This is a genomic window from Microbacterium nanhaiense (genome assembly GCF_014646015.1).
In the GTDB taxonomy this organism is placed as follows: Bacteria; Actinomycetota; Actinomycetes; order Actinomycetales; family Microbacteriaceae; genus Microbacterium; species Microbacterium nanhaiense.
In genome coordinates this window covers 1-230,686 of record NZ_BMMQ01000006.1, presented here as the reverse complement: position 1 = coordinate 230,686, position 230,686 = coordinate 1, and the positions used below count along the sequence as shown (strand labels likewise).

Below are 230,686 nucleotides of genomic sequence, written 5' to 3'. Positions count from 1 at the left end.
AGACGCCACGGGGCACGCGATCATCGAGCTCTTCGACGAGCGCGACCGGCAAGAGGTCGACGCCCCCGCGGGGATGACGGTGCACTGGCTGACGCGCGATGGCGACCCCGGAGCGGCCGCCCTGCCGGCTCTCCGTGAACTCGCGTTCACGGGCGTGCCCTACGCCTTCGCGGTGGGGGAACAGGCGCTCGCCGCGGGCGCGCGGCGGCACCTCGTGAAGGAACGCGGCGTGCCGAAGGAGCTCGTGACGTTCTCGGGGTACTGGGGCAAGGGGCGCGCCGCGGCGTGAGGGGACCCCGCCGCGTCGCAGCGGAGACTTGCTAGCGTCGAGCTATGACGCTCCCCTTCCGCCAGGTCGATGTGTTCAGCTCCGAGCCGCTGCTCGGCAACCCCGTCGCCGTCGTGCACGACGCCGACGGCCTGACAGACGACCAGATGGCCGCCTTCGCCCGCTGGACCAATCTCTCCGAGACGACCTTCCTGCTCTCGCCGACGGATCCCGCGGCCGATTACCGCCTGCGCATCTTCACGCCCGGCGGCGAGTTGCCCTTCGCGGGGCACCCAACGCTCGGATCCGCGCACGCGTGGCTCGAGGCGGGCGGATCGGCCGACGAGACCCTCGTGCAGGAGTGCGGCGTCGGGCTCGTCACGGTCCGGCGCGGCACGGACGGGCTCGCGTTCTGCGCGCCGCCGCGGATCCGGCAGGGTGCCGTCGACGAGGCGCTCATCGCGGAGACCGCCGCGGCTCTCGGGGTCGCGCGCGCCGACATCGTCGATGCGGAATGGTGCGACAACGGGCCGGGCTGGCTCGGGATCCAGCTCGCCGACGCCGGGGCCGTGCTCGCGCTGCGGCCCGATCAGGCGGCGTTGCCGGCTAATGTAGGCGCCGTCGGCACGTACTCGGACGGCGAGTGCGCGATCGAGGTTCGGGTGTTCTGCCGCCCGGAGCAGGGGATCCTCGAAGATCCCGTCACCGGATCCCTCAACGCCGCCCTCGGGCAGTGGCTTGCCGGCACAAAGCTGCCGAACGACTATGTCGCGAGCCAGGGCACGGCTCTCGGCCGTCGCGGCCGAGTTCGCGTCAGCCGCGTCGGCGACGAGGTGTGGGTCGGCGGCGCGACGAACACCACGATCGCGGGCGAGGTGGGTCTCTAGGCCCGGTTACGCCCCGTACTTGTACCGCGCCGCGCGGTGCGTCGGCTTCACGCGGTCGCCCGCACCCGACAGCTTGTTGCGCAGCGTGCCGGGGGCATACTCCGTGGGGTACGCGCCCCGTTCGCGCAGCACCGGGATGACGTGCTCGATGACGTCCTCCCACGTCTCGTGCGCGACGGCGTAGGCGAGGTTGAAGCCGTCGATGTCGGTCTCCCGCTGCCAGCGCTGCAGCTCGTCGGCGATCTGCTCGCCGGATCCGACGATCGTGGGGCCGAGGCCACCGATCGCGTTCTTGCGGGCGAGGTCGCCGACGGTCCACTCGCGCCCCAGGTCGGCCTCCTCCTGCAGGTGCTGCAGCGTCGACTGGATCGCGTTCGACTTGACGTTGCCGAGCGGCTCGTTCCAGTCGTACTGCGAGAGGTCGACGCCCATCCAGCCGGAGGTGAACACGAGCGCGCCCTCGGTCGAGGCGTACTGGTCGTACTCGGCCTTCTTCGCGAGCGCCTCCTCCTCCGTCGCACCGGTGACGATCGTGATAAGCGTGTAGATCTTCGCGTCGTAGCGATCGCGCCCGGCGCTCTCGAGGCCGTCGCGGATCCGCTTCACGGTGTTCGCCAACACCTCCGTCGACGGCGCCGCGACGAAGATCGCCTCGGCGTTGCCTGCGGCGAAGGCGACCCCGCGCGGCGACGCGCCCGCCTGGTAGATCACGGGGGTGCGCTGGGGTGACGGCTCGGAGATGTGGATCCCCGGCACGTCGAACCACTTGCCGTGGTGGCCGATCTCGTGCACCTTCGACGGATCCGTGAAGACGCCCGACTCGCGGTCCTCGATGACCGCGTCGTCCTCCCACGATCCCTCCCACAGCTTGTAGAGCACCTCGAGGTACTCGTCGGCGTGGTCGTAGCGCTCGTCGTGCTCCATCTGATCCTCGGCGCCCATGTTCCGGGCCGCGCTCGGCAGGTATCCCGTCACCACGTTCCACCCGATGCGGCCGTTCGTGAGGTGGTCGAGGGTGGTCAGGCGCCGGGCGAAGGGGTACGGGTGCTCGAAGGCGGTGCCCGCCGTGATGCCGAAGCCGAGGTTTTCCGTGACGGCGGCCATGGCGCTCGTGAGCAGAATGGGGTCGTTCACCGGAACCTGGGCGCCGTTGCGCAGGGCGGCCTCGTTCGTGCCGCCGTACACGTCGTAGGTGCCCAGCACATCGGCGATGAACAGGCCGTCGAAGATGCCCGACTCGAGCAGCTTCGCGAGGTCGGTCCAGTAGCTGATCGTGTTGTACTCGCGCGAGCGGTCGCGCGGGTGACGCCACATGCCCGAGGACTGGTGGGCGACGCAGTTCATGTCGAAGGCGTTGAAGCGGATCTGACGTGTCATGCACTGAGGAAACCGCACCCCGCGCGCGTGCGCAAGATGGTGCGACACGAACAGTCATCCGGGGATATCAGCGGGTAGCGTGAAGAAATGGCGAAGGAGGGAAAGCCCGCGCTCGGGCAGGTGCCGCGGTGGCTGTTCGGGCTCGGCGTGATCGTCGCCTTCGCCGCGCTCGGCACGCTCGTACAGGCGCTCACGGCGCTGCCCATTCCCGGGTCGACGCTCGGAATGATCGCGCTGCTGGTGCTGCTGGCGACGCCGCTGCGCGGCTGGCTCACTCGCGTCGTGGCGCCCGCCGCCGACTCGCTCATCGCCGTCCTCCCGCTCCTGCTCGTGCCACTGTCGGTCGGGGTGATCGGATCCTTCGGCGAACTCGCCGAGCAGGCCCGCGCGATCGTCGCGGCCCTCGTGGCCGGCTGGCTCGCCACCTTTCTCACGGCGGCCCTCGTCGCCGATCGGCTGATGCGGCGTCGGTCGTGATCTGGGCGCTCGCTCTCACCCTGCTCGTCTGGGGAGGCGCCTCGTGGCTCGCTCGCTTCGGCCGCGGCACGCTCAACCCCGTGCTGGTGAGCACCATCGTCATCGGGGCCGTGCTCGTGATCGGGCGGATCCCGCTGGCGAGCTACGAGGAGGGGGCGGCGCCCCTGACGGCGCTCCTCGGCCCGGCCGTCGTCGCGCTCGCCTTCGCGATCGACCGGGGAGCCCGCCGCCTGGGACGACGCCTAATGGCCGTCGCCATCGCCGGGACGATCGCGACGATCGTCGGCGCGGCGGTGACCGTCGTCGTCGCCTGGGCGCTGGGCGCATCGGGCGAGCTCCTGCGGATCCTCGCCCCGAAACACGCGACGAGCGCCGTCTCGGCGGCGGTCGCCGAGGTGCTCGGCGTCGACGCCTCGCTCGCCGCCGTGTTCTCGATCCTCACCGGGATCCTCGGCGCCGTCGCGGGGCCGCCGCTGCTGCGGCTTATGCGGCTGCGGGATCCGGTCGCGGGCGGCTTCGCGATCGGGCTGTCCGCGCACGCGATCGGGACGGCGCGGGCGATGGAGGAGGGGCCGGCGCTCGGAGGATCCTCGGCACTCGGGCTCGCGCTCGCCTCCCTGCTCGTGCCGCTGGCGATCCTCGGCGCCTCGCTCCTCGGGTGGCTCTGAGGCCCGTTCTGCGCCATAATGAGACAGCATTCGTCCATGTATGAATATGCACACGGGATCGATTCGACGGAGAACTCTCATGACCAGCGCACACATCCCGGGCCTCACCGCCCTCACGCTCGGAACCTCGCCCCTCGGCCGCGACACCGTCCCCGGATCCGCCGCGGAGGATGAGGCGGTCGCCACCGCCATTGCCCTGCTCCGCTCCGGCGACTTCGTCGACACGGCCAACATGTACGCGGGGGGCCGCTCCGAAGAGGTCCTCGGCATCGCGCTGGGCGAGCTGGGCGCCGAGGAGCGCGAGGAGGCGGCGAACCGGATCATCACGAAGGTCGACCGCGACCTCGAGACGGGCGTGCTCGACGGCGATCGGGTGCGCCGCTCGTACGAGGAGAGCCTCACGCGCCTCGGCCTCGACCGCGTGCGCTACCTGCACCTGCACGACCCCTACCTCACGCCGTTCGCCGAGGCGAGCGGGGCCGGCGGATCCATCGAGGCGATGGTCTCGCTGCGCGAGGAGGGCCTGACCGACGTCATCGGCATCGCGGCCGGCCGTGTGCCCGTCGTCGCCCAGTACGTCGCGACCGGCGCCTTCGACCTGCTCCTCCTGCACAACCGCCTCACGCTCGTCGACCAGAGCGCGACCGGGCTCATGACCGAGGCGAAGGACCGCGGGATGACGGTGTTCAACGCCGCGCCCTTCGGCGGCGACCTGCTCGCGAAGGGCTCCGTCGCCGGCACGTCCTACGCGTACCGGCCCGTCAGCGACGAGCTGCGCGCATGGACCGCGCGCGCCGAAGAGGTCGTCGCCCGCCACGGCGTGCCCCTGGCCGCCGTCGCGCTGCAGTTCTCGCTGCGTTCCGAGCTCGTCGACTCGACCGTCGTCGGCATCAGTTCGCCCGCCCGCCTGGACGAGGCGCGCGCGCTCGCCGCGTGGGCGATTCCGGACGCCGTCTGGGGCGAGATCGAGGAACTCGGCGCCGCGCCGACCCCGGTGCACGACGAGCGGGAACCCGTGCTGTGACGAACTATTGGGAATCCTTCGCCCCCGGCGAGGGCAGGCGCCCGCCGCGCGCGGACGCCGTGACCGATGCCCGCACCATCAGCCTGAACGGCGTGTGGGCGTTCCGGCTCTCGCCGACCGCGCACGGCACGGGAGACGCGTTCATCGCCGACGACTTCGATCCGGCGGGCTGGGACGCGATGCCCGTGCCGAGCCACTGGGTCCTCGAGGAGTTCACGCCGCTCGCGGGCGGCGAGGCCCGGTCGATGCGAGGCACCGGCGAGGGGCCGCTGTACACGAACACCGCGTACCCGATTCCGATCGACCCGCCCTTCGTTCCCCACGAGAACCCGACGGGCGACTACCGGCTCGAGTTCGACGTTCCCGCCGACTTCGGCGATGCCGTGCTGCGCTTCCAGGGCGTCGACTCATGCGCGAAGGTGTGGCTGAACGGGACGGAGCTCGGGTGGTCCATGGGATCCCGCCTGCCCTTCGAGTTCGATGCGCCCGTGCGGCCCGGCCGCAACGTGCTCGCCGTGCGCGTGCACCGATTCTCCTCGGGCACCTACCTCGAAGACCAGGACATGTGGTGGCTGCCCGGCATCTTCCGCGACGTCGAGCTGATCGAGCGCCCGCGGGTCGCCATTGACGACCACTTCGTGCACGCCGACTATGACCATGTGACCGGCACCGGCACGCTGCGGGTCGACGCCTCGACGCCGTCCGAGGTCTCGATCCCCGAGCTCGGGATCCGGATCGCCGCCGGCGAGAGCTGGTCGGGATCCGTGGATCCGTGGAGCGCGGAGAGCCCCCGGCTCTACCGCGGAACGCTCGCCTCGGAGGGCGAGACGATCTCGCTCGCCGTCGGTTTCCGCCGCGTGTCCATCGACGACGGCGTCTTCCGCGTCAACGGCCGCCCCGTGAAGCTGCGCGGCGTGAACCGCCACGAGCATCACTCCGACCACGGCCGCACCCTCTCGCTCGACGACATGCGCCGCGACATCGAACTGATGAAGCGCGCGAACGTCGACGCCGTGCGCACGGCCCACTACCCTCCGCACCCGGACTTCCTGCGGCTCTGCGACGAGTACGGATTGTGGGTGCTGCTCGAGAACGACCTCGAGACCCACGGCTTCATCTACGAGGGGTGGGAGAACAATCCTCCCGCGCTACCCGAGTGGCGCGAGGCGATCATGGATCGGATGCGTCGCACGCTCGAGCGCGACAAGAACCACCCGAGCATCGTGATCTGGTCGATGGCGAACGAGTCGATGACGGGCGACGGGTTCGCGGAGATGCGCGCGTGGATCGACGAGCGCGACGGATCCCGGCCCGTCATCTACGAGCGCGACCCCTCCTACCGCGACAGCGACTTCTACTCGGTCATGTACCCCTCCCTCGAGGTGCTCGAACAGATCGGGCGCCGGGAGGAACCCGGCTCGCGCAAGGTCGGCATGCACGGCATGGAGTTCGATTCGTCGTCCTCGGAGCCGGATCCCTTCGACGAGCGCCGCCGCGGCCTGCCGTTCCTGCTGATCGAGTACGCGCACGCGATGGGCAACGGGCCGGGCTCGCTCAGCGACTATTGGGAGATCATGGCGAAGCACGACCGCATCTGCGGCGGATTCGTGTGGGAGTGGATCGATCACGGCTTCCGCGGCCCCGAGGGCGGTTACCTGCACGGCGCCGACATCGACTACGAACCCAACGGCGGCCGGTTCAACCTCGACGGCCTCGTGTTCTCCGACCGCACCCCGTCGCCCGCGATCCACGAACTCGCGAAGGCATATGCCCCGATCGGAATTCGGGTCACCCCGGAGGAGATCGAGGTCTCGAACACCCGCCACTCGCGAGGCACCGATGACCTATCGTTCCGCTGGTCGTGGACGAGCGGGGCGCGCGTCGTCGCCTCCGGGTCCTTCGAGCTCGCGGTTGACGCGGGATCCTCGGCGGCCCTTCCGGCCCCCGCACACCCGGAGGGCGAGGACCTCGTGCTCACGGTCGAGGCGGTGCTTGCCTCGGACGAGCTGTGGGCGCGGGCGGGTCACGAGGTGGCGTGGGGACAGTACGTGGCGCCGCCCGCCGCGCCGGAGCCGCTCGGGACGACCCCGCCCGCCCGGGAGGCGGCGGATCCGGGCGCCTCCCGCGGGTCCCGGATCCGCCTCGGCGACGCCGTCTTCGAGGACGGGCGGCTCGTGAGGCTCGGTGGCATCGACATCACGGGGCCCGTGCTCGACCTGCACCGTGCACCCACCGAGAACGACCACGGCCAGGGCGGCAACAACAACCTCGCCAGGATGTGGGAGCAGGTGGGCCAGAACCGGCTCATCGACCGCATCTCGTCCGTCGACATCGACGGCGACGCGCTCGTCGTGCGCGGACGCGCGGGGGCCGCGACCCGCAACCACGCGGCCGAGTGGGAGATGCGCTGGCGCGGCACTGGCGGATCCTTGGAACTCACCACGACGGTCGACTTCGTCGGCCCTTGGGGAGACACCCCCTACCAGCACCACGACGTGTGGATCCCGCGGATCGGGCTCCTGTTCTCCCTGGGATCCGCCGACTCCGCGACGTGGTTCGGTCGGGGGCCCGAGGAGACATATGCCGATTCACGTATGGGCTCGAGGGTGGGCGTGTGGACGCGATCCGTCGACGACATGCAGACGCCGTACGAGGTGCCGCAGGAGAACGGCAATCACGTCGACACACGGTGGCTGGAGATCGGCGGGCTGCGCGTGAGCGGTGACTTCGACTTCACCGCGCGCCGCTGGACCTCCCACGACCTCGAACGGGCCGCGCACCGCCGCGAGCTCACCGACTCGGGCCGCGTCTGGCTGAACATCGACTACGCGCAGATGGGCATCGGATCCGCCTCCGTCGGCCCCGCGCTGCCGGAAAAGTACCGCGTCCCCCGCGAGCACACGAGCTGGACGGTGCGCCTCAGCGCGCCCTGACCACGCACGAGACTCGGAAAAATCACGAAACTCGGAGGATCTGCGCGGATCCCTCCGATTCTCGTGATTTGTCCGACTTTCGTGGCGGGGCCGCGCGCGCCGCGCACGAGGCTCGGAGAAATCACGAAACTCGGATCCCTGGGCTGTGAGGATCCGATTCTCGTGATTATTCCGAGTCTGGTGACCCCGGGGGTGGCGTTGTGCGAGGCGCGGACTCGGCGGGTGTTGTCGGGTGTTGCGCACGAGGCTCGGAGAAATCACGGAACTCGGATCCCTGGGGCGTGAGGATCCGATTCTCGTGATTATTCCGACACTCGGGCACTGGCGGAGTCGGCGGCGGTGCGGGTGATGATCTCGCGGGAGGTTCGGGCGGCGGCGTCGGGGGCTCCGGCGAGGATCCGCTCGGCGAGCTCGGCGTGGAGGGAGACGTCGTGCGGATCCGCGTGGGCGACGGAGGCGGCGCGTTCGCGCAGCGCCTCCGTGATGACGTCGGCGAGGCGGACGAACATGTCATTGCCCGAGGCGACGAGCACCGCACGGTGGAACTGCGCGTCGCGCTCGCCGAAGCTCTCGGGGTTGGCGGAGGACAGGAGCTCGGCGGCGGACGCGAGCTCGGCGAAGGGATCCGCGTCCCCCGCTGGGCCCCGCCGCGCAGCGAGGCGCGCGGCCTCCGGTTCGATCGCGATGCGCAGCTCGAGCAGCTGGCGCACCTGTTCCTCTCGTCGCGGCGAGGCGAGGTTCCAGCGGATGACGCGCGGATCGAGGGTGTTCCAGGCGGGCGCTGCCTGCACCACGAGGCCGACCCTCTTCACGGGGCGCACCATCCCGAGCGTCTCGAGAACGCGCGCGGCCTCGCGCACGACGCTGCGGGACGCGCCCGTGGATTCCTCGATCTCCTGCGCCGTGAACACGGGAGGGGCGGTGCCGGCGCAGATTGCGAGCCCGACGCTGTCGAGCACCCGTTCGAAGAGACCGGTCACGCCCGCGACACGCCCCTCTTCACGGGCGTCACCACGAGCTCGTTGATGCACACCTCGGGCGGCGACATGACGACGAACTCGACGGCGTCGGCGACGTTGTCGGCCGTCATCATGTGGCTGCGCGCCTCGGCGTCGGGCACGTGCGGACGCATCGCGAGGAATTCGCTGTCGACATCCCCGGGGCAGAGGTGGCAGGCGCGGATGCCGTTGACGTTCTCCTCGTCGTTGAGCGATTCGGCGAGGTTCCCCACCGCGGTCTTCGACGCCCCGTACGCGACGCCCGACATCGCGCCGAATCGCCAGCCGGCGAACGACGACACGAACACGACGGTTCCTCCGCCGCGCTCGCGCATGCCGGGCAGCACCGCGTGGGCGATGTTGAGGCAGCCCGTGAGGTTCGTGCCGACGATCGCCTCGAAGCTCTCGGGCGTGAGATCCGCCCAGCCGCGGTTCGGGGCGTTGAGGCCGGCGGAGGCGACGACATCCGTGACGGCGCCGAGCTCCGCGCGGATCCGCTCGTGCGCCTCGCGCACGGCGGCGGAGTCCGTGACGTCGAGCGGCACGGCGATGGCGGATCCGCCCGCGGCAGCGATCTCGTCGCGCACGGTCTCGAGCGCCTCAGCGCGGCGGCCGGAGAGCGCGACGGCGAAGCCGCGACGCGCGAGCCGCAGGGCGCTCGCGCGTCCCATGCCGCTGCCGGATCCGGTCACCCACACCACGCGCTGAGTCATGTATAAAGTATGCATTAATCGGTCGCGCACGGCGACCGCTCCCGCGATCGAAGGAGAACGCACATGAACATCGACCTCGCCGGACGCGTCGTCGTCGTCACGGGGGCCGCCCGCGGCATCGGCCGCGAGATCGCCGAGACCTTCGCGCGCGAGGGCGCGATCACGGTGGGGCTCGACCTGCGGATCCCGAACGACGCCCCCGACGGAATCGACTGGCGCGTCGCCGATATCACCGATCTCGAGGCCGTCACGCGCGTCATCGACGGGGTCGTCGCCGATCATGGCTCGCTCGACGTCGTCGTCAACAACGCGGGCGTCAACGCCCCGGGGACCGTCGAGGCGATCGACCCGGCGCTGTGGGATCTGGCGTTCGACGTCAACGTGCGCGGCACCTTCAACGTCTGCCGCGCCGCGATCCCGCACATGAAAGCCCGGCGCGCGGGGCGGATCCTCAACGCCGCGAGCTTCGCGGCGATCGTGCCGAGCATCGCGTCGGCCGCCTACTCCGCCTCGAAGGCGGCCGTCGTGTCGTTCACCCGCGTGCTCGCCGGCGAGCTCGGCCCGTGGAACATCACCGTCAACGCCTACGCGCCGGGGATGGTGCCGACCGCGATGAACGGCTTCGCCGAGATGAGCCCGGAGGATCAGGCGGAGCGCCTCGGCACGCTCTCGCTGCGGCGCTGGGAGGAGCCGGCGGACGTGGCAAACCTCATTCTCTTCCTCGCGAGCGACCTCGCCGGATACATCACGGGAACCCTGCACGACGTGTCGGGCGGGAAGCTCGCCACCCAGGCGCCGTGGCAGGCGTACGAGCTGCCGGATGCGCCGCGATAGGGTGTCGCTGAAACGATTCGAAGCGAGGATCCCGTGACGACGACGTCCGACCTGTCCGCCCTGTTCCGCACCCCGCCGCGCGAGGCGGCGCCGATGATGCGCTGGTGGTGGTTCGGACCCGCGCAGACCCCGGAACGGATCCGCCGCGAGCTCACCGCGATGCGCGACGCCGGGCTCCGTGGCGCCGAGGTCTCCTTCGTCTACCCGATGGCGGAGGAGGGGGATCCCTTCCTCAGCGAGCCGTTCCTGGCGAATCTCCGCCACGCCGGCGAGGTGGCGGACGAGCTCGGCCTGCGCCTCGACGTGACCCTCGGTAGCGGTTGGTCCTACGGCGGGCCCCACATCGGTCCCGAGCACGCGGCGCGCACCCTGCACTGGGAACGCTTCGAGATCGCGCCGGGCGCGCGGACGATCCCGCTCCCCGCGGCCGTGCCCGGCGACGAGCTCGTGGCGGCCTACCTCGGCGACGGATCCATCCAGGAGATCCCCGACGACGTGCGGCTCCTCGAGTGGGACGGGCGCGGCGTGCGGATCCCCGACGGGACCGGGCCGCGCGTGGTGCTGCTCGCGGTCTCCCGGCTGACGGGTCAGAACGTCAAGCGGGCCGCGCGCGGAAGCGAGGGTCCCGTGCTCGACCACTACTCGGCGGCGGCGATCCGACACCACATCGAGGTGGTCGCTGAGCCGCTGGTCGAAGCGGTCGCGAACATCGGCTCGGTGTTCTGCGACAGCCTCGAGGTGTATCACGGCGACTGGACGCCCCGCTTTCCCGAGGAGTTCGAGGCGCGCCGCGGCTACCCGCTGCTGCTCGAGCTGTGGCGGCTTGTTGTCGAGGGACCGGGGAGCGCCCGCCTCCGCGCCGACCTGGGGCAGACCCGCACGGAGCTCTACGAGGACGGCTTCCTGAAGCCGCTTCGCGCGTGGGCCGCCTCGAAGAGCGTTCCGCTGCGCGTGCAGGGCTACGGAGAGCCGCCCGCGGCCGTCAGCAGCTACCGCTTCGTCGACCAGATCGAGGGCGAGGGCTGGGGCTGGCGCGACGTCACCCAGAGCCGGTGGGCGTCGTCGGGTGCGCGCATCTGCGGTGCCGCGGTGGTCTCGTCCGAGACGTGGACGTGGAATCACTCGCCGTCGTTCCGCTCGACGCCGCTCGATCTCGCGGGCGAGATGCACGAGCACATCCTGTGCGGCATCAACCAGTTCTTCGGGCACGGCTGGCCGTCGACGCCCGTCGCCGGGCCGGGCCTCGGCAACGTCTTCTACGCGGCGGCGGCGCTCGACGAGCGAAACGCGTGGTGGCCGATCGCGCCGGAGCTGTGGCGCTACGCCGCCCGCCTGTCGTGGATCATGCGTCAGGGGCACCGCGTCGCCCGGGTCGGGCTCTACGCCCCGACCCGCGACATCGACGCCGCCCGCGACGGCCTCGACCTGTCCCGCCGCACCCGCGACTGGATCGGCCCCGTCATCCCCGGCGCGATCCGCGACGCGGGGCACGACTACGACCTCTTCGACGACGCGTCGACCGCGCTCCTCGATCCCGGCGCCTTCGACGCGATCGTGCTCCCCCGCGCGAGCGACGTGCCCGCGGCGGCGTGGATCCGTCGCGCCCGCGAGTCGGGCGCGATCGTGATCGCGATCGACCACGCGCCAGGAGGCGACGGCGAACGCTCCTCGGGGCTCGTCGACGTCGTGATCGGGGAGGACGCGCTGCGGGGCGTGCTCGAGCAGCGCCTGGCGTCCGAGCACCCCTTCGCGGTGCCGGAGGAGCACCGCGCCGCCGTCGGCGTGACCCACCGCCGCCTCGACGGCGCCGACGCGTTCTTCGTCGCGAACACGGCGGCGACGCCGGCGACGATCGCGTTCGCGCCGAGCACGACGCACGCGGCGTGGTCGCTCGCGGATCCGCGGACGGGCGAGATCCGCGCGATCGACGCGGGGCCGCTCGACCTTGCGCCCTATCAGGCGGTCGTGATCCTCGGCGGGGTGCCGGCGGAGGAGCGTCGCGAACCGGCCGGCACGCGCGAGGTGCGCCCGCGGGGATGGACGGTGACGTTCCCCGACGCCGAGCCGGCCGCCGTGGACATCCCGCACCGCTGGGAGGACTCCCGCGCGGGCTACTCGGGCTCGGCGACGTATCGCTCGGGCTTCACCCTCGATCGCGCCTCCGCCGCCGTGCTCGACCTCGGCGAATCCGCGCCGATCCCGAGCGAGATCGCCGACCGCGGGATCCGCGGACCGTCGTTCCGGGCGAAGATCACCTCCCCGATCGGCGTCGCCGCGGAGGTCTTCGTCAACGGGCGGCGGGCCGGATCCGTGTGGTCGGCGCCCTACCGGGTCGAGCTCGGCGCGCTCGCCGCGGGCGAGCACGAGCTCGAGATCGTCGTGCACAACACGACGGCGAACCGCCTCGCCGCGGACGAGCACCTCCCGGCCGTCGCCGCCGCGGCGGAGCGGGCCCACGGTCGCCGCTTCCGGATCCAGGATCTCGACCTTGCGCTCGAGGGCGTCGAGTCGGGCCTCCTGCGGGAACCGGTGGTGCTGGTCGAGGCCTGACTCTTCCCCTCCTCGAGGGAACGCGATGAATCAGAGGGCCCGGATGGCCTCGAAGAGGTCGTCGTCGCCGACCTGACCTCCCTTGAGCAGCAGCTCGATGCCGTCGACCTCGGGGGAATCCGCGTGCGCCCTCAGGAGCACGACGTTGGCCCACGGGTTCGCGGCGATCGAGAGCGAGGTCACGCCCAGCAGGCCGGTGACCCGGCTCGACGTATCACCGCCTGCGATGATGACGCGCCGCGTGTGCGGCAGCGCGGCACGGACCGCCTCGGCGCTCGCCTCCGCGACCGCCGCGAGCACGTTGTCCATGCCGTGGGCATCCGCATCGTCCGAAGTGAGCACCACGCTGCGCCCGGCCGCGAGTGCCGCGACGACGTCATCGAGCGGCCCCCGGGCGAGTGAGAGGGGGCGCACGAGCCAACCGGACGCCGCGGCGTGATCGGCCTGCCGGCGGGTCGCCGCCGATCGGCTACCCGAGACGACGAGCACGGGCCCCGTCTCGGATCCGCGGGCGGGGATCGGATCCACCTCCCGCGGATCCGAGATCGCCACCGCATGGCTGAGGCCGCCGGATCCGATCGCGAAGACCGGGCGCGGGAGGCTCTGGAGTGCCTCGCCCACAACGCGCAGGTGGCCCTCGTCGAGCGCGTCGAGCACGAGCCCCGCGGCGCCGGACTCGCGGATCCGCGCGGCGAGCGGGTGATCTTCATCTTCGGAAGTGGCCCCATTCTGCGGAGCGGTACCGGGGGTGGGATCCGAAGTTCGGGCCCGAACCCGCAGTTCGGGTTCGCCGGGGAGGGGGTACTGAGTGAACGGCAGGCCCGCGAGGGGCAGGGAGGTCTGCCGGCGCAGGTGCTCCACGAGGTCGGACTCGTGCATGGGCGTCGAGGGGTGCCGCGACATCGTCGGCTGCCGGTCGAGCCGGTACACCGTGCCGCGTTCGGCGGCGAAATGATTGCCGAACGCGGTGTAGCGGCCGAAGTCGGGCTGCGCGAAGAGGATCGGCGCGACCCCGGCGAAGCGCTCCCGCGCCACCTCGAGCACCCGGCCGAGGCTCCCCACGGTGGGCGAGGAATCGGCGGTCGAGCACGCCTTGTACTGCACGATGTCGGGATCCACCGACAGCAGCAGGTCGAGCGCGGGGCCGACCTCGGCCTCGATCGCGTCGGTCGGGAGCGAGCGTGCGACGCCCGCGATGCCGACGACGTCGTTCGTCGCGGCGGCGGCCGCAAGCTCCGCCTCGGACGGCCGGCCCACGAAGAGCCGGGCCGTCCACCCGCGCCTCGCGAACTGCAGCAGCACGTCGACGCTTCCGGTGAAGTCGTCGCCGTAGAAGGCGACGCGGGGGCGCGCGGAATCCTCGGGCATACCGTTCACGATAGGGCTCCTACGCCCGCACCTTCCCGAAGCGTTCGGCCGCGCGGCGCAACGCCGCCGACGATGCATAGGCCTCGTCGATGCTCTCGCCGCATTCGGCCGAGGCCCACGCCTCGCGCATGCTTGCGACGCCGCCGGCGGGGCCGTCGGGGTGGCCGTGGATGCCGCCGCCGGAGAGCACGAGCAGGTCAGAGGTGCCCGTGGCGGCGTAGGTGTCGTGCGCGAGGCCCGCCCACTGCCCGCTCGAGAGCACGGGGATCGTCTGCGTCGTGCCGAGCAGCGGCGTGCGCACGTCGGAGATCGCCGTGAGCACCTGCTCGTCCGACTCGTAGAACTTGTTGCTGATGCCGTTCGTGTGCAGGTGGTCGGCGCCGGACAGCCGCGCGAGCTTCTGCCAGGCGCGGAACGCGATGCCGACCTGGTTGCTGCGGCCGATGGATCCGAACATCGCCCGGTGGCCGTGGATCGGCACCTGGGAGCGGCGGGAGATGTACTCGAGCCCCGAGAGCCCGATCATGTTGATGCACGTCATGATGCAGGTGCCGCCGGCGGCGACGACGAGGTCGTGGTTCGCTTCGAGGCGGTCGATGTCGTCGGTGATGTTGAACGCGTACATCGGCATCTTGCCCGTGCGGTCGGCGTGCTTCTTCAGTACGGGCATGACGGCGTTCACGCGCGCCTCGAGCGGCGAATGGGGGCCATTGCCCTGCAGCTCGTCGTCCTTGATGAAGTCGATGCCCGCCGTCGCGAGCTCGTCGACGACCTCGGCGAGCTCGTGCGGCGCGAGCCCGATGCTCGGCTTGATGATCGTGCCGAGGAGCACCCCCGTGGGCGCGTTCATCAGATCGCGGGTTCCGGCGAGCCCGAACTTCGGGCCGGGATAGCGCACGGCGAACTCGGCGGGCAGGTCGAGGTCGACGAGGCGGATCGCCGCGAGCTCCTTGATCTCGAAGAGGTTGCCCGCGACGGCGGCCAGCAGGTTGGGGATCGACGGGCCGAAGTTATCGAGCGGGAAGCGGATCACGAGCCGCGCGCGGCGGCGCTGGGCGGGATCCCCGACGGAGCCGGGCAGGGGGGAAGAGCCCGTGAGCGGCAGCTCCTCGAGGCTCGCGACCTGCGCCGCGAAGCGGGCGCGGAGGTCATCGGTCTCGCGCTCGACGCGCACGAAGGTGCCCGTCGACTGCTCGCCCGCGAGGATCTCGGCGGCCTGCTGCAGCGGCAGCGAGGTCTCGATCTCGTATGTGGCGTGGACGTAAGAACTCATCACCACACCACCGGAAGCCAGACCGACATCTCGCCGGCGCCGCGGTTCGCCCACGCGTAATACGGGATCAGCCGCACGGGCGCGGATCCGAGCTCGTCCTGCTCGACGGTCTCGTAGAGCCCGTCGGATCCGGACAGCGGCAACACGGCGGCCTCGGTGTCGAGGGCGAGCAGGCGCGTGTTCTGGATCTCGGTCCACGCGGGCGCGAAGCTCGCGCCGCGGCGGAGCGCGACCTGCTCCAGGCGCACCCCGTCCGGGATGTCCATGCTCTCGATCGCGTAGACGACGGGGCCGCGCTGCACGGCGACCTGACCCGTGAGCTCCTCGGCGAGGCGGTGGCCGCGGATCATGCGCGTCGGCATCGGCAGATCGAGAACGATCACGTCGCCCTCGGCCCACTCGCGCTCGAGGCGCGTGTAGCTCGACGGATCCGAGACGGCGACGGCCTCGCCGTTGACCGTCAGCGTCGCGCCCTCGGACCAGCCGGGGATGCGCAGGTGCAGGGGGAGGGATCCGCTCGCGGCCGTCACCGTGAAGGCGATGCGACTGTCCCACGGGTAGTCGCTGTCCTCGCGCAGCGCGAGGCGCGCATCACCCGCGGCGACGTCGATCTCGCTGCCGCCGTACTGGTGCACGAACAGGCCCTCGGCGGAGGTGGAGGCGATGCGGGTGTGGAAGCTCGCGAGCGTGCGCGCGATGTTAGGCGGGCAGCAGTAGCAGGACATGAACTCCTCGCGCAGCCGCTCGTCGGACGGCGGCGGGGCGGGGACGTTCAGCTGTCCGGTGTCGCCGGGGCGGCGCAGCGCGAAGGGGAGATCGCGCACCTGGCGCAGGGCGTTCGTGTAGAAGTACGTGCCGCCGTCGAGGCCGATGCTGGCGAGCAGCACGTTGTAGGCGATCCGCTCGATGACGTCGGCGTACTTCGCCTCGCCCGTCAGGGCCAGCATGCGCTCGCTCCAGAAGATCATGCCGATGTTGGCGCACGACTCGGCGTGCGCGGTCGTGTTGGGCAGCTGGTACGCGTAGCCGTATGCCTGGTGGATGCGGCTGATCTCGCCCTGCCACTGGTGGCCGTAGGGCGAGGCGCCGTCGTAGAGCGCACCGCAGCCGCCCGTGAGGTACAGCTTCGTGTCGACGACGTCGTGCCACAGGCGCTCGAGGACGGCGTGCAGCTGCGCGTCGCCGGTTTCGAGGACGAGGTCGGCGAGGCCGGCGTAGAGGTAGTTGGCGCGCACGGCGTGGCCGGCGACGACGAGCTGGTCGCGCACGGCGAGGCGATCCTGGTTGTCGTCGCCGCCCTCGTCGAACTCGTCGCGCACGCGGACGAAGGCCTCCGCGAGCTCCAGGTATTGGCGGTCGCGTGTGACGCGGTACAGGTCGAGAACGGCCATGTAGTGCGAGGGGCAGATGGCGCTCCGCGCGAGTTCGAGCGGCTTGTCGTTCGCGAGGTGGGAGAGGAATCGCGCGGCGCCCTTGGCGCTGTCGAGGAGCGACTCGCTGCCCGTGACCTCGTAGTGGCGCACGCCCGCCGTGATGAGGTGGCCGAGGTTGTAGGTCTCGAAGTTGAAGCGGTCCGCGAGCGCGGTGACCTCTTCGCCATTGATCTGCGAGATCGCGGTGGGGGTGTGCACGTAGCCGTCTTCGCGCTGCACCTTCGCGATCAGGCCCGCGAGGTACTCGATGCGTTCCGCCAGCTCGGGATCGGGCGTCGTCTCGAGCGAGTCGATCGCCGCCTCCATCCACTTGTACAGGTCGCCGTCCATGAAGGGAGGGCCGAGGTGCACGCCCTCCTTCTCGCCCGTCGCGATGAGGAAGTTCAGCAGGCCCTGGCTGACCTCGGGGTCGGCAAGGGATCCCCACTGCTGCGGGATGGTGGTCTCGAGCGTGCGAGCGTGGATGCCGCCCCAGAAGCCGCCGGCCCAGCGGGCGCTGGCGGCGGAAACGGGAGCGAGGTGCGCGGAAGGCATGGCGTGCGGATCCTTTCGGGATTCGAACCCCGAGACGGCTGTGTGACGGGGGTGCATATCTCGATTCAGTCACAAGATGCATAAAATTTCAACCCCGTGTGTTGACACAGCGCGCAATTTTTCCTACTGTTCTGGCGTACCCCCCCACCTCGTCAAGGAGGACGACATGATCATTCACAGCACCTCGCGCCGCTGGGCCCTCGCGGGCTTCGCCGCGCTGACCGTCACCGCCCTCGCCGGATGCGCGGGCGGCGACGGTGGCTCGACCGGCGGATCCGCCAGCGGAGCCGGTGGCGGAGATGAGCCGGAGAAGTTCACCGTCCTCACCGCCAACGAGAACCAGGCGCTCGAGGACCAGCTGCAGATGCTTGCCGATGGGCCCTGCGCCGAGGAGAACGCGGCGATGCCGATCGAGCACCAGAAGACGGCCCAGGCCGACACGACCCAGAAGGTCACGCTGCTCGCCAGCCAGAACGCGCTGCCGCAGCACTTCATCGCCGGAACCGACATGGTGCGCCCCACGGGTGACCTCGGCGCGGGCGGCCTGGTCGCCGACTACAAGGAGGTGCTGGGCGACGGGTTCAGCAACATCCTCCCCGCCGCGGCGTCGACCGTCGAGAACGTCTACGGCCAGATGGTTTCGCTGCCGTACCAGTACAACCTCGAGGGCATCTGGTACAACAAGGCGATCTTCGAGGAGGTCGGCATCGAAGAGCCCCAGACCTATGACGAGCTCCTCGCCGCGGCCGACGCGCTCGAGGCCGCCGGCTACCAGCCCCTCACGACGGCGGGCGCGGACGGCTGGCCGATGACGCGCCTGATGGGCATGTACATCTTCCGCAACGTCGGCCCCGACGCCATGGCCAAGGTCAAGGACGGCTCGGCCAAGCTCACGGATCCCGAGTACGTCGAGGGCGCCGCCGCGCTGCAGGACCTCGCAACCTCGGGCTACTTTGGCACCGGCTTCCAGACGATGGACGGCGGCACGTCGACGGCCCAGTTCCTCACGGGCAAGGCCGCGATGAAGTACGACGGCTCGTGGCTGCTGAGCAACATCAACGACCCCTCGCAGAACGAGATCGGCGAAGAGAACATCGGCTTCATGCCGTTCCCCGCCGTCGACGGCGGCGCGGGCAGCATCGACCAGTGGGCCGCGAACGCCGGCGCCGCGATGGCCGCGAACGCGAAGACGATGGGCCCGAAGACCGAGGCCTGGTTCGGCTGCATCGCCGAGAACTACGGCAAGCAGGCGCTCGAGACCTCCGGCATCGTCTCCGGCTTCCAGGTCAACGGCGAGGTCGCCGACGTCGCCCCCGTGACCAAGATGGTCCAGGAGAAGGTCGCCGACATCGATGAGACCGTGCTGTGGTTCGAGGCCCTGTTCGACGCGAAGACTGGCTCGCTCGCCTCGACGAACGGCAGCCTCCTCGTCTCGGGCGACATGAGCCCCGAGGACTACATGGCGGCGCTCCAGGCCAGCGTCGAAGCCGCACAGTAATCCGTATGGGGCGCCGGCCCTCCGCAGGGAGGGCCGGCGCCCCACGTATCCGAAAAGGGGTCGCGATGTCACGCGTCTTCGGGGACCGCAAGACCGTCCTCATCCTGCTCGTGCCCGTGCTGGCGGTGTACGTCCTGCTGAAGGTCGTACCGGTGCTCTGGTCGCTCGGGCTGTCGTTGTTCCAGGGAAATCTGCTTCGCGGCTTCACGTTCGTCGGTTTCGAGAACTTCGCGACCTTCTTCACCGACAAGGCGGCGCTCCACGCGCTGTGGGTGACGATCATGTTCGCCGTCATCATGACGGCCGCACAGGTCACCGTCGGATACCTCCTCGCGCTGCTGTACGTCTTCGTGCTGCGCAAGGGGAGCGCGTTCATCCGCACCGTCGTGTTCTTCCCGATGGTGCTCCCGACCGTCGCGGTGTCGATGCTCTTCAAGAGCCTCGTTGCCGTCGGCGACAACCAGGGCCCCGTCAACGACATCATCAACCTCTTCGGCGGCGAGAGCGTCGAGTTCCTCGCCACCACGTGGGGCACCATGCTCATCGCGATTCTCATGACACTGTGGACGTCGATGGGCTTCTACGCCGTGCTGCTGTTCACGGGTCTCATCGACATTCCCGACGAAGTCATCGAATCGGCGCGCATCGACGGAGCGAGTGGCCTGCGCCTCGTCCGGCACATCATCCTGCCGCTCTCGGCACCGATCCTGCTGTCGTCCGTGATCTTCAGCTTCAACGCGACGCTCAAGGTGTTCGACAGCCTGCTCGCCCTCAACAACGGCGGCCCGGGAACCTCGACGTCGCCGCTGACCCTGTACATGTACCGCACCGCGTTCGAATACGCCGAGTACGGGTACGGATCCACGATCGCGGTCATTCTCACCCTGCTCTGCATGGTGTTCACGCTCGCGGTGTTCCGTTCCTCGTCGAAGCGCACGGAGGACTGACATGAGCGCCACACAGACCCTCATCCAGGCCAAGGCACCGTCTCGCAAGGTGCCCTCGAAGCGCGGCCGCGCCGTCAAGCGCGCGCTCAGGCGGATCCCCGTGTGGATCGCCGTCGCGCTCCTGCTCATCGTGGTGATGTACCCGATGCTCTGGATGGTCCTCGGATCGTTCAAGACCCAGGGCGAATTCTTCGCGAACCCGACGTGGGCCCTTCCCGAGAGCTTCAACCTCGCCAACTACATCGAGGCGTTCACGCGCGGCAACATCCTCGTGAACTACCGCAACAGCCTCATCGTGACGATCCCGTCCGTGGTGCTGATCGTCTTCCTCGGTGTCGCGGCCGGATACGCGCTCGAGGTGATGATCTGGAAGGGGCGGCGCCAGACGCTGCTGCTCATCATGGCGGGCATCATGGTCCCCGGCCAGATGATCCTCGTGCCGCTGTTCACGACCTACTTCAAGCTCGGCATCACCGACAGCCTGTGGCCGCTGATCCTCACCTACACGGCGATGGGCATCCCGCTGACCACCTTCCTCATGGCGGCCTACTTCCGCGCCGTGCCGCGCGAGATGTTCGAGGCGGCGACGATGGACGGCTCGAGCCCGCTGCGCTCGTTCTTTATCATCGGTCTCCCCATGATGAAGAACGCCATGCTCACGATCGGGCTCGTCCAGTTCTTCAGCGTGTTCAACGACCTGCTGATCGCGCTGACGTTCACCACCCGTCCCGAGCTCGCGACGATCCAGGTCGGCCTGCTGAGCCTGTCCGACCAGTACGGTGGAACGAACTACGGCGCGCTGTTCGCGTCGGTCAGCATCAACATCATCGCGCTGCTGATCGTGTTCATCTTCCTCAACAAGAAGATCATGGCGGGCATGGCCGCCGGATCCGTGAAGGGCTAAACATGACTCGAATCGCATTCCTGCACACCGGTGCGGTCGTGATCCCCCCGGTCATGGCGCTCGCGGGCGAGCTGCTGCCGGACGCGACGCCCGTCAACTATCTGGACGACAAGATCGTCGCGGACCTCCGCGACCCGGAGCTGTCCGGATCCGTCGAGGGGCGGCTCGAGAACCTCGTTCGGGCCGCGAAGGACGGCGGGGCCGAGCTCGTCATGCTCACCTGCTCGTCGATCTCGCAGCTCGCAGGGCCCCTCTCGGAGCGGGTCGGGATTTCGGTGCTGCGCATCGACGAGGCGATGGCGGACATCGCCGTCGCGACCGGGCCCCGCATCGCCGTGATCGCCACGCTGCCGACGACCTCCGAGCCGACGACGGCGCTGATTCGCGAGCGAGCGGAGCTCGCCGGCAGGGATCCGCAGATCTCGAGCGAGGTGGTCGACGGCGCCTTCGCGGCGGTCGCGAGCGGCGACCGCGACACCCACGACCGCCTCGTCGTCGCGGCGATCGAGCGGTGGGCCGGCGAGGTCGACGTGATCGTCCTCGCCCAGGCCTCCATGGCCTCGGCCGCCGAGGCCGCGTCGGTCGACGTGCCGGTGCTCACGAGCCTCCGCCCGGGCATCGAGCGGCTGGGGCAGACGCTCGCCGCATAAGCTCCGCTCGGGCGCGCCCGTGGTCCTCCCCTGACCGCGCGGCGCGCCCGAGCGGTTTCCGCGCCTCGCGCGGCACCGCTCGCGGGTCGCCCGCGCGCCCCTCAGGAAGCGATCAGCGCCTCAGCGGTGTGCACGTCGGTGATGAGGGTAGTGATCCACTTGCCCTCGAGCGCACCGCGGATCGCGTCGCGTTTGCGCGGGCCGCCCGCGAGACCGACCCGGCGGGGGATCCGCAGGAGGTCGTCGGTCTGGATCGCGATGATGCGATCGTCGTGGTCGCCGTGCACGAGCTCGCCGTCTGTGCGGAAGATGCGGTGGCAGATGTCGCCGGCGGCGCCCGCCTCGGCGAGCTTCTGGATCTCCTCCGCCGAGAAGGCATTGCCGCTGGTCGCGAGCACGGCCGACGGCTCGATGCTGCCGATGCCCATGATCGCGACCGTGAGATCCTGCCAGTGCCGCGTGATCTCCTGCATGGGTGCCTCCTGCATGAGGCTTTCGTAGATCTCTCGCGTCGCGACGATCCCGGGCGCCGGCACGTACACCGCCTCCGCCCCGATCATGCGGGCGAACTCGCCGAGGATCCGGTTCGAGTGGCTCTGCGCCTCGGGTGCGCCCATGCCGCCCAGCAGCTGCACGACCTCCTCGGCGCCGCGCGGGTTGAGCGGCCGCATGCGGTCGACCATCGCGAGCACGGTCTGGCTCCACGATGAGACGCCGATGCGGTCGCGGCCCGAGAACGACGCCTCGAGGTAGCCCGCGGCCCCGGCCCCGATCGACGCCAGGATGTCCTGCTCGCTCGCGTCGGGGTCGACGTCGACGACGACCGCCTCGTTGAGGCCGTATCGCTTCTCGATCTCCTCCTCGAGCTCGGCGTAGACGCCGGGCACCGCGGTGACGATCGTGCGGATGATCCCCGCCTGTTCGGCGCGCTTCAGGAGGCGCGAGACCTTCGCCTGTGAGATGCTCAATTGGCGCGCGATCTCGGCCTGACGCAGACCGTGTTCGTGGTACATGCGGGCGATCTTGGTCATCAGTCGCGTCTGGCCGTCGGCTTGGCGGATCGAGCTCTGGGGCACGGTGGTCTCCGTTTCTCCTTCTCGGGCACCATCGGCGGCGCGCGGGTCGGGAGTGAATCTTTATTCAGAGCCTATCGCGGACGGTCGATGTTCGAATGCGATCGGTTCAATTGTTCGGCATGTGGGTCGCCGATACGGTCGGCTGGGCGCGGTCTCGCGAGCGAGGCCGCACTCTATACGCTGACTATCACGGGAGCGGCGATCTCGGTGATCCCGCTCCTCGCGCTCGTACTGTGGCTGCAGCGCTTCTGGCGACTCGACCTCCTCAGCGGAGGCCTGAAGGGATGACGATGACGACTTCTCCGTTCGACAAGAACCACTTCGACTACTCGCCGTGGTTCTTCTGGAGCGACGCCGACGACGAGGCGAAGGCCCGTCAGGTCGAGCTGCAGGCCGAGGCGATGCGCCAGAACCCGGAGGTACGCATCGGGGAGCGTTGCTTCGTCTCCGAGATCGCCGCCGTGCAGATGGATCGCATGGAGCTCGGCGACAGCTCGTACATCGCCGGCCACGCCTACGTGACGGGCACGCTCCTGACGGGCACGAACTGCACCATCAACCCGTTCACCGTGGTGCGCGGCGAAGTCCGGCTCGGCAACGCCGTGCGGATCGGGGCGCACACGTCGATCCTCGCCTTCAATCACACGATGGAGGACGCGGACACCTGGGTGTTCAAGCAGCCGCTCACCGCGAAGGGCATCACGATCGGCGACGACGTGTGGGTCGGATCCCACGTCATGATCGTCGACGGCGTCACGGTCGGGGACCGCGCGATGATCGCGGCGGGATCCATCGTCACGAAGGACGTGCCCGCGGGCGCGGTCGTCGCGGGCAATCCGGCACGCGTGCGCAAGTGGCGCGTGAAGCCCGACGCCCCGCAGGGCGATCTCGCGACCCGTGTCGCGGCCTTCGCCGAGACCGCGCGGGCCGAGGTGCCCGCGATCCTCGCGCGCTCGTGGGACGGCGAGCGCTATCTCGACAAGCCGGGCGCGGATCCGACGGTGCGCGCGCACTGCGACGCCGTCGAGATCGCCGCCTACCTGCTGGGCGGCGTGCCGCCGCAGCTCGAGGCGGATGAGCACGTCGCGCGCCTGCGCGGGCTGCAGGATCCGGAGACGGGTCTCGTGCCGCCGCTCGACGCGGCGGGGCGCCCGGATCCGAGCGGGATGGCGCTCGTCGACAGCGAGTCGCCGTACTCGATCCTCAGCGTCGGCTACGCCCTCGACGTGCTGGGCTCGTCGTTCGCGCACCCGATCGCCGCCTTCGACGAGCTGGGCGCGGACGGCACGCTCGCGTATCTCGAGGCGCTGCCGTGGGAGGGGCGGCCCTGGACGGCGGGCAACTACGCCGACGCGCTCGGCACGGCGCTGCTCTGGAACCGCAGGAAGAACACCCCGGGGAGCGAGGCGACCGCCGTGGCGCTGTTCGGGTGGCTGACCGCGCACACGGATCCGCGCACGGGAATGTGGGGCACGCCCGGCACGGGCGACGGTGACCTGCAGCTCGTGAACGGCTTCTACCGCGCCTCGCGCGGCAGCTACGCCCAGTTCGGCGTGCCGCTTGCTCGGCCGCAGCGCGTGATCGACACGGTCCTCGCCCACGCCCGCGAGGGGCGGTTCTTCGACCGGCAGAATCAGAACGCCTGCAACGTGCTCGATGTCGCGCACCCGCTGTGGCTCGCCCGGAAGGACGCCCCCGACTATCGGGCGGACGAGATCCGCCGCGTCGCGAATCTCCTGCTCGAGGATGCGCTGACGCACTGGGTCCCGGGTGAGGGCTTCCCCTTCGCGGCGGCTACGAGCGGGCCGCAGCGCGAGACGCAGAGGCCGGGCCTGCAGGGCACGGAGATGTGGCTCGCGATCATCTGGCTGCTCGCGGATCTGCTTGGCATCTCGAGTGTTCTCGGCTACCGGCCGGGCGGCGTGCACCGCCCCGAGCCCGCCGAGATCCTCGGGGCCTGAGGCGGAGATCCGGCAGCGGCGGGTGCGCCGAGCCGAGATTCTGACGATCGCCTGAGATCCGGCGGAATCGCCGAAATCGTCAGAATCTCGCGTCATTGTCAGAATCTCGCGACAGGGGACACCCGCCCGGCGGACCCGCCACTGTTAGGATAATCACCAGAGAATTTTCATTCACCCACAAAGGGGCGGGACATGATCATCGGCGTCACCGGAAGCAGCGGCAAGCTCGGCCGCGCGACAGTCGACCGCCTGCGCGGCGAGGGGCACGAGGTGATCGGCTTCGACCTCGTGGGGCCGCCCGGCGCCGGCTTCACGAGGGTCGACCTCGGCGACTACGGCCAGACGCTCGACGCCCTCCTCGGCGTCACGGCCCGGCACGACGGTCTCGACGCGCTCGTGCACCTCGCCGCGATCCCCGTCAACGGGCTCGTGCCCGACGCCGCGACCTTCCACACCAATGTCACGGCGACCTTCAACGTGCTGCACGCGGCGCATCGCGTCGGCATCGACAACGTCGTGTTCGCGTCGAGCATCACCGCCATGGGGTTCCCCTTCGACGAGGCGCCGCCCGCGCTCCCGGTCGACGAGAGCTATACCAGCGCCAACAACACCTATGGGCTGGGCAAGGTCGCCGAGGAGGCGATCGTGGGGCAGCTCGCGCGCTGGGGTCGGACCTCGTACACGGCGCTGCGCTTCACGAACGTCGTCGCCGAGAACGAATACGACACCTTCGCCCGCGCCGCCGAGCCGGGCTACCGCCGCGACCTCATCGGGAGCTGGGTCGACGCCCGCGACGGCGCCCTCGCCGTGTCGCTCGCTCTCGCGAAGCCCCGCCCGGGCTTCCGCGTCTACAACGTCGCCGCGCCCACGTCCGGCACCGCGGATCCCTCGCGCATCGTTGCCGAGCGATGGTTCCCCGGCACCCCCATCGCCGACGATCTCGGCGAGTACGAATCCCTGATGTCCACCCGCAAGATCCAGGCCGAGCTCGGCTTCGCCGCCGAGCACGACTGGCGCTGAACCCCGTCCCCGATCGAAGAGGATCCATGTCTTACGCCCTGTACCAGCCCATCGAGCTCTCCTTCCGTGGCGAGAACGCGCTGCCGGTCATCGCGACGGCCCCGTTCACGGTGCGCCTGCGCCACTCCGACGGCGACGAGGTCACGATCGCCGGATTCTGGGACGGCGACCGCGACTACCGCGCCCGCTTCCTGCCGGAGAAGAGCGGATCCTGGTCCTGGGCGGTCGAGGACGCGCGCACGGCGCTGGACCGGGTCGAGGGATCCGTCGAGGTCGGCGCGGCCGAGGGGCACGGTCCGGTGCGCGTGGCGCATACCTTCCACTTCGCGCACGCCGACGGCACGCCCTTCCGCCCCGTCGGCGGCACCGCGTACAACTGGCTCCACCAGGAGGAGCCGCTCTACTCCGACACGATCGCGTCCTTCGTCGAGGCGCGGTTCAACAAGCTGCGCTTCATGGTCTTCCCGCAGGCGGGTGGATCCGTTGAGCACAGCCCCGAGCTCATGCCGTTCGAGAAGACCGATAGCCGGTGGGACGTGACGCGACCCGTGCCCGAGTTCTTCCAGAGGCTCGACGGCGCCGTCCGCGCCCTCGGCGAGGCGGGCATCGAGGCCGATGTCCTGATCCTCAACGCCTACGACCGGGGCGTGTTCGGCCTCAACGAGCTGAGCGAGGAGGAGGACGCGATCTACGCGCGCTACCTCGTCGCGCGGCTCGCGGCCTTCCCGAACGTGTGGTGGTCGCTGTGTAACGAGTACGACCAGCTCCTCCGCCCGGAGGAGCGCTGGGACCGCCTCGGCCAGCTCATCGCCGACATCGACCCCTCGCAGCACCCGCGGTCCATCCACAACTGGGTGCACATCTTCGACAACAACCGCCCGTGGGTCACACACGCGTCGATCCAGAACGGCTTCGCCACGGAGCAGCCGGGCCGTGCGCGCATCTACCGCGACGCGTACTACAAGCCCATCGTGCTCGACGAGATCAAGTACGAGGGCAACGCCGAGGCCCGCTGGGGCCAGCTCTCCGGCGAGGAACTCGTCGACCGCTTCTGGAACGTCACGATCGAGGGCTGCTACGCCTCGCACGGCGAGAGCTTTGAGACCGAGAGCGGCAGCCTGCAGATCGTCGAGGGCGGCAAGCTCCGCGGATCCTCGCCCGCCCGCATCGGCTTCCTGCGCGGGATCCTCGACGACCTCGTCGTGCCGGGTCTCGATCCGATCGACAAGTGGGACGACCCGGAGCTCGGCGTCGGCTGGGGCCGCAAGCAGTACCTCATCTACTTCGGGCGCACGGCGCCGGCGTCGTGGCGCGTGCGGATCCCCATCTCGCACTACATGAGCGAGGCGCCGGAGGAGGGCGACCGCTTCGTGATCGACATCATCGACACCTGGAACATGACGATCACCCGCGCCGGCGAGGTCGAGATCGACGAGGTGCACCGCGACTACGCCTTCGCGGGCACCGAGCCGATCGCCCTCCCGGAGGGCGAAGCGATCGCCGTCCGAATCACCCGCACGGACCTCATCTAGCCGCCCCGGGCGCCCCCACTCGCGCCCACCACCGTTGAAATGACACTTTTGAGGGGTCNGACACTTTTGAGGGGTCGCGATGCGTCGCGACCCCTCAAAAGTGTCATTTCAACGGCTCGGCTGGGCTCGGGTGGCTCGGCTCGGGTCTGGTCGGCACGTATCGGGGAAACATCACACCTTCGGTTTCGAGTGTGATCGGTTCGGTTGTTCGGTTTCAGTCATCGTATGAATCTTGGGGTGCGCGACCCCACGCGCCACAACCAAGGAGTCAACGATGACTTTTACGTTCACGCGAACGATGACGACCGGCCTCGCGCTCACGACCGGGGCGCTGCTGCTTGCCGGATGCGGCATCGGCGACACCCCCGCGGACGCGACGAAGCCCGCCGAGAGCACGGGCGAGGTCGAGGTCGTCTGGAAGGGCGACGCCGATCGCGCCGCCAGCATCCAGGAGGCGCTCGACCTCTTCAATGAGGCGAACCCCGACGTCAAGATCACGACCGACTACCAGTCGGGCGGCGAGTACATGCAGAAGATGACGATCCGCTTCGCCTCGGGCGACGCCCCGGATCTCATGCGCCAGGAGCGCGAGACGCTCCGCGATTACGCCGATCGCGGCGTGCTGCTCGACCTGAGCGACATCGACGCGATCGACACCAGCGCGATCCCCGAGTCGGTGCTCGAATCGGGCAAGGTCGGCGACAAGCTCTACGGCATCCCCGGCGGCATCACCTCGTTCAGCTACGCGATCCGGGCCGACATCCTCGAGGAGTACGGCATCGAGGTCCCCGACATGGACACGTGGACCTGGGACGAGATGATCGACACGGCCGCGAAGGTCACCGAGGCGAGCGGTGGCGAGGTGTACGGCGTCGACATCCCGATGGGGGAGATCTCGAACCTCGGCATCTGGCTGCGCCAGCACGGCGAAGACCTGTGGGACGCCGACGGCAAGCCCGCCTTCACGGCCGCGACGGTGCAGGAATGGTTCGAGATGTACCTGCACGCCGTCGAGGTCGGCGCCCAGCCCGAGCCCGACGCCCTCGACGCCATTGGCGCCGCGGCCGACCAGTCGTCGCTCGGCCAGGGCTTCATCGCCATCGGGTCGATCCCCACGAACTCCTACGCTGTCTTCAACGAGGTCGCCGGCGGCGGGCTCGAGCTCGGACACTACCCGGGCGAGTCGGAGGCGACCCAGCGCGGCCAGCAGGTCATCCCGGCCCTGTACTGGTCGATCGCGGCATCGTCCGGCGACGCGGAGGACGCCGCGAAGGTGCTGAACTTCATCGTGAACGACCCGGAGGGCGCGGCCCTGCTCGGCAGCACGCACGGGCAACCCGCGAACGCCGACGTCTCCGCCGCGATGGCGGACACGCAGAGCGAGGACGACAAGATCGCCTTCGACGAGATCATCGAGCTCTCGGAGCTCGACCTGAAGGCGCCCGTGCCGGACCCGGCCGGATCCGCCGAGCTGCGCGAGGAGCTCTCGAGCATCGGCGACCAGGTGAAGTTCGGACAGGTCACCCCCGAGGAAGGCGCCCAGGCCTTCGTCGACGCCGCCGCCAGCATCCTGGGCGAGTGATGACCACCGCGCTCGACGCGCACCCGCAGGCCGCGGAGCAGACCCCGTCTGTCTCCGCGGCCTCGCGGCCTCGGCGCAAGAGGAAGTCCGACAAGGCCGGATACGTCTTCCTGCTGCCGTGGTTCGGCGGCGTGCTGCTGACGTTTGTTCCGTTCTTCATCTCGCTCTATCTGGCGTTCACCGACTACGACCTGCTGACGTCGCCGACCTTCACGGGCCTCGACAACATCAAGACGGTGCTCGCCGACCAGAAGCTGCACCAGGCTCTCGGCGTGACGTTCACCTACACCTTCATCTCGGTGCCGATCTCGCTCGCCGCCGCGCTGCTGGTCGCGGTCGTTCTGAACAAGGGCATGCGAGGGCTGCCGATCTACCGCTCGATCTACTACCTGCCGTCGCTGCTCGGTGGATCCGTCGCGATCGTGATGCTGTGGCGCGCCATCTTCGGCGCCGACGGCATCGTCAACCACCTCCTCGGCCTCTTCGGCATCGAGCACGGGTCGTGGATCCAGAACCCCGACACCGCGCTCGGCGTGCTCGTCAGCCTCGAGGTGTGGTCGTTCGGATCGCCCATGGTGATCTTCCTCGCGGCCCTCCGCCAGGTGCCGCAGGAGCTCTACGAGGCGGCGGCCGTCGACGGCGCGCGCCGCGGTCGCCAGTTCTGGTCGATCACCCTCCCGATGATCAGCCCCGTCATCTTCTTCAACCTCGTGCTCGCCCTCATCGGCGCCCTGCAGACCTTCACGCAGGCGTTCGTCGTCTCGGGCGGCACGGGCGGACCCGCGGGGTCGACGATGTTCTACAACCTGTACCTGTACCAGCAGGGCTTCCAGAATTTCAACATGGGCTACGCCTCGGCGATGGCCTGGCTGCTGCTGCTGATCATCGCGGCCTTCACGGGAATCAACTTCTACGCCCAGCGGTACTGGGTGCACTACGAGAACTGAGCGGACATGGCAACCATCACAGAACTCGTCACGGTGCGCAGGCCGCGCCGTCGCGGCGGATCCTTCTACCGCCGCACCTCGCAGCCCTGGTCGAGGTTCCTCCGGCACCTCTTCGTGATCGCCGTCGGCGCGATCATGCTCTACCCGTTGCTCTGGCTGCTCGGTTCATCCTTCAAACCCGACGGCGAGATCTTCTCGAGCCTTTCGATCTGGCCCGAGCACTGGGATTTCACCCACTACGTCGAGGGCTGGAACGCGCTCGAGCGCCCGTTCCAGGTGTACATGCTCAACTCGCTGCTGCTGTGCGTGCTGACGATCACGGGCAACCTGATCTCGTGCAGCATGGCCGCCTACGCCTTCTCGCGCCTCGACTTCCGCGGCCGGAAGGGCATGTTCGCCCTCATGCTCGGCACGATGATGCTGCCCTCGCAGGTGCTGCTGGTGCCCCAGTACGTCATCTTCGCGAAGATGGGGTGGCTGAACACCTACCTCCCGCTCATCGTGCCGACCTTCCTCGCGACGAACGCGTTCCTCATCTTCCTCATGGTGCAGTTCATGCGGGCCCTCCCGCGCGAGCTCGACGACGCCGCGCGCATCGACGGCTGCGGATCCTTCTCGATCTACTTCCGCATCGTCCTGCCGCTGTGCGTTCCCGCCCTCGCGACGAGCGCGATCTTCACCTTCATCGGCTCGTGGAACGAGTTCTTCGGTCCGCTGCTGTACCTCACGAACCAGGACCTCTACACGGTGCCGCTCGCGCTGAAGCAGTTCATGAACACCGAGGGCCAGAGCTCGTGGGGGCAGATCTTCGCGATGAGCGTCATCTCGCTCGCGCCGGTGATCGGGTTCTTCATCGCGGGGCAGAAGTACCTCATCAACGGCATCGCGACCACGGGCCTCAAGTAAGCGTCGACGCCCGCACCACCAGCTGCGCCCCGACGTGCACGCGGTGGGGCGGGCGCCGGGCCCCCTCGGCGAGCTGAGCGACGGCGAGCTCGACGACCAGGCGCCCCACGTGCCGCTTCGGCGGCCGGATGGCCGTCAGCGGCGGATCCGCCGTGTGGGCGACCTCGTCGTCGTAGGCGACGATCGCGAGGTCCTCGGGGATCCGCACGCCGCGTTCGACGGCGCGCTGCGCGAAGAACACGGCGTACGGATCCGGCAGGATCACGAGCGCCGTGGTCTGCGTTTCGGCGCACCGATCGAGCGCCTCGTCGATGGCGGCGTCGCGAGCCTCGGTCGCGAACGCGCGCGAATCGCCCTGGAGCTGCACCCGCGGGTTGATGCCGTGCCGGGCGAGCTCGTCGCTCCACCCGCGCCGCAGCTGCGGGACGGTGGGGTTCGAGGCACCGAGGTCGAAGAGGCCGATGCGCTCGTGGCCCAGTTCGACCAGGTGGGAGACCGCGAGCCGCGCGCCCGCGGCGTGGTCTGACGCGGCCCATTCGAGCGTGCCGAACTCGCGCGGATCGACGGGCACGCGCTCGGCGAGCACGACGGGGATCTCGAGGCGGTCCAGCCAGTGCAGCAGGCGGTCGGCCTCGGGGGCGTCGGTCGCGGGCGCCACGATGAGCGCCTGCACCCCCTGCGCCATCAGCAGGGCGATCTGCTTCTGGTGGTCGGCGATGTCGTAGGTCGAGGCGCGCACGACGAGTCGCACGCCCATCTCCTCGGCCATCGTCCTGGCGTCGGCGAACACGGTCGGCCAGTAGTAGTTCGTGCTCGGAACGACCATCCCGATCGTGAAGCGCGGCGCGTTCGCGCGCGGGGAGGCCGCGCGGCCGGGCACGTCGCGGAGGATCGCCCCGCCGTGCACGCGGTCGGCGATGCCGAGATCGACGAGGGCGTTCACGTCGCGGCGCAGCGTGACCTCCGAGACGCCGAGTCGCTTCGACATCTCGGTCACCTGGATCGCGCCGTGCGCCCGCAGCTCGCGCAGCAGCTCGTCGCGCCGTTGCTCGGCGAAGCCGGCGCGTGGGGCAAGTGTCATCGAGGCCGCCTGTGGTTTCGATCGTGACCGAATCTGTTCGACCGGCCTCAAACATCGTATGAAATGTCGGTAGACCCGGCAATCGAGGAAGTGGAATCCATGACTGACGCCACCGGCGCGCACGACGACGTCGCGCCCCTGTACCCCGTGACCGCCCGAGCCTTCGGCGGCGAGGCCCGGCGCTTCGCCGTCGCCACGGTCGCGGATCCCTCGCCGCGACTCGCATACGGGCTCGAGCTGCTGCGCTCGGCGCTCCGCGGCGCGGGTCTCGCCGAGCTCGACGAGCCGGGGCCCGGCGAGACGGGCGTCTGGCGGATCCTCGTCGCCCCGCGCGCCGACGCGCGGATCCGTCGGCTCGAAGAGCAGGACGTGCTGCTGTACAACACCGAGCCGCCCGCCGAGCAGGGCTACTACCTCTCGCGCCTCCCCGGCGACGTCGTCGTCGTGACGGCGATCGACGACTCCGGCCTGCTCTACGGTGCCCAGGAGCTCGCCCGCGAGGTGGCGCGCGAGGGGCGGATCCCGCTCGAACTCGATCGCGGCGAGAGCCCCGACCTCGTCGTGCGCGGCCCCGCCATCGGCTTGCAGAAGACGACCGTCGAACCGGAGCGCCAGGTGTACGAATACCCCGTGACGCCCGACCGTTTCGCGTGGTTCTACGACCGGGAGCACTGGACCCGGGTGCTCGACGAGCTCTTCGACCAGCGCTCCAACATCGTCTACCTCTGGAGCGGGCACCCGTTCTCGTCCTTCGTCGAGCTGCCCGACTACCCCGAGGCGCTCGAGGTGACGCGGGAGGAGCTCGCCCTCAACCGCGCAACCCTGAACTGGCTGCTCGGCGAGGCCGATCGCCGCGGCATCCAGCTGATGTTGCACTTCTACAACATCCACGTCCCGCTGAGCTTCTCGCGGCACCACGGCATCCCGCACCGCCAGCCCCAGCCCACCGAGCTCGTCTCCGCGTACACCCGCGCCGCGATCTCCGCCTTCGTGCGCGAGTACCCCCGGATGGGCCTCTACGTGTGCCTGGGCGAGGTGCTCAACGGCGTGCTGCACGGCGAGGAGTGGCTCTTCGAGACCATCATCCCCGCCGTCGAGGAGGGCTCGGCGAACATCGCCCCCGAGGACCGCCCGCCGCTCATGCTGCGCAGCCACGGTCTGGATCCGGAGCGGATCGTCGAGGCGGCCCGCCACCGCGTGCCGACGCTCTACACGGAGGCGAAGTACAACGGCGAGTCGCTGACGACCTGGAACCCCCGCGGGAAATGGCAGGAGCAGCACCGCATGCTCGCGACGAAGGCGACGGTGCACATCGCGAACGTGCACATCCTCGCCGACCTCGAACCGTTCCGGTACGCGGCCTTCTCGTTCATCCAGCGGAGCGTGCAGGCGATGGTGCACCGCCTGCACGTGCGCGGCCTTCACCTGTACCCCCTGTTCTACTGGGACTGGCCGTATTCGCCCGACGCGGCCGAGCCGCGCCTGCTGCAGATCGAGCGCGACCGCTTCTGGTTCGCCGCCTGGCATCGCTACGCATGGAAGGCCGACCGGGATCCCGCCGCCGAGCGCGCCTACTGGACGGCGATCCTCGCCGAGAAGTACGGATCCCCGGAGGCCGGGGCGGCCGTGTTCGAGCTCTATGAGCAGTCGGGCCAGATCGCGCCGCGGCTGCTGCGCCGCGTCGGCATCACCGAGGGCAACCGCCAGACCTTCAGCCTCGGCATGACGATGAGCCAGCTCACCAACTCGGCCGCGCACCGCACCTGGGACGACCTGTGGGAGTCGCACGCCCCGGGCGGCGAACGCCTCGAACCCTACGCGATCCGCGAGGCCCGCGGATCCGGTCACGTGGGCGAGACCCCCGTGGACGTCGCCCGAGAAGCGGTGATCTTCGCCGAGCGCGCGCTCGCCGCCGTCGAACGCGCCCGCGCCGCCGCGGCACGCGACCTCGACGAGCTCTCCCGCCTCACGACCGACGCGGAGGCACTCGCGGCGATCGCGCACTTCTACGCGCTGCGCATCGAGGCGGCCGTCCAGATCGGCGTGTTCCGCGAGAGGCAGTCCGAGACGGAGCGGCTCGTGCGCGCGAGCGAGCTCGTCGCGGAGAGCGTCGAGGTCTACCGGCGGCTGACCGACATCGCGGGCCCCGCCTACCTCTACGCGAACAGCATGCGCACCCCGCAGCGGCAGGTGCCCTTCCGCAACGGTTTCGACTTCGGCCACTGGTCCGCGTGCCTGCCCGAGTTCGAGCGGGAGGCGCGGGACCTCGCGGCGAACGTGCGCGGCATCGTCGCGAACGGCATGCCCGACATCACCCCGATCCCGCCGCAGCCGCGCTTCACCGAGATCGACGCGCGGATCGACGGGCCGGACCTCGAGCCCGTCGTGATCGAGCGCGGCGCGCGGCTGTTCACCGGATCCGACGACGCGATCGTCGATCTCGCCCCCGAGCTCGACGGCCTCCGCGGGGCGCGGATCCCGCGCGTCATCGGAGGCGACGGGCAGCTGCCGCTGCGCCTCACGATGCCGGAGGACGGTCACCTGCTGATCGGATACCTCAAGGGCGAGAGCGACAACTGGCTGCGCGTTCCCTCGCTCGAAACCGACACGCACGCCGACGAGCGCGGCGGTCTCGACCCCGTGCTCGTCGGGGCGATCGCCGGATCCGGCATCGCCGCCGTCGACGTGCACGCCTTCCGCTACGAGAAGGGCGAGCACACCGTCGCGCTCGGCAAGGGATCCTTCCTGATCCTCGGAGCGACGGTCGCCGATCAGCGCTTCACGGGCCGCGTCGTGCGAGACGAGAAGAACTCGCAGGGCATGCTCGACTGGCTCTACACCACACCCACGAATGGATCCCACTGATGGCCGGACCCGCCGTCGTCGCGCTCATGTCGCGCGACACCTGGAACGAGCAGTTCGACGCCCGGCGCCGCGAGCGGCTCGGCCGCGTCGCGGCGCCGACGGCGCCCGAATGGATCCCCCGATTCGAGGATCCGGCGGGGCGGGACGCGCTCGCCGAGGCCGAGGTGCTGATCACGAGCTGGGGCGCCTCGCGCCTCACCGACGAGCGCCTCGCGCTCATGCCGAGGCTGCGCGCCGTGCTGCACTGCGCGGGCAGCGTGCGGCCGCTCGTGACCGACGAGTTCTGGGCGCGCGGCATCGTGCTCTCAAGCGCGGCCGACGCGAACGCGGATCCCGTGGCGGAGTACACCTACGCCGCCGTCGTGATGGCGGGGAAGAAGGCACCGTTCCTCGCCGGCGAGGGGCGGGTGCGCCGCTCCGATTGGAACGAGACCCTGCGCTGGGGCCCGCTCAGCACCGTCGGGCTCACGGTCGGCATCGTCGGCTTCTCGCGCATCGGTCGCCGCGTCGTGAACCGTCTCGTCGACCGGCTCGAGGGGGTGCGCTGCCTCGTCACCGACCCGTATGCGGATCCGGCCGCCGTCGCCACCGCGGGGGCCGAGCTCGTCGGGCTCGACGAGATGCTGGGCGCCGTCGACATCCTCAGCATTCACGCGCCCGAACTGCCGGAGACGCGGCATATGATCGGCGCGGCGCAGCTCGCGGCGCTCGGCGACCACACGACGGTCATCAACACGGCGCGCGGTTCGCTGATCGACACCGCCGCGCTCGAGGCCGAGTGCCGCTCGGGACGCCTCAACGCGATCCTCGACGTGACGGATCCGGAGCCGCTGCACTCCGACTCGGTGATGTACGACCTGCCGAACGTCATGATCACCCCGCACGTCGCGGGATCCCTCGGCACCGAACGGTTGCGGATGAGCGACCTCGCGCTCGACGAGCTCGACCGCTTCATCGCGGGCGAGGCGCTCGAGCACCAGATCCGCGAGGAGGACATGGCCCATGTCGCGTGAGGCAGCGTCCGCGGTCGGCGCCCCGCCGCGGCCGGGCGCGGCTCACCCCGTCGTCCTCGTCACGGGCGGCAGCCGGCACCTCGGGGCGGCGATGTGCCGCCGGTTCGCGGCGGACGGTGCGGCGGTCGTCGTCAACGGGATCGTGCCGGGCGAGGCCGCGGCGCTCGCCGAAACCCTGCCCGAGGCGATCGGCATCGACGCCGACATCTCGGATCCGGATCAGGTCGACGCGATGTTCTCGCGCGTCGAGCGGGAGTATGGCCGGCTCGACGTTCTCGTGAACAATGCGGCGCTCTCGCTCGCGGGGCGCGTGCCGATCGAGCGCGTGACGCTGTCCGATTGGGACCGGATCTTCGCGGTGAACGCGCGCGGCACCTTCCTGTGCACGATGGGCGCGGTGCCGCTCATGAGATCTTCGGAGGCTCCCGCCGTCGTCAACGTCTCCTCGATCGGGGCGAGCAGGGCCCATCGCTCGGCCGTGGCCTATGACGCGACGAAGGGCGCGATCGAATCGTTCACGCGCGTCGCGGCCCTGGAGCTCGCGCACCTCGGGATCCGCGTGAACGCCGTCGCCCCGGGCGCGATCGCACACGAGAGCTACGACGGCGGCGACGCCTCGCTGATCCCGCTCGGCCGCCCCGGCCGCCCCGAGGAGATCGCGGCGGTCGTAGCGTTCCTCGCCTCGCCCGAGGCGTCCTACCTCACGGGATCCGTGCTCACGGCCGACGGCGGCTTGACGGCCCAGGCCCGCCCACCCGCGGCCGAGCCCCGCCTCATCCCCTCCACCCCGTGAACGAGTAACCCCGAGCCCACGCCCGGGACGAGCCCGCGCCCCGCGCCCATGCCCGGGTCGAGCCACGCCCGGCCGAGCCCACGCCCGGGCCGGGCCCCACGCCGCGCCGGGCCCGCGCCCGCCCCGAGCCACGCCGTTGAAATGACACTTATTGGGGGTCCTGGCGGGCATTTACCCCTCATAAGTGTCATTTCAACGGCGTGGGACGAGCCAGGGTGGCGGTCAGCTCGAGAAGTGGTGGGTGCCGGGGCCGACCTCGTGGCTTCCGGAGGGGAGCTCCACCACCCCGGTGGAGCCCGTCGGCACGGTGACCTCGACCGAAAGCGCGCCCTGGGCGTGCGTCCACGCGATCGAGGCCTCCCCGTACGGGGTGAGGTGCACGGCCCTCGCCGAGGCGAGCGGGCCGGGCGTGGGCGCGAAGCGGATCCGCCGGTAGCCGGGATCGGCGGGGGAGAGCCCCGCGACCTCCCGGTGCAGCCAATCGGCGATGGATCCGAGCGCGTAGTGGTTGAAGCTCGTCATGCGCCCGGGGTTGACGGTGCCGTCGGGCATCTGGCTGTCCCAGCGCTCCCAGATCGTCGTCGCTCCCTGATCCACCATGTACATCCACGACGGGCACTCGCGCTCGAAGAGGAGGTCGAAGGCGGCGCCCGCGTGCCCCGTCGCGCTGAGGGCGTCGGCGACGACGTTGACGCCCGCGAAGCCGACGGCGATGCGGTTGCCTCCCTCGGCGACGAGCTCGGCGAGGCGCCGGCCCGCGGCCGCTCGCCGCTCGCCCTCCAGCAGATCGAAGCGGATCGCGAGCGCGTACGCGGTCTGCGCGTCGCTCGTGAGGCGGCCGGACGACTCGTCCCAGTACTCGCCGACGAACGCGTCGCGCACCTCGTCGGCGAGCGACCCGTAGCGCGCCGCGTCGTCCGCGCGCCCCAGCACGGCGGCGGTGTCGGCGAGGCGCCGCGCCGACCAGGCGAAGTAGGCGGTGGCGACGAGGTACTTGTCGGTCTTGGCGTCCGCGGGGTCGTGCGGCGGCGCGGCCGGATCCAGCCAGTCGCCGAGCTGGAAGCCGGTGTTCCACAGGCGCGACGGACCCGCGAGGGCCTCGACCTGGTCGACCCAGCCGCGGGCGCTGTCGTACTGCTCCCGCAGCACCCCGTCGTCCGCGAAGCGCTCGTACAGCGTCCACGGCGTCAGCACCGCGGCGTCACCCCACACCGCGCCGGGGCGCGTGGGGGTCCACATCGGACCTCCCGGGATGACCGGCACGTACCAGGGCACCGTGCCCTCGCGTCGCTGCTCGACGGCGAGGTCCTTCAGCCAGCTCGAGAGGAAGCCCGACACGTCGAAGAGGAAAGCCGCGGTCGGGGCGAACACCTGGATGTCGCCCGTCCAGCCCAGGCGCTCGTCGCGCTGCGGACAGTCGGTCGGGATGTCGACGAAGTTCGAGCGCGTGCCCCACACGACGTTCTCGTGCAATCGGTTCAGCGACTCGTCGGAGGACTCGAACCAGCCCGTGCGGGTCATGTCCGAGTGGTAGACGCGCCCCTCGAACGCGCCCTCCGCGACGGCGTCCTCCACGGATCCGGGCCAGCCGGTCACCTCGACGAAGCGGAAGCCGTGCGTCGTGAAGCGCGGCTCCCACGTCTCGGCGCCGCCGCCCTTCAGGGTGTACACGTCGGTCGACTTCGCGGCGCGCAGCGGCCGGGTGTAGATCTCGCCCTCCTGCATCACCTCCGCCGTGCGCAACGTCACGGTGTCGCCCGCCTCGCCGCGCACCGTGATCCGCACGCGGCCCGTGAAATTCTGGCCGAAGTCGAGGATCCTGTGACCGGCGGGCGAGGTGAGGACCTCGACGGGGTGCAGGGTCTGCGTGCAGCGCACCGCCGGCCCCTCGGGTGCGACGAAGCGCTCCGGGTGCGCGGGTCGCGTGGCGACGGCCGACCATCCCTCGCGCGAGGATCCCGGTGCCGACCACCCCTCGACCTCCTGCCGGGCGTCGTACGCCTCGCCGTCGTAGAGCCCCGAGCGCAGGATCGGAGACGGGTGCGCCTCCCACGATGCGTCGGTCGCGATCGTGGTGACGGATCCATTGGCGTGCGTGACCTCGAGCTGCGCGATGAGCGAGAGGTCGTCGCCGTACATGTCGAAGGTGTGGCCGTGGTGCGTGAATCCGAGGCGTCCGCGGTACCAGCCGTCGCCGAGCCACGCGCCGATGACGTTCTCGCCGTCGGAGAGCAGGTCCGTGACGTCATAGGTGTGCACGCGCAGGCGTTCGGAGTACACCGTCCAGCCCGGATTGAGCGTGTCGTTGCCGACGCGCCGGCCGTTGATCTCCGCCTCGTAGACACCGTGGGCGGTGATGTAGAGGCGCGCGCTCGCCACCCCGGACACCGCGAAGGCCCGGCGCACCAGCGGCGGTCGGCGCAGATCCTTGTCCTCGTTCTCCTCCCACGCCGCGCCGACGGCGACCGCCGCCCAGTCCGCGGCGTCGAGCAGGCCCGCCTCGACGGCGGCCCACGCGCCGAAGTCGGAGGCGGATCCGTCGGATCCCCACAGCCGCACGCGCGCCTCCGCGCGCTCGCGGCTCGCCAGCGGATCCGCCGGCCACGGTACGAGGATCTGTTCGGCCGACTCAACGCGGCCGCTCGTCGCGGTCGCGGATCCGCGGCGGATCTCGATCTCGTAGGCGGCCTGCGTCCACCCGGCGGGCGCGTCGGTCGTCCAGCTGATGCGGGGCGCGGCCACGCCGATGCCGAGGGGCTCGGCGAGGTGCTCGAAACGGGGTGCGGAGGGAACGATGGTCATAGTCCTTAGCCCTTCACCGCGCCAGAGGTCATGCCCTCGACGATCTGGCGGTTGAAGAAGATGTACATGATGAGCGGGGGGATCGTGATGAGCAGGATGTTCATGAACAGCAGGTTCCACTGGTTCAGCGTCTGATCCTGGAAGTTGTACAGCGTCAGCTGCAGGGTGACGTTCTCGTCGCCCGGGAAGAAGTACAGAGGGTTCGTGAAGTCGTTGAACACGCTCACGGCCTGCACCACGATCACCGTGATCGCGATCGGCTTCAGCAACGGCAGGATGATCGTGAAGAACAGGCGCATGGGGCCCGCGCCGTCGATCACGGCGGCTTCGTCGAGTTCGCGCGGGATCGTGCCGATGAACGAGCGGAACAGCAGGATGCAGAAGGACAGGCCGAAGGTGACCTCGATGAGGATCATGCCCGGCATGGTCTTGAACAGCCCGATGCCCTGCAGGACCCAGATGGTCGGCACGATGGCGGGCGGCACGATGAGGCCCGCGAGGACGAAGAGGTTGATGACCGCGTTCCACTTCGACTGGCGGCGCTGCATGATGTAGCCGACCATGGCCGCGAAGACGACCATGATGGTGACGGATCCGACCGTCAGGGTCGTCGAGTTGATGAAGGCCCGCAGAACCATGAAGTTGCGGGTCTGCAGCACCTCGACCATGTTCTCCCACGCGTGCCAGCCCTGCTGCGGCAGCGAGAACTCGAGCAGCGAGGCCTCCTGCGGGTTCTTGACCGCGGTGAGGATGATGAACAGGAACGGCACGATGAAGACGACGATCGAGACGAGGATCGCAATGATGCCGACGAGATAGCGGGTCGTGAATCGGCGCAGCGTGAGCGGCCGGCGGTTCGTGTGGCGCGCGGACGCGCCCTTCGTGGTGATGACCTGGGTGGCGCTCATGCCTCGACCTGCCTCTTGTTCAGCACGTACTGCACGGGGATGACGATGGCGGTGACGACGAGGAAGAGCACGACGTTGCCGGCGGTGGAGAGGCCGAAGAAGCCCGACTGGTACTGCTTGTAGATGACGGAGGCGATGACGTCGGTCGTGAAGCCCGGGCCGCCCTTGGTCATGGCCCAGATCAGCTCGAAGGAGCGGAGGCCGCCGATGAGGGACAGCAGGACGACGGTCGCGGTCGCCGGCTGCACGAGCGGCAGCGTGATGGTGCGGAACCGCTGCCAGGCGTTCGCACCGTCGACGCGGGCCGCCTCGTAGTAGTCGCGGGGGATCGCGACGAGGCCCGAGATGTAGATGAGCGTCGCGATGCCGACGCCCTTCCAGACGTCGACGAGCGCGACCGAGAAGAGCGCCCAGGAGGTGTCGGTCAGCCACGCGGGGCCGTTGATGCCGATCGTCGCGAGGGCCTGGTTGATGAGGCCGTCGAAGGGATCCATCAGCACCTTGAAGGTGATGCCAATGCCGATCGTCGAGACGAGCACGGGGAAGAAGACCGTGGAGCGCAGGTAGCCGCGCCCGAGGATCGAGCTGGTCAGCAGCAGGCCGAGCGCCAGCCCGAGAACGACCTTGAGCCCGGACGTGACGAAGCCGTAGATGAAGGTGTTGATGAAGCCCTTGAGCAGGCGGGACTCGGTGAAGAACTGCACGTAGTTCTCCAGGCCGATGAACTCGGCGTTCGTCAGGTCCCAGCGCGTGAGGCTGAAGTAGAAGCCCGCGAGGGTCGGTACGCCGAACAGCACGACGTAGAGCACAGCGGACGGGATATAGAACCAGGTGGGGTAGGAACTCGCCATTCCCTTCCGGGAGCGGCGGCGCGGGGGCGCAGCGGCCGTGGTTGTCATCTCGGAATTCCTCGTGTCGAAAAAATGGTGAGCGCGGGCCCGCGACGCGGGCCCGCGCACAGTGGTCGGCTTACCAGCCGTCGATGCCGAGCTGCTTGGCCTGCTTGACGACGTCGGCGTCGTACTCCGCGGCGGCCTTCTCGGCGGTGGTGATGCCGGATCCGACCTCGACCGTCAGCTGCTCGAGCGCCGGGCCCTTGATGGGCGAGAGGAACTCGAGAGCCGGGGCCGAGAGCCCGCCGTCGACGTACGCCTGCATGTCGGCGATCATCGGGGGAGCGTCGTCGGGCAGCGTGCACGCGCTCGTGGCGTAGGGGCCACCGGGGGTGAGGTATTCGTTCTGGATCTCGCAGCCCTCGGGCGAGTTCACGAACTCGAGGAACTTCTTCGCCGCCTCGAGCTCTTCGCCCTCGGTCGAGGTCGGGATGTAGAGCGCGTTGGGCAGCCAGATCGACAGGCGGGTGTCCTCGGCGTTCTGGGCCGGGAGCGCGAACACGCCGATGTCCTCGACCTTGTCGGGGGTGTTCTGCGCGATGGCCGAGATCGCGTTGGTGAGGATCGGGTAGTGCGCGCCCTCGCCGTTCGCGAGCTTGGCGAGCGCGTCGTCGTAGAGGACCGAGGCGTAGTCCTCGTTGAACCACTCGGACTCGGCGGCCTCCTGCTGGTTGAGCAGGCCCTGGAGGGCGGGCTGCTCGGTGTAGGACCGGTTGTTGGCGGTGTACTCGGTGGCCCACTCCGGATCCTGAGCGGCGACGTTCGCGAAGTCCCCGAGCACCCAGAGCTGGCTCGTCCACGGGTCGCCGTAGGACTGGATCACCGCGTCGTAACCGGCCTCCTTGATCGCCTCGTTGTTCGCCGCGAAGCTCGCCCAGTCCTGCGGGACCTCGAGGCCCAGCTCTTCGTAGATCGCCTTGTTGTAGAGCACCGCGCCGCCGAAGGACGCGCCGAGCGGCGTGCCGTAGAGGCCGTTCTCGCCCGAGACGACGGTCTTCATGTCCTCGGTCAGATCGGCGACCCAGGGCTGGTCGCTCAGGTCGACGAGGTTCTCGTCGGGCTTCAGGCCCTGCAGCTGCGAGCCCGAGTTGTACCCGAAGATCGTGTTCATCTCGCCGGTCGACAGCTTGGTCTTCATCAGGTTGTCGCCCTCGCCGCCGCCGGGCTGGGTCTCGACCGTGACGGTGATGTCGGGGTTCGCGGCCGTGAAGGCCTCGCCCATGGCCTGAATCGTCTCGGCACCCTCGCCGGACGATGCGATGAGCACGCTGATCTCGAGGCCGTCGGCGTTGCCGCCGTCGCCGCCGCCGATGCTGCCCACGCTGCACGAGGCAAGCGGAAGGGCGAGCGCCGCGACACCGACGGTGCCGAGCAGGAGCCTCCTGGTGGGGGAGTTCTTCATCTCTTACCTCCATGTAAAAGCTGATCCACATCGGCCTCTCCTGTGAGGCCGACGTGGTTGAATGTATCGCAAGTTGAAACCATTCAACGCACGCAACTTTTGCAGAGACGTCGACGAGAGTCAACGACAGTTACCAAATCGATTCCTGCGCGACGCCGCGCGGACGAAAGGACATGAGCCATGGCGGCCATCCCCGATTTCTCGAGTTCCGACCCCACCACGCGCGTCGTCGCGCTGCGCTCGCAGCACGGCGCGGGCCTCATCGGCGTGCCGGGCGAGGGCGTGCGTCTCACCTGGCGCGTCACCGCGCGGCCGGGCGTGTCGCAGCTCGCCTACCAGCTCGCCGCCGGATCCGAGGGCGGCGAGCTGCGGCCCGGATCCGTGACGCCCGGGGCCGCGCAGGTCGCCGTCCCCGCGGGAGACATTCCCGCGGGCGAGCGGCGCCGATTCGCGGTGCGCATCGCCACCGAGAACGGGTGGACGGCGTGGAGCGACGAGCTCATCGTCGAGGCCGGTCTCGACGCCTACGAGGCCGAGGTCATCGGCATCCCCAGCGAGGTTGAGGGCCCCGCCGCGATCCTGCGCCGCGAGTTCACGGTGCGGGCGCTGCCCGAGCGCGCTCGGCTGCGCCTGTCGGCGCTCGGCCTCGTCGACGCGTGGATCAACGGCGTGCGGGCGAGCGACGCCCACCTCACGCCGGGGTGGACCTCCTACGGCAAGCGCGTGCTCGTCGACACGCTCGACGTGACGGCGCTCCTCCGCGAGGGCGGCAACACGATCGTGCTCGAGGTCGGCGACGGCTGGTACCGGGGGCGCATGGGCTTCGCCGATCGCACCCGGATCTACGGCGATCGCTCGGGCGCGCTCGCGCAGATCGACACGGAGGACGGCGTGCTCGTGGCCACCGACGCCTCCTGGCGCGGCGGTTTCGGCGCGACCCGCGCCGCCAGCATCTACGACGGATCCGACATCGACCTGCGCCTCGCCCCCGACGGCGTGCACGAGACCGGCTTCGACGACGGCGCGTGGACGGCCGCCGAGGTGATCGAGGCGGATCTGTCGCGCTTCGAGCCGCGCTCCGCGCCGCCCGTCCGCACCGTCGCGGAGCTGCCGATGCGCCGCACCGAGCGCGATGGATCCGTGCAGTTCGATGCGGGCCAGAACGTGAGCGGCTGGGTCCGGCTCGTGGTCCGCGGCCGCGAGGGGGATGTCGTCACGATCCGGCACGCCGAGATCCTCGAACCCTCCGGAGACCTGCACACCGCGGCGCTGCGCAGTGCGAAGGCGACGGACAGCTACGTTCTCGCCTCGGACGGCGAGACGACGCTCGAGCCGCGCTTCACCTTCCACGGCTTCCAGCACGCGGAGGTCACGGGTGCCGAGGTCGTCTCGGCCACGGCGATCGCGATCTCCTCCGACCTGCCGGTCCGTTCGACGTTCCGCTCCTCGTCCGGTGCCCTCGACCAGTTCCACTCGAACGTGCTCTGGTCGCAGCGCGACAACTTCGTCTCCGTGCCCACCGACTGCCCGCAGCGCGACGAGCGCCTCGGCTGGACGGGTGACGCCCTCGCCTTCGCCCCGACGGCATCGACGCTGATGGACGCCGAGTCGTTCTGGCGCGGCTGGTTGCTCGACCTCGAGGCCGACCAGACCGACGAGGGCGGCGTGGCGAGCGTGGTGCCCGACATCATCCGCCGCAGTGACATGCTCATGGGCGGCGTCACCGTCGACAACATGGGGCGCGCGGCCTGGGCCGATGCCGCGACCTTCGTGCCGTGGGCCGTTTACACGGCCGGCGGAAGCGACGAGGTGCTGCGCCAGCAGCTGCGTTCGATGCGCCGCTGGGTCGAGCACCTGCGGCGCCGCGCGGGCGACGAGGTGCTCCTGCCCACGGAGCCCTTCCAGTACGGCGACTGGCTCGACCCCGACGCCCCGGGCGAGCGCCCGTGGGAGGCGAAGGTGTCGAGCGACTACGTCGCGAACGCGTTCTACGTGAAGTCCGCCCGGATCCTCGCCCGCGCGGAGGAGCTCGTCGGATCCGCCGAGTCCGCCGCGTCGTACGACGAGCTGGCCGACCGGGTCGCCGCCGCCACCTGGGAGAAGTGGGGCGAGGAGGCCATCACGACGCAGACGGGCGCGGCGCTCGCGCTCGAATTCGCTCTCGCTCCCGAGGCGGAGCGGGCGCGCGTGGCGGATCTGCTCGCGGCGAGCGTGCGGGCGGAGAACGGTCGCATCGCGACCGGCTTCGTCGGCACGGCGATCGTGCTCGACGCGCTGTCGAACAACGGTCACCTCGCCGAGGCGTATCTGATGCTGCTGCGCCGTGAGGCGCCGAGCTGGCTCTACCAGGTCGACCGCGGCGCGACGACCGTCTGGGAGCGCTGGGATGCGATCAAGCCCGATGGCTCGATCCACTCGGGCGATATGGCGGCAGGGTCGACCGAGGAGGGCGGCAGCATGCTGTCGTTCAACCACTACGCGTACGGCGCGATGATCGACTGGGTCTACCGGAACGTCGCGGGACTCGTGCCCGCCGAGCCCGGCTACCGCGTCGTCCGGCTCGCCCCGCGACCGGCGAAGGGCCTCACCAGCGCGACCGCCACGATCGACACGGCCTACGGCACCCTCGGCATCGATTGGAGCCTGACGGGAGACACCCTCGAGGCCAGCCTGCAGGTGCCCTTCGGCGTCACGGTCGAGCTCGACCTGCCCACGACCGCGGACTCCGTCGTGAACGCGTCGGGCCCGCTCGGCCACGGCACGCACCGCCTCACGGTCACGCACGCCGCCGTGGTGTGACCCCGCGCCGGCGCACGCCGGCGTCACCGATCTCGGAGAAATCACGAAACTCGGGGCCCCTCGCGAGAAGGGTCCGAGTTTCGTGATTTCTCCGATACTCATACCCCCCGTCTCAAAGGAGAGATCGATATGACCGCACCGGTCGTGACGCGCGTCGCCGTCGACGCGCCGTATGGAAGCGAGCACACCCCCGATGCCGAGCCGGCGATCGGCTGGATCACCGAGAGCGCGACGCCGGGATGGGTCCAGGCGCGCGCCGAGCTCGAGCTTCGCCGCACGGACGGCGTGCACGCCCTCGAGTTCGCGGGGCGCGACTCGGCCCGCATCGCCTGGCCGTTCGCCCCGCTCTCCCCGCGCGAGGAGGTCGAGCTCCGCGTCCGCGTGACGGGATCCGATGGCGCGGCATCCGAGTGGAGCGCGCCGCGCCGCATCGTCGCGGGCTTCCTCGCCGAGGGGGAGTGGACCGCCGCGACCATCGGGCTCGCGGATCCCGGCGCGCCCGCGCGCCCGTTCACCGCCCGCCGCGAGTTCGACCTCGACGGCGAGGTGCGCCGGGCGACCCTCTACGCCAGCGCCGTCGGCGTCTATCAGGCCGCGATCAACGGCCGCGACGTCGACGACCAGGTCATGAAGCCGGGATGGACGCCCTATCAGCTCCGTACCGTGCACGAGACAACCGACGTCACCGCCCTGCTCCGCTCGGGGGCGAACGCCATCGCGATCCGGGCGGCGGGAGCTTGGGCGACAGAGAACTACGGCTTCCGCGGCAACACGCACGTCGAATACACCGAGCAGCCGCACATCGCCGCCCTCCTCGTGATCGATTACGCCGACGGCCGCGAGGAGCGGATCGCCACGGGGCCCGAGTGGACCGCCGCCCCGGGGCCGCTCACTGAGAGCGGACTGTACGCGGGCGAGAGCTACGACGCGCGCCTCGAGCCGGCCGAGTCGCCCTCCGTCGCCGGCTTCGACGGATCCTGGGCCGCGGTGCAGGTCGTCGACGCGATGCCCGTCCCCGGCGCGCGCGTTTCGCCCGTCGTCCGGCGCACCCAGGAGCTCCCCGTCGCCGAGGTCATCACGACGCCCGCCGGGCGCACCGTTCTCGATTTCGCTCAGAACCTCGTGGGGCGCCTGCGGATCCGCGTGTCCGGGCCCGCCGGAACCGTCGTCACCCTGCGGCACGCCGAGGTGCTCGAATACGGCGAGCTGGGGACCCGGCCGCTGCGGGCCGCCGCGGCCACCGATCGCTACACGCTCGCGGGATCCGGGATCGAGGAGTGGGAGCCGGAGTTCACCTTCCACGGCTTCCGCTACGCGGAGATCGACGGCTGGCCCGGGGAACTCGACCCGGCAGACATCACCGCCGTCGTCGTGCACAGCGACATGGAGCGCACCGGCTGGTTCGACACCTCGCACGAGCTCGTCAACAGGCTGCACGAGAACGTGGTGTGGGGCCTGCGCGGCAACTTCCTCTCGGTGCCGACCGACTGCCCGCAGCGCGACGAGCGACTCGGCTGGACGGGCGACATCCAGGTGTTCGCGCCGACGGCGGCGTTCCTCTTCGACGTGCGCGGCTTCCTCGACTCCTGGTCGCGCGATCTCGCGCTCGAACAGGAGCCCGACGGCATGGTGCCCTGGGTCATCCCGAGCGTCCTCGTGAGCAAGCCCGCCGCGGCGTGGGGCGACGCGGCGACTGTGGTGCCCGATGTGATCTACGAGCGATATGGCGACGCCGACACCCTCGCGCGCCAGTACGGCAGCGCCAAGGCGTGGGCCGACAAACTCATCTCGCTCGCGGGGGAGCGCCGGCTCTGGGAGGGCGGTTCCCAGTTCGGCGACTGGCTGGATCCGGATGCCCCGCCCGCCGAGCCGGCGAAGGCGAAGACGCATCCCGACATCGTCGCGTCGGCGTACCTGTTCCGCTCGACGTTCCTCGTCGCGAAGGCCGCCCGGATCCTCGGTCGCTCGGAGGACCACGCCCGGTACGCGCAGATCGCGGAGGAGGTGCGCCGCGCCTTCCTCGCCGAGTACGTCACACCCGCCGGGCGCATGATGAGCGACGCACAAACCGCCTACGCGCTCGCGATCGTGTTCGAGATCGCGGATCCGGATCAGCGGCAGGCGCTCGGCGACCGGCTCGCGGCCCTCACCCGCGAGGGCGGGCATCGCATCGGGACCGGCTTCGTCGGAACCCCGATCATCCAGGACGCGCTGACGGTCACGGGGCACCTGGAGACGGCGACCGCACTGCTGACGCAGACGGAGAACCCCTCCTGGCTGTACCCGGTGACGATGCGCGCGACGACGATCTGGGAGCGCTGGGACTCGATGCTGCCCGACGGCACGATCAACCCCGGGCAGATGACGAGCTTCAACCACTACGCGCTCGGCGCGATCGCCGACTGGCTGCACCGCACCGTCGCGGGCCTCGCGCCCGCGGCGCCCGGCTACCGGAGGATCCTCGTCCAGCCGCACCCGCTCGACGGTTTCGACCACGCCGCCGCCGAGCACATCACCCCCTACGGCCGCGCTGCCGCCGGCTGGGAGCGCACGGCGGACGGGATCGAGGTGCGCGCGACGATTCCGGCGAACACCGACGCCGAGGTGGTGCTGCCGGACGGGTCCCGGCACGAGGTGGGATCCGGCGCGCACCGCTGGCTCGTGCCGACCGCGGGGGCGTAGGCGCGTCACCGATCTCGGAGAAATCACGGATCTCGGACCTCCTCGCGGGAGGGATCCGAGATTCGTGATTTCTCCGATTCTCGTGCGGGGTCCGCTGCTCAGACCGCGACGAGGAGCAGGCCCTGCTTCGGCAGTTCCGCGTCGCTCATCGCGCCCGGCGCGACCGGCTCGCCCGTGATGAGGCGATAGCCCTCGGGGATCGCCGCGGGCCGATCGGGCGCGACCGTGAGGATCCGCAGCTCGTCGGTCGACGCGGCGAACTGGCCGTCGAGCGCCGCGAGGGCGTGCGAGAGGTGCCCGCGGGTCGAGTCCTCGCGGGTGATCCAGAGAAAGCGCTTCGGGTGAGACATCGTGTCTCCTTCCTGGGATGATCATTAGCTTTGCTAAAAAGATATACTCGCTCCATGTCACGTTCCCTCCCCGAGCAGAGCACGGATCTGCGCCTCGCGACCTTCCGCCTGGCCCGGCGCCTGCGCAACGAGCTGACGCAGGATGCCGCGACGCGGCTCACGGACGCACAGTTCGGAGCCCTCGCGGTCGTGAACCGCTTCGGTCCGCTGACGCTCTCGGAGCTGGCGCAACGGGAGCGCGTGTCGGCGCCGTCGATGAACCGCACCGTGAACGCGCTCGAGGAGGCCGGGCTCGTCGTCCGCGCGCACGACGGGGGCGACCGCCGCAAGCGGCTGCTCGCCGTGACGCCCGCGGGCGCCGAGGAGGTGGGCGAGACGATGGCGCGGCGCGATGCGTGGCTCACCGACCGCTTGCGGGAGCTGGGCGACGACGAGCGCGAGGTGCTCGCCCGTGCCGCGCAACTCATGGAGCGCTTCGCTACCGAGTGAGGTCGCCGGCGGCCCTGAGGCGCAGCACCCAGTCGTCGTCGTCCGGCGCCGCGAAACGCCGGCGCCCGGCCTCGATCTCGACGGCGCCCGTGGTCTCGCCGGTGCGGGGGTTGAACCACTCGGCGGTGCCGGCGGGCGCATCGAGGGAGGCGACGCCGCCCTCCGCGAAGTAGAGCACGTATTCCTCCTCCTCAGCGGCGAGGCAGAAGACGAGATCGTCGGGAGTCTCGAGGAGGCGGTCGCTCGGGCGCATGCGCCAGAATCGGATCCCGCGATCCTCGACGAACTCGACGAGGCGCCGGATGTCGGCGTAGATCGGCGGGACGCCGTCGATGCCGAACTTCACCGACTCCGCGAGCCTGCCGTCGATGATCGTCGGGAAGTGTCGGTCCGCGCGACCCATCGAGTAGCCGCCCGTGAAGGCGATCCAGTACAGGCGCCGCTCCGCGTCGTACTGGCCGTTGTTCCCCGCCGTCATCTCCCCGACGATCACGGGGCGGCCGAACTTCCACATCATCTCGCCGAAGGCGTTCATCGCCCGCCAGCCGTGCCGGACATCGTCCTTCGGGTAGTTGCGCGGATCCTGCGTGATGATGAAGTTGTTGCCGGCGTTCGCGATCATCAGCTCCTGTCGGCCCGCGTCGCCGTAGGACTTCATGCGACCGTAGGGATCCCTGCGGTTGAGGAAGTCAGTCCAGTACTGGAACCACGCCGCGGGGATCTCCGGCGCGATGAACGCCTGCGGCAGGCGCTCGTCGTTGATGCGCGCGAGGTTCCCGTTCTCGGATCCGACCGACCAGGCGACGTTCCAGAACGCACCGTAGCGGGCCCAGGTGTAGCGCACGTATCGCCGCACGTACTCCATGTGCACGGGGTTGTCGAGGTCGAACCACGAGCGCCACCCGACGCCGTTGCCGTCGCCCTCGAGCCAGCCGCCGTTGCGGACGTTCGAGGGGTGGTTGTCCCACTCGCGCGGCCGCACGACGGAGTTGTCGTACAGCAGCTCCATCGCGAAGAAGATGCCCTTGTTCTTCGCGTAGGCGATTTGCCGGTCCATGCGCTGGTAGTAGTCGAGGTTGAACCGGTCGCGATCGATCCTGTTCCGCTGGGCGTCGACGACCTTCCACGGCCAGCGGAAGGATGTGTCCGTGATCGTCGATTGGCGGGCGTACAGCTGGCCGATGTCGACGACGAAGTTGATGCGGTGTTCGGCGATGAGGTCGAGGTAGCGGTACCAGTCGGCCTCGCTGGGCTGGGGGAAGTCGACGTCTTCGAAGTCGAAGTCGTTCTTCGCGCCGACGCGGTTGGCGACGTGTGGGAACCAACCGTCGTTCGCGATGAGGGTGTGTGATCCGTCCTCCCGCTCGAAGTAGTTGCCGAAGCGCGAGCTGAGGCACAGGCCGCCGGACGAGATCGGCGCGCCCACCGTGAAGGATCCCTCGGAGACGAGCGCCGGATCCGAGGAGCTCGTCGTGTAGCGCCACTCGCCCCTGGTCATCGGCGCGAATCGCGCCCGCCAGGTGCCGTCGCCGTCGTAGAAGCCGTCGACGCTCTCGCGCACCTCTCCCTGGGTGAACGTCGCCCGGAGCTCGGCGTCCAGGAACGGGTTGTCGTACTGCCGATCGGATGTCAGCGAGACCTCGAAGACCTCCCATTGGGGAACGTCAGCCACCGCGATACCTCCCTGTATCGATGAACTTAGCTTATCTAATAAGCATAGCTAAGCATATCGGGCAGCTCAATCGTGATGGAAGATCTCCGGGATCGTCAGCCACTGATCGCCGTCGGGCGTGCCGGGCAGGCGGGTCTGCAGCGGATCCTGCACCGACCACCACCTCTGCGTGGCAGGGTCGGCGGCCATTCGCGCCATATCGGCCGCGTAGTCGTCGCCGACGTACTCGAAGTAGGAGAACAACAGCTCGCCGTGACGGAAGATCGAGTAGTTTCGAATATTGCACTCGGTGATCGTGGCGAGCACCTCGGGCCACACAGCGGCGTGATAGGCCTCGTACTCCTCGCGCTTGTCGGCTGCAAGACCAATGACAGATGCGATGCGCTGCATGCCTCTACTGTGCCAGTACCATGGCGCGTATGCGTGCCGAAGGAGACACGATGCGACGGGGGACCCCCAACATCGGCGCCGTGGCGCGTGCGGCAGGGGTGTCGGTCGGAACCGTCTCGAACGCGCTCAACAATCCCGAGCGGCTCGCGCCCGAGACCCTCGAGCGGGTGCACAGCGCCATCGCCGAGCTGGGATACATTCGCAGCTCCGCAGGTCGCACGCTGATCCAGAACGCCTCGGAGGACCTGGGGCTGATCGTTCCCGATCTCATAAACCGGCTCTTCGTCGAGGTCGCCCGCGGCGCCCAGCTCACCGCGGGGGTCACGGGCAAGCGGGTCGTCATGGCCAACAGCGGGTACAACGCCCACGATCTCGCCAACGGCATCGAACAGCACGACGCCCAGGACGACCTGCTCGGATACTTCGCCGAGGCGCGCGCCGGCGGCGTGATCGTCTGTTCGATGCGCGAGCCGAGCGCGGGCATCGACCGGATCCGCAACCACGTCCGGCCGATCGTGCTCGTCAACTACGACGTGCCGGGTGCCGATTGGTGCACCGTGCTCATGGACAACGAGCAGGTCGGTCGCGCCGCCGTCGACCACATCGCGGACCTCGGGATCCGCCACGCCTACTTCCTCTCGATCGACGACATCGTGCAGCCCGTGGGTGAGCGGCGCCGCGGGGCCCGCGAGGCGGCCGCCCGCCGCGGCGTGCGCCTCACCGAGGTCCTCACGCCGGGTCTCATGCAGAACGCGGGCGCGGCGATCATCGGCGAGCTCATCGACGCCCTCCGGGCGGCGAAGGCCCGCGGCGAGCGCGTCGCGCTGCTGTTCCTCTCCGACGAGCTCGCGATCGGCGCGATGCCGACGCTGCGCGCGGCGAGCGATCTGAGGATCCCGGACGACGTCGCGATCGTCGGCATGGACGGCGACCATCGTCCGAGCGGCAACGACTGGATGTCGATGACCTCGATCACGCTGCCCGGCTATGCGATGGGCGCCGAGGCGGTGCGCCTGCTCGAAGCGGAGGCGCAGCCGGACCACGCGCACGAGCGCGTCGTCGTGCCGGTCGAGATCAGCCCCGGCGCCACGACGATCGGCTAGACGTTCACGCGCACGGCGTACAGGCTGGTGGTCGCGGTGATGAAGAGGTCGCGGCCGTCGTCGCCGCCGAAACAGAGGTTTGAGACGCGTTCGGGCAGCGGCAGCTTCTCGACGAGCGCGCCGTCGGGGGAGAAGACGTACACGCCGTCGCCGGCCGAACTCCAGAGGCGACCGGATCCGTCGACCTTGATGCCGTCGGAGGCGCCCACGTCGACGCAGGCGAAGCGCGTGCCGCCGATCGGCTCGCCGTCGTCGATGTCGAACACGAGGATCTCGCCGCGCGCGTCGGTGTCCCACGCGTGACCCGTGTCGGAGACGTAGAGGCGCGACTCATCGGGGGAGAAGGCGAGGCCGTTGGGGTGCCGCATCGTCGTGATCGCGGCGGCCAGCTCGCCGGTGGCGGGCGTATATCGGAAGACGAAGCACCCGCCGTACTCCTGCTCGCCCGGGTGGCCCTCGCGGCCCTCGGGGGCGATGCCGTAGGGCGGATCCGTGAACCAGATCGCACCGGAGGAATCGACGACGACATCGTTGGGCGAGTTCAGGCGGCGCCCGTTCCACGAGTCGACGACCGACTCGGAGGCGTACGTCGCCTCGTTGACGATCCGTTCGACGCGCCGCCGCCCGTGCGAGCACTCGATGAGTCGGCCGCGGGCGTCGAAGGCGCGGGCGTTGGTGTACTCGGAGTCGGACGTCACGATCACGGCCTCGCGGGAGGCGGGATCCACGTCGATGATCCGATGATTCGGGATGTCGCTGAAGCGCACCCGGCCGGTCGAGGGGATCCAGAGCGGCCCCTCGGTCCACTCGGCACCGGTCCAGAGCCGGCGCAGGGACTCGGGCTGGAACAACGTCATCGTCACCCTGTCAGTGTAGGGGGGGGGGGCGCCACCCCGCGGAGATGAGCCGCGCCTGCGGAAGGATCGCGCGATCGGATCCGCAGTCCGGGCTCATCTCCGCGGTTTCGGCTCGGCGGGTGCGCGTCGGCTATCCTCATCGAGTCGCGTGATATCAGAAGGGGTTATACGAATGACTACATCGGGACCGGTGCTCGTGATCGGTGAGGCACTCATCGACATCGTCGAGAAGGAGGGCGGCTCGGTCGAGCACGTGGGCGGGAGCCCCGCGAACGTCGCGCTGGGCCTCGGGAGGCTCGGCGTCGAGGTGTCACTGCTCACTCAGTTCGGCGCGGATCTGCGCGGCGAGGCGATCGAAGCGCACCTGAGGGACTCGGCCGTGCGCGTTCTCGTCGAGCGCGCGGCCGCGACCTCGACGGCGCGGGCGAGGATCCGGAGGGACGGGTCCGCCGAGTACGACTTCGATATCGCGTGGGGCGGGTTCGGTGACGTGGCGCTGCCTCCCGCGTCCGTCGTGCATACGGGATCCATTGCGGCGTTCCTCGAACCCGGCGCGTCGGATGTGGTGCGGCTGATTCGGGCGGCCGGGGCCGCGGAGGTGACCTTCGACCCCAATATCCGTCCGGATCTCGTCGGGGCGAGGGGCGAGGTTGAGGCGCGGTTTCATGAGATCGCGCAGCTCAGTACCGTGGTGAAGCTGAGTGATGAGGACGCGGAATGGCTCTTCCCGGGCAAGGCGATCGGCGATGTCCTCGACGCCGTGCTCGCGGACGGTGCACGACTCGCGGCCGTGACGATGGGCGCGGAGGGCGCCGTCCTTGCGACGCCGAGCGGGCGCGTGCGCGTGGATCCGGTTCGCGTGGAGGCCGTCGACACGATCGGGGCCGGCGACACCTTCATGGCCTCGCTCATCGCGTCGGTGTGCGAGTCGGGGTCCGCGGATCTCGGTCGCGATCGCGTCGCTCAGATCGGCCGCGACGCGGTGCGCGCGGCCGCCGTCACGGTGTCGCGGGCGGGGGCGAACCTGCCGTGGGCGCGCGAGCTCGCCGCGTGAGCGCATTCCGGCTTGACGTCGCGGCGAAGCGCTCGTAAAGTAGCTCCAGTTATACGAATAACTTCCGAAGGGGTGAGGGTGTGGCCAAGCGCAGAGCTGTCACGATGACGCAGGTGGCCACGCAGGCCGGCGTCTCGCAGGCGACCGTCTCGCTCGTGCTCAACGGTGCGGATGGCGGGCGCGTGTCCGAGGACACGCGCAAGCGCGTCAAGGATGCCGTCGAGCAGCTCGGCTATCGCACGAACGCCTTCGCGAAGTCGTTGCGCAGCGGCCATTCCGGGATGATCGGCTTCATCTCGGACGAGGTGGCGAGCGCCCCCTTCGCGGGCGAACTCCTTAAGGGCGCGCAGCAGTTCGCGTGGGAGACCGGAAACGTTCTGCTGTCCGTCGATGCCTATGACGATGCCGAGCTCGAGGCCGCGGCGGTCGACATGATGCTCTCGTATCGCGTCTCGGGGGTGATCTACGCGTCCATGTACCACCGTCACGTCGACGTGCCGAAGAGCCTCGAGGCGCTTCCCTCGGTCGTGGTGAACGCGCAGGATCCCACGGGTCGCTTCTCGAGCGTCTTCCCCGATGAGGTGGGCGGGGGCTACGCCGCGACCAGGCACCTGCTGGATGCGGGCCACCACCGCATCGCGATGATCAACATCCAGCCGGAAGACAGTGATCTTCCCGCGGGCGTCGGGCGCCTCGAAGGGTACCGGCGTGCCCTCGAGGAGAAGGGGCTGGTACTCGACCCCGCCCTCGTCGCCTACGGATCCGGCATCGTCGCCGACGGCTTCGAGCTGACGAGTCGGCTGATGGCGGCGGCGGAGCCGCCCACGGCCATCTTCTGCGGGAACGACCGCACGGCGTGGGGTGCGTATCGAGCGCTTGAGGCGCTGGGCAAGCGCCCCGGGCGCGATATCGCGATCGTCGGTTTCGACAACCACGACATGCTCGCGCCGAACCTTGACCCCGCGCTGACAACGGTCGCCCTGCCGTATGAACAGATGGCGCGTCAGGCGCTCCAGATTCTTCTCGATGGACCCGGCTCAGAGGTGCGCCGGGTGGCCGTCGAATGCACGCTCGTCGAGCGTGAGTCCGTGATGAATGCGAAGGTGCAGCGATGACAACAGCAGTTCGGCAGCGTCGGCGGTCGGCCGCCACGCGAGGCAGGCCACGGGCGAAGGACGCGGCGATACGCGCGTTCAGATCGTGGCAGTTATACGTATTACTTGCGCCGGCCGTCGTCTTCATCCTGGTCTTCAAGTACTGGCCGATGTACGGCGCCCAGATCGCGTTCCGCAACTACAACCCGGCGCTGGGCTTCACGGGGAGCCCGTGGGTGGGGCTCGATCACTTCGTGCGCTTCGTCCAGTCGTTCCAGTTCGGGCGTCTTCTCGAGAACACGCTCACGATCAACGCTCTGGGCCTCCTGATCGCGTTCCCGATCCCGATCGTGCTCGCCCTGATCGTCAACCAGCTCTCGAGCCCGCGATTCAAGAAGTTCACGCAAACGGTGCTCTACGCACCGAACTTCATCTCGGTCGTGGTCGTCGTCGGCATGATCTTCCTGCTGTTCTCGCCCCGCGCCGGCGTCGTGAACAACGTCATCGCCCTCTTCGGGGGCGAGCCGGTGTTCTTCATGGGGGATCCGGACTGGTTCCGCCCGCTCTACATCGGGTCGGACATCTGGCAGAACGCCGGATTCTCAATGATCGTCTACCTCGCGGCGCTCACCGCGATCGACCCCTCGCTGCACGAAGCGGCGCGCGTGGACGGGGCGAACAAGTGGCAGCGCATCTGGCACATCGACATCCCCGGGATCATGCCCGTCATCACGATCCTGTTCATTCTCGCGATCGGAAACCTCTTCAACCTGGGGTTCGAGAAGGTGCTACTGATGCAGACCGACCTGAACCTGCCGACCTCCGAGGTCATCCAGACCTACGTCTACAAGGCGGGCCTCCAGCAGGCGCAGTTCAGCTACTCCGCCGCCATCGGCCTGTTCAACTCCGCCATCAATCTCGTGCTGCTCACGACCTTCAACTGGGTCGCAAAGCGCGCCGGCCAATCGACCCTGTGGTGAAAACGACATGACTCAGGCACTCTTCCAGCCCGGCGCGAGGCTCTCCACGAAGAAGCCGCCGCGCACTCCCGGCACGTGGCGCGAACGCGCCGCGGATCCGATGTTCAACGTCATCGCGGTCGGCATTCTGCTCGTCGGCATCATCGCGATCATCTACCCGCTCTACTTCATCGTGATCGCATCGGTGAGCGAACCGAACGAGATTCTCAACGGAAATGTGTGGCTCTGGCCGCGCGGCTTCACGCTCGAGGGCTATCAGCGCATCTTCTCCGAGGCGAGCATCATGCGCGGCTTCGCGAACTCGGTGCTCTATACCGTCGTCGGCACGGCGATCTCGGTCGCGACGATTCTCGGCGCGGGCTATGCCCTGTCCCGAAAGGACCTCTTCGGGCGCACCTTCTTCACCTTCCTGTTCATCCTCACGATGTTCATCGATGGCGGCCTGATCGCGCGCTACCTCGTGGTTCGCGAGCTGGGCATGCTCGACACCATCTGGGCCGTCGTGCTGCCGGGCGCCGTGGGCGTGTGGAACCTGATCATCGCTCGATCCTTCTTCGAGGGGAACATCCCCGACGAGCTCCGCGAAGCAGCCCAGCTCGACGGTGCGAACGACTTCCGCTTCTTCTTCCGGATCGCGCTTCCCCTGTCGAAACCGCTGATCTTCCTCATGATCATGATCCACCTCGTCGCCAACTGGAACGCGTTCTTCGACGCGCTCATCTTCCTGAACGACGAGAACAAGTACCCGCTGCAGCTCGTGCTGCGCAACGTGCTGATCCAATCGACCGTCACCGACGCCGGTGGCGCCGGTGCGCTCGACTCCTACGCCGCCGCACAGCGCCTCGGCGAACTCATCAAGTACGGAATGATCGTCATCTCGACGATCCCGCTCCTCATCGTTTTGCCGTTCATGCAGAAGCACTTCACGCAGGGCGCCCTCCTGGGCGCCGTGAAGAGCTGATCCGTCCCCTCACACCCACCCCAGAAAAGGAATGACCATGAAACATCGCCGTTTCGTCTCATCGATCGGCCTGCTGAGCGCGGGCGTCGTCGCCCTCGCGGGCTGCTCCGGATCCGATACCGCCGCGAGCATCGCCGACAAGTCTGCCGACTTCGGCTTTCAAGAGGAGGGCCTGCCCATCGTCGACGAGACGCTGACGCTCTCGTTCGGAGGCTCGAAGAGCGCCCTCGCACCGGACTACGCCGACATGGAGCTCGTGAAGCAGTGGGAGGCGGACACGAACATCAAGATCGACTGGGTCAACCAGGTGGATCAGGTGTACGCCGAGAAGAAGAACCTCATGCTCGCCAGCGACGAGCTGCCCGATGTTCTCTACAACACCGGTCTGAGCGACGCCGAGATCGTGCAGAACGGCGCGAACGGCACGCTCGTGCCGCTCGAGGATCTCATCGAAGAGCACGCGCCCAATCTGTCGGCCATCCTCGACGAGCGCCCCGACATCCGCGCCGCACTGACGGCGTCGGACGGACACATCTACACGCTGCCCTCCGTCGAGGAACTCGGGATCCTCGCTTACCCCAACTTCCTCTTCATCAACAAGACCTGGCTCGATGAGCTCGGCCTCGACATGCCGACCACGATCGGCGAGTACCACGACGCGCTCGTCGCGTTCGCGACCGAGGATCCCAACGGCAACGGCAAGAAGGACGAGATCCCGCTGTCGTTCCGCACCGACTCGTTCGCCGCGAATCCGCACGACCTGATCGCCGCGCTCGGCGGCCAGCCCGAGAACAACGACCACCGCATCGTCCGCGAGGGGAAGGTCGAATTCACCGCGAACACCGACGAGTACCGCGCCGGAGTCGAAGCGCTCGCGGCGTGGTACGCCGAGGGGCTCATCGACCCCGAGTCGTTCTCGCAGGACGACGTCGCCTATCTCGCAAAGGGCAAGTCCGATACGCCGATTCTCGGATCCTTCTTCTGGTGGGAAGCACCCGAGATGGTCGGGCAGGAGCATGTCGACGATTACGCCCTCGTCGGGATCCTCGACGGCGTGAACGGCAAGCTCGCGTCGCACTCGAACAATCAGGAGATCAGCCGGGGCGCCATGGCGATTACCCGGTCGAACGAGTACCCGGCGGCGACGATGCGTTGGGCCGATCGGCTCTTCGACCCGGTGATGTCGGCGCAGGTCGCGTGGGGTCCGATTGGCGTCACCCTCGAGGAGAACGCCGACGGCCTCCTGGTGCAGATCCCCGTGGCGGACGGAGAGTCCGAGGGCGAGCGCCGTCAGCGAGTGGCGCCGCAGGGGCCGCGCATCACGACGCGCGATGATTTCGAGAACGTCGTCGCACCGGAACCGCGCGCCGAGGAACGGCAGAAGCTCGTCGATGAGTACTACGCGCCCTATAAGGCGAACGACGGCTACCCGCCCGTCATGCTCTCCAACGAGGAGCTCGACCGGATCTCGCTCGCCGTTCCCGACATCAACTCCCTTGTGCTCGAGAAGTTCGCATCCTGGATCGTCAACGACAACGTCGCCGACGAGTGGGACGCATACGTCGCTCAGCTCGACCAGCTCGGCGTCTCCGACGTGACCGCGGTCTACCAGCAGGCCTACGACCGCTTCACCTCCGGCGGCTAGCCCCCGTGGTGGGTCGCGTGAGACGCGGCCCACCACCACCGGATACTCCACGAAAGACGACACATTGACTGACATGGCGCTTGGCGCAGACACCCTCCGCCCGACGGCCCACTACACGGCCGAGAAGACCTGGCTGAACGACCCGAACGGCCTGCTCCACTACCGGGGCGTCTATCACCTGTTCTTCCAGAACAACCCGAACGGTCGCACCTGGGGCGACATGTCCTGGGGACACGCGACCTCGACCGACCTCGTGACCTGGGAGCACCAGCCGACCGCCATCAGCTACACGGACGACGAGTTCGTCTTCTCCGGCAGCGCCGTCGTCGATGTGCGGAACACGGCCGGCTTCGCGCAGCCCGGCGAGACCGCGCTGGTCGCCATCTACACCTCGGCCGCGACCCCCGACAGCGGAGCGCAGACGCAGTCACAGGCGCTCGCCTACAGTGTCGACGAGGGCAACACCTGGGTGCGGTACGAGGGCAACCCCGTCCTCGATATCGGATCCACGGAGTTCCGCGACCCGAAGGTTTTCTGGTACGGCGGAGAGGACGACGGCCACTGGGTGATGGTCATCGTCGAGGCGACGAATCACCGGGTGATCGTGTACACCTCGAATGACCTGCGCGCGTGGACCCGCGCCTCGCACTTCGGCCCGGCCCATGCGGTCGGCGGCGTCTGGGAGTGCCCCGATCTCTTCCCCCTGCGCGTCGAAGGCACGGACGAGACGAAGTGGGTGCTCATCGTCAGCCTGAATCCCGGCGGCATCGCGGGCGGATCCGGGACGCAGTTCTTCATCGGTGACTTCGACGGCGAGACGTTCACGGCGGAGAACCTCACCGATTCGGCGGAGCTCGAAGACTACGACTGGCTCGACTACGGGCACGACTACTACGCGGCCGTTTCCTTCAACAACGCGCCGGACGGTCGCCGCCTCATGATCGGCTGGGCGAGCAACTGGCTCTACGCGAGGGACACCCCCGTGTACCCGTGGCGTTCGGCGATGTCGCTCGTGCGCGAGGTGACGCTCGAGCGCCGCCCCGACGGCGCCTACGCCATCGCGCAGCGACCGATCCTGCCGGAGAGCGGAATCGAGGTGCACCGCTTTACGGCACCCAAGGGGGAGCGCGCCGTCGCCACGGTGTCCAACAGCGACGGCGAGCGCGTGACGATCACCGCAGGAGACGGCGCGCTCGTCGTCGACCGCTCGCAGGCGGGCGAGAATGACTTCCACCCCGACTACCGCCCGGCCGCGGCAGCACCGCTTCCGGAGGGCGATGTGGACGTCACGATCGTCGTCGACGGCCCCATCATCGAGGTGTTCGCCGATGGTGGCCGCGTGGTGATGACGGAGCAGGTCTTCCCGGCGCGAGCTCTCGACCGTTTCGAGGTGTCGTAACCCGACCCGCACCCGCGGAGATGAGCCGCACCCGCGGAAGGATCGCGCGACCGGATCCGCGGGTCCGGGCTCATCTCCGCGGCTGCGGCTCACCGGGCGATGGCCCAGCCGGGGCGATTCTCACTGAACCCTCATAGCATCGATCAACGTGGATAGTCCCTTCGGAAGACTTCCGGAACTGCCTTTCGTGATTCCGTTCGGCGTCCTGATCCTGGCCCTGCTGCTCTGGCGGCTGAGGGCGCGCGGACGTTTTTCTGTCGCCCGCGCGGCGGTCGCCCTGGCATTGGCCGTGTACGCGGCCGGAATCGCGGCGAACACGGTGTTTCCGATATACCTTCGGCTGCCCGAGACCGACGAGCCCTGGACGCCGGGCCTCGCGCTCCAGCCCTTTCACGATTACGAGGTCGTCGACGCCGTGACCAACGTGATCGTGTTCCTCCCGGCCGGGATCCTTCTCGCGCTCGTGCTCGCGCGACCGGTCTGGTGGAATGTCGCCATCGCCATCGTGGCTGCGAGCCTCTCCATCGAGCTCATTCAACTGGCGATGCAGGCGCTTTTCCATGCCGGGCACATCGCCGATGTGAACGACGTCATCTTCAACGTGGTCGGCGGGCTCGCCGGCTACGGCATCCTGCGGCTGCTGATGCTCTCGCGCTGGTGCGCGCGGATCATCGACCTGTTCCACTGGAGCGACCCGGTAACGGTGGCCGGCACGCCCTAGCGTTCCGTCGCGACCCAGCCTCGTGGCGGAACCGTGATGACCGCCTCGTCGAGACGGACGTCCTGTTCCCGCTCGCCGAGGTTCGCCACGAGCAGACTCGTCGCGTCGGCGATGGCCCATACCGGCCCGGAGTGCGCTACCGCCAGAGGGCCGTTCAGCGAAGCGAGCGCACGCAGGGCATCCGCCACGGGATAGTCCGCGCCGTCGGCGTCGCGCACGCCGCGCGGGCCCCACTCCTCGAAGAACGACACGGTTGCCACGCCGGGCACGGCGAGCGCCGCGGCGCTCGCGATCGTCCAGGCGGCGAGCTCCGGATCCCGCTGACGCTCGTCGTCGGCGTTGAGGAACTGGGGCCCGTAGCCCTCCGAGAGGTCGTCGCCTTCGGGGCGCCGCGGCGAGGTCGTCGCGACGTTGTTGAGGTGCGCACGCAGGGTCACGGGGCCGACATGCACGGGCACGCCCGCGGCGATGCGCACGGCCTGCTCCGCGACGAGGCGTTGCATGTCGATCGCCTGCTCCAGCTGCAGGGTTTCGAGCGCGTGGAACATCGGCGTCGTGCTGAAAGCGACGCCGTCGAGCCCCTGCGGCGCGAGGTGCTGGCCTCGGTTCAGCTCGGTGAAGTGCGATCGCGTGCCGCCGATGACGGGCACGTCGCGGTCGCCGAGCGCATCCCGCAGGATCCGCACGGCCTCGTCGTCCGACATGTGCTCCGCCGGATGCGTCGGCGGCTGGATCGCCGCGATGCGCGCGAGCGGCAGCTCCGCGAGGCTGTCCACGGCCTCGCGGACGCGCGCCTGCGGATCCTCGATCGGAAGCACCAATCGAACATCGAGGGGTAGGCCGCTGGCGGCCGCGCGCTCGATCGCCGACGGCCACCCGGCCCAGTCGAGATCGACCTCCACGAGGGTGTCGTGGCCGATCGGATCCGTTGGGCCGGTTCCCGGCGCCGTGGACGCGCCCACCGAGAAGCGCACCTCGCCGGCCTTGGCGAGCGCAAGGGCGAGCCCTCGTTCCCGGGGCGAGGAGGAGCCGGCCGTCCCCGCCGCGAGCGCCTCGGCGAGCTCGTCGCCGACGGCGATCGTGACCGATTGCGCCACGGGCCCGTCGAAGAGATAGGGGAACGGATCCGCGAGCGGGCGGCTGTAGGTCTTGAAGGACGCATCGGTCCAGTTGCGCTGATCCTCCATCTCGAACGCGTCGCCCTCGAACGTCACCGTGACGTCCTCGGCCTCCAGCGCGCGGATGTCGAAGGCCGGCTGGTGCGGCGAGATGTCGACGGGGAAGTGGGTGCGCGAGCTCAGGCCGGAGGTGTGCGTGATCCTCAGCGGTGCGCCCGAGAGGGCGGCCGGATGCAGCACGACCAAGCCGGTGCGGTTCGTCCAGAACTCCCGATCGGCGTCGACCTCGAAGTCGACGCGCAGGGCGGGGCCGTCGGCCGCGATCGCGAGGAACCCGTCGAACCTCGTGCCGAAGGAGTCCGAGCCGAGCGCGATCCGGGCCCCGGAGTCGGACACCGACACCTCGCCGACCGTCCAGGCGGCCGTGTTCCAGTCGCGGTCGCGCACGGCGGCGCGCACGGAGCGCAGCACCTCGTGCCCGCGGAAGCGGATCTGCGCAAGGTCGTCGTCGCGGAGCTCGAGGCTCCACTCGCCGAGCGTGATTTCGCGCACCTGCTCACGAATCCAGGTCATTCTTCCCCCTCAGGAAACTCGCGCCCCATCGCGCGATATGGCTCTATCTTGCCCACCCCGCGTACACAACGACGCAGATTTTGTCCGAACACGTGCGACACGCCGAGGTTTCGGCGCCCGGATCGGAAAATCTGCGTCGTTGTGTACGCGGACGAGGAGGGCTAGAGGTTCGTCATCCCACCATCGACGGTGAACATGGCGCCCGTCGCGAACGCCGAGTCGTCGCTCGCGAGGAACGTCATGACGCCCGTCAGGTCGTCCGGCGTCGCCGGGCGGCCCATCGGGATCCGGCTGGTGATCGCCGCGCGCTCGACCGGGTTGTTCTTGATGGCCTCGACGAGCGGCGTCTCGACATACGACGGCACGACCGTGTTCACGCGGATGCCCTGCGTGGCGTACGCCGCGGCGACCGTGCGTCCCATGCCGTGGATGCCGGCCTTCGTCGTGCTGTAGGCGGTGAAGTCGTTGCCCTCGCCCGTGACGCCCGTGGGGCTGCCGGTGAGGATGATCGACCCGCCGCCCGACGCCAGCATCGAACGCACGGCGTGCTTGACCGTCAGGAAGGTGCCCGTGAGGTTGATGTCGACGGTGCGGCGCCAGACGTCGAGGTCGAGGTCGGCGACCTTGGCATCGTGACCGAACAGCTGCACGCCGGCGTTCGCGACGACGACGTTCGGGGCCCAGCCATCGGCCTCGAGCGAGGCGAAGGCCTGCGACACCTGGGTCTCGTCCGAGATGTCCATCGTGACGGCGCGGGCGGCGGATCCGAGCTCGCCGGCGACGCGCTCGGCGGCCGCCGCGTCGCGGTCGGCGATCACGACGCGCGCGCCCTCGGCGGCGAAGCGCCTCGCGACGGCCTCGCCGATTCCGGATCCGGATCCCGTGACGAGCGCGGTCTTTCCTTCGAGGCGCGACATCAGCGCTCGATCTTGTCGAGGTGGAGCATGGCGGCGAGGTTCTTGTCGAGCTCGTCGTCCTGGAAGATCTTCTTCCAGTCTTCCTTGATGATCGTTTCGCGGCCGTACTTCATGGCGATGAGGCACGCGTCCGAGAAGGGGTTGTCGCCGCGGAGACCGTTGGCGAGGGCGACCTGCGTGTGGCCGTACATGATGCTGCGCGCGGCGGCCTCGGGCACACCCATCGTGTGGATCGCCTCCTGCAGGGCCTCGTTGAGCAGCTCGCCGATCATGCAGGCGACGGTCTCGACGAGGGTCGGCTCGAGCTGCGCGAGCTGCTTGATCGTCACGAAGTGCACGTCGATGACGGGCGCGTAGATCGAGCGCACGGTCTCTTCGACGAGGGTCTTCATGGCGGGGTCGTCGCTCTCGACGGCGGCGATCGCGTCCTGGGGAGCCGCGATGCCGCCGAAGGTGTCGGCCCACTGCTCGGGGGTCTCGCGCTGGAGGAAGATCGACGGATGGCAGGGGTGCGCCACCGCCTGGATGACGTCGTCGCGCGTCGTCAGCAGGCCCGCGTAGGCGGCGGCCGGATCGAGGGTCAGGCACACCGCGCCGGCCTTCATCTGCGGCACGAGCTCGGCGGTGACGGCGGCGAGCGCCAGGTCCGGCACGGCGAGGACGACGATGTCGGCGTCGGCGACGGCGACCGACGCATCGGTCAGCTCACGACCGGCCTCGATCGTGCGCTGCTGGCCCGCGGGCGAGTTCTCGACGTAGGCGACCTGGTGCGCGGTCTTCACGAGGTTGTTCGACACGCGCATGCCCATCTTGCCGCCCGCGCCGATGACGGCAATCTTGTACTGCTCGCTCATAGTGTGCTCCTGAGGATCTCGAGGGTCGTGCGGGTCCACGCCCGCTCGGTGGTGATGGTCGTGTCGGCGTCGGTCTGCCACGGCAGCCAGTGCTCGACGATTTCGTTGATGCCGCGCTCTCGCGGCGTCACGGTGCGGAGGAGATGGTCGTAATCGTGCAGGCCCTCGCCCATGGGCGCGCCGCTGTAGGTGAAGCCCACCCAGCCGGCCTGGCGCGCGAACGCGAAGTCCTTCACGTGCACGTTCTTGACGTACGGCGAGGTTGCCTCGACGCACTCGCGGGGGCTCTCGAGCTGCGCGACGACGTTCGCCGGATCCAGGCAGATCCCGATCGCGCGGCTGCCCACCTCGTCGATGATGCCCGTCAGCGCGCGCGTGGGTACCTGCTCGTAGGTCTCGAGCGCCAGCTCGACGCCGGCGGCCTCGAAGGACCCGGAGACGCGGCGGAGCAGCCCGGCGGCGTCCTCGGTCTGATCGCGCAGCACCATTCCGCGGATCAGCCGGGCGTCGAAGATCTCGGCCAAGTCGAGGAACCGGAGGAGGTGTTCGGGCTCGATGCCCTTCGTGCCGAGCTCGATCGCGAGCCCGAGCCCGCGCGCGGCGGCGGCGGCCTCCCGGAGCTGGGCATCCGTCATCTCGAGCAGCGGTGCGTAGTCGCAGATCTGGAACAGCTCGACGCCCTGGGCCCTCGTGTCCTCGAAGGCACCCGTCAGCGAGAGCCCCTCGGCGTGTTGCCAGAAGTAGGCGTAGGTGCCGAGACCGATCATGCGCTCGCCCCCGCCTCGTCGATGACGGTCATGAGCGCGTCCGGGTCGTGCGCGAAGCGCCCGAGGAACACGCCGTCGACGGCACCGCCGAGGCGCGTGAGCAGGCCGGGGCCGGCGGCGCCGCCATAGATCACGGCGGAACCGGGCCGCCCCGCGAGCGCCTCACGCAGCGCGCCGGCGACGATGCGCACGTGCTCCTCGCCCGCGGGCTCGGGCGCCCCGATCGCCCAGACGGGCTCGTAGGCGACGATGACGGATCCCTCGGGCGCGCCCGCGAGCGCGGCGCGCAGCTGCGCGACCGACGCCCGGGCGGCGTCCTCGGGATCCTGCCGCTCGGTCTCGCCGATGCACAGCAGGGGCTCAAGGCCCGCGCCGAGGCTGACGGCGGTCTTCCGCGCGACGACCTCGTCGGTCTCGGCGAAGAGGCGGCGGCGCTCGGCGTGGCCGATCTCGGCAAGGCGGGCGCCCACCTCGGCGAGCTCGTAGGCCGACACCTCGCCCGTGAACGCGCCCTCGGCCTCGGCGGCGACGTCCTGCCCGCCGACGCGCACGGGGGTGTCGCGGAACGCCGCGACCGCCGCGGGGACCTGCAGGAACGTCGGCGTGACGAAGACCTCGACGGATCCGCTCGCCACGGCATCGTGCGCGGCCACCCGGGAGGCGACCTGCGCGAACCACTCGGTCGCCCGCGCATGCCCGAAGTACATCTTCAGGCTGATGCCGACGATGCGTCGCGTCATCAGCAGCTGCCGGTGGTCTCGTACTCGGTGAGCACGGCGACCTTGTCGGCGCTCGCCGAGGTCTCGTCGAAACGGTACGTGAGCCACTCGCGCACGAGGCGGCGGGCGAGCTCGATGCCGATGACGCGCTGACCCATGCACAGCACCTGGGCGTTGTTGGAGAGGACAGCGCGCTCGACCGAGAAGCTGTCGTGCGCCGTGACGGCGCGGATCCCGGCGACCTTGTTCGCGGAGATCGCGACGCCGAGGCCCGTGCCGCAGAAGATCAAGGCGCGGTCGGCCTCGCCGCGCGCGACGCGCTCGGCGGCCTCGATCGCGACCTTCGGGTAGGGCGTGTGGCCGTCGGCGCTCACGCCCACGTCGACGACGCTCGCGACGCCGTCGTTGGCCTCGAGATCCTTCTTCAGGATCTCCTTGTAGTCGAATCCGGCGTCGTCCGAGCCGATGACGATGCGAAGCTGGTCGGTCATGATCGTGCCTTTCACTGGGTGAGCTGGAGGAGAGCCTGCGCGAGCAGGGCGAGCGAGTGGGCCCCGGGATCCGGGATGCCGAGCGCCTTCTCGTGGTGCGCGCGGGCCCGGCCCATCTGGGGGAGGAGGTCGGCGGTCGCGGCCGCGGCCGCGGTGGCGGCGTCGGCGGCCTCGCGCCACGCGTCGGCGATTCCCGCGCCGTCCGCGGCCCGGGCCGCGAAGGTCTCGGCGAGCGGGTTCAGCGCGTCGACGAGGGTCTTGTCGCCGACGACGGCACCGAAACCGGCGACGCGGGTCTTCGCGGCCTCGAGGCCCGCCGCGATGGCGTCGGGAGAGGGCACGCCCTCATCGCCGAGGTGCCCCGCGATCGTGTCGAGGATCGCTCCCCAGATCGCGCCGGAGGTGCCACCGGCGCGGTCGGACCAGGCGTCCGCGGCCCGTGCGAGCGTCGTCGCGGCTCCCGCGCCGCGCTCCGCCGCATCGCGCGCCGCCGCCTGGGCGGCGTGGATCCCGCGCTGCATGCCGATGCCGTGGTCGCCGTCGCCCGCGATCGCGTCGAGGCGGCCCAGCTCGTCGACGTTCTCGTCGATCGTGGCGCGCCAGAGGTCGAAGGCCGCCGCGATCGTGCGGGCGACCTCGCGCGAGGAGTCGTCGGCGTCGCCGATCGCGTCCTCGCTCTCCTCGTCGCTCGTCTCGACGCGGACGAGGTGTGAGGTGTCGACGGACCCCCGGCGGTAGGCGGGCGTGTCGACGCCGGTCTCCCACAGCTCTTCGAGCTCGTCGTCGAGCCACAGCAGCGTCAGCGAGGTGCCGGCCATGTCGAAGCTCGTGCAGTACTCGCCGACGTGCGGGTCGACCGCGACGATGCCCGCCTCGTCGAGCAGGCGCGCGATGCGCCGGTAGACGACGAACATCTCCTCGTATTTGAGGGATCCGAGGCCGTTGAGCACCGGCACGACGCGCGCGCCGCGCACCTCCGCGACGTCGCCGGGCACCTCCTCGAGGAGGCGCGTCACGAGCAGCTCGGCGAGGCCGTCGGCGGTGGGGATCTCGGTGTCGCCGAGGCCGGGCTCACCGTGGATCCCCAGGCCGAGCGCCATGTGGCCGGGCGCGACCTCGAAGAGGGGCTCCTCGGCGCCGGGCAGCGAGCAGCCCGAGAACGCGACGCCGAAGGAGCGCGTGCGGTCGTTGGCGCGGCGCGCGAGCCGGGTGACCTCCTCGAGGTCCGCCCCGCGTTCGGCGGCCGCTCCCGCGGTGCGGAACACCGTGAGGTCGCCCGCGATGCCGCGCCGCTTGTGGATCTCGCTCTTGTCGGCGGAGGCGACGTCGTCGGTGACCGTCACGGTCTCGCAGGGGATGCCCGCGGCGCGGAGCTGCTCCTGCGCCGCGTCGAAGTTCAGCACGTCGCCGGCATAGTTGCCGTAGCTGAGCAGGACTCCGCCGCCGTTCTCGGCGGCCCTGGCCACCGAGAGGACCTGCTGCGTCGAGGGCGAGGCGAAGAGGTTGCCCATCGCCGCGCCGTGGGCGAGCCCCGGCCCCACGAGCCCGCCGAACGCGGGGTAGTGGCCGGATCCGCCGCCGATGACGAACGCGACCTGGCCTTCGGGCGTCGCGGTCGCGCGGGCCACGCCGCCGGACACGCGGCGCACGTAGCGTCCGTTGGCCGCGACGAAGCCGTCGATCATCTCGTCGGCGAAATCGGCGGGGTCATTCCACAGGCGGGTCATCGTCGAACCTTTCGTGAGTACGGACGTACGCCTAGTTTGGCAAACCGGTTGACCAATTGCAAATGGCGCACAGTATGATCGACATCATGCCAGCAGACGCCACCGGAGGATCCGACGCCATCGCCGAGGCGCTCGGCTCTCTGCCCTCGGGAACGCCCGTCAGCGAGGTCGCCCGTCGGCTCCTCGACCTGTTCACGAGCGGCGATATCGCGCCGGGCACGCGGCTGCCCGCGGAGCGCCAACTGGCCGCGTCCCTCAGCGTCGGCCGCTCGGCCGTGCGCGAGGCGCTCGCCGCGCTCGAGATGCTCGGCATCGTCGACGTGCGCCCCGGATCCGGAACCTATCTGCGCGGCGAGGCCAGCGCGCTGCTGCCGCAGACCCTGCGCTGGGGGCTGCTGATCGGCGAGCGCAACACTGCGGAGCTCATCGAGCTGCGCTCGGGGCTGGAGATCTACGTCGCGCGCATCGCGGCGACGCACGCCTCGGCCGAGGCCCGCGAGACGATCGCGCGGCACCTCGATGAGATGCGCGCGGCGGGCGACGACCTGCAGGCGTTCGCGAAGGCGGATTTCGCGTTCCACCTCGCGCTCGCCGACGCCGCCGGCAACGGCACCCTGCGCGACCTGCTGCACGTGGTGCGCTCGCTCCTGCAGGTGTACTCCGACCGCGCCGTGCACACCCGCGAGCAGGCCGAGCTGGCGCTCGCCGAGCACGAGGCCGTCGCCCGCGCCCTCGATGCCAACGACGCCGATGCCGCGGCGTCCGCGATGGCCGTGCACATGGTCACGGCGGGCGAGCGCCTCGCGGAATCGGCGCGCTGAGGTCCGCCGTCGGCCCGTCCCGCGGAGCCGAGCCGCAACTGCGGATGATGCCGGCGATCGGATCCGCAGATCCGGCTCAGCCCCGCAGCTGCGGCCCGCGCCTCACGCGTCGATTGTGATGTACTGCTCCTCGAGGAACTCGAGGATGCCCTCCGCCGATCCCTCGCGGCCGAGGCCCGACTGCTTCATGCCGCCGAACGGGGCGGCCGGGTCGCTCGCGACGCCGCGGTTGACCGCGACCATGCCCGCCTCGATGCGCTGGGCGACGGCGATGGCCTCGCGCTCCTCGCCGAAGACGTACGCCATGAGGCCGAACTCGGTGTCGTTGGCCATCCGCACGGCCTCGTCGGCCGAATCGACGCGCACGATCGTCGTCACGGGCCCGAAAATCTCGGTCTCGGTGATCTCGGATCCGTGGGTGACCCCGGTGAGCAGCGTCGCGGGATAGAAGGCGCCGTTGGTCGCCAGGGTGGCGCCGCCGAGCTGCGCCGATGCGCCGCCGTCGAGCGCGCGCTCGACGAGCCCGGCGACCTTGTCGCGCTCCTTGAGCGAGACGAGGGCGCCGAGGTCGTTGGCGCGGTCGGTGCCCGGGCCGATCTTGACGCCCGCGAGGCGCTGCCGGTACGCGGCGACGAACTCGTCGTGGATGTCGGTGTGCACGTAGAAGCGGTTCGCGGCGGTGCACGCGGATCCGCCGTTGCGCATCTTCGCGGCGAAGGATCCCTCGACCGCCTGCGCGAGGTCGGCGCCCGGGAGGACGATCAGCGGGGCGTTGCCGCCGAGCTCCATCGAGCAGCTGATGACGCGGTCCGCGGCGGTGCGCAGTAGCTCGCGCCCGACGGGCGTGGATCCCGTGAACGAGAGTTTACGGACGGCGGGCTGGGCGAGCATCGCCCGCGTCGCGGATCCTGCGTCGAGCGGCGTGACGAGGTTCACGACGCCCGCGGGAAGGCCCGCCCGCTCGAGCGCATCGACGATATAGGCCGCCGTGAGCGGCGTCTCGAGCGCTGGCTTCAGTACGGTCGTGCACCCGGCCGCGAGCGCGGGCGCCAGCTTGCGCGTGGCCATGGCGGCGGGGAAGTTCCACGGCGTGATGAGCACCGAGACCCCGATGGGCTGGTGGGTGACGATGATGCGCTTGTCGCCGGCGGGCGAGAGGCGGTAGTCGCCCGGGATGCGCACGGCCTCCTCGGAGAACCAGCGGAAGAACTCGGTGGCGTAGCGCGCCTCGCCGATGGCATCGGCCCACGACTTGCCGTTCTCCCGCACGATCGTCTCGGCGAGCGCCTCGACCTCGTCGGTGAGGATCTCGAAGGCGCGCCGCAGGATCTCGGCGCGCTCGCGCGGGGCGGTCGCGCGCCACTCGGGGAGCGCGCGCTCGGCCGCCGCGACGGCCGCGACGCAGTCGTCCTCGCTCGCGGCGGCGAAGCGCGCGATCTCCTGGCCTGTGGCGGGATCCGCGACCGCGAAGTCGCCGTCGCCGTCTCGCCAGGCCCCGTCGATGTACAGCTGAGTGCGAAAGTCCATGCCTCCAGCCTGGCACGCCCGGGGCGCACGGGCGCGGGTTCCGCGCACTCGAATGCGCGCTATTCCACGAGCCCGACGCGCCGGGCGGTGGCCACCGCGTCGGCCCAGCTCGAGACGCCGAGCTTGCGGTAGATCGAGCGCAGTTGCGTCTTGATCGTGTTGGGCGAGACGTGCAGCCGCGCGGCGACGTCGCGGGTCGAGTCCGCGACGACGAGCGCCCGGAGCACGGTGCGTTCCCGGTCGCTGAGCGCGAGCGTCGAGCTCGTGGCGCGCTGCAGCTCGTCGCGCATGTGCGCCAGCTCCCGCACGAAGCGGGATCCGGCGGGGTCGAGCGCGAGACCGCCCGCCTCCGCGATCGTGGTGTTGAGCGCGCCCATGCCCTGCGCGGCGAACGGGAGGAGCGGGCGCGATCGGGCCGCCGCGACGATCGCGACCTGCAGGTGCTGGCGGCCGACGTCCAGCGAGGACTCGGATCCGATCGCGTGATAGGCGAGGAAGAGCACGATGTGCGACCACACCGCGAGCACGCCGGATCCGTGCGGCTCGGCGGCGGAGGCGAGCGATGCGATCGCGCGCTCCGGCTCCCCGCCGCGCAGGTGCGTGCGCGCGCGGAGCAGATCGACGGGCACGAGACGGGCCGCCGCCTCGGGGATCCGCGAGATCGCCTCGAAGGCGGCCTCATAGCGCCCGTCGCCCGCGAGGGCCTCCGCGCGTGCCCACGCGAGGATCACGCGCTGGTTGAGGGCGGGTGCCGCCGCGCCGTTCTCCTGTTCGAACAGATCGATGCTCCGCAGCGCGAGCTCGGACGTGCCGAGGAGGCCGTGCGCGATGGTGCGGAGCGCGAGGGAGACGTGCGCCATCACCCGGGGGTCGTCGATCGAATCGGGACCGGCGAGCGCGTCCCGCATGGCGGTCGGGTCGACGGCGTACAGCGCGTTGGCGAGGGCGACGACGTCGCGCATGGGACGCGACAGCGCCTGTGCGCCGACGAGGTTGTCGAGCCGGGCCTGGAAACCCGACGTCATCGGCACGCCCTCGGGCGCGGTGAAGAGCATCAGCTCGTGCGCGAAACGGGCGAATCGCTCGTGGCCGGCGGCGTGAGCGAGGGACGCCGCCGCGGACAGGCGCGCGGCCGACACGTCGCTGCGCGAGGCATCGAGCGCGCTGAGGCCGGCCTGTAAGAGCATGTTCGCGCGGATGATGCTCGCGGCGGGCCCGTCGGCGATGTCGGAGGTATTCGCGAGTTCCTCGTGCAGCTCGAGGGCCTCGCGCGCGCGACCCTCGAGCCGGAGCAGCACCCCGCGCAGCAGGGCGGCGACGATGCCGACCCCGCCGGGCTGCTCGCCGACCTCGTCGAGCAGCTCGCGGGCGGCGTGCCGGTCGGCCGTGGGCACGCATCCGCTGTGGCCCGCGCTCGTGACCGACACCAGGGCGCGCGCGAGCGCGACGCGGAGGGCGGGAGCGGGGTCGCGCTGCACGGCCTGCTCGAGCCACGGGCGCGCGAGGGAGACGTCGACCTCGCCGAGCTGCCACCAGTAGCGGGTGAGCATGCGGTCGCGCGGGCCCGGCAGCTCGGCGACGACGGCCCAGCCGTCGCCGGCATGGCCCGCGTCGAGCAGCTTCGCGGCGAGATCGGCGATCGCCTCGTCGACGTCGTCGAGCCGGGCTTCGCGCGTGATGCGCTCGACGACGGCGGCGCGGATCGCGGGGCGCAGCTCGATGCGGTCGCGCTCGACGTCCTCGATGAAGAAGCCCGATTGCATGATGTTGTCGAGCGCGGCGCGCACGACCTCGTCGCGGCCCCACACCGCGAGCAGCGTGCGTCGCGGCATCGGGCCGATCCGCGCCGTGACGAGCACGGCGTGCCAGCCGTTGGGGCGGAAGACCCCGGCGGCGGCGGATCCGGCGAAGTGGGCGGCCTGTTCGTGACAGCCGGCGCGCACGGCCTCGTCGTCGAGGGATCCGCGGGCCGCCGCCGCGCGCAGCACGGCGTCGACGAAGCCCGCGTGGGTGCCCACGCGGTCGAGGAGGGCGGTCGCCTCGTCCCAGCTGAGGCTGAGGCCGAGCTGGTCGGCGCGGTCGAGCACCTCGTCCGCGGTGAAGCCGAACATTGCGCCGGAGAAGACGCGTTCGGGGCGGAGCCCGGCGTCGAGGAGCTCCGGCGGCCACTGCGTGCTCGACACGGCGATGAGCGTGGCGTTCGGCCAGCGTCGCCGCACGGCGAGGGTCGCCGTGGCGTGGTCGGTGCGCATACCCTCGATCTCGAGCAGGACGACGTCGGCCTCGGGCGCGTTCTCGGGCACCTCGAGGCGGTTGGACGACCACACTACGAGGCGCTGCTCGGTGTCGGCCAGCCATTCGCGCACGCTCGAGGCCACGCCGCTCTTGTGCTGTGCGGTGACGAGCACGGTCGCGCCCGGCATCACCCGTCGCCACAGCGCGACGAGACGAGGCCGAGACAGTCGGTCTGCGGAGCTCATGCGTCCATCGTCTCACGCGGGGTGATGCTGTGTGATTCGAGGGTGAGCGAGGGGTGAAAGGGGGGAGAAGGTGCGGAAACGCGACAATCTTCGACGTAGTCTCGAAATGTCGGTGATCGCGGGTGACGCGACACCGGTAGCCGAAAGGTTCGGGGCCCGGGAAGCGGTCGGGGGAGCGCTGCCCGGGCTTTCCCATGCCCGCGGGGTGCGTCGCCCGCGCCGCGGGTCCTGGCTAGACCAGCCCGTGCCTCGCGAAGGCGGTCCAGATCCCGTCCGCATCGACCGAGCTCGTTTCCTCGTCGGCGGCCGCGAGGGCGTCCGGCGTCGCATTGCCCATCGCGATGCCGGTTCCCGCGGCCCTCAGCATCTCGAGGTCGTTGTTGTTGTCGCCGATCGCGATCGCGTCGGCGACCGCGATTCCGAGCCGGTCGAGGAGCAGCAGGAGGGTGGATCCCTTCGTCACGCCGGAGGGCGAGACCTCGCCGCCGGCCGTGCCGAGCCCGGGCATCGTGCCCGTGATGACGTGGAAGCGCTCGCCGAGGCGCGCCCTGACCGCCGCATAGGCGCCGGCGTCGTCGCTCGAGAAGACCGACTTCGCGATCCCCGTCACGGGCGGATCCTCCGTCACCGTGATGTGGTCGAGGAGGGCCGTGCGCGTGGCATCCGACAGGCGTCCCTCCGCCTCGAGCGAGGACGCGAGCCGGTCGAAGCCCGCCCGCGTCGCCCACACGTCCTCCCGGCCCTGCAGGATGAAGTCGGCGCCGACGTCGCGATAGCCGGCGATCATCTCGGCCGCATCCTCCGGCGACATGAGGCGTTCGATCGCCCAGCCGCCCTCGCCCCACAGCTCGCCCGTCCACGCGTAGGCGCCGGCGCCCAGGATCGCGCCGTCGAAGCCGATCTCGACGAGGCGCCGCTCGACCTCGGTCGGCGTGCGGCCGGAGGCGAGGAAGACGAGGTGCCCGTTCGCCCGTGCCCCGCGGATCGCCCGCACCGTCGAGTCCGGGATCTCGCCGTCGTGATCGATGATGGTGCCGTCGATATCGAGGAATACGATGCGCCGCGTCATGTTCCCCAGTCTGTCAGGCCCGCGCGCTCGGGGCGCCCTACCGCGCGGCCTTGACGGGCAGCACGAGCGCGAGCCCCACGAGCAGCACGATCATGATCCCGAGCACGCCGAACACCGTGGATCCGGCGATCGCGATGAACGAGGCCCAGAGCGCCGAGGACATCCAACTCGCGGCGCGCCCCGTGGTGGCGTAGAGGCCGAAGATCTCGCCCTCGCGGCCCGCGGGGGTGACGCGGGCGAGGAACGAACGGCCGGCGGACTGCGCGGGGCCGACGAACGCGCACAGGATCAGGCCGAAGATCCAGAACACCGGCTTCCCGACGGAGGCGAAGGCGAACACGACCAGGCCCGCGACGATCATGCCGGAGAGGGCGAAGACGATGATCGCCTTCGGGCCGAAGGTGTCGTCCCAGCGGCCGGCGATGATCGTGGACAGGCCCGCGATGAGATTGGCGGCGATGCCGAAGATCACGATGTCGATGAAACCGAAGTCGAAGACCTGGCTGGCGATGACCGCGCCAAAGGCGAAGACGCCGGCGAGACCATCGCGGAACACGGCGCTCGAGAGCAGGAACCAGAAGGTGTTGCGGGTGGCGGGGTTGCGATACAGGCCCACGACGTCGCGGGCGAGCTGCGCGTAGCTCTGGAAGAAGCCGACCCGGCGCTCAGGCTTGCCGAGCGGGGCGGGCTCCGGCACGGCGAAGAACACCGGCAGGCAGAACCCGATCGCCCACACGGCGCAGCCCACGGCGATGAGGCGGAAGGGCAGGCCGTTCTCCTCCGGCAGCCCGAACCAGTCGCCCATGTAGAACACGACGACCAGGATCAGCGCGACGACGCCGCCGACGTAGCCGAAGCCCCAGCCGAGGCCCGAGACGCGGCCGATGTTCGCGGGCGTCGCGATGCTCACGAGGAGGGCGTTGTAGTTGACCGACGCGATCTCGCCGAGAACGATGCCGAGCGAGATCATCGCGACGGCGAACCAGAAGTATCGTGGTCCCGGCTCCGCAAACCACAGCGCGAGCATGGCGAGCACCGTGCCGGCCGTGCCGATGCCGAGCCACAGCTTCTGCCGGCCGTGCGCGTCGGCCTGCTGGCCGAGCACCGGCGCAAGTCCGAGGATCAGGAGCCCCGCGACGGTGGATCCCCAGCCCAGCCCGCTCGCCAGCTCCGCGAGGGTGGCGACCTTCGCGGGGTGGTCGTCGTCGAGCGCCGCGACTCCCGGCGGCAGGAAGGCCTCGGTGGTGAGGTAGAGCGCCGTGAAGATGAAGGTGACGATGATCGTGTTGAACGGCTGCAGGCCCCAGTCCCACAGCGCCCACGACAGGATCGTCGACTTCTTCGTCGGCGTCGTGCCCAGCGCGCGCTGCAGTCCGAGCACGGGAACGGCCTCGCTGTCGGCCGCCGCGGGCGGCCGGGGAATCTCGCTCATGGCCGCACCCTACCGCGCGCATGTGACTTGTCGTGGTCGATCGGGCAGGATCGTGGGGTGACGATCTACTCCGAACGCGCGCTGAGGCGCGGGCACATCGCCGCGGCGACCTTCTTCTTCACCAACGGTGCCGTCTTCGCCAATCTGGTGCCCCGCTACCCCGAGCTCAAGGAGGCGCTGGGGCTGAGCGCGACCGTGTACGGCGTCGTGCTCGCGATGAACCCCATCGGAGCGATCCTCGCGGGCGTCGCCGCGGGCGCGCTGATCCGCCGCTTCGGCTCGGCCGCCGTCGCCGTCTTCGGCACGCTCGGACTCGGCGTGGGCGTCACGGCCGCCGCCTGGGCCCCGAATGTGTGGATCCTCGCCTGCGGATTCCTGATCGGCGGATCGCTCGACGCGATCACCGACGTCGCGCAGAACGCGAACGCGCTGCGCGTACAGGCGGCGCGGGGACGATCGATCATCAACTCGATGCACGCCCTCTGGTCGCTCGGGGCCGTGACGGGCGGGGCCATCGCGGCGGGGGCGATCGCGCTCGACATCCCCGTGCGCTGGCACATCCTCGTCTCCTCCCTCGTGCTCGTCGGCGTCGCGTTCTGGGCGCGAACGCAATCGCTGCCCGGATCCGAGAACGAGTCGGGCGAGGGCGAGCAGGGCGCGGCGAACGCGCGCCCCGCCGGCCGAGTGTCGACGGCGATCGTGCTGACCTTGACGGCGCTCGTGCTCATCGCGATCGGCGGCGGCCTGACCGAGGAGGTCGCCTTCTCGTGGGCGGCGCTCTACCTCGGCGACGAGGTCGGCGCGCCCGCGGCGCTCGCCGCGGCCGGCTTCATCGGGCTCGTCGGGGCGCAGTTCATCGGGCGGATCGTGAGCGACAGGCTCGTCGACCGCTACGGCGAGCGTGCCGTGATCATCTGCTCGGGCCTGTTCATCGCGGGCGGGATCGGCCTCGCGATCGGCGTGCCAACGGTGTGGGGCGCGTGCCTGGGCTTCGCGCTGGCGGGCTTCGGCTGCGCCCCCGCGATTCCCCTCGCGATGCAGCAGGCCGACCGGATCCCGGGGCTGCGCCCCGGCACGGGCCTCACGATCGTGACGTGGCTGATGCGGCTCGCCTTCCTCGTCGCGCCGCCGCTCGTCGGATCCATCGCCGACGCGACGAGCATCCGGGTGGGGCTCGCGGTGTCGCTCACGGGTGGCCTGCTCGTCCTGGCCCTCGCGTTCGTGATGCCGCGTAGGGTGGCCGCATGAAGATTCTGGTGCCCGAGACCATCGACGTGCCCGGTGAGCTCCACCCCCTCGTGCACGTCGAACGCTACGACCCGCGCGCCCCGATCCCGGTCGAGCACCGCGACGCCGAAGCGATCGTGACCTGGGGCAACGGGCCCGCGAACCTCGCGACGATCCCGGAGCTGTCGAAGCTCCGGTGGCTGCAGGCGCTCAGCGCGGGCGTCGATCACGTGCTGAACCTCGACGTGCCGGACGGCGTGATCGTGACCAGCGGATCCGGGCTGCACGACCGCACGGTCGCGGAGCACGCGACGGCGCTCGCGCTCACGCTGCTGCGCCGCATGCCGGAGGCCGCCGCGGCGCAGCGGCGCCACGAATGGTCGAGCGCGCTCGGCGGGGTGCAGCCGCTGCGGCCCGAGGACCGCGTCACGAGCTTCATCGGGTCGGAGGTGCTGATCTGGGGATTCGGCAACATCGGGCAGCACCTCGCGGGAGTGCTGAGCCTGCTCGGCGCCCGCGTCACGGGCGTCGCCCGCAGCGCGGGCGAGCGCTCCGGCTTCCCCGTGATCGCCGAGCACGACGTCGACGAGGCGCTCGCACGCACCGACGTGCTCATCATGGTCCTGCCGTCGACCGACGAGACCCGCCACGCGCTCGACGCCGCGCGGATCGCGCGGCTGCCCCGGCACGCCTACGTGATCAACGTCGGCCGCGGATCCACGATCGACGAGGCGGCGCTCGCCGCGGCGCTGCGCTCCGGATCCCTCGCGGGCGCGGCCCTCGACGTGACCGAGATCGAGCCGCTGCCGGCCGAGTCGGAACTCTGGGACACCCCGAACCTCATCCTCACCCCGCACGCCGCGGGCGGCCGCCCGGATGGCGCCGCGGCGCTAATCCGCGAGAACCTGCGCGCGTTCCTCGCGGGCGAGGAGATGCGCAACGTCGTCGACCGCTAATCCCCCCCCGACCGTGTCCCACTTTCGGCGGGATTGGCGGGTGCATTACCGCGTCAACTGGGACATGGGTTGGGGCGTGTCCCACTTTCGGCGGGAATCGCGGGCGTATAGCAGCACTAAGTGGGACACGGTGTGGGGCATGTCCCACTTGTGGCGGGAATAGCGGGCGTATTACCGCACCAACTGGGACACGGCGCGGGGCGTGTCCCACTTGTGGTGGGAATAGCCGCCGTATTACCGCACCAAGTGGGACACGGAACGCCGAAGGCCCCCGGAGGAGATCCGGGGGCCTTCGGCGTTCACCTCAGAACTGGCCGTCGACGAGGCGCGGAACGCCCCAGGGGTTGGCGTCCTTCAGCGGCTCCGGGAGGAGGGCCTCGGGAAGGTTCTGGTAGGCGACGGGGCGCAGGAAGCGCTCGATCGCGAGGGATCCCACGCTCGTCGAGCGCACGTCGCTCGTCGCGGGGAAGGGGCCGCCGTGCACCATGGCGTGACCGACCTCGACGCCCGTGGGCCAGCCGTTCGCGAGGATGCGCCCGGCCTTGCGCTCGATCACGGGGAGCAGCTCCCGCACCGCGTCGATGTCCGAGTCGGCCATCTGCAGGGTCGCGGTCAGCTGGCCCTCGAGGCGGGCGGCCGCGGCGGGCAGCTCCGACACGTCGTCGTAGCGGACGATGAGCGAGGCGGCTCCGAAGATCTCCTCGTGCAGCACGGCGTTCGACACGAACCTCTCGAGCGACGCATCGTGGATCACGGGGCCGGGGGCGTTGGGGCCCTCGCCCTCGGAGCCGCGGGCGAGGACGTCCGCGTTCTCGTCGCGGGTCGCGGCGCCCTCGCGCCACGCGCCGGCGATCGAGGGCGAAAGCATCGTCTGGCCGATCGAGGCGTTGATCTGCTCGACCACGGCGGCGACGAACGCGTCGCCCTTCTCGCCGGCGGGCACGAAGACCGTGCCGGGCTGCGTGCACAGCTGGCCGCTGGATCCGGTCGCGCTCGTGACGTATCCCGATGCGAGAGCCGCGAGGTCGCCCTCGAGGGCGCCCGGGAAGATGAAGACCGGGTTCACGGAGCTCATCTCGGCGTAGACGGGGATCGGCACGGGCCGGCCCTGCGCGGCCTGCACGAGCGAGATGCCGCCCGAACGGGATCCGGTGAAACCGACCGCCTGGATCGCGGGATCCGTGACGAGCGCCTGGCCGACGGTGCGGCCCGGCCCGTAGATCGCCGAGAACACGCCGGGGTGCAGCTCGTACTTCGCGACGGCGCGGGTGATGGCTCCCGCGACGATCTCGCTCGTTCCGGGGTGCGAGCTGTGCGCCTTGAAGACGACGGGGCACCCGGCCGCGAGCGCCGAGGCGGTGTCGCCGCCGGCGGTCGAGAACGCGAGCGGGAAGTTCGAGGCGCCGAAGACGGCGACCGGGCCGAGCGGAACCTTGCGCTGGCGGATGTCGAGGCGCGGCAGCGGCGTGCGCTCGGGCTGCGCCGGATCCACGCGGGCTCCGCGGAACAGGCCCGTGCGGACGACGCCCGCGAACATGCGCAGCTGGCCGGAGGTGCGGGCGACCTCGCCCGTGAGGCGCGCCACAGGAAGGCCGGTCTCGCGCGTCGCGCGGTCGATGATCTCGTCGCGCACGGCCTCGATCTCGTCGGCGACGGAATCGAGGAACGACGCGTGCGTCTCGGGGTCGAGCGTCGAGAACGAGGCGAAGGCCTCCTCGGCGGCGGCGGTCGCCTCGCGCAGCTGGTCGACGTCGATCTGCGAGTAGCCCGGCTCGAGCTGCTCGCCCGTCGCGGGGGCGATCGCGTGGATGGGAGCGCCGGTGCCCGCAACCGTGCGGCCGGCGATCAGGGAGTGTCCGGTGAGTTCGGTCATGTGACTAATCCTCTCGCGGTTTTACAGGGCGGGGCTCACGCCGGCGGACCGGATCAGGTCCGTCAGCTCGGCGAGATCCTTCTCGCCAAGGTTCTCGAGGGGGGCGCGCACGCCGCCCACGGGGCGGCCGACGGCTTGCAGGCCGGCCTTGACGATCGAGACGCCGTATCCGTTGCCGCGGTCGCGGATGTCGAGGTAGGGCAGCACGAAGCGGGCGAGCTTCTCGCTCACGGCCGCGCGGTCCTGACGGCGCACGTCGCCGTAGAACTCGAGCGCGAACTCCGGCACGAAGTTGAACATGGCCGAGGAGTAAGTGCTCATGCCCATCTGCAGCAGCGGCAGGGCGAAGGTCTCTGCGGTGGGCAGGCCACCCAGGTAGAAGAGTCGGTCGCCGTTCAGCGTCGTCACCTTCGCGAGGTGCTCGATGTTGCCGAGCGCGTCCTTGAAGCCGATGAAGGTCTCGTGGGCGTCGGCGAGGCGGGCGACGGTCTCGGCGGAGTAGATCGCGTTGGCCCGGTTGTAGACGATGAGCGGCAGCTTCGTGGCCTCGGCAATGGCCGAGACGTGGGCGAAGAGCCCGTCCTGCGTCGCCTCGGTGAGGTACGGGGGCAGCACGAGCAGACCCTCGGCGCCGGCCTCCTCCGCGGCGACCGCGTTCGCGACGGCGTTCTTCGTCCAGCCGCCCGCGGATCCGAGAACCGGGACCTCGGGGCGGGACGCCTCGACGGCGGCGCGCACGACGCGGGCATTTTCCTCGGGCGTGAGGCTGAAGCCCTCGCCGGTGCCACCGGCCGCGAAGAGTCCGCCGACCTCGTAGCTGGCCTGCCACGACACATGCTCGCGGTAAGCGGCCTCGTCGAACTCGCCATCGGCGTCGAAGGCGGTCACGGGGAAGGAGAGCAGGCCGTCCTTGAGGTGAGCGGCGAGCTCGGAGGGGGTGAAGTTCGTCATGATTCCACGCTAGGTCGAGATAGATACCCAAACAACCTAAAGAATGGATCACACGATGCCGATAGGGTATGAGTCATGTTGACGCTGGTGCAGGTCGAGTGTTTCGTGGCCGTCGCGGAAGAAGGGCATTTCGGGCGCGCCGCCGAGCGCCTCAGCATGAGTCAGCCGCCGCTGAGCAGGCACATTCAGGCACTCGAACGCGAGATCGGCGCTCAGCTGATCGATCGCTCGCATCGCGCGATCCGCATGACGGCGGCGGGGAGCGCGTTTCTGAGCGAGGCGCGGGATCTGTTGCGGGGAGCGGAATCGGCGGCGAGGATCGCCCGGCGCACGGCGCGGGGGGTTCAGGGCTCCCTGGACCTCGGCTTCACCTCCGCGGTGGGGCGCACGGCCCTGCCGTGGGTGCTGAGGCGGCTGCGCGATGGGCTCCCCGACGTCACGCCCACGCTGCACGAGATGGTGACGACCCGGCAGATCGACGCCCTCGGCAACGGGACTCTCGATCTGGGCATGGTGCGCCACACGCCCTTCACGACGACGGGGCTGTCGTTCCGCTCGTTCCTGACCGACACGCTCGTGATCGCGGCTCCCCGGCAGTGGGGGCTCGGCGACGGTGGCGGCCCGGTCGAGCTCTCCGCCCTCGACGGGCGCGACCTCGTGATGTATTCGCCCGACATGTCGCAGTACTTCCACGACATGCTCTCGGCGATCTTCATCGCGCGGGGCGTCGCGCCGCGGTACGCGCAGTACGTTGTGCAGATTCACACGATGCTCACGCTCGTCGATGCGGGGCTCGGCGCCGCGCTGGTGCCGGCCTCGACCGCCGTATGGTCGGGGCCGAACACCTCGATCGTGCAGGCCCCCGAGCTCGAGGAGTTCCCGATCGAGTCGTCGCTCGTCTGGCGCACCGGATCCGCGAACCCCGTGCTCGCCCGCGTGCTCGACGCCCTCGCATAGCGGTGGCTGGCGCGCTGCGATTCCTCTGACCATCCGCCCGAGAGCCCTCCGTAGCCGGACGGCGACGCGCTCCGCTAACGCTGAAACCCCTCTTGCACGCGACCACCGGCGCGATCGAGTTCGATCGCGATGCGATTCGCGAACTGATCGTGTCGGCCCTCCACCAGAGGCGCCGCCAGTGCGGCCGCGCGATCCGGGTCGAACTCGGCAAGGCGACGAGGGAGGTACTTTCCTGCACCGATCCAGCGGGCGTTCGAGAGGAGTATCAGCTCGGCTGTTTTTTCGTAGAGGAGCGCGGCAAGCACGTAACGTTCGGCGGGGGCCGTCGCGTCTCGGTAGTCATCGAGCAAATCCGTTATGACGTAGCGCCGGAACGTCGCTTCCGTGGCCTCGATAGTCGGCCCGGCCTCGTACTGGGGCGACCATTTCTGCTTGTAATTCTCGTGCTCAATCGCTCCACGGACAGCAATCCCATCGATCAGCATCTGGACGATCACGGGTCGGTACTGTTCGAACCCGCGGTTCGCCCAGACCTCGAAGCCCTCCTCGCCGAGGAGGAGAAGGTCGATGTCGCTGGTTGAAGTCCGTGTCCCGCGGGCGCGGGGCGCGAGAAAGCTCTACCCGGTCAGTCCCTGCCCTCGAAGAGCAGCGAGGTGCGCACCGCGCGGGGCGCGACGCGGTAGCGCGGTAGCGCGCCCGGTCCGCAGCTCGCGGTGCCGACGCCCGACTGCAGCAGATCGATCGACACGTGCGTGCGGCCGTCGGCCTCGAGCTCCCAGTTGTGGGTCTTGCGCGCGAGCTCGTCGCGGGAGTATGGCGACACCGTGAGGGCGAAGGGGGCGTCGAGCGCGCGGATCCGGAGCGTCCCGGCCGCGGTCTCGACGCTCGCATCGACGACGCCCTGCCGGGCGCCGGACTCCTGCGGCGTCACGCTGTCGACGACGAGCTCGTCGTCCGCGAGCGACCACCAGCCGGTACGCGCCGCGGCGCGCATGTCTGGGTAGGCCGACATCGGGCCGTCGCCCAGGTAGGAGGCACCCCGGGGCGCCGCACCGATCACGAGATCGAGGCCCAGGCGCGCCCACTCGGTCGGCCATTCGCCGTCGGGCTCGATCTCGAGGTCGAGCCGCACGGCACCGCCCTCGAGCGCCGTCCACGTCATCCGCGCGTCGATCGCGCAGTCGAGGATGGGGACGCCGGTGCGGGAGTGCACGCGCACGACGCCGTCCGCCTCCGCCGCCGACACGATCCGTGTCACGGCGCGGTCGTATCCTCCGCGGCGCCAGCGCTCGGCGTAGGGGGTCGGATCCTCCTCGGCGTGCAGCCGGCCCCAGTCGTTGTCGGTGGGTGCGCGCCAGACGCCGAGGCTCGGGCCCGCGTCGATCGCGAGGGGGCCGACGCTGCGGAGCTGCCCGGATCCGGTGGACACGTCGGCGGCGTCGCCCGACGCCGCCGGCGCGACGGGCGCGGCGAGGTGGGCGTCCTGGCCGCTGGAGATCTCGTGACCGGCCGGCGCCCACGCCGAGTCCCGCGCCGTGAGGGCGCGGACGGTCACGATGTCGGCTGCCCGTGCGTCGCGGGGATCCCGCAGCTCGGGCGGCAGCTCGATCGTGGCGGATCCGCGCGGCGCGACGCGCGGCGTCTCGAGCGCGATCCGGGCGACGGTCTCGCCGTCGACGACGCGCTCGGCGATGAGGTCGACACCCGAGAGATCGATGTGGTCGAAGCGGTTCTCGACGACCGCGGTCGCGCGCGAGGTGTCGACGCGGATCTGCACCTGGGCGATCGTCGCCGCATAGTGCAGCAGGCCCGGGCGCGGCTCGCGATCCGGCGAGACGAGGCCGTCGATGACGAAGTTGCCGTCGTGCACCGCCTCGCCGAAGTCTCCGCCGATCATGATCCGGCGCTCGCCGTCCTCTCCCGTGACGGCGATGCCCTGCTCGACCCACTCCCACACGAAGCCGCCCGCGAGGCGGGGGTACTGCTCGAAGAGGTCCCAGTACTCCTGCATGCCGCCGGGGCCCGTGCCCATCGCGTGCACGAACTCGCACTGGATGAACGGCAGCGTGACCCTTCGGGCGTGCGCGGCGTCGAGGCCCGCGGCGGCGGGGGAGAGGCCCTCGCGGCCGATCTGCTCGACCTCCTCGTGGCCGGCGTACATGCGCGAGTACACGTCGGCGTTGCGGCACGACCAGTCGCCCTCGTAGTGCACGAGGCGGGAGGGGTCGAACTGCTTCGTCCACAGCATCATGGCGTCGAGGTTCTGTCCTACGCCCGCCTCGTTGCCCATCGACCACATGATCACGGCGGGGTGGTTCTTGTCGCGGTGCACGGTGCGGCGGATGCGATCCATGAGGGCGTCGCGCCAGGCCGGGTCCGCGCTGGGGTTTCCGCGCCAGTCGACCATGACGAACTCGTGGCTCTCGTAGTCGCACTCGTCGATGACCCAGAAACCCAGCTCGTCGAACAGGGCGAGCGTGTCGGGGTGGGGAGGGTAGTGGGAGGTGCGCACGGCGTTGATGTTGTGGCGCTTCATGAGTTCGAGCTCGGCACGCACCCATTCGGCGTCGAACACCCGCCCCTTCTCGGGGTGGTGCTCGTGTCGGTTGACACCGCGCAGCATGATGGGCGATCCGTTGACGAGGATCTCGGTGTTCTTCACCTCGACCCGACGGAAGCCCGTGCGCAGGGTCACCGTCTCGCCGGCGGCACGCACGACGACGTCGTAGAGGCGGGGCGTCTCGGCGGTCCAGGGCTCGACGGCGAGCCCCGTGAGCTTGGCGGGCTCGCCGCTCGACGAGACGCCGAGCTCGGGGATCTCGACCCGCCACTCGCCCTCCGCCTCCACGGCGAGGTTCAGGGATCCGCTGCCCGCCTCGGGGTCGAAGTCGGCGGTCGCGAACACGTCGCGGATCCCGCCCGCGGGGCGGGCGAGGAGCGTCACATCGCGGAAGATGCCGGGCAGCCACCACATGTCCTGGTTCTCGAGGTAGCTCGCGTCGCTGAACTGGGCGACGCGCACCGCGAGGCGGTTCTCGCCCGCGTGGAGGATTCCGGTGACGTCGAATTCGTGCGTCAGCCGGCTGCCTCGCGTCGATCCGAGCCACTCGCCGTTGAGCCAGATCTCACCCGCCGACTCGATGCCGTCGAAGCGGATGATCTGCTCGGCGTGCGCGAGGAGGGCGTCGTCCGCGACAAAGTCGAGGACGTGGTCGCCGATCGGGTTGGCCATGGGCGGGTGCGGCGGATCGACGGGGAACGGCATCTGCACGTTCGAGTAGGCGGGCGCGCCGTGGCCCTGCAGAACCCAGTGGCCGGGCACCTGGATCTCGTCCCACGATGCGACGTCGTCGTCGCGCCAGTTCTCGGGTGCCTCGTGGAGGGTCGGCGAGAGGCGGAATCGCCAGGATCCGGCGAGCGACTGCTGCGGTGCGTCGGTCGTCAGGCGCGCGCGAGGGGCGAGCGCGCCGACTCCGGGCGCGGGGCGGGAGATCTGCATGGGTGCGTCCTTCGTTGGGGTCGGGTCAGCGCAGGCCCTGGCTGCGCAGCTCTGCGGCGAGGTCCTGCGCCGCGGCGATGACGATGCGCGCGACGCGCGTGCGCTCCTCGGCGGTGGCGTGGCTCAGCGGCATCGAGCAGCTGATCGCGTCGGTGGCGGGGATCCGGTAGCCGATCGCGGCGGCGATGCAGGTGACGCCGAGCGTGTTCTCCTCCTCCTCGAGCGCGTAGCCGTCGCGGCGGATGCGCTCGAGGTCCTCCTCGAGCCGATCCCTCGTCGTGATCGTGTGGGGCGTGAGCGCCGGATAGGGCGCGCGGGGCAGGGTTCGGTCGAGCTCGCTCGCACTCAGCTCCGCGAGGAGGGCCTTGCCGAGCGAGGTCGCGGTCGCGGGCAGGTGGCGGCCGACGCGCGAGGTGGCACGGGCGGCGTTGTGCGCGTACCGGCTGTCGAGGTAGAGCACGTGGGCGCCGTCGAGGCGAGCGAAGTGCGCCGTGTAGCCGGTGGCGTCGCGGAGCCGCTCGAGTGCCGTGCGCGCGATCGGGAGCGCCGCGTCGCGGTCGAGGTAGGACGTGCCGACGGCCAGGGCGCGTGGGCCGATCATGACGCGGCCATCGGGGGTCAGCTCGACCCAGCCCGTGTCGGTCATGGTGTGGATGAGCTGGTGGAAGCTCGACCTCGGGTAGCCGAGGGCACGATGCAGGTCGGCGACCGAGAGCGGTTCGCGGGCGCGCGACAGCGTGTCGAGGAGTTCGAGGGTGCGCTCCGCGGACTTCACGCGCCGGGTCGCCGCCGCCTCGATGGTCTGAACATTCATCGTCGTCGACGTCATCCTCTGCATTTTGACATCATCTCGAACAATTCACTACTCTACAGAACGTTCCACATGCGTGGACCACATTCACATATGCGAAAGGTTGTCAATGGCGACGTCAGCACGAAGGAAAGCGGCCGCCGGGCTGCTCGCGGCGGGAATGCTGTTCTCGGTCGTCGCGTGCAGCCCGGCCCCGCAAGACGACGCGAACGCGCCGCTCGAGGTCTGGGCGCGCGTCTCCGGCGGCGCGGCCGCCGCTTACGAGCGCATCTTCGCGGAGTACACCGCGCAGACCGGCGTGGAGATCGACTTCACGGCCGTCCCCGAGCTCGACACGCAGATCCAGGCGCTCGCGCAGCAGAAGAAGCTGCCCGATGTATGGATCAACGACGCCGGATCCCTCGGCAACTACGTCGCGCAGGGGTTCCTGCTGCCCGTGGATCCCGCGAACATCGACGGCGCCGAGAACATCCCGCAGTCGACCTGGGACGAGAACCTCGGGATCGACGGCGAGATCTACGGCGTTCCATTCTCCCGGCAGGCGGTCGTGACCTTCGTCCGCAAGGACTGGCGCGAGAACCTCGGCTACGACGTCCCGAAGACGTGGGACGAGCTGCACGAGCTGGCCGTCGCGTTCGCTGAGGAGGATCCCGACGGCAACGGCAAGGACGATACCTACGGCATGATCGTGCCCGGCAGCGCCCAATCGGGCTACATCTACCGGTGGATGAACCCCTACATCCTCCAGGCCGGTGGCGACGCGCTGACGAACAACGACGATGGTACCTTCTCGATCGCCTTCGACTCCGCCGAGGTGCGCGAGGCCGCCGAATGGGTGCAGCAGCAGTTCTGCACCGAGGGCGCGATCGTGCCGGGATCCATCGGCATGACCACAGCCGACTCGTCGTTCTTCGAGACGGGCGAGGCCGGCATCTACGCGACCGGAATCTACAACCTCAACACCTTCGACAACGCCGTCGGTGCCGAGAACGTCGAGATCATTCCGATGCCGGCGGGCCCCGCGGGCAGCACGAGCTGGGCCGAGGGCGAGGACATCTACTTCGGCGCGGCGAGCGATCGCATGGCGGAGAAGGAGCAGCTCGCCTCCTTCCTCATCAGCGAGACCGCGCAGCGGATCGGCATGGAGGCGGGCGTCGATGTCGACGGTGCCATCACGCAGGCCGTCGTGCGGATCCCGGTGAACCAGAACGTCGACGCCGTCGCGGTCACCGGCGACGAGCGCTATCAGGTCGCGGTGGACGCGTACGCCGATGCGGTGCCGTTCCCGTGGTCGATCAACTTCCTCCCATACCGCCAGATCATCGCCGACGGACTCAACGCGATGATGTCGTCGTGCGGATCCGACATCGACGCGGGAATCACGCAGATCGCGTCCGACCTGCAGGCACAGCTCGAGACAGATGGGATCGCCGGATGACCGCGCCCTCCACAATCGACATCGTGACGGCCGGGGGCCGTCGCGGCGGACGCCGCATCCCGGCCTCGGTGAGCTTCCGGCGCCAGCTGATCCCGTGGCTGTTCCTCGTGCCGGGCCTCGTGCTCGCGATCGTCTTCAAGTTCGTGCCGATGTTCGACGGCATCCGGATGAGCTTCCTCAAGGTGCAGCCCTTCCTCGGCGACGAGTTCGTCGGCTGGGACAACTACGCGACGGTGCTCGGCGACAAGCGTTTCATCGAGTCGATCGGCAACACCGTCACCATCGCGGTGTTCCAGACGGTCGGCGCCGTCGTCGTCGCCTTCCTTCTCGCGCTGCTCATGGAGGGATCCGCGCGCTGGCTGCGCTGGACCCGCACCGCCGTCTTCCTGCCGGTCGTCACGGCGCTCGCCATCATCGGCGAGGTGTGGCGCATCCTGCTCTTCCCGAGCGAGGCCGGCTTCGCCAACCGGGTGATCGGCTTCTTCGGCATCCCGCCGCAGGACTTCCTCTCGGATCCGAATCAGGCGATCTGGTGGGTCGTCGTCGTCGGAATCTGGACGGCGGCGCCGTACAACATGATCATCCTGCTGGCGGGTCTCGTCGGCATCGACCGCACGCTCTACGAGGCGTCGGCGATGGACGGCGTCTCGACCTGGCAGCGCCTGCGGCACATCGTCATCCCGTCGATGCGCTCCTCGTTCGCCGTCGTGCTGACGCTCGCCGCGATCCGCGCGTTGCGCGTCTTCACCGAGGTGTACGTGCTCACGGGTGGCGGACCGGCCGGATCCACTGAGGTCTGGATGACCCGCACCTTCTCTCTCGGCTTCGACCAGTACAAGCTGGGCGTCGCCTCCGCAGCCTCCGTGATCCTGCTCGTCGTCACGCTCGTCCTGACGATCGGCGTGCAGTGGATCACGCGTAGGAAGGGAAACAACTGATGTCGACCACAACGGAGAGCCTGTCCACCAAGCGCCTGACGACGCGGCAGGGCCGCCGCAGGAACGCGAAGGTCGTCGAGGGACGCTTCGACAGCGCGATGGGGTGGACCCCCGGGTTCAACGCGACGAACATCGTGCGCGTGATCCTCGTGATCCTCGCCCTGCTGATCTTCGCCGTGCCCTTCCTCATCATCCTCTCGTCTGCCTTCGACGGCGCGGCGTCCTCGATGGCGGTGAAGCTGTGGCCCAGCGAACCGTCGCTCGAGAACCTCCGCGAGGCGGAGCGCCTCGGCGTGTTCGGCTACCTGCTCAACTCCTTCGTGATCGTCGGCGGCGGCCTGCTGCTGCAGATCGTGATCGCGGTGCTCTCGTCCTACGCGCTCGCCCGTCACCGCTTCCGCGGGCTCGGGATCGTGATGGCCCTGTTCCTGCTCACGATGATGTTGCCCGAGGAGATCATCGCGATCCCCCTGGCCCAGACGATCGGCGACGTCGCGGGCACGGGACTGAACCTCCGCGGAACGCCCTTCGGCGTCATCCTGCCCGTCGCGGTGTGGGGTTTCTCGATCTTCGTCATGACGGAGTTCATGCGCGACCTCCCTCCCGAGATCGAGGAGGCCGCGCGCCTGGACGGCGTCGGCGAGCTGCGAATGCTGTGGAGCATCATCCTGCCGATGTGCAAGCCGGTGCTCGGCGTCGTGACGATCTTCGGATTCATGATGATCTGGGATCAGTACCTGCTGCCGCTCATCGCGGCCAACTCGCCCGACGACTACACCCTCACCGTCGCGCTGCGCGTGCTGCGCGCCGTGCCCGGTAGCGGATCCGGAGTCATCCTCTTCGGCGCGCTCCTCGCCCTGATTCCGAGCCTCATCATCTACCTGCTCATGCAGAAGTCGCTCATCCGCGGTATCGCGGCCGGCGCGACGAAGGGATAACCCATGATCATTCGCGACCTCACGATCACGCCCATCGCCTTCCGCGACCCGGCGCTGCTCAACGCCGACGGACTCCACGAGTCTCTCGCCCTGCGCACCATCGTGCAGATGCACGTCGACGGCGGCGTCGTCGGCCTCGGCGAGGGCAGCGGCGGATCCGCGACGGCCGAGCGGCTGGAGGCCGTCAAGCGCTCGGTCGTCGGGCTCAGCGTGTTCGACCTCAACGGCATCGAGCGGGCCGTGAGCGACGCGCTCGGCGGCGACGCCGGTCCGCTCACGCGGCGCCAGCGCCGCGAGGTGTTCGCGATCCTCGACGTGGCCGCGCACGATGCGCAGGGCCACCTGACCGGCCTGCCCGTCGCGGAACTGCTCGGCGGGCGCGTGCGCGATGCCGTCGATTACAGCGCCTACCTGTTCTACAAGCTCGCGGGGCACCCGGTCGCGAACGATATCGACGACGTCGAGGCCGACGAGTGGGGCGCGGCGCTCGACCCCGAGGGGATCGTCGCGCAGGCGCGCACGTTGATCGACCGCTACGGTTTCCGCTCGATCAAGCTGAAGGCGGGCGTGTTCCCGCCCGCCGAGGAGATCGCCGCGATCCGCGCGCTTGCCGACGCCTTCCCCGGCTACCCGCTGCGCATCGACCCCAACGGCGCGTGGACGCACGAGACGGCCGTCTCGGTGGGGCGCGAACTGCAGGACGTGCTCGAGTACTTCGAAGACCCCGTGCTCGGGATCGACGGCATGGCGGCGATCCACTGCGAGGTCGAGCGCCCGCTCGCGACGAATATGTGCGTCGTCGCGTTCGAGCACCTGAAGGAGGCGTTCGAGAAGGACGCGATCCAGATCCTGCTGACCGATCACCACTATTGGGGCGGACTGCGTCACACCCGGGAGCTCGCCGCGATCTGCGGCCACTGGGGGGTCGGCGTGTCGATGCACTCCAACTCGCACCTGGGCATCTCGCTCGCGGCGATGACGCACGTCGCCGCCGCGACTCCCGAGCTCACCTACGCCTGCGACACGCACTACCCCTGGAACCGCCAGGACGACGTGATCGTGCCGGGTGCGCTCGAGATCGTGGGCGGCGCCGTCGCGGTGCCGACGAAGCCGGGCCTCGGCGTCGAACTCGACCCGGACGCGCTCGAGCGCCAGCACCGGGTGCTGCTCGCCTCGGGCCGCACGGCGCGGGACGATCGGGGCTACATGAAGCGCCTCGACCCGAGCTTCCAGGCGGGCCTGCCGCGCTTCTGACGCGGATACGCTTCTTGCAACCGAGCTTCTCGACACCGAGCTTCTTGACACCGAGGGCCGTGCGCGTCGGCGCACGGCCCCTTCCCGCTCCGGAGTGAACATGACCCAGACCCTCATCATCGGCGGATACACCGACCGAGACGACCTGCCGGTCGGCGCCGCGTCGGGCCTCGGCCTCTACCAGTGGCGCGACGACGTCGCCTCCCTCGTCGCGACCGTTCCCGTCGACAACCCGACCTGGTTCGAGTGGGAAGCGCGTCGCCGCGTTCTGTACGTGAGCCAGTCGAGCCTCACGACGCTCACGGCCGTCGCGATCCCCGGCGACGCCCGCTCGGCCCGCGTGCTCGACGTGATCGAGCTCGGCGCCGTCAACCCCGCCCACCTCGCCCTCGCCCCGACGGGCGACGCCGTCGTCGCCGCGTGCTTCACCGAGGGGCAGGTGGTCACGGTCGCGCTCGCCGAGGACGGGAGCTTCGACGGCGTCCGCGGGCGCGTGGACCTCGCGACGGAACGCAACGCCGAGCCGCATCAGATCTCCTTCGGCGGATCCGGCTTCGCCGTGCCGGATCGCGCGCGCGACGAGATCCACCGCTTCTCGTGGGCGGCGGGATCCGCGCCCAAGCTGCGGGGTTCGGATCCGCAGCCGGCCGGTCGCGGCCCGCGGCACCTCGCCCGCCACCCGCGGCGCGAGGACATCGCCTACCTCGCGGGCGAGCTCGACAGCACCGTGACGGCGCTCCGCGCGGGAGCCGCGGGCTTCGAGGCGGCCGGCTCGGCATCGACGCTCCCCACCGGCTACGAGGGGGAGAACTCGGTCGCGGCCGTCTTCGTCGACGCGGCGGGAACGCTGTACGTGTCCAATCGGGGGCACGACTCCCTCGCGAGCTTCGACATCTCGGATCCGCTCGCGCCCCGCCCGACCGGTCATCTCGACGCGGGCGGGCGGACGCCGCGCTTCGCCGGCGAGATCGCCCCCGGCCTGATCGCGAGCGCCGCCATGGACTCGCACTCCGTGGACCTGATCCGCGACGGGCGGAGCCGGATCCGCATCGCCCACGGCGCACCCGGGTGCGTGCGCCTCATCGACCTCGACGCCCGGGAGGCCTGACGTGACCCGCACCGTTCTCATCACGGGCGGCGCAGGCGGCATCGGCCGCATGCTGCTCGACCGGGAGCCGCGCGCCGGCTGGCGCTACGTCGTGCTCGATCCCGCCGCGGGCCCCGAGCTCGAGCGCGCGGATGTGACCGCGGTCGCCGCGAGCATCACCGACCCCGAGGCGGTGCGCGCGGCGATGCGGGGCGTGACCGATGTCGTGCACCTCGCGGCGCTGGGTCAGGAAAACCTCTGGGAGCGCATCGTCGAGGTCAACGTCGAGGCCACGCGCATCCTCCTCGAGGCCGCCCGCGACGAGGGCGTGGGGCGCTTCGTCTATGCGTCGAGCCACCACGCCGTCGGCTTCGCCACGCCCGCCGAGGCGCCGACCGGGGGTCTGCCGGACGACGCCGCGCCCCGCCCCGACACGTACTACGCGTGGAGCAAGGCCGCGGGCGAGGCGATGGTGCGCCTGTTCTGCGAACGCTTCGGAATGCGCGGCGTCGCCTGGCGCATCGGCCACTGCTTCGACAGGCCGCACTCGCGCGAGCGGCTCCCGGTCTGGCTGTCGCCCGGCGACGCGCGCCGCCTCGTCGACGCCGCCCTCGAGAACGACATCGACTCCTTCACCTACGTGTGGGGAGTGTCGGCGAACACGCGGCGCTGGCTGTCGCTCGAGGGCGCGCGCCGAATCGGCTTCGAGCCGCGGGACGACTCGGAGGTCTACGCGGACCTGTTCCCGGAGGGATCCACGGATCCGCGGGAGCCGCTCGGCGGCGGCTTCACGACGACGCCGCTCGGCGAGCCGTGGGTCGAGCCGGCGGGCCGGCCCTGACGGGCGCCTCCTACAGGCTCGCCGCCGCCTCGTGCAGGCAGGCGACGAAGGCCTCCCGGATCGCCCCGACGCGGCCGCGTGTCGGGTAGACGGCGAGCAGGCGCGTCGTCGGCGAGCCGGCGATCGGCACGACCGCGATCGAGGCGGGTGCCAGCTGGCGCACCGACTCCGGCAGGATGCTCGCGCCCACGCCGGCGGCGACGAAGCCGAGCGCGGTCTCCTGGTGCACGACCTCCTCGACGACGTCGGTGGGGCCGACCGCCTGAGCGACGCGTTCGAGGTAGCCGGGCATGAGGGATGACGGATACGAGATGATGGGCATGGTCGCGATCTCGTCGGGGCTCACCTCGCGCTGAGCCGCGAGCGGATGGCCGACCGGGAGGCAAGCGACGAGGCGCTCCTCGTAGATGACCTCCGCCGCGAGCGCGTCGTCGAGCGGGTACTCATCCCGCACGATGCCCACGTCGAGGGCGCCCGCGGAGAGGCGCTCCAACTGTTCGCCGGATGTGAGCGGCATCAGCTTCAGCGCGACCTGCTCTCGGCGCATCCGGAACAGCTGCACGACGCCCGGGAGCACGGTGTAGTTCGCCGAGCTCACGAAGCCCGCGGTGATCTCGCCCGCGATCCCCGTGGCGAACTCGCGCATCTCGTCGCGGATCTGTTCGAGGTTCTCGAGCAGCGCCCGGGCGCGGCCCTGCAGGTGGGTCCCCGCGGGAGTCAGCACGACGTGGCGCGTGCTGCGCTCGAAGAGGGGCGTCCCGATCTCGTCCTCGAGTCGGCCGATCTGCACGCTCAGCGGCGGCTGCGACATGTGCAGGCGGGCGGCCGCGCGGCCGAAATGCAATTCCTCCGCGACGGCTATGAAGTAGCGCAATTGGCGGAGTTCCATTCGGGAAGGATATGGGGCGAACATTGCCGATTTGTTTCGAATGAATTGCGAGCGAAAAGCTATTAATCGCGGAAGGAATCGGTATTTGACCTGGGGTTCATGTCATTGATTATCTGAGAGGGAAATCGCCCCACCAAGGAGGACCCCATGGCTCAGCCCAGCACCCGCATCGACATGCTCTACCTCAGCGAGCCCGAGGTCATCGAGGCCGGTATGAAGGACATGGCCCGCTGCATGGAGGTCATGGAGGAGGTGCTGATCCTGGTCGCGAAGGGCGACTACCGCATGGCGGGCAGCACCTGGAACTCGCACGGCGCGCAGATCAGTTTCCCGAGCTCCTCGCCCTTCCCCGGCATGCCGCTCGACGCCGCCGACCGGCGCTTCATGGCGATGCCCGCCTACCTCGGCGGGCGCTTCGACACGGCGGGCGTGAAGTGGTACGGCTCGAACATCGACAACCGCGAGCAGGGGCTGCCGCGGTCGATCCACCTCATCGTGCTCAACGACAAGGAGACGGGCGCGCCGTTCGCCATCATGTCGGGCAACCTCGAGAGCGCGTACCGCACGGCCGCCGTACCCGGCGCGGCCGCGAAGAAGCTCGCGCCCGTCGACGCGAAGACGCTCGGCATCATCGGCCCCGGCGCGATGAACAAGTCGGCGCTGCACGCGATGACCACCGCCCGTCCCACGCTCGACACCATCAAGATCAACGGCCGCCGCCGCTCCACCTCCGAGGCCTTCGCCGCATACGTCGCGGAGCACTACCCCCAGTTCACGACGATCGAGATCGCCGACACCGTCGAGGCGGCCGTGCGCGACTCCGACATCGTCTCCGAGGCCGTCACGGGCCTCGTCGGGTCGGAGAACTACCCCTACATCAACGGCGACTGGATCAAGCCGGGCGCCTTCCTGAGCCTCCCCGCGAACCTCAGAATGGACGAGGAGTACACCCTCTCCGGCAAGGCCCGGCTCGTCGCCGACGCGAAGAAGATCTACGAGGCCTGGGCCGAGGAGTACCCGGCACCGAGCCACGAGACGGCCTTCGGCATGATCGGTCTCTACTGGCAGGACCTCATCGGCCTGGGCAAGCTCGACCCGTCGCGCGTCGTCAACATCGGCGACGTGCTCGACGGCACGGAGCCGGGCCGCGAGTTCGACGAGCAGCCCGTGCTGTTCAGCGTCGGCGGCATGGGCGTCGAGGACGTCGCTTGGGCGAAGACCATCTACGAAAACGCCGTCGAGAAGGGGATCGGCACGAAGCTGAACCTCTGGGACGCCCCGGACCTGGTCTGAGCGCCGTGGTCGCCCCGTCTCAGCGGACCGCCGAGTCCGCCACCTACGCCGTCGTGGGCGCCGGCCTCGCCGGATCGTCCGCGGCCTGGCGACTCGCCCAGCAGGGCGAGAGCGTCATCCTGCTTGAGCGCGACGTTCCCGCCTCCGCGCTCGGCAGCTCCCACGGATCCGCCCGGATCTTCCGCTACGCCTACCCGGATCCGTTCTACGTCGGGCTCGTCGCCGACGCGCGCCGCAGCTGGGACGAGCTCGAGGCGGCGAGCGGAAAGCGCCTCATCACGCCGAGCGGCTCGCTCGACTTCGGATCCGTGCGCGACCCGCGCGGTCTCGCGGGCGCCCTCGACGCCCACGGCGTCGAGCACGAGCTGCTGTCGCGCGAGGAGGCCGGATCCCGCTGGCCGCAGCTCGCGTTCGACCGCGAGGCGCTCGACACCGAGGTGCTGTGGCACCCGGGCGCGGGCGTGATCGACGCAGAGGGATCCGTCGAGGCGATGGTCGCGCTCGCCGAGGCCGCGGGCGCCGCCGTGCGCACCGGCTGGGAGGTCGCGAGCATCCGCCGCGCGCCCGCCGGCTACCTCGTGACCTCCGCGACGGGCGAGGCGGTGCACGCCGAGCAGGTGATCATCGCGGCCGGCGGGTGGCTGCCGGCGCTCCTCGCCGAGACCGATGTCTCGGGCGCCTTCGCGATCCCCCAGCTCGAGGTGATGCAGGAGAACGCCTTCCATTTCCCCTACCGCTCCGACGCCGACCGCGGCGAGACGCCCGCGGGCGCCGCCACGAGCTGGCCCACCTTCATTTACAAGGGGGAGCGGATCCAGGTCTACGGCCTGCCGGGCGGCCGGGACGCCGGCTTCGACGGGCAGAAGGTCGCCGAGTACATGGGCGGCAGGCGCATCGCCTCCGCCTACGCGCAGGACGGCATCATCGATCCGGCGAACCGGGTGCGGGTGACCGACTTCGTGCGGGAGTTCACCCCTGGCCTCGATCCCGCCCCCTACGCCGAGACCACGTGCCTGTTCACGAACGTCCCGCGCGACGACATGATCATCGACCGCGCCGAGGGCATCACGATCCTCTCGCCGTGCAGCGGGCAGGGTGCGAAGTTCGCGCCGCTCTTCGGCGAACTCGTCTACGACCTCGTCGCGGGCTCCGGCATCGCGGGGGAGCGCTTCCGCGCGACCGGCCAGAGCTTCGAGAGGACGCCCGCATGATGGCCTATGCCGACGCCAACGAGCTGCTCACGCAGATTGAGAGGATCGGCGTCGACGAGGTGCGCGGCGGCTACAGCCGACCGGTGTTCTCCGAGGCCGAGGCACAGCTGCGGGAGTGGTTCATCCGGCACGCGGAGCGCCGCGGGCTCGAGGTCGAAACCGACGGCAACGGCATCGTCTGGGCGTGGTGGGATCCGGCCGGGCACGGCCGAACGGGCGCGATCGCGACGGGATCCCACCTCGACTCGGTGCCGGGCGGAGGCAACTTCGACGGCCCGCTCGGCGTCGCGAGCGCGCTCGCCGCGCTCGACGTGCTCGTGGGGCGCGGCATCGCGCCCGCCCGCCCGCTCGCGCTCGCGGTCTTCCCCGAGGAGGAGGGATCCCGTTTCGGGCTCGCCTGCCTCGGCTCGCGGCTCGCGACGGGCGCCTCGGACCCTGCGACCGTGCACGCCCTGCGGGACGCCGACGGCATCGGCTACGACGACGCGGCCCGGGCAGCCGGTTTCGATCCGGACCTGATCGGTCCCGACCCCGAGCGCCTCGCGCGTCTCGCCGCCTTCGTCGAACTGCACGTCGAGCAGGGCCGCGGCCTGATCGATCTCGATCGTCCGATCGCCCTCGCGGGCGGCATCATCGCCCACGGCCGCTGGCACGTGCGCATCGACGGCCGCGGAGACCACGCGGGCGCGACGCGCATGGCCGACCGGCAGGATCCCGTCGTCGTCGCCGCGCGCGTCATCGCGAGCCTGCGCGAGCAGACGCTCGCGGTCGACGAGGCGCGCGGCACCGTCGGGCGCGTGCACGTCACCCCGGGCGGCACCAACGTGATCGCCTCGGCGGCGGAGCTGTGGCTCGACGTGCGGCACCGCGACGACGAGCGGGTGCGGGCGATCGTCTCGGCCGTCGCCGCGGCCGCGGCCGACGCCGCCGAGGCCGAGGGGTGCACCGTGACGATCACGGAGCAGTCGTTCTCGCCGACCGTCGACTTCGACGCCGGGCTGCGCGAGGAGATGGCCGAGGCGCTCCCCGGCGCCCCCGTGCTCGACACCGGCGCAGGTCACGACGCCGGGGTGCTCAGCGAGGTCGTGCCCTCCGGCATGATCTTCGTCCGCAACCCGAGCGGCGCCTCGCACACCCCCGCGGAGCACGCGGAGCCCGCCGACGTCGCCGCGGGCGTCGTGGCGCTCGCCGACGTGCTCGAACACCTTCTCACTCGCTAACCCCCTCACCCCCTCACGAAAGGAGCGCACCATGGATATGTCCTCCGCGATCAATACCGGGTGGATGCTGACCGCGACCGTCGCGGTCACCCTCATGGTGCCGGGCCTCGCCCTGTACTACGGCGGCCTGTCTCGCACGAAGAACATCCTCAACACGATGATGGTCGTGCTGAGCGGATTCGCCGTCACGGCGGTGCTCTGGGTCGTCTTCGGCTACGGCCTCACGCTCGGCGACTCGATCGGCGGCGCCGGCCTGCTTGGAAACCCGGCCGGGCTCTGGGGCCTGCAGTCGCTTCTCGGCGCGGAGACGCCGGAGGGCGCCGTCCCGGCGATCCTCATCGCGATCTTCCAGCTGATCTTCGCGGGCCTGACCGTCGCGATCATCGGCGGCGCGGTCGAGGGCCGGATGAAGTTCTCCGCCTGGCTCGTGTTCGCGGGGCTGTGGGCGACGCTCGTCTACTTCCCCGTCGCACACTGGGTCTTCGCGTTCGACGCGGCCGACGGATCCACGATCGGCGGCTTCATCGCCAACAAGCTCCATGCGGTCGACTTCGCGGGCGGAACCGCGGTGCACATGAACGCCGGCGTGGCGGCGCTCGTGCTCGCGCTCTTCCTCGGCAAGCGCCGCGATTTCCCGAACGTGGGCCGCCCCGGCAACCTGCCGATCGCCCTCGTCGGCGCGGGGCTGCTGATGGTCGGCTGGTACGGCTTCAACGGCGGATCCTCGGGAGGCATCAACGACAGCGCCGGCGTCGCGCTGACGAATACCCTCATCGCCGCCTGCACGGGGCTCATCGGCTGGCTGGTCGTCGAGCGCCTGACGCGCAAGGTCGCCACCTCGCTCGGCGCGATCTCCGGCATCATCGCGGGCCTCGTCGCGATCACCCCCGCCGCGGCCTCGGTGTCGCCGCTGTCGGCCCTCGTCATCGGCTTCGGCGGCGGAGCGATCGCGTTCTGGGCCCTGGGGCTCAAGGAGAAGCTGGGCTACGACGACGCGCTCGACGCGGTCGCGATCCACATGTTCCCCGGGATCTTCGGAACCCTCGCGATCGGCTTCCTCGCGGATCCGTCGTCGCCGGCGGGGGAGACGGGCATCTTCTACGGCGGGGGAATCCACCTCCTCGGAATCCAGGCGCTCGCCGTCGCGATCGTTTTCGTGTACACCTTCGTGGTGACGGGGATCATCGCCCTCGTCATCAAGAAGACCATCGGCCTCCGCGTGCCGGACTCGGTCGAGAGCGCGGGCCTCGACCGCACGCTCCACGCCGAGACGGCCTACGACCTCGACGACATCCGCTCCTAACGAGAAGGAATCGACATGAAGCTCATTTCCGCAGTCGTCCAGCCCAGCGCCCTGGATCCCGTGAAGAACGCGCTCGATGAGGTCGGCGTGACCGGCATGACCATCGTCGACGCGAAGGGCCGCGGCGCCCAGTCCGGCAAGGTCGAGGTCTACCGCTCCCAGCGCGTGAAGGTCGACTTCCTGCCGAAGATCCTCATCGAGATCGTCGTGACGGACGAGAAGCTCGACACCGCTCTCGGCGCGATCGAGGAGGCGGCACGCACCGGCGCCATCGGCGACGGCAAGATCTGGGTCACGGACGTGCTCCAGGTGATCCGCGTCCGCACGGGCGAGAAGGGGCCGGAGGCCGTGCAGTAACACCGCCGTCAAAAAACCTGAGCCGACCCGGCTCAGGTTTTTTGACATCTCGGCGGCGGCGACGTATAGTTGAGCCATCGCGACTCAAGTCTCGCGAGTTCCTCAACGAAACGGAGCAAGTCATGGCACGTGCTGTGGGTATTGACCTCGGAACGACGAACTCGGTCGTTGCCGTTCTCGAGGGTGGCGAGCCGAAGGTCATCGCCAACGCGGAGGGTCTTCGCACGACCCCCTCGATCGTCGCGTTCGCGAAGGACGGCGAGGTGCTCGTCGGCGAGACCGCGAAGCGTCAGGCCGTCACGAACGTCGACAAGACGATCGCCTCGGTGAAGCGCCACATGGGCACCGACTGGAAGTTCGACGTCGACGGCAAGAAGTACACGCCGCAGGAGATCTCGGCGCGCATCCTCCAGAAGCTGAAGCGCGACGCCGAGGCGTACCTGGGTGACACCGTCACCGACGCCGTCATCACGGTTCCGGCGTACTTCAACGACTCCGAGCGCCAGGCCACGAAGGAGGCCGGTGAGATCGCGGGCCTCAACGTGCTCCGCATCGTCAACGAGCCCACCGCCGCGGCCCTCGCATACGGCCTCGACAAGGGCCAGGAGGACGAGCTCATCCTCGTCTTCGACCTCGGTGGCGGAACCTTCGACGTCTCGCTGCTCGAGGTGGGCAAGGACGACGACTTCTCCACGATCCAGGTTCGTGCGACTGCCGGTGACAACCGCCTGGGTGGAGACGACTGGGACCAGCGCGTCGTCGACTACCTCAAGGACGAATTCAAGAAGGACTCGGGCGTCGACGTCTCGGGCGACAAGATCGCTCTGCAGCGCCTCAAGGAGGCCGCGGAGCAGGCGAAGAAGGAGCTCTCGAGCGCCCAGTCGACGACCGTCAGCCTCCCGTACCTCTCGCTCACGAGCGAGGGCCCCGCGTCGCTGAACGTGACCCTCTCGCGCGCGAAGTTCGAGGAGCTCACGGCCGACCTCGTGCAGCGCACGAAGAAGCCCTTCCAGGACGTCATCGCCGAGGCGGGCGTGAAGCTCTCCGACATCGCGCACGTGGTGCTCGTCGGTGGTTCGACCCGCATGCCGCAGATCGCGGATCTGGTCGAGAAGGAGACCGGCAAATCGGCGAACAAGGGCGTCAACCCGGACGAGGTCGTCGCCGTCGGCGCCGCCCTCCAGGCGGGCGTGCTGAAGGGCGAGCGCAAGGACGTTCTGCTCATCGACGTGACCCCGCTGTCGCTCGGCATCGAGACGCAGGGCGGTCGCATGACGAAGCTCATCGAGCGCAACACGGCCATCCCGACCAAGCGCAGCGAGACCTTCACGACCGCCGAGGACAACCAGCCCTCCGTCGCGATCCAGGTCTACCAGGGCGAGCGCGAGTTCACCCGCGACAACAAGCCGCTCGGCACCTTCGAGCTCACGGGCATCGCCCCGGCGCCCCGCGGCATGCCACAGATCGAGGTCACCTTCGACATCGACGCGAACGGCATCGTGCACGTGTCCGCGAAGGACAAGGGCACGGGCAAGGAGCAGTCGATGACCATCACCGGCGGCTCGTCGCTCTCGAAGGAGGACATCGACCGCATGGTCCGCGAGGCCGAGGAGCACGCCGACGAGGACCGCAAGCGCGCCGAGGCCCTCGACCAGCGCAACCGCGCCGAGACGCTCGCGTACTCGGTGGCGAAGCTGCTCGAGGAGAACGCCGACAAGCTGCCCGAGGACGTCAAGACCTCGGTCCAGGCCGACGTCGACGCGCTGAAGGAAGCGCTCGCGGGTGAGGACGACGACGCCGTCAAGGCGGCGTTCGACAAGCTGAACGAGTCGCAGTCGAAGCTCGGCGAGGCGCTCTACGCCCAGTCGCAGCAGGAGGCCTCGGAGCCCCAGGCCGACGCCTCGAGCGACGAGGACGTGGTCGACGCCGAGGTCGTCGACGACGAGGACGAGAAGAAGTAATGACTGCACAGGACCCGATCGAGCCGGCTGACGGCGAAGACCAGGTCCAGCAGGGCGCCGAGGCGGGGGCTGACGAAGCCCCCGCCGCGGGCGCATCTGCTGGAGACGAGGGCCTCACGATCGACGACATCCTCGAGGCCGAGCAGACCGACGAGGCCGCCGAGCAGGAGAAGAGCGACTACGAGACGCAGCTCCTGCACGACCTGAAGCGCATCCAGGCGGAGTACGCGAACTACCGTCGCCGCACGGAGGAGCAACGCCAGCTCGACATCGAGCGCGCCAAGGGCGAGGTCGCGAAGCGGCTGCTGGGCGTGCTCGACGATCTCGACCGCGCGGCCAAGCACGGCGACCTCGAAGAGGGATCCGCCTTCGCGCTCGTCGCGGACAAGATGCGGGCCGTCGCGACGGACACCGGGCTCACGGTGTACGGCGAGGCCGGCGAGGCCTTCGACCCGCAGCAGCACGAGGCCGTCTTCCAGGCGCCGACCCCCGGTGTCACGGAGGCGACCATCCTCGAGGTCGTGGAGGTGGGATACCGCCTCGGCGGCGTCGAGCTCCGCCCGGCCAAGGTGGTTGTGGCAGTTCCCGCCGAGTAATCGGCAACGTTCGGAAGAAGGCGATCGATGGCCAGTCAGGACTGGTTCGACAAGGACTTTTACAAGATCCTCGGCGTCGAGAAGACGGTCGAGGCGGCCGAGCTGAAGAAGGTGTACCGCAAACTCGCCCGCAAGTACCACCCCGACTCCAACCCCGGAGACGCGGCGGCCGAGGCGAAGTTCAAGGACATCAGCGAGGCGTATTCGGTTCTGTCGGATCCGGAGCAGCGCAAGGAGTACGACGAACTCCGTGCGATGGGTTCGGGCGCGCGCTTCACGGCGGGTGGATCCGGTTCTGGCGGCTTCGAGGACGTCTTCAGCCGATTCCAGCGCGGCGGCACCGGCGGGGGGAACCCCGGCTTTGATGATCTCTTTTCGATGTTCAATCAGGGCGGGGGCTCCCGCCGCGGGGGCTTCGGCGGTTTCGGCGGCCCGCAGAAGGGGGCGGACGTGCGCGCGCGCACGACGCTCGACTTCCTGGCCGCGGCCAAGGGCGATACGATCTCGCTGCGCGGCGAGGACGGCAAGACCTTCAAGGTGAAGATCCCGGCCGGCGTCGCCGACGGGCAGAAGATCCGCCTGCGCGGCCGCGGCCGACCCTCGCCGAACGGCGGGGAGGCCGGTGACATCGTCGTGGAGGTCGCGGTGCGACCGCACCCGGTGTTCAGCCGCGATGGGCTCAACGTGCGCCTCACGGTTCCGGTGACGTTCACCGAGGCCGTGCTCGGCACCACGATCGAGGTGCCGACGCTCGACGGATCCCGGGTCAAGATGCGAGTGGCCCCCGGCACGCCGTCGGGTCGCGTTCTGCGGGTCAAGGGCCGCGGGATCCACACATCGAAGGGCACCGGTGATCTGCTCGCCGAGGTGCAGGTGGCCGTCCCGAGCCATCTGAGCGATGCTGAGCGGGAGGCGCTCGAGGCCTACCGCTCCGTGGAGGCCGACGAGAACCCGCGCGCCGGCCTGTTCGTGTAAGTGGTCTGAAGGAGTGTCGAGATGCAGCTGCCAGAGGGTGTGACCGAACGCGATCCGATCTTCCCGATCGCGGCCGCGAGCGAGCTCTCGGGGCTGCACCCGCAGACGCTGCGGCAGTACGACCGCATCGGGCTCGTGGTGCCGGGTCGCACGCGCGGCGGATCCCGGCGCTACTCGGCGCGCAACATCGTCCAGCTGCGCGAGGTCGCGCGCCTTTCGGGCGAGGGCGTGCCGCTCGCTGTCATCCAGCGGATGCTCGACCTCGAGAACCAGGTGCAGGAGCTGAGCGCGGAGGTCGCGGGCCTCAGGGTGCAGCTGCAACAGGAGCGCGACAACCGCCCCGGCGCCCGCATCTTCGCGACCAACGCGGCCGGCGGCGTCGTCACCCTCAAGGGCACGACACGAGTGCGCCGCCAGACCGACGTGGTGCTCTACCGGGGCCCGCGCGGGTAGCCGCGCGGCGCCCGCGCATCACGAGACTCGGAGAAATGACGAGTCTCGGAACCTCTGACCGGATCCCTCCGACTTTCGTGATTCTTCCGAGCCTCGGGATCGATCCGGGCGCGCACTAGGCTCGCTATGTGAGTATTTCGCGCATCGCCGTCGTCTGCACCGGAAACATTTGCCGATCACCCATGGGCGAGGTGGTCCTGAAGGATCGGCTCGAGGCGGCGGGTCTCGACGTCGAGGTCGTCTCATCCGGCATCAGCGACGAGGAGCTCGGTAATCCGATCGACCCCCGCGCCGCCGATGCGCTGAGGGGACGCGGCTACGACGTGCCTCTCCGCACTGCGCGCTGGGTGAACGACACCGATGACGTTCATGCGGACCTGATCCTTGCCATGACCGAGGCACATCGTTCCGCGTTGATCCGCCGCGGCGCGGATCCGGAGCGCACGCGGCTGTGGATGGAGTTCGTGCCCGGATCCACGAGCCCCGACGTGATCGACCCCTGGTATGGCACCCGCGGCGGCTTCGACGACACCCTCGACGTGGTCGAGGCGGGCGCCGACGAGATCGTGAAATACGTTCGCGAATCCGCGCGATAGCGTCCCGGATCTCGGAGAAATCACGAGACTCGGGGATTCAGCGGGGATCCTTCCGATTTTCGTGATTCTTCCGACTTTTGTGGTGCGATCGGGGTCGGCGTCCCGGATCTCGGAGAAATCACGGATCTCGGGGATTCCACGCGGATCCCTCCGATTCTCGTGATTCTTCCGAGTCTCGTGTCGCCCGCCGAGGGCCGGGATCCGACATCAGCGTGTTGTCCATGTTCCTCGTCCCTTTGTCGATGGGGAAGCGGCGCGAAGCTCGATAGCTTCGAGCGAGTGAACATCCCGTTCAACGGAGAACACCCGCACAAGGAGCCCACCCCGATGACCGAAGCCACCACGAACGCCGTGCGCGTCACCGCGCCGAAGCCGGCGACCGAGACTCCCCTCGAGATGGGCGACGACGCCAGCGTCTCGCAGGCCATCAGGCTCACGAGCCGCTATGTGACGGTCGACGGTGAGCCGTGGATCCCCGTGATGGGCGAGTACCACTTCAGCCGCGACCTGCCGCACCGCTGGGAGACCGAGCTGCGGAAGCTGAAGGCCGGCGGCATCAGCGTGCTTGCGACCTACCTGATCTGGAACATCCACGAGGATGTCGAGGGCGAAGTGCGATGGGACGGGCACCGCGACGTGCGCCGCTTCGTCGAGCTGGCCGACCGCGTGGGCCTGAAGGTCATGCTCCGCATCGGACCGTGGGCCCACGGCGAGGCGCGCAACGGCGGCTTCCCGGACTGGCTGCAGGCGATGCCGATGCGGCACCGCTCCGACGACCCCGCCTACCTGGCCTACGCCCGCAAGTGGTACGCCGCGATCGAGGAGCAGGTGCGCGGCCTGTTCCACTCCGCCGAGAACCCCGGCGCGCCGATCATCGGCATCCAGGTCGACAACGAGCTCTACGACAACGGCCCGCACCTCGCGACGCTCCGCACCATCGCGGAGGAGGTCGGCATGCGCGCAAGCCTCTGGACGGCGACGGGCTGGGGCGGCGCGGAGATTCCGTACGGGCGCGTGCTGCCCGTGTACGCGGGCTACTCCGACGGTTTCTGGGAGGAGAGCACGACGGGCTGGCCGGCCTTCGGCGTCATGCACTTCACCTACAACACGGTGCGCGACGACCTCACCGTCGGCGCCGACCTGCGCGACGCGCCGGTCGAGATCGACGACGACGCGAACCTCGGCGCGGGCGACCCGTGGCCGTTCGTCACGTGCGAGCTGGGCGGCGGCATGGCGGTCGCCTACCACCGGCGTCCGCTCGTGGATTCCGATGACGTCGCGGCGCTCGCGCTGACGAAGGTCGGCAGCGGGTCGTCGTGGCAGGGCTACTACATGTACCACGGCGGGCTCCAGGCGGAGGGTCTGCAGGAATCGCACGACTCGGGCTACCCCAACGACGTGCCGGTGCGCGATTACGACTTCTTCGCGCCGGTCGGAGCCGTCGGTTCCCAGCGCCGCCACTACCACCTGCTTCGTCAGCAGCACCTCATGCTGTCGTCGTTCGGATCCGCGCTCGCCGGCTCGGTGACGACGATCCCGCAGCAGCACGAGGGATCCCCGCGCTGGGCCGTGCGCTCCGACGGTCGGAGCGGCTTCCTCTTCGCCAACAACCACCAGCCCGCGATCGCCGCGCTCCCCGCGCTCGAGGACGTGCAGTTCACGGTCGAGTTCGACGACGCGAGCGTTACGATCCCGACGTCGCCGGTCTCACTGGCCTCGGGCGCGTACTTCGCCTGGCCGCTGCGTCAGCGCTTCGGATCCCTGGCCGCCGTGTCGGTGACCGCCCAGGCGATCACCGAGTTCGAGGGCCCGAACGGCACGGTCGTGCTCTTCGCGTCGAGCGAGGGGATCGACGTGGAGATCCAGCTCGAGGGATCCGCGGGAGACGTCGAGGGCGCGACCGCGATCTCGGACGGTGACGTCCTCGTGCTCCGCCCGGATGCGGCGCCGGGCCTCGGCTGCGAGGTGCGCATCGGCGACACGACCCTCGTGTTCCTCGACCGGGCGAGCGCCGAGTCGGTGTGGCGCGGCGACATCGACGGACGCGACTCCGTCGTGCTGTGGCGAGGCGGCGGCTGGTTCGGTGAGCGCGGTTTCGAGGCCGTCCTCGGATCCGAGGGGCCGGTGCTCGACGTCTCCCCGCCACTCGAGGGCGCGGAGCGCGTGAGCGGTGAGGGATCCGTCTTCGCGCGATACACGGCGCCCGCCGCGCCCGCCGAGCACGCCCTCGAGGTGCCGGAGTTCGGATCCGCGCCAGTGGCGCCGGTGCGCCGCGCGGGATCCTCCGGTCGCCTCTCGGCACCGGTCGACTTCTCGGCCGCGGCGAGCGTCGAGGTGCCGGTGCCGGCCGAGGCGCTGACGGCGGAGCGGGCGATCCTGTCGCTCGACTGGACGGGCGACGTGATCCGCGCGTACGTGGGCGACGAGCTGATCGCCGACCAGTACTGGTACGGCCGCACGCTCGAGATCGATCTCGCGCCGTATGCGGAGAAGCTCGCGGAGACGCCGCTCACTCTCCGCGCGTTCGCCTGGGATCCGGCGACCGAGGTCTACGTCGACGCGCGCGTGCGCCCGCAGGGCGAGGAGCCCGTGCTCGAGGTTCGTTCGGCGGTCGTGCGCCCGGTGGCGACCCGGGCCTTCGCGTAGCGACGCGGTAGACAGCCACCGTCGAGATAGCGCCAGCGAGACGGTGCCGTTCGCCCTGGTGAACGGCACCCTTCTCACTTAACGGATGGTGATTCCATGACCGCGCGTCCGCGTCGCGATGAATATTTCATAAGAGTGGCGAATCATCCATGTGTAACCGCGAAGTGGGCATGTTCTTTGGCATGTTCCCCGCGTAGCATCGTGCGTTGTCCCCGGGGAAATATCCATCCCCTACTCCGCGCGAAGGAGCGTTCATGCTTGTATCACCCCGGAGCCGCCGTTGGCTCGCAGCGGCCGCTGTCATGACGACGGCCGTATCCCTTGCCGCGTGTTCCTCGGACGACTCGTCGTCGGAGGGCCCGGTCGAGCTCACATTCCAGTCATGGGTCCCGAACATCGACCAGGTCGTCGACGCATTCAACGAGGCCCACGACGATGTGCACGTCACGCTCGAGACGGTGACCGCGGGCCCCGACGGAGGATACGCGACGATGCAATCGGCCGTGCAAGCCGGTAACGCCGCGGACGTCGCGCAGATCGGGTACGACGCTATTCCCGACTTCCTCATCAACGACGCTCTCGAGGACATTACGGAGTACGTTGAGGACGACGCCGACCTCTTCACCGAGTGGCAGTGGCAGACCGGTGTCTTCGGCGGCTCGGTCTACTCGATTCCGCAGGCATCGGGTCCGCTCGGACAGTTTTACCGCGCCGATGTGTTCGAGGAACTCGGCATCGAGTACCCGGAGACGTGGGACGAGTTCTACGAGGCCGCGAAGACGGTTCGTGAGTCGGGTGCATACATCGCCGCGTTCGCGTTCAACCAGGCGCCCTGGATGATCGGTCTCGCCCAGCAGGGCGGTGCGCAGTGGTTCACTCCCGACAACGACGCCTGGACCGTGGACATCAATGGCGCCGACACGCTCAAGGTCGCCGAGTTCTGGCAGAAGCTCGTGGACGAGGATCTCGTCAAGGTCGAGGCCGACATGTCGAGCGAGTGGAACTCTGACATTCAGAGCGGCAAGGTCCTCACCTGGATCTCGGGTTCGTGGGCCGATGCGATCCTGCGCGGCACCGCGCCGGATCTCGCAGGCAGCTGGGCGGTCGGCCCCGTGCCCCAGTGGAACGCGGGCGAGAACGTGTCCGCGACGTGGGGCGGCGGATCCGCCAGCGCCGTGCTCAAGGGCTCGAAGCACCCGAAGGAAGCGGCTGAGTTCGCGGTGTGGATGAACTCGAACCCCGCCAGCGTCAACCTGCTGACCGAGGTCGGCGCCGGGTGGCCCGCCATCGACGACATCTCCGAGATCACGGCTCTCGAGGACTCGGAGGTCTTCGACTTCTACGGCGGACAGAACATCTGGGACGTCTTCGCCGAGTCCGACAAGGCTGTCGACACCTCGTGGACCTGGCCGCCGCTGTCGTCGACCCTGTTCGCCGACCTGGTCGACAACGTCAAGGCCTCCGTCGACGGCGGCAAGCCGCTTGTCGACGCTTACAACAAGACCCAGGAAGACATGATCGCGGCGCTCGAAGAGCGCGGCATCTCCGTCAACTGATCGATCCGATCGGGGGTGGCGCGCCGAGCTCGGCGTCCGCCCCCGACCCCTTGGAGGAGACCGTGGCACCACGCACTCATCGCACCCGGGCGCGCATTCCCCGCGCGGCCTGGGTACTCATCCTGCCCTTCGTCATCATGTTCGCGGCATTCTTCATCGCCCCGATCGTGTATGCCGTTGTGCAGAGCCTGTTCGCCACGGAAAGCTCGGGACTCGGCTTCGGAACGCCCGAGACCAAGTTCGCCTTCTTCGACAACTATGTGCGCGCGTTCTCGGATCCGACCTTCTCGCAGAGCCTCTTGCGTCTGCTGCTGTTCTCCGCGATCCTCGTCCCGCTCATGGTCGTCACCGCGCTGGGTCTTGCGCTCCTGCTCGACTCAGCGAGCGCACGCTTCCCGCGGGTCTTCCGCATCATCTCCTTCGCGCCGTACGGCGTCCCGGGCGTCGTCGCGACGCTGCTCTGGGGCTTCCTCTACGTGCCTGCTACGAGCCCGATCCTGCAGGTGCTCAGCAACTGGGGGATCGACGTCAACCCGTTGTCGTCGAGCGCGGTTCTCTTCGCGATCGCGAACATCTCGCTCTGGGGCTTCGCCGGCTACAACATGGTGATCCTGTCCTCGGCGCTCGACGCCATTCCCTCGGAACTGTACGAGGCGGCGCGAGTCGATGGTGCGTCGGCGTGGGCGACCATCTGGCACATCAAGCTTCCGCTCGTGCGTCCCTCGGTGGTCCTCGTCACCGTGTTCACCATCATCGGCACGCTGCAGCTCTTCGTCGAGCCGCTCGTGCTGCGCCCGCTCACCACGGCGATCGGCACGACCTTCACCCCGAATCTCGCCGCATACAACCAGGCGTTCGCACAGGGCAATTCGAACCTCGCCTCGGCGATGGCAGTGATCGTCGCACTGCTCGGCTTCGTCGTGTCGTTCGGATTCCTGCGATTCGTCAACCGAAAGGGGAACCGCGCATGGTGACCGCAACTCGCAACGTAACGCGCGCCCTGACGGTCGGCGACAATGCCCCGCGCCGTCGCCGCCAACCCGCCGGCCCCAGCGTCTACGCCGTCAACCTGGTCCTCATCGTCGCGGCCGTCTACTTTCTTCTGCCGCTGATCTGGGTGATCATCGCCGCGACGAAGTCGCCGGCCGACCTCTTCGGCACCTTCGGCCTGTGGTTCTCGGACACCCCGGCGGCCTGGCACAACCTGGTCGCGCTGTTCACGCAGGACGGCGGCGTCTTCATGCGCTGGCTCGTCAACAGCGTGATCTACTCGGGGCTCGGCGCGCTCGTCGCGATGGTGCTCGCGGCGGCCTGCGGCTACGCGATCGCCAAGTATCCGTTCCGGGGCCGCGAGGCGCTCTTCAGCGTCATCCTCGGTGGTGTCCTCGTTCCCGCAACCGTCATCGCGCTTCCGCTGTACTTCCTCATGAACGAGGTCGGTCTGGTCGGCAGCTACTGGTCCGTTCTCCTGCCGAGCATGGTGAGCCCCTTCGGCGTCTACCTGGCGCGCATCCACGCGAGCGCGTCGGTGCCGGACGAGGTCATCGAGGCGGCCCGTCTCGACGGCGCGGGCGAGATCCGCATCTTCGCGCAGATCGCGTCGCGCATGATGACGCCGGCGTTCGTGACGATCTTCCTCTTCCAGTTCGTCACGATCTGGAACAACTACCTGCTGCCGCTCGTCATGCTGGACGACACGAAGTCCTTCCCCGTGACGCTCGGCCTGACCCTCTGGAACGGCCAGACACAGCGCGACCCGATGTTCTACGCACTCGTGGTGATGGGTTCTGCCGTTTCGGCATTGATCCTCGTCGCCCTGATGTCGAGTCTGCAGCGTTTCTGGCGTGCGGATCTGACCGCGGGCGCGACGAAGGGCTAGCGTCTGAGCGAGAGGGGACGAGGAATCCTCGGCCCCTCTCGCGCTCACCCCTTACGCAGAGCGCGATATGCGCGAGGGCTTACGCCGTGCGCGCGGCTGAATTGCCTTGAGAAGTAGAACGGATCATCGCGGCCCACGGCCTGCGCGATTTCCGCGATCGGCAGCGACGTGGTGTCGAGCAGAGTACGCGCATACGCCATTTTGAGGGCGTTGTGATGTGCGAGGACTCCGCCGCCCGTAGCTTCCCGGAACAACGATGCTAGGTGAGAGGGCGAGACGCCGACGAGGTCGGCGAGCTCGGGTACCTTTACCTGCGAGTCGATGCGCTCTTCGAGGTAGCGCATCGCGCGTTCGAGAGGGGTCCCCTCGGCGGGGAGGGACCTTTCCGCGGCCAGCATGGTCAGTAGATGCCATGCAAGTCCCGAGGCAGCCAATATTCGCGCGGGTGTCGTGTCACGGGAGAGGGAGACAGCCATCTCGTCGAGGAGGGCCGTCGCGCGCTCGACCGCCCGTAATGCAACGGTGCGCGAGCCTCGGTTGATGCCCGCCGCGTTGATGAGCTCGGGCACGTCAGTGCCGCGCACGTGGCACCACCAGATTGTCCAGGGGTCGGATTCCGACGCGCCATAGGAGTGTGCGACGCCCTCAGGGATCACGAGCGCGGTCCCTCGAGTTATCCGGGTGCGAATTCCGTCGATGTCTGCCCAACCTGAGCCGGAACCGCAGACGATGACGATCGTCTCCCGAGATCCCTGGGGACGATGCCGTCCATGATGGCGCGCCTGCGGGAAGTATCCGGCATCCGTCACGAGCATGCGCTGCGTCACGGCCTGGCCGAGCGCCCGCTCAACGATCGGCCTGGGGAGCACACTCATTCGTTGGCGATCGAAACCGTCGGCGAGTTCCATGCGACTATCCTGTCATGTCAATATCATTGAATTGTCCATGTAAGTGGCGTGAACCGCCATGCTCTGCGCACGAGAGTGTCGGTAACGTGAAGCTCTGCTCGATGGTCAAGCTGCATCGGGTATGCGGTGATATCGACAGAAACGGACCCACATGACGGAGCGCTATCTCGGTGCGGGCACGATCGCTCGCGACCACTCGCAACCGACCGGGACCGTTCCGCCGCATCTGCCGCGGCGACTGACGATCACGCTGTGGGACTTCTCGTGGTACACGCAGGCCGGGCCCGGTCAGCCCTACGAGGACCTCGACGCGGCTGTCGGCGAAGCCGCATCCCTCGGCTACAACGCGATCCGCATCTGCGCGGCACCCATGCTCATGTTCGGCGGGCTCGGCCTCGACGACCTCGCCCACAACCTGGAGATCGAGGGGCTCGGACCTTCATCCGACGGTGGCTTCTACGGCCAGCGCACCCGTTGGTATGACACCGCTGGTGGATTCCGCGTCGACATGTACGCGCGCATCCAGCAGCTCTTCGAAGCTGCGCGCCGCCACGACATCGTCATCGTGCTCGCGAGCTGGGAGTATCAGCAGTCGGGATCGTTCGCCCGGTCGCCGCGCTGGTTCGAGGCGATGGACGCCATCGCTCTCGACGAGCGTTACGACGCGCTCGCCGCCGCCTGGACCCGCATGATTGCCTGGCTCACGGAGGCCGGCTTCCGCGACATGATCGCGCTCGTCGAACTGCACAATGAGGTGGACTTCTCGATCCTGCCCGACATCACGTTGCCCGCCGGCCGCGCAGCCGTCGCGCGCCTCGCAGAGACACATCCCGATTTGCTCGTGACAGCCAGCTACGGCAAGCCGCCGCACCTGGCGATGCATGAGGTCCCCGAAGAGTTCGGCACGGCGCAGTTCCACGTATACAGCTACGGTGTGCTCGACGAGTTGCAAAAGCGCATCGATATACGTTCCGAGGGCACCGAGGGGTTCCCGAACACGACCCTTCGTTCGCTCATGCGGGCCGATGCCCCGTCGTTCGACGAGTACGGCCGGCCGGTCGACTGGAAGATGCGCGCCACCGTCATCACCGATCAGATGGTCTACGGATACGACTGGGTTGATCCTGATGCGTGGGACAGCTGGCTGAACGAGCATTACGCCCCCTTCGCCGAGGTCATGGCCCGCGAGATCGAGTCGCGCGTCGTCGCGATCGCCGAGTGGGCCCGTTGGCGTAGTGTTCCGGCGGTGATCGGCGAGGGATGGATCGGCTATACCCCGCTTCACGGATCCTTCGAGGAGGGGGAGATCGGTCGCGGACTCGCCGAGCACGGGATCCGCACCGCGCTCGCGCGCGGCGTGTGGGGCATGGTGCTCTGCTCGAACGCGGCGCCCCATCATCCGATGTGGCAGTTGCGCGACTGGCAGCAGGCGATGAACGCCGAGATCCTTGCGGCTTCGGAGCGGTGACGTGACACATACGGCAGTGATCACGGGGTCCGCGGGCGGCATCGGCGCCGCGACCGCGGTGTGCATGGCGGAGGCCGGCGCGAGCGTCTATCTCGTCGACCGTTCGCCGGCGGTTCTCGAGACGCGTGACCGCATCAACGCGGCGGGCGGGCGCGCGGTCGCCCGCGTGATGGACGTGACGGATGTTTCCGAGTGGGAGTCCGCGGCGGATGAGTGTCGCGAGGTGCTCGGCGCGGCCGATGCGTTCGTGAGCAATGCGTATACGGTCGAGGTCGTCGATGTCGAGGCGACGTCGCTCGCTAGCTGGGAGCGACAGGTCAGCGTGAACCTGACGGGCGGCTTCCTCGGCTTCAAGACGCTTCTTCCTCAGCTCCGCGAGCACGACGCCGCAGCCGTGGTGTTCGTCTCCTCGGTGCATGCCCACTTCGGTCTACCGGGCCGGGCCGCGTACGCGTCGACCAAAGCCGCGCTGACGGGACTGACCCGCCAGCTCGCCGTGGAGTACGGGCCGCGGATCCGCGTCAACAGCGTGCTTCCGGGGCCCGTGCGGACGGCGGCCTGGGACGGGATCGGCGAGGAAGAGCGTCGCCAGTCGGCCGAGGCGACCGCGATGGACCGCCTCGGAGACCCGTCCGAGGTGGGCGAGGCGATCGCGTTCCTCTGCTCGGACCGGGCCTCGTTCATCACGGGCGTCGAACTGCCCGTCGACGGCGGCTGGAGCGTGAAGAAGGCCTCCGCGTAGAGGCGCGTTCGCGCCGGCGGATCCTCGGGACCCCGCGCGGGCAACCATGAAAGAGCGAGCGAGAACACGCTCGCGACCATACGGAATGCCGCGTGCACGGGGCGTTCGGCGCGCGACACGGATCCGGGGATCCTGTCACGAGCTGCACGTTGAGCTTTGGTCGCACGGGCGCTGCACTGGTGAGCCGAGAGCACGGGGCGGTGGGGCATGCAGTGCACGAATATGGAGTGCTGAGCGGTGACGGTTACTTCGATTGTGCCGACTGCTCCGGGTGTGCGGTGTTCTATCCCGAGGTCCAGGGTGGTGGGTCCGCAGGGTCGCTTGAGTCTTCAATCGAGGGGTCCCACATGTGATTCGGCGGTGGGGCTGATGGCGACGGCGGTGCTGACGCTGGTGGTGATGTTGACGCGGGTGGTGATGCTGATGCTGACGGCCACGGTGATGCTGGTGACTGTGACTGTGACTGTCGCGGCGACGGTGCTGCCGACGGTGGTGATGTTGATGCCGATGCGGGTTCCGCTGTGGGTTCTTCCCGGAAGTACACCCGGCTCGGTGGCTCGGTCGCATAGGAGTACCCGGACGGACTCGTCCACTCGATGACCCCGTCGTCAAGTTGCTTCATCTGCCAGTCGGATTGATGTTTCATGACGTGGTGCGCCTCGCAGAGACAGGCGAGGTTGGACAGGGTTGTTCGGCCGCCTTCGGCGAAGGCGTGGGTGTGGTCGATGTCGGCTCGGCGTGCGGGGGTGGTGCAGCCGGGGAATCGGCAGGTGAGGTCTCGTCCGATGAGGGCGCGTTTCTGCCAGGCGGTGGGCCGGTAGTGGTCGATGTGTTCGACGATGCCGGTGTCTGGCCGGTAGAAGAGCCTGTCCCAGCCAGGGGAGGTATCGGCGAGGTGTCGTGCGGTGTCGGGGGAGATGAGGGTTCCGGCGTCGAGCCAGGCGGTCCCGTCGTCGGGGTCGAGGATCATGGTCGCCGGGATCGTGACCTGCACCTCGGCGCGGATGTGGGTGAGGGTTTCGGTGGTGCCGGCGCGGTGGAGGTCGTGTCCGGTGGGTTCGGCGCCGAGGAGGAGGTCGATGAACAAGTCGGTGCGGAGCTGATCGAGGGAGCGGTGATCGGTCGCCGCCGTTACCGCCTCCGGGGTGAGGGCCCCCGAGCGCGCTCCGCCAGTGCTGGTTTCGGGCACGGTGCCATCGGCAGCAGCAGCATCGCCGCCGCCGGCCGCGACGTCGCCGGCCGCGCGGGAGCCCCGCACTTCCCGGCACGCACACCCCTCCGCCGCACACTCCGCCCCGATCGGATGCCCGACCGCCCGCCGGTACTGTTCCCGTACCCCGGCCCGGTCGTGTTTGACGATCTTCGCGAGCTTCGTCAACCGGTCATACACGGCATGCACTTCCAGGGATGGCCCGTTCACCCGGAGGGTGCTCATTCCGTCGTCGAGGTCGGTGATCGATACGAACCGTCGTTCCCGGGCGCGGAGGTGTCGTTCTCGGGGTGAGAGGTCGGCCATCTCCGCGGCACGTTTCTTCGCCACCCGAGACAGCTCCCCCGGCGTCATGGTCTCCGCAACCGGGACCGTGGAGGAATCGAACGCCGCCCGCGCGTCCGGGTGAAGCGCGCCCCCGGCCTCGGTGATGACCCGTGCGTGCTTCGCGGAGATCGTGCCACCGGCGAGCGCCTCGAACGTCGCCGGGAACCGCAACGTCAGGGTTTCGGCGTCCTCCATCGCGTGTTTCGCGGCCACGGGATGCGTATGGGTGGCGGCGGCGATGTCCGCGGCCATGGCGCGGCGGGCGTAGTCGATGCCGTCCCGGTTCGGGGAACGCTCCCCGGACGCATGGGCGACGCCGGCGAGGCGGGTGAGGCTGCGGGCCTTGAGCGCTTCGAGGCGGGCGATGGCCCGGTCGTAGCGGGCGATGTCGCCCACGAGCAGGGCCGTGACCATGCGCTCTACCGGGTCGAGCCCGGTGAGCGAGGAAGCGGCGCCTGTGGTCATGTTTCTACGCTAGAAACAACCACCGACAAACGAAGCGTGCCCCGAGAAGTTAATTCGAACTAATCGAACGTCACGCGAACGACACCTCGTCCAGCGGCAGCACGAGCGTGTGCCCGTCGTACTCGCCGGGGGAGGCGAGCCCCGAGGTCGCGGAAGTGACATAGACCAGTCCGCCCGCCACGAGCACGCTCGTCGGCTGCGATGCGGGCACCGGCACGGTCGCGATCACGGCGCCCGAGCGGTCGTACACGTCGACGCGCGCACCGCCCCAGACCGCGTTCCAGATCCGGCCCTCGGCGTCCACGTGGATGCCGTCCGGGGATCCGCCCTCGACGGTCGCGAAGACGCGCCGCGCGTCGACATCCGCGACCGGCACCTCGTAGATCACGCCGCGCGGGCTGTCTGCGAGCAGGAAGCTCTCGCCGTCCGGCAGGAAGGTGGGCCCATTGGGGATCGCCAGGCCCGAGATCTGCCGGCCGACCTCGCCCGTGGCGGGATCGAAGCGCCACAGCACACCCTCGCCCTCCGCGTCCTGCCACGGCATCGTGCCGAACCACACGGATCCGTCGGGCCCGATGTCGCCGTCGTTCACGCGGTTCGACGACAGCTCGAGCCCCGTCTCGCCCACGACGCGCGCCTCCCCGTCCAGGGCGACGACGTCGGTGCCGAGGATCCCGAGGAGGGATCCGTCCGCCCCGCGCGCGGCGAAGCCGAGCGGGGCCGCTTCCGTGCGGACGAGCGCGGTCGAACCGTCGCGGTGCGCGTAGAGCTCGCCCGCGAGCAAGTTCACCCAGTGCGGCGCGCCGTCGATGAGGCGGGCGCCCTCGCCGAGTTCGTGGGGTGTGAGGGAGATCGTCGTCCAGGTCATACTTCTGTCTACCATTCCGTGAAGGCGCCGTCGTCGTCGCGCCAGGTGGGTGAGATCCATTCGAACTCCGCCTTGTCCGCGGCGCGCACGGCGGCCTCGTCGATCTCGATGCCGAGGCCCGGGCCCGTCAGGCGCGGGATACAGCCGCCCTCCGTCGTGAAGACCGAGGTATCGACGAGGTAATCGAGCAGGTCCGCGCCCGCGTTGTAGTGGATGCCGGCGCTGATCTCCTGGATGAGGAAGTTGTGCTTGCTGAACGCGATCTGCAGGCTCGAGGCGAGCGCGATGGGACCGAGGGGGCAGTGCGGCGCCACGTGCACGCCCCACACCTCCGCCATCGTCGTGATGCGCGCCACCTCCGAGATTCCGCCCGCGTGCGAGATGTCGGGCTGCGCGACCGAGATTCCCGCCTCGAACGCGGGCAGGAACTCCCGGCGGCTGAACAGGCGTTCACCCGTCGCGATCGGCACTCCGAGATCCGTGAGCTGGGAAAGCAGAAGCGTCTGCTCGGGCACCACCGGTTCCTCGACGAACAGCGGTGCCACCTCCGCGAGGCGGGGGATCAGGCGCCGCGAATCGACGATCGACATCCGGCCGTGGAAGTCGATCGCGAGGTCGCCCTCGCGGCCGAGCACCGAGCGCGCCTCCTCCGCACGCGCGACGACGCCGTCGAGTTCGGCGTTCGTCGACACCGCGCGGGTGCGGCCGATGGCGTTCATCTTGATGGCGGTGGATCCCTTCTCCACCTGCTCCGCGACCGCGTCGGCGATCGCGGCCGGTTCGTCGCCGCCGACCCAGGAGTAGTAGCGCACCCGGTCGCGCACGGGGCCGCCGAACAGCTCGTGCACCGGCACCCCGTGCATCTTTCCCTTGATGTCCCACAGCGCCTGGTCGATGCCGGCGACCGCGCTCGAGAGGATCGGCCCGCCGCGGTAGAACGTGCCCCGCGTCATGAGGTGCCAGAGGTCTTCGATGCGTGACGGATCCTTGCCGATCAGCAGCGGCCGCAGCTCGTCGACGGCGGTGCGCACCGTGCGGGCGCGCCCCTCGAGCGACGGCTCGCCCCACCCGACGAGTCCCGTGTCGGTCTCGATGCGGCACAGCAGCCAGCGCGGCGCGACGAGGAACGTTTCGATTCTCGCGATCTTCATCAGGGGGCCTTCGTGTGAGTGGTCGTGGCGGCGTCGTCCGACGCGCGCCCGAGGAGGTCTTCGGTCGCGCGCCGCGCAGCCGCGGCGTCGCCGTCCGCGATTGCGTCGACGAGCGCGCCGTGCAGGGCGAGTGCCGCGGATCCGGGAACGTGCTCATGCACCAGCCGGTCGCGCTCCTCGAAGAGGGAGCGCGCGAGGAGCTCGACGCGCGCCAGCAGCTCGTTCTTCGTCGCGCTGAAGACGGCGCGGTGGAACGCGAGATCTGCGGTGGTTGCGCTCGCCGAGTCGGCGGCGCCCTCCATCTCGGCGAACCGGGCGCGCAGCAGTGCGATGTCGTTCTCATCGCGTCGCTCGGCCGCGAGCGCCGCCGCGGCGGGGTCGAAGATGGCGCGCAGCTCCTCGAGCTCGCCAAGCATGCGGGGGAGCGTGGCGGGCGTGATCTCCCACGCGAGCAGGTCCGGATCCAGCAGGTTCCAGGCGCTCCGCGGCTGCACGAAGGTCCCGCGCCGCTGGCGCGCGTCGACGAGGCCCTTACCCGCGAGCACCTTCAGGGCCTCGCGCACGACCGTCAGGCTCACGTCGTGCTCGGCCTGCAGCGCCGCGAGATCGAGCGTCGCGCCCTGGGGTACGTCGCCCCGGACGATCGAGCGCCCGATCGCGTCGACGACCTGGCCGTGAACACCGCGACCGTTGTAGCCCGCCATCCCGCCTCCTCGTTGTTTGGATAATTTAATAATAATTATAGGATGACCGCATGACCCACTTCGACGCCATCTGCATCGGCGAGACGATGGTCGCGCTCGTGCCCGAAGACGCGAGGCCGATCTCGGGCGACAGCCGCATGGCCCTCCGCGTCGCGGGCGCCGAGTCGAACGTCGCGACCTCGCTCGCCCGCCTCGGCCATTCCGTGCGCTGGGTGAGCGCCGTCGGCGCGGATCCGTTCGGCGAGATCATCACCCGCGAGCTGGGCTCGGCGGGGGTCGAGCTCGGCGCCGTCGGCGTCGCGAGTGACGCGCCTACCGGCATCTTCGCGAAGAACCCCGCCGGCGAGTCGACGCGCGTGCACTACTACCGCAAGGGATCCGGCGCCTCGCGGATGACGCCGGACGTTCTCGCCGGCGCCGGATCCGCGCGCCTGGTGCACGTCAGCGGCATCACCCCGGCGCTCAGCGACGGCTGCCGCGCGCTCACCCGCGCGCTCGTTGCGGAGCGCGCGCTCGGTGACGCGATCGTCAGCTTCGACGTGAACTATCGCCCCGCGCTGTGGCGCGGGCTGGACGACGCGGCGACCGTGCTCGCCGAGCTGGCGCGCCGCGCCGACATCGTGTTCGTCGGGCGGGACGAGGCCGAGGAGCTCTGGGGCACGGCGACCGCGGAGGCCGTGCGCGAGTTCCTGCCCGAGCCGCGGATCCTCGTCGTGAAGGATGCCGCGATCGAGGCGGTGTCGTTCGAGGACGGCGAGATCGTGCGTGCCCCGTCGCTGCGCGTCGAGGTCGTCGAGCCCGTCGGCGCCGGGGATGCCTTCGCGGCCGGTTGGCTCAGTGGCCTGCTTTCGGGCCGCACCCCGCGCGAGCGGTTGCGGCTCGGGCACCTGCTCGCGTCACGAGCGGTACAGATCGTCGGCGACTGCCCCGTGGCGCCCACGGCCGACGAGATCCAGATATTTCTTACGGAGGAGTAAGCCATGAATGACCTGTTCGATGCCGCCTTCGCGCAGACGCGCGTGATGGGGATCTTCCGGGGGAAGCCGCCGGAAGACACCGTCCGCCTGTGCCGCGCGGCCTGGGACGCGGGCGTCGTCGCCGTCGAGGTGCCCGTGCAGAACGACGCGGCCTTCGCCTCGCTCGCCGAGGCCGTTGCCGCTCGGGGCGAGGGGCAGCTGGTCGGCGCCGGCACCGTGCGCACGCCGGATCAGCTGCGCCGGGCGGCCGACGCGGGCGCGCAGTTCACCGTCGCCCCCGGAACGGATCCCGAGATCATCGCGCTCTCGATCGAGCTGGGCGTGCCGCACCTGCCGGGCGTCGCGACGGCGACCGACATCCACCGCGCGCTGCTCGCGGGCGCCGAGTGGGTCAAGGCCTTCCCGGCCGCCGAACTCGGGCCGTCATGGATCTCCGCGCAGCTCGCCCCGTTCCCGGAGGCGAAGTTCGTCGCGACGGGCGGCATCGGTGCGGACAACGCGGGCGACTTCCTCGCCGCGGGCGCCCGCGGCGTCGCGATCGGATCCGCATTCGAGGATCCGGAACTGCTCGCCGCGATGACGGAGGCGGGTTTGCTCGGCTGACTCCGCCGCCCGTCAGCTCGCCGCGCCTCCGCCCCGTCCGGGGGATCGCGCGGGGCGCGGCGGTGTCTGAGCGCGAAATATGTCACGGTTTTGCAACAAGGGGTAGTCGAAACGTTTTTTGTATCGCTACAATCCTGAGTGTGCCCCTCGCGGATGAGGAGCCCACAGACCGACAAGTTTCGTCGCAGAGGCGGCGAGGTCGAAAGGACGAAGATGTTCACCAAGAAGCGACTGCTGGGCGGGCTTGCCCTGGCAACCGGCGCCGCCATCGCCCTCACGGGCTGCTCCTCGTCGGACGCCCCGGCCCCGGGCGAGGCGCAGGAGTTCGACCCGAACGAGAAGGTCGAGCTCGACCTCGCCTTCTGGGGCGACGAGACCCGCGCCGGCTTCTACAACGAGGCCATCGAGGCCTTCAATGAGGAATACCCGAACATCACGGTGAAGCCGCAGTTCCTCGACTTCGCGGGATTCTGGGAGAAGCGCCAGACCGAGGCCGCCGGCGGCGGCCTGCCCGACGTCATGCAGTTCGACTACTCGTACCTGCGCCAGTACGGCGAGAACAACCTGCTGCTCGACCTCGGTCCCTACCTGGGCGAGGAGATCAAGACCGACGCGATTCCGGAATCGGCCGTCAAGATCGGCGTCGTCGGCGATAAGACCGTGGGTCTGCCCACCTCGACCAACGCGTGGGCGATGTTCCAGAACACCGCGCTCGCCGACGAGCTCGGCGTGGGCGTGTTCCCCGACGGCGGAAGCTACGAGGAGTACGAGCAGTGGATCGCCGACGCCACGGAGGCCGGCGGCGGCGAGGCATGGGGCGCGGGTGACTTCACCGGCGTGATCCAGTTCTTCGAGCTCTACAAGCGCTCGCAGGGCGAGGACCTCTTCACGGAGGAGGGCGAGGCCAACTTCACGGAGGAGGAACTCGCCGACTTCTGGACGATGGGTCAGGAGATCCGCGATGGCAAGGGAATCACGACCCAGGAGGCCGTCGAGTACGACCCCGTCGGTGCCTTCGCCTCGGGCGACCTCGTCGCCGAGATGACGTGGGACAACTTCGGTGCGGGCTACCTCGCGCAGCTGCCCGAGGAGTACCAGGACCTCACCATCACGGCCCCGCCCGTCTGGGAGGAGGGAGCCAAGGACCTCTACCTGAAGCCCTCGATGCTGCACACCATCTCGGCGAAGACCGAGCACCCCGCCGCCGCGGCCGTGCTGGTCGACTTCCTCGTGAACAGCCCGAAGGTCGGAGAGATCTTCGGCACCAACCGCGGCCTTCCGGTGTCGCAGACTCAGCTTGACGGCGCCGACCTCGATGAGCTGAGCACCAAGGTGCGCGACTACGAGGCGTCGATCGCCGACCGCCTCGGCGACGCACCTCCGGTGCCGATCGCCGCTTACGGATCGCTCGAGCAGAAGTTCCGTTCGCTGGGCGAGGACCTCGGGCACGGCCTGAAGACGCCGGAAGAGGCGGCCGCCGAGTTCTTCGTCGAGCTGGACGCAGCGATCAACAACTGAGCATTTCGGTGGGTGGGGCCGCGCGGAGCGGCCCCACCCACCGAGCTCGACCTCGAGGAGGACGCATGACCGATCTGTCGACGCGAACGGTGGTGACGGGCGACGCATCGAAGCGCGCGCAGCGTCGGCCCGTGCCGCAATCGCGCGGCGCCGCCGTGCGCCAGCGCCGCGAGAACATCGCGGCGTACACGTTCCTGATCCCGTGGCTGGTCGGCTTCTTCGGCCTCACGGTCGGCCCGATGCTGTACACGCTCTACCTGTCGTTCACGAACTACAACCTGTTCTCGGCGCCGACCTGGACCGGCCTCGACAACTACATCCGCCTGTTCACGAACGACCCGAGCTTCATCCAGTCCGCGAAGATCACGTTGTTCTATGTGCTCGTCGGCACGCCGCTGAAGCTCGCCGTCGCCCTCGGCGCGGCCATGCTGCTGAACTACCGCGACACGGCCGCGACCTTCTTCCGTTCGGCCTTCTACGTGCCCTCGCTCATCGGCGCGAGCGTCTCCGTCGCGATCGTGTGGCGGGCCATGTTCGTCACGGACGGACCGGTGGACTCGGCGCTGAGCTTCTTCGGCATCAATCTCGGCGGCTGGGTGGGCAACGTCGACCTCGTCGTTCCCATGATGATTCTCCTCGCCGTGTGGGGCTTCGGCGGCACGATGATCATCTTCCTCGCTGGCCTCAAGAACATCCCCGGCGAGCTGTACGAGGCCGCGGACGTCGACGGCGCGGGGCCGCTGCGCAAGTTCCGCAACATCACGCTCCCGATGCTCTCGCCCGTGATCTTCTTCAACCTGCTGCTCGAGACGATCGGCGCGTTCCAGGTCTTCGGTTCGGCGTACATCATCTCGGCCGGCACCGGTGGTCCCGCCGGCATGACCAACTTCTACACGCTGTACCTGTACAAGCGCGCGTTCACCGACACTCAGATGGGCTACGCCTCGGCGATGGCCTGGGTGCTGCTGATCGTCGTCGCGATCGTGGCGGTCTTCATCTTCCGGTCGTCGCAGTCATGGGTGCACTACGCGGGAGACGAAAAATGAGCGCGACCCTACAGACCACGCAGGCGGTCGTCACCGGCACGGCCGGGCCCCAGCGGCGCGTGAAGCGCAAGACGTGGAAGACGATCATCTGGCTGATTGCGATGATCGTCCTCGCCGCGGTGATCCTCTACCCGCTGCTCTGGCTGACACTCGCCACCCTCAAGCCGTCGAGCGAGTTCGGCACGAACCCGGGCCTCATCCCCGAGCAACCGACGTGGCAGAACTTCGTCAGGGTCTCCGAGGGCATCGCCGGCGTGCCCATGTGGCGGTTCTTCTGGAACACGATCGTGCTGTCGGTAGTCGCGACCGCCGCGACGGTCATCTCACACGCGCTCGCGGCCTACGCGTTCGCGCGCATCAGGTTCAAGGGATCCAAGATCCTCTTCACCTGCATGATCGCGACGCTGCTGCTGCCGTTCCACGTCGTGATCATCCCGCAGTACATCATCTTCAACAACCTCAACCTGATCGACACCTACATCCCGATCCTGATCGGCAAGTTCCTCGCCACCGAGGCATTCTTCGTGTTCCTGATCATGCAGTTCATCCGTTCCGTGCCGCGCGAACTCGACGAGGCGGCGCGCATCGACGGGGCGGGCCACGCGCGCATCTTCTTCTCGATCATGCTGCCGCTGATCGTGCCGACCCTCACGACGGTCGCGATCTTCACCTTCCTCGGCCAGTGGAACGACTTCTTCGGGCCCCTGCTGTACCTGACCTCGCCCGAGAACTACCCGCTCTCGATGGCGCTGAAGATGTACAACGACCAGACCAGCGTCTCCGATTACGGGGCCACGACGGCGGCGTCGTTCATCGCGCTCGTGCCGGTGCTGTTGTTCTTCGTGATCTTCCAGCGCTTCATCATCACGGGTATGTCGTCGGGCGCGGTCAAGGGTTAAGGGGCGACGATGGGCAGAGACGACATCGGACGCGCGCAGAAGGCAGCGCGCCGGGCGGACATCTCGGGCAGCGGGCCGACGCGGCGCGGCGAAAGCAACGCCCCCGGGGCGCTCTCGCCGTTCCAGATGTTCGGCGAGGCGATGCTCACGGGTATTCTCGTCGCGGTCGCGTCGCTGCCCGTCGTCACCCTTCCCGCCGCCCTCGCGGCGGGATCGCGACACCTGCGCGCGTTCATCCGCGGCGATGCCTCGCACTGGGCGACCTTCTGGCGCGAGATCCGCTCCGGCATCGCCGGATCCGCGGGGCTCGGGTTCGGGCTAGTCGCGCTGAGCCTCGTGTTCGTGGCGAACACCGCGCTCGCCCGAACCGGAGCCCTCCCGGGCGGAGTGGCAATCGCCTGGATTACCGGTGCCGTGACCGTTGCGGCGGCGACCGCGATCGTGCTCGCGGGCACGGTGTGGGATCCGCACACCGGCTGGCTTCCCGCGCTCCGCGCCGTTCCGGCGCTCGCGGGCGCGGATCCGCTCGGCACGCTCTTGTTCGCCGTGTCGATCGTGCTCGTGGTCTTCCTCACGATGGTGCTCGTCCCGCTCATCGTTCCGCTTCTCGGCTGCGTCGCGCTCGCGATGGTTGCCATCCCGATGCGAAAAGGACAGTGACCGCGATGACTCGCCTGGCGATCGCCCGTTCTGCGGGCGATCGCCGCTTCGACGGTATCGGCGCGGTGAATGGTGGCGGTGCCACCAGTGTGCTGCTGCGCGATTACCCGGAGCCACAGCGTTCCCAGATCCTCGACCTCGTGTTCAGGCCGAAGTTCGGCGCCTCGGTCAGCACGATGCTCGTCGAGATTCCCGGCGACGGCAACTCCACTCAGGGCTCGATGCCGAGCCACATGCATACCCGCGACGACCTCGACGGCGAGCGCGGATACACCTGGTGGATCCTCACGGAGGCCGCCGGGCGTAACCCCGCGATCGCGCTCGACGCGACCGCGTGGAGCGCACCCGGCTGGCTCGGCGACGGCGAGTTCTGGTCGGCCGACACCGTCGAGTATTACCTCGCCTGGCTACGGATCCTTCGGGACCGCTACGGGCTGAGACTCTCGGCGATCGGTTGCCGCAACGAGAAGGGCGTGAGCCTCGAGTTCGCCAAGGCGCTGCGCCGAGGCCTCGATGAGGCGGGCTTCGCCGACGTGCTGCTGCACGGCTTCGATCACTGGCCGGACGACAAGTTCGACTTCGTCTACGAACTCGAACGCGATATCGAGTCTCGCGACGCCATCGACGTCATCGGCGCCCACGTCATGTACGCCAAGCCCGACGCGCACACCCCGGCGCGAGTGCGCGAGCTCGCCGACGAGTGGGGAAAGCCGATCTGGAACACCGAAGACCACGTCTATCGCTCGGGCTTCGATTGCCTGATCGGCATCGTCGAGTGCTTCAACGACAACGTCATTCTGAGCGGCGCGACGAAGATCGTGCTCTGGTATGACATCGCGGCCGTCTACCCGATGGAGCCCTACTCGGAGGATCCGGCGATGCTCGTCGCGAACGAACCGTGGTCGGGGCACTACCGCGTGCGCGAGGCGCTGTGGGGCTACGCGCACTACGGTCAGTTCACGGGTCTCGGCTGGAGCCTGCTCGAGAGCGGCTGTCGAGCATTGCCCGGCGGCGGTTCGGTCGTGACGCTTGCGTCGGCCGAGGGCGAGGTGAGCTCCATCGTTGAGACCTCGGGCGCGGCCGCGCCGCAGGTGCTGCGGCTCTCGCTCGGCGACGGCCTCGCGGCCGAGGAGCTGTCCGTCTGGCGTAGCACCGCCGACGAGCAGTTCGTGGAACAGGCTTCGCTGCGCGCCGACGGCGGCGAGTTCGAGATCGAGCTGCTGCCGGATGCCGTCTACTCGATCACGAGTACCACGGGCCAGCGAAAGGGATCCTTCGACGGGATCCCCGCGCCCGCCGCGTTCCCGCTGCCGTACCACGACGACTTCTCCTCCTATGGGGATCCGGTAGCGCGCGGTTTCCTCCCGCGCTACACCGCCGATATCGCAGGAGCGTTCGAGCTCACCCGCGGTGCGGACGGCCGAGTGCGCCTGCAACAGGCAGTGCCGATCCCGACGATCTCGTGGGCGCCCGACTGGCGGCCCTATGCGATCCTCGGCGATGAGAACTGGGCGGACATCGAAGTCTCCACTCGTCTGCTTCTGGAAGGTGGCGACACCGGTGGGGTCATGGCCCGCGTGAACCACGTCGGCACCGGCTACGGTTTCGTGCCGAAGGGCTACTCGTTCGAGATCGACGCCGCGGGCGCCTGGCGGCTCGTGTCGGTGAACGGCAAGGTCGACAAGGGCGAGCTCGTCGGTGACAGCGAGCAGCAGGAGATCATCCGCGCTCACCGCGACACGAGCCCCGGTGGCGAGCGCGAACTGGCGAGCGGCGTCGTCGCGGCCGGCGAGCGAATCGAGCTCGCACTGCGCTGCCGGGGAGACCGGATCCGGGCGCTCGTCGACGGCGCGCTCGTCGCGGAGGTCCGCGACGGTACCCATGCGCGCGGCATGGCGGGCCTCATTGCGGGCCAGACCGAGACTCGGGTCAGCCGCCCCGCCTTCGAATACATCAACATCCGACCCCTGAGCTTACGGGAGAACGACATGACGCTTCGCAAGACCCCCACCCCGCCGATGGGATGGAACAGCTGGGACTGCTTCGGCACGACCGTGACCGAGGAGGAGGTTCTCGAGAACGCCCGCTTCATGGCCGAGCACCTGCTGCCGTACGGCTGGGACACGATCGTGATCGACGCCGACTGGTCGGACCCGAACGCGCAGGCCCATCGGTACACCGAGGCCGCGTCGCTCGTGATCGACGAGTACGGCCGCCTCCTCCCGGATCAGGTCCGCTTCCCGAGCGCCGCAGACGGCGCGGGCTTCGGGCCGCTCGCCGAGATGATCCACGCGCTCGGGCTGAAGTTCGGCTTCCACGTCATGCGCGGCATTCCCGACGTGGCCGTCGCCGCCGATACACCGGTGCTCGGCACCTCACTCACCGCCTCGCAGGTGGCCGATCAGGCCAATCGCTGCGAGTGGAACCCGCACTATGCGGGGCTGCACGCCGAGGGGATGCAGGCCTACTACGACTCGTGCCTGGCGCTGTACGCCGAGTGGGGCATCGACTTCATCAAGGCCGACGACATGCTCTGGCCCTACCAGCGCGCCGACATCGAGGCCTACGCCGCGGCCATCGAGAAGGCTCCGCGCGAGATCGCGCTCTCGCTCTCGCCCGGGCGTCACCTCTCGATGGCGCATCTCGAGCACCTGACGCAGCACGCGACGATGTGGCGCGTGAGCGACGACATCTGGGACAACTGGGCCGACATCGAGCCGAACTTCGCCCGGCTCGCGCGATGGGCGCCGCACGCGTCCGGCGACGGCTGGCCCGACGGCGACATGCTCCCGCTCGGCCGCATCGGCGTGCGGGCACATCACGGTGAGCCGCGCGACGACCGCCTCACGCCAGCCGAACGGCGCTCGGTTATGACCCTGTGGACGATCGCGCGCTCGCCGCTCATGATCGGCGGCCACCTGCCCGAGAGCGACCCCGAGACGATTGCGCTGTTCACGAATGCCGAGGTGCTCCGGATCCTCGCGACCTCGACGCACAACCGCGAGCTGTTCCGCGAGCGCGAGTTGGTCGCCTGGGCCGCCGAGGGCCCGAACGGCGAGCGCTGGGCGGCGGTCTTCAACACCCGCGACGAGGCGTCCGTCGAGACGCTCGACACCAGCTGGCTCGGTTTCGGATCCGCCCCCGGCGAGATCGTCGACGTCTGGACGGGGGAGGCGGTGCCGACCGAGATCGCCCGCGAACAGAGCCACGACGTGTACAGCGTCGCGCCCGGCAGCACGGCCCTGCGCCTGCCGCTCGCCGCCCACGGCTGCGTGCTGTTGCGGGCGTAGCCGCCCAGATCGCCCGCGGGGTCGCGCTCACCCCGCGGGCTCGCGGGCTCAGCGGTCCGAGTCGGGCGAGAGCAGCCGAGCCTCGGTGAGCCGCGGGGTGGGGGAGCCCTCGATCTCGATCTCGTGCGTCACGGTTCCGGGATCCGCACCGATCGCGACGTCGCGGGCGTCGGCGGCCGTGCCGTGGGGGTGCGCCTCGTCGAGCACGAGCCGCCCGCCGACGCGCACCCGAATGCTCGACGCATCCGCGCCCGCGCCCCAGGAGAGCCGCAGGGTGTCCGCCGTCCCGGTCCAGTCGTTCATCGTTACGCGGATCCGCGAGGAGGTGCGTCGCCAGCGCACGTCGCCGTCGCGACCGATCTCCTCATCGCCCGTTTCGAGTCCGTGGTCCGACTCGGGCTGCTGCTCGCCGAAGGCGATGACGTCGCGCGTGCGCGATTCGAGGCCGAGCGAGGCCTCGTCGATGCGCGCGAGCTCGGCGACGCGGTCCGCGGCGTCGCCGAACGGCCAGGAGAGCGTGTATCGCGCGTCGTGGATGCCCGCGAACGGTTCGAGGTCGACCGGCCCGCGGGAGGTCGGCACACGTACGCGGCCCGGCCCGGTCCGCTCGGCACCGGAGAGCGCGTCGGGCGCGAGCACCGGGGTCTCGGCGAGCGGCCTCAGCGCGCCGACGGCGATGTGGCTCATGCGGGCGGCCGAACCGCGATACTCGAGCCCGTCGTCGGGGATCCGCTCGGCGAGCACGTCGGGGCCGTCGATGACCCACACCCAGGGCGAGCCGTCGCTCGCGCGTTCGAGGCGCAGCGCGCGAGGGTAGCTGATCCGCGCGGTCCAGGATCCGGCGGGCACCGCGAAACGCAGCCGCGTTCCGGGCGCGCCGTCGCCCGCGAGCGGGGCGATCGAGGGCGCGGCCGATCCGTCGACCCAGTCGGGGACGAGCACGGACAGGTCGAGGTCGCGCGCGGACTCGACCCGGATCTCGACCTCGATCGCGGCCGCCTCCTCCTCGACGTCCTGCTCGATGCGCAGGCCGTCCGGGCCCCATGCGGCGGGGATCGGTGCCGTGACGCGCAGCTCATCGCCGCGGCACGAGAACGCGAGCGCGCCGTGCAGGGCCTGGGCCTCGAAGCCCGAACCCATGCAGCACCAGAACCCCTCGGCCTCGGCCGAATACACCCGGTAGTGGGCGGGCCGCTGCGGCGTGAAGTAGGCGAGCCCGCCGTGGCGGGGGTGCTGAGCCGAGCGCAGGTGATTGCGTCGCGCGCGCTCGGCGACGAGGAGGTATCGGTCGTCGTCCGTGAGTGCGTGCAGTTCGGCGGCGAGCTTGATCATGTTGTGCGTGTTGCAGGTCTCGGGGCCCTCGCGTGCCGTGGACATGCTCGCGAGCGATGCATCGAAGTGCTCGCGCACGCTGTTCCCGCCGATTCCGACCGAGCGGTGACCCGCGACGCGGTCGAAGAAGAAGCGGGCCGCGGCCCCCTCGTACGCCGCGACCTCGGCGAGCAGCTCGGGCGCGAGAACCCGCGCCGCCCGCTCGATCGTCGCGAAGCCCACGACGACGGGGATCCGGGTGTTGGCGTGCAGGCCGTCGAGCTCGTCGCGCCCGGCGGCGAGCGGATCCGCGAGGTCGCGCGGCACGAGCCGTCGCGCGAGCGCGAGGAATCGGGAGTCGCCCGTGGCGAGGGCGAGCCGCGCGAAGGATTCGGTGAGCCCGCCGAACTCGCATTCGAGGATCCGCTGCAGCGCGACGTCGTCGAGGGCGTCGAGCTGTTCGCGCCACCAGCCGGCGTAGGCCAGGAGCACCCGGCGCGCCTGATCGTCACCGATCTCGGCGGCGTCGATCAGGCCCGCGAGGACCTTGTGCAGGTTGTAGAGCGGCACCCAGCGGTCATTGAGGAAGAAGGCGCCCGCGTCGATGCGGCCGGAGCGCAGCTCGTCCCAGAGGGCGGGGCCCCGCGGTACGCCGCCGATGTAACCCGTGCCGAGCGCGTCCTGGCACTCGGCGAGACCCGCGACGAGGGCTCGGCGCATGCGGGTTGTCTCGGGATCGCCGGCGGCCGAGAGCGTGGCGAGCGCCGAGAGCACGTGGCCGGCGGTGTGCCCATCGAGGCCCGTCGCCTCCCAGCCGCCATAGCCCTCGGCGTGCGCGAGGCCGGCCTCGCGGCGGAAGGGCGCGAGGAGCCGCTCGACGTCGAGGCGCAGCACCGTGTCGCGCACGGTCGAGCGGGCGCGGGCGTCGTCGCCGCCGGGCGCGACGGATCCGCGGGGCGGGAACTGAATCATCGGGGTCTCCACTGACCGGGCGTCATTTCCTGTAACGATACAGACTTCGAACGCGCCCGTCGAGAAACGTTTTTGGACAAGTACTTGATCGATACAAAAACTCCTGCCATGATCGAGCGGCGAGGGAGCCGCCCGGCCCCTCGACCCCCGCACGGCACCGCTATTCGGCGTGCCCGCGGCGCCGCGCTCGCGGCTCGGAAGAACCTTCGATGGCGAAGTTCTAAGGAGAAGACAGTGGATCCATCCACGCACCATTCCCGATCACCACGCGGGCGATCCCTCGCCCGCCTCGGCATCGCAAGCGGCACGGCCGCCGCGATCGTCGCGACGCTTCTCGCGGCCAGCCCGGCCGCCGCAGCCCTCGAGCCCGGCGACGACGGCAGCTGGCGCTTCGACTTCGGCACCCCGACCAGCCCCGTGGCCGAGGGGTATCACCAGGTCACGACCGGCTCGCTGTACACCGAGGAGCAGGGCTGGGGCATCACGCTGCCCGACGGCGGCGGCCTCTTCGACCGCGACCGCACGGGCAGCCTCGCCGAGCCGGATCCCGTCGCGGAAGACTTCGTGGCGGGCGCGGCCTGGGGCTTCCAGGTCGACGGTGTGCCGGACGGCGCGTACGACGTCACCGTCACGATCGGCGACGCGATGGCCGGCACCTCCGGCACGAACGCGTCGCTGACGATCGAGGGCGTCGCACAGGATCGCCTGACGACGGGACGAGGCGGCACGACGACCGCGACCTTCCGTGCCGTCGTGACCGACGGGCAACTGACGATCTCGATCACCGGGGGTGGGCTGGGCGCCTACATCAACGGCATCGTGATCACCCCCGCTCTGCCCGAGACGCCCGCGGGGCTCGAGGCCACGCGGATCGCTTGGGACGGCGTCAGCCTCGGCTGGGGCGCCGTCGAGGGCGCCGAGAGCTACCGCGTGCTGCGCGCCGAGGTAACGGATGGTGAGCCGGGCGAGTTCGCGCAGATCACCGAGACGAGCGAGCCGCAGCACACGGACGGCGGCATCGCCGCGGGCACGGACTACGCCTACGCGGTCGTGGCCGTCGACGAGTTCGGCGCCGAATCGGCGCGCAGCGACGTCATCACGACGGGTGTCATTCCCGAGCTGGCGGCGCCGGAGACCCCGAGCGGCCTCGCCGTTTCGCGCGTCACCGCCGACGGCGTCGTGCTCGCGTGGGAGGCCACGGCGAACGCCGAGGAGTACGTCCTCGAACGCGCCGGCGAGGACGGCGCCTTCGCCGAGATCGCGACGGTCGCCGAAACCGGCTACACCGACGCGGTCGACACCTCGACGGCGTGGTCGTACCGCGTGACGGCGCGGAACACCGCGGGCAATTCCGCGGCGAGCGAGCCGGTCTCGGCGCCCGCCTACGCGCAGCCTGAGGCGCTGCCGGAGATCGCCGAGGGCGAGTCGGTCACCTTCGACTTCGGATCCGGTGCCCTCGCGGAGAACGCGTTGGGCGTCACCAGCGCGACGGCGTTCGACGAGGACTGGGGCTATGGCTTCTCGACGGCGCCCGCCGCCGTCGCCGCCGATGTCGATCGCGGCACGGACGACGCCGTGCGCAGCGACTTCGTCGCGGCGGCCGGCGGCGTGTTCGAGATCGACCTGCCCGCGGCCGACTACTCGATCGACGTCGTCTCGGGCGACGCCGAGAACGCCACCACGACGACCATCACCGCCGAGAAGATGGCGAAGGTGCTCGAGAATCCGAAGGCCGCGGGGGAGTACCTCGAGATGGCCTTCCCGATCGCGCTGATCGACGGGCGCCTGACCCTCGAGTTCGGCGGCGACGCCGCCGCGGTGAACGCGCTGACCATCACGCGGCTCGCGGCGCGGCAGGCCGGCGCGATCCCGACCGCCTACATCGCGGGCGATTCAACGGTGCAGAGCTACGACCCCATCGCCTACGCGCCTCAGGCGGGCTGGGGCCAGATGATCGAGCGCTTCCTCGCCGACGACGTGGCGGTGGCCAACCACGCGATCGGCGGTCGCTCGTCGAAGAACTTCATCACCCAGGGGCGCCTCGACGAGATCCTTCGAAACATCCGCCCGGGCGACTACCTGTTCGCCCAGTTCGGCCACAACGACGCCACGCAGGGCGTCGACGACCGCTACGCCTCGCCGGAGGACTACAAGGAGTACCTGCGCGAGTACATCCAGGGCGCGCGCCAGCGCGGCGCCACGCCCGTGATCGTCACGCCCGTGTCGCGGCGTTCGTTCAACGCGGAGACGGGTGAGGCGAACGTGAGCTTCCCCGAGTACGTCGCCAAGGCGATCGAGGTCGCCGAGGAGGAGGACGCGCTGCTCGTCGACCTCTCGGCGTCGTCGCGCGCCTACCTGACCGAGATCGGCGCGGAGGCGGCGAAGGCCGTCTTCCTGCACGTGGATCCGGGAGTCTTCCCGAACAGGCCCGCGGGCACGACCGACGACACGCACTTCCAGGAATACGGCGCCATCCAGATGGCGCGCCTCGTGGCGCAGGACGTGGCCCAGCTCGACGACCCGCTCGCCTCGAAGGTGACGGACGTCGAGCCGCCGGCCGCCGTGCCCGCCGCTCCCGCCGACCTCGTCGCGGGCGCCATCAGCAACGGCGGCGCGACGCTGCAGTGGTCGCCCTCGCCGACGGCCGACATCTACAAGATCTATCGCCAGGACGACGGCGCGGGAGAGTGGGCGCTCGTCGGCATGGTCACCCAGCCGAGCTCGCTCGTGCAGGGGCTCGAGGAGGGGCGCACCTACAGCTACCGCGTCGTGGCGGTCAACGGCCGCGGCGAATCGGATCCGAGCGAGACGGTCACCTTCACGACGAAGGAAGCGCTGTACAAGTACGACTTCCAGCTCGCCGGCAACCCGCTGATGGAGGGTTATACCGAGGTCACGCCCGACACGCAGTACAGCGAGGAGACGGGCATCGGTTTCCTCACGGCGCTGCCCGCGAACGGCGGCCGCGACCGCGGCGACCAGGGCGGTGCCGCCAACAACCTCGTGCGCGATTTCGTGCTGCCGGGCGAGAGCGCGACCTTCGCGCTTGACGTCCCCAACGGCACGTACTCGGTGAAGACCTACTCCGGTGACTTCATCGGCAGCAGCCGCACGAGCTTCCGGATCGAAGGCAAGGAGGCCGGCAGCGGCAACGCCGGCACCGGATCCGTGAACGAGACGCTCCGCGGCCCCTTCCTCGTGACCGACGGGCGCATCGATATCGAGGCCTACGGCCCCGCGTCGGGCTCGCGCCTCAACGGCCTCGAGATCACCCCGATCCTCCTCGGCCCCACCGGGCTCGAGGCGACCGAGGTCGACGCGGATCCGGACAGCCCCGCGATCTCGCTCGAGTGGGACGATGTCGAGGGCGTGAGCTGGAACGTCTATCGGACCTCTCTCTTCGACTCCGCACCCGTCCTCGTCGACGAGGTCGACGAGCCCGCCTACACCGACACCGACGCGCGCGTGGGGCTCGAGTACGAGTACTACGTCGCGGCCGTCGACCAGACGGGGCTCGAGTCGGTTCCGAGCCCGACCGTGGAGGTCTCGCTCGTCGACGACGAGGTTGCGCCTCCCGCAGCCGCGACCGGGCTCACGGTCGGCGACACCGAGAAGAACCTCGTGTCGTTCTCGTGGACGCCCGCGGACGAGGCGCTCTACCACCTCGTGTTCCGCTCGGAGAAGGCGGGCGAGCGCGGAGAGCTCATCGGCATCGCGGATGACGCCTCCTACTCCGACGAGGACGTGCTGACGACGATCCCGTACTACTACACGGTCGTCGGCGTGAACGCGGGTGGCGCGGGCGAGGGATCCGAGCAGCTCGCGACCGAGGCGGTCACGACCCTCGAGCGCCAGGCCGAGTACCTCGACCGCGCGCCCGTGGCCGTGCATGCGGACAACGGCGTGCTCGTCTCGTGGCGCATGCTGGGCACCGATCCGGACGACATCTCCTTCCACGTGTACCGCGACGGCGAGAGGATCACCGAGGAGCCGATCGCGAGCTCGACGAACCTGCTCGACGCGGGCGGATCCGACGGATCCGTGTATACCGTCACCCAGGTGCGCGACGGCCGCGAGTACACGGCGACCGACGACTTCGGCGTGCAGGCGGGCGGCTACCTCTCGGTGCCGCTCGACAAGCCCGCCGACGGCTACACGAAGGACGGCCAGCCGTTCACCTACTCGGCGAATGACACGAGCGTCGGCGACGTCGACGGCGACGGCACCTACGAGCTGTTCGTGAAGTGGGATCCGTCGAACGCGAAGGACAACTCGCACGCCGGCTACACGGGCAGCGTGCTGCTCGACGCCTACCGGCTCGACGGCACCCGCCTCTGGCGCATCGACCTCGGGCGCAACATCCGGGCCGGCGCGCACTACACCCAGTTCCAGGTCTTCGACTACGACGGCAACGGCAAGGCCGAGGTCATCATGAAGACCGCCGACGGCACGATCGACGGCGCGGGGACGCCCATCGGCAACGCCAGCGCCGATCACCGCAACAGCTCGGGATACGTTCTGCAGGGCCCCGAGTACCTGACGGTGTTCGACGGCGCGACGGGCGCGGCGATCGACACGATCGACTACAACCCGCCGCGCGGCGATGTCGGCGCCTGGGGAGACACCTACGGCAACCGCGTCGACCGGTTCCTCGCCGGCACGGCCTACCTCGACGGCGAGCACCCCAGCGCGATCTTCAGCCGCGGCTACTACACGCGAGCCGTCGTGGCGGCGTACGACTTCGACGGCGAGAAGCTCATCGAGCGCTGGGTGACCGACTCGAACGACGAGGCGAACGAGGCCCTGTTCGGTCAGGGCAACCACAACCTCTCGGTGGCGGACGTGGACGGCGACGGCAAGGACGAGATCGTCTACGGATCCGCGACGATCGACGACGACGGAGGCCTGCTCTACTCGACGGGCCTCGGCCACGGCGACGCCATCCACCTCTCCGACCTCATCCCCTCGCGGCCGGGCCTGGAGGTCTTCGCGGCTCAGGAGCACGTCGCCGCCGAGGGCGGCATGGGCGCCACGATGCGGGACGCCGCGACGGGGGAGATCATCTGGTCGATCCCGGCCGTGCGCGACACCGGTCGCGCCGCGGCGGGCGACATCGATCCCCGCTACGAGGGCGCCGAGGGCTGGGCGATCGGCGGCGACTCGTCGTGGAACTCGGAGGTGGGCCAGCTCGTCTCCGCGGACGGCGAGGTCATTAGCGAGTCGATCCCGCCGGCGAACTTCCTCGCCTGGTTCGACGGAGACCCGCTGCGCGAGATCGTCGACCACACCTTCGACCAGGAGGCCTACTCCGGCTACCCGACCGTGTCGAAGTGGAACTGGGAGACCGGGACCACCGACGTGATCCTCGCCGACGAGGGGGCGCGCTCCAACAATGGCACGAAGGGAAACCCGAACATCCAGGCCGACCTGTTCGGCGACTGGCGCGAGGAGATCGCCTGGCGCAGCGCCGACTCGAGCGAGCTGCGCATCTACTCGACGACGGACGAGACCGAGCTGCGCCTGCGCACGCTGATGCACGACCCGGTCTACCGCCTGGGCGTCGCGTGGCAGAACACCGGCTACAACCAGCCCCCGCACACGAGTTACTTCCTGGGCGAGGGCATGGAGCAGCCGGCGGCGCCGTCGATCCGATACACGGTGGAGGCTCCCGAGCCCGAGCCGATCGAGGGTCCGGAGGCAGGCGCCCCCGTGTCGGCCGAGATCTCGCACCGCGAGATCGGCAACGGGCTCGTGCTCACGGTGACGGTGACGAACACGTCGGACGAGTTCGTCACGGCGCACGTGACGACGCGGTTCGGTGAGAAGAAGATCCAACGCCTGAAGGCGGGCGCGAGCAGGTCGATCGCGTTCCAGACGCGCGCCGAATCGTTCGACGCCGGATCCGTCGAGATCGCCTACGCGCTGGACGATGGCACGGAGGGCACGCTCACGGTCGACTACGAGGGGGTGGGCGAGGAGTAAGTCGCCGAGTTCACCGGCCTCCGCGCGGTCATCGTCACGTTGCAGATGACCGCGCGGAGGCGTGACGGCTCAATGGGAACGTGAAGACTCATCACTTTCCCGACATCTCAGCAAGTCTCCGATGAATCCTCCAGCGACAACGGATGATTCGTCGGAGACTTGCTGACTCGTGCGCGGCGCGGCGCGGCGCTAACGCGTCGACGACTCGCGCACGATGAGCGTGTGCGGGATCGTGAAGGTGCGCGGGGGCACCGTGGATCCCGCCATGCGTTCCAGGAGGAAGGTCACGGCGGTGTGCGCCGTGGTCGAGTGATCCGGCGCGATGGTCGTCAGCGACGGCACCGACAGGGCCGCGAGCGGGACGTTGTCGAAGCCCGTGACGCGCAGATCGTCGGGCACCCGAAGCCCCGCGTCGGCGGCGCCGCGGACGGCGCCGATCGCGAGGTTGTCGGTGAACGCGGCGATCGCGTCGACGACGAGCCCCTGGGAGAGGGCGGCGCCGACGGCGCGTGCGCCCGATGCGATGTCGAGGCCCTCGACCTCGATGAGGATCGGCTCGAGCCCGACCCGGGCGATTGCCTCCAGGTAGCCCTCGCGCCGGGGATCGAGCTCGGTGTCGGGGCGCCGCAGGTAGGCGATCCGCCGCGACCCCTGCGCGATGAGGTGCTCGGTTGCCTCCCGCGCGCCGTCGAAGTTGGGCATGACGATGTGGTCGAGGGGCGCATCGAAGAGGCTCTCGCCGAGCAGCACGATGGGGTAATCGACCTGCAGCAGCGCGGTGTCGGCATCCGTCAGGCCTGCCGTCGAGAGCAGCAGGCCGTCGTAGAGCCGATTGCGCGAGGTCGAGACGACCTCGATCTCGGTCTCGCGCATGGCGTCGGTCTGTTCGATCGCCACGCGCATGCCCTGCTGCGCCGCCTCGTCGACGACGCAGCCGATGAGGTGCGCGAAGTACTGGTTGTCGACCTCCGGAACGGCGAAGCCGATCGTTCCGGTGCGACCCGTGCGCAGGCTGCGGCCGGCCGCGTTGACCCGGTAGCCGAGCTCGTTGATCGCGGCGAGGACGCGCTTTTTCGTCTCGGGTTTCACGTGCGGGCGCGCGTTGACGACGTTCGACACCGTCATCGGTGAGACGCCCGCCGCGCGGGCCACGTCCTGCATCGTCACCATATCGTCATACCCCCGAAGGTTAAGTGTGTCACGCGCGTCTTCGCGCTTGACAGTGAGAGCGAATGGCCCCAGTCTATGTAACGTTACAAAAATTTCGATACCTGCGAGGAAGCATGTCTCACGAAACCACCCGCGTCGTCGTCAATCTCGACCTCCCCGGCGCGCGCATCAGCCGCCACCTCTATGGCCACTTTGCCGAGCACCTCGGCCGCTGCATCTACGGCGGATTCTATGTGGGCGAGGACTCCGAGATCCCCAACGAGGGCGGGATCCGCCTCAACGTCGTCGAGGCGCTGCGCGCGCTGAAGATCCCGAACCTGCGCTGGCCGGGCGGGTGCTTCGCCGACGACTACCACTGGAAGGACGGCATCGGCCCGCGCGATGAGCGGCCGCGCATGGTCAACTCGCACTGGGGCGACGTCGTCGAGGACAACTCCTTCGGCACGCACGAATTCATGCAGCTGTGCGAGATGCTCGGCGCCGACGCCTACGTCAACGGCAACGTCGGATCCGGCACGGTTCGCGAGATGAGCGAATGGATCGAATACCTCACGCGCGCCGACGACTCGCCGATGGCGGCGCTGCGCCGGCAGAACGGCCGCGACGAGCCGTGGAAGGTGCCGTTCTTCGGCATCGGCAACGAGGCCTGGGGCTGCGGTGGCAACATGCGCGCCGAGGCGTACACCGACCTCGCGCGCCAGTACTCGACGTACGTGCGCAACCACGGCGACAACAAGGTCTACCGCATCGCGGCGGGCGCGAACGTCGACGACTACAAGTGGACGGCGGCGCTCATGCGCGGCCTCGGCTGCCTCGGCGGCTGCCCGGGCGAGGACTCCTCGCCCTATCAGGCGCTCTCCCTGCACTACTACACGATGACCGGTCCGTGGGAGGACAAGGGATCCGCGACGGAGTTCACGGAGGACGAGTGGTACGTCGCACTCTCGCGCGCGTTCCGCATCGAGGAGCTGCTCACACGGCACAGCACCGTCATGGACGGCTACGACCCCGACAAGCGGGTCGGTCTCGTGCTCGACGAGTGGGGCACCTGGTGGAACGTCGAGCCGGGCACCAACCCCGGGTTCCTCTACCAGCAGAACTCCCTGCGCGACGCGCTCGTCGCGAGCGTGCACTTCGACGCGTTCCACCGGCACGCCGACCGCCTCGTCATGGCGAACATCGCGCAGACCGTCAACGTCCTGCAGGCCATGCTGCTGACCGACCCCGATTCGGGGGCGCTGGTGAAGACCCCGACCTATCACGTGTTCGAGATGAACACCGGTCACCACGACGCCGACTCCCTCGAGGCGCACGTCGTCGGATCCGAGACGCGCGCGGTCGACGGGCGCGAGCTGCCGATGGTCTCGGCGTCCGCGTCGATCAAGGACGGCCGCGCGCTGATCTCGCTGTCGAACCTCGAGGCCACGGCCGACCGCACGGTCGTGCTCGACCTCCGCGGCGCCGAGCTCGGCTCGGTGTCGGCGCGGATCCTCACCGCCGACGACACCGCCGCGCACAACACCCCCGAGAACCCCGACCGTGTCGCGCCCGTCGCGCACGACGGCGTGCGCGCGCACGCCCGTGGTCTCGAGGTCGAGCTGCCGGCCCACTCCTACGTCACGGTCTCGGTCGAGGTCGCTGCGTGACGATCGACATCCGTGTCGGCGAGCCGACCGGTGTGCGCGTCGCCCCCGATCTCTGGGGCATCTTCCTCGAGGACCTCAACGATGCCCTCGACGGCGGCCTCAACGCCGAGCTGTTGCAGAACGGCGACTTCCAGTACTCCGGGGCGGACCGCCCCGGCTGGGGGCCGCTGACCGCCTGGCAGGTCGTATCGGACTCGGTCGAGCGCGTCGCCTGGGCGCGCGAGGAGGATCCGGTGCACCCGAACAACGCGACGTACGTGCGGGTGACGGGCCCCGCGACGCTCTCCAACGAGGGCTGGGCGGGAGTCCCGGCGCAGGCGGGATCCCGGCAGCGGCTGCGCCTGTTCGCGCGCGCGGTCTCCGGATCCGGCGAGCTGCGCGCGGTGGTGCGCGGCGGATCCGGTCCGCTCAGCTCGGCGGCGTAGCTCGCGCCAGGGGCGGAGTGGGCGCCCCTCGATGCGGATCTCGAGGGGCTCGCGGACGGCCGCGGCGCCTTCGACATCGAGGTGCCGGACGGATGCGTCGTCGACCTCGACCTCGTGAGCCTCAGACCGCTCGGCGCCGACGGCGCCCCGCAGATCTTCCGCGCCGACCTGCTGCGGGCGCTCGCCGAGCTCAGGCCCTCGTTCGTGCGATTCCCCGGCGGCTGCCTCGTGCACGGGCGCGGCGTCGACTCGCTGTACGACTGGAAGAGCACGATCGGGCCGCAGGAAACGCGGCGGCCGATGCCGAACCTCTGGGGTTACCACCAGAGCATGGCGATCGGCTACTACGAGTACTTCCTGCTGTGCGAACAGCTCGGCGCGACGCCCCTGCCCGTGGTCGCGGCGGGTGTGTGCTGCCAGAACGCGCTGGGCGGCCAGCGCGCGGTCGCCGAGGAGGACATGCCGCGGTACACGCAGGACGTGCTCGATCTCGTGGAGTTCGCGAACGGATCCGCGGACACGCGCTGGGGCGCCGTGCGCGCCGAGCTCGGGCACCCCGCGTCGTTCGACATGAGGTACCTCGGCCTGGGCAACGAGGACGAGATCACGCCGCAGTTCCGCGACCGCTACGCGCGGATCGAGGACGCGCTGCGCGAGGCCTACCCCGATCTCACGGTGATCGGCACCGTCGGCCCCTTCGCCGCCGGGCGCGACTTCGAGCGCGGGTGGGAGTTCGCCCGCGCCCGCGGCACCGATGTCGTCGACGAGCACTTCTACCGTTCGCCGCAGTGGTTCCACCAGAACGTCGACCGCTACGCCTCCTACGACCCGGCGGGGCCGGGCGTGTACGTCGGCGAGTACGCGGCGCGCACCTCGCGGTTGCGTTCGGCGCTCGCCGAGGCCGCGCTGATGATCGGCATGGAGCGGCACAGCGATGTCGTGCGCTTGGCGTCCTACGCGCCGCTCCTCGCGCGCACGGGGCACGCCGCGTGGACGCCCGACATGATCTACTTCGACGAGGATTCGCTGGCGCTCAGCGCCTCGTACCACGTGCAGCGGATGTTCTCCGCGACGCGCGGGGAGCGGGTGCTCTCCGTGGACGCGGAGCTGCCGACGTGCGAGGTCACCGAGGCCTCCTCCGGCGCCGTCACCTTCATTGCGAGCGGCGGGGACTTCGAGTTCTCCGACGTCGTGATCGACGGATCCGCCGCCGCAGTCGGCGCGCTCGCCGCGGGCGCGAGCCTCCGCGTCGCGGATGTGGATCCGCGCGCCGCGGCCGTCGAGTTCACCGTCACCCGCACGGCGGGGGAGCGGGGCATCGAGGTGCATGTCGGCGAGCCCGACCCCGGCCGCGCGCTCACGCTGCACCTGGGCGGCTGGCAGGGCACGTCGACGTCGGTGCTCCTGCATTCGGACGGGGTAACCGACGATGAGTCGGATCCGGCGTTCTGGACGGGTTTCCGCACGGGGCAGCCCGTGCGGGTGCGCCTCGAGACCGCGAGCCCGCGCGTGCGCGTGTGGGTCGACGGGGTGCTGCACCACGACTACGAGCGCGATCTGCGGCCGGAACAGCGCGTCGTGGTCGGCGTCAGCTCGCGCGCGGAGGGGAGCGAGATCGTGGCGCGCCTCGTCAACGCGACGGGCGAGCCGCGCCGCGTGCGCCTCGCGCTGCCCGTGGCGGTGAGTCCGGCCGAGGCGATCGCGCTCAGCGGTGAACCCGACGCCGGCGGGCCGGACGAGGCCTTCCCCGGGCCCGTGCCCGCACCCGTCGAGGTGACGGCCGATGGCATCGAGCTGAGCCTCGAGCCGTGGTCGTTCACCGTGGCGACGACCCGGTGACCCGGGCGCGTGCGGGGGCCCCGCACGCGCCCGGCTCAGGCCGCGCGACCGATCGTCGACTCGCGCACCGAGAGGGTGGGCTCGTAGACGATGCGCTCGACCTCGCTCGTCTCTCCCGCGATGCGCGCGAGGAGCAGCTCGGCCGCGCGGTGCCCCATCTCGCGGGCCGGCTGGCGCACCGAGGTGAGCGGCACCGAGGCGATCGCCGCGAATTCGATGTCGTCGTAGCCGACGATCGCGATCTCCTCCGGCACGCGCACGCCCCGGGAGACGAGCGCGGAGACGATGCCGATCGCGAGGTGGTCGTTCGGCACGACGAGCCCCGTGGGGCGGTTGTGCGGCGCGCGATCGGCGAGCTGGTAGCCGAAGGCGCGGCCGACCTCGGAGTTGACCCGGTCCGTCCAGATGCGCTCGAGGCTCGCCCCCGGGTGCGCCTCGACGGCCACCTCCGCGCCGCGCAGCCGGTCGCGAACCTGCCGCACCTCGTCGCGCGCGCCGACGAAGGCGAGCCGGGTGCGGCCGAGCGCGAGCAGGTGCTCGGCCGCGAGGCGGCCGCCCGCGACGTCGTCGAAGGACACCGACGAGAACTCGCCCGCCTCATCGACCGCGTCGACGAAGACCGAGGGGATCTTGCTGTCGCGCAGGCGCTGGATCCATGTGTCGGGTCCGCCGAAGGGGCTGATCAGCATGCCGTCGACGTGCACCGACTCGAAGAGCTCGAGGTGGTCGCGCTCCTTCACGAGCTCATCGTTGGTGTTGCCGACGAGCACGCGCCGGCCGCTGCGCGCGACCGCCGATTCGGCGCCCGCGACGAGGTCGGCGAAGAAGGGGTTGGCGATGTTGATGACGGTCATCCCAATCAGCCCGCTGCGCCCCTGGCGCAGTTGCTGGGCGGCGCGCAGCGGAACGTAACCGAGTTCGTCGGCGACCTGCCGCACGCGCGCCACGAGCTCGTCGCTGACCATCTCGGGGCGATTGAGCGCGTTCGACACCGTGCTGATCGACACCCCCGCCGCTGCCGCGACATCGCGGATCCCCACGCGCTTCACGTTGTTCCCTTCCTCCGCGCCCCCTCGGCGCACCTCCTCAATTCTCCGCCACATCCGCGCGATTCTGCGCGGCGCGGGATGCTAGCCCCGGGGCGCGGCCATCGTGTCTCCCGGCACGTACTCGCAGGGCAGCAGCGCCTGCATGGGCGCCTCGTCCGGGGCCGTGAGGCGTTGCAGCACGGCATCGAAGCCGAGTTCGCCGAGCTCGGGACCGGGGGTGCGCAGGTAGCTCAGCGGCGGATCCGTCATCGACGCCATGTAGGCGCTCGAGCCGAGCGAGAGCACGCTGAGGTCCTGCGGCACCCGCACCCCGGCCTGCGCGAGCCCGGCCAGGAGGCCCGGAGCGGCGTGCTCGTTGAGCAGGATCACGGCGGTCGCATCGGGGTGCTCGGCGGCGAAGCGCTCGCCGAGCTCGCGCCCCGCCGTCGGGTGCTCGGCGCACGGGATCAGCGTGGCGGGCCGGCCGTGCGCGGCGGCCGCCTCGCGGTACGCCTGCCGGGAGCGCGCGTCGGCGCCGTGGTCGTATTGCACGCCCTCGCTGTAGACATAGGCGATGTCGCGGTGGCCGAGCGCCGCGAGCCGCTCGTACGCCTCGCGCGCCGAGGTCGCCATGTCGATGTCGACGTACGGCACGCCGGACGGGTCCGCCGTGCGCCCGATCATCGCGAAGGGCACGTGGTTCACGGCGAGGGCGGCGACGCGCGGGTCGTCGAGCTTGACCTCCATGAGGATCACGCCATCGACGAGGCCGCCGCGCGCGAGCACGTCGATGTGCTCGATGTCGCTGCCGATGGGCCACAGGATCAGGTCGTAGCCGCGTTCACGCGCGCGGCGTGCGGCGCTCGTGAAGAACGCGACGGCCGTGTGGGAGAGGGTGCGCTCCAGCGTCGGGAACAGCAGCGCGATGATCCGGGTGCGACCGTTGGCGAGCGCCGCCCCGACGGGATTGCGCCGGAAGCCGAGCTCCCGCATGGCGTCCTCGACGCGCGCCCGCGTTGCGTCCGTCACCCGTTTGGTGCCGTTGACGACGAAGGACACCGTCGCGATCGAGACCCCCGCGCGCTCCGCCACATCCCGCATCGTCGCCATGTGATCGCCTTCCCATATTCCACGTCACGTTCTCATCGAGGTCGTTGACATGCTCTCCCATTATGTGTCATTGTGTGTACGAGTTTAAGCGCTTAACTACGGCGCATGGAACCCATCCCGCATGAAGACAAAGGAGTGCATCATGCAGAAGAATCGGATCCTCATCCTCGCCGCGGCCGTGTCCGTGGGCGCCGTCACGCTGAGCGGCTGCTCGGGCGGAAACGGCGGTGGCGGCGGTGAGGGCGGCGGCGACGCCGGAACACTCACGGTGCTCGACTACTACAACAACGAGCCCGACAAGAGCCTCGTGCAGGACGCGCTCGACGCGTGCGCCGAGGCGGTCGGCGTCACGCTCGAACGCGAGACCGTTCCCGGTGCCGACCTCATCCAGACCGTGCTGCAGCGCGCGCAGTCCAAGACGATGCCCGACGTGCTCATGCTCGACAACCCCGACGTCCAGGAGATCGCGGCAACCGGTGGGCTCGCCCCGCTCAGCCAGTTCGACGTCGACACCTCGCCGTTCACGCAGGCGATTCTCGACGCGGCGACGTACGAGGGCGAGGTGTACGGAATCGGCCCCGCCGTGAACACGCTCGGTCTGTTCTACAACGCCGATCTCCTGGAGGAGAAGGGCATCGAACCGCCCACGACCTGGGACGAATTGAAGGAATCCGCCGTGGCGCTGACTGAGGGCGACCGTTACGGCCTCGCCTTCTCGGCGATCGCTAACTACGAGGGCACCTGGCAGTTCTTGCCCTTCATGTGGTCGAACGGCGGCGACGAGACCGAGCTCGACAGCCCCGAGAACGCCGAGGCGCTGCAGCTGTGGGTCGACCTGATCGGCGACGGATCCGTCTCGCAGGGCGCCGTGAACTGGACGCAGGGCGATGTGAAGGATCAGTTCATGGCGGGCAAGGCCGCCATGATGGTCAACGGTCCGTGGCAGATCCCCTCGCTGCAGGAAGCCGACTTCGAGTGGGCATCGGTCGAGGTGCCCGTCAACACCCCGGGCGAGGACCCGGTCGCGCCGCTCGGCGGCGAGGTGTGGACCGTGCCGCAGACGGGCGACGAGGCGAAGATGACCAAGGCCGCCGAGTTCGTCGAGTGCATGTCGAACGAGGAGACGTCGATGTCGCTCGCCGAGTCGCGATTCCTCGTGCCGACCCGGACCGACATCATCGACGAGTACATCGAGAAGGTGCCCGACATGGCGGCCTTCGGTGAGCAGATCAAGACGGCACGCGCCCGCACCGGCAAGCTCGGCGCCGACTGGCCCGCCGCCGCGACCGTGATCTACAACGCGATCCAGCTCGGCATCACCGGAACGCCCGCCGACGAGGCCTTCGCGAAGGCCGCACAGGGTTGACGCCGCCACACGCGGCCCGGCCGTGAGGCCGGGCCGCTGTGCAAGGGAGCACCATGACCTCAGCAACAACCATTCGCGCGCGCCGGCGGATCCGCCGCGACGACGTCGTGAAGTTCATGTTCGTCGTGCCGGCAGCCATCTACGTGCTGCTGTTCTTCGGATACCCCATCGTCAAGAACCTGACGATGAGCTTTCAGGAGTACACGACCAAGACCTTCTTCACGGGCGAGGCCCCGTGGGTCGGTCTCGACAACTACGTCACCGCCATCACGAGCAACCTCTTCGGGCCGTCGCTGATCAACACGGCGCTGTTCACGGCCGGATCCCTGATCGGACAGTTCGTCGTCGGCCTCGCGCTCGCGCTGTTCTTCCAGAAGAAGTTTCCGCTCTCGAGCGTCATGCGGGCGCTGCTTCTCCTGCCATGGCTGCTGCCGCTGATCGTGGCGAGCGCGACCTGGCGTTCGATCCTCGACCAGGACAGCGGCATCCTTAACCGCTTCCTCGGCGCCATCGGCCTCGACGCGGTGCCCTGGCTCACGAGCCCCGACGTCGCGCTGATCGCCGTCATCATCGTCAACATCTGGGTCGGCATCCCGTTCAACGTGACGCTGCTCTACGGCGGCCTGCAGGACATCCCCGAGGAGCTCTACGAGGCGGCCGCGCTCGACGGGGCCACTGGGTGGAAGGCCTTCTGGCACATCACCCTGCCGAACCTCAGGGCCGTCATCAGCGTGACTCTCGTGCTCGGCGTCGTCTACACCCTGAAGGTGCTCGACGTGATCCTCGGCCTCACCGGCGGCGGCCCGGCGAACGCGACGCAGACGATCGCGATCCGCTCCTACCAGACGTCCTTCGTCGACTTCGAGTTCGGCGTCGGCGCGGCCTTCAGTAACATCCTCATCCTGATCTCGCTCGTGTTCGCGATCATCTACCTCCGCGGCACCCGCAAGGCCGCGGACGACTAAGGGGACGGACATGACCACCACAGAACTCCTCACCGTCCAGCCGGGCGCCGCGACGCGGGCCCGCGCGCTGAAGCCGAAGCAGGTCGTCTACGCGATCATCGGCGTCGTGATCCTCGTGATCATGCTCTTCCCCGTCTACTGGATGATCAACGCCTCGCTGCAGCCGTCGGGCAATACCCTGACGGCGGGGCTCTTCCCGACCAACCCGAGCTGGGCGGGATACGAGAAGGCGATTGCCGATCAGGGCGCCAACCTCGTCACGAGCCTCATCGTCTCGGTCGGCGCCGTCATCGTGTGCCTCGCGATCGCGGCACCGGCGGCCTACGCGCTCGCGCAGTTCCGGTACCGCTGGATCTCGATCGCGTTGCTGATCATCCTCATCGGTCAGATGATCCCCGGCATCGTCATCGCCAACGCGCTCTACGCGGCGTACAACGACCTCGGCCTGCTCAACACGCACGTCGGCCTCATCATCGCCGATGCGTCGCAGTCGATCCCGTTCGCGATCATCGTGATGCGCGCCTTCATGATGAACATCCACCCGTCGATCCTCGAGGCGGCGCGCGTCGACGGCGCCGGCCACGTGCGGGCCTTCTGGTCGATCGCGCTGCCCGTGTCGAAGAACGCGCTCATCACGGCGGGGCTCTTCGCGTTCCTCTTCGCCTGGAGCGACTTCCTCTTCGCGCTGACGCTCACCACCACGAGCGACATCCGCCCCGTCACCCTCGGCATCTACCAGTACCTCGGCACCCAGGTGTCGAACTGGAGCGCCGTCATGGCCACGGCCGTCCTCTCGTCGCTGCCCGCGATCATTCTGCTGCTCATCGCGCAGAAGTACATCGCGGCCGGCGCCATGGGCGGATCCGTCAAGTAACCCTCGAAAGCAAAGGAGCTGCACATGAATCCCATCCGTGTCGTCGTCTGGGGCGAGAACATCCACGAGCAGGAGCAGCAGGAGGTGCGCGACATCTACCCGGATGGCATGCACACCACCATCAAGGAGGGCATCGAGGAGAACCTCGGTTCCCGCGCATCGGTCACGACCGTCACGATGCAGGACCCGGAGCACGGGCTGACGGAGGAGGTGTTGCGTCAGACCGACGTGCTCGTCTGGTGGGGGCACGCCGCCCACGGAGACGTCGATGACGACGTCGTCGCGCGCGTGCACCGCCACGTGCTCGCGGGCATGGGCCTCATCGTCCTGCACTCGGGCCACTGGTCGAAGATCTTCGGCAAGCTGATGGGCACGAGCTGCACGCTGCGCTGGCGCTCGAAGAACGACCGCGAGATCGTCTGGACGGTCGACCCCACCCACCCGATCGCCCAGGGGATCCCGCACCCCTTCATCATCCCCGCGCAGGAGATGTACGGCGAGTTCTTCGACGTGCCCGCGCCCGACGAGCTCGTCTTCCTCTCGACCTTCACGGGCGGCGAGGTGTTCCGCAGCGGCATGACCTATCGCCGCGGCTTCGGCAAGATCTTCTACTTCAGCCCCGGTGACCAGGACTACCCCGTCTACCACCAGGCGGAGGTGCGCAAGGTCATCTCGAACGGCGTCGAGTGGGCGATGACCCTGCGGCCCGAGCGCACCGACCCGGTGCTGCTGCGCTACGAGCCGGAGGACTTCTACAACGGCCACGGCTACACGGGGGCGATGGACAATTGAGCGGCTTCGCCACCCTCGACGGCGGGCGACCCGTGCGCGTCGTACAGGTCGGCGCGGGCGGAATGGGGCGCGCCTGGCTGCGCACCATCGCGGCGGATCCCGAGGTCGAACTCGTCGGTCTCGTCGACCTCGAGCTCGATACCGCGCGCCGCGCGCTCGACGAGGAGGGGATCCCGGGGGAGATCGCGCTCGGGACGAGCGTGTCGGAGGTCGCCGCCGAGGCCGGCGCCGACGCCGTCGTGAACGTCACCGTCCCGGTTGCCCACCTGCCGGTGAACGTGGAGGCGCTCGCCGCGGGGCTTCCCGTGCTGTGCGAGAAGCCCGCCGCCCCGACCCTCGGCGAGGCCTATCGCCAGGCCGCCGTGGCCCGCTGCCACGGGCAGCTGCTCATGATCAGCCAGTCGCGGCGGTACTACGCCGCGCTCGACGCGGCGCGCGCGCGGCTGGCCGACATCGGCCCGGTCTCGCGCGTGTCGACGCGCTTCGCGAAGGGGCCGCACTTCGGCGGCTTCCGCGAGGAGATGGACCACGTGCTCCTCGTCGACATGGCGATCCACCAGTTCGACGCCGCGCGCTCGCTGATCGGAACGGCGCCGCTCGCGGTCTACTGCGAGGAGGCCAACCCGAGCTGGAGCTGGTACGCGGGCGCCGCCGACGCGCACGCGATCTTCGAGTTCGAGGGCGGCACGCGATACGTGTTCACGGGCAGCTGGATCGCCCGCGGCGAGGAGACCTCCTGGAACGGCGCCTGGGTCGTCGACGGCGAGCACGGCACGGTGAGCTGGGACGGCGAGGGCGAGGTGCGCCTGACCCGCACCGGTGCGGATCCCGAGGCGCTCGAGATTCCCACGGGCGTGCCCGAGGAGATCGCCGGATCCCTGCGCGAGTTCGTCGCGAGCCTGCGCAGCGGCGAGGATCCGGAGAACACGGCCGCCGAGAACCTGCACAGCCTCGCGATGGTGTTCGCGGCCACGCGCTCGGCCGAGACCGGCGCGCGCGTGTCGATCCCGGCGGTCCTCGCGGAGGGGCGCGCCGAGGCGACCGCCGCGGAGCAGGATCCGGAGATCCGCGCGATCCTGGAGCAGCTCTAAGCCGCGCCGGGCGGCGCGGCCCCGGCCCGGGGTTTCCCTACGGCCGGGGCCGCGCGGTCGAGGTGCGCGTGATCAGCTCGAACGGCACCTCGGACGGCGGCGGCGCGGATCCGGCGAGCCCCGCCAGCAGGATCTCGGCCGCGCGCGCCCCCTGCCGCCGCGGGTACTGCGCGATGGTCGACAGGCCGAAGAACTCCGCCTGCGGGTGCCCGTCGATGCCGATGATCGACACATCGTGCGGCACGAGCAGGCCGAGGTCCCGGGCCGCGAGGATCGCACCGAAGGCCATCTCGTCGCTCGCGGCGAAGATCGCGGTGGGGCGCTCCGGGGATCCGAGGATCTGCTTCGCTGCACGGTAGCCGCCCTCGAGGGTGAAGTCGGCCCCGACGAAGCCCGCCGGCCGGAGCCCCGCCTCCTCGATCGCGGCCGCGAAGCCTCTGCGCCGCTTGATCGGCATGTGGAAGTCGGCGTCGCTCGCCTCGTCGCCGCCGATGTGGGCGAGCGAGGTGTGCCCGAGCGAGATGAGGTGCTGCGTGGCGAGGTGCGCCGCCACGGCGTCATCGATCTGCAGGGTCTGCACGCCCGGGATCGGCCCGCCGACGCCGACGAGCGGCTTGCCGAGCGCGTGCAGGCGGGACACCTCGTTCTCGTCGAGCTCAAGCGAGACGGCGATGACGGCGTCGACGCGCTGCCGCAGGAGGAAGTCGTCGAACACGGTGCGGCGCTCGGATCCGTCGCCCTCGAGGTTGTAGAGGGTGACGTCGTAGCCCGAGTCGACGAGCCGCCGCTGCGCGCCGGCCAGCACCTGCGTGAAGAACCACTTGTCGAGGAACGGCAGCACCACGCCCACGTTGCGCGTGCGGCCGCTCGACAGGGTCGAGGCCGCCTGCGAGACGACGTAGCCCAGCTCGTTCGCGGCCGCGAGCACGCGTTCGCGCGTGGCGGGCGACACGGATCCGCGACCCGAGAGCGCGCGCGAGACCGTCGCGTTCGACACCCCGGCGGCGCGGGCGACCTCGGCGATGTTCACGGTGTCATTCTCTCACTCCGCGCCCGTACACAACGACGCAGATTTTGGCCTGGGCTCTGCCCGAAGTGGCGGAATTCCGGGCCTCGGGCAGAAGGCACCCGCAGAATTTGCGTCGTTGTGTACGGTCGGCGCGGGGATCAGCCGATCCAGGCCGTCGTGTCCGCGGGCAGCATGCCGTCCGCGAGCGCGCCGGAGGCGGCGAGGACCGTGCCCTCGGGGAGCGCGACCGGCTCGCCCGAAACGTTCGCGACGACCGTGACGGATCCGTTCCGGAACGCCAGCACGCCGTCGCCCGAGGGCAACCACTCGAGCGACCCGGTGCCGAGGCCGTGCTCCTTGCGCAGCGCGAGCAGCGAGCGGTAGAGCTCGAGCGTCGAGCCCTCGACGCCCTCCTGCGCATCGCGGGCGTACGTCGCCCAGGACGCGGGCTGGGGCAGCCACGACTTTCCGGTGTCGCTGAAGCCGTGCGAGGCGCCGGCCGCCGTCCAGGGCAGGGGCACGCGGCAGCCGTCGCGGCCGTACCGCTCGCCGTTGGTCCGGTACCACGTCGGGTCCTGGCGCGCGTCGTCGGGGATGTCGATCGCCTCGGGCAGGCCGAGCTCTTCGCCCTGGTAGACGTAGGCGGATCCGGGCAACGCGAGCATGAGCGTCGACGCCGCGCGGGCGCGAGCGAGACCCGCACCCTCCTCGGGGAGGTTCGGCGTCTTCGGCCCGATGCCGTGGCCCTGGGGCGTGCCCTCGTCGAGCGAGAGGCGGGTGGCGTGGCGGATCACATCGTGGTTCGACAGCACCCACGTCGAGGGCGCTCCGACGGATCCGAACGCGGCGATCGATTCGTCGATGACGGTGCGCAGTTCGGCCGCGTCCCACCCGCTCGACAGATAGGGGAAGTTGAACGACTGATGCATCTCGTCCGGCCGCACCCACTTCGCGATCTCGGCGACGGTCGGCATCCATGCCTCGCCGCAGAGTACGCGGTCGCCCTCGTACTCGTCGAGCACCTTGTGCCAGTCGCGGTAGACCTCGTGCACGCCCTCCTGGCCCCAATAGGGCACGGGCTCGGCGCCGCCCATGGAGTCTGCATCAGCGGGCGGGGTGTAGTCCGGCAGGCCGTCGGCCTTGACGAGGCCGTGGGCGACGTCGACGCGGAAGCCGTCGACGCCGCGATCGAGCCAGAAGCGCAGGATCCCGCGGAACTCCTCGCGAACCTCTTCGTTCGACCAGTCGAAGTCGGGCTGCGACGAGTCGAAGAGGTGCAGGTACCACTGGCCGTCCTCGACGCGGGTCCAGGCGGGGCCGCCGAAGACCGATTCCCAGTTGTTGGGTGGCAGCTCGCCGTCGGCTCCGCGCCCTTCCCGGAACATGTACCGCGCGCGCTCGGCGGATCCCGGCCCCGCCGCGAGGGCGGCCTGGAACCAGGGGTGCTGGTCGGAGGAGTGGTTCGGGACGAGGTCGGCGATGACCCTGAGCCCCAGCTCGTGGGCGCGCGTCAGCAGCGCGTCGAAGTCGTCGAGCGTGCCGAAGAGGGGATCGACGTCGCGGTAATCGGCGACGTCGTAGCCCGCGTCCTTCTGCGGGCTGGTCATGAAGGGGGAGAGCCACACGACGTCGACGCCGAGGTGCGCGAGGCTGTCCAGTCGGTTCGTGATCCCGGCGAGGTCGCCGACGCCGTCACCCGAGGCATCGGCGAACGAGCGCGGGTAGATCTGATAGATCACGGCGGAGCGCCACCATTCGTTGGTCATGGGGGACAGCATACGGCTCCGCATCGAAAAGTGGAAACGTTTGCAATTTGCGGAGCGAGCGTGCATGCTTGATTCGCACCACCCGTGGGAACATCCGCGAGGATCTCCCGCAATCACAATGGAAGCGTTTGCAAACCCGGCGATGCCGCCGGCAGAACGAAAGGGCACACCGATGACGGTGATCAAGCCGAGCCGCGCCATTGCGGCACTGAGCCTCGTGGCGGCTCTCGGACTCGCGGGCTGCTCGAGCTCGCCGACCGAGACCCCGGCCGAGGGATCCGCGAAGCCGGCCCCCGAAGAGCAGCAGTCGGATTCCCCGAGCGCGCTCACGGTGTGGGTCGACGCCGAGCGCGTGGACGCGCTCCAGGGCGCCGCCGACGCCTACGAGGAGAAGACCGGCGTCGCCGTCGAGATCGTCGGCAAGGACACGGGCGACATCAAGGACGACTTCATCCAGCAGGTGCCGACCGGCGAGGGCCCCGACATCACGATGGGCGCCCACGACTGGCTCGGCGAGCTGACGACCAACGGCGTCGTCGCACCGCTCGAGCTCGGCGACGCGGCCGCCGACTACATGGACGTCGCGATCAACGCCGCAACCTACGACGGCACCGTGTACATGCTTCCGTACGCCGTCGAGAACGTCGCGGTGCTGCGCAACACGGCGCTCGTCCCCGACGCGCCCGCGAGCTTCGACGAGATGATCCAGGCCGGCACGGACGCCGGGCTCGAGCGACCCTTCGTCGTCGAGCAGGGCGTCGAGGGCAACCCTTACCACCTCTACCCGTTCCAGACCGCCTTCGGTGCGCCGGTCTTCGGCGTGAGCGACGGCGGTTACGACGAGAGCGACCTGCAGATCGGCAACGCCGGCGGCGAGGAGTTCGCCACGTGGCTCGGTGAGCAGGGCGCCGCGGGCACCCTCAACACCGACATCGACGGCGACATCGCCAAGCAGGCGTTCCTCGACGGCGACGCGGCCTTCTGGCTCACCGGCCCGTGGAACGTCGGTGCCGCGATCGACGCCGGCATCGACGTCGCGATCGACCCCGTGCCGACCCCGACCGACGAGGTCGCCGCTCCCTTCGCGGGCGTCAAGGGCTTCTTCGTCTCGTCCGAGTCGGACAACAAGGTCGCCGCGACCGACTTCCTCGTGAACTACCTGGGCACGGAAGAGGCGCAGCTCGCCCTGTTCGAGGCAGGAAACATCCTGCCCGCCCTCTCGGCCGCCGCCGAGACCGCCTCGGCGGATCCGATCATCGGCGGCTTCGCCGCGGTCGGTGAGAACGCCGTGCCGATGCCGGCCGTGCCCGCGATGGGCGCCGTCTTCGAGTACTGGGGCATCGCCGAGGCCGAGATCATCAACGGCGCCGATCCGGTCGCCCGCTGGCAGAAGCTGACGGCCGACATCGAAGCCGCGATCGGCTGATCGAGCCCGACCACCCGATGGGTCGCCAGAGAATGCGGTCGCTGCGCCCGCGCAGCCCGCATTCTCTGGCGACCTTCACGAGAGGAACACCGTGAGCAGCACCGAGACCGAGCGGATCTCGACGGATCCGCGACGCGCGCGACAGCAGGAACGCGCCCGCGGCATCGCAGAAAAGGCGGGCGGAAGCCTGGGCGGCCTGATCGCCAAGCTGATCCTGCTCGGCATCGTCGACGCGATCGCGGTGTACGCCGTGATCGTCCTCGCGAGCTTTGCCGAGTGGGGCGTGCTCGCGATCGTCGCCGCCGTGGCGATCCTGGTGAACTGGATCTACTTCTCCCGGCGCATGCTGCCGGCGAAGTACCTTGCGCCGGGTGTGATCTTCCTCGCGCTGTTCCAGGTGTTCGTGCTGCTCTACACGGGCTACATCGGCTTCACCAACTACGGAACCGGGCACAACGGATCCAAGGAGCAGGCGGTCTCCGCGCTCCTCGGCTCCTCCCTCGAGCGCGTGCCCGATTCGCCCGCCTACCCCGTGACGGTCGTCGAGGCGGGCGGCGAGCTCGGCTTGCTCGTGACGACCCCCGAGGGCGACGCGCTCGTGGGCACGGAGGAGGATCCGCTCACCGCCGTGAACGCGAGCTTCGACGTCGACAAGGCGGTCTCGGCGGACGGCTGGACCTCGCTCCAGTTCGCCGACGTGCTCGCCCGCCAGAACGAGGTCACCGACCTCAGCGTGCCGTTCAGCGACGACCCCGCCGACGGTCGCATCTCCACTCCGGACGGGTCGAGCGCCTACCTCTACACCTCCACGCTCGAGTACGCGGGCGACACCCTGACCGATACCGCGACCGGCATCGTCTACCGCGACATCGGCACGGGCGCGTTCACCGCCGACGACGGCACCGAGATCCTGCCCGGCTGGAAGGTCGCCGTCGGCGTCGACAACTTCGTGCGCGCCGTCACCGACGAACGCCTCGCGAAGCCCCTCATCTACGTCACGGTGTGGACCTTCGCCTTCGCGTTCCTCACCGTCGCGCTGACCTTCGCGATCGGCCTATTCCTCGCGATCACGTTCAACCACAAGCGGATGCGCGGCAAGAAGGTGTACCGGTCGCTGCTGATCCTGCCGTACGCGATCCCCTCCTTCCTGTCCGCGCTCGTCTGGGCGGGCATGATGAACCAGAGCTTCGGTTTCATCAACCAGGTGCTGCTCGGCGGCGCCGAGATCCCCTGGCTCACGGATCCGTGGCTCGCGAAGGCGTCCGTCCTGATCGTCAACATCTGGCTCGGCTTCCCCTACATGTTCCTCGTGTGCACGGGCGCGCTGCAGTCGATTCCCGATGAGCTGCAGGAGGCCGCGACGGTCGACGGCGCGAACGCCTGGCAGACCTTCCGGCGAATCAAGCTGCCGCTCCTGCTCGTCTCGATCGCGCCGCTTCTCATCTCGTCGTTCGCGTTCAACTTCAACAACTTCAACGTCGTGTACATGCTCACCAACGGTGGGCCGCGCGACTCGACGGCGCCGATCCCCGTCGGGCACACCGACATCCTCATCTCCATGGTCTACAAGATCGCCTTCACGGGTCAGACCCGCGACTACGGCCTCGCGAGCGCGTACACCATCATCATCTTCGTGATCGTGGCGATCATCTCGATCATCGCCTTCCGTCGCACCAAGTCGCTCGAGGAGCTGAACTGATGAACAGCAAGAAGTGGGTCCGCGACACCGGCTGGCGGCACATCGTCGGCGTGCTCGTGCTCATCGTCACGCTCTTCCCGATCGTGTTCGTCATCTCGAGCGCGCTCAACCCGAACGGCACCCTCACCGGATCCAACGCCCTGTTCTCGAAGATCGGTCTCGACAGCTTCGAGCGGATCCTCACGAACCCGCAGGTGCCCTTCCTCGCGTGGTTCGGCAACACGCTGCTGATCTCGGGCATTACGGCAATCCTCACGGTGTTCCTCGGGGCGCTCGCGGCGTACGCCTTCTCGCGGATGCGTTTCGCCGGGCGGCGCGTCGGACTGATCTCTATCGTCATCGTGCAGATGTTCCCGCAGCTGCTCGCAGTCGTGGCGATCTTCCTCCTGCTCTCGGCGATCGGCGACTGGTTCCCGGCGATCGGGCTCAACAGCCGGATCGGTCTGATCCTCGTGTACCTCGGCGGGGCGCTCGGCGTGAACACGTACCTCATGTACGGCTTCTTCAACACGATCCCGCAGTCGATCGACGAGGCCGCCCGCATCGATGGCGCCGGCCACGCGCGCGTGTTCTTCACGATCGTGCTGCCGCTCGTCACGCCGATCCTCGCGGTCGTCGCTCTGTTGAGCTTCATCTCCTCCGTCAACGAGTACGTCGTCGCCTCGGTGATCCTCATCGACACCGACGTGCAGACCCTCGCCGTCGGTCTCACGAAGCTCGTGTCGAACCCGCGCTACGCGGACTGGAGCGCGTTCAGCGCCGGTGCCATCATCGCGGCGCTGCCCGTTGTCGTGCTGTTCCTGTTCCTGCAGAAGTACATCGTGGGCGGACTCACGGCCGGCGCCGTCAAATAACCCCCGCGGAGGGTTCTATCCGGCAGGATAGGGAGCACTTCTTCTCATAAAGGGGGATGATCCATGTTCGGACGTCGAAAGATCGTGCCGCCCGCCGCGCCGGCCGCACCGCAGCCGGTGCGCGTGAAGGCGAAAGCCGTGCCCGCGGATCCGGGACCGTGGCGCGACGGGCTCGGCCTGTTCGCGATCCGTTCGATCCAGATCATCGCGGTCGTCGTGCTCGCGGTGGGCGTGATCTGGGGGCTGCGCCAGCTGACGCTCGTGGTCATCCCCGTGATGCTCGCGATCGTCTTCGCGTCGGCATTCCAGCCGGTCATGAAGTGGCTGCGGGCGCGCATGCCGTCGGTCCTGGCCACCGTGATCGTGTTGCTCGGCATCGTCGTCGTGATCGGCGGCGTCGGCTGGGCGATGGTGCACGCCGTGATCTCGCAGTGGGATGACCTGTACGCGAGCGCCGTCGAGGGCGTGAACCAGATCATCGAGCAGGTGCCGATCTGGGTGAACTCGCTGCCCTGGGACATCGACGACAATCAGCTCAACGAGTGGCTGGCGCAGGCGCAGGACTTCATCACGAGCTCGAACTTCGGTTCGGCGGTCGGATCCGGTGCCGTCGCGGGCGTCGGCGCGGTGGCGAGCTTCGTGACCGGACTCGTCCTTATGGTCGTCGTGCTGTTCTTCTTCCTGAAGGACGGACCGCTCATCTGGTCGTTCCTGCAGCGCCCGTTCCAGGGCGAGTGGCACGACCGCATGGAGCGGATCGGCAAGAAGAGCGTCGACACGATCGGTGCGTACGTGCGCGGCACGGCATCCGTTGCCGCGGTCGACGCGATCGGCATCGGCATCGGCCTGTTCGTCCTTGGGATCCCGCTGGCGCTTCCGCTGACGCTGCTCGTGTTCCTGCTGGCGTTCATCCCGATCGTCGGTGCGACGCTTGCAGGCGTTCTGGCGGCGCTCCTCGCGCTCGTGGACGGCGGCCGCATCGACAACGGCCTTATCGCCGCGATCATCGTCGTCGGCATCGTCATTCTCGTGAACCAGCTCGAGGGCAACTTCCTGCAGCCCGTGCTCATGGGCCGCGCGCTCAAGCTGCACAGCCTCGTGATCCTGGTCGCCCTGACGGTCGGAACCGTGCTCGCGAACATCCTCGGCGCGATCCTCGCCGTGCCGTTCACCGCGGTGGCGTGGGGCATCATCCAGGTGTGGGACGGCCCCAACCTCCCGGCCCGCTGGGCCCGCAAGAAGCCCGACACCGCCTAACCCCCGCCCCGTGTCCCACTTGGTGCGGGTATAGCGGGGCTATAAGCGCCGTAAGTGGGACATGCTTTGGTGCGTGTCCCACTTGGTGCGGGTATGGCGGGGCTATAAGCGCCGTAAGTGGGACATGCTTTGGTGCGTGTCCCACTTGGTGCGGGTATGGCGGGGCCATAAGCGCGTCAAGTGGGACACGCCTCCGACACGCGTGTCCCACTTGACGTGAGGAGGGGGCTCAGGCCCCCAGGACGGCGGCGACGATCGCGCGGGCCTCGTCCTGAACCTCGGCGAGGTGCTCCTCGCCCTTCAGGCTCTCGGCGTAGAGCTTGTAGACGTCCTCCGTGCCGCTCGGGCGGGCGGCGAACCAGGCGAACTCGGTCTGGACCTTGAGCCCGCCGATCGCGGCCCCGTTGCCGGGCGCGTGCGACAGCTTCGCCGTGATGGGATCCCCGGCGAGGGTGTCGGCCGTCACGTCCTCCGGCGAGAGCGAGGCGAGCGCCTTCTTCTGCTCCGGGGTGGCGGGCGCGTCGACGCGCTGGTAGCTGCTCGCGCCGAACTCGGCCTCGAGTTCCGCATACCGCTGCGAGGGCGTCTTGCCCGTGACGGCAATGATCTCGGCCGCGAGCAGGCACAGGATGATGCCGTCCTTGTCGGTCGTCCACACCCCGCCGTCGCGGCGGAGGAACGACGCTCCCGCCGACTCCTCGCCGCCGAAGGCGACGGATCCGTCGATGAGGCCCGGGACGAACCACTTGAAGCCGACCGGCACCTCGACGAGTGTTCGGCCGAGGGTGGCGACGACGCGGTCGATCATCATCGACGACACGAGCGTCTTGCCGACGGCCGCATCGGCCCGCCAGCCCGGGCGGTGCGAGAACAGGTAGTCGATCGCGACGGCGAGGAAGTGGTTGGGGTTCATCAGCCCCGCATCGGGCGTGACGATGCCGTGCCGGTCGGCGTCGGCGTCGTTGCCCGTGAGCACGTCGAACTCGGCCCGGCGCGCCACCAGCGACGCCATCGCCGACGGCGACGACGGATCCATGCGGATCTTCTCGTCCCAGTCGAGCGTCATGAACTTCCACGTCGGGTCGACGTCGGGGTTCACGACGGTCAGGTCGAGGCCGTAGGTCTCGGCGATCAGCTGCCAGTACTCGACGGAGGCGCCGCCGAGCGGGTCGGCGCCGATGCGCACGCCCGCGTTCTTGATGGCCTCCATGTCGATCACGTCGCCCAGGTCGGCGACGTATGCGTCCCGGAAATCGTGCTCGCCGATCGCGTTCTGGTCGACGTCCGCGTGGCGCACGCGCTTCACGCCCTCGAGGCCCGCCGCGATGAGCTCGTTCGCGCGATCCGCGATCCAGCTGGTCGCGTCGGTGTCGGCGGGGCCGCCGTGCGGCGGGTTGTACTTGAAGCCGCCGTCGCGCGGCGGGTTGTGGCTGGGCGTGACGATGATGCCGTCGGCGCGCGTCGGGTCGTCGGCCGCCTTGCCGGCGTTGTGGGTGAGGATCGCGTGGCTGAGCGCGGGGGTCGGCACCCACGCGTCGCGGGCGTCGATCCGGACGTCGACGCCGTTCGCGACGAGCACCTCGATGGCCGTGTGCTCGGCGGGCAGCGACAGGGCGTGGGTGTCACGTCCGAGGAACAGCGGACCCGTGATGCCCTGCTGCGCGCGGTACTCGACGATCGCCTGGGTCGTCGCAAGGATGTGATCCTCGTTGAAGCTCGTGGAAAGGCTCGAACCGCGGTGACCGCTCGTGCCGAAGGCGACGCGCTCGGCGGCGACCGTGGGATCCGGTCGACGATCGTAATAGGCCGCGATGAGGGCGTCGATGTCGACGAGGTCCTGCGGCTCGGCGGGAAGTCCTGCTCGGCTTGTCATGGGTCAATTCTGCCAGGCGTGAGGCCCGTCGGCGGGGCAATAGAGTGAAGAGATGACGAACGAGCGCACCTACAGCTATCTCGGGCCGGCCGGCACCTTCACGGAGGTAGCGCTCGCCCAGGTGCCCGAGGCGCAGGGGCAGACGTGGAAGCCCGTCGCGAACGTGGCGCAGGCGCTCGCCGACGTCACGGACGGAACGAGCACCGGCGCGATCCTCGCGATCGAGAACACGGTCGACGGCGGCGTCTCGAGCGTGCAGGACGCGCTCGCCAAGTCCCAGGGGCTCCGCATCGTCGGCGAATACCTCGTCCCCGTCAGCTTCGTTCTCGTCGCGCCGCGGGGCACGCGCCTCGACCAGGTCGTCGATATCGCCGCGCACCCCGTCGCCTATGCGCAGTGCCTCGAGTGGCTGGGCGCGAACATCCCCGGGCACACGCACGTGATCGCCGGAAGCAACGTCGCGAGCGCCATCGGCGTGCTCGATGGATCCCTTCCCGCCCAGGCCGCGATCGCCGCGCCGGGCGTCGTGAAGCACTACGACGTCGACGTCCTCGCGGAGGGCATCGGCGACAACGCCGACGCCGTCACGCGCTTCGTCTTCGTCACGCGCGCCGTCGCGCCGCCCGCACCCACCGGATCCGACAAGACCTCGCTCATCGTCGAGCTGCCGCGGGAGGTTCCCGGCGCGCTGCTCGAGATGCTCGAGCAGTTCGCGACGCGGGGCATCAACCTCAGCCTGATCCAGTCGCGGCCGATCGGCGATCGGCTCGGTCGCTATCGCTTCATCATCGACGCCGATGGCCACATCGAGGACGAGCGCATGGCCGATGCCCTCATGGGGCTCAAGCGATTCAGCCCGAACGTGCTGTTCCTCGGCTCGTATCCCCGCGCCGACCGCGAGCGCGTGCACCCCGAGCCCCGCTACAGCGACGCGTCTTTCGCGGCCGCACGCGAGTGGCTCCGCGGCCTGCGCACCCCCTGAGCCGCCGGGCCCGGCGGGCGGAAACCGTGATCGGGAGGCGCCGCGGTCGCGCGTAGGGTCGTCTCCGACGAGGGGAGGACACGCAATAGGCTGTCGGCGTGACGCACACGCCGAGAACGACCGTCATCGCCGAGACCTGGCTCGAGCTGCGAGACGGCGTGCGTCCGCTCAGCAACGCCGCGGGGCTGCCCCTGGCGCGCACGAAGAAGCTAATCCTGGATCCGCTCGTCATCCGCCCCGCGCAGCGCCCGCACCTCGGGCACGCCCTCCTTACCGAGGACGCGGCGGGCGAGTTGCGAGAGCGGATCCGTGCCGCGGGCGGCGATCTCGCGTCGACGGCCGCGTGGTTCACGATGATGAAGACCCGCCGCAGGGCGCGGGGGATCACCAGCGGATCCCCGCAGGACCTCTACTTCCAGAAGGCGTACGAGCTCGCGAAGACCGCGGGCGAGCCCGCCGAGGCGGCGGCCGACGCCGCGCTCGACGAGGTGCACGACTCGGGCCGGGTGACGGCCGCCGAGCTGCGCGAGTTCCTCGCCAGCACGGCCGTCGCGGTGAGCGCCGCGATCGACGAGGCGTGGGCGACCGAGCGCAGGGAACCCGGCCCCCTGGGGGATCTCGCGCCGCCGGATCTCGCGCCGCTCGCCGACGATCTCGCGGCCGGCGGTTTCGACGATTTCGATGGCGCGGTCGCCGCGGGGGAGGGATCCGCCTCCGGCCGCGCGCTCGCCGCCCCGGGCGCCGCGCGCCGGGCGGGAATGACGGCGCGCGAGATCCCGGAACCTCCTGCGGTGGGGGAGGAGGCCTCGAAGGCGCGGCTGCCGGATCCGTTCGATCGCTCGATCCTCGAGCGGCTCTTCCAGCAGGTGTCGTCGCTCGGGATCGAGGGCACGCGGGCGCTCGCGGCGCTCGTCGACGAGGAGGCGCGGCGCAGCGCCCGCCCCTGGCAGTTGGCGGCGGAGGAGAGCCGGGTCGTCATGGCGGCGGGCCTGGCGGCGCTTGCGGGCGGATCCGCCGGAGCGATCCTCGACGGGCGCTGGCAGCGCGAGGCGTTCGTGCGCCGCGCGCTCCGCGAGGGCGTCGACGCGAGGAGCGGAGCCCGCGAGGCGGTGCTCCGCCGGCTCTGGGCGAGGCTGCAGGGGCGTGAGCTGAGGCGCTTGCCGGTCGACGCGAGCGAGGCGTGGGACCTGATCGACGGGGCGACGCGTTCGGTCATCCTCGATCGCCGCGACGCGGCCAAGGCACGGATGGGACGGGCATGAACCTCGGAGCTGCGCGACCCGAACCCTGGCTTGCGGCCGTCTTCGAGGGCTCCGGCGCGCTGCTGTGGTGGAACGTCGAGACGGGTGCGTCCGGGGGAGAGATCTGGGACGAGGCCCGCGCCGACGCGTGGATCCGCGCGCCGCGCGTGACGGCGTTCGCGCGGGCCGCCGCGCTCGCGTCCTGGCGCGAGGCGTGGTGGCCGGCATCGGAGCTCGCGGGCATCGCGCCGCTGGATCCGCGGCTCCTCGCGGCCGAGAGGGCCGTCGCGCTCGCGGCGCTCGACGGCGTGACGGACGACGATCGAGCCGCGGCGCGCGCCTTCGCCGATCTCGCCTTCTGGACGGCGCAGCTGGGCCCGCTCGACGAGCTCGACGGATCCGTGTTCGAGGAAGCGGGCGTCGCGGTCTCTGCCGACCTCGCGCGGCTCGCCGACGGCTACGGGGTCGGCCCGGCGGACGCGCCGGCGCCTCGCCCGCACGACTATGCGCTCGCCGCCGCGGGGCGGGCGCCGGCCGCCGCGCTCGCGTCGGGATCCGCGCCGGTCGACCCGGGGGCCGTGCCGCAGGGCGCGGTCGACGCGTTCGCGCGGATCGAGTGGCGCCTCACCGCGACCATGACCCTCGAGGTCGAGGTCGGCGCCGCACCCGTGATCGGCCCGCCGCCGAGCGTCGCCCTCGCGGCGCGCGTCGGCCCCGTCGAGGTGCCCCTTTCCCGAGCCGCCGGAGTGTGGACCGGCCGGGTCGAGAACGCCGGCGGCCTCCTCGCTCTGCCCGAGCAGCAGCGCGCCGTGCGGCTCGTCGCCGAGGGCTTCGACCCCCTCCCGGGCGTCCGCCCCGAGACCCTCCGCCGGATCGCGCAGGACTGGTCATGAACATCGACGACGCGTACGCCGAGTACGCGGCCGCGTACGAGCGGGGCGGATACGCCGCCGCGGCGCCGCTGGCCGAGGAGATTCTCGCCCGGACCGGCCGGTGGTGGCGCCGCGGCGATGGCACCTCGCAGGTGCTGTCGGCGCAGATGCGGTACACGATCGCGCGCGCCGCGTTCGATCGGGGCGAGCTCGACGTCGCCGCGGAGGAGGTGCGGCGCGGCCTCGACGCCGCCGCCCGGGCGCGCGCCGTGCGGGATCCGCGCCACGCGTTCGAGACGCTCATGCTGCTGCTGACCCGCGGCGAGATCGAGATGGCCGAGTCGCGCCTCGACGACGCGCTGGGGACGTTCTTCGCCGCGGCGCAGCTCGAGAACGAGTCCGAGCACCCGAATTGGGTCGAGGCGCAGACGCACCTGCTTCTCGCGCGGCAGTGGGCGTTGCAGAGCCTCGGTCGATTCGAGGACTCGGAGAAGGCGGCGAGCGAGGCGCTCGCGCTCGCCTCGCAACACGAGCCGAGGCTCGTGCCGACCGCTCTGGAACGGCTCTCGATGGTGCGGCGGCTCACCGGCGGATCCGGCGACGAGCAGCTCGCGGCGGCAGACGCGATCCTCGGAGCGCAGGACGCGCGTCCTGGCGATCGCGCGGACCTCGCCTACAACCAGGCCTCCGTCGCGCTGCAGCGCGGCGATCTCGACGCGGCGGAGCGATACCTCGCTGAGGCGGAGGAGGCCTATCTCGCCCTCGGGGACGAGCGCTCCGCCGTCAGCGCCGCCATCGGATACGCGGAGATCGCGCGCCAACGCGGGCGACCGGGCGACGCCGTCTCGGCCGCGCGCCGCGCGGTCGAGCGAGCCGGGGCGGCCGGCGACGCCGGGACGAGGGTCGAGGCGCACACGGTGCTCGGTTTCGCGCTCGAGGATGCGGGTCGCGTGGCGGAGGCGCTCGGTGCCCTCGACGAGGCGCGCGAGGCGGCAGCCGGGGATCGCATGCAGCTCATCCGCGTCGACGCGAGCCGAGCGGTCGTCGCCTACAACCTCGGCGTGCAGATCACCAACGCCGCGGCCCGCGGATCCGCGTTCGGCGTGCACACGGATCCGGCGTGGTCGGCGCGGGTCGACGACAGCGCCGGAGCATCTACGCCGCGGACCCGCGATGAGGCGTTCGCGCTCGCCGCCTCGATCGCCGTGCCGGCCGCCTTCGCGTCGGACGCGGTGCGGCACGAGCTTCCGCCGGGCGAGATCCGGGAGCGGTGGACCCGGGAGGTCGCGATGAGGCTCGCCGACCAGGCGCTGCAGGCGCTGACGGCGCTCGGTCGCGCGGACGAGATCGTCGACTTGCTGGAACACGTCGCCGCGAGCGCGTCGGCGCGGGTGCCGGACGCCGCGCTCGAGGCGGCCGCCGGCGGAACCGCGCCGCCGAGGATCCGCTCCTTCCCTGGCCGGACCGGTCCCATCTGGTGGGCGATCGACGCCGCGCGGGAGCGTTACGGGGTGCGGGCGCGAAGCGAGGAGACGGTGACCGCATGGTGAGGGGGAAGGCATGGTGACGATGATGAACCCGCCGATCTCCGAGATCTCGGGCTTCGACGGCGCGAGCCCCGTCGTGCAGCTGAAGTACGTCGACACCAACGAGGGCGGCCTGTGGGCGACGTGGCGGTGGGAGCACGCGCTCGACAAGCCGCGCATCTGGGGGATCCAGCCGCAGCTCATCGCGGGAGCGCTCGCCGCCTTCGCGCAGGCCTCGCCCAACCCCGTCGCGGGCGAGACGGTCGACGCGGCGCTGCAGCGCGCCTGGCGCGTGTGGGGCGACGTCGAGCAGGAGAAGCGGCTCTCCGCCGCGCTCGCCGGGAGCCTCCTCCCGGGCGGCCTCGCCGCCGAGCTCAATCACTTCCTGATGCGGGGCCTGCGTCCGCACGTGCGGATCCAGCCGTCCCCGTCGCTCGGATCCGTCCCGTGGGAGGCCCTGCGCATCGACCAGGGGGAGCGCATGGTGCACTGCTCCGACGTGTCGATGCTCCTGCCGGCGAGTATCCGGCACGCGCCGGCACGGCGCCCCGCGAGGGCCGGATCCGCGGCGGTGCGCGTGATCAACCCGGCGATCCCGGGCAACATCCCGAACCTCGGATCCGTGCTGCGCGAGAGCGAACCGCTCCTCGAGAGCGCGCTCGGACACAGCGGGCGCCCGCACGTGTCGCGCGACCGGCTGCGCGGAGAACTCGACGGCGCCGGCAGGCTGCTCTATGTCGGGCACGTGACGACGGGGACGTTCGGTCTCGACACGCGCCTGCACCTGACGGACGGCCCGGAGACACAGGGCGGTGCGGACGTGATCGCGGGGCTGCACCGCCCCCTCACCGCCGCCGACATCATCGACGCCGAGTGGCGGATCCCCGAGCGGGTCGCCCTGCTCGCCTGCGCATCCGGCGGCGAGACCGGATTCGCGGATCCGGTGGGTCTCGTCGCCGCGCTCACCCTGCGGGGAGCGCGCGTCGTCACGAGCGCGCGGTGGACGCTGCCGACGGATGTGGGGCTCGAGTGGCTGCAGGCGCAGGGACTCTCGGTGTCGGCGACGGAGTCGTCGGCGCCGTTCTCGGCCTTCGCCGAGATGGTGATCGCGACCGACGGCGCGCACGAGTCGGCGGATCCGGTCACCGCGCTCTGCGCGTGGCAACGCGCCCGCGCCGACCGCTGGGAGAAGACGGGTGACCCCGCGTATTCGCCGCTGACCTGGGGTGCCCTCACGACGTCCCTCGCGTGAGGTTCGCCACGGCCGGCCGCCTCACGCGAAGCGCGGGCGACAAGCCGTGGCGACCACGCGTCGTCACATCGCGGCGGCGAGCAGTTCCAGGGTCTGCAGGCGGCCCGGCGTCTCGTCGGCGGGCTCGCGCTCGTAGGCGCCGGCGCTCGCCGAGATCATGACCTCGTCGACGCCGTGCGCCTCCGCGAACGCCGAGAGACGGTCGGCGACCTCCGCGGCCTCGCCGATGAACCAGCGCTGGCGGTTCTGCTGCATGAGCGACTGCTCGAGGGCGTCCGAGGGGTTCGCGAGCACCTCGTCGATCGTCTCGATCTTCTGTAAGGGCTTGTTGGAGCGGAGCCGGGCGAACTGCCGCAGCTGGGGCAGCGCGCGCTCCTCCGCCTCGGCGGCGGTCGGGGCGACGACGACGTTCGCCGTGAGGAACGACTCCGGCTTCGGGTGGCGCTCGGAGGGCACGAAACCCTGGCGGTAGAGGCTCATGGCCCGCTCGACCCCGTCGCCGGCGAAGTGGTTCGCGAACACGTAGGGCAGGCCGAGCTGCGCCGCGAGCTGCGCCGAGAAGTCGCTGGATCCGAGCAGCCACACGGTCGGCGCGGCGGCCGCATCGGGGGTGGCGTGCACGTCGTAGGTGCCGCCCGAGGTGAAGCGCACGGTGGCGCCCTCGGGGCTCATCAGCTGCAGGATGTCCTGCACATGGGTCGGGAATTGATCGGCCTCGCTCGTCGTTCCCGTGCGACGCAGGAGCTGGGTGATGACGGGGTCGCTACCGGGGGCGCGACCGAGCCCGAGGTCGATGCGGCCCGGCGCCAGCGCCTCGAGCGCCGCGAACTGCTCGCCGACGATCAGCGGCGCGTGGTTCGGCAGCATGACGCCGCCGGATCCGAGCCGGATCCGCTGCGTGCGCGCGGCGGCCGCGGCGATGAGCACGGGCGGGGAGGTCGACGCGACGGCCGGCATGTTGTGATGCTCGGCGAACCAGTAGCGGCGGTACCCGAGTCGATCGGCCGCGGCCACGAGTTCCATCGATGAGGCGAGTGCCTCGGCGGAGGTTTGCCCCGTGCGAACGGGGACGAGGTCCAGGACGGAAAGTGCGATGCTCATCGCTGCCCTGCAACGCCCCGCTCGCCGTGAGTATTCCCTCAGCGCGCGAGCCCGCAGCCGCAGCTGCGGCCGATGACGAGATTGCCGCGTAGCACCTCGTGACGGCTCGCGTGGCCGGCGTGGACCACCGCATCGTTCAAGATGTCGACGGCGAGATCGGTGATCTCGGCGAGCGGTTGTCGCACACTCGTGAGCGTCGGGCTGGTGCGCAGAGCCATATCGGTTCCGTCGATCGACACGATCGCAAGATCGCCGGGCACGCGGATGCCGAGTTCGCTGCATGCCTGCAGAACCCCGATCGCCTGCACGTCGGAAGAAACGAAAAGTGCGGTCGGCGGCGCCGAATTGCCATGGCGTCGCGGCATCGGCCCGAGCAACGCCATTGCGGCGGCGTACCCGCCCTGTACCGAGAACTCCGCACGCTCGATCAGGGACTGGTCGACAGCGGCGCCGGACTGAGCGATCGCAGACGCCCAGCCGGCCACCCGCTCCTCCGTCAGCGGAGCCTGCCATGGGCCGCCGACACAGGCGACGATCGTGTGCCCGTGCTCCAACAGATGATCGACCGCGAGATGTGCCGCGTGGGCGTTGTCCAGCGCCACCGATCCGGCGAGACGATGCTCGTGCGCGGGAACCCGATCGACGGCCACGAGCGGTACACCATCAAGGGACTCGAGGATCTCCGGCCGGAGATTCCCCGTGGCCGTGATGATGCCATCGACTCGATGGTCCACGAGAGAACGGATGAACGCGGCTTCTCGATCTGGTGAGTTGTTCGAGAAACCCATCACGAGCGTCAGATCGCGCTCCATGAACGATGCCCCGAACGATTCCGCAAGCTCCGCGACGTAAGGGTTAGTGGGACTCTCCGTCACCAACCCGACCATCCGGGACCGGCCTCGGCGCAAGGCGGACGCGATGCGGTTGGGGCGGTACCCGAGTTCGTCGATCGCGGTGAGTACCCGCGCGCGGGTCTCGGGCGAGACGGGACGCGGCCCGTCGTTGACGACGTAGGACACGACCGCCGAGGACACGCCAGCGGCCGCCGCGACATCCGCTCTCGTCACCGTCACGTCATCCTCCGATCACTTGGACCGGATGCACGGCATCTCACACGAGATCGGGCACGAGGTCTGAGTAATAAGCGTATGACGCCTGCGCGCCGGGCCTGCTCACAGCGTAGCTGCCTGCACGCACCCCGAATCCGACAGCGTCGGCGAGCCCGTTCCCGTGTGAGAGGGAGGCGGCGAGCGCGCCGACGAACGCATCTCCGGCTCCCGTCGTGTCGATCGCGGCGACGGGCGTGCGCACCGGCTCATGACCGGACGTGCCCTCAGCGGACCAGACAGCACCCCCGGCGCCGATCGTGATGACGACGCTCGTCGGCGCGGGGGAGAGCGCTGCGGCCGCCTCTAGCGCGCTCTCCGCATCATGAACGGGGACACCGGAGAGCGTCGCTGCTTCCTGTTCGTTCAAGACCAAGGGGTCCGCAGCAGCTATCACGTCATCCGGCAGAGCGATAACAGGAGCAAGATTGACGATGACCCGACGCGGTTGTGCGCTTCGGACGGCTTCGGCGACCGTATCGGCGGGGATCTCACCCTGGAGCACCACGATGGACTGGGGATCCGAACGTTCGACGACACGGCGCACCTTCGCCGCATTCACCTTCGCGTTCGCTCCAGACACAACGGCGATGCAATTCTCACCCGCGTCGTCGACGGAAACGAACGCGCGTCCCGTTGTGCTCTCGTGGAGCACTTCGACGTCAGCGACGTCAACACCTTCTGAGCGCATTTCACGCAGCAGGAGTGCGCCGTCCGCATCGTCGCCGACGCAGCCGACGAACGACACGCGAGCGCCAAGCCTCGAGGCGGCAACGGCTTGGTTCGCGCCCTTTCCGCCGCAGGAGTTCGTCAAACTGCGCGCCAGCACAGTCTCCCCGGCCGCGGGAATCGCTTCGACACGGATGAGATAGTCGCGGTTCGCGCTCCCGATCACCACCACGTCGGTCAGGGGTCGATCCATCATTTTTCTCCATCCGAGATCGAAAGCCCTCCGAAGGAGCGCTGCAACGTATACATCAGCACGGCCGGGATCAAGGACAAAATCACGGCCCCCGCGAAGTGCTCACCGAAGTTCGAGGAGTGCTCCCCGAAGGCTTGAGCGAGTGCGACGGGCGCAAGCTGGCGGTCCGATTCCGACACGACGAGCAACGGCCAGAGGAACGAGTTCCATTGTCCAAGGAAGATCAACAGCGCGGAGTTCACCAGCGAGCCGCCACCGAGTGGCAGATAGATCGAGGCGAACACCCGCGGCTCCGAGGCACCATCGAGGTGAGCCGCCTCGCGATAGGAACTCGGAATGGAAAGGAAGTGCTGTCTGAGATTGAAGATCGCGAGTCCGTTACCGATCCCTGGAAGTACCAGACCAATGAGGGTGTTTGCGAGCCCCCAGTCCGTGAACAGCTGTGACAACGGAATGGCGATCGCCTCGAACGGCACCAAGAAGCTGATGACGATCACGGTGAAGACAGCGCCCTTGCCCGGAAAGTTGAGAACGGCAACAGCGTACGCGGCCATCGCGCAGACGAGCGTGCCGATCAGAACCGAGATGAGGCACACCAGGAGCGAGTTCAGAATCGATCGCCCGAAGGATCCCGTGACCAAAGAGACGTAGTTGTCGAATGTGACTCGTGAGGGGAGGATGATGTCCCAGCTGAGGGGATAGAGCGAGCCGAAGATCTCTTCTCGTGGCCGAATCGATCCGACGAACATCCAGACGACCGGGACCGCGAAGACAGCGGTTACGAAGACGGCGATGAGCGTCAGGGTGTTGGACGGTCGATCGAGCCGACGACGATGACGACGGATTGCCGTGCTCATCGGCGTGCTCCCGTCTCGCCACTGTTCTCGCGAAGCAGCCAGAACTGCAGAGCGACGAACAGCAGCATGATGAGGGTCAGGACGACGACCTCCGCGGCCCCGAGGGTCTTGTCTCCGTATGTGTATGAGGTGCGATAAGCGTTGAACATCTGGAGCGTGGTCGAGTTCTCTGGGCCTCCGTTCGTCAGCATCTGCACGGGCACGAAGAGAACAAAGTTCGCGACAGTGTCGGCGACGAGCACGAAGAGCAGCGGCCGTTTGAGCATCGGGATCGTGATGGAGAAGAACGTCCGGATCGGCCCGGCTCGGTCGAGCCGCGCGGCTTCGTAATACTCGGCGGGAATGTTCTCGATTCCTGAGATGAGGAAGATCATCCAGTAGCCGACGCCGACCCAGGTTGCGACGAGCATGATCGACGCGAGGGCTTGCTGTGGCGAGGTGAAGAACGGCTGCGCCGGCAGGCCGAGCGCCTCGAGGATGCCGTTGAGCGGTCCCTGGGGACGCATTGCAATGCCCCACACGATCGACGAGCCGACGATGGGGATCGTAGCGGGAACGAAGACGAGCGTCCGCCAGATGCCCGCGAGCCGGATCCGACGCGTCATGAGCGTCGCGATGAGGAGAGCGATCGCGACCTGCAACGGGTTGAGAATCACGTTGAAGATCAAGGTCAGGACGACGGTGTGGAGAAAAGCCGGGCTGTGGAAGAGCTCCGAATAGTTCGCGAGTCCCGCGAACTCGGGCTCGCGAATGCCACCGGGGAATCCTTGGTGGAGGGAGCCCCAGAACGCGCTGACCGTCGGAGCAACGCGCATCGAGAGAATCGTTATGAGCGCGGGGAGCAGGAATACGAGCGCCCACCAGCCGTCGTGCGCACGAGTTCTCCGACGCCGGCGGGCGGCGCCGAGGACGCGTGGCGCCTCCGGCGTCGCTCGACGTTCGTTCGCAGTCGCGGACATCACTTGTACTTCGCCCATGCCGCTTCGAGCTCGTCGCTGGCAGCCTGCAGCGCCCCGGCGGGATCGGAGCCGTTGCGGATGTCGGAGTAGGCGCGACCGAGAATCTCCTCGAACTCGACGTATCCGACGGTCGGCACGCGTGGGACCGCAGTGTTCTGCGTCTCATAGTCGATGATCGCCGCGGCGTCCTGACCTGCCTCAGAGGCGAACACGTCGCGCTCGTAGTACTGTTCCTTGCCCTCGCTGTTCGCAGGTAGCTCGGGCTCCGGCATGTGCGTCGAGTAGCCGCCGCCGTCATCGATCGACATCCACTTCATGAAGATCGCTGCAGCTTCCTTGTCGTCCGAGAACGGGCTCATCGCGAGAGACCAAGAACCCGTGGCGGTCACGGGCTCACCGCTCTCGAAATACGGATGGGGAGCGACGCCCCAATCGATGTCGGAGCCGTTGAGCGTCGGCAGGAACCAGGGGCCCTGAACGAAGTATGCGACGTTTCCCGCGAGAAACTCGTCGTCCGCCTGCTCCGGCTTCACGCCTCGGGAGGAGATGCCGTCTTCGAAGATCGAGCCGTACCAGGTCATGGCCTCGATCCACGCATCCGACGTGAAGTCGGGTTCAAGATTGCCCTCGCCCTTCGCTCCTACGGACCCGCCCAGCGACGACGAGAGTGCCTCCAACTGGTAATAGCGATCGGTCTGCCCGAACATCAACCCCTGCCCCGCGCCTGCGTCAACGGCCTTTTTGGCGTTTGACGTGAGCTCCTCCCAGGTCAAACGCTGCGCGGGGTCCGCGGATGGACTCTCGAGCCCCGCCTGGTCGAGGAGCGTCTTGTTGTAGTACATGAGCTGCGTCGAGTTGGCGATGGGCAGGGCCCAGAGTTCGCCGTCGAAGGAGCTCGACTCGATGGGAGCTTCATCGAGCGGTCCCAGCTCGTCCTCGAAGACTCGGGAGAGGGGCTCCGTGTATCCACGCGCGGACAGCGCGGCGATGCGGGGCTGATCCGCCCAGTACACATCGGGGTTGCCGTCCTTGTTGCCGATGCGCGCGTCCAGCACGGAGTTGAGCTGATCGAACGGCACGCTTTCGAACTCGACCTTGATAGTCGGATGGGCCTTCTCGAATGCCTCGAAAACCTCCAGGATGCCGCTGTCCTTGGGGTGCTGGCCCAGCACCTGGATCGTGGTCGTCGGGTCTTCGGACGGAAGGGACCAGTCGGATTCGCTGCCCGAAGGCGTATCCGAGCCGCCACCGCATCCGGTGACGGTGAGGGCAAGGAGGGCGAGTCCTGTGCCGGCGATGAGGGTGCGTCGTTGCATGCTCTTACCTTTCGCGAGGGAGCTAGTAGTTGCTGATGCGATTGAGGAAATAGGTCATGAAGCCGTCGACATCGACATCGACCGCGATATGCGCGTTCGGTGCGGGGGAGTCGGCGTGCATGAGGAGATCGGCGACGGCGATGCCGCGCCCCGCCTCGTCGGAGGCGATGACATCGACACACGCGGGCGCCCACTCGAGCAGTTCGGGGTGCGACACCGCTGCAACGGCGAGCGGGTCGTGCATGGCGCACGAGTCTGCGTGCGCGGGGTCGCCGGGCATCTTCGCGGCCATCGCATCGATCCAGGCGGTGGTCGACTCGCCCGCGAATGCTCCGAAGGAACGTCCGCTGGCGGACATCGCGGCTGCGTGCTCTCTCGTCAGGCGCACCTTGAGCGTCGCGTCGAGACCGACGAGGCGGAGCGGCGCACCGGACCGCATGACAGCGCGCGCAGCGACCGCATCGACCCAGAAGTTGAACTCGCCGGGCATGTGCAGCAGGTTGGTGTGCTGTTGGAAGGCACCGCCCATGATCACGATCTCTTTGACCGAAGATGCAACGCGCTCGTCGAGATTGATGGCGGCAGCGATGTTCGTCAGTGGACCGATCGCGATGATCGTGATCTCACCGGGCGACTCGACGACGCAACGCGCGATCTCAGCAGCCGCATATCCGGGGTTGGGTCGGTGATGGCCGAAGCGCTCTCGGATAGCGCCGGGTGCCACCCGGCCGCGTTCGGGCTCCGCTAGCGGAGCCGATGCGCCTCGGAAGACGGGGACCTCTTCCCGACCGAGGCGTTGCAGGAGCTCGCGGCTGAGATAGGTGCCGGATTCGACGTCGATATTGCCGTTGACCGTGGTCACCATGTCAAGCTCGAACTCGTCGTCCGCGGCAATGAGCGCGAGGGCGAAGCCATCGTCGATCTCCGTGCCCGGAACGCCCATGCCCATGTCGGTGTCGAGAATCACTCGCATCGTGAACTCCTTCGTTCTACTCGTGTTGCATGAAAGTGTGACACGAGTAGAACGAAGGCACAAGAGATTTTCCTTCGGGGTTGAAGAAGCGCTGGATAAGGCCCTGTGCGTGGAGCAGGTGCTATTCCAGCGCTTCCTCCAACTCGCGTCCGATGGCCGGGGCGACGTGCTCGACCCAGAGGCGGTTCAGGTGCGACGCGTCCTCGTAGATGGCGATGTCGCCGGCGAAGAGGGGGCACATCTCGTCGGCGCAGACGAACGGCATCGTGTCGATGTAGCTGGCCCCCGCGGCCTCGGCCTGCTCCTCGGTGATGGTGTTGCTGGCCTGTTCGCGGCCCGCGGGCTCGACCAGGCACTGGTCCTGCGAGGCGCCCGGCGAATCGACGCAGTCCTTCGGCTCGGGTTCGGCGCGCACCGGGATGTCGCCGAGCACGACGACCGACGGCGCGATGTCGCGCATGGCCGTCACCTGATCGTTCACGGCCTGCGCCCACTGCTCGTCGATCGACTTCCCGTCGACGCCGTCGCGCATGTTGAACTGGCCGCGCGATCCGATCACGATCGCGTCGGGGCTCAGCTTCTCCAGCTCGCGGCTCGTGAACTCGCGGAAGTTGTCGCAGTCGTTCTGGTCGAGGTTGTGCGCGTCCTGCACGACGGGGTACGCGCCGCACGACATCTTGAGGAAGGGAACGACCCGGAAGCCGTGGTCCCGGCCTAGGATGTCGAGCGCGGGCATCCACATCGCCGCGTGCGAGTCGCCGATGACGGCGATCGTCTGCGTGGCGTCGACGTCGCCGAACTCGCACACCTTCGTATCGTCGTCGCCCGTGCTGGCGTAGCACTCGCGCGTGACGACGTCGACCCAGGTCTCCTTCCGGATCCCGTCGCCGTCGAGATCCGGCGGCACGGGCGCACCGGACTCGGCGACCTGGACGGCGTCGTCCAGGGTGTCCTGGACCTCGTCGATGTCGCTGCCCTCCACGGGCTGGTACCCGTGCTCCTCGAAGTACTCCTGCGCCGCGCGCTGCTGGGCGTGGGCGCGAACGTCGGCCAGCATCGACGCGCCAAGGGCCACGCAGATGACGATCACGACGCTCGCCGGCCAGAACCAGAGGGTGCGGAGCCCCGGCAGCCGCCAGTTCTGGAAGGTCTTCTCGACGAGGTGGTAGCTCGCCAAGGCGAGCACGAACGAGATCGCGACGGTCAGCAGGCCCGCGAGGAGCGGCGGCAGCGTGGGGAAGGCGGCGGGAACCGTCAGCGCGACGGGCCAGTGCCAGAGGTACAGCGAGAAGGAGATGTCTCCGATGTAGCGCACGGGGGCCCACGACGCGACGCGACCGGCCGGCGTGTCCGGGCCCGCGGCGAGGAGAAGCGCGGTGCCCACGACGGGCACGAGCGCGTGCCAGCCCGGGAACGGCGTCTGCTCCGTGAAGCCGAGCGTCGCATATACGAGCATCGCCAATCCGCCGAGGCCCGCCGCGTGACGCCAGCGCGAACTCAGCGGGGACGACATGACGCAGGCGAGCAGGGCTCCCGCGGCGAGCTCGAAGGCGCGCGCCGCGGTGTTGAAGTAGGTGGGCTCGGGGAACGCCGCCGTCGACCACACCGAATACCCCAACGAGAGGGCGAACACGCCCGCGGAGACGAGAGCGAGGCCCCGCTTCCCGAAGCGCGGCACGACGAAGAGGACGAGGATCGGCCAGACGAGGTAGAACTGCTCCTCGACGGCCAGCGACCAGTAGTGCTGGAAAAGGCTGGGGTCCTCGACCGAGAAGTAGTTGGTCCCGGACGCCGCGAAGTGCCAGTTCGCGAGGAACACGCTCGTCCAGGACGCGTCCTCGGCGGTCTGACCGAGGCGCGCCCGCGACGAGGTGATGAGCACATACGCGACGACGGCGACCGTGACGACCGTCGCCGCGGGCAGGATCCGGCGCGCGCGCCGCACGTAGAACTGCGCGATCGAGACGCGGCCCGTGCGGTCGACCTCGCGCAGCAGGAGCTGCGTGATCAGGAAGCCCGAGATGACGAAGAACACGTCGACACCGATGAACCCGCCCTCGGCCCCGGGCGTGCCGACGTGGGCGATGACGACGAGCGCGACCGCCAGCGCCCGGAGCCCCTGGATATCCGGGCGCCAGGCGGCGGAGTGTCGAGCGGTGCTCGGCTTTTCGGTCGTCGCGGTGCTCATGATTCCAGAATAGTTACCGCATTGTGACGTTTCTATGAATGCCCGGGGGCTTGCAGAGTGCGCAATAAAATCGGAAGATGAGCGCCGATCTGATCTTCGTGATGGCGGGTGCCGTCGCAGTTGCGGGATTCGCACGATGGCGCGGGTGGCCCGCGCCCCTGGTCGTGACGGGCGTCGCGCTCCTCGTATCGTTCCTGCCCTTCGTCCCGAACATCGAGATCGACGGCGAGCTTCTGCTGACGGCGACGCTGCCGCCGCTGCTCTATTCGGCCGCGCTCGACGCGTCGTTCACGAGCTTCAAGCAGGCGCTCCCGCATGTGCGACGGCTCGGCGTGGGGCTGGTCGCGGTCAACGCCGCCGTCATCGGCTTCGTCGCCTACCACCTCATGCCCGAGATCGGGGTGCCGGGGGCCCTCCTGCTCGGCGCGATTGTGGGCCCGCCCGACGCCGTCTCCGCGGCGGCGATCGGCCGCAAGCTGGGGCTTCCCCGCCGGGTCATGACGGTGCTGAGCGGCGAGAGCCTGATCAACGACGCCACGAGCCTCACGATTGTGCGCGTGTTCGCGGCCATCGCGGCGGGCGCGACCGTCACGGTCTGGCAGGGGCTCGGCGAGTTCGTGCTCGCGGTCGGCGTCGGCGTCGCCATCGGCCTGGTCTTCGGCGTCGTGCTGCACCAGCTGCGCACCCACCTCGACGACCCGACGGTGACCGGCACCCTCAGCCTGCTCATGCCTTTCGGGGCATATATCCTCGCGGAGCACCTGCACGGCTCCGGCGTGCTCGCGGTCGTGGCGATGGGCTTCTACGTCGGCTACCACTCGCCGCGCACCTCCTACTCGCAGCGCCAGCACGACAAGCCGCTGTGGCACTCGGTCGATTTCATCCTCGAGAGCTTCGTCTTCGCCTACGTCGGCCTGCAGCTGCCCCAGGTCATCAGCACCGTCACGAGCACGCGCGGCGCCGACACCCTGGTGCTCGCCGGCGTCGTCCTGCTCGTCGTCATCGTCCTGCGCCCCATCTTCGTCTTCGCGGCGTACGAGTGGGGGCAGTTCTGGCAGCGCATCAAGCTTCGGCGCTGGAAGCACGCGGTCGAGGCGTACCACGCGGATCCCGCCTCGCGCGCCGCGCGTCCCGTGGCGGCCGCGAAGCGGCGCCGCGCGAGGCTCCCCGTGGCGCCCACGAAGCAGGCGATTAGGCGGCGCGTGCTCGAGCCGCCCCTGTCGTGGCAGGAACGCCTCGTCGTGTCGTGGTCGGGCATGCGCGGCGTCGTCACGCTCGCCCTCGCGGTGGCGCTTCCCGACCTCACCGATCACGCGATGCGCGGCGGCCACATCGACGACCTCGTCGCCGTCGCCTATATCGTCACGGTCGGCACGCTGCTGCTGCAGGGGCTGACGCTCCCGCTGCTGATCAAGGGGCTGAAGGTCACCTCGAGGGCCGACGTCGCGGCGGACAACCGCGAGATCGCCCGCATGCGCATGATGGCGGGCGAGGCAGGCATCGAGTACCTGCGCGAGCAGCAGCAGGCGTGGATCGACAAGTACGGCGTGGAGGCGGTCGAGACGTTCAACCGGTTCTCGCGCGGCCTGCTGCGCATCGAGAAGGGCGCCGACCAGGGCGAGCGCGACCTCGACAGCGTCACCGAGAAGATCGCGGTCGGCGGTATCGGCGGCCTCACCTACGACGAGCTCCACGAGCTCTCGCGCGGCTGGCTGGCGGTGCGCCGGCGGGTCGCCTTCGAGCAGAGCCGCGCGGGCAATCTCAGCGAGGAAGTGATGCGCGAGGTCTTCGACGCGATCGATGCCGAGGAACTCGTGCTCGACACGAAGGGCTCCCTCCGTAAGGAGTGAATCCGGATCCGCGGATGCGAGAATCGAGGATCCGGCTGAGAGAGGGGATCCGTGAGCTCTATTCCACGCGATGTCGCGCGCCTCGAGCGCGCGCGCGAGGGCGCGGCGCTGAGTCTCGTTCGCAGTCCCTGGGCACCGGTGATCGTGGCGATCTTCCGAGAGGTGTTCTCACAGGACACCAAGCAGGTGCGTGCCGAGCGGCTGCACGTGCAGGTCGAGACCTACATTCTCGAGCTGCGCGACGCCGGGCACGAGGTACCCGCGCAGGACGACGGCCGCGCGCTGTGCCTGTCGTGGATGCACTCCGAGTGGCTGCGCCGGGTCCCGCTCGACGACGGCGGCGAGGCATACGAGCTCACCTCGCATGCCATCGCGGCGATGCAGATGCATGAGGGGCTGTCCCGCGACCGCGCCCTCCTGAGCGAGTCGCGCCTCACGACGATCCTCGACGCCGTGCACCGCTGGGCCGTCGAGGCCGATCCGGACGAGTCGACCCGCATCGCGGCGCTCGACGCGGAGATCGCCCGGCTGACCGCCGAGCGCGAGCGGATCGCCGCCGGGGGAGAGGTCGTCGCGGCGGACGACGAGCGCATGCAGGAGGGGTACAACGACCTCGTCGACCTCATCGACCAGCTGCCGGGCGACTTCCGTCGCGTCGAGGAGGCGCTCGACCGGATCCACGAGCAGATGGTCCGCGACTTCCGTGCTGACGAGCGCCCTAAGGGCGAGGTGCTCGGCGAATACCTGGCCGCGTCGGCGCGGCTCGCCAATCAGACCCGGGAGGGGCGCGCGTTCGAGGGGGCGCTCACGGTGCTGAGCGACGACCGGCTGCTCGAGGCCTTCCGCGAGGATCTCCGGTCGATCATGTCCCACCCCTTCGCGCGCGAGCTCACGGCCGACGAACGCGCAGCCTTCGTGCAGGCCGACGCGGTGCTGCGCCGGGGGCTGCGCGACGTGCAGATGCGTCAGCGACGCGCCTCGCAGTCACTGGCGGAGTACCTGTCGAGCTATTCGGCGGGATCCGAGCGCGAGCTGACCCGGGTCCTGCGCGCGCTCGAGCAGGAGCTGAGCGTGTGGATGGACTCGGCCCGGCCGCGCGAGACGGTGCCCATGGAATGGATGCCGACGCGCCTCGACATCGACCACCTCCGCACCCGCTTCCACGACCCCGCCACGGAGGCCCCGGCGCCCCGGCTCGACGACGTCTCGGACCAGCGGCCGGAGTCGCTCGTGCTGGAGGACGTGCGGCGTCAGGGCGGCCCGCTCCTCGGCGAGGTGCGGGAGCAGATCGCCGAGAGGCTGAACCGCGGCGACGCGCTCGCCGATGCCTTCAACGCCCTGCCCGACGATCTGCGCCGCCCCGTCGAACTCTTCGGCCTGGCCTACCTCGCCTCGCGCGGCGAGATCGACGCCGCCGACCGCGGTGTCGTGCGCGCCGTGCGCCCCGACGGATCCGCCCGTTCCTTTACGCTCCCCACGATGGCAGGAGACGCCCATGAGTGACGAGTCTGTGTTCGCCCCGACCATCGGTGTCGAGGACGACCATGTCGACAGCCGGTTGTCGCTGTTCGACGGCGATGATGGCGGCCTCACGCTCGACCAGCGCCGGTGCCTGATCGTCGTGCTCAAGCACCCCATCATCACCGACGAGCGCGCCGAGTGGGCCACGCTCGTGCGCGACAGCAGGCTCATCAAGAGCCGGCTCAACGACCTCTTCCTCGACCTGGTGATCGATCGCGAGCGCGGTATCGCCTACAAAGTGCAGATCCGCTCCGCGGAGTTTGGATACGTGCCGCCGCTGCTGCGCGACGCGGCGTTCACCCGCGAGGAGACGGTGCTGCTCGTGGTGCTGCGCCAGCGGCATCTCGCGGCGAAGGGATCCGGTCTGCCGCGGGCCCACGTCGATCGCGAGGAGCTCCTCGCGGGGATCGACATGTTCCGCCCGGCGCGCTCGACCGACCGCGTCGGCGACGCGAAGCGCGCCGCGAGCGCCGTCGACTCCCTTGCGAGGGCGGGGATCCTCGTGAAGGCGGGCTCCGACGACCGCTTCCTGATCTCCGAGGTGATCGAGCGCCTCCTCTCGATCGAGAAGATGTACGAGCTGCTCGCGTGGCTGAAGGCGCAGAACGCACCGGGCGCCGCCCGCGACGACGAGGGCCCGGAGGCCGGCGTCGCATTCGATGACGAGGAGGACGCCGAGTGAGCGATCTGCTGATTGCCGGCTACGACGACGAGACCGCGCAGTGGCGGGTGCAGAACCTGCAGGTCATCAACTGGGGCGGCTTCCACGGGCATCACACGACACGGTTCGACGAGCACGCGACGCTGATCTCGGGCGGATCCGGCACCGGCAAATCGACGCTGCTCGACGCATACACGGCTCTCATGATGCCGTCGACCGTGCCCTTCAACGGCGCCTCGAACGACGCCACGGTGGGGCGTGCGCGCGGGGCCGACCAGCGCAATGTGCTCACCTATCTGCGCGGAAAGAGCGACACCGTCGGCGACGTCGACAAGGTACTCCGCGGCGACGGATCCGCCGTGTGGGGCGCCGTCTCGGCGACCTTCGTGGACGGATCCGGCCGGCAGTACACGGCCATGCGGGCGTACTTCGCGCCCGCGAACGCCGCGCGCTCCGTCGACGTGCGCACGCGCCACTTCACGCTCGAGGGCGACATCGACCTCAGCCGGCTCGCCGAGTTCGCGGATGCGCGCTTCGATCCCCGCGCCGTGCGCGCGGCGTTCCCCGGGCTGAAGAATCACGAGACCACGCAGGACTTCCTCTACGCGGTCGCCGCGCGCCTCGGCATCGGCGAGGGCGGCGACAGCGACAACGCGCTGCGGCTACTCGCCCGCATCCAGGCCGGACATCAGGTGCGCACGGTCGATCGCCTCTTCAAAGAGATGGTCCTGGAGCGCCCCTCGACCTTCGCGGCCGCCGACGCGGTTCTCGAGCAGTTCCATGCGCTGCGGCAGAGCCACGAGGCCCTCGCGACCGCCGAGGCCAAAGAGACGATGCTCGCCGACATCGCGGGACTCTACGAGCAGTACACGAGCGCGCGCGAACGCACGAGCCGCCTCGACCGATACGGTGTCGCGCAGGATCCGCTCGCGTCGACGCCGCTGCGCCTGTGGCAGCTGCGCACCGAGCAGCGCCTGCTCGACGCGGAGGCCGATCGCAACCGCGAGGCGCGCGACGCCGCAAAGGCCGCTGTCACGACGGCCCGCGCCGAAGAGGCGTCGCTCGCGGTGGAGGTCGAGGAGCTCAAGCAGCAGCGCGCCGCGGGCGGCGGCGACGAGCTCTCGCGGATCGACGCGCGCCTCGCGGAGGCGGAGGCGCGGGCCGCACGGATCTCCGAGGTCCGCCGCACGCTCGAGTCGCGCATCGCAGAGGTCGGCGCCGACCTGTCGGACGCCGACGCCTTCGACGCCGCGAAGCGCGTCGCGCGCGACTACCTCGCGGGCGTCGACGACGCGCTCGCCGACATCAAACGTCGCCGCGACGAGGCCGTCGTCGGGGCGGGCGAGCTCAGGCGCGCCCAGCGCGAATTGACGAGCGAGCTCACCTCGCTGCGCTCGCGCGACAGCCGGATCCCTGACGCCTTTGACCGCGCCCGTCGCGAGATCGCGCGGGCGGCGGGGCTGGATCCCGCGGAACTGCCCTTCGCGGCCGAGCTCATGGACGTGCGCCCCGAGTTCGACGAGTGGCGGGTCGCCGCGGAGGCGACCCTGGGCGGCCTCGGCATGACCCTGCTGATGGATGCCCGCCGGCAGGCGCAGATCCGCGCCGCGATCGACGAGGTGCACCTCGAACGCCGGGTGCGCTTCGAGGGCGTGGACCTCGACCTCGACGCGCCGGACCTCGACGACGAGCGCTTCATCTCCGGGCGGCTGAGCTTCAAGGCCTCGCCCTTCGTCGGCTGGGTGAAGCAGCAGGTTCTGCAGCGCGACCACCTCTGCGCGTCGTCCGCGGCGCAGCTGGGCGGCGACACCCCGGCGGTCACGATCACGGGGCAGACCGCGAACGGTCGGCGCGGCGCGCATGGCCGGGATCCGCGCGAGCGCGGGATCCTCGGCTTCTCGAACGAGTCGCACCGCGATGAGATCGAGTCGGAGCTGGCATCGCTCGACGCGCGCATCGACGGCCTGGAGGCCGCGCGCGCCGCCTGCGAGCGTGAGCAGGAGGCGGTGGAGCGGCTCGCGGCCGCGCACCGGCGCATCGCGGAGGCGTCGTGGGAGGCGATCGATCCGGATCCCGTGCTCGCGCAGGCGGCCGAGCTCCGCGAGCGGCGGGCGGCGGTGCTCGACACCTCCGACGCCCTCGCGGGCGTCGAGGGGCGGCTCGCCGCCGCGGAGGAGGGGCTAGAGCAGGCGCGCCGCCTCCGATTCCGGGCCGAGGCCGAGCTCGAGGCGCTGAACGAGGCGTGGAGCGTGCTCGTGGACCGGCAGGACGCCTCGTACATCGAGCTCGAGCGCGTCGAGGCGGCGACCGCCATCGATGATGACGATGCGGCGCACCTCGACGCCGAGCTCGCCCGCATCGAGCCCGACGTCACCGCCGACACCCTCGCGCGGGCCCTCGCGCGCCTGCGCGACGAGCTGACGGCGAGCGTGCGCCGCGAGGTCGTCGCCGCCGATCAGGCCGCCGCCTCGCTCGAGCGCATCTTCCGCGCATACGACGAGAAGTGGCCGGATCCGAACCGCGGAACCTCCGTCGACGCCTACGACGAGTACGCATCGATCTACGAGGAGATCTCTCGCGACGGGCTCTCGGCCCACCGGCTCGAGTTCCGGCGCCACATTCAGGACGTGTCGTCGACCGACCTGAAGATGCTGAGCGACTCCTTCGGCCACGCGCTGCAGTCGATCCGCGAGCGATTGGATCCCGTCGACGAAATTCTCAAGGGCCTCGCCTTCGCGTCGGAGACGGACCGGCTGCGCATCGAGATGCGGCACCTGCATCCGGAGCGCGTCGAACGCGTGCGGGCGCGGCTCCGCGACCTCGCCCAGGCGGAGATCGCGGAGTGGACCGACGAGGAGGCCGACCGGCGCTTCGCCGAGCTGCAGGAGTTCATCGACCTGATCGACCAGCCCGAGGACGGCACGAACCCGCACCGGGAGGAGCTGCTCGACGTGCGCCGGCACATCGAGATCACGGCGAGCAGGGTCGCGCCCGACGGATCGGTCGTCTCGACCTACTCGACCCTCGGTGACAAATCGGGAGGCGAATCGCAGGAGCTCGTTGCCTTCGTCGTCGGCGCGGCGCTGCGCTACCAGCTGGGCGATCAGACGCGGTCGTGGCCGCGCTTCGCGCCGGTGTTCCTCGACGAGGGCTTCGTCAAGGCCGACAGCGCGTTCACGGGGCGGGCGATCAGGGCGTGGCTCGGGCTCGGGTTCCAGATCATCGTCGTGGCACCGCTCGACAAGGTCACGGCGCTCGAACCGCACATGGGCCTGAACCTCGCGGTGACGAAGAACCGCGCCGGGTACTCGTTCATCACCGCGTTCGAAGACGCCGCCTGAGCCGCTTCTGCGGAGCTGGCCCCGACTTGCGGATCCGGTGGTGGTTCTGGTCCGCAGTAGGGGTTCTTCTCCGCAGGAGCGGGTCGGCGCTCTGCATCTGCGGAGTTGGCCCAGTTCTGCGGATCCGATGGTGGTTTTCGTCCGCAGAACCGGGTCAGCTCCGCAGTGAGGGGCCGGCTCAGCGCCGCCGATACTCGAGCGGGGCCTCCACGTAGGGCTTCCATGCGGCGCGCACCTCGGCCGGAAGCCGCGTCGGGGCGCCCGTCGCGCTGTCGACCAGCACGACGACGACGCTCGCGCGGGCGTAGCAGGTCTGCCCGTCCGGGCTGCAGACGTCGTAGCAGATCTCGACACTGGATCCGCCGAGTCGGCCGATCCACACCTGAATATCCAGGGGATCCCGCCCGTAGGGAACGGGCGCGAGATACTCGATCTCCTGCCGCGCCACGAGCGTTCGCGCGGATCCGCCGCCCGACACCGTGTCCTCATCGAACACCGCGAGAGGGCTATTGTCGGATCCTTCCTCGCGCCAGAACGCTCGGAGCCTCGCCTCCTCGAGGATCTTCAGCATCGAGACGTTGTTGATGTGGCCGAGGGCATCCTGATCGCCCCAGCGCCGATGAACGGGAATGTGCACGCGCATGCATCCATCGTCGCGCGGGGCGTCCGGATCCGAAAATCACCGCACCCGTACGAGCGGCGGTGAAAAGATCCACAGGGCGATTGCGGGAATTGGGCTGTGGATAACGAGAGATCGCTGCTTCGCGGAATGGAGGATGGGGATCACAGCAGACGGGTGTCAACTTACTATTGACAATCTCTCGAAGGCGCGGTTGCCTTGGAAATACGACGATCAGCCCATAAACATGGAGTGGATGATGCGGATCGTCTCCGAGCTAAGTTCTACGACTATCTCTAGGGAGGAATGATGACACTCGCGACCGATGACGCGGGGCTTGACCGGCTCGACGCGAGTCGCGTGAAGCTTCGTGACGCGGCACATTTCCGTGCGGTTATTGCCGCGAATGAAGCCGTCGCCCGGGCGCAGCAAGATCTTCGCGCTGCCGTGCTCGCCGCGCGCGAGGCGGGCGAATCGTGGACCGTGATCGGCGCGGCGCTCGACATCACGCGGCAGGCCGCACAGCAGCGGTTCGGGCGATAGGGATCACCGCGCCCGCACGAGCAAATCACCTACCTCGCAGTCGAGGGCATCGCAGATCGCCACCAGTGTGGAGAAGCGGATCGCCTTCGCGCGGTCGTTCTTGAGGATCGACAGGTTCACGATGCTCACCCCGACGGCGTCGGCGAGGGCAGTGAGCGTCATGCCGCGCTCGGCGAGCAGCGTATCGAGCCGGCAGTGGATCCCCGAGAGCTCGGTCATACGAGCCCTTCCGTATCGCGCTGCAGGCGTGCGCCGTGGCGGAAGATTGCCGCGAGGGCGGCGCAGAGAAGCGCGCCGCCCAGGGGGAGGAGCGTGAGCGAGGTGTGGACCGATTGCGGCGCGTAGGCCGAGTCGATGCCCGAGAGTGCGAGGAACTCGCCGAATGGTGCGATGGCGCCGCCCAAAGTGCCGGCGGCGAGGATCACGGCCGCGGCGGTCCACAGCGAGCGAATGACGGTGTTTCCGAACGTGCGCCCGCGGAGCGTTTCGAAGCAGACGGCGGCGACCAGGGCGAACGGTGCGAGGATCGCGATCGTCGTGAGGAGCTCGCCGGTGGCGAGGAGCGCTCGCGCACCCAGCGGAACGCCATCCACACTGACGCGGGTGGACGCGCTGACGATGCACTCGAGCCAGGGGCCGTCGCCGCTGCGATCGCTCTCCACGTGGTGACCGCAGGGCAAGGAGTCCGCAGCGTCGAGAGTGACCTGCGAGGTGGAAATCTCGGCGCGCTCGTCGACGAGCGCCGCCCCGAAACGAATGAGCGCGAAGACCGCGCCCACGCCGGTGATCCACGACGACAGCGCAAAGGCCGTGTCGAGTGCGATCGTCGTGCTGCCGCGACGTCTTCCCCTCGCGACCACCCAGGCGATGATGAGGACGGCGAGGGCGAGCGCGAGCGCGAGAAACCCCAACGTCTCACCGACCGAACTGCCTCCGACGCTGATCATACGAGCCCCTCCGTATCGCGCTGTGAGTCCGGCCGCAGATCGGTGCCGCTCGCTGTGACCATGACGCCCCTTCTTGGTGTTTACGAAAAACGATAACAACGAATATCGTTAAATGCGAGGGGAGTCTTGTCCGCCGGCGGATCCACCGGGCGCCGCCGGATCCAGATATGCCCACGGCGAACACGGCGCCCTGGGGTCTGATCGCTGATTACCTTAGAAACACGGCGCGTTAGACGTGCCGTGCGAACCGTCAAGCGCCCGGAGGAGTGACATGTTCGAGAGGTTCACAGACCGTGCCCGCCGCGTGGTCGTGCTCGCCCAAGAAGAGGCGAAGATGCTCAACCACAACTACATCGGCACGGAGCACATCCTGCTCGGCCTCATTCACGAGGGCGAGGGCGTCGCGGCGAAGGCACTCGAGGCCCTGGACATCTCGCTCGACGCCGTGCGCGAGCAGGTGCAGGACATCATCGGCCAGGGGCAACAGCAGCCGACCGGCCACATCCCCTTCACGCCGCGCGCGAAGAAGGTGCTCGAGCTGAGCCTCCGCGAGGCGCTGCAGCTCGGCCACAACTACATCGGCACGGAGCACATCCTGCTCGGCCTGATCCGCGAGGGCGAGGGCGTCGCAGCCCAGGTGCTCGTGAAGCTCGGCGCCGACCTGAACAAGGTGCGCCAGCAGGTCATCCAGCTGCTCTCGGGCCACCAGGGCAAGGAGCCCGTGGGTGTGACCCCGGGCGGTCAGGAGCAGCACGAGACCGCGGGCAGCACCAAGGGCTCGCAGGTGCTCGACCAGTTCGGTCGCAACCTCACGCAGTCCGCGCGCGACGGCCAGCTCGACCCGGTGATCGGGCGCGAGAAGGAGATCGAGCGCGTCATGCAGATCCTGTCGCGCCGCTCCAAGAACAACCCCGTCCTGATCGGCGAGCCCGGCGTCGGCAAGACGGCCGTCGTCGAGGGGCTCGCCCAGGCGATCGTGAAGGGCGACGTCCCCGAGACGCTGAAGGACAAGCAGGTCTACTCGCTCGACCTCGGCTCGCTCATCGCCGGATCCCGCTACCGCGGTGACTTCGAAGAGCGCCTCAAGAAGGTCACGAAGGAGATCCGCACGCGCGGCGACATCATCGTCTTCATCGACGAGATCCACACCCTCGTGGGTGCGGGCGCCGCCGAGGGCGCGATCGACGCCGCGAACATCCTGAAGCCGCTGCTCGCCCGCGGCGAGCTGCAGACGATCGGTGCGACGACGCTCGACGAGTACCGCAAGCACTTCGAGAAGGACGCGGCGCTCGAACGCCGCTTCCAGCCGATCCAGGTCGCGGAGCCGTCGCTGCCGCACACCATCAACATCCTCAAGGGCCTGCGCGACCACTACGAGGCGTTCCACAAGGTACAGATCACCGACGGCGCCCTCGTCGCCGCCGCGAACCTCGCCGACCGGTACGTGCAGGATCGCTTCCTGCCCGACAAGGCCATCGACCTGATCGACGAGGCCGGCGCTCGCCTGCGCCTGTCGATCCTGTCGAGCCCGCCGGAGCTGCGCGAGTTCGACGAGAAGATCGCCGCCGTGCGCGCCGACAAGGAGAAGGCGTCGGAGGAGCAGGACTTCGAGAAGGCCGCCGCCCTGCGCGACGAGGAGAAGCAGCTGCTCGGCGAGCGCCTGCGCCTCGAGAAGCAGTGGCGCTCGGGCGACATCCAGTCGAAGGAGGTCGTCGACGAGGGTCTGATCGCGGAGGTGCTCGCCCAGGCGACGGGTATCCCGGTGTTCAAGCTCACCGAGGAGGAGACCAGCCGTCTCGTCTTCATGGAGCGCGCGCTGCACGAGCGCGTCATCGGTCAGGAAGAGGCCATCGCGGCCCTCTCGAAGACGATCCGCCGCCAGCGCGCGGGCCTCAAGGATCCGAAGCGTCCCTCGGGATCCTTCATCTTCGCCGGCCCCACGGGTGTCGGTAAGACCGAGCTCGCCAAGGCCCTCGCGGAGTTCCTCTTCGATGACGAGGACGCCCTGATCAGCCTCGACATGTCGGAGTATGGCGAGAAGCACACCGTGTCGCGCCTCTTCGGCGCCCCTCCCGGGTTCGTCGGGTTCGAGGAGGGCGGCCAGCTCACCGAGCGCGTGCGTCGCAAGCCGTTCTCGGTCGTGCTCTTCGACGAGATCGAGAAGGCCCACCCGGACATCTTCAACTCGCTGCTGCAGATCCTCGAAGAGGGTCGCCTGACCGACGGTCAGGGCCGCGTGATCGACTTCAAGAACACCGTGATCATCATGACGACGAACCTCGGTTCCTCGGCGATCGCCGGTGGCCCGGTCGGCTTCCAGATCGAGGGCAACGCGAAGACGACGTACGAGCGCATGAAGGGCAAGGTCGACGAGGAACTCAAGCGTCACTTCAAGCCCGAGTTCCTCAACCGCGTCGACGATGTCATCGTCTTCCCGCAGCTGAACAAGGAAGAGCTCCTGCAGATCGTAGATCTGTTCGTCAAGCGCCTGGGTGAGCGTCTGCTCGACCGCGACATGTCGATCGAGCTGTCGCAGGCGGCCAAGGAGCGCCTCATCGAGATCGGTTACGACCCGACGCTCGGTGCGCGTCCGCTGCGCCGCGCGATGGTTCGCGAGATCGAGGATCGCCTGTCGGAGTCGATGCTCTCCGGTCAGCTCGAGTCGGGACACCACATCAAGGTCGACTTCGCCGACGGACAGTTCACCTTCGAGAACGCGCCGCGCGGCGAGCGCATCGCGGTCGGCGTGAACCAGGGCGGCGACCTGTCGGCAACCCCCGACATCGCGGCCGCGGAGTAAGCGCGACGACGAGTGGGCCCACCCTTCGGGGTGGGCCCACTCGTCGTGTGAGGGCCGCGCTCGCGGCAAGCCGCCGCACCGCGGTTCCTGGCGACCCTCTCAGGGCACGGGAGTAGCCTGGCTGTCGATGAGCGAGTACTCCATACGCCCGGCCCGAGCTGACGACATGATTCAGGTGCATGCCCTCATGCAGCCGTACGTCGAGCGTCGGATCCTGCTGGGCAAGGAGCTCGTGGTGCTGTACGAGGCGACCCAGGAGTTCCTCGTCGCCGTCGACAGCGACGACCGCGTCATCGGCGCGGGCGCGCTGCACGTCATGTGGGAAGACCTCGGCGAGGTACGCACCCTGCTCGTCTCCGACGACTGGCTGCACAAGGGCGTCGGGCGTCGCATCGTCGAGGCCCTCGAGGCCGTCGCGCGCGAGCTGCGGCTCACGCGCCTGTTCTGCCTGACCTTTGAGGTCGAGTTCTTCTCGCGCCGCGGCTTCACCGAGATCGGCGAACAGATCGTCACCCCCGACGTCTACGCCCAGCTGGTGCGAAGCCGTGACGAGGGCGTGGCCGAGTTCCTCGACCTCGCGCACGTGAAGCCGAACACCCTCGGCAACACGCGCATGCTCAAGCGCCTCACGTAAGGTGGCGGGGTGGCAGAGAAGCGCAGACCGTCGAAGAAGGTGATGTATCGCCGTCGCCGTCTGGCGGTGGGCCTCATCACGCTGATCGTTCTCGCCGCCGTCGTCGTGGGCGCTGTTTTCGGGGTGCGCTGGCTCGTCAACGAGAAGCCGTGGGAGAACCTGCCCTTCCTGAAGCCCGGTCCGGCGGTCGTGAAGACCCCGGAACCCGTCCCGACGATCTTCCCGACCGGGGGGCCGGGCGCGGGATCCGCGTCGAACCAGGATCCGTCCGAGTCGCCGACGCCGGAGGTCTGCGCCTCGGGAGCGCTCGAGGTCGAGGCGCTCCTCGACAAGACGGCCTACGGCGCGGACGAATTGCCGCAGCTGCGGATGAAGGTCACGAACGTCGGATCCGTCGACTGCCTCGTCAACGTCGGTACCTCCGCGCAGGTGTACCAGATCTCTAGCGGCGTCGACGTCTGGTGGCGGTCGAGCGACTGCGCCGTGGATCCCGCCGACCAGTGGAACACCATCAAGGCGGGGCAGAGCGCCGAGACCGAGTCGCCGATCATCTGGGACCGCACCCGCTCCTACCCGGACACCTGCGAGGCCGAGGAGCGCCCGGCGGCGCCGTCCGGCGCCACCTATAACCTCACCGTCAAGCTGAGCGATATCGCGTCTCCCGAGAAGTCGTTCACGCTGTAACCCATAGGCTTGTTGCATGGCGAAAAAGCGCAAGAAGCCGGAGCAGCTGGATCCGGAGGAGTTCCGTTCGGAGGCGCTCGCTCAGGCGCTGGAGAAGCAGGACATGGCGGCCATCGCCCTGTCGCTGCGGAACGGCAACACCATCGTGCCACTGATCTCGGCTGGCGATCGCGACAACCCGCTCGACTCGGGCGAGGTGTGGACGTACCGCGACGCCAAGACGGGCGACGTGGCGCTGCTGCTCTTCAGCGACGCCCGCAATAAGCCGGCGAACCTGCCGCCGACGGTCGCGTCGTACTCCGCCTCCTGGCTCGAGGCCTTCCTCACGACCCACGAGGGCACCATCACGACGGTGTTCATCGACATCGCCGGCCCGCATCCCATGCAGGCCGCCCCGGCCGACATCCTGGACGCCCTCCGCGCCTGAGCCTGCTCGCTCCCGCGGAGATGACCCGCAATTGCGGAGTGCACGCGGATCTGGATCCGCAGTTGCGGCTTATCTCCGAAGTTGCGGCTCAGCGGGTCGCACGCGCGGACCGGCGCCCACCCCGCGGGAACGACCCGCAATTGTGGAGCACTTGCGCGTGTGGATCCGCAGGTTCGGCTTATCGCCGCAACTGCGGTTCAGCCCACGTCGCCGTCGACGTAGACCCAGCGCCCCGCGCGACGGGAGAAGCGCGAGTGTTCGCGGAGTTCGCCGGGGCCCTCGGCGTCAACGTAGCGCGCGATGAAGTCGACCGTGTCGTCAGACGATGCGAGGATCGTCAGCCCCGTCCACCGCAGCGACGGATCCATCGAGAGGTCGTCGGGGCGGGTGCGCGGGTGCCAGGTGCGCGCGAGGTAGAACGCATCACCCTTCGCGAAGGCGGAGTACCGCGAGCGCATGAGCTCCTCCGCCGTCTCGGCGTCGCGTGCGCCGCGGTGTAGCGCGCCGCAGCACGCGTCGTAGTCGGCGGATCCACAGGGGCAGGTGGTCATGGATCCATTCTCTCGCCTGCGGGCGCGCGCCGATCCCGGATGCCCGCCCACGAGACGACGCCGCCCGCCGCGAGGAGCGCCGCGACGATGATGCACGCGCGGTGGAAGCCCGCGAGATCGAGCAACCCGCCGACCGCGGTGCCGATCATCGCGACGGCGATGAGACCGGCCACGCGTGAGACGGCGTTGTTGACGGCGCTCGCGATGCCGCTGCGCTCGGCGTCGATCGCGCCGAGGATCGTCGACGTGAGCGGCGAGACGGTCGTCGTCAGTCCGAGGCCGAAGACGACCATGCCGGGCAGGACCTGCCACCAGTAGTCGAAGTCGTCGGCGACGAGCAGCAGGATCAGCGAGCCGGCCGCCATGAGCAGGGGGCCCGCCGTCATGAACCAGCGCGCGCCCCATTTCCCGGCCAGCTCGCCGGCGCGCGAACTGAACAGGATCATGAGGATCGTCACCGGCAGGCTCGCGAGCCCCGCGAGCGTCGCCGAAAGCCCCGCGCCCTGCTGCAGGTAGATCGCGAGCACGAAGCCGTTGAGCGAGAGCGCCGCATAGACGAATGCCGTCGCGAGGTTGCCCGTCCAGAAGTTCCTTACCCGGAACAGCCCGAGGGGGAGGATCGGTGAGCGGGACGTGCGCTGCCGCAGGAGGAACAGCGCGAACAGCGCGAGCCCGCCGATCGCGGCCGCGAGGATCGCCGGATCCGCCCAGCCGCGTCGCGGCTGCTCGATGAGCGCAAATACGACGCCGCCGAGGCCGAGCACGCACATTGTCGCGCCGAGCGCGTCGATCCGCGCGTCGGGGCGGCGTTGCGGATCCCGGATCCCGCGCGCGAGCCAGAGCGTCGCGGCGATCGGGAGGACGTTGATCAGGAAGGCGAGGCGCCAGCTCGCGAGGTCGACGAGCGCGCCACCGATCAGCGGTCCCGCGATCATCGCACCCGTCGTGAACGACGTCCACGTGCCGATGGCCTTCGCCCTCGCCGGCTCGTCGAACGCAGAGGTGATGAGGGCGAGTGAACTCGGGACGAGGAAGGCGCCGGCGGCGCCCTGCAGGAGGCGCGCGGCGATGAGGATCAGGGGATCCGGCGCGATGGCGATCGCCACCGAGGCGACGCCGAATCCGACGAGGCCGATGCGCAGTACGAGCGCGCGCCCGAAGGAGTCGCTGACGGATCCCGCGACGAGCATCAGGGCGCCGAGCGTCACGAGATACCCGTCGACGACCCACTGCTGCGTCGCGAGTCCGCCGCCGAGCTCCCGGTCGATCGCGGGCAGGGCGACGTTGACGATCGTGCCGTCGAGGAACGACACGAACGAGGCGAGGATCGCGACCCAGAGGATCCGCGTCGGCGAGGGCATCGTCTACGCGCCCGTCGTGGGCGTGACGTCGTCCGGAGAGGTCTTCATGCGCCCATTCTCCCGCTCCCGCGGGGGCGCGAGGGCCCGATCGGTGCGTCGTTCGTCGACGTCGCCGGCGGCCTGCCCTGGCCGATGCCTCTCGCGCCGGGTCGGAATACCACTAGGGTGGCGCCTATGGGCACCCGAAAAGTCGACAAGGCACCTGTGTTCGCGGGGGTCATCGATACCCCGCGCGGACACGATCTTCTCAACGCGAAGCCGTTCGTGGCGGGCCTGGCGCGTTTCATCACGCATTGTCAGACGCCGATGACGATAGCTGTCCAAGGAGACTGGGGTACGGGCAAGACAAACACGATGCTCCTCGTGGAGAGTGAGCTTGCACCGCACGCTCACTTTCGCCTTTCGGATCCTCCCGAGGAGAAGCCCGATGCCGTCCGGGGCGAACCGATCTACACGATCCGGTTCAACACCTGGCAGTATTCGCAGTTCGACATGGGCGAGAAGCTTGTCGGGAGCATGCTCGAAAACCTCGGGGCGCATCTGCTCCTCGCAAACTCCGCGTCGAAGAGTGCAAAGCGAGCGGAGTTCCTGAAATCGGTCGCTCCCATTGCCTCGGCGACGGGTATCGGGCTGCTCCGTGCGGGACTGACCGCTGCGGGAGGAAGCGCGCTCGGCGGCGTGCTCGACGAGGTTACGCGCGCGTTCCACAGCGCGCACTCCGCGGATGGAGCGGATGCCGCGGCGACGTTGGTGAATGTCCGCGAGAAGTTCGCCGCCGCGGTCGATGAATTGGTGAGCGCCGCGCCCGGGGTGGACCACACACCTAAGGGACGAGTCGTTGTCTTCATCGACGATCTCGACCGCCTCGAGCCGCGCAAAGCCGTCGAGCTCATGGAAGCCCTCAAGCTTTTCCTGGATGTACCGCATTGCGTGTTCGTGCTGGCCATCGACTTCGAGGTCGTCAAGCGCGGCGTGATGCAGAAGTACGACCTCACAGACAAAGGAGACGAAGCGAAGGCGCGTGCGTTCTTCGACAAGATCATCCAGGTTCCGTTTCAGCTGCCGGTCAGCGCGTACAGGGTCGATGAATTCATCGAAACCTTGATCGCGCAGATCGGGATCGAGCTGCGCGGCGCAGAAGAGAAGAGGGTGTTCGGACAGTTGGTCGCCGCCTCGGTCGGGAGCAATCCGCGATCGATCAAGCGCCTGATCAATACCTTCTCGCTCCTCCGAATGATCGCGGATATCTCCAAGAGCGACACGGGCGATCACAGCGTCGGTGATCTGCAGCTCTTCGCGGTGCTCTGCTTGCAGACCGCGTACCCCGATGCCTACGCCGCGATCGTCGACACGGAGGCCATCGAAGATCACGAACTCGTGCAGAGCTACATCATGCCGGATGAGGAGGGCGGCGGCACGGGCGAGATCTCCGCAGAGGACGCCCAGCGCAACGAAGCCGAGTACGCGGGCCTCGGCATCGAGCGCGGTGCGACGCGCTTCGCGGCGCTCGGCAAGGTCATCGGGGATCAGTTCCTCGTTGGCGGCGCGTTCGACCGGGCGACATTCACCGCCGCGATGACGCAAGCGATGACGACGAGCTCGGGTGGTTCCTCATCTCAACCGCAAACCGGAACCCGCGGAAAGAAGTATGGCGCCGCGGCGCGCCGGGCCCACATGGAGCAGCGGGGATGGCGCGCGCTCGATGCCGCGCTCCACGGCCCGGAGGAGTTCGTGCGGGTTCTCGAGACGTATAGCGACGACATCCGGGTGGGCGCGAGCTCGTCGTCTCCGCAGGATTGGGTCATCGAGTCGAACGGTCGGCGCATCGGCATGGTCGTGATCAGGCAGCGGTTCTTCCACGTCACCTTTGAGCCGCGATGGGCGAACGAGCCCCATCCCGGATACTGGCTCGACAAGCTTCGGGAGAAGTTTCAGGACCTCGATCATTCGCGTATCAATTCGAATGACAACAAGTGGTTCTCGGTGGGGCAGATCCGCCCGGAGGAGACCGATCTTCGTCGGCGTCTCGCCGAGTTCTGGCTCGATATCGCGCGCTCGCGTCTCGTTATGCAAGCCTGAGCTTCGTTTGTCAGTGGACCCGCCTAGCCTTGTACGCATGGCCACGAAACGTTCCTCCGCCCCCGCGTACGTCTGCTCCGAGTGCGGGTGGACGACGATGAAGTGGGTCGGGCGGTGCGGCGAGTGCCAGCAGTGGGGCACGGTCCAAGAAGCCGGCATGACGGCGAAGGCGGCGGCGAAACGCGTTCAGTCGTTGGCTCCCACGGCCTCGGCGCGGCCGATCACGCAGATCTCCACGAGCGACTTGCCGCGGCGTCAGAGCGGTGTGGGGGAGTTCGACCGGGTGCTCGGCGGGGGCATCGTGCCGGGCGCGGCGATCCTGCTCTCGGGCGAACCCGGGGTCGGCAAGTCGACGCTGCTGCTCGAGGTCGCGGCGCGGGCCGCAAAGGAGGGGCGCCGCGTGCTGTATGTCAGTGCGGAGGAATCGGTGGCACAGGTGCGCCTGCGCGCCGAGCGCACTGACGCCCTGCACGACGAGCTCTTCCTGGCCAGTGAGGTCGATCTCGCGACGGTTCTCGGGCACATCGACCAGGTCGAGCCCGAGCTCGTCATCGTCGACTCCGTGCAGACGGTCGCCTCCGCGGATCAGGATGGCGCGGCGGGCATGCCGGGCCAGGTACGGGAGGTCGCCTCGACGCTGATCCGCGTGGCAAAGGAGCGCAGCCTGCCCATCATCATCGTCGGTCACGTGACGAAGGACGGGAACGTCGCGGGCCCCCGCGTGCTCGAGCACCTCGTCGACGTCGTATGCCACTTCGAGGGAGACCGACAGACGGCGCTGCGCTTCATTCGTGCCCTGAAGAACCGCTTCGGCCCGACGGACGAGGTCGGTTGCTTCGAGATGACGGGCGCGGGGATCCGCGAGGTCCCGGATCCGTCCAGCATGTTCCTCTCGAAGGGCGACCCCGAGGCGGGCACGTGCGTCGGAATCTCCATGGAGGGCCAGCGGGCACTGCCGGTCGAGGTGCAGGCGCTGACGATCCCCACCAACGCCCCCAATCCGCGTCGCGTCGTGCACGGCGTCGACTCGTCACGCGTCGCCATGGTGCTCGCCGTCCTCGAGCGCCGCGCCGGGATCAAGACCAGCGACCAGGAGGTCTACGTCTCGACGGTCGGCGGGGTGCGCTTCTCCGAGCCGGCCGCCGATCTCGCGATCGCCGCCGCGGTCGCCGGATCCATCAAGAACTTCGCAATACCGCGCGACATCGCGGTGTCCGGTGAGCTGTCGTTGGCGGGTGAGGTGCGCCCCGTGACGCAGGCGGCCCAGCGCCGCACCGAGGCGAAGCGGCTCGGCTACACGCACACGATCGACGACAGGGCAGGGCGACTGCAGAGCGCGCTCGACGCCCTGATGACCCGCAGCCCGCGCGCGAGCGGCGGCAAGCGCCGCGCCAAGCTGACCGAGGACGACATCGCGCCGTTCTGATCGGCCGGAATGCCCTCAGCGTCGGGTTTATATGCCTGCGATCGGGCCTCCCGTGACAGATATATCTGCCCTAGTCTTCTTGAGACCCCTGAAATATCTCTCGAGGAGACGATGTGTCGCGCCTGCCCCGGTTCTTGAACGGAACGATGTCACGCAAAGCAACTGCAATTTTGGTGGGGGCTGTGCTCGCCGGGGGGATCGTGATCGGGAGCGTGGGCGGCTCGTCGAGCAGCTCCGCCGAGATCGACGAACTGACCGCAGAGAACGCACTGATCTCGGCCCAGCTAGAAGCCGCCGAAGATCGCGCCGACGCCGCGTCAGTTGATTCCGAACAAGCTCGCTCGGCAGCAGAAGAGCTTGAGGACACTACTGCGGATCTTCAGCGTCAGATCGACGATCTCGGGAGCGCGATCGAGGTGGAGAAACAGAAGGCGGTGGACGCGGCTCAGGAGGCGGATGAGGCGCTTCAGCAGGCCGAAGAGGCTTCGGCACTTGTGGACGAGCGCGACGCACGAATCGGTGAGCTCGAAGCTGCCGCCGCTGCCGCGACGCCGGTGGCGCCCGAGCCCCAGCCGGAGCAGGCTGCGGTCGAGAGCGGCGGTAGCGTTTCCTACAAGAATTGCTCGGAGGCGCGAGCGGCGGGAGCGGCACCGGTGTACCGCGGTGACCCCGGTTACGCCAGTCATCTTGACCGCGACGGCGACGGCGTGGGTTGCGAGTAACGCAGTTCCCAGGGGAACAAAGCTCAGTAGCGGGTGGTTGACGCTCATATGACCGACACGACCTCCGCTCCTGCGCGCCTCGGAATCGATATCTGGCTCGACGTGGCCTGCCCCTGGTGTCTGCTGGGCGAACGCCGGCTCGACGCCGTCATCGAGAAGTTGCCGTTCGGCGAGAACGTCGACGTGCGCTACCACTCGTACCAGCTCGACCCGACGCTCCCCGAGAAGGCGACGCAATCGCAGGCGGAGTACCTGGCGGGGCGCGGTTTCGATCCGAAGATGCTCGAACAGAGCCACCAGCACCTGAGCGCCGGCGCCGCCGAGGTGGGCTTCGAATTCAACCACGACGCCGTCGTTCCCGCGAACACCTTCACCGCGCATCGCCTCATCCAGGCGGCAGCGGGCGAGGGCGTGCAACGGCAGGTCGTCGACGCCCTCTTCCTCGCCTACTTCCAGAACGGGCTCGATGTCGGCGACCACGCCGCATTGAAGAGCGTCGTCGTCGACGCGGGTCTGTCCGCTGAGGCCGCCGACGCTGTGCTCGCGGACCCCGCGAAGCACGCGGCCGACGTCGAGGGCGACATCGCGCAGGCGGCGCAGCTCGGGATCCGTGGGGTGCCGTTCTACGTGCTCGACGGTCGCTACGGCGTATCCGGTGCGCAGCCGATCGAGGTCTTCCAGCAGGCGCTGACCCAGGTCTACGACGAGCTCAACCCGAAGCCGGCCCTCAACCTGATGACCCCCGACGGCGAGGTCTGCGGCCCCGACGGCTGCCCCGTCTGACCGGTGCGGGCACCGGCCATCGATGCCGGTGCCCGCACGGCTCGCCCCAGAAAAGCAGAAAACCCCTGGTTACCCAGGGGTTTTCTTGTGGCGGTGACGGCGGGATTTGAACCCGCGGTAGGGGGTTACCCTACACAACATTTCGAGTGTTGCACCTTCGGCCGCTCGGACACGTCACCGAGATCAAGCTTACGGTCGTGGCTTCGAGGTGCCAAATCCGGCGTCGATGCCCGGGCGTGTCGACGCCGCCTACGCCACCTTTGCGGCGATGTCGGTGCGGAACTGGCCGCCCTCGAGCCCGATCTTCGCGATCGCTTCGTAGGCGCGCGAGCGCGCGATCGCGAAGGTGGATCCGGTGCCGACGACGTTCAGCACGCGGCCGCCGGTCGCGATGAGCGTGTCGCCCTCGAGCGCCGTCGCGGCGTGCGTGATGTGGACGCCCTCGACCGCGGCCGCCTCGTCGAGGCCGGTGATCTCGCGGCCGGTGACGGCGGAGGCGGGGTATCCCTCGCTCGCGAGCACGACGGTGACGGCGACATCGTCGGAGAAGACCGGTCGCGGCTGGTCTTCGAGCGTGCCGGTCGCGGCTGCCATCAGCAGTTCGGCGAGCGAGGTCTGCAGGCGCGGCAGAACGATCTGCGTCTCGGGGTCGCCGAAGCGCGCGTTGAATTCGATCACGCGCACGCCCTGCTCGGTGATGATCAGGCCGGCGTAGAGCAGGCCGATGAACGGCGAGCCGTCGCGGTCGAGCTCGGCGATGACGGGCTTCGCGACCGTCTCGGTGACCTCGTCGACGAACGCGTCGACGCTGCCGAACTGATCCGCGAGCCAGGGGAGCGGCGAGTAGGCGCCCATGCCGCCCGTGTTCGGCCCCTGGTCGCCGTCGAGGGCGCGCTTGAAGTCCTGCGCGGGGCTGAGCGGCCGCACGGTGTCGCCGTCGCTGAGGAAGAAGAGCGACACCTCGGGGCCCGAGAGGAACTCCTCGACGAGCACGGGTCCGCTCGGCAGGAATGCCGAGGCGTGCTCGAGCGCTGCCGCGCGATCGTCGGTGACGATGACGCCCTTACCGGCGGCGAGACCATCGGCCTTGACAACGTAGGGCGCGCCGAACTCGTCGAGCGCCGCGGCGGTGTCGTCGAGGGTGCGGGCGTGCACGGCTCGGCCCGTGGGGACGTTCGCGTTCTCCATGATCCGCTTGGCGAACGCCTTGGATCCTTCGAGCTGCGCGGCGCGCTTGCCGGGGCCGAAGACGGGGATCCCGTGCTCGCGCAGCGCGTCGGCGACACCCGCGACGAGGGGCGCCTCCGGCCCGACGACGACGAGGTCGACGCCGTGCGACTTCGCATACGCCGTGACGCTCGACGGGCTCATCATGTCGACGTCGACGAGCGCCGCGTCGCGCCCGATGCCGGCGTTGCCCGGGGCTGCGAGCACCTCGTGCTGCGCAGCATCAGACCTGAGGGCAAGGACAATTGCGTGCTCACGTGCGCCGGAGCCGAGAACGAGGATCTTCACCCCTCCAGGGTACCGGCGGAGACAATGGGTGCATGGCTCGAAAGATCGACACCGAAGAAGGCCGCGCCGCGGTCCGCGCCGCGCTCGGCGATGCCCCCGCCCGTCAGCAGACGGCGATGGCCGTGCGATACCTCCTGCAACTGCTCGAGGAGAAGGCCCCGGGCAAGAGCGTGGAGGTGCGGGTACCGCCCTTCGGTGCGGTCCAGGTGATCCAGGGGCTCTCGCATCACCGCGGCACGCCGCCGAACGTCGTCGAGACCGACGCGGCGACCTGGCTCGCGCTCGCGACGGGCGCGAGCACGTGGACGGACGCGGTATCGGAGGGCAGGATCGCCGTGTCCGGCACCCGTGCAGACATCTCCGGGATCCTTCCCGTGCGCTGGTGAGACCGCTCACAGGGTGCGAGTGCGAACATTGACGGCATGGATGATGCACGTGCCGAGAACGAAGCTGTTCGCGTGAGTCAGGTGAGCCCCGTGGCCGTGCGGCGTTCGCCCAAGTACGGCGTCTTCACCGCCATCGGCGTGGCCCTCGGCCTCATCGCCGCGCTCATCCTCACCTTCGCCTTCACCGGCACGAGCGAGCCGAGTCCGTTCACCGAGGTGCGGTACTCGCAGTCGCAGACCTTCGGATTCATCCTGCTGTGGTGCGTCCCCGCGGGCATCGCGGTCATGCTGATCCTCGCGATGATCCTCGACCGCACTGTCGGCCGTCGCACGCGTCAGGTCAACGTCGTGCGCGAAGTCACCGACGAGACGGGTTCGCTCGACTGAGGAGCCAGTCGGCCGCGCGGTGGCGGTACCGCGTGATTCCCTTGTAGTCGGCCATGTCCTCGGGCAGTTCGCGGAGCACGTTTCCGATGCGCTCCGCCCAGCCCGGAACCTCGGCAAGCGCGCGGAGCGGTTCGAGATACGAGCGGATCAGGAACATGATCGCGCCCGAGTGCGGCAGGCGGATCAGGTGCTGCACCTCGACGCGCAGGTGCAGGCGGTCCGGCAGGGCGGGGTCATCGACGACCTCGACGCGGTCTGGCCCCCACTCCGGGTAGCTTTCGGTGGAGGTGTCGAGCCGGCCGTCGACCGACATCGTCCAATTGGTGCGCCGGAAGGCGTCGTGCGGCTGCATGCGCAGCAGGAACTGGTGCGCCCGCGCGATGATCCGCTCCTCGTGGATCTCCAGGAAGCGCATGCCGGTGTCGAAACCCATCGACCAGTCGGCGGCGAAGGTCACGACGCCCGCGTCGAGCCAGAGCGCGTTCTCGCGCTGGTCGAGCAGGGCGATGTCCTCCTGGATCTGCGTCGCGAGGAAGGCGAGCGGCCCGCCGGGCAGCGAGGCGTCGTCGCCGTAGGCGGCCTTGAGTTCGAGCCCCTGCAGCGCATTGACCCAGCGCAGCCGCGTGCCCTCGCGCGTGAAGCTCATCGTCTCGGGGTAGCTCGCGGCGAGCTCGGAGAGGCAGTACACCAGGGCGTCCCACTCGGCCGCCCGCATGTGGGGCGCGGTCGCCGCGCGGGTCGGGTCGCTCGACAGGATCCGCGCCCGCAGCGCGAGCTCCCGCGCGTATCCGTCGTCGATCTCGAGGATCCGGTCGCCCCAGAGCCCCGCCGCGGTCTTCTGGGCCCCGCGCGCGGGTTCGACGTTCGTCGAGTACCGGTAGGTGTCGTCGCGAAAGGGGAAGGGGAAGCGGTCGAGCCGGGCGGCGGTCGTGATCACAGGTCGAGCTCCAGTTCGGTATCGACGCAGCGGGAGACGCACGGCATGATCGCCGACTCGCGCTCGTCGTCGCTGAGGTAGGAATCGCGGTGCAGGGGTCGCCCGACGCGCACGGCCAGGACACACTCGCCGCAGACCCCCTGCCGGCACATGTTCGGAATCGCGCGCCCGGCGCCCTCGAGCGCCTCGAGCAGCGAGACGCCCGCGGGCACGCTCACGCGCTCGCCGCTGCGCGCAAGCGTGGCGGTGAAGGGCGCCCCCGGATCCAGCTGCGCCGATCCGAACGCCTCCGAGTGGAGGCGGTCCTCGGGCCACCCCGCCGCCCGCGCCTCGCCGAGGACGCGTTCCATGAATCCCTCGGGGCCGCAGGTGTACAGATGGGACCCGAGGGGGCGGTCGCCGAGGAACCCGGCGAGGGCCTGCGGCAGCGACGCGCGCCCCTCGCAGGCGACGAGCTCGAATCCCGCGACCCGTGCGACGTCCTCGAGGTCGTCGAGGTGGGCATCGGATCCGGGCGCGTGCACGTACAGGATCGCCGCGCGCCGGCCCCAGGCGGCGGCTGCGCGCGCGTGCGACAGGATCGGCGTGACGCCGATCCCGCCCGCGATCAGCAGGTGCAGACGCGCATCGGCGACGGGCGCGAAGGCGCTGCGCGGGCGGGACGCGCGCACGGCGTCGCCGACCGCGAGGGTGTGCATGAAGGCGCTGCCGCCCCGCCCCTCGTCGCGCCGCAACACGGAGAGCGTGTAGCGCTCGGGGAAGATCCCCTCGCCGGTGAGCGAATAGGCGTTCGCCTGCCCGCCGCACCCGACGACGAGGTGGCTGCCGGCGGTGAAACCGGGAAGCTCCTCGCCGCCGGGGGCCGCGAGCGCGATCGAGCGGATTCCGCCGGGCCGCTCGACGACGTCGGCGACGACGAGGTCCAGTCCGTTGCGCAGGGCGGGCAGCGTCACGGCGGTCACCTGGGGGTCTCCGCGTCGACCTTGTGGCCGAGATACGCCGCGTGGCTCCGCGAGAAGTGCTCGTTCGCGACGAGCCTCAGCCCGCATCCCGCGCACGCGATGACGGATCCGGTGGGGCCGTCGAGCGGGGTGCGCTCGCGGCAGTGGGCGCAGAGCACCACGCGGGCGTCTCGATCGGTGACGCGGATCGCGATCTCCGAGTCGAGCCCGCCCGCGCGGCGGATTTCGGCCCGCGCGGCGTACACCGTGCGCTCCGGCCCCACGATGGCGAATCGGACCCCGACCCGCGCGTCCTCGAGCGCCGCGCGCAGCTCGCGCAGGTCCACCTCGGCCCCGATCGACCGGACGGCCACGCGCGTGACCGGCACGGCCGGAACGAGGATCGCGAGGCGCTCGCCGTCGCAGCGGACGACGATGACCGATCGGGCGCTCGCGAGCGCCGTCATGTCCTCGTCGCGGGGCGCGTTCGAGTGGCGCCGCGCCACCGGGGGTGCGAGCAGGCTCATATCGCCTGCGTGCCTTCTTCGCCGGTGCGCACGCGCACGATCCGCGAGATGTCGACGACCCACACCTTGCCGTCGCCGATCTGCCCGGTGCGGGCACCGGCGACGATCGCGTCGACCGTGGCATCCTCGCGCTCGGCGGAGACGACGATCTCGATGCGCACCTTGTCGCGGAGCTCGATCGCATGGGCCTCGCCGCGGTAGTACTCGGTGCGGGAGGCGCCCGCGCCGTGGCCCTTGACGACGGAGGCAGTGAGTCCGGTCACGCCCACGGCGCTCAGGCTCTCGCGCACGTCGTCGAGTCGGTCGGGCTGGATGATGGCGGTGATCAGCTTCATGGCGGTCCTCAGATGCGGTCGAAGTCGTACGCGGTCTCGGCGTGCAGGGCGCGGTCGAGGCCGACCGCTTCCTGCTTGGCGCTGACCCGGATGGGACGGATCTTGTTCATGACCCAGGCGATCGCGTAGGTCATGCCGAAGGAGTAGACGAGCGTGACGGCGATGGCGATGGTCTCGGTCACCGCGAGCATCGGATCCCCTCCGAAGACGATGCCGGTCAGGCCGGCCGGCGCGGCCGAGGAAGCGAAGAGCACCGCCAGGTAGGTGCCGACGATGCCACCGATGCCGTGCACCGCGAATGCATCGAGCGCGTCGTCGACGCGGCGGCGGCGCAGCCAGGTGATTGCCCACGCGACGACCGCACCGCAGACGAGGCCGAGCGGGAGGCTCGCGAGGGGCGTGACGGCGTCGGCCGTCGGGGTGATGCCCACGAGACCGGCGATGAGTCCCGATGCGAAACCGAGCATGGTCGCCTGCCCGTCGCGGAAGTGCTCGATGAGGGCGAAGCCGAGGCCGCCGCCGAGGGCCGCGAGGAGCGTCGTGAAGACCACGTAGCCGGCGAGGAAGTTGGCGCCCGCGGCCGTACCGCCGTTGAACCCGATCCAGCCGACGAAGAGCATTCCCGCGCCGAGCAGCACGAGGGAGATGTTGTGCGGCCGGCCGTGCGATGTCCGTCGCGGACCGAGCACCGCGGCGAGGGCGAGGGCCGAGGCGCCGGCGTTCATGTGCACGGCCGTGCCGCCCGCGTAGTCGTGCAGGCCGAGCACGTTGCGCATCCAGCCGCCCACGACGCCCGACTCCTCGTCGCTGAACGCGAAGACCCAGTGGGCGAGGGGAGCGTAGACGAGCACGATCCACAGCGCGGAGAACACCAGCCAGGCGCCGAAGCGCATCCGTCCCGCGCCTCCGGAAGCGACGATGCCGATGCTGATCGCGGCGAAGAGCGTGTAAAAGGCGCCCCAGTACGCGGCGTCGGATCCGTCGTCGGCCGTGAAGGCCGTCCAGCCCGCGTACTCGAGCGGGTTGCCGATGAGGCCGAGGCCACCGACCGAGTCGCCGAGCACGAGACCGTGCCCGAATGCGACGTAGACGAAGGCGGTGACGGCCATGGAGCCCATCACCATCATGAACATGTTGAGGGCGTTTCGCCCCTTCATCATTCCCCCGTAGAAGAGGGCGAGTCCGGGGAACATGAGAAGGACGAGCGCGAAGGCTGCAAGCATCCAGGCGAGGTCGGCGGCGGGCATGGGAATCCTTTCGTCGTCGCCCGGGAGGGGGCGATGCGATAACCATCGCGGAAACCCTCGCCCCGGCCATTTCTGAGCTGTGTCGGAGGCGTTTCAATGCGCCGGGCGGCTTTTACATGGTGGAAACGCGTGCGTTCGCTCCGTGATCGCCGGCGCCCGTAGCGTTCCCGGCATGCAGACAAGCAGTGCGAAGCCGACGCTGACGAAATGGACCATGGAGCAGCTGGCGCGGCGGGGAATCGTGACACCGGAGGCTGTGGATCCGCAGCCCTGGCGGAACGGGTTGGGGACCACGCGCGTGATCCACGAATCGCTCGCGTGGCGGCTGAGCCTCGCGGAGATCCGCGGAACGCTCTCGTTCTCACTGTTCCCGGGGATGGAACGGATCCTCGTTCTCGTGAGCGACGCTCCGCTGACGCTCACGATCGACGGCGAGCTGCGGCGGCTGACGCGCGGGCGGATGGTGCGCTTCCCCGGTGAGGCCGCTGTGCTTCCCACCCCCGCCTCCAGCGGGGCGACCGTGCTGAACCTCATGACGGCCCGGTCGATCGCCGAGCCCATCGCCTCGCCGCTCTGCATCGGCGACGGCCTCGAGGTGCCGCCGTCGGAGACGAGAATCGTCGGGATCCTCGCCGGAGAGCTGCGCTGGAACGATATCCCGTTGCCCGTCGGCACCGTGCTCCTGCCGAGCACGCGGCACCGAACGCTGGCGGGCGAGGGGGAGGCGATCGAGCTTCGCGTGCAACCGGTATCCGAGGCTGACTGAGAGTTCGTCATTCGGGCGAGCGCACAGGTGTATCGCCGGTAAACTCGTGGGGTGACTTCCTCCACTTCGCCCGCCGAAGCGCCCCGTTCGACGTACTCCGAAGCAGGAGTCGACACCGCGGCCGGCGACCTCGCCGTCGAGCTCATGAAATCGTCCGTCCGGGCCACGCAGGGGCCCGAGGTCCTGGGCGGAGTGGGTGGCTTCGCCGGACTCTACGACGCCTCGTTCCTCAAGGAGTACCGCCACCCGCTGCTCGCGACGAGCACCGACGGCGTCGGGACGAAGGTCGCGATCGCGCAGGCGCTCGACAAGCACGACACGATCGGTCAGGACCTCGTCGGCATGGTCGTCGACGACATCGTCGTGACGGGCGCGAAGCCGCTGTTCATGACCGACTACATCGCGACGGGCAAGGTCTACCCCGAACGCATCGCCGACATCGTCCGCGGTATCGCGGAGGCGTGCAGCGCCACCGGCACCGCTCTCGTCGGCGGTGAGACGGCGGAGCACCCCGGGCTTCTCGGCCCCGATGACTACGACGTGGCGGGCGCCGCAACCGGTGTCGTCGAGAAGGACGAGATGCTGGGCGCGCACCTCGTGCAGCCGGGCGATGCGATCCTCGCGCTCGAATCGAGCGGCATCCACTCCAACGGATACTCGCTCGTGCGCCACATCCTGAAGAACGCCGGCCTCGGCTACAACGACCACGCGGCTGATCTCGGCACCACCTGGGGCGAGGCGCTCCTCACGCCGACGCGCCTGTACACGCTCCAGCTCCTCAACCTCATCCGGAACGTCCCGGGATCGGTTCACGCGCTGAGCCACGTCACGGGTGGCGGCATCGCGGCGAACCTCGCCCGCGTGCTTCCGAAGGGATCCTGGGCGGAGGTCGATCGCGCAAGCTGGAGCCCCAGCCCGGTGTTCCGCGCGCTGAGCGACGTGGCGGGCACCTCGCTTGAGTCGAGCGAGGGCACCTGGAACCTCGGCATCGGTTTCTTCGCCGTCGTGGCGCAGGACAAGGTCGACGAGGCGGTCGCCTCGCTCGCGGCCGACGGGATCCCCGCCTGGCAGACCGGCACCGTCGCGTTCGGCGACGCTCCGGAAGACGGATTCGAACAGGGCGCCAAGGGGGTCGACGGCGGGGCCGTGCGACTCGTCGGCCAGTACGCAGACGGAGCGAAGTAACACACACATGTGCGGCATCGTCGGAATGGTCGGTCGCGGCCACGTCAATCAAGACATCTATGACGCGCTGCTGCTCCTGCAGCACCGCGGGCAGGATGCGACGGGCATCGCCACGGCGGAGCCCAACGGGGTCATGCACATGGCCCGCAACAAGGGCATGGTGCGCGAGGCGTTCCGCACGCGCGACATGCGATCGTTGCTCGGCAACGTCGGGCTCGGCCACGTGCGCTACGCGACGAAGGGCACCGCGTCGAGCGAGGAAGAGCTGCAGCCGTTCTACGTGAACGCGCCCTACGGCATCACCCTCATCCACAACGGAAACCTCACGAACACGCGCGAGCTGACCACCGACATGGCGCAGCGCGACCGCCGCCACCTCAACTCGTCGAGCGACACCGAGCTGCTGCTCAACGTGCTCGCGAGCGAGCTGCAGGAGACCACGAGCACCGTCGACCTGGATGCGGAGCGCATCTTCCAGGCCGTCGAGCGCACCCACAAGCGCATCGAGGGTGCCTACGCCGTCATCGCGGTCATCGCGGGGTACGGGCTGCTGGCGTTCCGGGATCCGTTCGGCATCCGTCCGCTGATCCTCGGACGCCGCTCGAACGCCGACGGCACCGACGAGTGGGTCGTCGCGAGCGAGTCCCTCGTGCTCGAGAACGGCGACTACGAGATCGTTCGCGAGGTCGCGCCGGGCGAGGCCGTGTTCATCACGAACGACGGCGAGCTGTCCCGCAAACAGTGCGCGGAGGACGCGATCCTCGCGCCGTGCTCGTTCGAGTACGTCTACCTCGCGCGCCCCGACTCGGTCATGAACGGCCAGAGCATCTACGAATCGCGTCTCCGGATGGGTGAGAAGCTCGCGCGGACCATCGCGAAGCACATCCCCGAGGGCGAGATCGATGTCGTGATGCCGATCCCCGACTCATCGCGTCCCGCGGCGATGGAGGTCGCCCGCGTGCTCGGGCTCGAGTATCGCGAGGGCTTCTACAAGAACCGCTACGTCGGCCGCACCTTCATCATGCCGGGGCAGGAGACGCGCAAGAAGAGCGTGCGCCAGAAGCTCAACGCGATGTCGAGCGAGTTCGCCGGCAAGAAGGTGCTGCTGATCGACGACTCGATCGTGCGCGGCACGACGAGCCAGCAGATCATCCAGATGGCCCGCGACGCCGGCGCGATCAGCGTGACGTTCGCGTCTGCGGCGCCGCCCGTGCGCTACCCCCACGTCTACGGCATCAACATGCCGACGGCGGACGAACTCATCGCCCATGAGCGCACGATCCCGGAGATCGGCGAGGTGCTGGGCTGCGACCACATCGTGTTCCAGGAGATCGACGACCTGCGCGACGCGATCATCGAGGGCTGTGCCGCCGGGGGCGTTCAGCTCGACGACGTCGAGATGAGCTGCTTCGACGGCCGCTACATCACGGGAACCGTCACCGACGAATACCTGGAGTGGGTCGCCGCGACCCAGAGCTCCTAGGGACACCCGGGGATCCCTGGGATGCAGTGACACGGCCCTCGCGAATGCGAGGGCCGTGTCGCGTCTGCGGGCGGCGTCAGTTGTCGAGCGACGCCGCGCGGAAGATGCCGATGATGCCGGTCACGACGAGCGAGACGCCGAGGAACAGCCACATCCACACGGCCGACAGCACGGGGGAGAAGATCACGAACGCGCCGGCGAGGATGCTGACGATGGCGAAGAAGATCGTCCATCCCTTGTGAGCCCGGTCGGATCCGGGGACGGCGGGGCTGCCGATCCGGAGCGAGGTGAGCGAGACGACGCCCTCGAAGATCCACGAGATCCCGATGAAGGTCGTCACCATGACCGCGAGGAGCAGGGTCGACGCGCCCAGGTTGAAGAAGGCGACGACGCCGGAGGCGAGGAAGAGGATCCCGAGCAGAATCAGGCCCGCGCGGGTCCACCCCGTGAGGCCCTTCGAGGTGATGCCGCTGGCGAGCTGCAGGAGGCCCGCGGCGATCGCGTAGATCGCGATGAGGATCGTCACGGCGAATGCCGATTTGATGGGCCAGATCAGCATCACGAGACCGAAGACGATCGCGACGATGCTGCTGATGAGGATGGCGGTGCGCAGGCCCTGCCGGACGGCGAATCCGGGTCGCGCGCTCTGGGTCTCGGACGACATGCTGACTCCTGGTGTGAGAGGGGTGTACTCGTTCCGACAGTAGCGCCGCGGGTGCGACGGCGGATAGTCATCGTGGCCGGCTCGTCGCCAAGCTGGGAGTTTGCTCGAACGGTTGCCCAACGCGATACATCGTGTTTTACTCGAGCTATATCGCGAACTTGGAGGCGACAATGGCACACGAGAAATGGATCATCCACCCAGGTGAGACCCGTGTTATCGACATCGACGGCATCACCCGGCTGAAGGCGGGGCTCGTCGGAGGACAGATCGACATCGTCGGTCACGACGAGGATCACGTGCGGGTGGAGGTGCACAGCGTCGCGGTCAAGGAGCTGCGCATTGAGGTCGACGGCACCGAGCTCGAGATCGATCACCCGCAGGTGCGCTGGGACAACTTCATCAAGACCTTCGTCAACGTGGGCTCCTCGGGCCCCCGCGCCGAGATCTCGGTCGCGGTTCCGCGCCGCCTCGCGCTCTCGCTCGGTGTCGTCTCGGCGAGCGCCCTCGTGGCGGGTCTCGAGGAGGACGCGACGATCAACACCGTGTCGGGTGACGTTCTCGTCGACGGCCTGATCGGCGACCTGAATACCCACGCCGTCTCGGGCGACGTGCAGGTGCGCGGGCTCGACGGCGACTTCTCGAGCGACATCGTCTCGGGAGACATCGCGGTCGCGGGTCGCGTGCACACGACCGACATCAACACCGTGACCGGCACGGTCGTGATCGACGCGGAGGGCGCCCTACAGAAGGCGACCGTCAACGCGGTCTCCGGATCCGTCACCCTGCGGATCGACGACGAGTACCCCGCGCGCTACAACGTGCACACGCTGAGTGGCCGCGTGCAGGTCGACGGTGTCTCGCGCTCGAAGAACTACGACGGTCACGCCGGTGCGCTCTCGGGCATGTTCGCGGAGGTTCGGGCGAACACGGTCTCGGGCGACATCACGATCCTGCGCCGCAACGGCATCGCCCCGCAGATCGAGGTCGACACCCAGGTCGAGTGGCCGAACGGGGGCGAGAAGTAATGCCTCCCGTCTTTAGCCACGGCGATCTGCGCCTCTACCTGCTGAGCCTCCTCGCCGAGCGGCCGCTGCACGGCTACGGCATCATCCAGGCGCTGTCGGAGCGCACGGGTGGCACCTACACGCCGAGCGCGGGCACGATCTACCCGCGGCTGGCGAAGCTCGAGGATGAGGGGCTCGTCACGAAGACCCAGGAGGGTCGCACCACCATCTACGAGATCACCGACGCGGGCCGCGCGGAGGTCGCGCAGCGCGCCGACGAGATCGACGGGATCCAGAGCGGTCTCAGCGACTCGGTGCGGATCATCGCCGAGAGCGTGCGCAGCAACGTCCGCGAGGCGATGAAGAGCATGCGGGCCGACTTCGCCGCGGCGGCGAAGCAGCCGCCGGCACCCGAGGAGCCGCCGGCGGAGGATCCGCGAGCGGCCGCGCGGATCCAGCTCGCCCGCGCGGAGACCGTGCTCGCGGGCTTCCGCGCCACGATCCGCGCCGACCTCCGCACCCATATCGCCCGGGGCGGCGCGCTCACTCCCGAGCTCGTCGACGCCCTGACGAAGGACCTCGACGGAGTGACGGCGCGGGTGCGCGCCTCGCTCGGCTGACGCCCCATAGAGGAGCCCCTCCGCAGGCCGATGACACCGCATCGGCCCGCGGAGGGGCCCCTCTGCTTTCGGGAGGCCCAGCCGCACGGCGTAAACTCGGGTCATATGGCCCGACTGCAGGAATCACCGAGGTGGCTCCGCGTCGCCGTCTGGGCTGTCGGGAGCCTCGCCTACTTCGCCGCGATCATGTCGCGCACCTCGCTGTCGGCGACCGCGTCGATCGCGAGCGAACGCTTCGATCTGTCGAGCAGGGATCTCGCGGCGTTCGGGATCCTGCAGATCCTCGTGTATGCGCTCGCCCAGATCCCCGTCGGGATGCTCATCGACCGTCTGGGTGGCCGCGCCGTCCTGCTCTCGGGCGTCGTGATCGTCGCGGCCAGCCAGCTCGCGGTGGGCTTCGGCGGATCCTTCGGCGTGCTGCTCGCGGCCCGCGCGGTCGCGGGGCTCGGGGACGCGCTCGTCTTCCCCTCCGCGGTTCGGCTCACGGCCGTCGCGCTCCCGAGCAGGTGGGTGCCGGCCGGCACCCAGCTCACGGGGGTCATCGGCACCTTCGGCATGATCGTGTCCGCGACCCCGCTGTTGGCAGTCGTCGGCGCGGCGGGTTGGCCCGCGGGCTACGCGATCACGGCGGCGTTCACGGGCGTCGTGGCGCTCATCTCCTTCGGTGTGCTCCTGCTCATGGGTGCGGATCCGTCCCGTACCGCGAGCGGTGAGGGGATCGGATCCGTGCTCCGCGGCACCGCGGAATCGATGCGCCAGCGGGGCGCGTGGCTCGCGTTCACGGCGCACCTGATGACCGGTGCGTCCTTCACGGCATTCGCCGTGACGTGGGGGCCGTTGTTCCTCGAGCACGGCGCGGGCCTCGGCGCCGCGGGCATCGGGCTGTTCTTCACCGTCGTGCCCATCGTCGGGATGGTCGCGGGAATCATTCTGGGGCGCGCCGTCGTCGGGCGTCCGCGCCTGCGCGCCCGGATCCTTCAGGGCACCGTGATCGTGCAGGTGGTCGCGTGGGTGCTGGTGCTCTGGTGGCCGGTGCCGACGCCGGGCGTGCTGCTAGCGCTACTCGCCTTCGCCCTCGGCATCGGGGGACCGGTGTCGGTCACGGCGTTCGATATCGCCCGGGAGTGGGTGCCGGGGCACCTCGCGGCCCGCGCCAACGGCATCGTCAACACGGGCGGGTTCTCGGGCGGGCTGGTGGTGATCTGGCTCACGGGAGCCATGCTCACGCTGCAGGATGCCTCGCAGCCGGGCGACTACTCGATCGAGTTGTTCCGCGTCGCCTACCTGCCGATGCTCGGGATTCTCGTGCTCGCGCTCGCCGCCTTCGTCGTCCTCAACCGTCGCGCTCGCTGAACGATTCGGGTACGGCAAACGCCGCGGGTAGGACACCCGCGGCGTTCACTCCAGATGAGAGGTCAAACCCTCGCGGGCTCGTCGTCCTCATCTTCGTTGTCATACATGTCGGCCCAGCGGTCGACGTACTGGTCGTCGGTGCTGTGCGTGAGTTCACGCTCGAGCGCCGCGTAGTCCACATCCGGACTAAACGACTTCAGTTCACGAGCGAGCTTTGTGTGCTTCGCCTTCTGACGGCCACGCCCCATAGCGCGTCGACCCCCTTAAACGTTGATCTGCAGGTGAATGAACCCTATTCAGATACATGCTTACATGGCACCCGGTGAAAGACCGGAAAGAGTAAGCTTCAGGATACCACGGGGCCTGAACCGAGGGCTCCGCAGGCGGGAGGTGTGCCACCGATGTCCGAGATCTCACAGGCCGCTCAGGCGGCGGAAAAAGACCTTCACGGCGCCGTAATCGCGGCGATTATCCCCGACCAGCCCGCGCGCGTCGTCACCGAGGCCGCGCATTATGCGAACATGCTCGGAGTTCCGCTCGTCGTCGTCCACGTCGATGTGACGCGCTTCGTGACCTACGAGGATCCCGACGGGGCGCCGCACACGGCGCCCATCGACATCAACGTCGACGCGGGGGCCGAAGAGCTCGCCGAGGTGCAGAAGCACGTCGCCGAGGCGCTCGCGAAGCAGGACGTCGAGTGGACGACCGTGCAGCTCGTCGGAGACCCCGCGCTGGCGATCAAGCACTACGCCAACAAGATCGATGCGCCGCTGATCGTCGTCGGCACGCGCAAGCGCGGTTTCGGGGAGTCGCTCCGCGAGTTCTTCACCGGATCCGTCGCCGCGCGCCTGTCGCACCGGCAGCACCGGCCGCTCCTGGTCGTGCCGCTCGGCGAGCCGGTCGCCGACGAGGCGCCCATCTTCGACGAGGCGTGAGCGTCATACCGTGGTCTGATCTTCATCCGATCGAAAGCAGAAACATAGCTTCGGCATGACAGACTGACCCCGCCGATACACGTCTGTATTGAACCCCGGGGAACCCTGTGTCGAAACTCTCTGTTCTCAGTCTGAAGAACCGCGCGCTCATCGCGCTGATCACGATCTGCGTGGCGATCGTGGGCGGCTTCAGTCTCACGAACCTCAAGCAGGAGCTCATGCCGCCGGTCGAGCTGCCGGCGCTGCTCGTCACGACCACCTACCCGGGCGCATCGCCCGATGTCGTGGAGGCCGACGTCTCCACGCCCATCGAAGAGGCGATCCAGACGGTGCCCGGCCTCGACAGCTCCTCCGCCACGAGCTCCTCGAACGTGTCGATCGTGCAGGCGATGTTCGACTACGGCACCGACATGGCCACGGCCGAGCAGAAGATGCAGCAGGCGATCAACCGGGTCTCCGCGCAGCTGCCCGAGTCGGTGGATCCGCAGGTCGTCGCGCTCTCACTCGACGAGCTGCCGGTGGTCCAGGTCGCCGTGTCCGGATTCGAGGATCCCGCGACGGCTCAGGAGCAGCTCGACGAGCTGGTGATCCCCGAGATCGAGGACGTCGAGGGCGTCGGTACGGCGTCGGTCGCGGGAGCCGCGGGTCAGCGCATCACGATCGTTCCGGATCAGGAGAAGCTCGCCGCCGCGGGGCTCACGCAGCAGGCGATCACCGACGCGCTCGAGCAGAACGGCAACCTGTTCCCCGGTGGCGAGATCACGGAGGACGGCCAAACCCTGACGGTCCAGACCGGCGTCAAGATCGGCTCCGTAGACGAGCTACGCGAGCTGCCCCTGGTGGCCTCCGGGGCTCCGCAGGTGGATCCGGCGACCGGGCTGCCCGTGCCGCCGCAGGCCTACACGATCGCGGACGTCGCGAGCGTGGATCTCGAGGACGACCCGACCACGTCGATCTCGCGCGTCAACGGCGAGGACGCGATCTCGATCGCCGTCACGAAGCTCCCGACCGGCAACACCGTCGACGTATCGGCGGGCGTCCTCGACGCCCTCGACCGGTCGGGCGAGCAACTGCCGGGCGTCGAGTTCACGGTCGTCTTCGACCAGGCGCCGTTCATCACCGACTCGATCGAGACCCTCGCGACCGAGGGGCTGCTCGGTCTCGTCTTCGCGGTCGTGGTGATCCTCGTCTTCCTCCTGTCGATCCGTTCGACGCTCGTGACGGCGATCTCGATCCCGACGAGCGTGCTCGTGACCTTCGCGAGTATGCAGGTGTTCGGCTACTCGCTCAACATGCTCACCCTCGGGGCACTGACGATCTCGATCGGCCGCGTGGTCGACGACTCGATCGTCGTGATCGAGAACATCAAGCGCCACTATGTGGAGGGCGCCGACAAGGGCGACGCGATCCGCCTCGCCGTGCGCGAGGTCGCCGGCGCCGTGACGGCGTCGACCGTGACGACCGTCGCAGTGTTCCTGCCGATCGCCTTCGTCGGCGACATGGTCGGCGAGCTGTTCCGTCCGTTCGCGATGACGGTGACGATCGCCATGGCGGCATCGCTGCTGGTGTCGCTCACGATCGTTCCCGTGCTGGCGTATTGGTTTATGAAGCCGGGCAAGCCGCTTCTGACCGAGGCGGGGCACCGCATCGACCCCGAGCACCCCGACGCTCCGAAGTCGCGCCTGCAGAAGGCGTACCAGCCGATCCTCTCCTGGACCCTGAAGCACTCGTGGTCGACCCTCGGGATCGCCGTGGTCGTGATGATCGGCACGGTCGCGCTCGCGCCGCTCATGAAGATCAGCTTCCTCGGCGACATGGGGCAGAACTCCCTCACGGTGACGCAGGATCTCGGCGAGACCGCGTCGCTCGACGCGCAGGATACGGCCGCCGCCGAGGTGGAGGATGTGCTGCGCGGCATCGACGGCGTCGACACCGTGCAGGTGACCATCGGATCCTCCGGCGGCATGGGCGCGCTCCTCGGCGGATCCGGCATCACCTACTCGGTGATGACCGACGCCGACGCGGATCAGGCGGCGCTGCAGGAAGACGTGACGGCGGCGCTCGCCGACATCGAGGACGCGGGTGAGATCACCGTACAGTCGGCCGCCGGAATGGGAATGTCGAGCGACATCGCCATCACGATCGAGGCCGCCGACGACGCCACGCTGCGCGAGGCCACCGAAGCCGTGACCGGCGCACTCGAGGGCCGCGATGGAATCGAGCCGCCGAGCAACTCGCTGCAGTCGGACATGCCGTATATCTCGGTCGACGTCGATCGCGCGAAGGCCGCCGCGGCCGGGCTCAGCGAGGCCGCCGTCGGCGCCATGGTGAACTCGACGATGCAGCCTGCCGAGGCCGGATCCGTCGAGCTCGATGGATCCTCGCTCACGATCTACGTCGCGAACGAGCAGCCCCCGGCAACGGTCGATGAGCTGCGCCGCATGCCGATCCCGACCGCCGCCGGCGTCGTCGAGCTCCAGTCGATCGCGACGGTCGACGAGTCGACGAGCCCCGCGTCGATTTCGACGCAGGGCGGGCAGCGCACCGCCACCGTGACGGTCGCGCCGGCGACCGACAACCTCCAGACCGCGACGGTCGCGGTGCAGGCGGCGCTCGACGAGGTCGATCTGCCCGACGGAGCGCGCGCCACGATGGGCGGCGTCGCCGAGCAGCAGGCCGACTCCTTCGAGCAGCTGGGCCTCGCGATGCTCGCGGCGATCCTGATCATCTACATCGTCATGGTCGCGACCTTCAAGTCGCTGCGCCAGCCGCTGCTGCTGCTCGTCTCGGTGCCGTTCGCCGCGACGGGGGCGATCCTGCTGCAGGTCATCACGGGCGTGCCGCTCGATGTCGCCTCCCTCATCGGCGTGCTGATGCTCATCGGCATCGTCGTCACCAACGCGATCGTGCTCATCGACCTCGTCAACCAGTACCGCTCGCACCACGGCCTGAACGTGCACGACGCGACCCTTGCGGGGGCCTCGATGCGTCTGCGTCCGATCCTGATGACGGCGCTTGCGACGATCTTCGCGCTCACGCCGATGGCGATCGGCATCACCGGCCACGGCGGCTTCATCTCACAGCCGCTGGCCATCGTGGTGATCGGCGGCCTGGTGTCGTCGACCTTCCTGACGCTGATCGTGCTCCCGACCCTGTTCAACCTGGTCGAGGGCGCGAAGGAGCGCCGCAAGGCCCGCCGCGGCAAGACGGATCACGACCCGCAGCCCCACGGCCCGACCCCGGGCGAGGGCGGCGTCATCACGGCCCCGCAGCTCCGCCGCCGGCGCGGCTGAGCCGGATCCGCGGGGCGGCCTGGCCCGCACTGCGGAAATGGCCCCGAACTGCGGAGCTCCTCAGGGGATGCTTCCGCAGTTCGGGGCCATTTCCGTCGTTTCGGTTCTCGCGCTGTGCGCTGGGCTCGATGTGCGGAGGTGGCCCGTAGCGCGGAGAGGGAGCCCGGGTGGTTCCGTAGTTCGGGGTCATCTCCGCAGCTCGGGGTTGCGCGTGGCGCGCTGGGCCGGATCCGCGGAGGTGGTCCAGTAGTGCTGAGAAGGCGCCTGTCTGGATCCGTAGTTGGGGGTCATGTCCGAAGTTTGGATTCTCGCGGTATGCGTTGGTCTCGATCTGCGGATGCGCACGCGTAGTGCGGAGAGGGAGCTCGGTTGAACCCGCAGTTCGGGTCTATCTCCGCAGCTAAGTGCTGCCGTGCAATGCGCTGGGCTGGATCTGCGGAGGTGGTCCCGTAGCGCGGAGTGAAAGCCCGGGGTGGTTCCGTAGGTCGGGGTCATTCCCGCAGTTCGGCGTTGCGCGTGGCGCGCTGGGCCGGATCTGCGGAAGCGGTCCCGTCGTGCGGAGAGGCAGCTCGGCTGGATCCGTAGTTGGGGGTTTTCTCCGTAGTTCGGGTGTTCGCGAGGTGCGCTGGTCCGGATCCGCGGAGGTGGGCACTTCTCGCGGAGGGTGAGCCCGGGTGGTTCCGCAGTTCGGGGTTTTCTCCGTAGTTCGAGTTCTCGCGCGGTGCGCTGGGCCTGATCCGCGGATGTGGCCCAGTAGTGCGGGGAGGGAAACCAGTGCTCCCCGCCAATCGAGGTCACTTCCGCACCTTGGATCCGCGCCGAACGCGGCGGGATCCGGGCGGCGAGCTGTGCACAGGGCGGGAAGCTCCTGTTTTGTTCACATTTCGCGGATCCGCCGAGCGGGACAGCGGCGCTGTCGCGCACGATCGAGGGCATGGACCTTGTCAGCACCATCCGCCGTGGCGGCGGCGTCATGCTCACCTCGCAGCTCGTGAAACGAGGGATCTCGCTCACGCGCATGAAACGTGCAGTTGCGGCGGGGATCCTTATTCGGCCCAGTAGGGGATGGATCGCTCTGCCGAGCGCGGATCCGATGCTCCTCGGCGCGGCCGGGGCGCGCGTCGTCCTCACCTGCATCACCGCCGCCGCCCACCTCGATTGGTGGGATGTCGGCGAAAAGAAGCCGCACTTGGCCGCCGCGCAGCACGGCCATCCGATCCTGACGAGGCCCGCGAAGGTGCACTGGAATGAGCCCGTTGTGCGTCGCGCGCCCGGTCAGCTCGTCGATTCCGCGCCCAATGTGCTGTCCCTCGTCGCGGAGTGCCAGCCCTTCGAACAGGCCGTCGCGATCTGGGAGGCCGCGCTCCGCGTCGGCGCCGCGAAACCCGAGCTGATGCGGGCACTCCCGCTGCGGCCCCGCGCGATGGAGGTGCTCGAGGCCGCGCGCCCGTACGCGGACGCGGGTACCGAATCGATCCTGTTCCACCGATTGACGTGGCTGGGCTTGCCGAGGCGGCGGCAGACCTGGATCCTCGGCCACCGTGTCGACCTGTTGATCGGTGACCGCCTGGTGATCCAGGTCGATGGCGGTCATCACGTCGACGCGCAACGTGCGAGCGACAACGAGCACGACGCGCAGCTGAGGCTCGCGGGCTATCACCCGATCCGGGTCACCTACTGGCAGCTCATGAATGAGTGGCACGTCGTGCAGGAGCTCATCCTGCAAGCCATCGCGCAGGGACTTCATCTCGCGAAGCGCTGACCCCGAATCCCGGATATGGCCCCGTACTACGGAAGGAACTGCGGCCCCTCTCCGCAGCACGGGGCCATGTCCGCACTTCGGGTTCGCGCGCCCAAGGTTGACATGGACTCGCGGATTTCTCCGAAATTCGTGGACACCCGCCCGATTAGGCCTACGCGTTTGTCCAGTCCACGCGCCGGCCGTCGGACCGGATACGCGGAGATGCTCCCTAACTGCGGAGGATTAAGGTGAACGACTCCGCAATTCGGAGTCACTTCCGCGGCTGGGGTTCACGCGCTCAGCGCCGGTCCGGATCCGCGGAGCTGGCCCCCAAGTCCGGAGGACATCTTGGGATCACGACGAAGATCGGGGCCATCTCCGCACTTCGGGGCGCCGAGCGGGGCGCCAGGGGGCGCCAGGGGCGCCGGCCCGGATCCGCGGGGCTGGCCACCACATTCGGAGGAACCCGTCGATTCGCACCGAAAATCTGGGTCATCTCCGCGAGACGCGAGCCGGCGGGCGGCCCCTAGGAACCCAAAATGGCATCTACCCCGGGGTTTCCCAGGGCATACCGCTAACGTAGGTAGGTCGGCTAAGGGATGCCACGTTGTGTACGTGGGTGTGAATGTGTCCTGTCGTGGCCGCATAACACCTACGGAAGGTGCGTTAGTTTCGCATGCCTAAAAACAAGAAGCCCGCTGGCGGTCGTCCCGCCAGGAACTTCGACCCCAAGTTCGCCGCAGACCGCAAGCCCCGCTGGAACCGCGATGACCGCGACCAGCGTCAGGGCGGATCCCGCGAGGGCGGTTTCAACCGCGCCGGAACCGGTCGTGACGACCGTGGCGAGCGTCGCCCGTTCAACCGTGACGAGCGCGGCGGCCGCTCGTTCGACCGCGACAACCGCGGTGGATCCGGTCGCGACAACCGGGGCGGATTCGACCGCAGCGAGCGCGGCGGATACACCCGCGACGACCGCGGTGGTTTCCGCGGCGACCGCGACAACCGTGGCGGTTTCTCCCGCGACAACCGTGGTGGATTCAACCGCGAGGATCGTGGCGAGCGCCGTTTCGACGGCGAGCGTGGTGGTTTCCGCGGCGACCGCGACAACCGTGGCGGTTTCTCCCGCGACAACCGTGGTGGATTCAACCGCGAGGACCGTGGCGAGCGTCGTTTCGACGGCAACCGCGGTGGCTTCAACCGCGATGACCGCGCGCCCCGTCGTTTTGACGACAACCGCGGCGAGCGTCGCCCGTTCGACCGCGACAACCGTGGCGGCTTCAACCGCGACGACCGCGCGCCCCGTCGTTTCGACGACAACCGCGGCCCGCGCCGCTTCGAGGACCGCGGCGAGCGTCGCTTCGACAAGCGCGACGACAACCGCTTCGAGAAGCGCGACGACAACCGCTTCGACAACCGCTTCGACAAGCGCGAGGACAACCGCGAGGAGCGCGCCCCGCGCGAGCAGAACGCCGGCGAGCGCGCCTGGCAGGAGCGCCGCGACGCGGCCCCCCAGCGCACCGCCGCTCACGAGGAGCGCATCGACGTCGTGCACGAGCGTCTCGAGTCGGAGGCTGTCGCCGCCGAAGAGGTAGAGGGCCAGACCTTCGCCGACCTCGGCCTCGGCGACAACATCGTCCGTGCCCTCGCGGGCATGGGCGCCGACAAGCCCTTCCCGATCCAGGCGGCCACGGCCGGCCCGATCATCGAGGGCAAGGACGTTCTGGGTCGCGGTCGCACCGGATCCGGTAAGACGATCGCGTTCGGCGCGCCGCTCGTGGAGGCGCTGCTCCGCGCCCGCAAGGGCAAGGAGCGCGCCTACGGCCGCTCGCCGCAGGCACTGATCCTCGCCCCGACGCGCGAGCTCGCGCTGCAGATCGACCGCACGGTGCAGCTGCTCGCGCGCAGCGTCGGCCTGTTCACGACCCAGGTCTACGGTGGCGTGCCCCAGGGCAAGCAGGTGGGTGCGCTCAAGAAGGGCGTCGACATCGTCATCGGCACGCCGGGGCGTATCCAGGACCTCGAGCGTCAGGGCAAGCTCGACCTGAGCCAGATCCAGATCGCCGTCCTCGATGAGGCCGACCACATGTGCGAGCTCGGCTTCCTCGAGCCGGTGCAGGAGATCCTGCGCCTGACGAAGGCCGACGGCCAGAAGCTGCTGTTCTCGGCGACCCTCGACCGCGAGGTCTCGGCGCTCGTCGACGAGTTCCTCAAGGACCCGCAGGTCTACGAGGTCGCCGGCGAGGACCAGGACTCGGGCACGATCGACCACCAGGTGTTCGTCGTCGACCAGCGTTCGAAGCGCGATGTGCTCGAGCAGCTCGCCGACCGCGACGGCCGCACGATCATCTTCAGCCGCACCCGTGCCTTCGCCGACCAGCTGGTCGAGCAGTTCGAAGACAACGGTCTGCGCGCGATCGCGCTGCACGGCGACCTGAACCAGGCCAAGCGCACGCGCAACATCGAGCGCTTCTCGAAGGGCAACATCCAGGTGCTCGTCGCGACCGACGTCGCGGCCCGCGGCATCCACGTCGACGACGTCGACCTGGTCGTGCAGGCGGATGCGCCGGACGAGTACAAGACGTACATGCACCGCGCCGGCCGCACGGGCCGCGCCGGTCGTTCGGGTCGCGTCGTCACGCTGATCCCGCGCAACCGCCGTCGCCGCATGAGCGAGCTGCTCGACCGCGCCGAGATCGACGCGCCGTTCCACGAGGTGCAGCCCGGTGACGAGCGCATCGAAGAGCTGACGCGCTAAGACACGCGGAAATGGGCAGGGTCTGGTGACCCTGCCCATTTGCGTGCGCCAGAATGGACGCATGCATACTCCCGTGGATCCCACCGGCCAGCAGATTCGCCTCGCCAAGGGCGACGTCACCGCACACATCGCACAGGTCGGCGCGAGCCTGCGCGGCCTCACCGTCGGCGGCGTGTCCGTCGTGACGCCCTTCCCCGAGGGCACCATGGCGCCGTCGTGCTCGGGCGCGGTGCTCGTCCCGTGGCCGAACCGCATCGCGGACGGCATCTGGAAGCAGACGGATCCGCACGGCACCGAGTACGAGCAGGAGTTGGCCCTCACGGAGCCGGATCTCGACAACGCGATCCACGGGCTGCTGCGTTTCGCGCCGTACGTCGTCGAGGCGGGCGAGGAAAAGGCGACCCTGACGGCCGCGGTCGTCCCGCAGAACGGCTACCCCTTCGCCCTCGTCACCGAGGTCGAGTACGCCCTCACGGACGACGGAATCACGGTCACGCACACGCTCACGAACGTCGGCGACACGGCGGCGCCCGTCGGCGTGGGAACGCACCCGTTCTTTCACATCGGCGGCGCGGATCCGCGCGAGCTGACCCTCACCCTGCCCGCTTCGCGCTTCTTCGAGGTCGATGAGCGCCTGCTTCCCGTCGCCGAACGCGACGTGACGGGCGACACCGACCTGCGCGCCGGCCGCCGCCTGGGCGATGTGTCGCTCGACACGGGCTTCGCGGGGCTCGATCGCGATGACGAGGGGCGCGCGGTGACGACGCTCGAGTCCGCGGACGGAACGAAGGTCTCGGTGTGGCAGGACGAGAACTTCGAGTACCTGCAGGTCTACACCACGGAGAACTACCCGGGCCAGGACTACGCCGTCGCCATCGAGCCGATGACGATCCCCACCGACGGCTTCAATTCCGGCGACAACCTGACCTGGCTCGAGCCCGGCGCGAGCTGGAATGTTAGTTGGGGTGTCAGCGTCTCGACGAACTCCGGGGTCACAATTAAGGAATGACTTCCCCGCTCCGGTCCGACGTTCGGCGCGCACAGATGCTGCGCCGGGCGGAGCGCCGCCGCCGCCGGGCGATCGTGACGATCGCCTCGGCGGCGTCTGCGTGTGTGATGATCGTCGCGGGCGCCGCGCTCACGACGGGGGCCGGATCCGCGGGCGCCGCACCGCAGCCCGTGGTCGCGGCGGAGACGCCGTCGCCCGCGCCGACACCGTCGCCGACCGCGGATCCGCAGGAGCCCGCGGAACGGGCAGACTCGGCCGAGGAAGCGTTCTGCGATGACGCCGTGAAGTCGGCGATCGACTCGGGAGACGCGGAGGCCGTCGTGGTGGCGGCCGGCGGCGGCGAGGCCTTCCGCGAGGGCGTCGTTTCCGGTGCCGCGGATGGCTGCATCGCGCTGGACCACCCCGCCTGGTCCTGGGTCGTGGTGAACAAGCAGCGACCGATCGAACCGATCGATTTCGCCCCCGAGACGGTCGTGCCCGAGACGTTCAGCCCCATCGGCTCCACGCTGACGCCGGCGGCGGCCGAGGCCCTCGACGCGCTCGCGCATGCCGTCGAGGAGACGGGCGAGGGATCCATCGGCCTGTCGAGCGGTTACCGCGACTACGCGTCGCAGGTGACCGCGCACGATTCGCTCGTCGCCGAGCTCGGCGAGGAGCAGGCGGAGCTCACCTCGGCGAGGCCCGGATACAGCGAGCACCAGCTGGGCTTGGCCGCCGACCTCGTCGCCTGCGACGGCCAGATCTGCGGCACGATCTACGAGTTCGGTTCGACGCCGCAGGGCCAGTGGGTCGACGCGAACGCGTGGAAGTACGGGTTCATCGTGCGCTACGGCGAGCCGGGCACCGACACGACCGGCTACGAGTCGGAGCCGTGGCACCTGCGCTATGTGGGTGTAGAGCTCGCGAAGGCGTATGCGGAGGGCGGCTACGAGACCTACGAGGACTTCTGGGGCCTTCCCGCCGCGACCGATTACGACAGCTGAGAGCCGGTCTAACGGCCGCGTAGCAGGCCGAGCGCGGCCGCCTTGTAGATGGCCTCGGCCTGATTGTGTGCGTCGAGCTTCTTGTAGATGGCGCGCAGGTGTGCCTTGACCGTGCCGGGAGACAGGAAGAGTTTCCGCGCGACCTCCTGGCGGCTGCCGAGATCTGCGAGGGCGCGGATGATCACCAGCTGACGCGCGGTCAGGATCGAGGCGTTGACCGCAGTCGACTCCTGCGCGAGTGGCCGCGTGACCGCGAACGCCGCGCGAAGCTCGCCCGGCGAGCGGAGGGATTGAAGGATCCGCGTGCGCTCGTCGCGGGTGAGGAGTGCGAATGCGAGCCGGAGCTTGTGCGTGCGCGCGAGGACGAGGAGGTGGCTTGCGGCATCCCGCGTCGTCTCCGGATCCTCGCTGGCGACGCCCAGGCGCGCGAGCATGGTGAACACGACGTGCTGTTGCAGGGGCGTGTGCGCGCTGGCGGCGGCCTTGCCGAGCTTGGCGGCGGCCGCGTCCTGATCGCCGTGATCGATGTCGCGCCCCGCGCTGAATGCGAGGGAGAGCGGATCCTCGGCCGTGCGCGTACCGGAGGTCGCGAGTAGTCGCGGATTCTCGCCGAACAGCACGAGGATCGAGCGCACGTAACTGGCGCGGCGGGGCGACGGTGCGGAGGGGGAGAAGGCGAGGTGCGCGCCCACCGCCTCGTCGAATCTCACGCGCGCCGCGCCGACGTTGCCCGCGGCGAGGTCGAGGATGACCTCGCCGAAGAGCAGGACGTCCCAGTGCATGGGATGCGGACGTTCGCGGAGGGTGGTCACGGCGCGTTGAAGCGCGTCGAAGTCGCCCGTGAGCCCGGCACAGATGACGGCCGTGGCGTTGACGAACGCCCCGTACGATCGCGAACTCTGCAGGGGTGAGGTGAGCGGCCCCTCGGTCGTCTGCGTGAGGGTGAGCGAGGCGGGAACTCGGCCGCCGACGGATTCCAGGAACGCGAGCCCCGCGAGCGCGAAGCGGCGCCGGTACTCGATGCCGTGTGCGAGACAGTACCTCTCGAGGTGGGTGAGGAGCGCGGCTGCGGCCGTGAACTCATCCCCGGTGATGAGCGTGACGGCGACCTGATACGCGAAGTTGCCGAAGACGTGTGCGAGCTCGGCGTCTATGTCACGTTCGGTGATCATCGCCGCCGCGCGCTCGGCGAAGTGCAGAGCGGCTGTGATGGCGGCGGACATGTTCCCCGCGTGCTGGAGTGCGTAAGACTCGATGCCCAACATGACGAGACGCTCGGTCGGGCGAAGCCCGCGCGACGAGGCGCGTGCCGCGTCGGCCGCGTGTCGGTAGAGATCGGTCGTCGAACGGTCGGGCCGGGGCGCCTGCTCGGCGACGGTCGCGGCGAAAAGGCTGAGCATCGCGCTGTTATGGATGTCTTCGAGAGGGAGCCGGCCGATCGCATCGACGATGTCCGGCGTGAGTTCCATAGGAAACGGCACCATCCGGAGGCCGACGCGGGTGATCAGAGCCACATCGCCCGTGAGCACAGCGAACTCGAAAGCGACGTCGTATTCTGCCCGCATCATGTAGAGCCGTGACAGGCGTTCCGCCGTCGTGACGAGCAGCTTCGGCCAGGATCGGCGCAGTTCGGCAAGTGCCGCGATCCTCGTGTCGGCTCGAAAGACGAAACGTGACTTGTGCGGCCCGCTTTCGAGTGTTCCGAGACCCCAACGGGCGAAGGTCTCGAGAAGCTCCGCGCCGTCGCGCCCCGTCAACGTGCCGGCCACTTCTGCGTCGATCTCATGGGGCATCGCGGCGATGCACACGTCGCGGAGCAGCCGCGAATCCTGCACCAGTGCCCGCAGGCCCGGCGCGGACGACAAGAACCCCACGCCGGATCCGCTCGCCCGGCCGAGGAACGCGACGGGTGGGAGGTGCGCCTCGCTGACCACGATGTGTTCCGGGAGGTCGATTGCGTCGATCGGCGAGGGCGAACTCTCAATGATGACGGCGCGGGTTTTCTCGCAGACGCGGAGGAAGTGCACGAGGTCGCTGACGATCTCGAGGTACATGCCGTCGTCGACGGCGCTGTGCAGGTCGTCGAGCACGATGATGGGAGAGTCGGCGATGCTGTGGAGCAGTCCGCCGACGATGTCGCGGATGTCGTCGTCGGGCTGACCGGCGCGGTCGATCGCGTCGAAGAGCGCCCGATCGCTGATCCACCCGCGGGCGTGGAGCTGCGTGATCGCGCGCATCCAGAAATTGCGCGTGCTCCGCGGCGGAGCGATGCTCGGCCACAGCAGCGCGGCGCCCGAGAGCGTGCCGGCCCAGCGCCGAACGAGGTCGGTCTTGCCGATCCCCGCGGATCCGCGCACGACGATCAGCGCCGGATCCGCCAACGAATCGGCGCGCGGCTGTCTCTCTCGGTCGTCCCGCATACGTACTCCCCACGCTCACCTTCGGGCGCCGGGATACGCACAAAGGGTCGACAGAACGTTCCCCCACAGGCCACCTTACGGATCTTTCGGGCATTGATGCCCTGGATTAGCCGTAAGGCCGCCGGATTTCTGCCTGATCTACGGCAGGAAATGCTCTCGGTGCGGCGCCGCGGCACCGTGGCGCGGTGATCGGCGCGGGGGTAACCGCGGGGTAAATCTTCGCGAAAACGAGAGCGGGGGTGAGATCGGGCCGGCGCATGCGTCACAGTGGGGAGGCCCAACCGGACCCGGCAGAGCCGCGACGTCCGATCGGCGTACGGTTCGTGCGGATCTCGACCCCTCAGCGAGAGAATCCGCACGTCGCGCGGGACCCGCTCTGAGTCGGTTCTCGCGCAGGGCAGCGGTATCACCGCCGCCCGCGAGGGGCTAGGAAGTGGAGCTCTTAGCCCCTCGCTTCCCGCTCCGCGTGGCTTCCTTCACACGTCTGATATCGGAACGGTAACGACGGGGGGTAAAAGCGGGGGTAAAAGCCGCGCTTCGTCCTGGAGCCTCAATCGCCATACGGAAAGCTGGACGTGGGTCGTGTGCCGCCTTTGCGTGCGCGCGAGCGACAGAGCGGGTCGGGGGACCCGCTCACATGCAGCCGATGAGGGCTTTACCCTGTCGCGCGCCTGCGACTTTGGCGTGCGCTCGGCTAGACCATTTCACAAGAGGGGACACAGTGCACCATCAGGTTTCGGAGGACGCCGCGTTGCAACGCCGCGGCGTCCGCTGGTCGTTCAGAACGGCGCTCGCTGCAGCGCTTGCGTTCGCCGTGGCCGTGCTCGGCCTCGTCGTGCCGAGCGCAGCCGTCGCGGCGCCGATCATCACCGAGGACGTCGACGCGGGGCTGACCCTCACCGTCGACTACGGCAATGAGGCGCTCGGCGACGACACGATCGTCACGCCCGGCACGCAATACAGCGTGAAGCTGCAGTACGAGACGAATCTGCAGAAGAACGGCAGCACGGTCGTGGTCGGGGTGCCGGAGGGTGTGGTGTTCCCTAGCGGTGTGCCGGCCGGAAATGGCGCCCTGAAAGACGTGGTATTCGACGAGGCCACTCGAGAGCTCCGCCTCACCTTCCAGGATGACGTCGAATCGGGTTCATACAACGCCCAGGGTGTTATCGACTTCCGCTTCACGCTGAGCAAGCCCGAGTCGGGCACGACGCGTGAAACGATCACCTGGACCCTGCCGAACATCCAGCTCGACACCGAGCTGGTCGTCAAGGATCCGGAGGACTGGGACCCGAAGCCGGGGAACTTCGGCAACGCCCTGAACAAGGGCATCGCGACGCCGGGCTTCGACGGCGCGCTGAAGTATGACGCCGCGACCGAGACCATCACGGTCGATCCGAAAGTCACCCAGCCGGGCGCCCTGCGGTATTCCCTGACAGTCAACGTCGCCGACGCCTCGACCTTCGACCTCAGCGACGTGATCGACGAGCGCCTTGTCTACGATGCTGACAGCTTCTACGCGACCATCAAGACCTGGAACGAGTTCTCCAGCGAGACCGCCGACTTCCCCCTTCCGGCGGTGAACATCTCGGACAACTCCTTCACGCTTCCCGGAATCTCGGTCGACCAGGCTGCACAGATCGTCATCACGTACACCGCCCATGTCGACCCCGAGCAGCTCGATGCGATCGCACAGCTGCTGAAGGACGGCGGCAAGGACAACGGCCGGGTGAACAGCCTCGATGAGGTTAGTTCGGAGTCCGGCGGTGAAATCTGGGCGCTGTTCGGAAACGATGCGAGCACGACGGCCGGTACCTCGGCGCGTGCCGACGGCAAGCTGGCGCTGCGCATCGACGCCGAGCCGCAGCCGAAGCCCGGCTTCGGTAAGAAGCTCGACTCCCCGCAGCAGACGATTCTGAACCCGGAGGGCACCGTCGACGACGAGGGCAAGCCGGTTCTGACCGCGCTCCCGCTAACGACCGAGTACACGATCACCGCCGACCTTCGCGCGTTCCAGGACAACGGCACGTGGCTGCCCAAGTGGAACCTCACGCAGGACGTCGTCATGCGCGACCAGCTGCCGAAGGGGGTCGTCTGGGGTGCCTCGGTGCTCGAGGCGAACGCCGAGCTGACGGGGCTCGCCTCGGCACCGGCCGAGCCCCTGACGGAGGAATCCTTCGCCGCGAACACGGATGCCGGCGACTACTGGATCGACGCCGCGAACCGCACGCTGTGGATCAACCTCGGACAGGACACCTCGAAGAACTGGTCGTTCACGGTCGCCTCGGTGATTGAGGACGCCTCGGCGTTCGACGATTTCTGCACCTGGAACAAGAACGATCCGCAGGTCGCGACGTCGTACTGCCTCCAGAACACGGCGAACTTCTTCTACTGGGACGGTCGCGGCGAGGACGGATCGGCGAAGCACACGCAGAATCGTCCGTCGCAGAACCGCGACCTCTTCGTCGTGCAGAATGCCGGCACGGAGATCGATGACGATAAGGCCTTCGACAAGAAGGCTGGCACGTTTGGGCGCATGACGATCGGAGAGGTGAACTGGATTCCGTTCACCTTCGAGATCGGGAAGGGCGCGCTCGTCGACCTGGCCCAGTCGCAGATCATCGACATGGTCAACCACGACACCTTCGACATTGCCGACGACACCCTGGACGCGATCGGCGCGACGATCTCGGCTCGATACGCCGGTGTGGAGCTGAACGGCGACGACTTCTCGTTGTCGATCAACAACGACGGCGAGCTGGTGTTCCAGCTGAATACGACGAAGCTCGACGAGCTGAAGGACGACGAGGGCAACCTCGTCGACGGACTGCACCTCGCATTCAGCCTGCCGACGCACGTCGTGACCGGCAAGCAGACGCTTGACGCATCGAACTCGGCCCGCGTGGAGGGCGAGACGACCCGCGAGTACACCTGGTACAACGAGGCAAAGGCCTCCGCGACGTCATACGGCGACGAGATGGAGGTGCAGAAGTACGTCTACGACGCGGGTAACGCGAACTGGACGAAGAACCTTCGCGTGCCACTCGACGAGGATGGCAACGCTGTAACGGGCTCGACCTTCATCTACCGTGTGGAGCTGCTGCCGCACGGCAGCTACAACGGCGTGCGCATCTTCGACGTGCGCGACGTGCTTCCGGAGGGCATCACCGCGCTGGGCTTTGTGAGCGACGACAAGATCGTCTCCGGCGAGGTCAGCGCCACCGACCGCGTCACCCTGGACGGCAACCTGCAGGCGACGCTGAAGGATGGCGTGATGACGATCTCGCAGCAGCAGGGCACGACCCTGCCCGCGGGCGTCAACCCGCACGTCAACTTTAAGGTGCGCGTCGATGCGGCGGAGCCGAACGTGGGCATCGTCAACAAGATCCCCGGCGCCGCCCCGACCGTGATCACGTACACGAGCGGATACCCGCTGGTGATCGCGAAGTCCGACTCGCAGCGCCCGAACGTCACGATCACCGACCGCGACGCGCGGTTCTCGATCACGGGACCGAACGGCTTCTCGGTTGAGGACGCATACGTCGTGGACGGGCAGCTGGTGACGTTGAACGACGACGGCGACGAGGTCGGCGTCGTGGTTCCGGGTCTCAAGGGCGACTCGAACGACCCCGCGGATGTGCCCGTGGGCGAGTACACCATCGTCGAGACCAAGGCGCCCGCCGGTTACGAACTCAGCGAGGTGCCGGTTGTTGCAACGATTCGCGCCGACGGCGCGTCGACCGCGGTCACGATCAACAACGACCCCCTGCCGCTGTATGCGATCGGCGACTACACGTGGATCGACGCCAACGGCGACGGTGTGCAGGGCGCCGATGAGACGGCGTTCGAGGGCGTCAAGGTCGAACTGCTCGACGCGGCCACGGGCGACGTGATCCGCACTGAGACGACCGACGAGAACGGTCGCTACCTGTTCGACCTGCTTCCCGCAGGCGAGTACAAGGTGCGCTTCGTCCTGACGGACACGCAGGCCGAAGACTACGTCTTCACGTCGGTGCATCAGGGAGACCCGGCCGCTGACTCCGACGCCGACCCGGCGTCGGGCGAGAGCGGCGTCATCCACCTGAACGGTGACAACGCGAACCTCACGACCGACTATGAGTTCGGCGACGTACAGGCCCTGTACGGCGTCGACCCGACGTGGGACGCCGGCGTGGTTCAGAGGAGCTACGCGATCGGTGACGTCGTCTGGATCGACAGCAACCGTGATGGTCAGCAGGATGAGGGCGAGCCGGCGCTTGCCGGCGTCACCGTCGAGCTGATTCGCGACGGCGACGTGGCTGGCACCACGCATACGGATGAGAACGGGCACTACGCGTTCGACAACCTCTCCTCCGGCACGTATCAGGTGCGCTTCACGCTCACCGAAGACCAGGCGGAGCAGTACGTGTTCACCAAGCTCGGAGACGGCTCGGCGACGGATTCGGACGCCAAGCCCGGCGACGACCCTGCGGTTGGTACGACCGGCGACATCGTCCTCGGCGATGCCAACACGAACCTTGACCGGGAGTATCCGGGCATCGGGGCGACGGAGGGCATCGACCCGACCTGGGACGCGGGTGTCGTCGAGCGCAACTTCGCCATCGGTGATGTCGTGTGGATCGACGAGGACCTCGACGGTCTGCAGGGCGACGACGAGCCGACTCTCTCGGGAGTCACGGTCGAGCTGCTCGACGCCGACGGCAACTCGTTCGAGGAGCCGCGCACGGTCACGACGGATGCCGACGGTCGCTACCTGTTCGATGAGCTGCCCGCGGGCAGCTACCGCGTGAAGTTCACGCTGACGGAGAAGCAGAACGAGACGTACATCTTCACGACGAAGGGCGTCGCGACCGAAGGACCGAACGCCGACTCGGATGCCGATCCGGCGACGGGAATCACGGACGTTATCGAGCTGAAGCACGGCAGCCCGAACCTCACGACGAGCTACGAGCCCGCCGATGTCAGGGCCACCGATGGCATCGACCCGACGTGGGACGCCGGTGTGGTCGTCAAGACCTACGCGATCGGCGACTACGCGTGGATCGACGTCAACCGCGATGGCGTGCAGAACGAGGGCGAGCCGGTTCTTCCGGGCGTCACCGTCGAGCTCGTCGACGCTGAAGGTAACTCCTTGGAGGAGCCCGTCGTGACGACGACCGACGAGAACGGGTACTACCTGTTCGACGAGGTTCTGTCGGGTACCTACCGCGTGAAGTTCACGCTCAACGGTGAGGACGCGGTGAAGTACACCTTCACCGACGCGCTCCAGGGCGAGGACAAGGCGACCGACTCCGACGCGAAGCGCGGATCCGGTCTGACCGAACCGTTCCAGGTCGGCTACAGCACCGTCCTGAAGGGCGACGACTTCGTCGCCTACAAGGAGGCGCACGCCGACACCGAGATCCTCGCGACCGTGGGTGTCGACCCGACGTGGGATGCCGGCGTGGTCGTCAAGACCTACGCAATCGGCGACTACACGTGGATCGACGCGAACAAGAACGGCCTGCAGGACGACGACGAGGTCCTGTCGGGCGTCACGGTCGAACTGCAGCGCGTTGACGGCGAGCCCGTCACCGACATCGAGGGCAAGCCCGTCGACCCGGCCACCACGGACGAGGACGGCCAGTACCGCTTCGACAACCTGCCCGCGGGCGAGTATCGGGTCCAGTTCACGCTGACCCCGGAGCAGTCGGAGCTCTACGTCTACACGTTCCCGAACAGCCTGGACGAGGGCACCGGTCCCAACAAGGACTCGGACGCGACCGTCTCCGGTGACGACCAGGCCATCGCCATCACCGTTCCGGTGACGCTCGATGACGGCAACGAGCAGCTCGTGCTGGGCGTCGACGGCGTTGAGGCGACCGAGGGCATCGACCCGACGTGGGACGCGGGCGTGTTCGCTCGCAGCTACGCGATCGGCGACACGGTCTGGGTCGACGAGAACGGCAACGGTCTGCAGGACGACGAGGAGACGCTCGAGGGCGTCATCGTCGAGCTGCTCGGCGAGACCTCCGACGAGGTCATCGCCACGATCAAGACCGACGAGAACGGCCGCTACCTCTTCGACGAGCTGCCGGCCGGCAACTACCGCGTCAAGTTCACCCTGACGGACGAGCAGGCGAAGGAATACAACTTCACCGGCAAGAACGCGGAAATCGGTGGCGAAGATTCGGACGCCGATCCGGCGACCGGCATCACCGACGTCATCGAGCTGAAGCACGGCAGCCCGAACCTCACGACGAGCTACGAGCCCGCCGAGGTCACGGCCACCGATGGCATCGACCCGACGTGGGACGCCGGTGTGGTCCACAAGACCTACGCCGTCGGCGACTACACGTGGATCGACGCCAACCGCGACGGTGTGCAGAACGAGGGCGAGCCGGTTCTCCCGGGCGTCACCGTCGAGCTCATCGACGTCGAGTCGGGCGAGGTCGTCGCGAAGACGGTGACCGATGACAACGGCCGCTACATCTTCGACGAGCTGCGCCGCGGCGAGTACAAGCTCCGCTTCACGCTGACCGACGAGCAGGCGAAGGTCTACACGTTCACCGACGTTCACGCCGGTGACGACGACCTGGCCGACTCCGACGCAACGCGCGGATCCGGTCTCACCGTCTCGTTCGTTCTCGACGGATCCAACGGATCCCTCGTCTCCGGCGAGCAGTACGAGTTCGGCGAGGTGCTCGCGAGCGAGGGCATCGACCCGACGTGGGACGCGGGCGTGGTCGAGAAGACCTACGCGCTGGGCGACTACGTGTGGATCGACACCGACTGCGACGGCGTGCAGGACGCGAACGAAGCCGCGCTCGGCGACGTGACCGTCGAGCTCATCGACCCGGCGACGGGCGAGACGATCGACTCGACGACGACGGACGAGAAGGGCTGGTACGTTTTTGACTCGCTGCCCGCGGGCACCTATCAGGTGAAGTTCGTCCTCACGGACGAGCAGTCCCAGCGCTACGCGTTCACCACAACCGGATCCGGTGACAAGCGCACCGACTCCGACGCAGACCCGGCGACGGGCCTGACGAAGGAGATCGTCCTCGACGATTCGAACGGTGAGCTCGTCTTCGACGGCTCGCTGGCCGCCACCGAGGGCATCGACCCGACGTGGGACGCGGGCCTCGTGGTCAAGCGGGTCTCGGTCGGCGACACCGTCTGGTTCGACGAGAACGGCAACGGCATCCAGGACGACGGCGAGCCCGGCATCCCCGGAGTCTGCCTCGAGCTGGTCGGCCCCGACGGAAAGCCCGTTACGGACATCGACGGCAACCCCGTCGAGCGAGTGACGACCGACGAGAACGGCTACTACTCCTTCGAGAACCTGCCGGCACTGCCGGAGGGCCAGCACTACACCGTCCGGGTGACGTGCGTTCCCGAGGGCTACGAGCCGACGAAGCCGGGCGTGGGCGACCGCGACAAGGACTCGTCGACGAACGAGGCCGAGTCGGGCAACCTGGTGAACGACGGTGACCGCGACGACACCCTCGACTTCGGGTTCGTCAAGACGCCCGTCGAGGAGCCGACGCCGACGCCGACGCCGACCGAGGAGCCGACCCCCGAGCCGACTCCGACGGATGACCCGTCGCCTGCTCCCTCGGAGTACCCGTCGCCGACTCCGACCGACGAGCCAACGCCTCGACCCACCGAGGTGCCGTCTCCCGCGCCGAGCGCGGAGCCGTCGGAGGAGCCCGCACCGGCACCCGCCGCGGAGCCGAGCGAGGAGCCGTCGCCGGCGCCGGCGCCGTCTCCCACGGAGGGACCGGAGGGCGACCTGTCGCCGACCGGTGGGGACCTCGCACTCCCGCTGGGTGCGCTCGCGATGACCATGCTGCTGGGTGGTGCCATCGTCTACACGATGCGTCGCCGCACGCAGCAGCGATAAGACGTTCACCCGGCTCGTTCTCTCGTTCCCCCAATGGTCGAACGGGTCGGGTGAGCTCACGGAGCGCCTCATAGGCGACCCCGTGCGAAGAGGCCAGGACCGCGAGGTCCTGGCCTCTTTGTCGTGTTCTCCACACCCGGCGCGATTGTCAGGCCTCGCTCATAGGCTGGAACCATGAGCGATCCGATGTACGCGCCCGAGCCCGACGACGGGTGGCTCCCCCCGGAGGAACCGCCGCAGGACTTCTACGGCGACTACGACGGCGGTGCGATCGAATGGGCCGACCCGTTCGCCGCACCCTCCGGTGCTCCCGGCGCGGTCGCGCCGACGGATCCGCCGGTGCGGGCCGCTCGCGGCTCGCGGTATGCGACCGCGCTGGAGGCGCTGCGCACCGTCTACGGGTACGACGCCTTCCGCGGCGATCAGGCCGCCGTCGTCGAGCAGGTGATCTCGGGCGGCGACGCGATCGTGCTCATGCCGACCGGTGGTGGAAAGAGCGTCTGCTACCAGGTGCCCGCCCTCGTGCGCGAGGGCACGGGGCTCGTCGTGTCGCCGCTGATCGCGCTGATGCACGACCAGGTGGAGGCGCTGCGCGCGAACGGCGTCGCGGCCGCGTACCTCAATTCGACGCAGGATCCGTCGGAGCGGCTCGCCGTCGAGCGCGCGTACATCGCGGGCGAGCTCGACCTCATCTACGTCGCACCGGAGCGGCTGTCGAATCCGCAGACGCGCGCGTTGCTGCAGCGCGGATCCCTGAGCGTGATCGCGATCGACGAGGCGCACTGCGTCAGTCAGTGGGGTCACGACTTCCGGCCTGACTACCTCGCGTTGGGCGACCTCGGAGAGGTGTTTCCCGGCGTGCCGCGCGTGGCGCTCACCGCCACGGCGACGCGGGAGACGCATCGGGAGATCACGGAGCGCCTGCAGTTGCAGAACGCCCAGCACTTCGTGTCGAGCTTCGATCGCCCGAACATCCAGTACCGCATTGAGGCGAAGACGGAGGTGCGGAAGCAACTGCTGCAGTTCATCCGATCGCAGCCCGACGGATCCGCGGGAATCGTGTACGCCCTCAGCCGCAAGTCGGTGGAGCAGATCGCGACCTTCCTGGCGGGGCAGGGGATCGACGCAATCCCGTACCACGCGGGTCTGCCCGCAGAGGTGCGCGCGGCGCATCAGTCGCGATTCCTCCGCGACGACGGCGTCGTCGTGGTCGCGACCATCGCATTCGGCATGGGCATCGACAAGCCCGACGTGCGCTTCGTCGCGCACGTCGATCTGCCGAAGTCGGTCGAGGGGTACTACCAAGAGACGGGTCGTGCCGGTCGCGATGGAGAACCGAGCGTCGCCTGGATGGCGTACGGTCTCGGTGATGTCGTGCAGCAGCGGCGAATGATCCAGCAAGGCGGGGGAGACCGCACCCTGCAGATGCGGCAGAACCAGCACCTCGACGCGATGCTGGCGCTGTGCGAGACGGTCTCGTGCCGGCGGCAGAACCTGCTCGAGTACTTCGGTCAGAAGTCGGATCCGTGTGGCAACTGCGATACCTGCCTCGAACCGCCCAAGACGTGGGACGGCCTGGTCGCCGCGCAGAAGCTGATGTCGACGATCGTGCGCCTCGACCGCGAGCGCGGGCAGTCGTTCGGTGCGGGGCACCTCATCGATATCCTTCGGGGCAAGTCAAATGAGCGGATCCAGCGCTTCCGTCACGACCAGCTGAGCACCTACGGCATCGGAGAGGACCTCTCAGAGCAGGACTGGCGCAGCGTGATCCGCCAGCTCCTCGCGATGGGGCTGCTCACGCCGAAGGGCGAGTACAACACGCTTGCGATTACCCCGGCCTCGGCCGGGGTGCTTCGCGGAGAGACGCCCGTGCTGTTGCGGCACGACGTGATCGGCCGCAAGTCGCGTTCCGCGATCGCGCGGAAGACCAGTGCCGCCGACACTCTCGACGAGAACGACCGCGGTCTCTTCGAGGCGCTTCGCGAGTGGCGTGCCGGCCAGGCCCGCGAGCAGGGCGTGCCGGCGTACATCGTGTTCGGCGATGCCACGCTGCGCGCGATTGCCGAGCATCGCCCGGCGTCGCTGCAGGAGCTGAGCGGCATCAGCGGCGTGGGTCAGAAGAAGCTCGATGCGTACGGCGAACAGGTGCTCGAGGTGATCGGCGCCACGGCGGCGTAGTAGCGGTCCGCCACTGACCTCCGCGCGGGGGCGAATCTCGCCTCGCGCTTGCCTTCCGATTTTCAATGCGCATACATGGATTTGACACGCGGCGTCACCCGCGGAACGACGCGCCACAAGCGACTCGCGGGGAGTAGCGGTATTTCTCTGCGTTCGCTGGACATTACCCCTCCGGCCCGGCAGGATATCTCTCGACTGAGTAAATCCTGCGTACAGCTCCACGTTCGCTGGCCTCCTCAGTCCCCGAGGCGTCCGCTTCGGGCTCTACTTGCGTACGTATCTGAGGGGATATCAATGCGTGCTGAAAAGCAGCGGCCACGGGTGAAGCCCTGGCTCACAGCAAAGCGGGTCGGGGGTGTTGTCACTGCCACTGCGATCACCGCAGCCTTCGTTGGTGCAGGCGCAACCTCCGCGACCGCTGCCGAAACCGATGACTCCGAGTCGCTTGCACAGATGATCGCGTCTGACCTTCTCAACGAGGTCATCGGGGGTTTGACTGACGAGCAGCTATTGGACGTCGGCGTCACCACGTCGGGCAACCCAAGCGATGAGGGTGCAAACTTCAACCCGCTGAACATCGGCGCTCTCGGGCTTCTTGACGTCAACCTGCCGACGGTGAACCTGCCGCTGCTAAAGACTCCGGATCAGGAGAACGGGCTTCTCGATCTTGGCAACGCGGGGCTCGTGAACTCGTTCGGCCACTCGCCGACGGCGACATCGTCGAAGGCCGCGGCAGGCGTGGTCACTGAGGACGGCGCGATCAATGTTGATGGCATCAACGAGGGAAGCACCGATTTCGCTTCAGTCGACCTCATCGACCTGCTGCGTCAGCTGAATCTCGAGGGGGTCTCGGACGCGATCGTAGATGGGCTATCGCTCGATTTGGGCGCCCTTGCGTCGGTGGCGGAAGAGAACGCCGGCGTGGTGACCTCGGACTACGTGGTTGCGGGTGCTGAGATCGCCGTCTCCAGCCCGCTTGCAGGCGATTTGACGACGGCTCTCGGTGGTGCATCGACGAATCTCGGCTTGGCGCTGAACGAGGCACTTGGCTCTGAAGGAACTCTTGTCGGGGCGCTCAACGACATCGACCTCGACATCAACCTGGGGCTTCTCGCCGCCACGGTCCAATCCGGCTCCGTTGGCGTCAACGGCCTCGATGCTGCGTTGGCTGAGGTCGATGAGCTGCTAACCAGCACCATTGGCGATGACAACGGGCTCCTCTCGCTCGATCTCGGTGCTGGCGACATCACGATCGACCTGTCGAAGCTCGTCGAAAGCGGCGACCTGAATGGTCTCGGCGCGAACACTCAGCTGCTGAACGCCACAACCCTGACGCTGATCACGAATGCGGCGGCAGATCTTCTCGGAAACGTCGTCACGGATGTCGTCGACCCGGTGAAGAACATCATTAATTCGCTTCAGGTGGACATTGAACTCGGCGTTAACCTGTCAGTTCCGCTCGTCGCGTCGGTCGCGGCAGACGTCTCGATCAACGCGCCGCTCGGCCAGCTGCTCGGGACCGCTGAAGACTTCGATACGGACCTCATCAACATTGAGGTAGAGCAGGGTGGCCTTCTCGGTGCTCTGCTGGGGGCGCTCGGTATCGAACTCGACGGGCTGATCAATGCGCTTCTGACTCCCGTCCTGAACGGTGTGCTCAATGCTGTCGGCGACACGGTCGGGCTGACTGTGGTGCCGCTGCTCGACAATCTTGAAGAGGTTATCTCTGGGCCTCTCGCGAGCCTGCTGAATGGCCTCTCACCGGTGTTCGCCGCGCTCAACCAGGTTGTGCAGGTGACGATCAACGAGCAACCGACAAATTTTGAATCGGCAGAGCTTGGCCTGCTGGGCGACGAGTCGTTCACGGTGAATGCGCTGGGCATCTCGCTACTCCCGGCGCTGAACGTCGCAAACGTTTCCCTGGCATCGTCGACCGTGCGTGCGCTGGACGAAGCACCCGTGTATGACACGTCGATTCTGGTGACGCCGGGATCGGTGGAGCAGGGTGGTTCGACGACGATCTCGGGTGAGGGTTTTGCTCCGCTCGAGACGGTGACGATCACGGTTGACGGTGTCGAGGTTGGCACGGTTG

The 230,686-nt window shown here is 69.2% G+C and carries 180 protein-coding genes and 1 tRNA gene (1 of these 181 cut by a window edge); 113 read left to right on the top strand and 68 right to left on the bottom strand.

Going from position 1 to position 230,686, the window contains the following annotated elements:
* Positions 1 to 289 carry the 3' end of a siderophore-interacting protein gene (locus IEX05_RS11060; RefSeq protein ID WP_188701820.1) on the top strand. The gene continues 494 nt to the left of window position 1, outside the view, so the window shows 289 of its 783 coding nt (coding positions 495-783); its start codon lies off the left edge, out of view; its stop codon occupies positions 287 to 289.
* Between the two features lie 44 nt (positions 290 to 333).
* Positions 334 to 1,155 (top strand): PhzF family phenazine biosynthesis protein, encoded by an 822-nt coding sequence (locus IEX05_RS11055; RefSeq protein WP_188701819.1) that lies wholly within the window; start codon positions 334 to 336, stop codon positions 1,153 to 1,155.
* A gap of 6 nt (positions 1,156 to 1,161) precedes the next feature.
* On the opposite strand, the gene IEX05_RS11050 is transcribed toward IEX05_RS11055, so the two are convergent.
* Positions 1,162 to 2,532, bottom strand: a complete 1,371-nt coding sequence (locus IEX05_RS11050; RefSeq protein WP_188701817.1) for an LLM class flavin-dependent oxidoreductase — start codon at positions 2,530 to 2,532, stop codon at positions 1,162 to 1,164.
* An 87-nt stretch (positions 2,533 to 2,619) separates the two neighbouring features.
* Between IEX05_RS11050 and IEX05_RS11045 the strand changes: the two genes are divergently transcribed.
* The 4 genes from IEX05_RS11045 to IEX05_RS11030 all read left to right on the top strand — a co-directional run bounded on the left by IEX05_RS11045 (position 2,620) and on the right by IEX05_RS11030 (position 7,634).
* Complete coding sequence (locus tag IEX05_RS11045; RefSeq protein ID WP_188701815.1) at positions 2,620 to 3,009, top strand: CidA/LrgA family protein; 390 nt, start codon at positions 2,620 to 2,622, stop codon at positions 3,007 to 3,009.
* Positions 3,006 to 3,677 (top strand): LrgB family protein, encoded by a 672-nt coding sequence (locus IEX05_RS11040; protein WP_188701813.1) that lies wholly within the window; start codon positions 3,006 to 3,008, stop codon positions 3,675 to 3,677. Before IEX05_RS11045 ends, IEX05_RS11040 begins: the two co-directional genes overlap by 4 nt.
* A gap of 79 nt (positions 3,678 to 3,756) precedes the next feature.
* Complete coding sequence (locus tag IEX05_RS11035) at positions 3,757 to 4,701, top strand: aldo/keto reductase (RefSeq protein WP_188701811.1); 945 nt, start codon at positions 3,757 to 3,759, stop codon at positions 4,699 to 4,701.
* Positions 4,698 to 7,634, top strand: coding sequence for a glycoside hydrolase family 2 TIM barrel-domain containing protein (locus IEX05_RS11030; protein ID WP_188701809.1), 2,937 nt, complete (start codon positions 4,698 to 4,700; stop codon positions 7,632 to 7,634). The genes IEX05_RS11035 and IEX05_RS11030 overlap by 4 nt, the downstream gene beginning before the upstream one ends.
* Positions 7,635 to 7,936: 302 nt before the next feature.
* On the opposite strand, the gene IEX05_RS11025 is transcribed toward IEX05_RS11030, so the two are convergent.
* Positions 7,937 to 8,614, bottom strand: coding sequence for a FadR/GntR family transcriptional regulator (locus IEX05_RS11025; RefSeq protein ID WP_188701807.1), 678 nt, complete (start codon positions 8,612 to 8,614; stop codon positions 7,937 to 7,939).
* The gene (locus IEX05_RS11020; RefSeq protein ID WP_188701805.1) at positions 8,611 to 9,345 is read right to left on the bottom strand and encodes an SDR family oxidoreductase; all 735 of its coding nucleotides are present in this window, start codon (positions 9,343 to 9,345) and stop codon (positions 8,611 to 8,613) included. The genes IEX05_RS11025 and IEX05_RS11020 overlap by 4 nt, the downstream gene beginning before the upstream one ends.
* A gap of 63 nt (positions 9,346 to 9,408) precedes the next feature.
* Here IEX05_RS11020 and IEX05_RS11015 point away from each other — a divergent pair, with 63 nt between their 5' ends.
* Positions 9,409 to 10,179 carry an SDR family NAD(P)-dependent oxidoreductase gene (locus IEX05_RS11015; protein ID WP_188701803.1) on the top strand — a complete coding sequence of 257 codons (771 nt, stop codon included), beginning with the start codon at positions 9,409 to 9,411 and terminating at the stop codon, positions 10,177 to 10,179.
* A gap of 33 nt (positions 10,180 to 10,212) precedes the next feature.
* Positions 10,213 to 12,729, top strand: coding sequence for a glycosyl hydrolase (locus tag IEX05_RS11010; protein ID WP_188701801.1), 2,517 nt, complete (start codon positions 10,213 to 10,215; stop codon positions 12,727 to 12,729).
* A gap of 30 nt (positions 12,730 to 12,759) precedes the next feature.
* On the opposite strand, the gene IEX05_RS11005 is transcribed toward IEX05_RS11010, so the two are convergent.
* Genes IEX05_RS11005 through IEX05_RS10995 form a run of 3 tightly spaced genes read right to left on the bottom strand, consistent with a single transcriptional unit; the run spans position 12,760 to position 17,337 of the window.
* A complete protein-coding gene (locus tag IEX05_RS11005) occupies positions 12,760 to 14,097 on the bottom strand; it encodes a four-carbon acid sugar kinase family protein (protein WP_188701799.1) in 1,338 nt (445 codons plus the stop codon).
* A 19-nt stretch (positions 14,098 to 14,116) separates the two neighbouring features.
* On the bottom strand, positions 14,117 to 15,370 hold the full coding sequence (locus IEX05_RS11000) for a RuBisCO large subunit C-terminal-like domain-containing protein (protein WP_188701797.1): 1,254 nt from the start codon (positions 15,368 to 15,370) through the stop codon (positions 14,117 to 14,119).
* A complete protein-coding gene (locus tag IEX05_RS10995) occupies positions 15,370 to 17,337 on the bottom strand; it encodes a glycoside hydrolase family 127 protein (protein ID WP_188701796.1) in 1,968 nt (655 codons plus the stop codon). Before IEX05_RS10995 ends, IEX05_RS11000 begins: the two co-directional genes overlap by 1 nt.
* Before the next feature lie 166 nt (positions 17,338 to 17,503).
* Here IEX05_RS10995 and IEX05_RS10990 point away from each other — a divergent pair, with 166 nt between their 5' ends.
* The 4 genes from IEX05_RS10990 (at position 17,504) to IEX05_RS10975 (ending at position 21,336) form a co-directional block, all read left to right on the top strand.
* Complete coding sequence (locus tag IEX05_RS10990; RefSeq protein ID WP_188701794.1) at positions 17,504 to 18,835, top strand: ABC transporter substrate-binding protein; 1,332 nt, start codon at positions 17,504 to 17,506, stop codon at positions 18,833 to 18,835.
* 65 nt (positions 18,836 to 18,900) lie between these two features.
* Positions 18,901 to 19,782 (top strand): carbohydrate ABC transporter permease, encoded by an 882-nt coding sequence (locus IEX05_RS10985; RefSeq protein WP_188701792.1) that lies wholly within the window; start codon positions 18,901 to 18,903, stop codon positions 19,780 to 19,782.
* 1 nt (position 19,783) lies between these two features.
* Positions 19,784 to 20,686, top strand: a complete 903-nt coding sequence (locus IEX05_RS10980; protein WP_188701790.1) for a carbohydrate ABC transporter permease — start codon at positions 19,784 to 19,786, stop codon at positions 20,684 to 20,686.
* Between the two features lie 2 nt (positions 20,687 to 20,688).
* Positions 20,689 to 21,336 carry an aspartate/glutamate racemase family protein gene (locus IEX05_RS10975; protein ID WP_188701788.1) on the top strand — a complete coding sequence of 216 codons (648 nt, stop codon included), beginning with the start codon at positions 20,689 to 20,691 and terminating at the stop codon, positions 21,334 to 21,336.
* A gap of 101 nt (positions 21,337 to 21,437) precedes the next feature.
* Here the strand turns inward: IEX05_RS10975 and IEX05_RS10970 are convergent, their stop codons facing one another.
* Positions 21,438 to 22,412 (bottom strand): sugar-binding transcriptional regulator, encoded by a 975-nt coding sequence (locus tag IEX05_RS10970; RefSeq protein WP_229661264.1) that lies wholly within the window; start codon positions 22,410 to 22,412, stop codon positions 21,438 to 21,440.
* A 290-nt stretch (positions 22,413 to 22,702) separates the two neighbouring features.
* Between IEX05_RS10970 and IEX05_RS10965 the strand changes: the two genes are divergently transcribed.
* The 6 genes from IEX05_RS10965 to IEX05_RS10940 all read left to right on the top strand — a co-directional run bounded on the left by IEX05_RS10965 (position 22,703) and on the right by IEX05_RS10940 (position 30,360).
* A complete protein-coding gene (locus IEX05_RS10965; protein WP_229661263.1) occupies positions 22,703 to 24,373 on the top strand; it encodes an acyltransferase in 1,671 nt (556 codons plus the stop codon).
* A gap of 192 nt (positions 24,374 to 24,565) precedes the next feature.
* On the top strand, positions 24,566 to 25,393 hold the full coding sequence (locus tag IEX05_RS10960; RefSeq protein WP_188701785.1) for an NAD-dependent epimerase/dehydratase family protein: 828 nt from the start codon (positions 24,566 to 24,568) through the stop codon (positions 25,391 to 25,393).
* A 26-nt stretch (positions 25,394 to 25,419) separates the two neighbouring features.
* Positions 25,420 to 26,925 (top strand): apiosidase-like domain-containing protein, encoded by a 1,506-nt coding sequence (locus IEX05_RS10955; RefSeq protein WP_188701783.1) that lies wholly within the window; start codon positions 25,420 to 25,422, stop codon positions 26,923 to 26,925.
* Between the two features lie 274 nt (positions 26,926 to 27,199).
* Positions 27,200 to 28,507 (top strand): ABC transporter substrate-binding protein, encoded by a 1,308-nt coding sequence (locus IEX05_RS10950; RefSeq protein ID WP_188701780.1) that lies wholly within the window; start codon positions 27,200 to 27,202, stop codon positions 28,505 to 28,507.
* Positions 28,507 to 29,454 (top strand): carbohydrate ABC transporter permease, encoded by a 948-nt coding sequence (locus IEX05_RS10945; RefSeq protein WP_188701863.1) that lies wholly within the window; start codon positions 28,507 to 28,509, stop codon positions 29,452 to 29,454. Before IEX05_RS10950 ends, IEX05_RS10945 begins: the two co-directional genes overlap by 1 nt.
* Before the next feature lie 6 nt (positions 29,455 to 29,460).
* Positions 29,461 to 30,360, top strand: a complete 900-nt coding sequence (locus IEX05_RS10940; RefSeq protein ID WP_188701778.1) for a carbohydrate ABC transporter permease — start codon at positions 29,461 to 29,463, stop codon at positions 30,358 to 30,360.
* Here the strand turns inward: IEX05_RS10940 and IEX05_RS10935 are convergent.
* Positions 30,353 to 31,441 carry a substrate-binding domain-containing protein gene (locus IEX05_RS10935; RefSeq protein WP_188701775.1) on the bottom strand — a complete coding sequence of 363 codons (1,089 nt, stop codon included), beginning with the start codon at positions 31,439 to 31,441 and terminating at the stop codon, positions 30,353 to 30,355. The genes IEX05_RS10940 and IEX05_RS10935 overlap by 8 nt on opposite strands.
* A gap of 99 nt (positions 31,442 to 31,540) precedes the next feature.
* Between IEX05_RS10935 and IEX05_RS10930 the strand changes: the two genes are divergently transcribed.
* From IEX05_RS10930 to IEX05_RS10920, 3 genes are read left to right on the top strand one after another with little or no spacing between them, the layout of a single operon-like run.
* On the top strand, positions 31,541 to 34,306 hold the full coding sequence (locus tag IEX05_RS10930; RefSeq protein ID WP_188701773.1) for a hypothetical protein: 2,766 nt from the start codon (positions 31,541 to 31,543) through the stop codon (positions 34,304 to 34,306).
* The gene (locus tag IEX05_RS10925) at positions 34,306 to 35,319 is read left to right on the top strand and encodes a hydroxyacid dehydrogenase (RefSeq protein ID WP_188701772.1); all 1,014 of its coding nucleotides are present in this window, start codon (positions 34,306 to 34,308) and stop codon (positions 35,317 to 35,319) included. Before IEX05_RS10930 ends, IEX05_RS10925 begins: the two co-directional genes overlap by 1 nt.
* On the top strand, positions 35,309 to 36,112 hold the full coding sequence (locus IEX05_RS10920) for an SDR family NAD(P)-dependent oxidoreductase (RefSeq protein WP_188701770.1): 804 nt from the start codon (positions 35,309 to 35,311) through the stop codon (positions 36,110 to 36,112). The genes IEX05_RS10925 and IEX05_RS10920 overlap by 11 nt, the downstream gene beginning before the upstream one ends.
* Positions 36,113 to 36,334: 222 nt before the next feature.
* On the opposite strand, the gene IEX05_RS10915 is transcribed toward IEX05_RS10920, so the two are convergent.
* The 4 genes from IEX05_RS10915 to IEX05_RS10900 form a co-directional block, all read right to left on the bottom strand.
* The gene (locus tag IEX05_RS10915) at positions 36,335 to 38,914 is read right to left on the bottom strand and encodes a family 78 glycoside hydrolase catalytic domain (RefSeq protein ID WP_188701768.1); all 2,580 of its coding nucleotides are present in this window, start codon (positions 38,912 to 38,914) and stop codon (positions 36,335 to 36,337) included.
* Between the two features lie 5 nt (positions 38,915 to 38,919).
* Positions 38,920 to 39,822 (bottom strand): carbohydrate ABC transporter permease, encoded by a 903-nt coding sequence (locus tag IEX05_RS10910; RefSeq protein ID WP_188701766.1) that lies wholly within the window; start codon positions 39,820 to 39,822, stop codon positions 38,920 to 38,922.
* Entirely contained in the window at positions 39,819 to 40,721 is a 903-nt protein-coding gene (locus IEX05_RS10905; RefSeq protein WP_188701765.1) for a carbohydrate ABC transporter permease, read from the bottom strand. Before IEX05_RS10905 ends, IEX05_RS10910 begins: the two co-directional genes overlap by 4 nt.
* A 70-nt stretch (positions 40,722 to 40,791) precedes the next feature.
* Positions 40,792 to 42,117, bottom strand: coding sequence for an ABC transporter substrate-binding protein (locus tag IEX05_RS10900; protein ID WP_188701763.1), 1,326 nt, complete (start codon positions 42,115 to 42,117; stop codon positions 40,792 to 40,794).
* 180 nt (positions 42,118 to 42,297) lie between these two features.
* Here IEX05_RS10900 and IEX05_RS10895 point away from each other — a divergent pair, with 180 nt between their 5' ends.
* Both IEX05_RS10895 and IEX05_RS10890 read left to right on the top strand, forming a co-directional pair.
* Complete coding sequence (locus tag IEX05_RS10895; RefSeq protein WP_188701761.1) at positions 42,298 to 44,916, top strand: family 78 glycoside hydrolase catalytic domain; 2,619 nt, start codon at positions 42,298 to 42,300, stop codon at positions 44,914 to 44,916.
* A gap of 129 nt (positions 44,917 to 45,045) precedes the next feature.
* Positions 45,046 to 47,598: an alpha-L-rhamnosidase gene (locus tag IEX05_RS10890; protein WP_188701759.1), complete on the top strand. Its 2,553-nt coding sequence runs from the start codon at positions 45,046 to 45,048 to the stop codon at positions 47,596 to 47,598.
* A gap of 98 nt (positions 47,599 to 47,696) precedes the next feature.
* Here IEX05_RS10890 and IEX05_RS10885 read toward each other — a convergent pair whose 3' ends face one another.
* Positions 47,697 to 47,948 carry a hypothetical protein gene (locus IEX05_RS10885; RefSeq protein ID WP_188701757.1) on the bottom strand — a complete coding sequence of 84 codons (252 nt, stop codon included), beginning with the start codon at positions 47,946 to 47,948 and terminating at the stop codon, positions 47,697 to 47,699.
* A gap of 54 nt (positions 47,949 to 48,002) precedes the next feature.
* Here IEX05_RS10885 and IEX05_RS10880 point away from each other — a divergent pair, with 54 nt between their 5' ends.
* A complete protein-coding gene (locus tag IEX05_RS10880; protein ID WP_188701755.1) occupies positions 48,003 to 48,437 on the top strand; it encodes a MarR family winged helix-turn-helix transcriptional regulator in 435 nt (144 codons plus the stop codon).
* Here IEX05_RS10880 and IEX05_RS10875 read toward each other — a convergent pair.
* Both IEX05_RS10875 and IEX05_RS10870 read right to left on the bottom strand, forming a co-directional pair.
* Positions 48,427 to 50,109, bottom strand: a complete 1,683-nt coding sequence (locus IEX05_RS10875; RefSeq protein ID WP_188701753.1) for a glycoside hydrolase family 140 protein — start codon at positions 50,107 to 50,109, stop codon at positions 48,427 to 48,429. The two genes, IEX05_RS10880 and IEX05_RS10875, sit on opposite strands and share 11 nt — an antisense overlap.
* A 66-nt stretch (positions 50,110 to 50,175) precedes the next feature.
* Positions 50,176 to 50,499: an L-rhamnose mutarotase gene (locus IEX05_RS10870; RefSeq protein ID WP_188701752.1), complete on the bottom strand. Its 324-nt coding sequence runs from the start codon at positions 50,497 to 50,499 to the stop codon at positions 50,176 to 50,178.
* A 50-nt stretch (positions 50,500 to 50,549) separates the two neighbouring features.
* On the opposite strand from IEX05_RS10870, the gene IEX05_RS10865 reads away from it, so the two are divergent.
* A complete protein-coding gene (locus tag IEX05_RS10865; protein WP_188701751.1) occupies positions 50,550 to 51,602 on the top strand; it encodes a LacI family DNA-binding transcriptional regulator in 1,053 nt (350 codons plus the stop codon).
* Here IEX05_RS10865 and IEX05_RS10860 read toward each other — a convergent pair.
* Positions 51,599 to 52,459, bottom strand: a complete 861-nt coding sequence (locus tag IEX05_RS10860; RefSeq protein ID WP_188701861.1) for an SMP-30/gluconolactonase/LRE family protein — start codon at positions 52,457 to 52,459, stop codon at positions 51,599 to 51,601. The genes IEX05_RS10865 and IEX05_RS10860 overlap by 4 nt on opposite strands.
* Before the next feature lie 172 nt (positions 52,460 to 52,631).
* On the opposite strand from IEX05_RS10860, the gene IEX05_RS10855 reads away from it, so the two are divergent.
* From IEX05_RS10855 to IEX05_RS10825, 7 genes are all read left to right on the top strand, one after another.
* The gene (locus tag IEX05_RS10855) at positions 52,632 to 53,513 is read left to right on the top strand and encodes a carbohydrate kinase family protein (protein ID WP_188701750.1); all 882 of its coding nucleotides are present in this window, start codon (positions 52,632 to 52,634) and stop codon (positions 53,511 to 53,513) included.
* Between the two features lie 80 nt (positions 53,514 to 53,593).
* Positions 53,594 to 54,628, top strand: a complete 1,035-nt coding sequence (locus IEX05_RS10850) for a LacI family DNA-binding transcriptional regulator (RefSeq protein WP_229661262.1) — start codon at positions 53,594 to 53,596, stop codon at positions 54,626 to 54,628.
* Positions 54,625 to 55,587 carry an ABC transporter permease gene (locus IEX05_RS10845; RefSeq protein ID WP_188701749.1) on the top strand — a complete coding sequence of 321 codons (963 nt, stop codon included), beginning with the start codon at positions 54,625 to 54,627 and terminating at the stop codon, positions 55,585 to 55,587. The genes IEX05_RS10850 and IEX05_RS10845 overlap by 4 nt, the downstream gene beginning before the upstream one ends.
* A gap of 7 nt (positions 55,588 to 55,594) precedes the next feature.
* A complete protein-coding gene (locus IEX05_RS10840) occupies positions 55,595 to 56,548 on the top strand; it encodes a carbohydrate ABC transporter permease (protein ID WP_188701748.1) in 954 nt (317 codons plus the stop codon).
* A gap of 37 nt (positions 56,549 to 56,585) precedes the next feature.
* Positions 56,586 to 58,193, top strand: coding sequence for a type 2 periplasmic-binding domain-containing protein (locus IEX05_RS10835; protein WP_188701747.1), 1,608 nt, complete (start codon positions 56,586 to 56,588; stop codon positions 58,191 to 58,193).
* A gap of 73 nt (positions 58,194 to 58,266) precedes the next feature.
* Positions 58,267 to 59,592: a glycoside hydrolase family 32 protein gene (locus IEX05_RS10830; protein ID WP_188701746.1), complete on the top strand. Its 1,326-nt coding sequence runs from the start codon at positions 58,267 to 58,269 to the stop codon at positions 59,590 to 59,592.
* Between the two features lie 187 nt (positions 59,593 to 59,779).
* Positions 59,780 to 60,313: a VanZ family protein gene (locus IEX05_RS10825; RefSeq protein WP_188701745.1), complete on the top strand. Its 534-nt coding sequence runs from the start codon at positions 59,780 to 59,782 to the stop codon at positions 60,311 to 60,313.
* Here the strand turns inward: IEX05_RS10825 and IEX05_RS10820 are convergent.
* From IEX05_RS10820 to IEX05_RS10790, 7 genes are all read right to left on the bottom strand, one after another.
* Complete coding sequence (locus IEX05_RS10820) at positions 60,310 to 62,004, bottom strand: D-apionate lactonase family protein (RefSeq protein WP_188701743.1); 1,695 nt, start codon at positions 62,002 to 62,004, stop codon at positions 60,310 to 60,312. The genes IEX05_RS10825 and IEX05_RS10820 overlap by 4 nt on opposite strands.
* 161 nt (positions 62,005 to 62,165) lie before the next feature.
* Positions 62,166 to 62,921, bottom strand: coding sequence for an SDR family NAD(P)-dependent oxidoreductase (locus tag IEX05_RS10815; RefSeq protein WP_188701741.1), 756 nt, complete (start codon positions 62,919 to 62,921; stop codon positions 62,166 to 62,168).
* A complete protein-coding gene (locus IEX05_RS10810; protein ID WP_188701739.1) occupies positions 62,921 to 63,775 on the bottom strand; it encodes a phosphogluconate dehydrogenase C-terminal domain-containing protein in 855 nt (284 codons plus the stop codon). The genes IEX05_RS10815 and IEX05_RS10810 overlap by 1 nt, the downstream gene beginning before the upstream one ends.
* Positions 63,772 to 64,542 (bottom strand): sugar phosphate isomerase/epimerase family protein, encoded by a 771-nt coding sequence (locus tag IEX05_RS10805; RefSeq protein ID WP_188701737.1) that lies wholly within the window; start codon positions 64,540 to 64,542, stop codon positions 63,772 to 63,774. Before IEX05_RS10805 ends, IEX05_RS10810 begins: the two co-directional genes overlap by 4 nt.
* Positions 64,539 to 65,282: a triose-phosphate isomerase family protein gene (locus IEX05_RS10800; RefSeq protein WP_188701735.1), complete on the bottom strand. Its 744-nt coding sequence runs from the start codon at positions 65,280 to 65,282 to the stop codon at positions 64,539 to 64,541. The genes IEX05_RS10805 and IEX05_RS10800 overlap by 4 nt, the downstream gene beginning before the upstream one ends.
* The gene (locus tag IEX05_RS10795) at positions 65,282 to 65,752 is read right to left on the bottom strand and encodes a ribose-5-phosphate isomerase (RefSeq protein WP_188701733.1); all 471 of its coding nucleotides are present in this window, start codon (positions 65,750 to 65,752) and stop codon (positions 65,282 to 65,284) included. The genes IEX05_RS10800 and IEX05_RS10795 overlap by 1 nt, the downstream gene beginning before the upstream one ends.
* 11 nt (positions 65,753 to 65,763) lie before the next feature.
* Entirely contained in the window at positions 65,764 to 67,479 is a 1,716-nt protein-coding gene (locus IEX05_RS10790) for a dihydroxyacetone kinase family protein (RefSeq protein ID WP_188701731.1), read from the bottom strand.
* 86 nt (positions 67,480 to 67,565) lie between these two features.
* On the opposite strand from IEX05_RS10790, the gene IEX05_RS10785 reads away from it, so the two are divergent.
* Complete coding sequence (locus IEX05_RS10785) at positions 67,566 to 68,300, top strand: FadR/GntR family transcriptional regulator (RefSeq protein ID WP_188701729.1); 735 nt, start codon at positions 67,566 to 67,568, stop codon at positions 68,298 to 68,300.
* 102 nt (positions 68,301 to 68,402) lie between these two features.
* Here the strand turns inward: IEX05_RS10785 and IEX05_RS10780 are convergent, their stop codons facing one another.
* From IEX05_RS10780 to IEX05_RS10765, 4 genes are all read right to left on the bottom strand, one after another.
* Entirely contained in the window at positions 68,403 to 69,827 is a 1,425-nt protein-coding gene (locus IEX05_RS10780; RefSeq protein ID WP_188701727.1) for an NAD-dependent succinate-semialdehyde dehydrogenase, read from the bottom strand.
* A 59-nt stretch (positions 69,828 to 69,886) separates the two neighbouring features.
* A complete protein-coding gene (locus tag IEX05_RS10775) occupies positions 69,887 to 72,307 on the bottom strand; it encodes a LuxR C-terminal-related transcriptional regulator (protein WP_188701725.1) in 2,421 nt (806 codons plus the stop codon).
* 232 nt (positions 72,308 to 72,539) lie between these two features.
* A complete protein-coding gene (locus IEX05_RS10770) occupies positions 72,540 to 73,376 on the bottom strand; it encodes an HAD-IIB family hydrolase (protein WP_188701723.1) in 837 nt (278 codons plus the stop codon).
* A 37-nt stretch (positions 73,377 to 73,413) separates the two neighbouring features.
* Entirely contained in the window at positions 73,414 to 74,808 is a 1,395-nt protein-coding gene (locus tag IEX05_RS10765; protein WP_188701721.1) for an MFS transporter, read from the bottom strand.
* 57 nt (positions 74,809 to 74,865) lie between these two features.
* On the opposite strand from IEX05_RS10765, the gene IEX05_RS10760 reads away from it, so the two are divergent.
* Complete coding sequence (locus IEX05_RS10760; RefSeq protein ID WP_229661261.1) at positions 74,866 to 76,056, top strand: MFS transporter; 1,191 nt, start codon at positions 74,866 to 74,868, stop codon at positions 76,054 to 76,056.
* Positions 76,053 to 76,991, top strand: coding sequence for an NAD(P)-dependent oxidoreductase (locus tag IEX05_RS10755; protein WP_188701719.1), 939 nt, complete (start codon positions 76,053 to 76,055; stop codon positions 76,989 to 76,991). Before IEX05_RS10760 ends, IEX05_RS10755 begins: the two co-directional genes overlap by 4 nt.
* Positions 76,992 to 77,295: 304 nt before the next feature.
* Here IEX05_RS10755 and IEX05_RS10750 read toward each other — a convergent pair whose 3' ends face one another.
* Together IEX05_RS10750 and IEX05_RS10745 are read right to left on the bottom strand one after the other, a co-directional pair.
* Positions 77,296 to 78,864 carry an aldehyde dehydrogenase (NADP(+)) gene (locus IEX05_RS10750; protein WP_188701717.1) on the bottom strand — a complete coding sequence of 523 codons (1,569 nt, stop codon included), beginning with the start codon at positions 78,862 to 78,864 and terminating at the stop codon, positions 77,296 to 77,298.
* Between the two features lie 21 nt (positions 78,865 to 78,885).
* Positions 78,886 to 79,815: a 5-dehydro-4-deoxyglucarate dehydratase gene (locus IEX05_RS10745; RefSeq protein ID WP_188701715.1), complete on the bottom strand. Its 930-nt coding sequence runs from the start codon at positions 79,813 to 79,815 to the stop codon at positions 78,886 to 78,888.
* 75 nt (positions 79,816 to 79,890) lie between these two features.
* Here IEX05_RS10745 and IEX05_RS10740 point away from each other — a divergent pair, with 75 nt between their 5' ends.
* A complete protein-coding gene (locus tag IEX05_RS10740; RefSeq protein ID WP_188701713.1) occupies positions 79,891 to 80,772 on the top strand; it encodes a LysR substrate-binding domain-containing protein in 882 nt (293 codons plus the stop codon).
* Between the two features lie 74 nt (positions 80,773 to 80,846).
* On the opposite strand, the gene IEX05_RS10735 is transcribed toward IEX05_RS10740, so the two are convergent.
* The 3 genes from IEX05_RS10735 to IEX05_RS10725 form a co-directional block, all read right to left on the bottom strand.
* Positions 80,847 to 81,269: a hypothetical protein gene (locus IEX05_RS10735; protein WP_188701711.1), complete on the bottom strand. Its 423-nt coding sequence runs from the start codon at positions 81,267 to 81,269 to the stop codon at positions 80,847 to 80,849.
* Positions 81,270 to 81,397: 128 nt separating this feature from the next.
* Positions 81,398 to 84,271, bottom strand: coding sequence for a glycoside hydrolase family 2 TIM barrel-domain containing protein (locus tag IEX05_RS10730; RefSeq protein WP_188701709.1), 2,874 nt, complete (start codon positions 84,269 to 84,271; stop codon positions 81,398 to 81,400).
* Positions 84,272 to 84,296: 25 nt separating this feature from the next.
* On the bottom strand, positions 84,297 to 85,100 hold the full coding sequence (locus IEX05_RS10725; protein ID WP_229661260.1) for an IclR family transcriptional regulator: 804 nt from the start codon (positions 85,098 to 85,100) through the stop codon (positions 84,297 to 84,299).
* 91 nt (positions 85,101 to 85,191) lie between these two features.
* Here IEX05_RS10725 and IEX05_RS10720 point away from each other — a divergent pair, with 91 nt between their 5' ends.
* The 6 genes from IEX05_RS10720 (at position 85,192) to IEX05_RS10695 (ending at position 91,578) form a co-directional block, all read left to right on the top strand.
* Positions 85,192 to 86,520 carry a sugar ABC transporter substrate-binding protein gene (locus tag IEX05_RS10720; protein ID WP_188701707.1) on the top strand — a complete coding sequence of 443 codons (1,329 nt, stop codon included), beginning with the start codon at positions 85,192 to 85,194 and terminating at the stop codon, positions 86,518 to 86,520.
* Positions 86,517 to 87,458 carry a carbohydrate ABC transporter permease gene (locus tag IEX05_RS10715; protein ID WP_188701704.1) on the top strand — a complete coding sequence of 314 codons (942 nt, stop codon included), beginning with the start codon at positions 86,517 to 86,519 and terminating at the stop codon, positions 87,456 to 87,458. The genes IEX05_RS10720 and IEX05_RS10715 overlap by 4 nt, the downstream gene beginning before the upstream one ends.
* Positions 87,458 to 88,396 (top strand): carbohydrate ABC transporter permease, encoded by a 939-nt coding sequence (locus IEX05_RS10710; protein WP_188701702.1) that lies wholly within the window; start codon positions 87,458 to 87,460, stop codon positions 88,394 to 88,396. Before IEX05_RS10715 ends, IEX05_RS10710 begins: the two co-directional genes overlap by 1 nt.
* Before the next feature lie 3 nt (positions 88,397 to 88,399).
* Complete coding sequence (locus IEX05_RS10705) at positions 88,400 to 89,650, top strand: enolase C-terminal domain-like protein (RefSeq protein WP_188701700.1); 1,251 nt, start codon at positions 88,400 to 88,402, stop codon at positions 89,648 to 89,650.
* 100 nt (positions 89,651 to 89,750) lie between these two features.
* Complete coding sequence (locus IEX05_RS10700) at positions 89,751 to 90,758, top strand: lactonase family protein (RefSeq protein ID WP_188701698.1); 1,008 nt, start codon at positions 89,751 to 89,753, stop codon at positions 90,756 to 90,758.
* A 1-nt stretch (position 90,759) separates the two neighbouring features.
* The gene (locus IEX05_RS10695) at positions 90,760 to 91,578 is read left to right on the top strand and encodes an NAD-dependent epimerase/dehydratase family protein (protein WP_188701697.1); all 819 of its coding nucleotides are present in this window, start codon (positions 90,760 to 90,762) and stop codon (positions 91,576 to 91,578) included.
* A gap of 10 nt (positions 91,579 to 91,588) precedes the next feature.
* Here the strand turns inward: IEX05_RS10695 and IEX05_RS10690 are convergent, their stop codons facing one another.
* Complete coding sequence (locus IEX05_RS10690; protein ID WP_188701695.1) at positions 91,589 to 92,467, bottom strand: LysR family transcriptional regulator; 879 nt, start codon at positions 92,465 to 92,467, stop codon at positions 91,589 to 91,591.
* A gap of 147 nt (positions 92,468 to 92,614) precedes the next feature.
* Between IEX05_RS10690 and IEX05_RS10685 the strand changes: the two genes are divergently transcribed.
* The 14 genes from IEX05_RS10685 (at position 92,615) to IEX05_RS10620 (ending at position 108,513) form a co-directional block, all read left to right on the top strand.
* Complete coding sequence (locus IEX05_RS10685; RefSeq protein ID WP_188701693.1) at positions 92,615 to 93,760, top strand: tyramine oxidase subunit B; 1,146 nt, start codon at positions 92,615 to 92,617, stop codon at positions 93,758 to 93,760.
* 5 nt (positions 93,761 to 93,765) lie between these two features.
* The gene (locus IEX05_RS10680) at positions 93,766 to 94,971 is read left to right on the top strand and encodes an FAD-dependent oxidoreductase (RefSeq protein WP_188701691.1); all 1,206 of its coding nucleotides are present in this window, start codon (positions 93,766 to 93,768) and stop codon (positions 94,969 to 94,971) included.
* The gene (locus IEX05_RS10675) at positions 94,968 to 96,191 is read left to right on the top strand and encodes an allantoate amidohydrolase (protein ID WP_308423419.1); all 1,224 of its coding nucleotides are present in this window, start codon (positions 94,968 to 94,970) and stop codon (positions 96,189 to 96,191) included. The genes IEX05_RS10680 and IEX05_RS10675 overlap by 4 nt, the downstream gene beginning before the upstream one ends.
* A 31-nt stretch (positions 96,192 to 96,222) precedes the next feature.
* A complete protein-coding gene (locus tag IEX05_RS10670; RefSeq protein WP_188701689.1) occupies positions 96,223 to 97,494 on the top strand; it encodes an ammonium transporter in 1,272 nt (423 codons plus the stop codon).
* Between the two features lie 15 nt (positions 97,495 to 97,509).
* Positions 97,510 to 97,851, top strand: a complete 342-nt coding sequence (locus tag IEX05_RS10665; RefSeq protein WP_188701687.1) for a P-II family nitrogen regulator — start codon at positions 97,510 to 97,512, stop codon at positions 97,849 to 97,851.
* A 122-nt stretch (positions 97,852 to 97,973) separates the two neighbouring features.
* The gene (gene dnaK, locus IEX05_RS10660) at positions 97,974 to 99,812 is read left to right on the top strand and encodes a molecular chaperone DnaK (RefSeq protein ID WP_188701685.1); all 1,839 of its coding nucleotides are present in this window, start codon (positions 97,974 to 97,976) and stop codon (positions 99,810 to 99,812) included.
* A complete protein-coding gene (locus tag IEX05_RS10655; protein ID WP_188701677.1) occupies positions 99,812 to 100,408 on the top strand; it encodes a nucleotide exchange factor GrpE in 597 nt (198 codons plus the stop codon). The genes dnaK and IEX05_RS10655 overlap by 1 nt, the downstream gene beginning before the upstream one ends.
* A gap of 27 nt (positions 100,409 to 100,435) precedes the next feature.
* On the top strand, positions 100,436 to 101,383 hold the full coding sequence (locus tag IEX05_RS10650) for a DnaJ C-terminal domain-containing protein (protein ID WP_188701674.1): 948 nt from the start codon (positions 100,436 to 100,438) through the stop codon (positions 101,381 to 101,383).
* 21 nt (positions 101,384 to 101,404) lie between these two features.
* Positions 101,405 to 101,836 (top strand): heat shock protein transcriptional repressor HspR, encoded by a 432-nt coding sequence (locus IEX05_RS10645; protein WP_188701672.1) that lies wholly within the window; start codon positions 101,405 to 101,407, stop codon positions 101,834 to 101,836.
* Between the two features lie 128 nt (positions 101,837 to 101,964).
* Complete coding sequence (locus tag IEX05_RS10640) at positions 101,965 to 102,432, top strand: low molecular weight protein-tyrosine-phosphatase (protein WP_308423418.1); 468 nt, start codon at positions 101,965 to 101,967, stop codon at positions 102,430 to 102,432.
* A gap of 327 nt (positions 102,433 to 102,759) precedes the next feature.
* A complete protein-coding gene (locus IEX05_RS10635) occupies positions 102,760 to 105,078 on the top strand; it encodes a beta-galactosidase (RefSeq protein ID WP_188701671.1) in 2,319 nt (772 codons plus the stop codon).
* Between the two features lie 254 nt (positions 105,079 to 105,332).
* Complete coding sequence (locus tag IEX05_RS10630) at positions 105,333 to 106,634, top strand: ABC transporter substrate-binding protein (RefSeq protein WP_188701669.1); 1,302 nt, start codon at positions 105,333 to 105,335, stop codon at positions 106,632 to 106,634.
* Between the two features lie 62 nt (positions 106,635 to 106,696).
* A complete protein-coding gene (locus IEX05_RS10625; RefSeq protein WP_229661259.1) occupies positions 106,697 to 107,608 on the top strand; it encodes a carbohydrate ABC transporter permease in 912 nt (303 codons plus the stop codon).
* On the top strand, positions 107,602 to 108,513 hold the full coding sequence (locus tag IEX05_RS10620) for a carbohydrate ABC transporter permease (RefSeq protein WP_188701667.1): 912 nt from the start codon (positions 107,602 to 107,604) through the stop codon (positions 108,511 to 108,513). The genes IEX05_RS10625 and IEX05_RS10620 overlap by 7 nt, the downstream gene beginning before the upstream one ends.
* A gap of 44 nt (positions 108,514 to 108,557) precedes the next feature.
* Here the strand turns inward: IEX05_RS10620 and IEX05_RS10615 are convergent, their stop codons facing one another.
* On the bottom strand, positions 108,558 to 109,421 hold the full coding sequence (locus IEX05_RS10615) for an AraC family transcriptional regulator (protein ID WP_188701665.1): 864 nt from the start codon (positions 109,419 to 109,421) through the stop codon (positions 108,558 to 108,560).
* A 151-nt stretch (positions 109,422 to 109,572) separates the two neighbouring features.
* Between IEX05_RS10615 and IEX05_RS10610 the strand changes: the two genes are divergently transcribed.
* Positions 109,573 to 110,889 carry a cellulase-like family protein gene (locus IEX05_RS10610; RefSeq protein ID WP_188701664.1) on the top strand — a complete coding sequence of 439 codons (1,317 nt, stop codon included), beginning with the start codon at positions 109,573 to 109,575 and terminating at the stop codon, positions 110,887 to 110,889.
* Position 110,890: 1 nt separating this feature from the next.
* Positions 110,891 to 111,631 carry an SDR family NAD(P)-dependent oxidoreductase gene (locus IEX05_RS10605; RefSeq protein WP_188701663.1) on the top strand — a complete coding sequence of 247 codons (741 nt, stop codon included), beginning with the start codon at positions 110,891 to 110,893 and terminating at the stop codon, positions 111,629 to 111,631.
* A 283-nt stretch (positions 111,632 to 111,914) separates the two neighbouring features.
* On the opposite strand, the gene IEX05_RS10600 is transcribed toward IEX05_RS10605, so the two are convergent.
* The 4 genes from IEX05_RS10600 to IEX05_RS10585 form a co-directional block, all read right to left on the bottom strand.
* Complete coding sequence (locus IEX05_RS10600) at positions 111,915 to 113,633, bottom strand: HNH endonuclease signature motif containing protein (protein WP_188701662.1); 1,719 nt, start codon at positions 113,631 to 113,633, stop codon at positions 111,915 to 111,917.
* A 70-nt stretch (positions 113,634 to 113,703) separates the two neighbouring features.
* Positions 113,704 to 114,501: an SMP-30/gluconolactonase/LRE family protein gene (locus IEX05_RS10595; protein WP_188701661.1), complete on the bottom strand. Its 798-nt coding sequence runs from the start codon at positions 114,499 to 114,501 to the stop codon at positions 113,704 to 113,706.
* A gap of 8 nt (positions 114,502 to 114,509) precedes the next feature.
* Positions 114,510 to 115,652 carry a galactonate dehydratase gene (dgoD, locus tag IEX05_RS10590; protein ID WP_188701660.1) on the bottom strand — a complete coding sequence of 381 codons (1,143 nt, stop codon included), beginning with the start codon at positions 115,650 to 115,652 and terminating at the stop codon, positions 114,510 to 114,512.
* The gene (locus IEX05_RS10585) at positions 115,652 to 116,356 is read right to left on the bottom strand and encodes a FadR/GntR family transcriptional regulator (protein WP_188701659.1); all 705 of its coding nucleotides are present in this window, start codon (positions 116,354 to 116,356) and stop codon (positions 115,652 to 115,654) included. Before IEX05_RS10585 ends, dgoD begins: the two co-directional genes overlap by 1 nt.
* Before the next feature lie 50 nt (positions 116,357 to 116,406).
* On the opposite strand from IEX05_RS10585, the gene IEX05_RS10580 reads away from it, so the two are divergent.
* The 7 genes from IEX05_RS10580 to IEX05_RS10550 all read left to right on the top strand — a co-directional run bounded on the left by IEX05_RS10580 (position 116,407) and on the right by IEX05_RS10550 (position 125,349).
* Positions 116,407 to 117,333, top strand: coding sequence for a sugar kinase (locus IEX05_RS10580; protein WP_188701658.1), 927 nt, complete (start codon positions 116,407 to 116,409; stop codon positions 117,331 to 117,333).
* A 3-nt stretch (positions 117,334 to 117,336) separates the two neighbouring features.
* Entirely contained in the window at positions 117,337 to 117,936 is a 600-nt protein-coding gene (locus IEX05_RS10575; RefSeq protein WP_188701656.1) for a bifunctional 4-hydroxy-2-oxoglutarate aldolase/2-dehydro-3-deoxy-phosphogluconate aldolase, read from the top strand.
* 213 nt (positions 117,937 to 118,149) lie between these two features.
* Complete coding sequence (locus tag IEX05_RS10570) at positions 118,150 to 119,454, top strand: ABC transporter substrate-binding protein (RefSeq protein WP_188701654.1); 1,305 nt, start codon at positions 118,150 to 118,152, stop codon at positions 119,452 to 119,454.
* Positions 119,455 to 119,519: 65 nt separating this feature from the next.
* Positions 119,520 to 120,500: a carbohydrate ABC transporter permease gene (locus IEX05_RS10565; RefSeq protein ID WP_188701652.1), complete on the top strand. Its 981-nt coding sequence runs from the start codon at positions 119,520 to 119,522 to the stop codon at positions 120,498 to 120,500.
* Entirely contained in the window at positions 120,497 to 121,399 is a 903-nt protein-coding gene (locus IEX05_RS10560) for a carbohydrate ABC transporter permease (protein ID WP_229661258.1), read from the top strand. Before IEX05_RS10565 ends, IEX05_RS10560 begins: the two co-directional genes overlap by 4 nt.
* A 9-nt stretch (positions 121,400 to 121,408) precedes the next feature.
* On the top strand, positions 121,409 to 122,059 hold the full coding sequence (locus IEX05_RS10555) for a hypothetical protein (protein ID WP_188701648.1): 651 nt from the start codon (positions 121,409 to 121,411) through the stop codon (positions 122,057 to 122,059).
* A gap of 5 nt (positions 122,060 to 122,064) precedes the next feature.
* Entirely contained in the window at positions 122,065 to 125,349 is a 3,285-nt protein-coding gene (locus IEX05_RS10550) for a hypothetical protein (protein ID WP_188701646.1), read from the top strand.
* Positions 125,350 to 125,397: 48 nt separating this feature from the next.
* Here IEX05_RS10550 and IEX05_RS10545 read toward each other — a convergent pair whose 3' ends face one another.
* Positions 125,398 to 127,632 carry a beta-L-arabinofuranosidase domain-containing protein gene (locus tag IEX05_RS10545; protein WP_188701644.1) on the bottom strand — a complete coding sequence of 745 codons (2,235 nt, stop codon included), beginning with the start codon at positions 127,630 to 127,632 and terminating at the stop codon, positions 125,398 to 125,400.
* Positions 127,633 to 127,866: 234 nt separating this feature from the next.
* Here IEX05_RS10545 and IEX05_RS15480 point away from each other — a divergent pair, with 234 nt between their 5' ends.
* The gene (locus IEX05_RS15480; protein WP_308423417.1) at positions 127,867 to 133,614 is read left to right on the top strand and encodes a rhamnogalacturonan lyase family protein; all 5,748 of its coding nucleotides are present in this window, start codon (positions 127,867 to 127,869) and stop codon (positions 133,612 to 133,614) included.
* A 189-nt stretch (positions 133,615 to 133,803) separates the two neighbouring features.
* On the opposite strand, the gene IEX05_RS10535 is transcribed toward IEX05_RS15480, so the two are convergent.
* Positions 133,804 to 134,784: a LacI family DNA-binding transcriptional regulator gene (locus IEX05_RS10535; protein WP_229661257.1), complete on the bottom strand. Its 981-nt coding sequence runs from the start codon at positions 134,782 to 134,784 to the stop codon at positions 133,804 to 133,806.
* 113 nt (positions 134,785 to 134,897) lie between these two features.
* Between IEX05_RS10535 and IEX05_RS10530 the strand changes: the two genes are divergently transcribed.
* The 3 genes from IEX05_RS10530 (at position 134,898) to IEX05_RS10520 (ending at position 138,694) form a co-directional block, all read left to right on the top strand.
* Positions 134,898 to 136,430, top strand: coding sequence for an alpha-N-arabinofuranosidase (locus IEX05_RS10530; RefSeq protein ID WP_188701639.1), 1,533 nt, complete (start codon positions 134,898 to 134,900; stop codon positions 136,428 to 136,430).
* Positions 136,427 to 136,855 carry a hypothetical protein gene (locus IEX05_RS10525; RefSeq protein ID WP_188701637.1) on the top strand — a complete coding sequence of 143 codons (429 nt, stop codon included), beginning with the start codon at positions 136,427 to 136,429 and terminating at the stop codon, positions 136,853 to 136,855. The genes IEX05_RS10530 and IEX05_RS10525 overlap by 4 nt, the downstream gene beginning before the upstream one ends.
* Positions 136,856 to 136,936: 81 nt before the next feature.
* Entirely contained in the window at positions 136,937 to 138,694 is a 1,758-nt protein-coding gene (locus tag IEX05_RS10520; RefSeq protein WP_188701635.1) for an alpha-L-arabinofuranosidase family protein, read from the top strand.
* A gap of 35 nt (positions 138,695 to 138,729) precedes the next feature.
* Here IEX05_RS10520 and IEX05_RS10515 read toward each other — a convergent pair whose 3' ends face one another.
* Both IEX05_RS10515 and IEX05_RS10510 read right to left on the bottom strand, forming a co-directional pair.
* Positions 138,730 to 139,797: a LacI family DNA-binding transcriptional regulator gene (locus tag IEX05_RS10515; RefSeq protein ID WP_229661256.1), complete on the bottom strand. Its 1,068-nt coding sequence runs from the start codon at positions 139,795 to 139,797 to the stop codon at positions 138,730 to 138,732.
* 27 nt (positions 139,798 to 139,824) lie between these two features.
* Positions 139,825 to 140,832, bottom strand: coding sequence for a LacI family DNA-binding transcriptional regulator (locus tag IEX05_RS10510; protein ID WP_188701633.1), 1,008 nt, complete (start codon positions 140,830 to 140,832; stop codon positions 139,825 to 139,827).
* 142 nt (positions 140,833 to 140,974) lie between these two features.
* Here IEX05_RS10510 and IEX05_RS10505 point away from each other — a divergent pair, with 142 nt between their 5' ends.
* From IEX05_RS10505 to IEX05_RS10485, 5 genes are read left to right on the top strand one after another with little or no spacing between them, the layout of a single operon-like run.
* Positions 140,975 to 142,198, top strand: a complete 1,224-nt coding sequence (locus tag IEX05_RS10505) for a sugar ABC transporter substrate-binding protein (protein WP_188701631.1) — start codon at positions 140,975 to 140,977, stop codon at positions 142,196 to 142,198.
* Positions 142,199 to 142,251: 53 nt separating this feature from the next.
* Positions 142,252 to 143,163 (top strand): carbohydrate ABC transporter permease, encoded by a 912-nt coding sequence (locus IEX05_RS10500; protein WP_188701629.1) that lies wholly within the window; start codon positions 142,252 to 142,254, stop codon positions 143,161 to 143,163.
* 10 nt (positions 143,164 to 143,173) lie between these two features.
* Positions 143,174 to 144,037: a carbohydrate ABC transporter permease gene (locus tag IEX05_RS10495; protein WP_188701627.1), complete on the top strand. Its 864-nt coding sequence runs from the start codon at positions 143,174 to 143,176 to the stop codon at positions 144,035 to 144,037.
* A 24-nt stretch (positions 144,038 to 144,061) separates the two neighbouring features.
* Entirely contained in the window at positions 144,062 to 144,829 is a 768-nt protein-coding gene (locus tag IEX05_RS10490) for a ThuA domain-containing protein (protein ID WP_188701625.1), read from the top strand.
* Positions 144,826 to 145,920, top strand: a complete 1,095-nt coding sequence (locus IEX05_RS10485) for a Gfo/Idh/MocA family protein (RefSeq protein ID WP_229661255.1) — start codon at positions 144,826 to 144,828, stop codon at positions 145,918 to 145,920. Before IEX05_RS10490 ends, IEX05_RS10485 begins: the two co-directional genes overlap by 4 nt.
* Before the next feature lie 37 nt (positions 145,921 to 145,957).
* Here the strand turns inward: IEX05_RS10485 and IEX05_RS10480 are convergent, their stop codons facing one another.
* Together IEX05_RS10480 and IEX05_RS10475 are read right to left on the bottom strand one after the other, a co-directional pair.
* Positions 145,958 to 146,950 carry a LacI family DNA-binding transcriptional regulator gene (locus IEX05_RS10480; protein WP_188701623.1) on the bottom strand — a complete coding sequence of 331 codons (993 nt, stop codon included), beginning with the start codon at positions 146,948 to 146,950 and terminating at the stop codon, positions 145,958 to 145,960.
* Positions 146,951 to 147,087: 137 nt separating this feature from the next.
* Entirely contained in the window at positions 147,088 to 148,695 is a 1,608-nt protein-coding gene (locus tag IEX05_RS10475; protein ID WP_229661254.1) for a glycoside hydrolase family 13 protein, read from the bottom strand.
* Positions 148,696 to 148,867: 172 nt separating this feature from the next.
* Here IEX05_RS10475 and IEX05_RS10470 point away from each other — a divergent pair, with 172 nt between their 5' ends.
* The 4 genes from IEX05_RS10470 (at position 148,868) to IEX05_RS10455 (ending at position 153,931) form a co-directional block, all read left to right on the top strand.
* Complete coding sequence (locus tag IEX05_RS10470) at positions 148,868 to 150,121, top strand: sugar ABC transporter substrate-binding protein (RefSeq protein ID WP_188701619.1); 1,254 nt, start codon at positions 148,868 to 148,870, stop codon at positions 150,119 to 150,121.
* A 91-nt stretch (positions 150,122 to 150,212) separates the two neighbouring features.
* Positions 150,213 to 151,820 carry an ABC transporter permease subunit gene (locus tag IEX05_RS10465; protein WP_373286300.1) on the top strand — a complete coding sequence of 536 codons (1,608 nt, stop codon included), beginning with the start codon at positions 150,213 to 150,215 and terminating at the stop codon, positions 151,818 to 151,820.
* Positions 151,820 to 152,674, top strand: a complete 855-nt coding sequence (locus tag IEX05_RS10460; protein ID WP_188701617.1) for a sugar ABC transporter permease — start codon at positions 151,820 to 151,822, stop codon at positions 152,672 to 152,674. Before IEX05_RS10465 ends, IEX05_RS10460 begins: the two co-directional genes overlap by 1 nt.
* A gap of 63 nt (positions 152,675 to 152,737) precedes the next feature.
* Positions 152,738 to 153,931 carry an AI-2E family transporter gene (locus IEX05_RS10455; RefSeq protein WP_188701615.1) on the top strand — a complete coding sequence of 398 codons (1,194 nt, stop codon included), beginning with the start codon at positions 152,738 to 152,740 and terminating at the stop codon, positions 153,929 to 153,931.
* Positions 153,932 to 154,160: 229 nt separating this feature from the next.
* Here the strand turns inward: IEX05_RS10455 and pgm are convergent, their stop codons facing one another.
* On the bottom strand, positions 154,161 to 155,804 hold the full coding sequence (pgm, locus tag IEX05_RS10450) for a phosphoglucomutase (alpha-D-glucose-1,6-bisphosphate-dependent) (RefSeq protein WP_188701613.1): 1,644 nt from the start codon (positions 155,802 to 155,804) through the stop codon (positions 154,161 to 154,163).
* A 52-nt stretch (positions 155,805 to 155,856) separates the two neighbouring features.
* Here pgm and pheA point away from each other — a divergent pair, with 52 nt between their 5' ends.
* The 5 genes from pheA (at position 155,857) to IEX05_RS10425 (ending at position 161,677) form a co-directional block, all read left to right on the top strand.
* Positions 155,857 to 156,786: a prephenate dehydratase gene (gene pheA, locus IEX05_RS10445; RefSeq protein ID WP_188701612.1), complete on the top strand. Its 930-nt coding sequence runs from the start codon at positions 155,857 to 155,859 to the stop codon at positions 156,784 to 156,786.
* A gap of 98 nt (positions 156,787 to 156,884) precedes the next feature.
* Positions 156,885 to 158,048, top strand: a complete 1,164-nt coding sequence (locus IEX05_RS10440; protein ID WP_188701610.1) for a hypothetical protein — start codon at positions 156,885 to 156,887, stop codon at positions 158,046 to 158,048.
* Positions 158,045 to 158,920: a hypothetical protein gene (locus IEX05_RS10435; RefSeq protein WP_188701607.1), complete on the top strand. Its 876-nt coding sequence runs from the start codon at positions 158,045 to 158,047 to the stop codon at positions 158,918 to 158,920. The genes IEX05_RS10440 and IEX05_RS10435 overlap by 4 nt, the downstream gene beginning before the upstream one ends.
* Complete coding sequence (locus IEX05_RS10430; RefSeq protein WP_188701605.1) at positions 158,917 to 160,449, top strand: tetratricopeptide repeat protein; 1,533 nt, start codon at positions 158,917 to 158,919, stop codon at positions 160,447 to 160,449. The genes IEX05_RS10435 and IEX05_RS10430 overlap by 4 nt, the downstream gene beginning before the upstream one ends.
* 10 nt (positions 160,450 to 160,459) lie before the next feature.
* Positions 160,460 to 161,677, top strand: a complete 1,218-nt coding sequence (locus tag IEX05_RS10425; RefSeq protein ID WP_188701603.1) for a CHAT domain-containing protein — start codon at positions 160,460 to 160,462, stop codon at positions 161,675 to 161,677.
* A gap of 63 nt (positions 161,678 to 161,740) precedes the next feature.
* Here IEX05_RS10425 and IEX05_RS10420 read toward each other — a convergent pair whose 3' ends face one another.
* From IEX05_RS10420 to IEX05_RS10385, 8 genes are all read right to left on the bottom strand, one after another.
* The gene (locus IEX05_RS10420) at positions 161,741 to 162,778 is read right to left on the bottom strand and encodes an LLM class flavin-dependent oxidoreductase (RefSeq protein ID WP_188701601.1); all 1,038 of its coding nucleotides are present in this window, start codon (positions 162,776 to 162,778) and stop codon (positions 161,741 to 161,743) included.
* Positions 162,779 to 162,816: 38 nt separating this feature from the next.
* Positions 162,817 to 163,845, bottom strand: coding sequence for a LacI family DNA-binding transcriptional regulator (locus IEX05_RS10415; RefSeq protein WP_373286301.1), 1,029 nt, complete (start codon positions 163,843 to 163,845; stop codon positions 162,817 to 162,819).
* A gap of 43 nt (positions 163,846 to 163,888) precedes the next feature.
* On the bottom strand, positions 163,889 to 164,809 hold the full coding sequence (locus tag IEX05_RS10410; RefSeq protein WP_229661253.1) for a ribokinase: 921 nt from the start codon (positions 164,807 to 164,809) through the stop codon (positions 163,889 to 163,891).
* Entirely contained in the window at positions 164,806 to 165,663 is an 858-nt protein-coding gene (locus tag IEX05_RS10405; RefSeq protein ID WP_188701595.1) for a carbohydrate ABC transporter permease, read from the bottom strand. Before IEX05_RS10405 ends, IEX05_RS10410 begins: the two co-directional genes overlap by 4 nt.
* A complete protein-coding gene (locus IEX05_RS10400) occupies positions 165,660 to 166,622 on the bottom strand; it encodes a carbohydrate ABC transporter permease (protein ID WP_188701593.1) in 963 nt (320 codons plus the stop codon). The genes IEX05_RS10405 and IEX05_RS10400 overlap by 4 nt, the downstream gene beginning before the upstream one ends.
* Entirely contained in the window at positions 166,622 to 167,938 is a 1,317-nt protein-coding gene (locus IEX05_RS10395; protein WP_188701592.1) for an ABC transporter substrate-binding protein, read from the bottom strand. The genes IEX05_RS10400 and IEX05_RS10395 overlap by 1 nt, the downstream gene beginning before the upstream one ends.
* 22 nt (positions 167,939 to 167,960) lie before the next feature.
* Complete coding sequence (locus IEX05_RS10390) at positions 167,961 to 168,911, bottom strand: nucleoside hydrolase (protein WP_188701590.1); 951 nt, start codon at positions 168,909 to 168,911, stop codon at positions 167,961 to 167,963.
* A gap of 121 nt (positions 168,912 to 169,032) precedes the next feature.
* The gene (locus IEX05_RS10385; RefSeq protein ID WP_188701588.1) at positions 169,033 to 171,099 is read right to left on the bottom strand and encodes an acyltransferase family protein; all 2,067 of its coding nucleotides are present in this window, start codon (positions 171,097 to 171,099) and stop codon (positions 169,033 to 169,035) included.
* Positions 171,100 to 171,176: 77 nt separating this feature from the next.
* Between IEX05_RS10385 and IEX05_RS10380 the strand changes: the two genes are divergently transcribed.
* The 4 genes from IEX05_RS10380 to IEX05_RS10365 are packed head-to-tail and all read left to right on the top strand — an operon-like array spanning position 171,177 to position 178,472.
* Positions 171,177 to 172,949 (top strand): cation:proton antiporter, encoded by a 1,773-nt coding sequence (locus IEX05_RS10380; RefSeq protein WP_188701586.1) that lies wholly within the window; start codon positions 171,177 to 171,179, stop codon positions 172,947 to 172,949.
* A gap of 51 nt (positions 172,950 to 173,000) precedes the next feature.
* The gene (locus IEX05_RS10375) at positions 173,001 to 174,452 is read left to right on the top strand and encodes a DUF3375 family protein (RefSeq protein ID WP_188701584.1); all 1,452 of its coding nucleotides are present in this window, start codon (positions 173,001 to 173,003) and stop codon (positions 174,450 to 174,452) included.
* Positions 174,445 to 175,152, top strand: coding sequence for a DUF4194 domain-containing protein (locus IEX05_RS10370; RefSeq protein WP_188701583.1), 708 nt, complete (start codon positions 174,445 to 174,447; stop codon positions 175,150 to 175,152). Before IEX05_RS10375 ends, IEX05_RS10370 begins: the two co-directional genes overlap by 8 nt.
* On the top strand, positions 175,149 to 178,472 hold the full coding sequence (locus tag IEX05_RS10365; RefSeq protein WP_188701581.1) for an ATP-binding protein: 3,324 nt from the start codon (positions 175,149 to 175,151) through the stop codon (positions 178,470 to 178,472). The genes IEX05_RS10370 and IEX05_RS10365 overlap by 4 nt, the downstream gene beginning before the upstream one ends.
* A 178-nt stretch (positions 178,473 to 178,650) precedes the next feature.
* Here IEX05_RS10365 and IEX05_RS10360 read toward each other — a convergent pair whose 3' ends face one another.
* Positions 178,651 to 179,115 (bottom strand): acyl-CoA thioesterase, encoded by a 465-nt coding sequence (locus tag IEX05_RS10360; RefSeq protein WP_188701579.1) that lies wholly within the window; start codon positions 179,113 to 179,115, stop codon positions 178,651 to 178,653.
* A gap of 285 nt (positions 179,116 to 179,400) precedes the next feature.
* On the opposite strand from IEX05_RS10360, the gene IEX05_RS10355 reads away from it, so the two are divergent.
* Positions 179,401 to 179,634 carry a hypothetical protein gene (locus IEX05_RS10355; protein WP_188701577.1) on the top strand — a complete coding sequence of 78 codons (234 nt, stop codon included), beginning with the start codon at positions 179,401 to 179,403 and terminating at the stop codon, positions 179,632 to 179,634.
* A gap of 3 nt (positions 179,635 to 179,637) precedes the next feature.
* Here the strand turns inward: IEX05_RS10355 and IEX05_RS10350 are convergent, their stop codons facing one another.
* Complete coding sequence (locus tag IEX05_RS10350) at positions 179,638 to 179,853, bottom strand: helix-turn-helix domain-containing protein (RefSeq protein ID WP_188701575.1); 216 nt, start codon at positions 179,851 to 179,853, stop codon at positions 179,638 to 179,640.
* A complete protein-coding gene (locus IEX05_RS10345; RefSeq protein ID WP_188701573.1) occupies positions 179,850 to 180,581 on the bottom strand; it encodes a hypothetical protein in 732 nt (243 codons plus the stop codon). Before IEX05_RS10345 ends, IEX05_RS10350 begins: the two co-directional genes overlap by 4 nt.
* Before the next feature lie 271 nt (positions 180,582 to 180,852).
* Between IEX05_RS10345 and IEX05_RS10340 the strand changes: the two genes are divergently transcribed.
* From IEX05_RS10340 to IEX05_RS10325, 4 genes are all read left to right on the top strand, one after another.
* Positions 180,853 to 183,381: an ATP-dependent Clp protease ATP-binding subunit gene (locus IEX05_RS10340; protein ID WP_188701571.1), complete on the top strand. Its 2,529-nt coding sequence runs from the start codon at positions 180,853 to 180,855 to the stop codon at positions 183,379 to 183,381.
* Positions 183,382 to 183,508: 127 nt separating this feature from the next.
* Positions 183,509 to 184,015: an amino-acid N-acetyltransferase gene (locus IEX05_RS10335; protein WP_188701569.1), complete on the top strand. Its 507-nt coding sequence runs from the start codon at positions 183,509 to 183,511 to the stop codon at positions 184,013 to 184,015.
* A 9-nt stretch (positions 184,016 to 184,024) separates the two neighbouring features.
* Entirely contained in the window at positions 184,025 to 184,699 is a 675-nt protein-coding gene (locus tag IEX05_RS10330; protein WP_188701567.1) for a hypothetical protein, read from the top strand.
* A gap of 16 nt (positions 184,700 to 184,715) precedes the next feature.
* Positions 184,716 to 185,126 carry a dehydrogenase gene (locus tag IEX05_RS10325; RefSeq protein WP_188701565.1) on the top strand — a complete coding sequence of 137 codons (411 nt, stop codon included), beginning with the start codon at positions 184,716 to 184,718 and terminating at the stop codon, positions 185,124 to 185,126.
* A gap of 197 nt (positions 185,127 to 185,323) precedes the next feature.
* Here the strand turns inward: IEX05_RS10325 and IEX05_RS10320 are convergent, their stop codons facing one another.
* Both IEX05_RS10320 and IEX05_RS10315 read right to left on the bottom strand, forming a co-directional pair.
* The gene (locus IEX05_RS10320; RefSeq protein ID WP_188701563.1) at positions 185,324 to 185,677 is read right to left on the bottom strand and encodes a YchJ family protein; all 354 of its coding nucleotides are present in this window, start codon (positions 185,675 to 185,677) and stop codon (positions 185,324 to 185,326) included.
* A complete protein-coding gene (locus IEX05_RS10315) occupies positions 185,674 to 187,038 on the bottom strand; it encodes an MFS transporter (protein ID WP_188701562.1) in 1,365 nt (454 codons plus the stop codon). Before IEX05_RS10315 ends, IEX05_RS10320 begins: the two co-directional genes overlap by 4 nt.
* A 174-nt stretch (positions 187,039 to 187,212) precedes the next feature.
* Here IEX05_RS10315 and IEX05_RS10310 point away from each other — a divergent pair, with 174 nt between their 5' ends.
* The 4 genes from IEX05_RS10310 (at position 187,213) to IEX05_RS10295 (ending at position 192,048) form a co-directional block, all read left to right on the top strand.
* Positions 187,213 to 189,117 carry a KAP family P-loop NTPase fold protein gene (locus IEX05_RS10310; RefSeq protein WP_188701560.1) on the top strand — a complete coding sequence of 635 codons (1,905 nt, stop codon included), beginning with the start codon at positions 187,213 to 187,215 and terminating at the stop codon, positions 189,115 to 189,117.
* A 37-nt stretch (positions 189,118 to 189,154) separates the two neighbouring features.
* A complete protein-coding gene (radA, locus tag IEX05_RS10305; protein WP_188701558.1) occupies positions 189,155 to 190,543 on the top strand; it encodes a DNA repair protein RadA in 1,389 nt (462 codons plus the stop codon).
* 113 nt (positions 190,544 to 190,656) lie between these two features.
* Positions 190,657 to 191,265 carry an excalibur calcium-binding domain-containing protein gene (locus tag IEX05_RS15440; RefSeq protein ID WP_268237872.1) on the top strand — a complete coding sequence of 203 codons (609 nt, stop codon included), beginning with the start codon at positions 190,657 to 190,659 and terminating at the stop codon, positions 191,263 to 191,265.
* A gap of 48 nt (positions 191,266 to 191,313) precedes the next feature.
* Positions 191,314 to 192,048 carry a DsbA family oxidoreductase gene (locus tag IEX05_RS10295; RefSeq protein ID WP_188701556.1) on the top strand — a complete coding sequence of 245 codons (735 nt, stop codon included), beginning with the start codon at positions 191,314 to 191,316 and terminating at the stop codon, positions 192,046 to 192,048.
* Between the two features lie 88 nt (positions 192,049 to 192,136).
* Here the strand turns inward: IEX05_RS10295 and IEX05_RS10290 are convergent.
* Positions 192,137 to 192,227: transfer RNA gene (locus IEX05_RS10290), tRNA-Ser, on the bottom strand.
* 70 nt (positions 192,228 to 192,297) lie between these two features.
* Positions 192,298 to 193,563 carry a phosphoribosylamine--glycine ligase gene (gene purD, locus IEX05_RS10285; RefSeq protein ID WP_188701554.1) on the bottom strand — a complete coding sequence of 422 codons (1,266 nt, stop codon included), beginning with the start codon at positions 193,561 to 193,563 and terminating at the stop codon, positions 192,298 to 192,300.
* Between the two features lie 32 nt (positions 193,564 to 193,595).
* Here purD and IEX05_RS10280 point away from each other — a divergent pair, with 32 nt between their 5' ends.
* Together IEX05_RS10280 and IEX05_RS10275 are read left to right on the top strand one after the other, a co-directional pair.
* Entirely contained in the window at positions 193,596 to 193,949 is a 354-nt protein-coding gene (locus IEX05_RS10280) for a sterol carrier family protein (RefSeq protein ID WP_188701552.1), read from the top strand.
* Positions 193,950 to 193,985: 36 nt separating this feature from the next.
* Complete coding sequence (locus IEX05_RS10275) at positions 193,986 to 194,336, top strand: potassium transporter Trk (RefSeq protein WP_188701551.1); 351 nt, start codon at positions 193,986 to 193,988, stop codon at positions 194,334 to 194,336.
* On the opposite strand, the gene IEX05_RS10270 is transcribed toward IEX05_RS10275, so the two are convergent.
* Genes IEX05_RS10270 through IEX05_RS10250 form a run of 5 tightly spaced genes read right to left on the bottom strand, consistent with a single transcriptional unit; the run spans position 194,308 to position 198,323 of the window.
* Positions 194,308 to 195,273 (bottom strand): heme-dependent oxidative N-demethylase family protein, encoded by a 966-nt coding sequence (locus tag IEX05_RS10270; protein ID WP_229661252.1) that lies wholly within the window; start codon positions 195,271 to 195,273, stop codon positions 194,308 to 194,310. The genes IEX05_RS10275 and IEX05_RS10270 overlap by 29 nt on opposite strands.
* Positions 195,270 to 196,235, bottom strand: a complete 966-nt coding sequence (locus tag IEX05_RS10265; RefSeq protein WP_229661251.1) for a PDR/VanB family oxidoreductase — start codon at positions 196,233 to 196,235, stop codon at positions 195,270 to 195,272. The genes IEX05_RS10270 and IEX05_RS10265 overlap by 4 nt, the downstream gene beginning before the upstream one ends.
* Positions 196,232 to 196,741, bottom strand: coding sequence for a dimethylamine monooxygenase subunit DmmA family protein (locus tag IEX05_RS10260; protein WP_188701545.1), 510 nt, complete (start codon positions 196,739 to 196,741; stop codon positions 196,232 to 196,234). Before IEX05_RS10260 ends, IEX05_RS10265 begins: the two co-directional genes overlap by 4 nt.
* On the bottom strand, positions 196,738 to 197,076 hold the full coding sequence (locus IEX05_RS10255) for a P-II family nitrogen regulator (protein ID WP_188701543.1): 339 nt from the start codon (positions 197,074 to 197,076) through the stop codon (positions 196,738 to 196,740). Before IEX05_RS10255 ends, IEX05_RS10260 begins: the two co-directional genes overlap by 4 nt.
* Before the next feature lie 8 nt (positions 197,077 to 197,084).
* Complete coding sequence (locus IEX05_RS10250) at positions 197,085 to 198,323, bottom strand: ammonium transporter (RefSeq protein WP_188701541.1); 1,239 nt, start codon at positions 198,321 to 198,323, stop codon at positions 197,085 to 197,087.
* Positions 198,324 to 198,495: 172 nt separating this feature from the next.
* Between IEX05_RS10250 and IEX05_RS10245 the strand changes: the two genes are divergently transcribed.
* From IEX05_RS10245 to purF, 3 genes are read left to right on the top strand one after another with little or no spacing between them, the layout of a single operon-like run.
* Positions 198,496 to 199,089 carry a HutD family protein gene (locus tag IEX05_RS10245; protein ID WP_188701539.1) on the top strand — a complete coding sequence of 198 codons (594 nt, stop codon included), beginning with the start codon at positions 198,496 to 198,498 and terminating at the stop codon, positions 199,087 to 199,089.
* A gap of 51 nt (positions 199,090 to 199,140) precedes the next feature.
* Entirely contained in the window at positions 199,141 to 200,274 is a 1,134-nt protein-coding gene (gene purM, locus IEX05_RS10240) for a phosphoribosylformylglycinamidine cyclo-ligase (protein WP_188701538.1), read from the top strand.
* Positions 200,275 to 200,281: 7 nt separating this feature from the next.
* On the top strand, positions 200,282 to 201,757 hold the full coding sequence (gene purF / locus IEX05_RS10235; RefSeq protein ID WP_188701536.1) for an amidophosphoribosyltransferase: 1,476 nt from the start codon (positions 200,282 to 200,284) through the stop codon (positions 201,755 to 201,757).
* A 76-nt stretch (positions 201,758 to 201,833) separates the two neighbouring features.
* Here purF and IEX05_RS10230 read toward each other — a convergent pair whose 3' ends face one another.
* A complete protein-coding gene (locus IEX05_RS10230; RefSeq protein WP_188701534.1) occupies positions 201,834 to 202,421 on the bottom strand; it encodes an HdeD family acid-resistance protein in 588 nt (195 codons plus the stop codon).
* Between the two features lie 170 nt (positions 202,422 to 202,591).
* On the opposite strand from IEX05_RS10230, the gene IEX05_RS10225 reads away from it, so the two are divergent.
* The 3 genes from IEX05_RS10225 to IEX05_RS10215 all read left to right on the top strand — a co-directional run bounded on the left by IEX05_RS10225 (position 202,592) and on the right by IEX05_RS10215 (position 205,398).
* Positions 202,592 to 203,446, top strand: coding sequence for a DUF4097 family beta strand repeat-containing protein (locus IEX05_RS10225; protein ID WP_188701532.1), 855 nt, complete (start codon positions 202,592 to 202,594; stop codon positions 203,444 to 203,446).
* Entirely contained in the window at positions 203,446 to 204,045 is a 600-nt protein-coding gene (locus tag IEX05_RS10220; protein ID WP_188701530.1) for a PadR family transcriptional regulator, read from the top strand. Before IEX05_RS10225 ends, IEX05_RS10220 begins: the two co-directional genes overlap by 1 nt.
* A 105-nt stretch (positions 204,046 to 204,150) precedes the next feature.
* On the top strand, positions 204,151 to 205,398 hold the full coding sequence (locus tag IEX05_RS10215; protein ID WP_188701528.1) for an MFS transporter: 1,248 nt from the start codon (positions 204,151 to 204,153) through the stop codon (positions 205,396 to 205,398).
* A gap of 62 nt (positions 205,399 to 205,460) precedes the next feature.
* Here IEX05_RS10215 and IEX05_RS10210 read toward each other — a convergent pair whose 3' ends face one another.
* The gene (locus IEX05_RS10210; protein WP_188701525.1) at positions 205,461 to 205,646 is read right to left on the bottom strand and encodes a DUF3073 domain-containing protein; all 186 of its coding nucleotides are present in this window, start codon (positions 205,644 to 205,646) and stop codon (positions 205,461 to 205,463) included.
* 153 nt (positions 205,647 to 205,799) lie between these two features.
* On the opposite strand from IEX05_RS10210, the gene IEX05_RS10205 reads away from it, so the two are divergent.
* The 6 genes from IEX05_RS10205 (at position 205,800) to IEX05_RS10180 (ending at position 216,114) form a co-directional block, all read left to right on the top strand.
* The gene (locus IEX05_RS10205; protein WP_188701524.1) at positions 205,800 to 206,333 is read left to right on the top strand and encodes a universal stress protein; all 534 of its coding nucleotides are present in this window, start codon (positions 205,800 to 205,802) and stop codon (positions 206,331 to 206,333) included.
* A 107-nt stretch (positions 206,334 to 206,440) separates the two neighbouring features.
* Positions 206,441 to 209,626, top strand: a complete 3,186-nt coding sequence (locus IEX05_RS10200; RefSeq protein WP_188701522.1) for an efflux RND transporter permease subunit — start codon at positions 206,441 to 206,443, stop codon at positions 209,624 to 209,626.
* Between the two features lie 934 nt (positions 209,627 to 210,560).
* Positions 210,561 to 211,388 (top strand): type IV toxin-antitoxin system AbiEi family antitoxin domain-containing protein, encoded by an 828-nt coding sequence (locus tag IEX05_RS10195; protein ID WP_229661250.1) that lies wholly within the window; start codon positions 210,561 to 210,563, stop codon positions 211,386 to 211,388.
* A 655-nt stretch (positions 211,389 to 212,043) separates the two neighbouring features.
* Complete coding sequence (locus tag IEX05_RS10190) at positions 212,044 to 214,122, top strand: DEAD/DEAH box helicase (RefSeq protein ID WP_188701521.1); 2,079 nt, start codon at positions 212,044 to 212,046, stop codon at positions 214,120 to 214,122.
* Positions 214,123 to 214,183: 61 nt separating this feature from the next.
* The gene (locus IEX05_RS10185) at positions 214,184 to 215,131 is read left to right on the top strand and encodes an aldose 1-epimerase family protein (protein WP_188701519.1); all 948 of its coding nucleotides are present in this window, start codon (positions 214,184 to 214,186) and stop codon (positions 215,129 to 215,131) included.
* On the top strand, positions 215,128 to 216,114 hold the full coding sequence (locus IEX05_RS10180) for a M15 family metallopeptidase (RefSeq protein WP_188701517.1): 987 nt from the start codon (positions 215,128 to 215,130) through the stop codon (positions 216,112 to 216,114). The genes IEX05_RS10185 and IEX05_RS10180 overlap by 4 nt, the downstream gene beginning before the upstream one ends.
* 8 nt (positions 216,115 to 216,122) lie before the next feature.
* Here IEX05_RS10180 and IEX05_RS10175 read toward each other — a convergent pair whose 3' ends face one another.
* Positions 216,123 to 218,534: a LuxR C-terminal-related transcriptional regulator gene (locus tag IEX05_RS10175; protein ID WP_188701514.1), complete on the bottom strand. Its 2,412-nt coding sequence runs from the start codon at positions 218,532 to 218,534 to the stop codon at positions 216,123 to 216,125.
* 721 nt (positions 218,535 to 219,255) lie between these two features.
* On the opposite strand from IEX05_RS10175, the gene IEX05_RS10170 reads away from it, so the two are divergent.
* From IEX05_RS10170 to IEX05_RS10160, 3 genes are all read left to right on the top strand, one after another.
* Positions 219,256 to 226,416, top strand: a complete 7,161-nt coding sequence (locus IEX05_RS10170; protein ID WP_188701513.1) for an SdrD B-like domain-containing protein — start codon at positions 219,256 to 219,258, stop codon at positions 226,414 to 226,416.
* A 174-nt stretch (positions 226,417 to 226,590) separates the two neighbouring features.
* Positions 226,591 to 228,594 (top strand): DNA helicase RecQ, encoded by a 2,004-nt coding sequence (gene recQ / locus IEX05_RS10165; RefSeq protein ID WP_188701511.1) that lies wholly within the window; start codon positions 226,591 to 226,593, stop codon positions 228,592 to 228,594.
* A gap of 294 nt (positions 228,595 to 228,888) precedes the next feature.
* On the top strand, positions 228,889 to 230,686 hold a 1,798-nt coding region (locus IEX05_RS10160; RefSeq protein ID WP_188701509.1), incomplete at its 3' end, for a choice-of-anchor G family protein.

Coding starts and splice junctions, on each gene's coding strand:
- IEX05_RS11055 (WP_188701819.1), top strand. CDS start 334: ATGACGCTCCCCTTCCGCCAGGTCGATGTGTTCAGCTCCGAGCCGCTG.
- IEX05_RS11050 (WP_188701817.1), bottom strand. CDS start 2,532: ATGACACGTCAGATCCGCTTCAACGCCTTCGACATGAACTGCGTCGCC.
- IEX05_RS11045 (WP_188701815.1), top strand. CDS start 2,620: ATGGCGAAGGAGGGAAAGCCCGCGCTCGGGCAGGTGCCGCGGTGGCTG.
- IEX05_RS11035 (WP_188701811.1), top strand. CDS start 3,757: ATGACCAGCGCACACATCCCGGGCCTCACCGCCCTCACGCTCGGAACC.
- IEX05_RS11020 (WP_188701805.1), bottom strand. CDS start 9,345: ATGACTCAGCGCGTGGTGTGGGTGACCGGATCCGGCAGCGGCATGGGA.
- IEX05_RS11015 (WP_188701803.1), top strand. CDS start 9,409: ATGAACATCGACCTCGCCGGACGCGTCGTCGTCGTCACGGGGGCCGCC.
- IEX05_RS11005 (WP_188701799.1), bottom strand. CDS start 14,097: ATGCCCGAGGATTCCGCGCGCCCCCGCGTCGCCTTCTACGGCGACGAC.
- IEX05_RS11000 (WP_188701797.1), bottom strand. CDS start 15,370: ATGAGTTCTTACGTCCACGCCACATACGAGATCGAGACCTCGCTGCCG.
- IEX05_RS10995 (WP_188701796.1), bottom strand. CDS start 17,337: ATGCCTTCCGCGCACCTCGCTCCCGTTTCCGCCGCCAGCGCCCGCTGG.
- IEX05_RS10990 (WP_188701794.1), top strand. CDS start 17,504: ATGATCATTCACAGCACCTCGCGCCGCTGGGCCCTCGCGGGCTTCGCC.
- IEX05_RS10985 (WP_188701792.1), top strand. CDS start 18,901: ATGTCACGCGTCTTCGGGGACCGCAAGACCGTCCTCATCCTGCTCGTG.
- IEX05_RS10980 (WP_188701790.1), top strand. CDS start 19,784: ATGAGCGCCACACAGACCCTCATCCAGGCCAAGGCACCGTCTCGCAAG.
- IEX05_RS10975 (WP_188701788.1), top strand. CDS start 20,689: ATGACTCGAATCGCATTCCTGCACACCGGTGCGGTCGTGATCCCCCCG.
- IEX05_RS10965 (WP_229661263.1), top strand. CDS start 22,703: ATGACGACTTCTCCGTTCGACAAGAACCACTTCGACTACTCGCCGTGG.
- IEX05_RS10960 (WP_188701785.1), top strand. CDS start 24,566: ATGATCATCGGCGTCACCGGAAGCAGCGGCAAGCTCGGCCGCGCGACA.
- IEX05_RS10955 (WP_188701783.1), top strand. CDS start 25,420: ATGTCTTACGCCCTGTACCAGCCCATCGAGCTCTCCTTCCGTGGCGAG.
- IEX05_RS10950 (WP_188701780.1), top strand. CDS start 27,200: ATGACTTTTACGTTCACGCGAACGATGACGACCGGCCTCGCGCTCACG.
- IEX05_RS10945 (WP_188701863.1), top strand. CDS start 28,507: ATGACCACCGCGCTCGACGCGCACCCGCAGGCCGCGGAGCAGACCCCG.
- IEX05_RS10940 (WP_188701778.1), top strand. CDS start 29,461: ATGGCAACCATCACAGAACTCGTCACGGTGCGCAGGCCGCGCCGTCGC.
- IEX05_RS10935 (WP_188701775.1), bottom strand. CDS start 31,441: ATGACACTTGCCCCACGCGCCGGCTTCGCCGAGCAACGGCGCGACGAG.
- IEX05_RS10930 (WP_188701773.1), top strand. CDS start 31,541: ATGACTGACGCCACCGGCGCGCACGACGACGTCGCGCCCCTGTACCCC.
- IEX05_RS10925 (WP_188701772.1), top strand. CDS start 34,306: ATGGCCGGACCCGCCGTCGTCGCGCTCATGTCGCGCGACACCTGGAAC.
- IEX05_RS10920 (WP_188701770.1), top strand. CDS start 35,309: ATGTCGCGTGAGGCAGCGTCCGCGGTCGGCGCCCCGCCGCGGCCGGGC.
- IEX05_RS10915 (WP_188701768.1), bottom strand. CDS start 38,914: ATGACCATCGTTCCCTCCGCACCCCGTTTCGAGCACCTCGCCGAGCCC.
- IEX05_RS10910 (WP_188701766.1), bottom strand. CDS start 39,822: ATGAGCGCCACCCAGGTCATCACCACGAAGGGCGCGTCCGCGCGCCAC.
- IEX05_RS10905 (WP_188701765.1), bottom strand. CDS start 40,721: ATGACAACCACGGCCGCTGCGCCCCCGCGCCGCCGCTCCCGGAAGGGA.
- IEX05_RS10900 (WP_188701763.1), bottom strand. CDS start 42,117: ATGAAGAACTCCCCCACCAGGAGGCTCCTGCTCGGCACCGTCGGTGTC.
- IEX05_RS10895 (WP_188701761.1), top strand. CDS start 42,298: ATGGCGGCCATCCCCGATTTCTCGAGTTCCGACCCCACCACGCGCGTC.
- IEX05_RS10890 (WP_188701759.1), top strand. CDS start 45,046: ATGACCGCACCGGTCGTGACGCGCGTCGCCGTCGACGCGCCGTATGGA.
- IEX05_RS10885 (WP_188701757.1), bottom strand. CDS start 47,948: ATGTCTCACCCGAAGCGCTTTCTCTGGATCACCCGCGAGGACTCGACC.
- IEX05_RS10880 (WP_188701755.1), top strand. CDS start 48,003: ATGTCACGTTCCCTCCCCGAGCAGAGCACGGATCTGCGCCTCGCGACC.
- IEX05_RS10870 (WP_188701752.1), bottom strand. CDS start 50,499: ATGCAGCGCATCGCATCTGTCATTGGTCTTGCAGCCGACAAGCGCGAG.
- IEX05_RS10865 (WP_188701751.1), top strand. CDS start 50,550: ATGCGACGGGGGACCCCCAACATCGGCGCCGTGGCGCGTGCGGCAGGG.
- IEX05_RS10860 (WP_188701861.1), bottom strand. CDS start 52,459: ATGACGTTGTTCCAGCCCGAGTCCCTGCGCCGGCTCTGGACCGGTGCC.
- IEX05_RS10855 (WP_188701750.1), top strand. CDS start 52,632: ATGACTACATCGGGACCGGTGCTCGTGATCGGTGAGGCACTCATCGAC.
- IEX05_RS10845 (WP_188701749.1), top strand. CDS start 54,625: ATGACAACAGCAGTTCGGCAGCGTCGGCGGTCGGCCGCCACGCGAGGC.
- IEX05_RS10840 (WP_188701748.1), top strand. CDS start 55,595: ATGACTCAGGCACTCTTCCAGCCCGGCGCGAGGCTCTCCACGAAGAAG.
- IEX05_RS10835 (WP_188701747.1), top strand. CDS start 56,586: ATGAAACATCGCCGTTTCGTCTCATCGATCGGCCTGCTGAGCGCGGGC.
- IEX05_RS10830 (WP_188701746.1), top strand. CDS start 58,267: ATGGCGCTTGGCGCAGACACCCTCCGCCCGACGGCCCACTACACGGCC.
- IEX05_RS10820 (WP_188701743.1), bottom strand. CDS start 62,004: ATGACCTGGATTCGTGAGCAGGTGCGCGAAATCACGCTCGGCGAGTGG.
- IEX05_RS10815 (WP_188701741.1), bottom strand. CDS start 62,921: ATGTCGCGCCTCGAAGGAAAGACCGCGCTCGTCACGGGATCCGGATCC.
- IEX05_RS10810 (WP_188701739.1), bottom strand. CDS start 63,775: ATGAGCGAGCAGTACAAGATTGCCGTCATCGGCGCGGGCGGCAAGATG.
- IEX05_RS10805 (WP_188701737.1), bottom strand. CDS start 64,542: ATGATCGGTCTCGGCACCTACGCCTACTTCTGGCAACACGCCGAGGGG.
- IEX05_RS10800 (WP_188701735.1), bottom strand. CDS start 65,282: ATGACGCGACGCATCGTCGGCATCAGCCTGAAGATGTACTTCGGGCAT.
- IEX05_RS10795 (WP_188701733.1), bottom strand. CDS start 65,752: ATGACCGACCAGCTTCGCATCGTCATCGGCTCGGACGACGCCGGATTC.
- IEX05_RS10790 (WP_188701731.1), bottom strand. CDS start 67,479: ATGACCCGCCTGTGGAATGACCCCGCCGATTTCGCCGACGAGATGATC.
- IEX05_RS10785 (WP_188701729.1), top strand. CDS start 67,566: ATGCCAGCAGACGCCACCGGAGGATCCGACGCCATCGCCGAGGCGCTC.
- IEX05_RS10780 (WP_188701727.1), bottom strand. CDS start 69,827: ATGGACTTTCGCACTCAGCTGTACATCGACGGGGCCTGGCGAGACGGC.
- IEX05_RS10775 (WP_188701725.1), bottom strand. CDS start 72,307: ATGAGCTCCGCAGACCGACTGTCTCGGCCTCGTCTCGTCGCGCTGTGG.
- IEX05_RS10770 (WP_188701723.1), bottom strand. CDS start 73,376: ATGACGCGGCGCATCGTATTCCTCGATATCGACGGCACCATCATCGAT.
- IEX05_RS10765 (WP_188701721.1), bottom strand. CDS start 74,808: ATGAGCGAGATTCCCCGGCCGCCCGCGGCGGCCGACAGCGAGGCCGTT.
- IEX05_RS10755 (WP_188701719.1), top strand. CDS start 76,053: ATGAAGATTCTGGTGCCCGAGACCATCGACGTGCCCGGTGAGCTCCAC.
- IEX05_RS10750 (WP_188701717.1), bottom strand. CDS start 78,864: ATGACCGAACTCACCGGACACTCCCTGATCGCCGGCCGCACGGTTGCG.
- IEX05_RS10745 (WP_188701715.1), bottom strand. CDS start 79,815: ATGACGAACTTCACCCCCTCCGAGCTCGCCGCTCACCTCAAGGACGGC.
- IEX05_RS10740 (WP_188701713.1), top strand. CDS start 79,891: ATGTTGACGCTGGTGCAGGTCGAGTGTTTCGTGGCCGTCGCGGAAGAA.
- IEX05_RS10730 (WP_188701709.1), bottom strand. CDS start 84,271: ATGCAGATCTCCCGCCCCGCGCCCGGAGTCGGCGCGCTCGCCCCTCGC.
- IEX05_RS10725 (WP_229661260.1), bottom strand. CDS start 85,100: ATGACGTCGACGACGATGAATGTTCAGACCATCGAGGCGGCGGCGACC.
- IEX05_RS10720 (WP_188701707.1), top strand. CDS start 85,192: ATGGCGACGTCAGCACGAAGGAAAGCGGCCGCCGGGCTGCTCGCGGCG.
- IEX05_RS10715 (WP_188701704.1), top strand. CDS start 86,517: ATGACCGCGCCCTCCACAATCGACATCGTGACGGCCGGGGGCCGTCGC.
- IEX05_RS10710 (WP_188701702.1), top strand. CDS start 87,458: ATGTCGACCACAACGGAGAGCCTGTCCACCAAGCGCCTGACGACGCGG.
- IEX05_RS10705 (WP_188701700.1), top strand. CDS start 88,400: ATGATCATTCGCGACCTCACGATCACGCCCATCGCCTTCCGCGACCCG.
- IEX05_RS10700 (WP_188701698.1), top strand. CDS start 89,751: ATGACCCAGACCCTCATCATCGGCGGATACACCGACCGAGACGACCTG.
- IEX05_RS10690 (WP_188701695.1), bottom strand. CDS start 92,467: ATGGAACTCCGCCAATTGCGCTACTTCATAGCCGTCGCGGAGGAATTG.
- IEX05_RS10685 (WP_188701693.1), top strand. CDS start 92,615: ATGGCTCAGCCCAGCACCCGCATCGACATGCTCTACCTCAGCGAGCCC.
- IEX05_RS10675 (WP_308423419.1), top strand. CDS start 94,968: ATGATGGCCTATGCCGACGCCAACGAGCTGCTCACGCAGATTGAGAGG.
- IEX05_RS10670 (WP_188701689.1), top strand. CDS start 96,223: ATGGATATGTCCTCCGCGATCAATACCGGGTGGATGCTGACCGCGACC.
- IEX05_RS10665 (WP_188701687.1), top strand. CDS start 97,510: ATGAAGCTCATTTCCGCAGTCGTCCAGCCCAGCGCCCTGGATCCCGTG.
- dnaK (WP_188701685.1), top strand. CDS start 97,974: ATGGCACGTGCTGTGGGTATTGACCTCGGAACGACGAACTCGGTCGTT.
- IEX05_RS10655 (WP_188701677.1), top strand. CDS start 99,812: ATGACTGCACAGGACCCGATCGAGCCGGCTGACGGCGAAGACCAGGTC.
- IEX05_RS10650 (WP_188701674.1), top strand. CDS start 100,436: ATGGCCAGTCAGGACTGGTTCGACAAGGACTTTTACAAGATCCTCGGC.
- IEX05_RS10645 (WP_188701672.1), top strand. CDS start 101,405: ATGCAGCTGCCAGAGGGTGTGACCGAACGCGATCCGATCTTCCCGATC.
- IEX05_RS10635 (WP_188701671.1), top strand. CDS start 102,760: ATGACCGAAGCCACCACGAACGCCGTGCGCGTCACCGCGCCGAAGCCG.
- IEX05_RS10630 (WP_188701669.1), top strand. CDS start 105,333: ATGCTTGTATCACCCCGGAGCCGCCGTTGGCTCGCAGCGGCCGCTGTC.
- IEX05_RS10620 (WP_188701667.1), top strand. CDS start 107,602: ATGGTGACCGCAACTCGCAACGTAACGCGCGCCCTGACGGTCGGCGAC.
- IEX05_RS10615 (WP_188701665.1), bottom strand. CDS start 109,421: ATGGAACTCGCCGACGGTTTCGATCGCCAACGAATGAGTGTGCTCCCC.
- IEX05_RS10610 (WP_188701664.1), top strand. CDS start 109,573: ATGACGGAGCGCTATCTCGGTGCGGGCACGATCGCTCGCGACCACTCG.
- IEX05_RS10600 (WP_188701662.1), bottom strand. CDS start 113,633: ATGACCACAGGCGCCGCTTCCTCGCTCACCGGGCTCGACCCGGTAGAG.
- IEX05_RS10595 (WP_188701661.1), bottom strand. CDS start 114,501: ATGACCTGGACGACGATCTCCCTCACACCCCACGAACTCGGCGAGGGC.
- dgoD (WP_188701660.1), bottom strand. CDS start 115,652: ATGAAGATCGCGAGAATCGAAACGTTCCTCGTCGCGCCGCGCTGGCTG.
- IEX05_RS10585 (WP_188701659.1), bottom strand. CDS start 116,356: ATGGCGGGCTACAACGGTCGCGGTGTTCACGGCCAGGTCGTCGACGCG.
- IEX05_RS10580 (WP_188701658.1), top strand. CDS start 116,407: ATGACCCACTTCGACGCCATCTGCATCGGCGAGACGATGGTCGCGCTC.
- IEX05_RS10575 (WP_188701656.1), top strand. CDS start 117,337: ATGAATGACCTGTTCGATGCCGCCTTCGCGCAGACGCGCGTGATGGGG.
- IEX05_RS10570 (WP_188701654.1), top strand. CDS start 118,150: ATGTTCACCAAGAAGCGACTGCTGGGCGGGCTTGCCCTGGCAACCGGC.
- IEX05_RS10565 (WP_188701652.1), top strand. CDS start 119,520: ATGACCGATCTGTCGACGCGAACGGTGGTGACGGGCGACGCATCGAAG.
- IEX05_RS10560 (WP_229661258.1), top strand. CDS start 120,497: ATGAGCGCGACCCTACAGACCACGCAGGCGGTCGTCACCGGCACGGCC.
- IEX05_RS10555 (WP_188701648.1), top strand. CDS start 121,409: ATGGGCAGAGACGACATCGGACGCGCGCAGAAGGCAGCGCGCCGGGCG.
- IEX05_RS10550 (WP_188701646.1), top strand. CDS start 122,065: ATGACTCGCCTGGCGATCGCCCGTTCTGCGGGCGATCGCCGCTTCGAC.
- IEX05_RS10545 (WP_188701644.1), bottom strand. CDS start 127,632: ATGATTCAGTTCCCGCCCCGCGGATCCGTCGCGCCCGGCGGCGACGAC.
- IEX05_RS10535 (WP_229661257.1), bottom strand. CDS start 134,784: ATGGTGACGATGCAGGACGTGGCCCGCGCGGCGGGCGTCTCACCGATG.
- IEX05_RS10530 (WP_188701639.1), top strand. CDS start 134,898: ATGTCTCACGAAACCACCCGCGTCGTCGTCAATCTCGACCTCCCCGGC.
- IEX05_RS10515 (WP_229661256.1), bottom strand. CDS start 139,797: ATGTGGCGGAGAATTGAGGAGGTGCGCCGAGGGGGCGCGGAGGAAGGG.
- IEX05_RS10510 (WP_188701633.1), bottom strand. CDS start 140,832: ATGGCGACGATGCGGGATGTGGCGGAGCGCGCGGGGGTCTCGATCGCG.
- IEX05_RS10505 (WP_188701631.1), top strand. CDS start 140,975: ATGCAGAAGAATCGGATCCTCATCCTCGCCGCGGCCGTGTCCGTGGGC.
- IEX05_RS10500 (WP_188701629.1), top strand. CDS start 142,252: ATGACCTCAGCAACAACCATTCGCGCGCGCCGGCGGATCCGCCGCGAC.
- IEX05_RS10495 (WP_188701627.1), top strand. CDS start 143,174: ATGACCACCACAGAACTCCTCACCGTCCAGCCGGGCGCCGCGACGCGG.
- IEX05_RS10490 (WP_188701625.1), top strand. CDS start 144,062: ATGAATCCCATCCGTGTCGTCGTCTGGGGCGAGAACATCCACGAGCAG.
- IEX05_RS10475 (WP_229661254.1), bottom strand. CDS start 148,695: ATGACCAACGAATGGTGGCGCTCCGCCGTGATCTATCAGATCTACCCG.
- IEX05_RS10470 (WP_188701619.1), top strand. CDS start 148,868: ATGACGGTGATCAAGCCGAGCCGCGCCATTGCGGCACTGAGCCTCGTG.
- IEX05_RS10460 (WP_188701617.1), top strand. CDS start 151,820: ATGAACAGCAAGAAGTGGGTCCGCGACACCGGCTGGCGGCACATCGTC.
- IEX05_RS10455 (WP_188701615.1), top strand. CDS start 152,738: ATGTTCGGACGTCGAAAGATCGTGCCGCCCGCCGCGCCGGCCGCACCG.
- pgm (WP_188701613.1), bottom strand. CDS start 155,804: ATGACAAGCCGAGCAGGACTTCCCGCCGAGCCGCAGGACCTCGTCGAC.
- pheA (WP_188701612.1), top strand. CDS start 155,857: ATGACGAACGAGCGCACCTACAGCTATCTCGGGCCGGCCGGCACCTTC.
- IEX05_RS10435 (WP_188701607.1), top strand. CDS start 158,045: ATGAACCTCGGAGCTGCGCGACCCGAACCCTGGCTTGCGGCCGTCTTC.
- IEX05_RS10430 (WP_188701605.1), top strand. CDS start 158,917: ATGAACATCGACGACGCGTACGCCGAGTACGCGGCCGCGTACGAGCGG.
- IEX05_RS10425 (WP_188701603.1), top strand. CDS start 160,460: ATGGTGACGATGATGAACCCGCCGATCTCCGAGATCTCGGGCTTCGAC.
- IEX05_RS10420 (WP_188701601.1), bottom strand. CDS start 162,778: ATGAGCATCGCACTTTCCGTCCTGGACCTCGTCCCCGTTCGCACGGGG.
- IEX05_RS10410 (WP_229661253.1), bottom strand. CDS start 164,809: ATGATGGATCGACCCCTGACCGACGTGGTGGTGATCGGGAGCGCGAAC.
- IEX05_RS10405 (WP_188701595.1), bottom strand. CDS start 165,663: ATGAGCACGGCAATCCGTCGTCATCGTCGTCGGCTCGATCGACCGTCC.
- IEX05_RS10400 (WP_188701593.1), bottom strand. CDS start 166,622: ATGTCCGCGACTGCGAACGAACGTCGAGCGACGCCGGAGGCGCCACGC.
- IEX05_RS10395 (WP_188701592.1), bottom strand. CDS start 167,938: ATGCAACGACGCACCCTCATCGCCGGCACAGGACTCGCCCTCCTTGCC.
- IEX05_RS10390 (WP_188701590.1), bottom strand. CDS start 168,911: ATGCGAGTGATTCTCGACACCGACATGGGCATGGGCGTTCCGGGCACG.
- IEX05_RS10385 (WP_188701588.1), bottom strand. CDS start 171,099: ATGAGCACCGCGACGACCGAAAAGCCGAGCACCGCTCGACACTCCGCC.
- IEX05_RS10380 (WP_188701586.1), top strand. CDS start 171,177: ATGAGCGCCGATCTGATCTTCGTGATGGCGGGTGCCGTCGCAGTTGCG.
- IEX05_RS10370 (WP_188701583.1), top strand. CDS start 174,445: ATGAGTGACGAGTCTGTGTTCGCCCCGACCATCGGTGTCGAGGACGAC.
- IEX05_RS10360 (WP_188701579.1), bottom strand. CDS start 179,115: ATGCGCGTGCACATTCCCGTTCATCGGCGCTGGGGCGATCAGGATGCC.
- IEX05_RS10355 (WP_188701577.1), top strand. CDS start 179,401: ATGACACTCGCGACCGATGACGCGGGGCTTGACCGGCTCGACGCGAGT.
- IEX05_RS10350 (WP_188701575.1), bottom strand. CDS start 179,853: ATGACCGAGCTCTCGGGGATCCACTGCCGGCTCGATACGCTGCTCGCC.
- IEX05_RS10345 (WP_188701573.1), bottom strand. CDS start 180,581: ATGATCAGCGTCGGAGGCAGTTCGGTCGGTGAGACGTTGGGGTTTCTC.
- IEX05_RS10340 (WP_188701571.1), top strand. CDS start 180,853: ATGTTCGAGAGGTTCACAGACCGTGCCCGCCGCGTGGTCGTGCTCGCC.
- IEX05_RS10335 (WP_188701569.1), top strand. CDS start 183,509: ATGAGCGAGTACTCCATACGCCCGGCCCGAGCTGACGACATGATTCAG.
- IEX05_RS10325 (WP_188701565.1), top strand. CDS start 184,716: ATGGCGAAAAAGCGCAAGAAGCCGGAGCAGCTGGATCCGGAGGAGTTC.
- IEX05_RS10320 (WP_188701563.1), bottom strand. CDS start 185,677: ATGACCACCTGCCCCTGTGGATCCGCCGACTACGACGCGTGCTGCGGC.
- IEX05_RS10315 (WP_188701562.1), bottom strand. CDS start 187,038: ATGCCCTCGCCGACGCGGATCCTCTGGGTCGCGATCCTCGCCTCGTTC.
- IEX05_RS10310 (WP_188701560.1), top strand. CDS start 187,213: ATGGGCACCCGAAAAGTCGACAAGGCACCTGTGTTCGCGGGGGTCATC.
- radA (WP_188701558.1), top strand. CDS start 189,155: ATGGCCACGAAACGTTCCTCCGCCCCCGCGTACGTCTGCTCCGAGTGC.
- IEX05_RS10295 (WP_188701556.1), top strand. CDS start 191,314: ATGACCGACACGACCTCCGCTCCTGCGCGCCTCGGAATCGATATCTGG.
- IEX05_RS10280 (WP_188701552.1), top strand. CDS start 193,596: ATGGCTCGAAAGATCGACACCGAAGAAGGCCGCGCCGCGGTCCGCGCC.
- IEX05_RS10275 (WP_188701551.1), top strand. CDS start 193,986: ATGGATGATGCACGTGCCGAGAACGAAGCTGTTCGCGTGAGTCAGGTG.
- IEX05_RS10260 (WP_188701545.1), bottom strand. CDS start 196,741: ATGAGCCTGCTCGCACCCCCGGTGGCGCGGCGCCACTCGAACGCGCCC.
- IEX05_RS10255 (WP_188701543.1), bottom strand. CDS start 197,076: ATGAAGCTGATCACCGCCATCATCCAGCCCGACCGACTCGACGACGTG.
- IEX05_RS10250 (WP_188701541.1), bottom strand. CDS start 198,323: ATGCCCGCCGCCGACCTCGCCTGGATGCTTGCAGCCTTCGCGCTCGTC.
- IEX05_RS10245 (WP_188701539.1), top strand. CDS start 198,496: ATGCAGACAAGCAGTGCGAAGCCGACGCTGACGAAATGGACCATGGAG.
- purF (WP_188701536.1), top strand. CDS start 200,282: ATGTGCGGCATCGTCGGAATGGTCGGTCGCGGCCACGTCAATCAAGAC.
- IEX05_RS10230 (WP_188701534.1), bottom strand. CDS start 202,421: ATGTCGTCCGAGACCCAGAGCGCGCGACCCGGATTCGCCGTCCGGCAG.
- IEX05_RS10225 (WP_188701532.1), top strand. CDS start 202,592: ATGGCACACGAGAAATGGATCATCCACCCAGGTGAGACCCGTGTTATC.
- IEX05_RS10220 (WP_188701530.1), top strand. CDS start 203,446: ATGCCTCCCGTCTTTAGCCACGGCGATCTGCGCCTCTACCTGCTGAGC.
- IEX05_RS10215 (WP_188701528.1), top strand. CDS start 204,151: ATGGCCCGACTGCAGGAATCACCGAGGTGGCTCCGCGTCGCCGTCTGG.
- IEX05_RS10210 (WP_188701525.1), bottom strand. CDS start 205,646: ATGGGGCGTGGCCGTCAGAAGGCGAAGCACACAAAGCTCGCTCGTGAA.
- IEX05_RS10205 (WP_188701524.1), top strand. CDS start 205,800: ATGTCCGAGATCTCACAGGCCGCTCAGGCGGCGGAAAAAGACCTTCAC.
- IEX05_RS10195 (WP_229661250.1), top strand. CDS start 210,561: ATGGACCTTGTCAGCACCATCCGCCGTGGCGGCGGCGTCATGCTCACC.
- IEX05_RS10190 (WP_188701521.1), top strand. CDS start 212,044: ATGCCTAAAAACAAGAAGCCCGCTGGCGGTCGTCCCGCCAGGAACTTC.
- IEX05_RS10185 (WP_188701519.1), top strand. CDS start 214,184: ATGCATACTCCCGTGGATCCCACCGGCCAGCAGATTCGCCTCGCCAAG.
- IEX05_RS10180 (WP_188701517.1), top strand. CDS start 215,128: ATGACTTCCCCGCTCCGGTCCGACGTTCGGCGCGCACAGATGCTGCGC.
- IEX05_RS10175 (WP_188701514.1), bottom strand. CDS start 218,534: ATGCGGGACGACCGAGAGAGACAGCCGCGCGCCGATTCGTTGGCGGAT.
- recQ (WP_188701511.1), top strand. CDS start 226,591: ATGAGCGATCCGATGTACGCGCCCGAGCCCGACGACGGGTGGCTCCCC.